A 230,686-nucleotide genomic window follows, 5' to 3' on the forward strand; every position below is an offset into this window, starting at 1 on the left:
CGCGCAGGTCGGCGTAGACGGGGGAGATGTCCGGGAGGGTGCGGTCCGGCACATGACCCGCGTAGGCCTCGATGAAGTACTCGTCGGCGATCCTGCGCCCGGCCGGGGTCAGGCCGCTCAGGTCGTAGGTGCCGAACTGCAGGGCTGCCCCGGCGAACGCTCCGGTGTTGCCCTTGTCGCGCAGCCGCAGCAGCGTCGTGACGGCGAGCGTGGCCCCGGCCGAGAAGCCTCCGATGACCATCCTCGTCGTGCCGAACTCCCGTTCGGCGTTCTCGACCAGCCACTGCGCGGCCGTCTCGGCGTCGTCGGGCGCGGCGGGCCACGGGTGTTCCGGGGCGAGCCGGTAGTGAACGCTCACAACGACTGCTTGCAGGGCGTTCGCGAGGTCGCGGTTGCGGGCGTCGTCGTCGGCCGCCGAACCCGCGTAGAAGCCGCCGCCGTGGAAGTCCAGGTAGACGCCCTTCGGTGCACCGGCCGGCCTGTGGACGCGCACGGGCACCTGCCTGCCGCCGGCGCTGACCAGGGTGTTGTCGTCGGGTTCCGGCGTCCTGAGCACGCTCACCTCGGCGAGGCTCGACGGTCCTCGGCGGAGCCCGCGCTCGGCGTTCGACGCGCGTGCCTCCTCGACGTGTGCGGCGAGCCGGGGGTCGATGAAGTTCTGCAGGCGCATGGTCGAGTTCTATCGTGTGCGCATGGGCAGGGGCAGGGTGGCAGCGGTGTTGCGCAGGAAGTTCGACAACACCTTCAGCTGGGTGGTGTCGGTGGCGGCGCTCGCCGTGACGGCGTACGTGCTGCTCAACCCGTTCCCCGGCAACGGGTTCGCCGAGCAGGCCGAGTTCGTCGCGATCATGGCGCCGCTCATCTGGTTCATGTGGATGGTGGGCGCGCACGCCGTTGTGAAGGTGCACGAGTCCGGCGTGCTGGTGGTGAACTGGTTCCGCGCGTACTGGGTGCCGTGGGCTTCGCTCGCGTCGGTCGAGGCGACCCGCGAGGTCACCCTGGTCACCACCGACGGGGAGCGGATCAACGTCGTCGTCGGCGCCCTGTCCGCGTCCAGTTCGCTGCGGGGCAACCGGGTGCAGGCCGGGATCCGCGAGGAGATCGAGAAGCACCGGCCCGCGGCACCGTCCGGCGGTGGTGGCGTGCGCAAGTGGGTCGACCTGGCGCCGTGGCACTTCCTGGCCGTTGTCACTTTCCTCCTCATCATCGGCCTCGTCGGTCTCTGGCTGTAACGAACCAATGCGCGGCCGAGACAAAGCCGGACATGACGACTGGCGGTAGTGGTCACTGGAAGTGGATCTCCGCGGCTCTCGGGGTCGCGCTGGCGGGCGGGACCGCCGTGCTGATCAGCGAACTGAGAGACCCCGGCGAGACCCCGGCGACCGAGGTCCTCCCGGCCGCGCTCCCGACGACCACACCGCCCGGTGAGCAGTGGTACGACCTCACCACGCACGAGCCCGTCGAGTCCGGCGGCGGCCAGGAGGTCGTGGCGACGATCGGCATCGGCAAGGAGTCCTACTTCAGCGGCCTGCGCGGGTCCGGCGTCGCACCGGACAACTACCGGAGCTGGCTGATCAAGAACAGGTGTTCGCGCCTGTCCGTGTGGGTCGGCAAGGACGCGGCCTCGACCACCGGGGGCGGCGCCGGGCAGTTCGTGATCAAGACCGACGGCGTCGAGATCGCCACGCGACAGGCGAGTGCGGGGGACGCGCCGCAGCACGTCGAGATCGCCCTCGCCGACGTCGACCTGCTGACGTTGCAGGACGTGCGCGCTTCTCGCGACGCCGACAACGCCTGGGGAACGCCGCGGGTGTACTGCGCCGCCGCGCCCGGCAAGTAACGCGCTGATCACTTCCACCGACAGACCAGCAGCGGGAGGCCGCTGTCGTCCGGTGTGGACGGCGGCGGAAAGTCGTTTCGTGCCAAGTAACTTCACGGCGATCGGCGGACCCCGCGGGACGTGTCGGGTGGACGGTCGGGGGCGGAAGTGGCACGCGGGCACCTGTTGGTGATGTTGTTGCTGCTCACGGCGTGCACCGCCGAACCTGCCGCCGAGGAGCCTCCACCCCCGGCGCCGACGCTCTCGTTCACGGCTCCGACGCTGGTCGGCAAGGTCGTGCCGCCGCAGGACGTGATCACCGTGGTGCGGGACGTGATCGACGCCAGGACCGTCGAGTTCGTCGACGGCACGCGGGTGCAGATCGCACTTCTGGCCGAGCCCAAGGAGTGCTTCGCCAAGGCCTCGCTCGACTTCGCCAGGACGACCCTGCTGGCGACCTCGGTCCGGTACACCGTGCTGACGGTCGGCGAGGTGAACCTGGAACTGGAGGACGGCACCGACTACGCCGTCCTGGCGGTCCAGCAGGGCGCGCTGCGGCCGGAAGGCGTGGACGGCGGACCGTTGATCGCCGCGCAGGAAGAGGCGAAGGTCGGGAAGCGGGGGTTGTGGGGCCCGCCATGCGAGGGTTCAGACACCTCCAAGCCCGTTCCGACGACGACCACACCGCCGCCACCAACCATGACGACCACTCCGCCGCCGCCGCCACCACCTCCGCCCGCGCGGGCGTGTTCCGTCTCCTACCGCGTCACCGGCCAGTGGCAGGGTGGCTTCCAGGCGAGTGTGACCGTGCGCAACACCGGAAGCGAGAAGGTGAACGGCTGGTCGCTGCTGTGGGCGTTCTCCAACGGCGAGAGCGTGCGGGAGGCGTGGGACGCGTCCGCGCGGCAGTACGGCTCGTACGTCAGCGCGACGAACACCAGCTACAACCGGCAGATCGCGGCGGGCGGGTCGGTGCAGTTCGGGTTCAACGGCAACTCGCGCGGCACCCACCGGCCGCCGACGGCGTTCGCGTTCAACAACGTGAAGTGCGCGGTCGAGTAGAGCTCAGCTCACGGTAGTACGCCGTGATCGTCCTTCAGGACGACTCGGGATGACTCCGAACGGCCCTAGGGTCGTCGCATGCTCACTTCGTTCGCCCTGTCGGACCAGAACGTGACCTGGCTCGAAGGGGCCGGTCTTGTCGTAGTGGCGCTGGGCGCGCTCGCGTTGCTCGTGTTCTGGATCGCCGCCCTGATCAGCGTGCTGGCCGCCCCGATCGGCTGCGGCGCGAAGATCCTCTGGCTGCTGGTCGTGTTCTCGTTGCCGTTCGTGGGCAGCCTGCTCTGGTTCGTCGTCGGACGCCGGATGACACCCGTGAGTTAGGCGTCCACAAAGGACCGGCTGTCGAACGCTCACAGCGCGTTCGACAGTTCCGTTCGACTGCGTTCGACTGCGTTCGACAGTCCTGCTTGACGCTCGTGATGGCACCGATGCAGACTCCGGAAAGCGTTTTCCAGACGACGGGGTCAGGAGCACATGAGCGCTCTCGACGAACTGCGGCACCTCCGCCGTGACGGCGTTCAGGTGCGCAAACGCGACAACAAGGCGGCGTTCTGGTTCCTGGCGCCGTGGTTCGCCGGGCTGCTGTTCATCACGATCGGGCCGGTGCTCGCGTCGTTCGGGCTGGGCTTCACCCGGTACAACCTGATCCAGCCGCCGAGGTTCATCGGCTTCGACAACTTCGCGCGGGTGCTCACCGATCCCCGCCTGCACAACGCCCTGCGGGTCACGTTCACCTACGTGCTGGTGTCGGTGCCGCTACAACTGGCGTGTGCGCTGGGCGTCGCGCTGTTGCTCAACCGGGGACTGCGCGGGCTGGCGTTCTACCGTTCGGCGTTCTACCTGCCCTCACTGCTCGGGTCGAGCGTGGCGATCGCGGTGCTGTGGACGCAGGTCTTCGGCACCGACGGGCTGGTCAACCGCGTGCTGGGGTTCTTCGGCGTGCAGGGCAAGGGGTGGATCTCCGACCCGGACACGGCGCTGTCGACGTTGATCGTGCTGAACGTGTGGACGTTCGGCTCGCCGATGATCATCTTCCTGGCCGGGTTGCGGCAGATCCCGCAGGTCTACCACGAGGCCGCCGCGATCGACGGGGCAGGACGGTGGCAGCGGTTCTGGCGGATCACGTTGCCGTTGCTGTCGCCGATCCTGTTCTTCAACCTGGTGTTGCAGATCATCCACGCGTTCCAGTCGTTCACACAGGCGTTCGTGGTGTCCGGCGGCACCGGCGGGCCGTCCGACTCGACCATGTTCTACACGCTCTACCTGTACCAGCAGGGTTTCAGCCGGTTCGACATGGGTTACGCGTCGGCGCTGGCGTGGTTCCTGCTGCTGATCATCGCGGGCTTCACCGCGATCAACTTCTGGGCGGCGAAGTACTGGGTCTTCTATGACGACTAGGACTGTGTTCAAGCACGTGGGCCTGGTCGTGATCGGGTTCGTGATGCTGTACCCGGTGCTGTGGATGATCGCGAGTTCGCTGCGGCCTGACGACGAGATCTTCCGCAGTCCCGGCCTGATCCTCGACGGGCTGAGGACCGAGAACTACACCGAGGGCTGGAACGCGCTCACCCCGTCGTTCGGCACCTACCTGGCCAACTCGTCGATGCTGGTGCTGGGCTGCATCGTCGGCAACCTCGTGTCCTGCTCGATGGCGGCGTACGCGTTCGCCCGCCTGGACTTCCGCGGCAAGCGGTGGTGGTTCGGGATCATGCTCGGCACGATCATGCTGCCGATCCACGTGATCATCGTGCCGCAGTACGTGCTGTTCTCGAACATCGGCTGGGTCAACACGTTCCTGCCGCTGATCGTGCCGAAGATCCTCGCCACCGACGCGTTCTTCGTGTTCCTGATGGTGCAGTTCATCCGCGGGTTGCCGCGCGAACTCGACGAGGCCGCGCGCATCGACGGCTGCGGGCACCCGCGGATCTTCCTGCGGATCGTGCTGCCGCTGATGAAACCGGCGCTCGCGACCACGACGATCTTCACGTTCATCTGGACGTGGAACGACTTCTTCAGCCAGTTGATCTACCTGACGGACCCGGACCTGTACACGGTGCCCGTCGCCCTGCGCTCGTTCGTCGACTCGACGGTCGCCACGTCGTGGGGCTCGCAGTTCGCGATGAGCGTGGTGTCGCTCCTCCCGATCTTCCTCGCGTTCCTCGTCGGCCAGCGGTACCTGGTGCAGGGCATCGCGACGACCGGGGGCAAGTAGCCGAAAGGACAGCTCATGTTCAGAGGTGTTCGCCGCGGTGTCACGTGGGCGGTGCTGCTGTCGCTGACCGCGTCTCTGGCGGCATGCGGGTCCGGTTCGGACGCCGGCGGTGACCTGACGTCCGAGAAGGTCACGTTGCGCTTCACCTGGTGGGGTGCCGACGACCGGCACAAGCGCACGCAGCAGGTCATCGAGATGTTCCAGCGCAAGCACCCGAACATCACCGTCAAAGGTGAGTTCAAGGAGTGGAACGGTTACTGGGACAGCCTCGCCACCACGATGGCCGCCAACGACGCGCCGGACGTCATGCAGATGGACGAGCTGTACATCGCTTCGTACGCCGAACGCGGGGCGTTGCTCGATCTGAACGAGGCGCGCAAACACCTCGACACCGCGAACTTCGACCAGAAGGCGCTCGCCACCGGTGCGATCGCGGGCAAGCAGTACGGGCTGCCGGTCGGGCTCGGCATGTACTCGATCATGGCGAACCTCGACCTGCTGGCGAAGTACCAGATCCCCGTGCCCGACGACACCAAGTGGTCGTGGGACGACCTGAAGCGGATCGGCGACCAGGTGTCCAAAGCGGCCGGTGGCGCGGCGTTCGGCGTGCAGTCGCCCGGCATCAACGACGCGGCGGGCCTGAGCATCAGAGCCCGCCAGCAGGGCAAGGCGATGTTCGACGCGGACGCCAAGGTGGTGCTGCCCAAGGAGATCGCCCGCGACTACTGGCAGTACATCCTCGACCTGTCCAAGACCGGTGTCGCGGCGGCGCCGTCGGTGACGATCGAGAAGGCGTCGGCCGGGCTGAACCAGTCCGCGACGGCGACCGGCACTGCGGCGTTCGGGCTGTGGTGGAACACGCAGCTGACCGCGTTGACGGCGGCCAGTGGCGCCAAGCTGAAGCTGATGCGGTTGCCCGGCGAGACCCAGGGGGCGGCACCGGGCGCCTACTACAAGCCGTCGATGTTCTGGTCGGTGTCCGCGCGTTCGGAGCACCCGGCGGAGGCGGCGGCGTTCGTGAGCTTCCTCGCCAACGACGAGGAAGCGGCCAAGATCCTGCTGACCGAACGCGGTGTGCCCGCCAACCAGAAGATCCGCGAGGCGATCGCCGGGCAGCTCAAGGACACCGACAAGGCGGCCAAGGAGTACCTCGACACCGTGCCGGTGAGCGATCCGCCCAGGATCACCCCGAACGGCGCCAGCACCCTCGACACGATCCTCAAGCGGCACACCGAGGACGTGCTGTTCGGCCGGACCACGCCCGACGCGGCCGCCGACTCGTTCATCAAGGAAGTCCAGTCCGAAGTGGACGCCGCGAAGTGAGGCGCGCGGCCGTCGTGGGCACGGGCGGGATCGCCGCCGCTCACGCCGAGGCGTTGCGGGAACTGGGGGACCGGATCGAACTGGTCGCGGTGGCGGACGTCGACGAGGCGCGGTCGCGGGCGTTCGCGCGGGAGTGGGAGGTGCCGAGGACGTACCCCGACCTGGCGTCGATGCTGGCAGCGGAGACGTTGGACCTGGTGCACGTGTGCACTCCGCCGCGTGATCACGTGCCGCTCGCGCTCGACTGCCTCGCCGCGGACGTGGACGTGCTGGTCGAAAAGCCTCCGGCGATGTCGTTGAGCGAGCTCGACACGTTGATCGCGGCCGAGCGCGCCTCCGCGGGGCACGTGGCGACCGTGTTCCAGCACCGGTTCGGTCCGGCCGCGCTGCGGTTGCGGCGGCTGATGGCGGAGGGGGTGTTCGGCCGGTCGCTCGTGGCCCGGTGCGACACCCTCTGGTACCGCGGCGACGCCTACTTCGAGGTGCCGTGGCGCGGGACGTGGGCGAGTGAGGGCGGCGGCCCGACGATGGGGCACGGCATCCACCAGTTCGACCTGCTGCTCGCGATTCTGGGGCCTTGGCGGGAGATCCGGGCGGTGGCGGCGCGGCAGGCCCGGGCCGTGCAGACCGAGGACGTGTCGATGGCTTTGGTGACGTTCGCCGACGGCACGCTCGCGTCGGTGGTGAACTCGCTGCTCTCGCCGCGCGAGACCTCGCACCTGCGGCTGGACTTCGACCGCGCGACGGTCGAGGTCGAGCACCTGTACGGCTACAGCGACGCACATTGGACGGTCACTCCGGCACCCGGCCACGAGGACGTGACGTTGCGGTGGCAGGAGGGGCGGTCGGCCGTGGTGAGCGGGCATCGGTGCCAGCTGGAGGCTTTCCTGGACGCCGTGGAACGCGGGGCGCCGCCGCCGGTGACGCTCGCCGACACCCGGCGCACCATGGAGTTCGTCGCGGCGCTGTACGCGTCGGCGTTCACCGGTGAGGTCGTGAAGGCCGGGGAGATCGGTGCGGACAGCCCGTTCTACGCGACGATGGAAGGCAACGGTGCGCCGTGGAGCCGGTGATCTCCTGGGATGACGAGGTGCTCACGGCGGTCGTCGGTGGGGTCGAGTTGTTCCGGTACGTGCATCGGCCGTCGACGCCGGCGTTCGAGGGGCCGAAGCCCTACCTGCACCCGGTGCGCACGCTCACAGGTGACGTCGTGACGGCGTTCCGGCCGCATGATCACCGCTGGCACAAGGGTGTGCAGATGACCGCGACCGACGTGTCCGGCGAGAACTTCTGGGGCGGCGTGACGTACGTGTGCGACCAGGGGTACGTGGCGCTGCCGAACGTCGGCACCATGCGGCACGAGGAGTTCGCTGAGGACGGCGAGCGGCTCTCGTGGTTCACCGAGGCGGGCGAGCGCTGGGTCGGCGAACGACGGGTGCTGGCGGTGCGGGACGTCGAGCCCGAGTCGTGGACGTTGGAGTTCGCCACCTCGTTGACGAACCTCCGGGCGGAGCCGCTGGTCTTCGGCAGTCCGACGACGAACGGCCGTGAGCTCGCGGGGTACACCGGGTTCTTCTGGCGCGGACCGCGGTCGTTCACCGGGGGTGAGGTGATCGCGGCCGACGGGGGAACGGGGCAGGAGATGATGGGCTCGGCGGCGCCGTGGCTCGCGTTCGTCGGGCAGCACGACGAGGTGGACCGGTCGTCGACGTTGCTGTTCCTCGATCATCCGGACAACAAGGGCACGCACTGGTTCGTGCGCAGCACGCCGTTCGCGGCGGTCAATCCCTCGTTCGCGTTCCACGACACCGTGTCGCTGGGGCCGGGCGAGACGCTGGACCTGCGCTACCGGCTCGTGGTCGGCAACGGCGCGTGGTCGCGTGAGCGACTGGAATCCTATGTGGAGGAACATCCGTGGTGACGCCGTTTCCCGGTGGGGTCGGCATCTCCGGCCTGCGCGTGTACGACTGGCCGGCGGTGGACGGGGTGTGCGGTGGCTCGCCGCACGTTCACCTGGCGTGTTCCGAGGCCTACTACGTGATCGCGGGGCGGGGCAGCGTGCAGACGTTGACCCGGCGCGGGTTCACCGAGACGCCGCTGAGCGAGGGCGTGGTCGCCTGGTTCACGCCCGGCACGATCCACCGGCTGGTGAACGACTCCGACCTGCGGATCATCGTGATCATGCAGAACAGCGGCCTGCCGGAGGCGGGGGACGCGGTGTTCACGTTCCCAGCCGACGTGCTGGCCGATCCCGCGCGCTATGCGGAGTGTGCGCGGGCTGACGACGAGGAGTCGGCCAGGAAGCGCCGGGACCTCGCTCTCGAAGGCTTTCTCGAGTTGAGGGACGCCGATGCGTTGGAGGACTTCTACCGCGCTGCCGTGCGGTTGAAGCAGCCTGGCCTGGACGCCTGGGAGAAGCGCTGGAGGGAAAGGGCGCTCGCGTCGGCCGAACTGACCGGAGAGCACCTGGAGCGGTTGCGGGGCGGCGACATCGCGCACCTCGGCGAGGCGGCGGTGCAGGTGACACACGGGCAGGGACCGCGGTTCGGCATGTGCGGTCGGCTCGACGTCTTCTGATTCGAATTCGAGTCGAAGTTGAAGTGCGCCAAGGCATTCGACTCGTTCGACGCTAGCGTTGGCGTCATGAAACGTTTCAATTCTGTTGTGCTGGCACTGGTTCTGGTCGCGGGCGGCGTCCCGGCGCTGGCGGACGAACCGCCTGAACGCGGACTCATCAGCATCAGGTCCTTGCACGGCAACGGGAACTTCGTGTCCTGGCGGCTGCTCGGGTCGGATCCGGCGGACCTGGGGTTCCACGTCTACCGCGATGGCGTGCGGGTCAACCGGGCGCCTGTTGTTGCGGCGACGAGCTTCCTCGACGAGGGTGCTCCCGCGACCGCGTCCTACTCGGTGCGAGCGGTGAGCGGAGGCGTGGAACCGGCGGTGGCCACGCGGTCCGTCGGCACGCTCGCGACCAGCAGGGACGTTCCGTTGCAGATCCCTTCCGGCGGGACCACCCCGTCCGGCGAGGCGTACACCTACGTGGCGAACGACGTGTCCGTCGGCGATCTCGACGGTGACGGCGAGCAGGACCTCGTGCTGAAGTGGGATCCCACCAACGCCAAGGACAACTCGCAGTCCGGCTACACCGGCAACGTCTACCTGGACGCGTACCGGTTGAACGGCACCAGGTTGTGGCGGATCGACCTCGGCCGCAACATCCGCGCGGGCGCGCACTACACGCAGTTCCAGGTGTTCGACTACGACGGGGACGGCCGGGCCGAGGTGGCGGTGAAGACCGCGGACGGCACCCGGTCAGGCACCGGCCAGGTGATCGGCAACGCGAGTGCCGACCACCGCAACAGCAGCGGGTACGTGCTGGCTGGGCCCGAGTACCTGTCGGTGTTCCGGGGCACGGACGGCGCGGTGCTCGACACCGAGAACTACGTGCCGCCGCGCGGGACCGTGTCGTCGTGGGGCGACAACTACGGCAACCGGGTCGACCGCTTCCTCGCCGGAACGGCCTATGTGGACGGATCCCGGCCGAGCATCGTCATGGCGCGCGGCTACTACACCCGCAGCGTGATCTCGGTGTGGGACTTCCGGGGCGGCCAGTTGACGCAGCGGTGGACGTTCGACTCGGCCACCCAGTCGAACCGCTCGGCCTGGGAGGGCAAGGGCAACCACCAGCTGTCGGTGGCCGATGTGGACGGTGACGGCCGCGACGAGATCGTCTACGGCTCGATGGCCATCGACGACAACGGCCGCGGCCTGTGGCAGAACGGCACCCGGCACGGCGACGCGTTGCACGTCGGAGACTTCATCCCGTCCCGCGCGGGCCTGGAGGTCTTCAAGCCCTCGGAGTCCACGACGGATCTCTCGCACTGGATGGGCGACGCGCGCACCGGTCAGATCATCTGGAGCGCGCCGTCGTGCGGCTGCGACAACGGCAGGGGAGTGGCGGCCGACATCTGGGCGGGCAACCCCGGTGCCGAGGCGTGGTCGGCCTCGGTCGGCGGTCTGCGCAGCGCCACCACGGGCGCCCAGGTCGCCGCGCGCAAGCCGGGCTCGATCAACTTCGTGATCTGGTGGGACGGCGACGCGCAGCGCGAGCTGTTGAACGGCACGACGATCGACAAGTACGGCCCCAATGGTGACACGCGGCTGCTCACCGGGTCCGGCGTGGCGTCCAACAACGGCACCAAGTCCACGCCCGCGTTGTCGGCCGACATCCTCGGCGACTGGCGTGAGGAGGTCGTCTGGCGCACGTCCGACAACCGGGCGTTGCGCATCTACTCGACCACCGAGCCGACCTCGATCCGGCGCGTGTCGTTGTTGCAGGACCGGCAGTACCGGCTGGCCGTGGCGTTCCAGAACACCGCCTACAACCAGCCGCCGCACCCGAGCTTCGCCTCGCCGTGAGAGTCAGTGGTGTGGCTTGGAACGTTGCCGGGGGAATGCGCGGTCAGACGGGTGCGTCGTGGTGCCGCCCCCACGCCCTCATACCGGAGTCGTATGGGGGCGTGGGGGCGGTGCCGCGAGGCGCCCTGCTGAGCGTGGATTACCTCGCCAACGTTCCGAGACGCGCCACTAGGTCAGACCGGCTCGAAGATCACTCCGAGCCGGTCGACCTCGTCACCCGCGCGGCCGGTGAACCCGGCGACGCGCCACCCGGCGGGTGCGGTGAAGGTGGCCGCCTCGCCGGTCGGCTGCCCGGCGGAGAGCACACGACCCGTGTTCGTGGTCAGGGTGGCCGAGAAGACGCGCGTCCGGCCGTTGTGCTTGCCCTGACTCAGCTTCGCCGACACGAAGTGCTCTCCCGGGGCCAGTGTGAGCGTGGCCGCGGTGCCGCCCGCGCCGCCGTGCGTCAGGGTGGTGCCGTCGGCGTAGGAGGTGGAGATCTGGTCCAGCCGGCTGCCGCCGCGCAGGCTCACCGTCCTGAGTGGACCCGGGTCGACGGCCGCGAGGTCGGTGAACGGCGTGCCGTGCGGCCCGCCGAGCTCCGCGCTGAGCCGGATGTTCTCGTCGGCCGTCCAGTCGAACCGGGTGGCGATCGGGTAGTGGTCGGACAGGGGCTTGCCCGCGGCGTCGAGGAACGCCGCGTTGTCGTTGCGGTAGTCCCGTGCCGTCAGGGTGATCTGGCGGTTGCCCCGGTAGAGGATCTTGTCGACGACCTCGCAGGAGTCGGTGACCGCGACCGGGTCGCACACGAGTGCGGGGCTGCCCGCGGCGGGTGCCTGGCCGCCGCGTTCGAGCTGGACCCACGCGTCCGTCAGGCCGCTGGTGGTGATCAGGTCGCGGATGTTGTCGTCCGCACGGGTGTAGCGGGTGTTCGTGTCGCCCAGGACGATCACCGCCTGGCCGGCCGAGTGCGCGGCGACGTGCCGGGACAGCTGCGTGATGTTCGCCCGGCGTGCGGCGAGGTCTGCGGGCGCGGTGCCCGCGTTGGGGTGCAGGTTGTAGACGTCGACGGACACGCCTTCCGCCAGCACGATCCGCTGGTAGGTGAACCCCTTCGGGGTGAGGCAGTCGGTGCCGTTGCAGGAGGTCCACTTCGTTCGTTCGAGGTCGAGGTAGGGCCGGTGCGACAGCGTGTTGAGGCCGCTGCCGAACGGCACGCCGCCGCTCGTGGGCGTGCGGTGGGCGTGGTCGTCGCCCGCGTACAGGGCCGCGTGGTAGTTGAAGTCCTCCTGAACGGCCACGACGTCGTACGGGGAGAGCCGCGGGCTGATCAACGGGGTGTTCACGGCGGGATTGCCGGACGACAGGGGTTCCGGGAGGCCGGCCACGTTGTAGGTCAGGACCTCGAAGCTGCCGCCGGTGCCGGGTTGCGCGTGGGCGACGGCGGGGAGGGCGCTCAGGGCGACCGCCAGGACGAGCACGCGGGTGAAGGTCGACATTGCCGCGATCTTCCGGCTCGGAAACGAGGCAGGTCAACGGTTCGACCGCACCCGGCGCGATATTCGACGCGGCGTTCGACAGGTTCGACGCTTTCGGAAATGTTGTCCTGCAGGACAAGCCGACGTCAGCAGGTCATCGGGGCCGCGGTGAGCCAGTCGGCGGTACGTCCCCGCTCCGTGCGCTGGCTACCTTTTCGAAATCTGGGAGCGCTCCCAGAATCCCTTCGCAACCCAGGAGGTCGTGGTGACCTTGAGACTTCTCCGGGCGGTGGTGACCGGACTGCTGCTCGCGGCCTGCGTGGTCATCGCTCCCAGCGCCGCGAGCGCCGCCGCCCCCACCCGGATCATGGCACTCGGTGACTCGATCACCGGTTCGCCGGGCTGTTGGCGGGCGTTGCTCTGGAAACACCTGCAGGACACCGGGCACACGAACGTCGACTTCGTCGGCTCGGTGCCGGGCGACGGCTGCGGCTTCGCCTACGACGGCGAGCACGAAGGCCACGGCGGTTTCCTCGCGACGAACATCGTGCGGGACAACCAACTCCCCGGCTGGCTCTCGTCCGCGCGGCCGGACGTCGTGGTGATGCACCTCGGCACCAACGACGTGTGGAGCAATGTTCCCGCTAACACGATCCTGGGCGCCTACACGACGTTGCTCGGCCAGATGAGGGCGAGCAATCCCGCGATCAAGCTGGTCGTCGCCCAGATCCTGCCGATGACCCCGGCGAACTGCTCGGCGTGCGCCCAGCGGGTGGTCGACCTGAACAGCGCGATTCCCGGTTGGGCGCGTTCACACAGCACCGCTGCCTCGCCGATCACCGTGGTCGACCAGTGGACCGGGTTCGACACGGCGGTGGACACGTCCGACGGCGTGCATCCGAACAGCTCCACGGGTATCCAGAAGATCGAGAGCCGCTGGTACCCGGCGGTGGTCGCGGCGCTGGGGACTCAGCCGGCGGCGGTGGGTCTGCACGTCGAGGGCACGCGGGTGGTTGAGGCGAACGGGTCCGCGTTCGTGATGCGCGGGGTGAACCACGCGCATGTCTGGTACCAGAACCAGACCCGTGCGTTCGCGGACATCAAGTCCTTCGGTGCCAACACCGTTCGCGTCGTGCTCGGCAGTGGCCAGCGCTGGGGACCGACGCCTGCCTCGGAGGTGTCGAGCGTCATCTCGCTGTGCAAGCAGTCGAGGCTGATCTGCGTGCTGGAGGTGCACGACACCACCGGGTACGGCGAGCAGGGCGGCGCGGCCTCCCTGGACCAGGCCGCGAGTTACTGGATCGGCGTCGCGGACGCGTTGAAGGGCCAGGAGAACCACGTCGTCATCAACCTGGGCAACGAGCCGTTCGGCAACAACGCGCAGGTCAGCGCCACGTGGGCGAGCGCGACGAGCAGCGCGGTCAGCCGGTTGCGCGGGGCCGGTCTTCAGCACCTGCTGATGGCCGACGCGCCGATGTGGGGCCAGGACTGGGGCAACATCATGCGTGACAACGCGGCGTCCGTGCTGGCCGCCGATCCGTTGCACAACACGGTGTTCTCCATCCACATGTACGGCGTCTACAACACGGCGGACAAGGTCAACGCCTACTTCGACGCGTTCCGGACCGCCGGGCTCCCGTTGGTGGTGGGGGAGTTCGGGCACAACCACAGCGACGGCGATCCGGACGAGGACACGATCATGGCTCAGGCGCAGGCCCGCGGCCTCGGGTACCTCGGCTGGTCGTGGAGCGGCAACAGCAGCGACGTCGGCTACCTGGACATGGTCAACTCGTTCAACCCGGCGAGCCTCACCTCGTGGGGCGAGCGGTTGCTGAACGGCGCCAACGGTGTCCGGCAGACCTCGCGCGAGGCGACGATCTACGGCGGGTCGGCCGACACGCAGGCACCGTCCACTCCGGGCACCCCGGTGGCCTCGGCCGTCACGTCCTCCGGGCTGTCGCTGAGCTGGACCGCGTCGACGGACAACGTGGGCGTGACCGGGTACGACGTGCTGCGTGCCGTCGGCAGCGGCTCGTTCACCCAGATCGGTTCCTCCGCGACGGCCACGTTCACCGACTCCGGCCTGACCCCGTCGACCACCTACCGCTACCAGGTGCGGGCGAGAGACGCGGCCGGCAACACGTCCACGGCGTCGGGCATCGTGTCGGCGACCACGAGCGCTGGCGGTGGTGGCGGTGGGTGCAAGGTCGGCTACTCGGCCCAGAACTGGGGCGGGGGCAACGGATTCACCACCAGCGTCACGATCACCAACACGGGTGTTAGCGCTATCAACGGCTGGACCCTGACCTTCAGCTACGCGAACGGCCAGAAGGTGACCCTGCCGGGCTGGGGAGCGACGTTCGCGCAATCCGGCGCGGCTGTGAGCGCTACCAACCTGTCCTGGAACGGCACGCTCACCCCGAACGCGTCGACGAACATCGGCTTCAACGGCACCTACAGCGGCTCCAACCCGGCGCCGACTTCGTTCAGTCTCAACGGCAGCACCTGCACCATCGGTTGACATTTAAACGATACAACCAGGCTGTCCGATTCCGGACAGCCTGGTTCGCTCCGCCTTGACATGATCGCCGCCTGCCCAACACCCTGGCTGTCGCCTCAGGGATTGAAACGTTTCATCCAGCGACGAAGGTGGAGATGACGTGCGGCGACGGGCGTTCCTGAAGACTTCAGCGGCCGGGCTCTCGATGACCGCGCTCCCACCAGGGGTGGCGGCGGCCGAGCCGGACGGCAAGGCCGGCGGCGTGAGGGTCGAGCGCACGACCGTCGAGTACGCGGACACACTCCTGGGCACCGATGTGGCACAACCCCGCCTGTCCTGGGTGCTGACCGCAGACGGCACCGGCGCCCGCCAGACCGCGTACCAGGTGGAGGTAGGAACCACCCCAGGGCGTGCCGACGTCTGGCAGTCCGGCCGTGTCCCCTCGGACCACACCACCGGAATCGCCTTCGCCGGCAAGGAGTTGAAGCCGCGCACCCGCTACCACTGGCGTGTCCGCGTGTGGGACGGCACGGGCCGCCCGTCACCGTGGAGCAAGCCCTCGTGGTGGGAAACCGCCCTGCTGGGCACCCCGTGGCAGGCGAGCTGGATCGGCGCGACCGACACGGCGATCGACTTCACCGGCGCCCGCTGGATCTGGTCGGCGACGACCCCACCCGAAACCAGATGGTTCCGCACCGCCCTGGACCTCCCCGCAGACGCGGTGCGCGCTCGCCTGGTAGCGACCGCCGACGACGACTTCACGTTGTACGTCAACGGAACCGAGGTAGTGCACGTCCCCGAACAGGTGGACATCTGGAAGGTGGGCCAACGCGCCGACGTGACCCACCTGGCGGGCCGCCGCGTGGTCCTGGCCGCACGAGCCACCAACCGCTCGGCAGGCCCAGCGGGCTTGCTGCTGCGCCTGGTGGCGGACCTCCCTGACGGCCAGCGCGAGATCGTCACCGGCCCGGGCTGGAAGGTCACCGACACCGAACAACCGGGCTGGCACACCCCGGCCTTCGACGACACGACCTGGCTCCAGGCCACCGTGCTGGACCCGTACGGCCAGGGGCCCTGGGGCGCGAACGTGACGGTCAAGGAACAGCCGGCCCCGTTGCTGCGCAAGGAGTTCACGCTAACAAAGCCCGTCACCCGAGCCAGGCTCTACCTCAGCGGCCTCGCCTACCACGAAACCGAGATCAACGGCCGCCGCGTCGGCGACCGCGTCCTGGACCCGGGCTTCACCGACTACGACAACACTGTCCTCTACGCAACACACGACGTGACGAGCCTGGTCCGTCGCGGCGCCAACGCGATCGGCGTGACGTTGGGCCGCGGCTTCTACGGCATGAAGACCCCGAACGTCTGGCGCTGGGAACGCCCACCGTGGCACGACGAACCCAAACTCCTGGCACAGCTGGAAATCGACCACCCGGACGGCACCCGCACCACGATCAACTCCGACGACCAATGGCGCCTGACCGACGGCCCGACGATCTCGAACTCCCTCTACACCGGCGAAACCTACGACGCCCGCCGAGCCCCCCAAGGCTGGACCAAGCCAGGCTTCAACGACAACACCTGGCAACGCACAACCCTCCGCCCAGCCCCACGAGGCACCCTGAAAGCCCAAGAACACGAACCGATCCGCGTGATCGAGTCCGTAACGCCCACCGTCACCCAACTCAAACCAGGCGTGTTCATCGCGGACATGGGCCGAACCATGTCCGGCTGGACGCAACTCACCGTCACCGCACCGGCCGGCACGATCGTCCGCCTCAAACACGGCGAAACCCTGAACTCCGATGGCAGCGTTCACATGGACAACGGCCACGTCAGCGGCGGCCGAATCCAACTGGACGAGTACATCTGCGCCACCGGCACCGGAGTCTGGGAACCGAAGTTCTCCTACAAGGGCTTCCGCTACGTAGAAGTCATAGGCCTGACGGCGGCACCGAGCCTGGTGGGCCGCCTGGTCCACTCCGACGTCCCCGAAGCCAGCACCTTCCGCTGCTCCGAACCGCTCTTCGAACAGTACGACGCAGCCATGCGCCGCACAGTGGCCAACAACCTCCACGGCATCCCCACCGACACCCCGACGTACGAGAAGAACGGCTGGACCGGCGACGCCCAGGTAGGCGCCCCCTCAATGCTGGCCGAGTTCGACATGGCCCGCTTCTTCACCAAGTGGCTGGCCGACCTGGCCGACAGCCAGGACACCGCGGGCCAACTCCCGGTGATCGTCCCCTCGGGAGGCTGGGGCTACCGAGAACTCGCCCCGGCTCCCGAATGGACCACCGTCTACCCGTTCGTACTGCGCGAGATGTACCGCATCTACGGCGACACCCGCCTGCCCGAACAACACTGGCCGTTCCTGACCAAGTACCTGGACTGGGAGATCGCGAGACTGCGCGACGGCCTGGCCGTCACCGCCCTGGGCGACTTCCTCCCACCGGGCTCCGGCGGCATCCCACCCGAGGACACCCGCCTGACCGCAACCGCCTATCTCTACCGCGCTTTGGTGCATGCCGCCGAACTGGGCGACGTGATCGGCAAGCCGGTCCCGCACTACCGCTCGACTGCTGCTTCTTTGCTGGCAACGTTCAACAGGACGTTCCTCGACGGCTACTATCGCACCTCCCGCGACCCCGACTACCGCCAAACCTCCAACGCGATCCCGCTGGCGTTCGGCATGGTGCCCGCAGGCTCGGTCCAAACCGTCGCGGACAAACTCGCCACCGAGATCCGCGCCAACGGCAACCACGTCAACGTGGGCTGCCTGGGCGCGAGCGTTCTTTTGCAGGCGTTGAGCGACAACGGCCACGCGGACGTGGCCCACGCGATGGCGGTGGAGCGCTCGTACCCGAGCTGGGGTCACTGGTTCTCGAACGGCGCCGACACCATGTGGGAGATGTGGGACACCGGCACCCGCTCCCGCAACCACTACTTCAAGGGCACCGTGGTCCAGTGGCTCTACGAGCACGTCGCCGGGCTGAGGCCGGGGGACGCGGGCTTCCGGACGTTCGTGGTGCGGCCGACCGCGACCTCGTTGTCGTGGGCGCGGCTGGAGTTCGAGAGCGTGCGCGGCCGCATCGTGGTGGCGTGGACCAAGGTCGACGGCAAGGTGCGGCTGACCGTCGAGGTGCCGGTGGGGTCGACGGCCGAGGTGCACGTGCCGGGCGGTGCCGTCCGGACCGTCGGGCACGGACGGTGGACCTTCACCGGTTGAGTCGGTGCGGGCGAACCGTGCGCGGCGACCACCGCCAGGACCAGCGGCGATGTCGGCCGACGAGCGGCGACTCCTTCCCCGAGGAGCAGCGTTGTCCCCCGTGAGAGCTACCTCCAGGTGTCCTCTCCAGCGGGATTCCCCGAAGCGTCCGGCTCCCTAGCGTTGGAGAGGTCCACAGGCCACCTCAGGAAGTCGGAGTCATGGAGCTCAGTGCCTTTCGGTTGCGCAGGTTCAGGTTCCCGATCCTCTTCGTCGTGCTGTTCGCCGTGATGCTGGCGGTCGTCGGCATCGACACCCTCGTCGCGCCGGTGCCGTTGCTGGCGTTGCCGGTCGGGATCGGGCTCGCCGCGCTCGGGATTCTCTGCTACCGCTGGCTTTCGCGGTTCGTGGAGGGGCGGGACGAGGTGCCGGAGCTGGCGGGGGACCGGTGGCGCGGGCTCGGCAAGGGGGTGGTGCTCGGGTTCGGGTTGTTCTGCGCGTTGATGGTGTTGATCGTGGTGTTCGGTGGGCTGGACGGCATGACGTGGCACTCGTTCCTGGGGTTCCTCGGGCTCGGCGGGATGATGTTCAGCGTCGCGACCATGGAGGAGTTGCTGTTCCGCGGGGTGTTGTTCCGCATTCTGGAGGAACGGGCTGGGACGGTTGTCTCGTTGGTGGTGTCGTCGTTGTTGTTCGGGATGACGCACCTGGTCAACGTCAACGCGACGTTCTGGGGCGCGTTGTCGATCGGGCTCACGGGTGGCGCGATGCTGGCGGCCGCGTACGTGCTGACTCGGTCGTTGTGGTTCCCGATCGGGCTGCACTTCGCCTGGAACTTCACGCACGCCGGTGTGTTCGGCATTGCGGTGTCCGGGTCTGAGGACGTGCCGGACGGGCTGCTGCGCACGACGCTGGACGGGCCGACTGTGCTCACCGGCGGTTCGTTCGGGCCGGAGGCGAGTCTGTTCGCGCTGCTCGTGTGCTCGGTGGCCACGGTTGTGATGCTGCGCCGGGCGGTGCGGGGCGGACAGGTATTGCGCCGGAGCGCAAAGGCTCGCTGAGGTGCGGGCCGGCGTTGTTGACTGCCGCCCATGGGATCGAGAAGCTTCAGCAAGTTCGCGGCTGCCGTGGTGGCCGCGGCCTCGGTTGTTGTCGTGAACACGCCGTCGGCCGGTGCCGCCGCGCAGGAGTTCATCTACTCCGGGCAGGACTACGGGTACGCCGGGGCCACGTTCGACTGGACCGGGCGGAGCTCGGTCGGCAACATCGACCTCATCGTGTCCGACTGGGGGTGCGACGCCAAGCCGGTGTACGCGTACTTCCTGTTCTACAACGGGTCGTTGGTGCCCGACTCGACGCCCACGCGGCGGTACGACCACTCTGGTTGTGACAAAGAGGACTACTCGACGTACAACAACCTGACTTGGTCCATCAGCGGTGACTCGATCACGTACATGGGTGTGGTGGTGTGTCGTGACGCGTTCAACGGGCCGTGCAAGGTTGGTGGGCTGTCGGGGCGGAATCCCTACGCGTGAGGGTTATCGCGGTAGGTAGTGCTTGAGTTGGTGTGAGTCTCGTACGAGTTTTCTCAGGTCTGTGAGCGTGCCGTTTGCTGCCCCTGCGGCACGGGCCTGCACCAGGACGTTGCCCAGCGCGGTTGCTTCCGCTGGGCCCGCGATCACGGGCAGGCCGCACGCGTCGGCGGTGAGTTGGCACAGGAGTTCGTTGTGCGAGCCGCCGCCGACGACGTGCACTACCTCGACTTCCTTGCCTGACAGGCTTTGTGCTTCGGTTATGGCGTCTCGGTGGGCTGCGGCGAGACTGTCCAGGATGGACCGCACGATCTCTGGGCGGGTCAGGGGACGGCCGCACGCTCGTTCGATTCTTGACGGCATGTCGCCTGGCGGTAGGAACGCCGGGTCGTTGGCGTTGAACACCACGCCCTGCGCTGTGGCGGCTTCGTGCAGTAGTGGGGGCAGGTCTTCGTTCCAGGTGCGGAGACATTCCTGGAGGAGCCAGAGGCCCATCACGTTGCGGAGGTACCGGATTGTGCCGTCCACGCCGCCCTCGTTGGTGAAGTTCGCGGCTCGGCTTGCCTCGGTGAGGACGGGCGAGTCTAGTTCTACGCCCACTAGAGACCAGGTGCCGCAGGAGATGTAGGCGAAGCGGTCGTTTGTGGCTGGTACGGCTACTACGGCGGAGGCGGTGTCGTGTGAGCCCACTGCGGTCACCGGGGTGCCCTTGAAGGTGCCTGCCGGGTCTCCTGGGCGGCGCAGGGGCGGGAGCAGGTCGCGCGGGAGGTCCTGGGTCAGGGCCTTCGACCACTGTCCTGTTCGGACGTCTATCAGGCCCGTTGTGGTGGCGTTGGTGTACTCGGTGCCGCATTGGCCGGTCAGCCAGTAGGAGAGCAGGTCGGGGATCAGCAGGAGGCGGGACGCCTGGGGGAGCAGGGGTTCGGCCATCAGCTGGAACATGGTGTTGAACGGCTGGAACTGGAGGCCGTTGATCTCGTAGAGGTTGTCGGGTGGGGTGATGGTGTTGGTGCGGGCGTCTCGGTAGGCGATGGGGTTGGCGAGGAGTTCGCCGGAGGTGTTCAGCAGGCCGTAGTCGACTGCCCAGCTGTCTATGCCGATGCTCGCCACTGGGCCCGCGCGTCTCAGGCCCGTCAGGACCTCGTGGTAGAGGGCCGGGAGGTCCCAGCGCAGGTGGCCGTCGCGGTGTGCCGGGCTGTTGGGGAAGCGGTGCACCTCCTCGATGCGAACGCTGCCATCGGCCACGGTGCCGCGTACCACCCGGCCGCTGGACGCGCCCAGGTCTACGGCGGCGAAGGTCTTCATCGCAGGAACGCCGCTGCCACGCCGGCGTCCACCGGGACGTGCAGGCCCGTGGTGAGGGAGAGGTCGCCTGCTGTTAGCGCGAACACCGCTGCGGCCACGTGGGAGGGGAGCACCTCGCGCTTGAGCAGGGTGCGTTGGGCGTAGAACTCGCCCAGCTTGTCCTCGGGGACGCCGTAGACGGCGGCGCGTTGGGCGCCCCAGCCGCCGGCGAAGATGCCGGAGCCGCGGACCACGCCGTCGGGGTTGATGCCGTTGACGCGGATGCCGTCCTCGCCCAGTTCGGCCGCCAGCAGGCGGACCTGGTGGGCCTGGTTCGCCTTGGCGGCGCCGTAGGCGACGTTGTTCGGACCGGCGAAGACCGCGTTCTTGCTGGAGATGTAGATGATGTCGCCGCCCATGCCCTGGTCGCGCATGACCTTGGCGGCGCGTTGGGCGACCAGGAACGAGCCCTTGGCCATCACGTCGTGCTGGAGGTCCCAGTCGGCCTCGGTGGTGTCGGCCAGCGGCTTGGAGATCGACAGGCCCGCGTTGTTGACCACCAGGTCGACGCCGCCGAACGCCAGGGCGGCTGCTTGGAACGCCTCCAAGATGCCATCGGCCGAGGTGACGTCGACGGTCACCGGCACCGCGACGTCTGCGGAGCCGATGCTTTCGGCTACCTCGCGGGCGCTGTCGGCGTTGCGGTCAGCCACCACCACGCACGCGCCCTCGGCTGCCAGGCGTTCGGCTACCGCCTTACCGATGCCCGAGCCGCCGCCGGTGACCAGGGCGACGCGGGTGGCCAGCGGCTTGGGCTTCGGCATGCGCTGGAGCTTGGCCTCTTCCAGCGACCAGTACTCGATGCGGAACTTCTCGCGCTCGTCGATCGGCGCGTACCGGGAAACCGATTCGACGCCCCGCATGACGTTGATGGCGTTCACGTAGAACTCTCCGGCGACGCGTGCGGTCTGCTTGTCGCGGCCGAAGCTGAACATCCCGACACCCGGAACGAGCACGATCGCCGGGTCCGCGCCGCGCATCGGCGGGCTGTCCGGGGCGGCGTGTCGTTCGTAGTACGAGCCGTAGTCCTCGCGGTAGGCGTCGTGGAGCTGTTCCAAGCGCGTGACGACGTCCGTCAGGGGAGCGGTCGGCGGCAGGTCGAGCACGAGTGGCCGGACCTTGGTGCGCAGGAAGTGATCGGGGCAGGACGTGCCGAGCGCGGCGAGTTCCGGATGCCGTTGCCGGGCGAGGAAGTCCAGCACGACGTCGGAGTCGGTGAAGTGGCCGATCTGCGGGGTGTCGGTGGAGGCCAGGCCGCGGATCACGGGTGCCAGTTCGGCGGCGCGGATCCGGCGTTGCTCCGCGGGCAAGGGGGAGTGCACCACCGGGCCGAACGGCTCGGCGCGGCCGTGCTCGTCCAGGTAGCGTTGCGCGGATTGGATGATCTCCACGGAGTGCGCCTCGCACTCCTCGCTCGACGCGCCCCACGCCGTGATGCCGTGCCCGCCGAGGATCACGCCGATCGCCTGCGGGTGGTCGCGCCGGATCGCCGCGATGTCCAGGCCCAGCTGGAAACCCGGACGCCGCCAAGGCACCCACGCCACGCGGTCGCCGAAGCACGCCTTGGTCAGCGCCTCGCCGTCCGCCGCCGTAGCGAACGCGATGCCCGCGTCCGGATGCAGGTGATCGACGTGCGGGGCGTCGACCAGGCCGTGCATGGCCGTGTCGATCGACGGCGCGGCGCCTCCCTTGCCGTGCAGGCAGAAGTCGAACGCGGCGACCATCTCGTCCTCGCGCTCGACCCCCGGATACACGTCCACCAACGCGTGGAGGCGGTCCAAGCGCAGCACCGCCAGTCCGGACTCCTTCAGCGTGCCCAGGTCACCGCCGGAACCCTTGACCCACATCAGGTCCACGGGCCGCCCGGTCACCGGGTCGGTCGCGGCACCCTTGGCCGAGGTGTTGCCGCCCGCGTAGTTCGTGTTGCGCGGATCGGCGCCGAGCCGGTTGCTCCGCCCGAGCAACGCTTGGACCTCCTCCATCACGCACCCCACCCGGCAGCCTCGCCACCGACTCTTTCCGCCACGATCCGCTCCGCGTACCCGGACCGCCGGTACGCGCCCGTCGGATCGGGGTCGAGGCCCATGTCCTCCCGCAGTTCCCGCAGGAGCGGCCGCACATCGGTGTTGTAGGCGTCCATCAGCACGGCGTTGGACTCCAGCACGTCACCGGCGCGTTGGGCGGCGTCCAAGGCGCTGTGGTCGACGAGCAACGCCTTCGCGGTGGCCTCCTGGACGTTGAGCACCGACCGGATGATTGCCGGGATCTTGGGCTCCAGGTTGTGGCACTGGTCGAGCATGAACGCGATCCCGGCGGCGGGCCGCAACGCGTCCGCCAGCACGATCTCGTGCATGATCCGGAACAGCTGGAACGGGTCGGCCGCGCCCACCATCAGGTCGTCGTCGGCGTAGAAGCGCGAGTTGAAGTCGAACGCTCCCAACTTCCCGGCCCGCAACAGGAACGACACGATGAACTCGATGTTCGTGCCGGGAGCGTGGTGCCCGGTGTCGATCACGACCTGCGCTCGTTCGCCCAGCTGCTGGCAATGCGCGAACGCCGTCCCCCAGTCCGGTACGTCGGTCACGTAGAACGCGGGCTCGAAGAGCTTGTACTCCACCAACATCCGCTGATCGGAGCCGAGCCGGGAGTAGGTCTCGGCCAACGCCTCGGCCAGCCGGTCCTGGCGGGCGCGGATGTTGTCCTGACCGGGGTAGTTGAGGCCGTCCGCGAACCACAGCTTGAGATCGCGCGACCCCGTGGCGTCCATGATGTCGACGCACTCGAGCAGGTGCCCCAGAGCCTTGCGCCGCACCGCCGCGTCCGGATGGCAGACGCTGCCGAGCTTGTAGTCGTCGTCCTGGAAGACGTTGGAGTTGATGGCCCCCAACGCAACCCCGCGGTCCCGCGCGTACGAGGCGAGCTTGCCGTAGTCGTCGACCCGGTCCCACGGAATGTGCAGCGCGACCGTCGGCGCGACACCGGTGAGCTTGTGCACCACCGCCGCGTCGTCGATCTTCTCGTACGGCGTGCGCGGAACTCCCTGCTGGGCGAACACCTTGAAGCGGGTGCCCGAGTTGCCGTACGCCCACGACGGCGTCTCGATCCGCTGCTCGCGCAGCGCGTCCTTCACGCTCATTTCGTTCTCCCCAAACTCAATCGAGGTGGAAGACCTCGTCGAGGGGCCGCATCCGTTCGTCGGCGTTGCCGTCACCGACGAAGAACTCCGCCATCTCGTGCTGCCAGCGCGCGTTCACCTCGGTGCGGGCCATCTCCGCGAGCGCCGCGTCGAAGTCGTCGCACTCCAGGTAACCGACGAGCAGGCCGTCCTCGGCGAGGAAGAGTGAGTAGTTGTGCCAACCCGCCTCGGTGAGGGCAGCCCGCATCTCCGGCCACACCTCGCGGTGCCGCGCCCGGTACTCGTCGAGCCGGTCGGCGCGGACCCGCAACGTGAAGCAGACACGCATGATCAGAAGTCGAACTGGTCGATGTTGTCCTTCGTGAACACCGTCGGCGGGCCGAGCACGACCTCGCCCTTGGCGCCGATCGTGTAGTCACCGAGGTCGCCCGCCTTGAACTTCTCGCCCTCGGCACCGGTGATCTGCCCGGACGCGAGCGCGGCGGCGGTGTAGGTGGCGAGGTAGCCGAGCTTGCTCGGGTCCCACAGCGCGAACGACTTCACCGTGCCGTCCTGCACGAACTTGCGCATCTGGTTCGGTGTGCCCAGCCCCGTGAGCTGGACCTTGCCCTTGTACTCGCTGGAGCTGAGGTACCGGGCCGCGGCCGCGACACCCACGGTGGTCGGCGAGATGATGCCCTTGAGGTTCGGGTGGGCCTGCAACAAGCCCTGCGTCTTCTGGAACGACGTCTGGTCGTCGTCGTTGCCGTACGCGGTCTCCACGAGCTTCAGCCCGGCGTACTCGGGCTTCGCCAGCTCGGTCTTCATGACCTCGATCCACGCGTTCTGGTTGGTGGCGTTGGGGGTCGCGGACAGGATCGCGATCTCGCCGCTGCCGCCGACCGCCTCGGAGATCAGCTTCACCTGCCCGGCCGCGATCTCGTTCGACGTCGCCTGGTTGATGAACACGTCACGGGCGTCCGGCGCCGCGTCCGAGTCGAACGTGACGACCTTGAGGCCTTGTGAACGCGCACTCTTCAGCGCGGGCGCCACGGCGTTGGCGTCGTTCGCCGAGATCACCAGCGCGTCCTGCTTCTGCTGCGCGGCGGTGTTGATGTAGGTGACCTGCGAACTCGCGGCCGCGTCGGACGGCCCGGTGGGCTTGACCTCGGCCTTGATCGCCGTCCCCGCCTGCTCGGCGCCCTTTTGCGCCACGGTGAAGTACGGGTTGTTGACCTGCTTGGGCAGGAACGTGATCTTCAGGCCTTCCTTGAGGGGCGCGTTGGGGTCGCCCTTCGCGGCGTTCGTGGCCCCGCCGGTGTCGTTGTTGGCGCTCTCTTTCGTGGTGCCACCACAGGCGGTGAGCGCGACGGCCCCGGACATCACCAGGGCGAGCACTAAGCGTGTGTTCATGGTGTTGCCTTCCTTAGGTTTCCGACGCGTCGGGTGATCGAGGGGGCGAGAACGCTCACAAGAAGCAGGAGACCGGTGACGATCGTGAGGACCTCAGTCGAGGTGTCCCGGAGGATCAGGAGGTTGCGCAGACCACCCAGCAGCAGCACGCCCGCGAGCACGCCGAAGAGCGTTCCCTTGCCGCCGAAGATCGACACACCGCCGAGCAGGACGGCGGCGACGACGGCCAGTTCGAGGCCGAGGCCGTTGTCCGCGCGGGCGCTGGAGAAGCGGAACGTGTAGACGATGCCGGCGATCGCGGCCACCGCCCCGGCGAGCACGAACAACGTCAGCTTCACGCGCTTGACGCGGATGCCGGAGAACCGCGCGCCTTCTTCGTTCGCGCCGATCGCGTAGACGGAGCGGCCGAACGAGCTGGCGTGCAGCGCGACGCCGAACAGGATCGCGAGCACCCCTGCCAGCACGATCGGGTACGGGATGTCGGTGCCCGGCACCGGTGTCGTGCCGAACGACGTGTAGCTGGCCGGGAAGTCGGCGACGGCGGTGTCGCCCAGGACGACCAGGGCGAGGCCGCGGTAGAGGGCGAGCGTGCCGATCGTGACCGCGAGGCTGGGCAGGCCGAGCCGGGTGACCAGGAGGCCGTTGAACGCTCCGGCCAGCGCGCCCGCGACGATCACGGTTGGCAGGATGGTCTCGAGCGGCCAGCCGGCGTTCCACAGCCAGCCGATCAACGCGCTGGACAGGCCCAGCACCGACGCGACGGACAGGTCGATCTCGCCCGCCACGATCACCAGCGTGAGCGGCAGGGCGATGAGCGCGATCTCACCGATGTCGAGGCCGAGGTAGAAGAGGTTGCCGCCGGACAGGAACGACCCGTCGGTGCTGATCTGGCCTGTCAGCGCTACCACGATCAGCAGGAACACCAGTGCGGTCTCCCACCGCAGGAGGCTACGCATGGCTGGTCCCTTCCGTGCGGCGCAGGGCTTTCGCCAGCCGGAGCGCGAGGAGCCGGTCGACGGTGATGGCGCTCAGCAGCAACGCGCCCGCGATGGCCTGCTGCCAGAACGCCGGGATCTGCAACACCACCAGGCAGCTCGTGATCGTGCCCAGCAGCAACGCCCCGAGCGCCGCGCCGGTGACCGTGCCCGAACCGCCGAAGATCGCGACGCCACCGACCACGACGGCGGCGACCACCTGGAGTTCGAGGCCGGTGCCCGCGGCGGCGTCGACGGTGCCGTAGCGGGCGACCCAGAGCGCGCCGGCCAGCCCGGCGATCAGTCCGGACAGGACGAACGTGGTGAGCGTGCGCTTCGCCACCGGGATGCCGGCGAGCGTGGCGGCTTCCGGGTTCGAGCCGATGGCGTAGAGCTCGCGACCTGAACGGTAGGAGCGCAGGTAGACGGCGGCGACCGCGATGACCACGACGGTGATCAGCACGAGGATCGGGATGCCCGCGATCCGGGCGCTGCCGAGGTTCAGCAGGGCGTCGGGGAGGTTGGAGGCGTTGACCTGCCGGCCTTGGGCCAGCGCGAAGTCGACGCCGCGGAACACGTAGAGCGTGCCGAGCGTGACCACGAGGCTGGGGACGTTGCCGAGGGCCACCAGCAGGCCGTTGAGCAGACCGCACGCCGCACCGATCGCGACGCTCAGGCCGACGCCCAGCAGGAGTGGGGTGCCGGGGTTGTCGGCGAAGTGCTGGGCGGTGAGGAACGCGGACAGGCCGAGGACCGAACCGACCGAGAGATCCACGTTGCGGGTGACGACCACGAGGGTCTGGCCCACGGCGAGGAGGGCGACGATCGACGCGTTGAGGAGGAGGTCGCGCAGGCTCTGGGGCTGGATGAAGCGCGGGTTGACGATCGCCGTCGGGATGACCACGAGGGCGAGGGCGACGACGATGCCGAGTTCGCGGACTCGGCCGACTCGGGTGGAGAGGCGGCGGGCGGCCGTGCGGCGGGAGGTGGGCGGGGTGGTGGGGGCGAGTTGGGTGGTCATCGGATCACCGCCGGCCGGGACGCGGCAGGGTGCTGGGCGCTCATCGGCTGCCCGCCTGTCCTGCGGCGGCGAGCGCTACCCGTTCCTCGGTCGCGTCGGCGCGCGCGATCTCCTCCACCAGGCGTCCCTCGTGCATCACCAGCACGCGGTCGGCCATGCCGAGCACCTCCGGCAGTTCGGACGAGATCATCAGCACCGCGACGCCCTGGCCCGCCAGGTCCGACAGCAGGCGGTGCACCTCGGCCTTGGTGCCGACGTCGATGCCGCGTGTCGGTTCGTCGACGATGAGCACGGAAGGGGTGCGCGCCAGCCACTTCGCCAGCACTACCTTCTGCTGGTTGCCGCCGGACAGGACGCCGACGGGGTCGCTCAGGCGCGCGAACTTCAGCCGCAGCTTCACCGCCCAGTCCTGGGCCAGGGTGGTTTCCGTGCGGCGGCGCAGCAGGCCGAACGTCGACAGGCGGCCCAACGACGCGAGAGCGGTGTTGCGTTCGATGGACGCGTCCATGACGAGGCCCTGCTGGCGGCGGTCTTCCGGCACGAAGCCGATGCCAGCGGCCATCGCGGCGGTCGGGGAGCCGTACTTCAGGCGGCGGCTGTGAACGTGCACAACGCCGGCGTCGGGGCGGTCGATGCCGAAGATCGCGCGAGCCACCTCGCTGCGGCCCGCGCCGACCAGGCCCGACAGGGCGACGATCTCACCCGCGCGGACGTCGAACGACACGTCGGTGAACACGCCCTCGCGGGTCAGCCGTTGGACGGACAGCGCTACTTCACCCGCGACAGTGGACTCCTTCGGGTAGAGCTGGGAGAGTTCGCGGCCGACCATGCGGCGCACCAACGAGTCCGGGGTCTCGTCCTCCAGCGAACCGGACCAGACGAACTCGCCGTCGCGCAGGACCGTGGCGCGCTGGCAGAGTTCGAAGACCTCGTTCAGGCGGTGCGAGACGAACAGGACCGCGGCGTCCTGCGCGCGGAGTGCCTGCACGACACCGAAGAGGCGTTGGACCTCGTGGGCGGAGAGGGCGGCGGTGGGCTCGTCCATGACGATCACGCGGGCGTCGAACGAGAGCGCCTTGGCGATCTCGACGAGTTGCTGGTCCGCAATGGACAGGCCGCGGGCTGGGCGGGCCGGGTCTAGACGGACTCCCAGGCGGTCGAACAGCTCCGAGGTGCGGGTGTGCATCAGAGCCACGTCGATGCGGCGGCCGAAGCCGAGGGGTTGGCGTCCCATGTAGACGTTCTCGGCCACCGAGAGGTCGCCGAACAACGTCGGCTCCTGGTAGATGATCGCGATGCCCGCGGCGAGGGCGTCGGCGGGGCCGGTGAACCGCTGCGGCGCGTCGTCCACGAGCACCTGGCCCGCGTCCGGACGGTGGACGCCGGCCAAGGTCTTGATCAGGGTCGACTTGCCGGCGCCGTTCTCGCCCAGCAGGGCGTGCGCCTCGCCGGGCAGCAGTCGCAACGACACCCCGGACAGCGCGCGGACGGCGCCGAAGGACTTGCTCACCTCGTCCAATGCCACCACGGGAGGTCGGTCCACGTCCGTGTCTCCTCGATGTTGAAACGTTTTAACACCTGAGTTACGTGAACTCTGGGCGCGGCGGCGCGGCATGTCAAGATGCAGGGAGTACGATTCGTTGTCACGTTTCAACAAAGGAGCCGCCCGTGAAGCCGTCAGTGGGCATCCGCGAGGTCGCGCAGCACGCCGGGGTCTCCAACGCGACCGTGTCGAACGTGCTCAACCGGCCCGACGTCGTCGCTCCCGCCACGCGGCAACGGGTGCTGGCCGCGATCGAGGAACTCGGGTTCGTGCGCAACGAGTCGGCACGCCAGCTCCGGGCCGGGCGCAGCCGGGTGCTCGCCTACGTCGTGCTCGACGCCGCGAACCCGTTCTTCACGGACGTGGCGCGCGGCGTGGAGGACGCGGCACGGGAGGCGGGCTTCGCGTTGTTCCTGTGCAACAGCGCCTCGGACGGGGGACGCGAACGCGAGTACTTGGAGCTGCTCCAAGAACAACGGGTCGAGGGCATCCTGATCACCCCCGTCGACGCCGACAACGCCCAGCTCGCCGAACGCGGCACGCCCGTCGTGCTGGTCGACCGGGAGGCGACGGACGGCAGCAGGTGCTCGGTCGCCGTGGACGACGTCCTCGGCGGCGAACTCGCGGTGACCCACCTGATCGAGACCGGCCACACCCGCATCGCGATGGTCGGCGGTCCGCTCTCCATCCAACAGGTGCGCGACCGGCGCGAGGGCGCGATGCGAGCGCTAACAAACGCCGGACTGCCCGAAGACGCGCTGACGTTCCTCGAAACCCGCGGCCTGCAGGTCGCGGAAGGCCGGGGCGCGGGGGAGCGGCTCGTCGGGCTGCCTGCCTCGCGACGGCCCACGGCGGCGTTCTGCGCGAACGACCTGCTCGCGCTCGGCCTGCTGCAGTCGATGACCCAGCAGGGTCTGCGCGTCCCGGACGACCTGGCCGTCGTGGGCTACGACGACATCGAGTTCGCCGCGGCCGCCGCCGTGCCGCTCACCTCGGTGCGCCAGCCGCGCGACCAGCTCGGTCGCACGGCCGCGCAACTGCTGCTCGACGAGAACGAACCGGACCACGAGCACCGGCACGTGAAGTTCCAGCCGGAGCTCGTGGTCCGCGCGTCCACCGCGATCAAACGTTAACGGACGAGCATCATTTCGCGGTCTTCTTCGAAGACACCAGAACTGTCCGGCGCGAGGAACACGTTCAACGCCGCAGAAGTGAACGCGACGCCCGGTCGAAATGCTTTCGTGCGCGACACCACGGTCACGTCGACCTTGTGGTGATCGCCGGTGCACGGAACGCTCGGCGTGTACTTGTCGCCGACCGCCAGCTCACCCCGCACGTTCTGGGTGACCTGCACCCACAACGACCCGGTCGCGCCGTTCGCGCACATCACACGGGTCGGCACGACCACCGCGACCCCTCGCGCCTCCAGCCTGGCGGAAGGCTGCAACGCCACCGCCGCCTCGACGGAAGCCGCCGACGCCGGCAATGCCGTGGCCAGCAGAACACCGGCGGCCAGGATGATCGCGGAAATTGCACGCACGATTCTTCTCCTCGTTCTCGTGGAAGGGCGGATGCGGCCGCGAACCGACATTAACGAGCGCAACCGAAATGTCGCGAGGGGCCATTGATCGACGAGTTCGCCAGGTTCCACGATTGGAGTAGCGATCGGGTGGGCACCCCTGTGCGGTCCAGCCCGAACCGAAAGGTCCAAGCCATGCCGACGGACAGTGATCTGCTTGCCGACCGGTACCGGCTCGGCGACTTGCTAGGTGAGGGCGGGTTCGCCGAGGTGCGCCGTGCGCGGGACGTGCTGCTGGCACGCGACGTCGCCGTGAAGCTCTTCCGGCCGGGGGACGGCCGCGTGGACGCACGCAGGATCGACGCCGAGATCTGCGCACTCGCCGGACTGTCCCACCGCGGCCTGGTCAAGGTCTTCGACGCCGATCCGGGCGGCGAGACGCCATACGTGGTGCTGGAACTCGTCGAGGGCAGCACCTTGCGCGAACGGATCACGGACGGGCCGATGTCCGTCGACGAGGTGCGGCGGATCGGTTCGGCGCTGGCCGACGCGCTTGCGCACGTTCATGAACGCGGATTCGTCCACCGCGACGTGAAGCCCGCCAACATCCTGCTCGACGACGACAACCTGCCGCGCTTGACCGACTTCGGCCTGGCGCGTGCGGCGGACATCGCGGGGGTCACCAAGACCGGCCAGGTCGTCGGCACCGCCGCCTACCTCGCGCCGGAACAGGTGCGCGGCCAGGCGATCACCTCGGCCGTCGACGTCTACGCGCTCGGCCTGGTCCTGCTGGAGTGCCTGACCGGCCGGCGCGAGTACGAGGGCGCGGACCTGGAGTCCGCCGTCGCCAGGCTGCACCGGCCGCCGGCGATTCCCGACGACCTGCCGTTCGACCTCGTGTTGCTGCTGACGAGGATGACGTCGCCCAGCGTGGCCCGCCGCCCGTCCGCCCGCGAATGCGCCTCCGCGTTGCCGAAGCCGACCGGCGACGCCCCCACCGTCGTGGTTCCCGTGCCCCGCCGTCCACTCAGGTCACGAGCGCTGCTCGGCGTCGCGTCCGCGGTGGTGCTGTGCTCGGCGATCGGCATGGGCCTCAGCACCTGGCACAGCGTCACGTCCACGGGTTCGGAGCCGCCCGCCACCACCGCCCCCGGTACGACGCAGCCGCAGGTGGCGCCGGTCGTGGTGCAGCCGGCCGCGCAGATCGACACGCCGTCGCCGGTCCAGGTCGTGGATCAGGGCAGGCCGGTGAACCACGAGAAGAAGTCGGCGGACCGGAGCGGTCCTGGCAAGGGCCCCAAGGAGAACAAGGGAAAGCAGGGCGAGAAGAAGCCCTAACGCTGCTCGTCCTTCTTGGAACCCCGCAACGAACCGGGGTGCGCCTTGGCCGACGGGTCGTTGCGCGTCTTCAGCAGGCTCGCGACCGTCACGACGACCAGGATGCCGATGATCACGCCCAGGCTGAGCGGCGTCGGCACTTCCGGCACCGAAGCCGAGATGTCCTTGTGCGCCCAGTGCAGGATCAGCTTCACGCCGATGAACGCGAGGATCACCGCGAGCCCGGCGGACAGGTAGACGAGCCGGTCGAGCAGACCCTTGACGAGGAAGAACAACGCCCGCAGCCCGAGCAGCGCGAACGCGTTGGCGGTGAAGACGATGTAGGGCTCCTCGGTCACGCCGAACACCGCGGGGATCGAGTCGAGCGCGAACAACAGGTCGACGCCACCGATCGCCACCAGCACCACGAACAGCGGCGTGGCCAGCCGCCGGCCGTCCACCCGCGTGAAGATCTTGCCGCCCACGTAGTCGTCGGTCACGGGGATGATCTTGCGGGCGGTCTTCACCACGACGTTGTTCTCGACGTCGGGATCCTCGTTGCGATGCCGGAACAGCTGCACGGCCGTGAAGATCAGCAGCAGGCCGAAGAGCAGGAACATGAACGTGAACAACGACAGCAGCGTCGCGCCGACCGCGATGAAGATGCCGCGCATGATCAACGCCAGCACGATGCCGAACGTCAGCACCTTGTGCTGGTGCTCCTCCGGCACCAGGAACGTCGTCATGATGATCACGAAGACGAACAGGTTGTCGACCGACAGGCTCTTCTCGACGATGTAGCCCGCGAAGTACTCGGCGCCGAACCCGCCACCGTGGACGCTCGCGAACCACACCCCGAAGCCGATGGCGACGAGGATGTAGAACACCGACCAGAGCGTCGCCTCGCGGAACCCGATCCGGTGCGGCCGCCACGCCGCCAGCACGAGGTCCACCGCCAGCAGCGCGACGATCACCCCGATCGTCAGCACCCACGTCAGTCCGCTGATCTCCAGCACCACGAACACCCCTCCGGCGGCCCGATCCGTCCGCAGTGGACGCTACCGGGCCGGGGCCGGGGAAGTGGCTAAGAGAACTCGGGTGTCGTGACGCGATCGAACCCGACCCGGCGCGCGGGCCCGGTCATCGCGAGCTTCAGCGCGGTGTGGATCGCCGCGCTCGACGTGCCGACGTGCAGTTCGACGTCGCCGGCGTCGACCTGGCGATGTCCCGCTCGGCCGGTGTAGGAGGTGAGATCGGCGTGCAGCCGGGCGGTGACCGTCCTGGTCTGGCCGGGGGCGAGGTCCACCTTCAGCGCGCCGATCAGCTGCCGGACCGGCCGCGCGACCTCCGCCACCGGGTCGTGCAGGTAGATCTGGACGACCTCGGTGGTCGCGACATCCATGTCGTTGCGCAGGACCACGTGCACGCGGGCGAAGCCGTCGGTCGGCCACTCGCGTTCCTCGCAGCCGGCGGTCACCCACGTGGCCGGGGCGTAGGACAGGCCGTGCCCGAACGGGAACAGCGGCGTCGGGTCCACCGAGCTGACCTCGGTGGAGCCGGCCAGCGGGGCGGCGAGGTACGTCGACGGCTGGCTCGATCCGGTGCCGGGGAAGCTGACCGGGAGCCTGCCCGACGGGTTGACGCGTCCACTGAGGACACCCGCGAGCGCCGAACCGCCCTCCTGGCCGGGGTAGAAGCCGCACACGACGGCGGCGAGGCGGTCGATCTGCCGGGACAGGTCGTAGGGCCTGCCCGAGAGCAGCACGAGCACGACCGGCATGCCGGTGCCGAGCACCGCCTCGAGCAGTTCCTCCTGCCGTCCGGGCAACGTCAGGTCCGCGACGTCGCAGCCCTCGCCGGACGTGCCGTTGCCGAACAGGCCCGCCTGGTCGCCGAGCACGACCACGCAGACGTCCGCCTGGCGAGCCGCCTCGACGGCCTCCGAGATCTCGTCGTCCGTTCCGCCGAGCACGGGGCAGCCGAGCGCGAACATCACGTCGTGGTCCTCGCGCAACGCCTCCAGCACGCTCGTGACCTCGACGCCCATCGCGACGTCCGGGTGGTGCACGCCGACGTGCAGCGGGAACGAGTAGCAGCCCATCATCGCGCCGGGCTCGTCCGCGCGCGGGCCCACGACCGCCAGCCTGCGACCGGACAACGGCAGCACGCCGTCGTTGTGCAGCAACACGATCGAGCGTTCGGCGACCTCGCGGGCGAGCGCGCGGGACTCGGCGTCGTCCAGGTCGAGGTTCGCGGCGGGCGCGGGGGAGTAGTCGGGGTCGAGCAGACCCAGCTCGATCTTCTGCGTCAGCACGCGGGTCAGCGCCCGGTCGACCAGCGAGACGTCCACGCGGTCGAAGTACATGCCTTCCAACAGGGGTTCGCCGTAACAGTCCACAGTGGGCAGTTCGACGTCGATCCCCGCCGTCAACGCCTGCGCGGCCGCGTCCTCGCGACCGGCCGCGACGTTGTGCAGCTTGTGCAGGAACGCCACCGAGAAGTAGTCCGACACCAGGGTTCCGGTGAAGCCGTACTCGCCGCGCAGCCGGTCCGTGAGCAGCCCGGCGTCCGCGGCGGCGGGCACACCGTCGTTGTCCGCGTAGGAGTTCATGACCGAACGCGCACCGGCCCGCAGCGCCATCTCGAACGGCGGCAGGACGACGTCGGCGAACTCCCGCGGCCCGATCGAGACGGGCGCGTGGTTGCGTCCGGCACGGGAGGCGGAGTAGCCGGCGAAGTGCTTGAGCGTGGAGACGATTCCCACCGACTCCAGACCCGTCACGTAGGCGGCGCCGACCGTGCCGACCAGGTGCGGGTCCTCGCCGATGGTCTCCTCGACCCGGCCCCACCGCAGGTCGCGGGTGACGTCCAGCACGGGCGCCAGACCCTGGTGGATGCCGAGCCGCCGCATCGAGCCGCCGAACCGTTCGGCCATGCGCCGCACCAGATCCGGTTCGAACGTCGCGCCCCAGCACAACGGCGACGGGTAGACGGTCGCCTGCCACGCAACCAGACCCGTGAGGCACTCCTCGTGCGCGATCGCGGGAATCCCGAACCGGCTCGACTCGATGATCTGCCGCTGGGTGCGGGCGAGCGTGTGCGCGCCGACCTCCGGCGCGATCGGCCGGGTGCCGAAGACGCGGGTGAGCTGGCCGATGCCGTACCGGGTCAGCTCGTCGAAGTCCTGAGGTGCCACCGCGAACTCGTGCTGGTGCGGTGCCATCTCGCCGGCGGCGTCGATGCCGGCCCAGATCCCTTGCAGCTGCGCGATCTTCTCCTGCGGCGTCATGCGCGCGACGAGGTCGCGCACGCGGTCGGCCACGGGGGCGTGCGGGTTGCGCCAGACCTCGTCCGGCGTGGTGGCTTCTGTCGTCACAGGAACAACCTCAGGGTGTCGGTGGACGTGTCGACTGCCGGACGACCAGTTCGGTGCCCAGGGTGATGTGCGTGTCGTCGGTTTCCTCGCCGTTGATGAGCCGCACCAGCAACTCGAGCGCGCGGTGGCCCATCTCGCGTATCGGCTGCTGCACCGTCGTGATCGGCGGTGTGCACAGCGCGGACTCGGGAATGTTGTCGAAGCCCACCACCGAGAGGTCCTCCGGCACCCGCAGGCCGAGCTCGCGGGCGGTCTCGATGGCCGCGATGGCGGTGGTGTCGTTGGCGGCGAAGATCGCGGTCGGCCGGTCGGGCCTCGTCAGCAGTTCGCGGGCGGACGCGGCGGCCACGTCCGCGACGTAGTCACCGCGCAGCACCAGGGACTCGTCCACCGCGATGCCCGCGCTGGCGAGCGCGCCGCGGTAGCCGGTCTCGCGTTGCTGCGCGGACTTCAGGTCCTCGCGGCCGGTCAGCATCGCGATCCTGCGGTGCCCCAACGAGAGCAGGTGCTCGGTCGCGAGCCGGCCGCCGTGCAGGTTGTCGGAGTCGACGGTCGGCAGCGCCGCGCGTCCGGTGTGCGGGTCGACCGCGACGACCGGGGTGCCGGGGATGCCTTCGAGGTCCACGGCGGGCGTGACCAGCACGGCGCCATCGACCAGCGTGCCGCTCAACCTGGTGAGGTAGCGCAGTTCCCAGCCCGTCGGATCACCGGTCCTGCCGCCCGCCGAGTACACGACGAGCTCGAACCCGGTGCCGCGGATGGCATCGGCCGCGCCCTTGAGCAGTTCGGTGCTGAACGGCTCGATGTCGGCGACGAGGATCCCGATGACGTTCGTGCGGCGGTTGCGCAGGCTCTGCGCGACGAGACTCGCCTCGTACCCCAGATCCTTGATCACGGCTGTGACCCGCGCGAACGTGTCGGGCGAGACGCCGTAACGGTTGTTGAGGACCTTGGACACGGTGGCTACCGAGACGCCTGCCTGAGCGGCGACGTCCCTGATCGTGACGCGAGAACGAGGAGGCACCCGGTCAGGCTAGCCGTGTAAAACGTTATCGACAACGATTGACACGAGGTGGGTGCACGCGGGAGTCTCTGGCCCCAACACAGGCAGTCCAACTCGGCCGACGTCGTCAGGAGTGGACCCCCATGCGTTCGAGAAAGCCCCTTGCCCTGTTCGTCGCCGCGGCGTTCGTGCTGGCCGGGTGCAGTGGCGGCGGCGGTGACGCCTCCACCGACGGACCCGTCACGCTCACCTGGTGGCACAACCGGACCACCGAGCCGATGAAGTCGAAGTGGCAGCAGATCGCCGACGACTTCACCAAGACTCACCCGAACACGAAGTTCACCATCGAACCGCTGCAGAACGAGCAGTTCCAGACGAAGGTGCCGCTCGCGTTGCAGGGCAACACCCCGCCGGACCTCTTCCAGCAGTGGGGCGGCGGCGCGCTGGCCGACCAGATCAAGTCCGGCAAGATCGCCGACATCACCCAGGCGTCCTCCGGCTGGATCGGCCCGCTCGCCAAGAACGCCGACGGCTGGAAGGCCGGCGGCAAGCAGTACGGCGCGCCGTACCTGATGCACGCCGTGGGGTTCTGGTACCGCAAGGACATCTTCGCCACCGCGGGTGTCACCTCGACACCGACCACGATGGACGAACTGAACGCGGCCGTCACGAAGCTGAAGGGCGCGGGCATCGTGCCGATCGCCCTCGGCGGCAAGGACCGCTGGCCGGACGCGTTCTACTGGGCGTACTTCGCGGTGCGCCAGTGCTCGGTCGACACGCTGAAGAAGGCGGTCGAGAAGACCGAACTCAGCGACCCGTGCTTCCTCAAGGCGGGCGAGAACCTCAAGAGCTTCCTGGACACGAAACCGTTCCAGGACGGGTTCGTCGGGACGCCCGCTCAGCAGGGGGCGGGCAGCTCGGCGGGCCTGGTCGCCAACGGCAAGGCCGCCATGGAGTTGCAGGGTGACTGGAACCCGGACGTCATGCAGGCGCTGACCGAGGACAAGGAGATCGGCTCGAAGATCGGCTGGTTCCCGTTCCCGAGCGTGCCGGGCGGTCAGGGCGATCCGAGCGTGCTGCTCGGCGGCGGTGACGGTTTCTCCTGCACCACTCGCGCCGCCACGGCGTGCGCGGAGTTCCTCGGCCACCTGGTCGGCGACGACGTGCAGAAGATCCTCGCCGAGACCAACTCCGGTCTGCCGGTGACCCCGGCGGGCGTGGCCGCGCTGAAGAGCGAGCCGCACAAGACGATCGCCGACGCCATGACCAAGGCGTCGTTCGTGCAGTTCTACTTCGACACCGCCTTCCCGACGAAGGTCGGTCAGGCCCTGAACGACGCCATCGCGAACTTCTTCGCGGGGCAGGGCGGACCGGACACGATCGTGAAATCGGTGAGTGAAGCAGCTGCCGGGAACAAGTGATGAGTGCCGCGATCACCACGCGGCCGCCGACCGCCCCCGTGCCGCACGCGCCAGCGGCCGGGGGCACCCGGCGGCGGTCCCGCCTGCGCACCCGACTCGAACTCGCCCTGCTGCTGACGCCGGCACTGGTGCTGTTCGCCGGGTTCGTGCTCATCCCGATCGGCGTCGCCGCGTACTACAGCCTCTACTCGTGGAACGGCTTCGGCCCGATCACGGACTTCGTGGGGCTGGACAACTACGTCGACGCCTTCTCCGGTGAGGTCTTCCAGGGCGCCATCGGGCACAACCTGATCATCGCGGTGCTGTCCGTCGTGGTGCAGCTGCCGTTGAGCATCGGCCTCGCGTTGCTGCTCAACAGGAAACTGCGCGGCCGGACGTTCCTGCGCATGGTCGTCTTCGCGCCGTACGTGCTGTCCGAGGCCGTGACCGCGGTGATCTGGCTGCTGATGTTGCAACCCGGCGGGTTCGTCGACGAGGTGCTGCGGTCCGTCGGTCTCGGCGGGCTGGTGCAGCTGTGGCTCGCCGACCAGTCGCTCGTGCTCTACACGCTGTTCCTCGTGATCACCTGGAAGTACATCGGGTTCGGCGTGATCCTGCTGCTCGCCGGTCTGCAGGGCGTCCCGGCGGAGTTGCGCGAGGCGGCTGCTTTGGACGGCGCGAGCCCGTGGCAGATCACCCGGCACGTCGTGCTCCCGTTGCTGGGACCGACGATCCGGGTGTGGATCTTCCTGTCGGTGATCGGGTCGCTGCAGCTGTTCGACCTGGTCTGGATCATGACTTTGGGCGGGCCGGCCAATGCTTCGACGACGATGGCGACCTACCTGGTGGACCACGGCTTCAAGCGCTACGAGTTCGGTTTCGGCAGCGCGGTCGCGGTGATCCTGTTCATCATCTGCTTCCTGTTCGCGTTGCTGTACCAGCGTTTCGCGTTGCGTCGCGACACCGAGGGCGCGTTGACGGGGGTGCGCTGAGATGTCACGTCGCAACGCTGTCGGCTATCTCGCCGCGTTCGCCGTCATCGGCGTGACGGTGGTGCCGCTGTTGTTCGTGGTGCTGGGCGGTTTCCGGACCACGGCGCAGATCAACTCCTCACCGGCCGGGTTGCCCGGCCCGTTCGTGTGGGACAACTACGCGGAGGTCGCGGGCTCGCCGGTGTTCTGGCGGCTGCTGGGCAACAGCGCGTTGATCGCGGTGATCGCGACGACGCTCGCGGTCGTGCTGGGCGCGATGGCGGCGTTCGCGTTGTCCCGCTACCGGTTCTGGGGGCGTGAAGGGGTCTACACCCTGTTCACGCTCGGCCTGTTGTTCCCGTTGGGCGTGGCGACGTTGCCGCTGTACCTGTGGCTGCGTCAGCTGGGGCTGCTGGAGAACCCGCTCGGCGTCGCGATCCCGGAGGCGGCGTTCTCGTTGCCGGTGACGATCGTGATCCTGCGGCCGTTCATGAACGCGATCCCCGGCGAACTGGAGGACGCGGCTTTGCTCGACGGCGCCGCCAAGCTCGGGTTCTTCTGGCGGATCCTGCTGCCGCTCTCGCGTCCGGCGCTGATCACGGTGTCCGTGCTGGCGTTCGTCACCAGCTGGAACTTCTACCTGTTGCCGTTGCTGGTGTTCAACGACTCCACCAACTTCACCCTCCCGCTCGGGGTGGCGATGTTCCAGTCCGAGCACACCCAGGACACCGCGAAGGTGCTCGCCTTCACGGCGTTGTCCATGATTCCCGCGCTCGCGTTCTTCGTGCTCGCCGAACGCCGGATGGTCGGCGGACTGACCGGCTCCGTGAAGGGATGAGACCGTGCGAACCCGATTAGCCGTTGGTCTTGCGCTGCTCGTGGTGCTGGTGCAGGCCGCACCCGCTTCCGCCGCGAGACCGTTGAAGGACGTGACGAAGAGGTACGTGGGCAGCGCGGTGGCGGTCCAGCACCTCACCGCCGAGGCCGACTACCGGAAGGTGCTGACGCGGGAGTTCGACAGCGTCACGCCTGAGAACGAGATGAAGTGGGGTGTGGTCGAGGCGGTGCGCGGCCAGTACGACTGGTCGGGCGCCGACGCGATCGTCGACTACGCGCGGCGCACCGGCAAGTCCGTGCGCGGGCACACGTTGGTGTGGCACAGCCAGTTGCCGGACTGGGTCGGTGGGCTGGAGGCGCGGGAACTGCGGGACGTCGTTCGGCAGCACGTGTTCGCGGAGGCCGGTCGGTACCGGGGCAAGATCCGCGCTTGGGACGTCGTGAACGAGGCGTTCAACGAGGACGGCACGCGCCGACCGACTGTGTTCCAGGAGAAGCTCGGCGACAACTACATCGCCGACGCGTTCCGGTGGGCGCACAAGGCAGACCCGAAGGCCAAGCTGTACGTCAACGACTACAACATCGAGGGGCTCAACCCCAAGAGCGACGCGACGTACGAGCTGGTGCGGTCGTTGAAGCGGCAGGGCGTGCCGATCCACGGCGTCGGCATCCAGGGACACCTGTCGCTGCTGTACGGGTTCCCGTCGGGGATGAAGGAGAACATCGCCCGGTTCGCGGCGCTCGGGGTGGACGTGGCGATCACCGAGGCCGACGTGCGGATCCCGCTGCCGGTGACGCCGGAGAAGCTCGTCGCGCAGGCGGACTACTTCGAGCAGGTCTGGGACGCGTGCCACGCCGTGCGGCGGTGCGTCGAGTTCACCACCTGGGGCTTCACCGACCGGCACTCGTGGGTGCCCGGCGTGTTCCCCGGTGAGGACGCGGCCTGCCTGTTCGACGTCGATCTGCGGCCCAAGCCCGCGTACACCCGGCTCAACCCGTAACCGGAGCGTCCACGTGGGACAGTTCGAGAACCCGATCCTGCCGGGCTCGCACCCCGATCCGTCGGTGTGCCGGGTGGGATCGGACTACTACCTCGTGACGTCGACGTTCGAGTACTTCCCCGGACTGCCGCTCTACCACAGCCGCGACCTCGTGCACTGGCGACTGCTCGGGCACGTGCTGGACCGGCCGTCGCAGCTGCCGTTGCAGGGTGTGCGGCCGTCCGGTGGGCTGTACGCGCCGACGATCCGGCACCACGACGGGACGTTCTACGTGGTGTGCACGCTGGTCGACGGGGTGGAGCGCAGCGGCAACTTCGTGGTGACGGCTGCGGATCCGGCGGGTCCGTGGTCGGAACCGGTCTGGCTGCCCGAGGCGGATGGGTTCGACCCGTCGTTGTTCTTCGACGCCGGCCGTGCCTGGTGGACCGCTACGCGCGAGGTCCCTGGTGGTGCGCCGGGGCAGACCGAAGTGTGGCTGCGCGAGTTCGATCTATCCGGGTTGCGGCTGGTCGGTGACGAGTACGTGCTGTGGACCGGCGCGATGCGGGACTCGGTGTGGCTCGAGGCACCGCATCTGTACGAAGTGGACGGACGCTACGTGTTGCTGTGCGCGGAGGGTGGCACGGACTTCGAGCACTCTGTGGTTGTCGCGACCGCGGACGTCGTCACCGGTCCGTATCGGAGTTCGCCGCTGAACCCCGTGCTGACCCACCGCCACCTGGGGCGGGACCACCCGATCGCCGCCACCGGGCACGCCGATCTCGTTCGCACGCAACGTGGGGAGTGGTTCGCGGTGCTGCTCGCCACCCGGCCGTACGGCGGGTACGTCTACAACCTGGGGCGCGAGACGTTCCTCGTGCCGGTGACGTGGGAGGCGGGCGGTCCTGTCTTCAGCCCGGGTACCGGCCGGGTCGAGATGGCCTACGACCTGCCGGATCTGCCGCCGTATCCGTGGCCCGAGGCGGACGACTTCTGCGCACTTGACCCCGCGTGGATGGTGCTGCGGACGCCGGACGAGCGGTTCTGGTCCGTGGTGGACGGACGCCTCCGGATGCGGCTGCGCCCGGATTCGATCACGGGACTGGGTACGCCTGGCGCGGTGTTCCGGCGGCAGCAGCACCAGAGTTTCCACGTGTCCTGCTCGCTCGACTTCGTGGCGGCGGGCCCGTCCGAGGTGGCGGGGCTGGTGTTGTTGCAGAACAACGACCATCACGTGCGGCTCCTGCTTAGTGCCGGGCGTGAGGTCAGCTTGGTGCTGCGCGCGGCTGGGCGTGAGGAGGTGCTCGGGGTCGTCGCGGTGGGGGAGGGCCTGGTGCGGCTGTGCTTCGAGGCTGCCGGGCAGGAGCACCGGGCGTTCGCCGGGGTCGGGGACGGCGAGTGGCAGCAGGTGGGGGAGTCGTTCGACGGCCGGATGCTCAGCACCCAGGCGGCGGGCGGGTTCACCGGCGTCCACATCGGACTGCTCGCGTCCAGTGAAGGCGTGGAGAGCACGTCTTCGGCGGACTTCGTCAGCTTCACGTATCGCGGTCTGGAGGGGTGACCGCCGGGTGGAGGTGATCCCGGGCGCGGGGTCACCTCCACCATCCGGCAGTTCCGATGTCGTGACGGAGCTACTTGCCGAGCGAGCCGATGTTGTCGTTGATGTTGACGACCGCGTACTGGCCGCTGGACTTGCCCTCCTTGACGACCTTGCCGTCGACCGTGATCTTCGCGGTGATCTCCGGGGTGCCCTCACCCGCCTGAGCGAAGATCGTCACCATCTGGAAGGCCTCGCCGGTCGGCAGTTCGAGCGTCTTCGACCACGGCAACTTCACGTCGCCTTCCTGCTGGGTCGAGGTCATGCCGTCGGTGGTGTACGTGATGGAGTTCGCCGTGCCGGCACCGCTGACCTCGTACACCACGGTCCGCTTGGCGGCCGCCGGAGCCTGCTGCTGGACCGGTGCGGGCTGCTGCGCCGGGGCTTGGGGCGCGGCGGTGTTCGTGTCGGCACCCGTGCTGGTGGTGTTCTGCGGTGCCTTGCCGCCGTTGGCAACGCTGCTGACGATGATCAGCAGCAAGATCGCGCCGACTACCCAAGGCCACTTCTTGGCCTTCTTCTTCGGTGGCTGCGGGTATGGCTGGAACGGCTGACCAGGGGGCATCGGCTGCTGGAACTGCTGCTGAAATTGCTGCTGAGGGCCCTGCGGCGGCTGCGGATACGACATGGTGGCAAGACTCCCGACAGGTGGTGGTGACCGAACGGCGCACCGGACGCACCGAATGTCGTAACCCACCGTGACCGCGTTACGGGTCTCCCTCGAACGGGTGAACGTCGGGTCGGATTGCCGGTCAGCGCCGGACCATCGTTCGCTGCACCGCGATGAACACCAGCAGCAGCACCCCGATCACGATCTTCGTCCACCACGAGCTGAGCGTGCCCTGGAACGAGATCAGCGTCTGGATCGTGCCGAGCACCAGCACTCCGGCGAGCCCGCCGAGCACGTACCCGACCCCACCCGCGAGCAGCGTGCCACCGATCACCACGGCGGCGATGGCGTCGAGTTCCATGCCGACGGCGTGCAGGCCGTAGCCGGACAGCATGTAGAGGCTGAACAGCAGCCCGGCCAGGGACGAGCAGAGGCCGCTGATCACGTAGACACCGACCTTGACGCGCCCGGCGGGCAGGCCCATGAGCAGCGCGGACGACTCGTTGCCGCCCACCGCGTAGACCGTGCGGCCGAAGCGGGTGCGGTGCAGCACGTACATCGCGGCGGCCACGACCAGCAGCGCGATCACGACGTTGTAGGTGATGGTGACGCCGCCGGGCAGTTCGATCGCCGCGGTGGCGACGTCGCGGAACGTTCTGTCCTTGATGGACACCGACTCCACGCTGATCAGGAAGCACAGGCCGCGGGCGAGGAACATGCCGGCGAGCGTCACGATGAACGGCTGGACGTCGAACTTGTGGATCACCAGGCCCATCAGGAGACCGAGGGTGGCGCCGATCAGCAGCACGGCGACGATCACCAGCGGTACCGGCCAGCCCGCGCGCAGGCCCGAGGCGGTGACCATGGTCGACAGCGCGACGACCGACCCCACGGACAGGTCGATGCCGCCGCTGAGGATCACGAACGTCATGCCGGCGGCGAGCACGATCAGGAAGGCGTTGTCGATGAACAGGTTCGCGACGACCTGGCCGGACGCGAAGCCGTCGTAGCGGGCCGAGCCGATGCCGAACGCGAGGACGAACAACCCGACGGTGGCCAGTACGGGCAGGAACCGCGCGGGCGGGGTGAGAGTGGTCATGACACGGCCACCTTCCGGAAGCTGAACGCGGCACGGGCTTTCGGCGCCTGGACCAGGCACACGGCGATGACGACGACGGCCTTGAACACCAGCGTCACCTCGGGGGCGACGCCGATCGTGTAGACGGTGGTGGTGAGGGTCTGGATGATCAACGCGCCGAGCAGCGTGCCGGTGAGCGAGTAGCGGCCGCCGGCGAGCGAGGTGCCGCCGATGACGACGGCGAGGATGGCGTCCATCTCGATCCACAGCCCGGCGTTGTTGGCGTCGGCCGCGCTGACGTTGGAGCTGATCATCAGGCCGGCGATGCCCGCGCACACGGCGGCGAACACGTAGACGGTCCAGATGATGGTCCTGGTGCGCACTCCGGCGAGGCGCGACGCCTGCGGGTTCACGCCGACGGCCTCGATCAGCATGCCCAGCGCGGTCTTCCTGGTCGCGAACGCCACCAGGCCGAGCACGAGCAGGCTGATCAGGATCGCGACCGGCAGCACGACGAACCCGGCGCCGACCTGGCGGTACGCGGTGTTGTTGACGGTGACGATCTGGCCCTCGGTCACCAGCATCGCGATGCCCCGGCCGGCCGTCATCAGTACCAGGGTCGCGATGATCGGCTGGATGCCGAGCCCGGCGACCAGGAAACCGTTCCACAGCCCGAGCACCGCGCACAGCACGAGTGCCAGCGCCATGCCCGCGAACGCCGTGCCCGCGCTCGCGGACCCTCCGATGTGGACACACGTCACGGCGCCCGCGATGGCCGCCACGGCGCCGACGGACAGGTCGATGCCGCGGGTGGCGATGACCAGCGTCATGCCCAGCGCGATCAGGAGGGTCGGCGCGCCGTTCTTCAGCACGTCGACCAGGCCGCCGTAGAGGTGGCCGTCCTGCATCCGCAACGAGAAGAACGACGGGGTGAACACGAGGTTGAGGACCAGCAGGGCGACGAGCGCGATCAGTGGCCACAGCAGCCGGTTCTTCACGAGACCACCTTCTCCGGTGCGGCTCCGCCCGCGATCAGTTCCACGACCTCGTCGATGCCGGTCGACCCGTCGAGTTCGGCGATCTTGCGGCGGTCGCGCAGCACGACGATCCGGTCGGCGATCCGCACGACCTCCTCCAGTTCCGCCGAGATGAACAGGACGGCGGTGCCCTCGGCGGCGAGCGTGGTGACGAGTTGCTGAATCTGTGCCTTCGCGCCGACGTCGATGCCCCTGGTGGGTTCGTCCAGGATCAGCAGCCGGGGTTCGGTGACGAGCCAGCGCGCCAGCAACACCTTCTGCTGGTTGCCGCCGGAGAGCGTGCGCACCAGCGCGTCCGGGTTCGCGGGCCGGATGTCCAGTGCCTTCAGGTACTTCTCGACCAGGTGGTCCTTGGTCCGGCGCGGCAGTGGACGGGTCCAGCCTCGGGCCGCCTGCATCGCGAGGACGAGGTTGTCCCGGATCGAGAGGTCCGCGACGAGGCCTTCGCCCTTGCGGTCCTCTGAGCTGAACGCGATGCCCGCCGCGATCGCCTGGCGCGGCCCGCGCAGCTTGAGCGGCCAGCCGTCCACGAGGAGCCTGCCGGAGTCCGCGCGGTCGGCGCCGAACAGCAGCCGCGCCAGTTCGGTGCGGCCCGAGCCCAGCAGCCCGGCGAGGCCGACCACCTCGCCCGCCCGGATGTCGAGGTCGAACGGCTCGATCGCGCCGCGCCGGCCGAGGCCCTCCGCCTGGAGCAGCACCGGGCCCTGGGCGGTGCGCTTGTCCGCCGCGTCCTCGATCGCTTCCAACGCACCGAGGTCGCGGCCGATCATCTGCGCGATCAGCGTGCGCCGGTCGACGTTCGCGGTGAGGTGCTCGCCAACGAGGGTTCCGTTGCGCAGCACCGTCATCCGGTCGGAGATCTCGTAGACCTGGTCGAGGAAGTGCGACACGAACAGGATCGCGACGCCCTCGTCGCGGAGCACGCGCATGATCCGGAACAGCTCCGCGACCTCGCCCGCGTCGAGGCTCGAGGTCGGTTCGTCGAGGACGAGCACGCGGCAGTCGACCGCGATCGCGCGGGCGATGGCGACCAGTTGCTGCACCGCGATCGGGTGTTCGCCGAGGCTCGACGCCGGGTCGACGTGCACGCCGATGCGCGCCAGCACTTCCGCGGCCCGCCGTCGCATCGCCGGGAAGTCGATGCCGCCGAACCGGCGGGGTTCGCGGCCCAGCAGGATGTTCTCCGCGACCGTGAGGTTCGCGCAGAGGTTGACCTCCTGGTACACGGTGCTGATCCCGGCGTGCTGGGCTTCGCCGGGGGAGCCGAACGCGACCTCGACGCCCGCGAGCACGACCTGCCCGGCGTCGGGGCGGTGCACGCCGGTCAGCGTCTTGATCAGGGTGGACTTCCCGGCGCCGTTCTCGCCCATGAGAGCGTGCACCTCACCGGGGAACAGCCGGAAGTCGACTTCCTGCAACGCCTTCACGCCGGGAAACGCGAGGCTGATGCCCCGCATCTCGACGACGGGCGGCGGCGACTCGGTCATGGGCCCTGGCTTTCGTCGCTGGAACCGCGGGGCCCGTCACCCGGATGCGCGTCCATGACGGGGCCCCGCGGGGCTTTGGGAGCGTTCAGTACTGGCTCAGTACTGACGGGTCGGGAGCGCGGCCTTGGCCTGCTCCTGCGTGAACGTGCCTTCCTCGGTCACGACCCGCGCCGGCACGTCCTCGCCCGCCACGACCTTCTTCGCGAGCTCCATCAACTGCTTGCCCAGCAACGGGTTGCACTCGACGATGAAGTTGATCTCGCCGTTCGCGAGCGCCGCCATGCCGTCCTTGACCGCGTCCACCGTGATGATCTTGATGTCCTTGCCGGGCACCTTGCCCGCCGCCTTGATCGCCTCGATCGCGCCCAGGCCCATGTCGTCGTTGTGCGCGTACACCACGTCGATCTTCGGCTGGGACTTGAGGAACGCCTCCATGACCTGCTTGCCGCCGGAGCGGGTGAAGTCACCGGACTGCGACGCGACGACCTTGATGTCGGGCTTGGCGGCGATCTTCTCCTCGAAGCCCTTCTTGCGGTCGATCGCGGGCGCCGCGCCCGTGGTTCCCTGCAGTTCCACCACGTTCGTCGCGCCGGTGGCGTTGGCCACCATCCAGTCGCCCGCCTTGCGGCCCTCCTCGACGAAGTCCGACCCGAGGAACGTCTTGTAGAGCGAGGTGTCGTCGGAGTCGATCGAGCGGTCGGTGAGGATCACGGGGATGTTGGCGCGCTTGGCTTCCAGCAGCACGGTGTCCCAGCCGGTCTCGACGACCGGGCTGAACGCGATCACCGACACCTTCTGCTGGATGTAGGAGCGGATCGCCTTGATCTGGTTCTCCTGCTTCTGCTGCGCGTCGGAGAACTTCAGGTCGATCCCGGCGGCCTTGGCCTCGTCCTGGACCGACTTGGTGTTGGCGGTGCGCCAGCCGCTCTCGGCACCCACCTGGGCGAAGCCCATCGTGATGGTGTCACCGGACGAGCCGGTGCTCGCACCGCCGCCTCCCGAACCACACGCGGTGAGCGCGCTCAGCAGGACCACGCTGGCGACGGTCGTGATCTTCTTCAGCACTGGGGTTCCTCCGGAGTGACGACGGTGTCTCGGAGCTCGACCGCGGGTTCCGCGGCTGTCAGGTGGACAAGAGTGAACGCTCACAACTGCGGCGTCAAGGGGTTGCCCGTAACGAGTACGCAGCCCTATGTTAACGCTCACTTCCGAGCTTGGGAGGAACCCCTGTGTCCCGCAAGCACGTACTGCTGAGCGCTGCCCTCGCAGCGAGCCTCCTGGTCGCCGTTCCCGGATCCGGCGCGGCCGCCGAGACCGACTACACCCTCAAGATCGACGCCACGAAGAAGGGCCCGTCGATCGACGATTCGATGTACGGCGTCTTCTTCGAGGACATCAACCGGGCCGCGGACGGCGGCCTGTACGCCGAGCTGGTGCAGAACCGCTCGTTCGAGTACGACCCCGCGGACAACGCGAGCTATCACGGCCTCACGTCGTGGGCCCCGCACAGCGGCACGATGGACGTCGTCGACGACACCGGCCGCATGAACGAGCGCAACCGCCGTTACCTGAAGCTGGGCCTGCCCGCCGGAGTCATCAACTCCGGCTACAACAGCGGAATCGCGGTGCAGAGCGGCCAGCGCTACGACTTCTCGGTGTGGGCGCGCGCCGGCCAGGCCACCTCGCTCACCGCGACGATCACCGATCCCGCCGGGTCCGCTTTGGGCGCCCCGGTGCAGGTCCAGGTCCGCGGCGACGGCTGGACCCGGTACACCGCAACGATTCGCGCGACGAAGTCCAGCACCACCGGCAGGCTCCTGGTGACCGGCGGCGGCACCGGGACCCTGAGCCTCGACATGATCTCGCTGATGCCGCAGGACACCTTCAAGGGCCACGGCCTGCGGCGCGACCTGGCCGAGAAGATCGCCGCGCTCAAGCCCGGCTTCGTCCGGTTCCCCGGCGGCTGCCTGGTCAACACCGGCAGCCACTACGGCTACGAGGCACCGAACTTCGAGCGCCGCCGTTCGTACCAGTGGAAGGACACCATCGGACCGGTCGAGCAGCGCGCCACGAACTCGAACTTCTGGGGCTACAACCAGTCCTACGGCCTCGGCTACTTCGAGTACTTCCAGTTCTCCGAGGACGTCGGCGCGATGCCGTTGCCCGTCGTGCCCGCACTGGTCACCGGCTGCGGCCAGAACCGCGCCACCGACGACCCCGTCTTGCTGCAACGGCACATCCAGGACACGCTCGACCTGATCGAGTTCGCGAACGGCCCTGCCGACTCGACGTGGGGTCGTAAGCGCGCGGAAATGGGCCACCCCAAGCCGTTCAAGCTCACGCACCTCGCCGTGGGCAACGAGGAGAACCTGCCCGACGAGTTCATGGCGCGGTTCGTGCGGTTCCGCGACGCGATCAAGGCGCGGTACCCGGAGATCACCGTCGTCGGCAACTCCGGCCCCGACGACACCGGCGGCACGTTCGACCGGCTGTGGCAGCTCAACCGGCAGGCCGGCGTGCAGATGATCGACGAGCACTACTACAACAGCCCGAGCTGGTTCCTGGAGAACAACAACCGCTACGACACCTACGACCGCAACGGCCCCAAGGTGTTCCTCGGCGAGTACGCCTCGCAGGACAACAGGTTCTACAACGCGTTGAGCGAAGCGGCGTTCATGACGGGCCTCGAACGCAACGCCGACGTCGTGAAGCTCGCCTCGTACGCGCCGTTGCTGGCCAACGAGGACTACGTCCAGTGGCGCCCGGACATGATCTGGTTCAACAACCACGCGTCGTGGGGCTCGGCGAGCTACGAGTCGCAGAAGCTCTTCATGACGAACGTGGGTGATCACGTGGTGCCGAGCACCACGTCCGCCACGCCGTCGACGCAGACGCCCATCACCGGCGCGATCGGCCTCTCCACCTGGGCGACCGCCGCGAGCTACGACGATGTGAACGTGACCAGCGCGGCCGGGCAGACGTTGTTCGGCGACGACTTCTCCGGCGGCGACGCGAAGTGGACCAAGTCCGGTCGCGGTGCCTGGAACGTCGTCAACGGCGCGTACGTCCAGTCCGACGCGGCCGCCGAGGACACGCTCGTCACGGCGGGGGACAGGACGTGGCGTGACTACACGCTGAGCGTCAAGGCGACCAAGCAGTCCGGCCGTGAAGGTTTCCTCATCGCGTTCGGCGTGCAGGACACCGGCAACTACTACTGGTGGAACCTCGGCGGCTGGAACAACACCCAGTCGGCGGTGGAGAAGGCCGTCGGCGGCGGCAAGAACACCTTGCTGAGCAACGGAACCCGCATCGACACCGGTCGCACCTACGACGTGCGGATCGAGGTGCGCGGACGGCACGTCGCGTTGTTCCTCGACGGTCAGAAGTGGGGCGAGTTCACCGACGACAAGGCCGCCGAGCCGTTCCGCCAGGTCGTCACCCGCGACCTCGCCACCGGCGAGCTGATCGTCAAGGTCGTCAACGCCCAGCCCGACGCGGCCCGCACCCGCATCGACCTCGGCGTGCCGGTGGCCTCGACGGCACGGGCGACCGTGCTGCAGGGCCGTCCCGACGACGTGAACACCGAGTTCACCCAGCCGATCCGCGCGGTTGCCTCGCAGGTCAGGGTCGCGAGCAGCTTCACGCACACGTTCCCGCCCCACTCCGTCACGTTCCTCCGGATCAGGAGCCGCTCGTGATCACCCGACGTTCCCTGCTGGCCTCCGGCGGCGTGCTCGCCGCCGGCACCGCCCTCACGTCCGCCGCGCCCGCTGCCGCCGCCGAGACCCCGGCGGAGCTGCCGACCCGCAACCCCCTGGTCGAGCAACGCGCCGACCCGTTCATCACGCCGCCGACCGACGGCATGTACTACCTCACCGGGTCCGTGCCCGAGTACGACCGGGTGGTGATCCGCGGAGCGTCCACACTGGACGGACTGGCGGCCGCCCGGGAACGCACCATCTGGCGGCGACCCGAGTCGGGCCGGATGGGCGGCTACATCTGGGCGCCGGAACTGCACCGGATCGACGGCAGGTGGTACGTCTACTTCGCCGCCGGGGACAAGGACGAGCCGTTCCGCATCCGCACCTACGTGCTGGAGTCGTCGAACGCGGACCCGCGCGAGGGCGGCTGGGTGCTGCGCGGGCAGATGGTGACGGCGTGGGACACGTTCACACTCGACGCGACCACGTTCGCGCATCGCGGCAGGCGGTACTTCCTGTGGGCGCAGAGCGAGCCCGGCATCGCCACCAACTCGAACCTCTACATCGCCGAAATGGCCTCACCCCTGGCGTTGAAGAGCGCGCCGGTGCGGATCGCCGTGCCCACGTTGTCGTGGGAGATCCAGGGCTTCAAGGTGAACGAGGGGCCGGCGGTGCTGATCCGCAACGGCCGGGTGTTCGTGACGTACTCCGCGAGCGCCACCGACGCCCGGTACTGCATGGGCCTGCTGACCGCCGATGAGAACGCGAACCTGCTGGACGCGCGGTCGTGGACGAAGTCGCCCTCACCGGTGTTCGCGACCTCCGCGCCGACCTCGCGGTACGGGCCGGGGCACAACTCGTTCACCACCGTCGGTTCGTCGGACGTGCTCGTTTATCACGCACGCGACTACCGGGACATCGTCGGTGATCCGCTGTTCGACCCGAACCGGCACACCTGTGTCCAGCGGCTGCACTGGAACGCGGACGGCACACCGTCGTTCGGCGTGCCGGTCGGCGTCGGTGGACCGATCACGCGGCTGTCGCCTTTGGACGCCCCGTCGCTCGTGGTACGACATTACGAGTACCGCTTGCGGGTGGACGGCGCCGTCCGCGAGCTCGGTGACACGCAGTTCCGCTTCGTTCCCGGATTCCTGGGAGCGGGCACGGTCGCGATGCAGTCCGTGAACTTCCCCGACCGGTACGTGCGGGTGGACGGGGACGTGCTGCGCATCGACCCGTTCGAGGACACCGATGCCTACGGGCGCGTGGCGAGCTTTGTCCGCGTACCGGGGCTATCGGACAGCGCGGCGGTTTCGCTGCGTGTCGGAACGGACACATATCTCGCTCATGACAATGGCCGAGTGGTGTTGTCTCGGCCCGGGAATGACCGGGACGCGCGACGACGTGCCACATTTCGTCTCGAATGAGTGGAGAATGAGCACTGCATCGAAGCCGACCTGGTGTTATCGCTAACATCAGCGGCGCAGATCAAAGGATCGGAGACCGCTCGTGGAGAAGACCTCGCGTGACCCCGCGATGACCGATGTCGCACGACTCGCCGGGGTGTCGCACCAGACGGTCTCGCGTGTGCTCAACAACCACCCGAACGTCCGCGAACAGACCAGGTTGCGCGTTCAGGCGGCCATCAAGGAACTCGACTACCGGCCCAACCGCGCGGCCCGCGCTCTCGTCACCGGCAAGACGCAGCTCATCGGCGTGGTGGCGCAGAACTCGACGCTCTACGGCCCGGCCTCGCTGCTGTCCGCCTTCGAGGAGGCGGCGGGCGAGGCCGGGTTCGCGGTCAGCGTGGGCCGGGTGAAGGTGCTCGACCGCGACTCGATCGCCGCCGCCGTGGAGCGGCACCGAGACCAGCGCGTGGCGGGCATCGTCGTGATCGCGCCGAACTCCTCGGCCGCCGACGCCCTCGCCGACGTGCCGGCGGGCGTCCCGCTGGTGACCGTGGACGGCGACCCGGACCGCCCGACCCCGCTGGTGACCGTCAACCAGGCGCTGGGCGCGTTCGAGGCGACGAAGCACCTGATGGCGTACGGGCACGAGACGGTGTGGCACGTTTCGGGACCCGCTGACTGGTTCGACGCCGCGGGCCGGGTGGAGGGCTGGCGTGCCGCCCTGGACGCCATCGGCGCCGAGGTCCCGCCGGTCGTGTCCGCCGACTGGAGCGCGGCCTCCGGCTTCCGCGCAGGGCAGATGCTGGCCAGGATGCCCGAGGTCACGGCCGTGTTCTGCTCCAACGACCACCTCGCGCTGGGCGTGCTGCGGGCGATGAGCGAGCGCGGCAGGCGGGTGCCGCACGACGTCAGCGTGGTCGGCTTCGACGACGTGCCCGAGGCCGCCTACTTCATCCCGCCGCTCACGACCGTGCGCCCGGACTTCGCCGCGGTGGCGCGCGAGACGCTCGGGTTGCTGCTCGAGCAGGTCAGCGACGGCGAGACCGCGCAGCCCCAGCGCACGGTCGCGCCGACGCTGGTGAAGCGCGAGAGCGTCGGGCCGCCGCCCAAGTAGTCGCCGGGGGACCGGCTCCGCACGCCTGGCAGGCCTCGCCGCACGGGCCTCGTTGTCGTGCGCTCACCTCAGACGCATTTCGCGCGCTCCCAACGAAATCACGATGTATCGGGCACATCTTGACTCGCGGAATGTTAGCGATAACACTCAGGTCGTGACTGACATGACGATCGACCGGGACGCGTGCGTGGTGGGTGTCGACTTCGGCACGCTGTCCGGTCGCGCCGTGGTCGTGCGCGTCCGCGACGGGGCCGAGCTGGGCACCGCTGTGCACGATTACCGCCACGGTGTGGTGGACCAGGTGCTGCCCGCCACCGGCAGGCCGCTGCCGCCGGAGTGGGCGTTGCAGGTCCCGGCCGACTACCTGGACGTCCTGCGGATCGCCGTCCCACAGGCAGTCGAGGCGGCCGGGATCCGCGCCGACCAGGTGATCGGCATCGGCACCGACTTCACCGCCTGCACGATGGTGCCGGTCACCGACGACGGCACGCCGTTGTGCGAGCTGGCGGAGTTCGCGCAGGAGCCGCACGCGTACGTGAAGCTCTGGCGCCACCACGCCGCCCAGCCGCAGGCGGACCGGATCAACGCGCTCGCCCGGCAGCGCAAGGAACCCTGGCTCGCGCGTTACGGCGGTCTCATCTCCTCGGAGTGGGAGTTCGCCAAGGGGTTGCAGCTGCTGGAGGAGGCGCCCGAGGTCTACGCGGCCACCGCGCGCTGGGTCGAGGCCGCCGACTGGATCGTCTGGCAGCTCAGCGGCACCTACACCCGCAACGCCTGCACCGCCGGCTACAAGGGCATCCACCAGGACGGCGGCTACCCGAGCGAGGAGTTCCTCGCCGAGCTCAACCCGGCGTTCGCGAAGTTCGTCGAGGACAAGCTCGACCACCCGTTGTCCGCGCTGGGGGCCAAAGCGGGAACGCTCACAACGCAGGCCGCTGGGTGGACCGGACTGCCCGAAGGCATCGCGGTCGCGGTCGGCAACGTCGACGCGCACGTCACCGCTCCCGCCGCGCAGGCCGTCGAACCCGGCCAGATGGTCGCGATCATGGGCACCTCCACCTGCCACGTGATGAGCGGTGCCGAGCTGAGCGAGGTGCCGGGCATGTGCGGCGTCGTCGACGGCGGCATCGTGCCGGGGCTCTGGGGGTACGAGGCCGGGCAGAGCGGCGTCGGCGACATCTTCGCGTGGTTCCTGCGCAACCAGGTGCCGCCCGCGTACCACGAGCAGGCCCGGGAACGCGGCCTCGACGTGCACGAGCTGCTCTCGGAACTGGCCTCCGCACAGGAGGTCGGCGAGCACGGGCTCGTCGCGCTCGACTGGCACAGCGGCAACAGGTCCGTGCTGGTCGACCACGAGCTGTCCGGTGTCGTGGTCGGGCAGACCCTCGCCACCAAGGCCGAGGACGTCTACCGGGCGTTGCTGGAGGCCACGGCGTTCGGCACGCGCGTCATCGTCGACACGTTCACCGAGGCGGGCGTCCCGGTCACCGAGCTCGTGATCGCGGGCGGGCTCACCAAGAACGCCCTGCTCATGCAGATCTACGCCGACGTCGTGAACCTGCCGTTGTCGGTGATCGGCTCGGCCCAGGGGCCTGCTCTCGGGTCCGCGATGCACGCCGCGGTCGCCGCCGGTGCGCACGCGAACATCCGGGACGCCGCCGAGGCCATGGGATCGGTGCACCGCGACGTCTACCAGCCGCAGGAGAAGAACGTCGAGGCGTACCAACGGCTCTTCGCCGACTACCTCGAACTGCACGACTACTTCGGCCGCGGTGCCAACGATGTCATGCACCGGCTGCGCGGCTACCGGCGTGCCGCCCTGGAGGGGAAGAGCTGATGTCACCCACGGCAGAGCTGCGCCGCACGGTCGCCGACCTGCACCGCGAGCTGACCCGCTACGAGCTCGTGAGCTGGACCGCGGGCAACGTGTCGGCGCGGGTGCCCGGTCACGAGCTGATGGTGATCAAGCCGTCCGGGGTGTCCTACGACGAACTCGGGCCGCACGCCATGGTCGTGACGGACCTGCACGGCAAGCTCGTCGAGGGTGGGCTGGCGCCGTCCAGCGACACGGCGGCGCACGCGTACGTGTACCGGCACATGCCCGACGTCGGCGGTGTCGTGCACACGCATTCTCCTTACGCCACAGCGTGGGCGGCGCGCGGCGAGCCCATCCCGTGCGTGCTCACGATGATCGCGGACGAGTTCGGCGGGGACATCCCGGTCGGCCCGTTCGCGCTGATCGGCGACGACTCGATCGGCAAGGGCATCGTCGACACCCTCAGCACCAGCAGGTCGAAGGCCGTGCTGATGCGCAACCACGGCCCGTTCACCGTCGGCGCGACCGCCGTCAAGGCGGTGAAGGCCGCGGTGTTGCTGGAGGACGTCGCCCGCACCGTCCACTTCGCACTGCAGCTCGGCACGCCCGACGTGATCGACCCGCGGCACGTCGACCGGCTCTACGAGCGCTACCAGAACGTTTACGGCCAGTGAGCCCAGAAGGAGAGCACATGCCGGACAAGCCCCAGATCTGGTTCCTCACCGGCAGCCAGCACCTCTACGGCCCCGAGACGCTCGACCAGGTCGCGGCCCAGTCCCAGCAGATCCGGCGGATGCTCGCCGACTCCGGCCGGATCAGCGCGGAGATCGTGTGGAAGCCGGTGCTGACCGACTCCGGCGCGATCCGCGCGGTCATGCAGGACGCGAACGCCGACCCGTCCTGCGTGGGCGTGATCGCGTGGATGCACACGTTCTCGCCGGCGAAGATGTGGATCACCGGCCTGGACCTGCTGCGCAAACCGTTGCTGCACCTGCACACGCAGCTCAACGAGGCGCTGCCGTGGTCCAGCATCGACATGGACTTCATGAACCTCAACCAGGCCGCGCACGGCGACCGCGAGTTCGCCTACGTGCAGACCCGCATCGGGGTGGCCCGCAAGACGGTCGCGGGCCACGCGAGCGACCCGGTCGTGGCGCAGCGCATCGACGGCTGGGCGCGCGCGGCCACCGGTCTCGCCCACCTGCGGGGCCTGCGGCTGGCGCGGTTCGGCGACAACATGCGCGACGTCGCCGTGACCGAGGGCGACAAGGTGGAGGCGGAACTGCGGTTCGGCGTCTCCGTCAACACCTACGGCGTGAACGACCTGGTCGCCTTCGTGGACGCCGTGTCGGACGCCAACATCGATCTGCTCGTCGCCGACTACGCCGAGGCCTACCGACTGGCCCCCTCGTTGGCGCGTGGGGGAGAGCAGCACGAGTCGTTGCGCTACGCCGCCCGCATCGAGATCGGCCTGCGGTCCTTTCTGGACGACGGCGGCTTCGGCGCGTTCACCACGAACTTCCAGGACCTGGGCGGGCTCAGGCAGTTGCCCGGCCTCGCTGTGCAACGGTTGATGGCCGACGGCTACGGCTTCGGCGGTGAGGGCGACTGGAAGACGTCCGCGCTGCTCGCGGCCGTCAAGGCGATGGGCACCGGTACCGGCCGCGGCACGTCGTTCATGGAGGACTACACCTACCACTTCGGGCCGGGCGTGCCGAAGATCCTCGGCGCGCACATGCTGGAGGTCTGCCCGACGATCGCGGCCGACCAGCCGTCGTGCGAGATCCACCCGCTGGGCATCGGCGACCGCGAGGACCCGGTGCGCCTGGTGTTCGACGCGGCTCCCGGACCGGCCGTCGTGGTCGGGCTCGCCGACATGGGCGACCGCTTCCGGTTGGTGGCCAACGAGGTCACGGTCGTGCCGCCGGACGAACCGCTGCCGAAGCTGCCGGTCGCGCGGGCCGTGTGGCAGCCGACGCCGTCGCTCTCGACGTCCGCCGAGTGCTGGCTGACCGCCGGCGGCCCGCACCACACCGTGATGACGCAGGCCGTCGGGGCAGAGGTGTTGCGGGACTTCGCGCAGATGGCCGCCACGGAGCTGGTGCTGATCGACTCCGCGACGACCCCGGCGTCGTTCGCGGACCGTCTGCGCTGGAACTCGGCCTACCACCGTCTCGCGGCCGGGATCAGCTGACGGGCGTGGAACTCGGCGATCTGTCGCCACATCGCGACGGGGTTGGAGTACATGGGGAGCTGGCCGCTGTGCGGGATCTCGGCCAGCTCCACCCCGTTCGCGTCCAGCATCGGCAGGTAGGACAGGTTCGCGCACTGCTCGCCGTAGAGGTACATGCGCGGGCAGGGCAGGGACAGGAACTTCTGCAGCAGGTTGCCGTGGTCGGCGAGTTCGACCATGGAGCGGAACAGGGTCGGTACGGCGCCGCGGCGGACCTTGGTGGGCAGGTTCGCCGCGTACAGACCGCCGCCGTAGCAAGGGGTTTCGCGGCTGCGTTCGGCGACGGCGAGGACGTAGCCGGCCGGGTCGCGGTGGTGCAGCGCCTCCCGGCTGAGCACGCAGTCCTCGGGGGCCAGGATGCCCTTGATGTTCACGAAGCTCAGGACTCGGGCCGGTTCGGCGTGGGCGAGCAGGAGTGCGGTGAGGGCGCCGGTCAGGTGGCCGACTACGTGGAACTGGCCGATGCCCGCCCGGTCGAGCAGGGCCCGTGCGGTGTCGGCGAGGAACGGCAGGTCGACCTGGTTGAGGTCCGCGCACTCGGTGGCCCCGGCGCCCGGAGCGTCGTAGGCGAGGAACGAGCGGCCCGCGAAGTCGTGCCGTTGCAGGACGTCCAGGTAGTCCTCCTTGCTCGTGCCGAAGCCGTGCAGGAAGAGGACGGGGGCGTCGGTGCCCTCTCGTCGCTGCACCGAGGCGACCCGGAGGTTCACCCCCTGGACTCGCAACGGAATCTGCTCGTGGACGACTCTGGCAGCCGATGGCATGACTGTTCCCCGGTTCTTCGCAGGTGCAGGGACTGCGGAATGAATCGTGAGCATGCCACTCCGTGTGAACGCTCACAAGTAGTTGAACCTTTCACTTTCCCGGTACGTATCCCGGTATGCCGGCACAAACGTCCCCTAGTCGTGAGGTTCGAAGATGTCGAGAGCTCATGCGCGACCACAGCGGAACAAACGGGTGATCGTCGCCGGAATCGCCGTTGCCGCCACGTTGACGGCGGTCACCGCGGCTGTCGCATTTGCGGGAGGGGAGACGGCGAGCGGCGCGATCGTGTGTCCCCAGCCGGTCGTCCCGGCGGTGCCGGCGGCCGCGCAGGCCGAGGTGCAGCGGGAGCTCGCCGGACTCGACCGGCAGATCGTCGAGGCGAACGAGCGGTTGCGCACGTCGGCTGGTGAAGGCGGGCCGAACTTCGTGCAGAACGCGATCCTCGGGCCGTTGGCGAGCAAGCGGGTCGCGGCGCTGAACCGGATCGAGACCGCGATCGGACGGGTCGCCGAGAAGCCCGAAGGGCTGGAGCGGTTCGCCACCTGCGGACTCGGTCAGGCGCCCGCCGTCTCGGCCCCGCCGGTCACCTCGCGACCGGCGTCCACGAGCACCCCGGTCGCGGCTCGGGGTGTGATCGAGTGCCCGCTTCCGGTGTTGCAGAACGTTCCCGCGGCTGCGCGGGCCGAGGTCGACCGCGAGCTCGCCAACCTCGGCAAGCAGCTGGCCGAGGCGAACGAACGGCTGCGCACGTCGGCCGGTCAGGGCGGGCCGAACTTCGTGCAGAACGCGATCCTGGGTCCGTTGGCGAGCAAGCGGACCGCCGCGCTCGACCGGATCGCGATCGCCATCGGCCGCGTGGAGGCGCGGCCTCAAGGACTGGAGCGCTTCGCCACCTGTTCGCTCAGGTAACTCTCCTCGGGGTTCGAGCGGGCAGGCCCGTCTCCTCGGGGGCGAGCGTTCCCAGAGTCCTGCCGGGCGGGCGCGCCCCCGTCCGGCAGGACCTTGACTCGTCAGTAGGTTGTCGATAGTTGTTAGCGTGAACATCGTCCGTTCGACGGAGAACCGATGACCAGACTCGCTGCTCTGCTCGCCGCTTCGACGCTCCTGATCTCCACCGCGGCCCCCGCCACGGCCGCCGTCGAGACCGTCGCGGTGAGACCGGATCCGACCTACCAGCAGGAGCCGTTCGAGGGCTGGGGCACGAGCCTCGTGTGGTTCGCCAACGCGACCGGCGGCTACCCGGACGAGATCCGGAACCAGCTGGCCGAGCTGCTGTTCGGCGCGGACGGGCTCAACCTGAACATCGCGCGCTACAACATCGGCGGTGGCAACGCCCCGGACGTGCCGTCGTACCTGCGTGCCGGAGCGGCGGTGCCCGGTTGGTGGAAGGCCCCGGCCGGCACCACGCGCACCGACACCGACTGGTGGAAGCCGGGCGACCCGCGCCTCTTCGACGCCGCGGCGGATCCCCGGCAGCGGTGGTGGGTCGACCGGATCAAGCGCGACGTGACGCGCTGGGAGGCGTTCAGCAACTCCCCGCCGTGGTTCCAGACCGTGAGCGGGTACGTGTCCGGCGGCTTCGACCCGAACGCGGACCAGCTGCGGGAGGACCGGATCGGCGACTTCTCCGCGTACCTCGCCCAGGCCTCGGCCGAGCTGGAACGCTCACACGGCATCAGGTTCGCCACCGTCGACCCGTTCAACGAGCCCAACACCCCGTACTGGCGCACGACACTCGGCCCGGACGGCAACCCGACGGGCGGTCGGCAGGAAGGCGCCCACCTGGGCCCCGCCCTGCAGACGAAGGTCGTGCCCGCGATGGCGGAGGCGTTGCGCGCCAACAGGGTCAGGGCCGCCGTCTCCGCGCCGGACGAGACCAACCCCGGCCTCTTCGCCGACGACTGGGCCGGGTACCCGGCAACGGTGCGGGCTCAGGTCGGCCAGTTGAACGTGCACACCTACGGCACGGCCCGCCGCACCTCCGCCCGCGACATCGCCAAGGGCTCCGGCAAGCCGCTGTGGATGAGCGAGGTCGACGGGCACTGGGGCACGGGGCAGAGCTTCACCAGCATGGACCCCGGCCTCGGCATCGCCGAGCGCGTGATCGACGACCTGCGCGAGCTGGAGCCGCGCGCCTGGTTGCTGTGGCAGGCCGTCGAGGACTACGACAACATGAAGCCGGGCGCCGAGTCGCCGGACGGGATGAACTGGGGTGTCGTCCAGATCCCGTTCGACTGCGGGCCCGCGGACACATTGGCGACGTGCCCTGCGCGCGTGAACACGAAGTTCCACGCGCTGCGCAACTTCACCCACTACGTGCGGCCCGGCGACCGTCTCGTGAAGGTCAACACGACGACCGACGTGGCGGCGGTGCGCGGGGGAGAGCTGAAGTCGTTGGTGCACCTGAACAAGAGTGTTCAGGCCCAGTCGGTGGTGCTGGACCTGTCGGCGTTCGCGTCGGTGCGGCCCGGGGCTTCCGTCCGTCCGGTGGTGACGGACGAGCACGGCGCTCTGGTGAAGGGTGCCGCTGTGCGCGTGCAGGATCGCAAGGCGACGCTGTCCGTGCCCGGGCGGTCGGTCACGACGTTCGAGGTGAGCGGTGTCGGCGGGGTGGATCGCTCGGCCGCGCTCGGTGGTGACTACCGGCTGACGGGCGTGCAGAGCGGGAAATCCCTTGCGCCGTCGGGCACTTCGCTCGTGCAGCGGGTCAGTGCTCAAGCCGCCGATCAGATGTGGCGGGTCGAACGCCGCAGTGGTGGCTACGACAGCCGTGCTCAGTTCTCGATCACCAATGTTGCTACCGGGCAGCGGATCGCTGTTGGCGGTGGTGATGTCGTGCTGAGCACTTCGGATGGGCCCGCCGCGCGGTGGGTGTTGTCGTCCACTGGGGACGGAACTTGGACGTTCGTCAACGCGCAGAACGGAAGTCTGCTCGACGTGATCGGGGAGTCGCGTGAGGACGGTGCCCGGATCGGGCTGTACCACGCCACTTCGGGGGCGAACCAGCGTTGGTCGGTGTCCGTTGCGCGCAGCTAGCGGGCTTTTGGTGGTGGTTCTGTTGACCGGGGCGTGCTCGGCGGAACCGTCGGTGTCGTCTCCGGTTCCCACCACGCCTTGGAAGCCGCCCACGCTCGTCAACGAGCAGTTGCCTTATGAGGGGGTGCTGCACTTCGTCCGGGACGTGGTCGACGGGCGGACCGTCGAGCTGGCGGACGGGCGGAAGGTGCAGATCGCGCAGTTGGCGGCGCCGGTGGGGTGTTGGGCGGAAGGGGCGTTGGCGTTCGCGCGGACGACGTTGCTGGCCGGCACCGTGCGGATCAGCCCGGTTCGGTCCGGGGATGTGCGGCTGGAGTTGGAGGACGGCACCGATTACGCGGTGCTGGCGGTGCGGCAGGGCGTGCTGAAGGTGGCAGGGGCGGACGGGGAATCGCTGCCGACCACCGAGTCCGGTGCCGCCGTGCACGCCCGGCAGCTGCTGATCGCGGAATCGGAGGCAACCGCGGCAGGCAGGGGAGTGTGGGGGCCGGGCTGCGACACTCCCACTTCTGGACCCTCCGTTCCCGGACACTCCAGCCCCGGACCCACGAGCCCCGGAGCCACCGCACCCAGGCAGACCCCGGCGCCTCCTGCACCACCGGTCGTCCGCCCTCCAGCGCCGACGACTGCGGTGCCCACTCAGGCCTGCGCGGTCTCGTACCGCGTCACCGGTCAGTGGCCGGGTGGCTTTCAGGCGAATGTGAGCGTGCGCAACACCGGTCCCACGTCCGTGGACGGCTGGACGTTGCGGTGGAGTTTCGCGAACGGGCAGGCCGTCACCGAGATGTGGAACGCGCGGGCGCGGCAGTCCGGCAGCGTGGTGAGCGCGCTCAACGCCGTCTACAACCCGCGCATCGCCCCCCGCGGTGAGGTCGTGATCGGGTTCAACGGTTCGGTGCGGTCCGGGAACGCCGCCCCTGGCGCGTTCACGCTCAACGGCCAGGCCTGCTCGGTCGGATGATCAGGCGCTCTCCCGCACGACGAGCGAGGACGGGTAGAACGTCGCCCCGGAGGTGTCGCGCCGGTCCAGGACCGAGCGCGCCGCCGCCGTGGCTATCTCCTCGACCGGGTGCGTGCTCGTCGTGAGCGCGGGGCGGCTCAGGCCTGCGAAGGCGATGTCGTCGAAGCCCGCTACCGCGACGTCGCCCGGCACCCGCACGCCGAGGGAGTGCAGTCCGTCCAGGACACCTAGCGCGGTCAGGTCGCTCAACGCGAACACGGCGTCGGTGTCCGGCCAGCGCGCCATGATCTCGACGGCCGCCTGGGCGCCGCGCACCGCCGTGAAGTCGCCGACCACGACCCGGGGTTGCGCGCCGCTGTCGTGCAGGACCTTGCGGTACGCCTCGACGGCGCGGTCGCCGCAGGGCAGCCACGACGGGCCGGTGACCATGGCGATGCGGTGCCGGCCGGTGCGCACGAGGTGCCGCACGACGCCGTCGGTGCCGGAGCGGTTGTCCACGTCGAACGACGGCACGCCCCGCGCGCCGACGCCGACGGCGGCGACCCGGCCGCGCAGGGAACGCGGCACGGTTTCGAGCGCCGGTCGGGTCGGGTTCACCACCACCAGGCCGCCGAGGCCGCGGCTGTCGGCCAGGCGCGCGAGTGAACCAGGGTCGTTGAGGGGTAGCCAGTGCAGCGAGACGCCGACTTCGCGTTCGGCGGCCACGTGAGCGGCGGAGGTCAGTACGCGGCCGACGTACGGGTCGTCGAGCACCGCGGCCGTGTGCCCGATGACGGCGATCGCCAGGCGCGTGCCCGTGCGCGTGACCAACGCTCGGGCGGAGGCGTCCGGGACGTATCCGAGCGCGGCCACCGCCGCTGCGACCCGGTCCCTCGTGTGTTGTGATGCCGGTCCGTGTCCCGTGACGACGCGGGAGGCGGTCGCCCGGGACACGCCTGCGGCCCTGGCCACGTCGTCCAGCGTCGCGGTGCGTTCTGCCGTCATCTGAACAGTATTGCGGTGGAAGCGCTTCCATGTGTGGGGTAAGAACTTCAGTATCGAGAAAGGGAGGGACCGGGATGTCGGTCACGGTGCCGCGCAGTCAGATCCGAGCCGCCGCGGCGGGGGTCGCGGTCACGTTCGGCCTCAACGGCGTGGCGGTGGCGACCTGGTTCGCCCGCGTCCCCGCCGCCCGCGACGCGCTGGGCCTCACCCCGGCCGCGCTCGGCCTGCTGCTGCTCGCGATGTCCGTCGGCGCTTGCCTGGCGATGCTCACCGCCGGCGAGGTCACCCACCGCCTGCGGCCCCGACGCACCGTCTCGGTCTCGGCCGTCACCGTCGCATGTGGTCTCGCGCTGGCCGGCTTCGGCATCGGCGCGAGCCCGTCGGCACTGCTCACGGCCATCGGCATCTTCACGCTCGGCTACGGCTCCGGCCTGTGCGACGTCGCGATGAACGTCGAGGCCGCCGAGGTGGAACGCGCACTCGACAAGACCGTGATGCCGCGCTTCCACGCCATGTGGAGCCTCGGCACCGTCGCCGCGGCAGGGCTCGCCTCCTTCGCGGCCTGGGCCGTTCTGCCTGTTACCGCTCACCTCCTCGTGGTGGCCCTGGTCGTCGCGGTCGGCACGCTTTTCGCGGCCCGCACGTACCGGTTCGCCGGCCAGGCCGAGGAACACGGCCGGGGCAGCGGTGTCCTGGCGGCGTGGCGGGAACCCCGCACGTTGCTGATCGGCCTGCTGGTGCTGGTGTTGGCGTTCACAGAGGGCACCGCGAACGACTGGGTGGCGGTGGCGTTCATCGACGGCCACGCGTTCGCCCCGGCCATGGGCGCGGTGGTGTTCGGCGTGTTCGTCACGACGATGACGTTCGGCCGGATCTTCGGCACCCTCGCCCTGGACCGCTGGGGCCGGGTGTCGGCGATCCTCGTCTCCATGGTGCTGGCGGCGGGTGGCGTGACGATCGCGGTGTTCGCCGAGTCGCCCGCGGTCGCCGTGGCCGGGGTCGCGGTGTGGGGACTGGGCACGGCGCTGGGCTTCCCGGTCGGCATGAGCGCCGCCGCCGACGACCCGGCCCGTGCGGCCGCACGGGTCAGCGTCGTCGCGGTGATCGGGTACACCGCCTTTCTCGCCGGGCCGCCGCTGGTCGGGTTCCTGGGCAACGAGGTGGGCGTGCTGAAGGGGCTGCTCGTGGTGCCGGTGTTGTTGCTGCCCGCACTTCTGCTCGTGCCGATGTTGAGGCCCGTCAAGGACTGACGGTCGTAACCCACCGGCCTGGTAGCGCGATGGGACTGGCACGCGGAGCGGAGCTGATCACGCGGAGCCGGTGCAGCCTGGAGAAGAAGGACCTTCGCCGGCCGGGCGGATGGGCAAGGCCGCAGAGCACCTGGCCGCGGCGACCTGCATCTTGACCTCGCGCGGCAAGCTCAACGTCGCCACCCCGCTGGTGGACGACGAGGGCATCGATCTCCTGTTCAACTCCATCGGTGGTGACGCGGTGCCGGCCGTCCAGGTCAAGGCGCGAATGTCCACCGGCAAACGCCTGAAGTCCAAGACCTTCGTGGCCTTCGTCCGCACCCAGACGTTCCGGCAGCGCAAGGCGCTGGACCTGCTGTTCGTCGCGATCGACGTCGACAACGGAGTCGGTCACGCAAGGCCGTTTTCGGTTCTACGCCTCCATGAAGGACACCGCACGCGACCGTTGGCAGGCGTACAAGCTCACCCCGGCCGAACTCGCGCCGCGGCTGCTCGAACGCCTGCGGGAGCTCGACCACTCCGACTGATCAACGGCTGATCGATCCCAAGCGCGCATTCGACGGCATTCGATTCGAATAATCGTCGAATTCCGGCCTCCATCGTCGATTGAATTCACTTCGTTGACGCGTGGCGAACACATTCGTATTCTCGGTTCACGATCGTGGACCGTGTTCAAGAATGTGAATCCTTTCCGAAGGGTATTTCGCCATGCGGTTTTTCGCCTGCGGGCTGGTTCTCGCCTGCGCGTTCACCGGTACAGCGCACGCCGGACACGACCCGGCGAGGCAGGTGCTGCCCGCGGGTGACGGCTGGGCCTCGGCCGGACCCGGCACGACCGGGGGTGCGGCGGCGACCACCGTGCACGAGGTGCGCACGAGGGCCGAGCTCGTGGCGGCCCTCGCGGCACCGGCGCCGAGGATCATCAAGGTCAGAGGTGTGATCGACGCGAACACCGCGGATGACGGCATGCCGTTGCGGTGCACGGACTACGCCACCGACGGGTACAGCCTCGACCGCTACCTCGCCGCCTACGACCCGGCGGTCTGGGGCTGGGAGAGGGAACCGGAAGGGCCCCTGGAAGAAGCGCGGAAGGCTTCGGCGAGAAAGCAGGAAGCCACCATCGCGCTGAACGTCGGCGGCGACACCACGATCGTCGGGGTGGGCAAAGGCGCCGGGATCACGGGCGGCAGCCTGCGGATTCACGGCAGCCGCAACGTGATCGTGCGCAACCTGACCTTCCGCGACACCCACGACTGCTTCCCGCAGTGGGATCCGACCGACACCAGCCCTGGAGCCTCGCCGGGCAACTGGAACTCGCTCTACGACTCCGTCTCGATCCAACGCTCCGAACACGTGTGGGTCGACCACAGCACGTTCACCGACGCCCCCAACGTCGACAGCCGCCAGCCGTTCTACTTCGGACGGCCCTACCAAGTGCACGACGGCCAGCTCGACATCACCAACGGCGCCGACCTCGTCACGGTGTCCCGCAACCGCTTCGAAGAGCACGGCAAGACCATGCTGATCGGCTCTTCGAACACCTCGACGACCGACCCCGGCAAGCTGCGGGTCTCGGTGCACCACAACGTGTTCCGCAACGTCCTCGAACGCGCGCCGCGCGTTCGGTTCGGGCAGGTGCACGTCTACAACAACCTCTACGAAGGCGCCCAGACCTACAGCTGGGGCGTCGGCGTCCAGTCGCAGATCTACGCGCAGAACAACTACGTCAAGAACATCGCCCCCGAGAAGATCGTCTACAACTGGGGCGGCACGGCGATCACCGACCGGGGCAACGTGCTCAACGGCAGGCCGCACAGCTTCGTGCACGCTCACAACGCGGCCAACCCCGACAAGCAACTCGCCACGGACGCCGGGTGGACGCCGACGTTGAACCGCGGCCTGGAGCCCGCCCACCGGATCAGGCACCTGAAGGCAGGCGCGTGAAGAGCCGTTGGGCGCCGTACGCCCTGATCGCTCCGACGCTCGTGCTGATGGCGGTGTTCCTGGTCTACCCCATCGCGAGCGTCGGGTGGTTCAGCCTCCGCCAGCACACGGTGACGCAGCCGTGGAAGAACGGCTTCATCGGGCTCGAGAACTTCCGGCGCATGCTCACCGAGGACCCGTTGTTCTGGCAGAGCCTCGTGTTCAGCGCCAAGTGGGTGGCGGTGGAAGTCGGGCTGCAGCTCCTCCTGGGGCTCGCCCTCGCGTTGATCGTCAACGAGACGTTCGTCGGCCGGGCGGTGGCCAGAGCGCTGGTGTTCTCGCCGTGGGCGGTGTCGGGCGTGCTCACCACCGGCATCTGGATCCTGCTCTACAACCCGTCGACCGGGATCTTCCAGCAGCTCGCGCAGTGGGGGATCGGTGATCCCGGCACGTCGGTGCTCGGCAACCCGGACACCGTCTTCGAGGCCACCGTCGTCACGGAGCTGTGGCGCGGCGTGCCGTTCTTCGCGATCTTGCTGCTGGCCGACCTGCAGACCATCCCGAACGACCTGTACGAGGCCGCGTCGGTCGACGGAGCAGGGCGGTGGCGCCGGTTCCTCAGCGTCACGCTGCCCCACCTCAGAGACGCCATCGTGCTGTCGACGCTGCTCAGAGCGGTGTGGGAGTTCAACAACGTCGACCTCATCTACACGCTCACCGGCGGCGGACCGGCGAACCAGACCACGACGCTGCCGCTCTACGTGGCGCGCAAGGCCGTCGACTCGCACGACTTCGGCTACGGCTCGGCGCTCACGATGGCGGGCTTCGTGATCTTGCTGTTCTTCTCGATCCTCTACCTGAGGCTGTCCAAGTTCGGGAGCCGGGCATGACCCAGACCCTCAGCCGGATCGCGCGGCTGCACCTGCCGTTGGCGCTCTACCTGTTGTTCACGCTCATCCCGTTCTACTGGATGCTCGTCTTCGCGCTGAGGCCGACGGGAAACACCTCGCTGGTGCCGTGGCCGATCACGTTCGAGCACTTCGACACCGTGTGGAACGGCATCGGGTTCGGCTTGTTCTTCCAGAACAGCCTGATCATCGGTGTCGGCACGCTCGTCACCGTCACGATCTTCGCGCTGATGGGCGGCTACGCCCTGGCGCGGTTCCGGTTCAAGGGCCAGCGGGTCTTCCTGCTGGCGTTGCTGTGCACGCAGTTCATCCCCGGCGCGATGATGCTGATCCCGTTGTTCGTGATCTTCAAGAACGCCGGGCTGTTGAACAGCCTCACCGGGCTGGTGATCGCGGACACCGCGTTCCAGCTGCCGCTCGCGCTGATCCTGATGAGCGGGTTCGTGCGCAACGTGCCGGTGGAACTCGAAGAGGCCGCGATGGTCGACGGCTGCACGCGGCTGCGCGCGTTCTTCGCGGTGACGTTGCCGCAGCTGCGACCCGCGCTGGTGGCCGTCGGGTCGTTCGCGTTCATCGGTGCCTGGAACAACTTCCTGTTCGCGCTCATGTTCGCGAGCAGGCAGGACAAGTTCACGCTGCCGGTCGGGCTGAGCTACGCGCTCGGCGAGTTCAACACCGACTTCGGGGCGCTCGCGGCGGGCGGGGTCGTCGCCGCCGTACCGGTCGTGCTGGTTTTCGCCGTCGTGCAGCGGTTCCTGGTGCAGGGACTCACCGCCGGCGCCGTCAAAGGATGAGGGATGCAATGAAGAGACTGCTGATAGCGCTCACACTCGTGCTGAGCGCGTGTTCCGCCACACCGGACGGGCCCACGACGATCACGTTCTGGGACAACAACGGTGGCCCCGGCCGCACGCCGATCTACCAGGAGCTGATCAAGCGGTTCGAGGCGGCCAACCCCGACATCAAGATCGAGTACGTCGGCATCCCCAGCTCGTCGGTGCAGCAGAAGTACGACACCGCGATCGCCGGCGGTTCGACGCCGGACGTCGGCGGCGTCACGACGTCGTACCTCGCGCACCTGGTCGGGCAGGACGCGCTCGAACCGGCCGACGACCGGATCGAGAACGGCGTGCTGAAGGGCAAGCTCCTGAACAGCCTGCTGGAGACCGTCAAGCAGACCGCGCCCGACGGCAAGCTCTACGCCGTTCCGGCCTCGGGCAACATGGACGTGATCTGGTACCGCTCGGACCGGTTCGAGGAGAACAAGATCCCGGAACCGTCCACCTGGGACGATCTGGCGAAGGCCGCGACGCAGCTGACCAACCCGGCCGCCAACCAATACGGCTTCACGATCCGCGGCGGCGCCGGATCGATCTTCCAGCTGCTCGCCGAGGCCTACTCCTACTCCGGCGTCGAGAAGTTCTACGACGGTGGGAAGAGCACGGTCTCGGACCCGCGCAACGCCGACCTGGTGCGCAAGGTCGCCGAGCTCTACAAGAAGGCCACCCCCGAGGCCGACGTGAACAACAACTACACCCAGATGGTCGCCCAGTTCACCGGCGGCACGGTGTCGATGATGCACCACAACCTGGGCTCGACCGGTGACGTCATGAAGGCGCTCGGGCCGGAACGCGTGAGCGCCATGCCGTTGCCCAAGGGCCCGTCGGGCAAGCGGACCGTGGTGCCGAACCCGACTGACGGCTTCGCGGTGTTCAAGGGCGGCAAGAACCGGGACGCGGCCTGGAAGTTCGTCGAGTTCCTGACCTCGGCCGAGAGCAACGGCTACTGGAACGAGAAGGTCGGCCAGATCCCGGCGAACACCGATGTCCGCGACGCGCAGTGGATCAAGGACAACCCGGCCGTCAAGATGGCGCTCGGCGTGCTGGAGGACCCGGCGACCGTGCTCGTGCCCGCGCCGGTCTACCTGCCCGAGTACTCGTCGATCACCAAGACCGACACCGAACCGCTGTACCAGAAGGTGTTGCTGGGCCAGATGCCCGCGCAGGAGTTCCTCGACCAGCTCGCGGCCAAGCTCACCACCGCCCAGCAGGACTGGGAGAAGCGCAAGTGATCGAACGAGTGGTCGTGCGGACGTTCAAGACCACCGCGGCCACGTCCGTCGACGCGGAGGGCCACCGCCACCCGGCGCCGGAGCACGAGGTCGTCGAGGCACTGCTGGAGATCACCGACACCGACGGCGTCACCGGGTACTGCCAGGTCCAGCCCGACCAACTCAGGCCGAGCGTGCTGGACAGGCACGTCCGGCCGGTGCTGCTCGGCCAGGACCCGTGGGACCGCGAACGGCTGTGGCGCCTGCTGGCCAGGAGACAGCGGGGTTCGCACGGCGGGTTCACCGACCGTGCGCTGGGGTTCGTCGATCAGGCGTTGTGGGATCTGGTGGCACGCAAGGTGAACCTGCCCGCCTGGAAGCTGGCCGGGGGTGCCCGTGACCGGATACCGGCCTATGCCAGCACGATGTGCGGCGACACCGACGGGCTCGCGAGCCCCGCCGACTACGGCGACTTCGCGAAACACCTCGTACAGCTGGGATATCGGGCGATCAAGCTGCACACGTGGATGCCGCCGGTGCCCGGAGCGCCGAGCGTGAGCAAGGACGTCGAGGCGTGCCGGGCCGTGCGGGAGGCGGTCGGGCCGGACGTCGCGCTGATGCTCGACGCGAGCCACTGGTACTCGCGGACCGAGGCGCTACAACTCGGCAGAGCGTTGCAGGAGCTGGACTTCTACTGGTTCGAGGAACCGATGGAGGAGGCGTCGGTCAGCTCCTACCGCTGGCTCGCCGCCCAGCTCGACATCCCGGTGATCGGCCCGGAGGTGGCGTGGGGCAAGCACTTCACCCGCGCCGAGTGGATCACGTCGAACGCCTGCGACGTCCTGAGAGCCGGGCCCGCGGGCAGCGGCGGCATCACGCCGGTGCTCAAGACCGTGCACCTCGCGGAGGCGTTCAACGTGGACTGCGAGATCCACGGCAACGGCTCGGGCAGCCTCACCGTGCTCGGCGCGACCGACGCCGGCCGGTGGTACGAACGAGGCCTGCTGCACCCGCACGTCGACTTCGACCGCGTCCCGCCTCATCGCAACACGATCGCCGACCCGCTCGACGACAACGGCGAAGTGCGGTTCCCGACCATTCCGGGAATCGGTGACGACTGGAATTTCGAACACATCGGAGTTCACACTCTTGAAGTGTGGTGATAATTGGCGAACAAGCCAGTCGAATATCTTCGAATTGGTTGACCGGTAGTTTCTGTGCTGGTTTCGTGAGTTCTACCGCCGCTCACCCTGAAACGGGAGTGGGTAAATGATCGGAAAACGAACGGCATTGATTTCCGCGGTCGCGCTCGTCGTCGGCGCGGTGGCCGCACCCCAGGCGGCCGCCGCCCCGTTCGGGCTGGTCGGCTGGGCCACGCAGGGAGGTGGCACGACGGGAGGCGGCAGCGCCTCGCCGATCACCGTGACCACCGCCTCCGCGTTCGTCACGGCCGCGAAGTCGTCCAGCGCGGCCGTGATCCGGGTGTCCGGCACCATCTCGTTGTCGAGCATGACGAAGGTGGCGTCGAACAAGACGATCGAGGGCGTGGGTTCCTCCTCGGCCATCACCGGGCAGGGCCTGAACATCGCCAACGCCTCGAATGTGATCGTGCGCAATCTCAACTTCAAGAGCTGGGGCGACGACGCGATCAACGTCCAGTACTCGACCCGCGTGTGGATCGACCACAACACGTTCTCCAACGGCTACGACGGCGCGGTCGACGTGAAGCGGGCATCGGACTACGTGACGGTGTCCTGGAACAAGTTCACCAGCCACAACAAGACGATGCTGCTGGGCCACAGCGACGACAACGGCTCGGAGGATCGCGGCAAGCTCCGGGTGACCTACCACCACAACTGGTTCGACGGAACGCAGCAGCGCCACCCGCGCGTGCGGTTCGGCAACCCGGTGCACGTCTACAACAACTATTACGGCGGCGTGACGTCCTACGGCGTCGCCTCCACCATGGAGGCCGGTGTCCTGGTCGAGGGCAACTACTTCGAGAACACCAAGGACCCGTTCCACCGCGGTGAGGGCAGCTCGCCCGGCGGGTCGCTGGTCGCGCGGAGCAACCACTTCGTCAACTCGGGCAGCGGCGACCAGGGCGGTTCGGTCAAGAGCCTTCCCTATTCGTACCCGCTGGACGGCGCGAGCAGCGTGAAGAGCGTGGTCACGGCCGGTGCCGGAGCCGGACGGGGCTGACGAGACCAGGGGGCGCCCCGAGTGGCGGGGGCGCCCCCATCCGTTCCTGGGACCGCTCCCAGAATTCCACTCGAAGGGAGCAGTAAGAGGAACTGCGGGAGCAAGACCTCTTGCGCTGCCAGCAGTAATGCCGAGGGCTGTTCGGCCCTTTCGGGCTTGCGCCTGTGATCAGTTGGTCGCTGTGGGCCACGTTACAGTGCCGTGAACTCTGGGAGCGCTCCCAGTTGTCGAGAGGGCGGCGGCATGACTCGACGAACAACGGCGTTGCTGGCTGCGGCGGTGGTGCTGATCGGCGGGGTTCCCGCCGTCGCGGCACCGCTGGCGGTGGCCTGCACCGTCACCTATCAGGTCACCAACGAGTGGAACACCGGATTCGGCGCGGCTGTGTCGATCCGCAACGACGGGGAGGCGCTGAACGGCTGGAACCTGACCTGGACGTTCCCGGACGGCCAGCGTGTGACGCAGGGCTGGAGCGGCAACTTCACGCAGAACGGCGCGGTTGTGAGCGTGACCAACCCCGCGTGGGCACCGACGTTGCCCAGTGGCGGTACCGCGCAGGTCGGCTTCAACGGCAGCAAGGGCTCGACCAACCGGCCCCCGACGGACTTCGCCGTGAACGGCGTGTCCTGCACCGGGCCCAACCAGGCCCCGTCGGTGGCGCTCACGGCACCGACGAGCGGCAGCAGCTACACCTTGCCGGCGTCCATTCCGCTGGCGGCCACGGCCCAGGACACCGACGGCACGGTCGCGAAGGTCGACTTCTACGCTGGTGACACGCTGATCGCGACCGACACCAGTTCCCCGTTCACCGGCACCTGGACGTCGGCGACCGCGGGCGACCACGTCATCACCGCACGGGCCACGGACAACCGCGGCGCCACCACGACCTCGGCCCCGGCCACCGTCAAGGTGCTGTCGGGACCGGCGATCCTCGCCTCCCCGGCCACGGTCTCGGTGAAGCAGGGCCAGACGGCGACGTTCGACGTCTCGCTCGCCACGGCACCGAGTTCCCCGGTCACCGTCACGATCGCCCGCAGCGGCAGCAGTGACCTGACCGCGAGTCCGGCCACGCTCACGTTCTCCGGCACCGCCAAGCAGACGGTCACGGTGACGTCGGCGAACAACGGCGGCGCGCTCGGCACGGCGACGTTCACCGCGTCGGCCACCGGGTACAGCGGCGCGAGCGTGACGGTCAACGAGATCGATCCGTCCACATCGGACTTCAACAAGGCGTTCCTGGACCAGTACAATAAGATCAAGGACCCGGCCAACGGCTACTTCCGCAAGTTCGGCGACCTGCTCGTGCCGTACCACTCGGTCGAGACGCTGATGGTCGAGGCACCGGACCACGGGCACCAGACGACGTCCGAGGCGTTCAGCTACTACCTGTGGCTGGAGGCGAGCTACGCCCGCGTCACCGGCGACTGGGCGCCGTTCAAGTCCGCCTTCGCGTCGATGGAGAAGTTCATCATCCCGGCGAAGGCCGACCAGCCGACCAACGACAAGTACGACCCGTCGAAGCCGGCGACCTACGCGCCCGAACACCCGCGGATGAACCAGTACCCGTCGGTGCTCGACAGCGCCACCCCGGTCGGCCAGGACCCGCTCGCGGCGGAACTCAGGACCGCGTACGGCAACTCGGACGTCTACGGCATGCACTGGTTGATCGACGTCGACAACACCTACGGCTTCGGTCGCTGCGGTGACGGCACGACGGCACCCGCGTACATCAACACCTACCAGCGCGGTTCGTCGGAGTCGGTGTGGGAGACGATCCCGCAGCCCTCGTGCGACACGTTCAAGCACGGTGGCCCCAACGGTTTCCTCGACCTGTTCACCAAGGACGCCTCCTACGCCAGGCAGTGGAAGTACACCAACGCGCCGGACGCGGACGCCCGCGTGGTGCAGGTGGCACTGCTCGCCCAGCAGTGGGCGACGGCGCAGGGCAAGGCCGGGGACATCGCGAGCGAGATCGGCAAGTCCGCGAAGATGGGCGACTACCTGCGGTACGCCATGTTCGACAAGTACTTCAAGCGCATCGGCAACTGCACCAGCCCCACGGCGTGCCCCGGCGCGACGGGCAAGAACAGCGCGCACTACCTGATGTCCTGGTACTACGCCTGGGGCGGCGCGACCGACACGTCCGCCGGCTGGGCGTGGCGCATCGGTGACGGCGCCTCGCACCAGGGCTACCAGAACCCGTTGGCGGCGCACGCTCTCGCGAACGTGCCGGCGCTCAAGCCGCTGTCCGCCACCGGGCAGCAGGACTGGGCGACCTCGCTCAACCGGCAGCTCGAGATGCTCCAGTGGCTGCAGTCGGCCGACGGCGGTCTCGCCGGTGGTGTGACGAACAGCTGGGAGGGCCAGTACGGCACCCCGCCGTCCGGCACGCCGACGTTCTACGGCATGTACTACGACGCCCACCCGGTGTGGCGCGACCCGCCGAGCAACCGGTGGTTCGGTTTCCAGGTGTGGGGGATCGAGCGCACGGCCGCGCTGTACCGGCTGACCGGCGACGCGCGGGCCAAGAAGATCCTCGACAAGTGGGTGCCGTGGGCGATCGCGAACACCACGACGGGCACGAACTTCCAGATCCCGTCGGACCTCGAGTGGTCGGGCGCGCCGGACACGTGGAACGCGACCAACCCCGGCTCGAACGCGAACCTGCGGGTGCGCGTGCTCAACCACAGCCAGGACGTCGGTGTCGCGGCGTCGTACGCCAAGGTGCTGCTGAACTACGCGGCGCGGTCGGGCAACGCCTCGGCCAAGACCACCGGTGAGGCGCTGCTGACGTCACTGCTGTCCAAACAGGACAGCCTCGGCATCGCGACGCCGGAGACCCGCACGGACTACAACCGGTTCGACGACGTCTACAACACCAGCACGCTCGAAGGCCCGTACGTGCCGAGCGGCTGGACCGGCCGGATGCCCAACGGTGACCAGATCGGGCAGGGCAGCTCGTTCCTGTCCATGCGGTCGATGTACCGCAACGACCCGCAGTGGCCGAAGGTGCAGTCCTATCTGGACGGTGGACCGGCACCGACGTTCACCTACCACCGCTTCTGGGCGCAAGCCGAGATCGCGACGGCGTTCTCCCTGCACGCCGAGATCTACGGGTGAGGAGTCCCGACATGAGGAAACGATTAGCTCTGCTGGCGGTCGCGGCCACGGTCGGCGCGATCCTGGTGCAGACCGGCGGCACGGCCGTCGCGCACGGGTCGATGGTGTGGCCCGGCAGCCGCACCTACCTCTGCTACGAGGACGGCCGCGCGGGCGGCGGTGGCGGCGATCTCAACCCCACCAACCCCGCGTGCGCCGCGGCCGTGGCCCAGGGTGGCAAACAACCGCTGTGGGACTGGTTCGGCAACCTGATCAGCAACGCCGCCGGACGCCACCGGGAGATCATCCCCGACGGCAACCTGTGCGGCCCCACCACGAAGTACGCCGCCTACAACCTGACGCGGGCCGACTGGCCCACGACCCAGGTGCAGGCGAACAGCACCGTCACGTTGCGGTACAACGCGTGGGCGCCGCACCCCGGCACCTGGGAGCAGTACGTCACCAAGGACGGCTTCGATGTCACGAAGCCGCTCAAGTGGTCGGATCTCGAATCCACGCCGTTCAACTCGGTGACGAACCCGCCGCTCGCGAACGGTGAGTACGCCTGGCAGGCCCGGCTGCCCAACAAGTCCGGCCGGCACGTCATCTACTCGCTGTGGCAGCGCTCGGACAGCCCCGAGGCGTTCTACAGCTGCTCGGACGTCGTGTTCGGCGGGGGCACCGGCACCCCGGACACCACGGCGCCCTCGACGCCCGGCACCCCTGTCGCCTCCGGCGTCACGAGCAGCACGGTGAAGCTCGACTGGAGCGCGTCCACGGACAACGTCGGTGTGGCGTCCTACCGCGTCTACAGCGGCGGCCAGGTGGTCGCGACCTCCTCCACCAACTCGGTGACGGTCAGCGGCCTGAGCGCGGACACCTCGTACTCGTTCACCGTGGTGGCAACGGACTCCGCGGGCAACGCCTCCACGGCGTCCTCCGGCGTCACGGTCAGAACCTCGACCGGCGGCGGTACCCCGACGGGGTCCTGCACGGTGACGTACACGCGGCCGAGCACCTGGAACGGCGGCTTCACGGCGAACGTGAGCGTTGCCAACACCGGCACCAGCGCGATCAGCGCGTGGCAGCTCGTCTGGGCCTTCCCGTCCGGGCAGCAGCTGTCGCAGGCCTGGTCGTCGACCGTCACCGTCGCGAGTGGACAGGCCACGGCGAAGGGCGTGTCCTACAACGCGGACATCCCGGCGGGCGGATCGGTGTCGTTCGGCTTCAACGCCAGCACGACGTCGACACCGACCGACCCGACGTCCTTCACGCTCAACGGTTCGGCGTGCGCCGTCCGGTGACGAGGGTCCTCCTCGCCCTCCTGATGGTGGGTTCGGTGACGTTCGCTCTTCTCGTGGGGCGCGCCGAACCCACCCCGGACCTCAGCCGGGGCGTCGACGGCATCGCCGCCTGGCTGCACGGCCTGACCGACGAGTGCTCGACGGTCAGGCGGGGCGACGACTTCACGGACTTCGCCGGTCCGGTGCGGTCGAAGGTCTACGAGCCGTTCGTCGCGGAGTGGGGGACCTGCGCCAAGGCGCCGTACGGGCGGCTCGGGCTGCTGGTCCTGCGGCCCGGTCTCGACCAGGCCTGGCTGAGAGCGCTCGCGAACGGCGAGGTGCGGGGCGACCCGGACCTCGCCTTCGGGGACGGGTTCGCGCTAACAGGCTCGATCGGCATGGAGTACCTGGGCCTGAGAAGACTTGAGTGCACGCCCACCGCGTGTTCGCTCATGGAGATCAAACATCATTGAGAGACAGGAGATCCGGAGCAATGAAGCTCAACGGACAGAGGCGGTGGGCCGCGGCGGGAGTCGTGGTCGCCACTGCCGTGGCAACGTTCGGGGTGGCGATGAGCGCACCCGCGGGCGCCGCACCGGGCTGTCGCGTCGACTACTCGGCGAACGGGTGGGGAGGCGGCGGGTTCGGCGCCTCGGTGAAGATCACCAACCTCGGTGATGCGATCTCGGGTGGCTGGACGCTGAAGTTCTCGTTCCCCGGCAGCCAGCGCGTGGCCCAGGGCTGGAGCGCGAACTGGACGCAGTCGGGCAAGGACGTGACCGCGACGAGCATGTCGTGGAACGGCAACCTCGGCACCAACGCGTCCATCGACATCGGCTTCAACGGCAGCAACGCCGCGACCGGTGACGCGAACCCGTCGACGTTCACCCTGAACGGCACGACCTGCACCGGTCAGCCGGGGACGACGACCACGACCACGACGACCACCACCACGACCACGAGCGGCAACCCGAACCCGGGGAACCGCGTGGACAACCCGTACGCGGGCGCCAAGGTCTACGTGAACCCGGACTGGGCGGCCAAGGCGAACGCGGAGTCGGGCGGCAGCCGGATCGCGAACCAGCCCACCGGTGTGTGGATGGACCGGATCGCGGCGATCACCGGCACCACCGGCGCGCGCGGCCTGGCCTCGCACCTCGACGAGGCGGTGCGCCAGGCGGCGGGCTCACCGCTCGTCATCCAGCTGGTGATCTACAACCTGCCGGGTCGCGACTGCGCGGCGCTGGCGTCCAACGGTGAGCTCAAGGCCACCGAGATCGACCGCTACAAGACCGAGTACATCGACCCGATCGCGGCGATCCTCGCCCGGCCCGCGTACGCGAACCTGCGCATCGTGACGGTCGTGGAGATCGACTCGCTGCCGAACCTGATCACCAACGTCACGCCGCGGCCCACGCAGACGCCCAACTGCGACGTGATGAAGGCGAACGGCAACTACGTCACCGGTGTCGGTTACGCGCTCGCGAAGCTCGGCGCGGTGCCGAACACCTACAACTACATCGACGTCGGCCACCACGGCTGGCTGGGCTGGGACGACAACTTCGGCCCGTCCGCGGAGCTGTTGTTCCAGGCCGCCAACGCCTCCGGCAGCACGAAGGCGAACGTGCACGGCTTCATCGCCAACACCGCCAACTACGGCATCCTGACCGAGCCGAACTTCTCGATCGACGAGTCGATCAACGGCACGCAGGTCCGGCAGTCGAAGTGGGTGGACTGGAACCGCTACACCGGTGAGCTGGGCTACGCGCAGGCGTTCCGGCAGCGGGCCGTGCAGGCGGGCTTCGACGCGAACGTCGGCATGCTGATCGACACCAGCCGCAACGGCTGGGGCGGTTCCGCCCGTCCGACGGGTCCGGGTCCGCGCACGTCGGTGGACGCCTACGTCGACGGCGGCAGGCTCGACCGGCGCATCCACCTCGGCAACTGGTGCAACCAGGCCGGTGCCGGCATCGGTGAGCGTCCGAAGGCCGCGCCCGCCGCGGGCATCGACGCCTACGTGTGGATCAAGCCGCCGGGTGAGTCCGACGGTGCGAGCGAGGACATCCCGAACAACGAGGGCAAGGGCTTCGACCGGATGTGCGACCCCACGTACACCGGCAACGCCCGGAACAACAACAACATGTCCGGCTCGCTGGGCAACGCGCCGTTGTCAGGACACTGGTTCTCGGCGCAGTTCCAGGAGCTCATGCGGAACGCCTACCCGGCGCTCTGAGCTGCGGAATGTGAGCGTGCCCATGCGGCCGGCCTGCGGTTCGAGGTCGCGCCGCGTGGGTGCGCTCTTCCAGGCTGCGCACTTTCTTTGGTCGGGCAAGTTTCCAGACGGTACGAGATTCGTCTGGACCACCCGAATTGCGCAATGTTAACGCACACATAACTCTTGATGTCATCAGAAGGTGCTCCCTATGGTGTCGACACGCTCACTGAGCGCAAGCGCGAGAGGAGGCTGTGTGGTCACCATCGCGGACGTCGCAAGACACGCCGGGGTCGCCCCGAGCACGGTCTCCTACGTCCTCACGGGCAAGCGGTCGATCTCCGCGGACACGAAGTCGAGGGTCCGCGACAGCATCAGGACGCTGGGCTACCAGCCCCACGCCTCCGACCGCACCACGTCGGCGGGCCGGACGAACGTGCTCGGCCTGGTCCTCCCGTTGCGCGCGGGCACCCACCTGCCCGCCGTGATGCGCTTCGTCACGGCGGCGGTGACGACAGCGCGGCGCTTCGAGATGGACCTGCTGCTCATGACCGCGGACGACGGCGCGGCAGGCCTGCGCCGGGCGGCGAACAGCGCCCAGGTCGACGGGTTCCTCGTGATGGACGTGGAGATGGACGACGAGCGCGTGCCCCTGCTCAGACAGCTGTCCAAACCGTCCGTCCTCATCGGACACCCGGCGGCCGCGCGCGGACTCACCTGCGTGGACCTCGACTTCGAGGCGGCGGGCGCGAAGTGCGTCGACCACCTGGCGGACCTGGGCCACCGGTTCATCGGGTTCCTCGGCGCCCCCAGCGCCGTCTACCGGCGCAGCGGAGGGTTCGCCCACCGCACCATGAACGGCTTCAGCGCGGCGGCGATGCGCAGGGGAGTGGCCGCGACGGCGTTGTCCGTCGAGGGCGACCACGACTCGGTGCTCAGGGCGACCAAGGCGCTGATCCGGGCGCACCCGTCGATGACGGCACTGGTGGTGCACAACGAGGCGGCGCTCGGCTGGATCACGCCGTGCCTGCGTGCGGCAGGCCGTCAGGTCCCCGCCGACGTCGCCGTGGTCGCGATCTGTCCCGACGAACTGGCTGAGCAGACGTCCCCCCTGCTCACCTCGGTGCGCCTGCCGGCGGAGGAGCTCGGCAGGCACGCCGTGGACCTGCTGGTGGCGAAGCTGGAGGGCAAACAACCACCGCCCCTGGTGCTGCTGCCGCCGAGGTTGTCGCGCCGGGCCAGCACACCGGATCCGGTGCCCCACCGCGGGACGGCCTGACGGGCGTCGTCCGGTGCGACAAGCGGCGGTACCGGACGACGAACACCCGCAGAGACCGTCCGGAGGAGTGCGCGACCCCAACGGCGGAGCGTTCGTCGCGCACTCCTCCAACCCCTGTCCGGACGTAGGCTGGACGCGTGGAACTGGCGGAAGCGGTGGCACGCGGCGTGGTCGTGCTCGACGGCGGCATGTCGACGGCGTTGGAACTGGCCGGGCACGACCTGTCCGACGAGCTGTGGTCCGCGCGGTTGCTGATCGGCGACCCGGACGCGGTGCGCGCCGCCCACCTCGCCTACTACCGCGCGGGCGCCCAGGTCGCCATCACCGCGAGCTACCAGGCGAGCTTCGCCGGGTTCGCGCGTAGAGGCGTCGACGACGCCGAGACGGTCCGCTTGTTGCGGTCCAGCGTGGCGCTCGCGCGCTCGGCCGCGTCCGATGTGGACGGACAGCGCTGGGTGGCCGCGTCGGTCGGGCCGTACGGGGCTGTGCTCGCGGACGGCTCGGAGTACCGGGGCCGCTACGGTCTGACGCGGCAGGAACTGGCTGACTTCCACCGCAGGCGCGTGGAGACGCTCTGCTCGGCGGAGCCCGACGTGCTCGCCGTCGAGACGATCCCGGACGTCGACGAAGCCGAGGCCGTGCTGGACGTCGTGCGGGGCAGCGGTGTGCCGATGTGGCTCTCCTACAGTGTCCGGGACGGCAGGACGTGTGCCGGGCAGCCGTTGGAGGACGCGTTCGCGGTGGTGTCCGATGTGGACGAGGTGATCGCCGTGGGGGTGAACTGCTGCGCTCCCGAGGACGTGGCGGAGGCGGTCGCCGTGGCGCGGCGGGTGACCGGGCTGCCGGTCGTCGCGTACCCGAACAGCGGGGAGACCTGGGACGCTCAGGGCCGGTCGTGGACCGGCGACGGGACCGGGTTCGCGGCACTGGCGGGACAGTGGGCTGGAGGCGCCGGACTGGTGGGCGGGTGCTGCCGCACCGGACCCGAGATGATCGCGGAGTTGGCGCGGGAACTGGCGTCCTGAGAGACCGGGGCGAGGAGGCCGCGCTGCACTCCTCGCCCCGGCAGGTCAGCCGGTCGTGCAGGTGTTTCCGTTGAGGCTGAACGAGGACGGCGCCCCCGCGTTGCCCGTGTGGGTGGCCTGGAACCCGATGGTGGTCGAGGCGCCGGGCGCGATGTCGCCGTTGTAGGAGACGTTGCGCGCGGTCACCTGGCCCGAGGTGGGGGAGTAGGTGGCGCTCCACCCGGACGTGATCGTCTGGCCGCCGGGCAGAGTGAAGACCAGCGACCACCCCCTGACCGGCGTCGCACTCGTGTTGGTGATGGTGAGGTTCGCCGTCAGCCCGGTGTTCCACGCGTTGACGGTCGTCTTGACCGAGCAGCCTTGGGACGGCGGCGGGGTCGTGGTGGTCGTCGTTGTCGTGGTGGTGGGATCTCCGGGCCGGTCCAGGCCGAGGAACGTGATGGCGTGGCCCACCATCCCGGCCGTCGGCACGTCGTGGCCGGTGCCCTGGGCACTGATGCCCTCGACGACACCGCTTGCGCCATAACGCGTTCTGGTCCAGTTGGACTGGGGCTGGTCGGTGGACACCGGCGTTCGGCTCACCCCGTGCACGTTCGTCCACTGGTCGAGCGCCTCACCGAAGTTCGGGTACGCCAGGGTGGTGTCGTTCGTGCCGTGCCACAGCTGGATTCGCGGGTAACTGCCGGTGTAGCCCGGGAACATCGCCCTGGCCTGGTCGCCCCACTGCTGCGGCGTCTTGTTCAGGGTGCCGCCGGAGCACTGGCTGTTCCACATCGATCCGTCGGTCGTCGCGAAGCACCCCGCGGGGACACCGGCGAACGCCGAGGCCGCGCTGAACACGTCCGGGTACTCGGCGGCCAGCACGTTGGTCATCATCGCGCCGGACGAGATGCCGGACACGACGATGCGCGCCGGGTCGACGTTGTAGCGCTGGCGGGCGTGCGACACCATCGACATGATGCCGGTGGAGTCGCTGCCTCCGTTGCGGCGCAACGCGTTCTGCGTGGAGACGTCGAAGCACCTGCCGTCCCTGGTGGCTTCCGGGTAGACGATGACGAAGCCGTAGCGGTCCGCGGCGGTCACGTAGTCGCGGCCGCCGCCGTTGTGCACGGCGCTCGCCGTCCCGGTGCAGTAGTGGATCATCACGAGCAGCGCCGGGCGGGCCGCCAGCCGGTCCGGTGCGTAGACGTACATGTTGAGGTTGGTCGGGTTGGTGCCGAAGCCGGTCACCTGGGTGAGGGTCGCGGCGTGTGCCTGTTGTGGCACGAAGGAGAAGCCGACGGCGGCGATGACCGCCAGCACGGCCGCCAGGAGCGCGCCGATTCTCGTTGGGCTGCCCATGGTGTCAGCGCGCCGTGCAGGACGGGTTCAGGCCGGATCCGTTGCCACTGCCCTGGAAACCGAACTCGGTGGAGCCGGCGGCGGGGACGTTGGCGTTGTAGTCCACGTTGGTCCAGGTGACGCTGCCGCTGTTGCCGCTGCGGGTCGCGCTCCACGAGCTCGTGACGGTGCCGTTCGACAGCGTCGTCGTGACGGTCCAGCCCCTCAACGCGGTGGCGCCCGCGGTGACCTTGATGGTCGCCACGAACCCTTCACCCCACTGGTTCAGCGACGCCGTCGCGGTGCAGCCGCCGGTACCGGGGTTGCCGCTCGTCGTCGTCGTGGTGGTGGTCGTGGTGGTCGTCGTCGGGCCGGGGCCACCGCCCGCGTTGAGCGCGTTGAGGGTGGAGTCGTACGCGGCCTTCTTGTTGCCGTTGCCGTCGAACAGCAGCGGGGTGCCGGAGGCGCGCCACGAGTCGGTGTCGCGGATGCCCCACACGGTGATGCCGGTGCAGCGGGAGACCGCGAGGCAGGCCTGGGTGACCCGTCCGAAGTTCTGGGCCTGCGCGCTGCCGGAGCCCTCGATGTCGAGTTCGGTGATCTGCACGTCGACGCCGAGGTTCGCGAAGTTCTGCAGCGTGGTCTGGTAGTTGGACGGCACCGGGCTCGCGCTGTTGAAGTGGGACTGGAGACCGACGCAGTCGATCGGCACGCCGCGCGACTTGAAGTCCTGCACCATCCGGTACACCGCCTGGGTCTTCGCGTGCGACCAGTCGTCGGTGTTGTAGTCGTTGTAGCAGAGCTTCGCGCCGGAGTCGGCCGCCCGTGCCGCGCGGAAGGCGGCCTCGATCCAGTCGTTGCCGGTGCGCTGGAGGTTGGAGTCGCGTCGCGCGCCGCTGCTGCCGTCGGCGAAGGCCTCGTTGACGACGTCCCAGGCGTAGATCTTGCCGCGGTAGTAGGTCGCGACCTGGGTGACGTGGTTGAGCATGGCGTTGCGCAGGGCCGTGCCGGACATGTTCTGCATCCAGCCGGGTTGCTGCGAGTGCCACGCGAGAGCGTGACCACGCACCCGCTTGCCCTGGCCTCGGGCCTGGTTCACGATGCGGTCCGCGTTGCCGTAGCTGAACTGGTTCTGGTTCGGCTCGGTCGCGTCCATCTTCATCTCGTTCTCGGCCGTGACCATGTCGAACTCACGGTTCAGGATCCCGACGTACGTCGAGTCGCCGAGCTTGTTCGCGGCGACGGCGGTGCCGAAGTACCGGCCGCTCTGCTGTGCCGCCGCGCCGAGCGTGGTCGCCGCGTTCGCGACGGGAGGGGCGATCAGGGTGGCGCCGATCGCGGCGGCCGCGACCGTGGCGATGATCGGGATCAGCGCCACTGACTTCGGTGTCAGTTTCATCTTCCACACTTCCCGGGGTCGTCCCGAATGCAGGGGATGGACAGGACAGAAGACCGGATCCGGTGCGCCATTGCCGGATCTGGCTGGAGTGTCGCAGCGGCCGGTCCGCGCCTACAAGAAGTGTTCGTCGAATTCGACACCAGGATGCCCCGATCGGCCTAGTTTGATGCGGGAGCGCTCCCAACTACCACGTCAAGGCGTTGATCGCTGTTTCTGAAAGCGTTTCGAAAATTCTCTCAGAAGTGCCGGTCAACGTTGCCGCCGACGTTGACGATTCAGAGCACCGTGGTTACGTTGGCCCGAACTCGCATTCGCTTCTCGCCGATTCTCGGCCTTCTCGAGCAATGTCGTCGCGAGAACCGAATCCCCTGCACAAGACCTGGAGACACGATGACACAGTGGAAGCGGGCCGTGTGCGCGCTAACAGGCGCGGTCGTCGCCGGAGCCACCACCCTGATCGTCAGCAGCGGCGCCACCGTCAACGCGGCCGAATCGGCCTTCTACACGGACCCGCAGACCGCGGGCGCGAGGTGGGTGGCGGCCAACCCTGGCGACTCCCGGGCGGCGGTCATCCGCGACCGCATCGCGTCGGTCCCGCAGCCGCGCTGGTACACCACCACCAACACCTCGACCGTGCGGTCGGAGGTCAGTTCCTTCGTGGGAGCCGCCGCCTCCGCCGGCAAGATCCCGATCCTGGTCGTCTACAACATCCCGAACCGCGACTGCGGCGGCGCGAGCGGCGGCGGCGCCCCGTCCCACCCGGCCTACCGCGCCTGGGTGGACGAGGTGGCGGCGGGCCTCGCGGGCCGTCCGGCGACGATCGTCCTCGAACCGGACGTCCTGCCGCTGATGACCAACTGCCAGTCCGCCGACCAGCAGGCCCAGACCAGGGCGTCCATGGCCTACGCGGGCAAGAAGCTCAAGTCCGGTTCCTCCCAGGCCAAGGTCTACTTCGACATCGGCCACTCGTCCTGGCTGACCCCGGCAGAGGCAGCGAACCGCCTGCGCGGCGCCGAAATCTCCTCCAGCGCCGACGGCATCTCGACCAACGTCTCCAACTACCGCTCCACGTCGGACGAGGTGAACTTCGCCAAGAACGTCCTCAACGCCATCGGCGACAGTCGCCTCAAGGCCGTCGTGGACACCAGCCGCAACGGCAACGGACCGGCGGGCAGCGAGTGGTGCGACCCGGCGGGTCGCGCGATCGGCACTCCCAGCACCACGAACACCGGCGACGCCAGGATCGACGCGTTCCTGTGGGTCAAACTCCCCGGCGAGTCCGACGGCTGCATCGCCCCGGCGGGCCAGTTCGTCCCGCAACGTGCCTACGACCTGGCCATCGCGGCAGGCCCGACCACCCCGCCGAGCACGACGACCACGACGACCACTTCCAGCAACCCGGGCACCGGTGGCTGCACCGCGACCCACCGCGTCACCAGCCAGTGGCAGGGCGGCTACTCCGGCGAGATCGTGATCGTCAACCGCGGCGCGGCCGTCACCAGCTGGACCTTCACCTTCTCGGCCCCCGGCGTCGCCGTGACCCAGGGCTGGAACGGCACCTGGACCGACCAGGGCGACCAGGTCCGCGTGACCAATGCCCAGTGGAACGGCTCCATCGCGTCCGGCGCCCAGGTGAGCATCGGCTACAACGCGAACTACAACGGCACCCCGCCGTTCGCGTCCCCCACGCTGAACGGCACGGCCTGCTCCTGACGAGCACCAGCACCGGGGTCATCGAGCTAGGACTCGATGACCCCGTTCTGCTGCAACGCCTCCCGCAACGCCCGCAGGCCGCTGCTGAGCCGAGCCTTCACGATCTCCCGAGGCACCCCCAACGCCGCCGCCACCTCGGCCACGGTCTGCCCACGACAACAGGCCCGCACCACCACAACCCGATCGTCCAACTCCAACGCCGACAGGGCGTCCGCAACAGGCCCACGCACGCTCACCACACACCTCCTCGGGGCGGCGTGCTTCCATCTTGAACGATCTGGCGCCGAACTGTGAGCGAGCTGTCGATTCACTGCTCGAATCGACAGATTCGTTGCGTCGCAGAGGTTCGCGCGGTACAGGGCGGGGGAGGTGTCCTCGGCTCTCAGTCCACAACAGACAGTTGGAACACGGTCTCCTGCTGATAGACCTCACCAGGCCGCAACACGGCGCTGGGATAGTCAGGCCGGTTGGGCGAGTCGGGGAACCGCTGAGCCTCCAGAGCAAACCCAGCCGCACGCCCGTAGGCTCGCCCACCAGGCCCGACCAACTCGGAAGTCAGGAAGTTCCCGGAGTAGAACTGCACCCCCGGCTCAGAAGTCCACATCCTCAACACCCGCCCGGACCCAGGATCCCAAGCCTCGGCCGCCACCGAACCCGACTCCAACACCCATGTGTGGTCGTACCCGCCGGCGATCAGCAACTGCGGATCAGTCCCACCGATCCGAGCGCCGATCGGAGTCGGCGCATGGAAGTCGAATGGACTCCCGGCAACCGACACCGGATCCCCCAGCGGAATCAGGTCGTCGTCAACGGGCAGGTACCGCGCGGCGTTCACCATCAACGACTGCCCGAGCACATCCCCGGACCCCTCCCCAGCCAGGTTCCAGTAGCTGTGGTTGGTCAAACTCACCACCGTGGGGGCATCCGAGGTGGCGCGATAGCTGATGCTCAACCGGTTGTCCCCGTCCAGCAGGTACGTGACCTCAGCCGACACCGCACCGGGAAATCCGGAGTCCCCGTCCGGACTCTCCAGCGACAACCGCACCCCCACGCTGTCCGCCGACCGCAGTTCGGTGGCGGACCAGATCCGCGTGTCGAACCCCTCCGGCCCGCCGTGCAGCGTGTTCGGCCCGTTGTTGAGCGGCAGCCGGTGCTCGACCCCGTCCAACGTGAACGACCCGCCGGCGATCCGATTGGCGTACCGCCCGATCAACGCCCCGAAGAACACCCGATTGCCGCCGGGCTGGTTGTTCTTGACGTACTCGTCGAGCGACCCGAACCCGAGCACCACGTTCGCAGGTACTCCGGACCGGTCCGGCGCCTCCAGGGACTGGATCACCCCGCCGAGGTCCAGCACCCGCACGGTCAGGCCGCCTGGCCAGGCCAGCACGTACCGGTGCACGTCGGCGTCACCGACCCGTCCGAACAGCTCCCGGCGGATCTCAGGTTCGTGCTGCGCCATCGAACTCCCTTGCTCAGTCGACGAGAGAGATCATGTCACCGGTCACCGCAACGCCGCGACCTCCGCCGCCGTCAACGCCCGGTTGTACAGCCGCACGTTCTTCATCCTGCCCAGGAACGGCTTGTCGGACGCGTAAACCGAACGCCCCAGGTAGTTGGCCGTGGTGATGCCGCTGCCCACCTCGGACGGCCTGCGCGTGACGCCGGAAGACCGCGCCACCTCGACGCCGCCCAGGTAGAGCGCTCCCACACCTGAGCCCACGGTCAGGGTCACCGAGCGCCACACCCCGCGCGGCAGCGCCTGCCCGGAGCCGACGCCTTGCTCCGTCGCCCAGTTGCCGGTGGCGAGAGCGCCGCGATAGGTGTCGCCAGTGCTGAACAGGTACCCGTCACCGGCGCCACCAGGTGCTGTGTTGCCGAAGCCGTACAAGAAGTAGGGCGTCTGCTGCGCAGGGACGACCAGCACGTCGGCGGAGACGGTGACCGCCTGCACCCCGGTCAGCAGGTTGTCCGGCAACTGCACGTGCCCACCCTGAAGCAACAACGACCCGCTACTGAAACTCGCCCTGCCCGCGACCACGCCGTCGTACCCGTGCCCGGAAACGTCAGCGGCGGACGACACCAGCGGCCAGTGCGCGACGAGTCCGTCGGCGGAGGCCCGGACAGGAGCCGGAGGAGCATTGAGGCGGTCCAGTTCGGCCTGGGTCACGGGCAGCACGGTGCCGTGCCGAGGGGACGCAGGCAGCCGAGCACCGGCGGACATCGTCCACCGGCCAGAAGCGAGATCGGTGGTCTCGAACGGCACGTACCCGCGGCCGCCGTACTCGTCGATGAACAGGTACCACTTGTCCTCGGTGTTGGACTTGAACCCGGTGGGACCCTCACCGGCGGACAGCCCGGGACTGGAAGAGGTCGCCTTGCCGATGCACTCCGCGACGAAGGAGTAGGACGGGCTCAGCAGGTCCGAGGACTTCTCGGCGGTGATGAACTTGCTGCAGGGAGAGGACGACGAGTTGTTCCGTTCGTCCTTTGTGTACCGGTAGTACACACCGTTGTGCTCGATGACGGTCGAGTCGATCACCGAGTAGCCGGGGTCGATCCACACCTGCGCCGGGCTGAACGTCACGAAGTCGCGCGTGGTCGCGTACATCATCCGGTTGTAGCTGCTGCCGGTGTGCCCGGGATCGCTCGACGCGTACAGCTTCGACGCCCAGTAGACGACGTAGGTGCCGCGCCGGGCGTCCCAGAACGCTTCGGGCGCCCAGGTGTTGCCCGCGGTGGGCGGGGAGACCTGGACGCTGCGTTGGCGCGACCAGTTCCGCAGGTCCGTCGACTCCCACACCATGATCGAACGACTGCCGGTGCGCTGCGCCGCGTCCCAGCCGCGGCCTCCGTTGATCTTCAGGTCCGTGGCCAGCAGGTAGAACCTGTCGCCGCCGGGGGAGCGCAGGATGAACGGGTCGCGCACCCCCAGTTCGCCGAGGCTCGACTCGAGGATCGGCCTGCCGCCGTTGGCCTCGCGGAAGTCCAGCGGGTTGTTGCCGTTGCTGGTGGCCACGTAGATCTGCTCGCCGATGGGACTGCTCTCACCGGTGAAGTAGAAGAACGCGTAGCCCGCGAACGGGGGCGCGGCACTGGCCGGAACAGCGGGCAGCAGGGCGGCCGTCAGGGCCGCGACGAGGCCGATGGTGCGCAGGGAGGACAGCATCGTTCGCCTTTCGGGGTCAGGCGCGTCGCTTGGTCCAGACGTCGTAGGCGACGGCCACGAGCAGGACGAGACCCTTCACGAGCATCACGCGTTCGCTGGGCGCGCCGATCAACGACATGCCGTTGTTGATCACACCCATGATCAGGCCGCCGGTGATGGCGCCGACGACCTTGCCGACGCCGCCCTGCACCGCCGCGCCGCCGATGAACGCGGCCGCGATGGCGTCGAGCTCGAACGACATGCCCGCGGTGGGACCGGCCTGGTTGAGGCGGCCCGCGAAGATCACGCCGGCCAGACCCGCCAGGGCGCCCATGTTGACGAACACCCAGAACGTGACGGCCTTGACCTTCACGCCGGACAGGGTGGCGGCCTGCAGGTTGCCGCCGATCGAGTAGATGTGCCGGCCGAACACGGAGTTGTTCGCCAGCAACGTGTAGCCGAGTGTCAGCGCCGCCAGCAGCACCAGCACCCACGGCAGGTTGCGGAACCGCGCGAGCTGCACGACGACCGCCATCACGACGACGGCGACGCCCGCGATCTTGAGCACGAACAGCGGCATCGGGTCGACGGTCTGGCCGTAGCCGAGCCGGGCCGCGCGCTTGCGCCACTGCGACAACGCGAACCCGGCCACGAACAGGAGTCCGGCCAGCAGGCTCACCAGGTCGGCGCCGCCGAGCGGGCCGAGACCGATGTTGCCGAGGTAGCCGCCGGTGAACCCGTTGGCGAGCGAGCGGATCTCGTCGGGGAACGGGCCGATGCCCTGGTTTCCCAGCGTGGTCAGGGTGAGCGCCCGGAACACGAGCATGCCCGCCAGCGTGACGATGAACGCCGGGATGCCGAAGTACGCGATCCAGTAGCCCTGCGCCGCACCGATGAGCGCGCCCGACAACAGGGTCAGCAGCACCGCCACCGGCCACGGCAGTCCCCATTGGACGGTCAGCACCGCGCAGACCGAGCCCGTCAGCGCCACCGTCGAGCCGACCGACAGGTCGATGTGCCCGCCGATGATCACCAGGATCATGCCGATCGCGAGGATCAGCACGTACGAGTTCTGCACGATGATGTTCGAGATGTTCTGCGGTTGCAGCAGATCGCCGCCCGTCAGCACGGTGAACAGCACGACGATCAGCGCGAACGCGACGTAGATGCCCGACTGCCGCAGGTTGATCGTGATCCGGCGGGACGGCGCGGGCGGCGCGGTGGCGGGAGCGGGCGCGGTCTTGGTGGTCATGAGCTCTGTCCTCGTGTCATGTACTGCATCAGCCGTTCCTGCGTGGCCTCTTCTCTGCTGACCTCGCCGGTGATGCGGCCTTCGGAGAGCGCGTACACGCGGTCGCACAGGCCGAGGAGCTCCGGCAGCTCCGAGGAGATCACCAGCACCGCGCGGCCCTGGGCGGCGAGGTCGTTGATGATCGAGTAGATCTCGTACTTCGCGCCGACGTCGATACCGCGCGTGGGTTCGTCGAGGATCAGCACGTCCGGGTCGGTGAACATCCACTTGGCCAGCACGACCTTCTGCTGGTTGCCGCCCGAGAGCGTGCCGGTCGGCGTCGACACCGCGGGTGTGCGGATGCCCATCGAGCGCCGGAACCGTTCCGCGACCGTGTACTCCTCGTTCTCGTCGACCCAGCCGCGGCGCGCGAGTTTGCCGAGCGCGGCGGCGGAGACGTTGCGCTGCACGCCCTCGATGAGGTTGAGCCCGTACCGCTTGCGGTCCTCGCTCACGTACGCGAGGCCGTGGCGGATCGCGGCCTGGACGGTGCGGGTGTCGATCTCCCGGCCGTCCTTGACCACACGGCCCGAGACGCCGACGCCGTACGAGCGGCCGAACACGCTCATCGCGAGTTCCGTGCGACCCGCGCCCATGAGCCCGGCCAGACCGACGATCTCCCCGCGCCGCAACGACAACGTGGCGTTGTCCACGACGACCCGGTCCGGCTGCGCGGGGCTGTGCACCGTCCAGTCTTCAATGCGCAGCACCTCCTCGCCGATCTCTGGGGTGCGCGGCGGGAACCGGTGCTCGAGGTCGCGGCCGACCATCCCGGCGATGATGCGTTCCTCGCTGAGACCTTCGGCGGGCAACGTCTCGATGGTCCTGCCGTCGCGCAACACCGTGACGGTGTCGGCGATCCTGGTGACCTCGCCCAGCTTGTGGGAGATGATCACGCAGGTGATGCCCTGGGATCGCAGTCCCTCCAGCAGGTCCAGCAGGTGCTGCGAGTCGTCGTCGTTCAACGCGGCGGTCGGCTCGTCCAGGATGAGGAGCCTGACCTCCTTGGACAGCGCCTTGGCGATCTCGACGAGCTGCTGCTTGCCGACACCGAGGTCGTTCACCGGGGTGGTCGGGTTCTCGTGCAGCCCGACGCGGTCGAGCAACGCCTGCGCCTCGTGGTTCGTGCGGTTCCAGTCGATGAACCCGCGCCGGGACCTCTCGTTGCCCAGGAACAGGTTCTCGGCGACGGAGAGCTGACCGCACAGCGCCAGCTCCTGGTGGATGATCACGATGCCGCGCCGCTCGCTGTCGCGGACGCCGTCGAACGCGCACGGCTCGCCCTCGAAGAGGATCTCGCCGTCGTACGTGCCGTGCGGGTGCACCCCGGACAGCACCTTCATCAGCGTGGACTTGCCCGCGCCGTTCTCCCCGCAGATCGCGTGGATCTCACCGCGCCGCACGGTCAACGAGACCTCGTGCAGCGCGGTGACCCCCGCGAACCTCTTGGTGATGCCGCGCATCACCAGGACGTCGTCGGACACCTGGCCTACCTGAGCTGGTCGGCGGTGTAGTAGCCGGAGTCGATGAGTTCCTTCTGGTAGTTCGCCTTGTCGACCGGGACCGGCTGCAGCAGGAACGACGGCACGACCTTGACGCCGTTGTCGTAGTCCTTGGTGTTGTTCACCTCGGGCTTGCCGCCCTTGAGCACCGCGTCGGCCATCTTCACGGTGACGTCGGCGAGCTGGCGGGTGTCCTTGTGGATCGTGGAGTACTGCTCACCGGCGATGATCGACTTCACCGAGGCGACCTCGGCGTCCTGACCGGTGACGATCGGGTAGGCCTGGCCGGCCGTGCCGTAGCCGCCGCTCTTGAGCGCGGAGAGGATGCCGATCGAGATGCCGTCGTACGGGGACAGCACGCCGTCGACCTTGGCGCCGCCGTAGGTCGAGGTGAGCAGGTCCTCCATGCGCTTCTGCGCGGTCGCGGGGTCCCAGCGCAGGATCGCGACGGTCTTGAAGTCCTTCTGCCCGGACCTGACGACCAGCTTGCCCTGGTCGACGAGCGGCTGGAGCACGGACATGGCGCCGTTGAAGAAGAAGGTGGCGTTGTTGTCGTCCGGCGACCCGGCGAACAGCTCGACGTTGAACGGACCCTCGCCGCGCGTCTTGAGCCCGGCCAGCAGCGAGTTCGCCTGTTCCACGCCGACCTTGGCGTTGTCGAACGTGGCGTAGTAGTCGACGTTCGGGCTCTTGCGGATGAGCCGGTCGTAGGCGATCACCGGGATCTTGGCGTCGGCGGCCTGCTGGAGCTGCGAGGTGATCGCGGTGCCGTCGATCGAGGCGACGATCAGGAGCTTGGCGCCCTTGGTGATCTGGTTCTCGATCTGGTTGGCCTGGGTGGGGATGTCGTTCTCCGCGTACTGGAGATCGACCTTGTAGCCCTTGGCCTCCAGCGCCTTCTTGATGTTGTCGCCGTCGTGGATCCAGCGTTCGGACGACCGCGTCGGCATGGTGACGCCCACCAGCGCGCCCTCGGCCGAGCCGCTCTGCTGGTCGATCGTCTTCTCGGCCGAACCGCAGGCGGCGAGGGTGACGGCGAGTGCGGCGGTGGCCGCGATCCGGGCAAGCCTCATTGCTTCTCCTCGATGGCACCGACAGGCAACAGTGCTGTAGGCGGCGAGTGTTATCGCTAACAACTAGCCCGTCAAGTTCCATCTGGATAACGCCAGGTCGTACCTGTTAGCGCTCACAGGGAGCGTTCCCTGGAACCTCGTGCGCCCGCCGTCACCTCGGGTGACGACGGGCGCACGTCCCTGGTGGTCAGGTGGTCCGGCAGGTCTTCCCGTTGATCGTGAAGACGGCCGGGTCGGCCCCGGAGCCCGATCCGTTGAATCCGATGTGGACCGACTTGCCCGGATCGACCTTGCCGTTCCACGACATGCTGGTCGCCGTCACGTCACGACCGGTCTGCGTCCAGGTCGCGGACCACCCGGAGGTGACCCGTTGCGTGCCGGGCAGTGCGAACCCGAGCTTCCACGACGTCCACGCCGTCTCACCGGTGTTGGTGATCTTCACCTGCGCGGACAGACCGTCGTTCCACCGCCCGGCGGTGAAGCTCACCTCGCAGTCCGACTTCGGCGTCGTGGTGGTCCCGGACTTCTCCGCCGCCCAGCCCGAGACCCAGGCGAGGGCGGAGTTCCAGTTGATCGCCACCTCGTTCACCGAGTAGGCGCCGATGTCGTCCACCCAGCACTTCTGCTGCGGGCACCCCGCGAGCAGCCGTTGCGCCACCGGGTCCTGCAACGCGCTGTTCGGGCCGCCGGAGAGCGAACCGGGCGGCGCGATCGGCAGCGACGGGTCGTTCTGGCGCGCCCAGAAGCGGTGGTGGGCGTTGGTCATCGCCTGGTCGCCGTAGCCCGCCACGTACGAGGTGCTGAGCGGGTTGCGGCCGAGGACGTAGTGCAGCGCCTCGAACACGCCCTCGCGGTACTTCGCGGCGCCGGTGAAGTCGTGGGCGAGCGCGATCACCTGGGCGTTGTTCAGGACCGTGGAGTTCGAGCCCCAGACGTACCCGGCGGTGCTGTTGTCGTACGGCGCCGCGTACCCCATCGCCGCCATGGCCGTGAGGTGCTGGTCCGCGACCGTCGCGAACGCGGTCTTGATCGCCGAGACGTCTGCGGCGGGCAGGCCGTTCGGCGCCAGGGCGAGGCTGATGTCGCCCAGCGGAGCCGTGCCGCCCCAGTGGAAACCGCCTCGGTTGAGGCTCGCGGCCTTGTAGTGCGTGGAACCGGTGACGTCGGTGCGGTAGGTGGCCTCACCCGTCGTCGCGTACAGCTCCGAGGCGGCCCAGTAGAACTCGTCGCTCACCGTGTCGTCGCTGTAGGCGCCACCGCCGGTGCCGTCGTTCGGGTCGGCGAGCTTGGCCGGGTTCGCCTTGGCCGCGCTGTAGGCCTTGCGGGCCGCCGCGAGCAACGACGCCGAGTACGCCGGATCGATCGTCTTCCACAGCCGGGACGCCTGCGCGGCCACGGCGGCGAGGTTCAGCGTCGCGGCGGTGCTGGTCGCGGAGAGGCGGCGCGGCTGGTCGTCGAGTTCGGGACGGGTGGGCAGCGCGGTCCAGTTGGCGTCGTGGATCTTGTGGTGCGCCATGCCGTCCGGCGCCTGCATCTTCAGCAGGAAGTCGACCTCCCAGCGGGCCTCGTCGAGCAGGTCCGGCACGCCGTTGGCCTTCTCCGGGATGTTCATCGACCCGTCGCGGTACGCGGACGCGTCACCCAGCCTCGACGCGCGCTCGTAGGCGTTCAGCAGCTGCCAGGTCGCGATGCCGCCGTTGACCACGTACTTGCCGTGGTCGCCCGCGTCGTACCAGCCGCCGCGCACGTCGAGCGTGTAGCCGCACGCGAGGTCCGCGCGGCACGGCACGGTGTTGTCGCCCTGGTTCGGCGCCACGTTCAGGTGTCCGGCGGGCCGTGCGTACTCCTCGCCGACGTACTGGGCGTCGATCGGCGTTCCGCTGCGCTGGTGGTAGAAGAACGCGAGCGAGTCGTAGCGCAGCCGCTTGACCGGGTCCGCGGAGATGTCGAACGGGAAGCTGGTGTCCTCGCCGACCGACAGCGTGTAGCCGGTGCCCGCCGTGTCGAACGACGAGAAGTCGATGAGGTGCACCGAATCCCCGGACGTCGCGTCCGCGCCCTTGGGCGTGCTCTGGCCGGTGGCCACGGCCGCACCTGCCGAGTTCTTCAGCGTCCAGGTCTGCGGGGTGGTCGCGGCGGACACGAGGGTCGCGCGCTTGGGCAGGCCCGGCACGTACGCCACGAGGTCGACCTGGACCTTCTTGGCGGGGTTGGGGTTCACGCCACCGGGCGGCTTCACGCCGCCGACCAGCGAGACGTTGTCGACGCAGATCGTGTTGTCCGCCGGCTGACCGCCGAGCTGGAACGCGACCTGGCCGTTGCCGGCGTCCGGGAAGTCCAAAGTGGACGTGAAGGTGAAGGAGAACCGCTGCTTGGCTGCGGAGAGCGTGAACTGCTGGCTCGCGATCCCGCGGTACGGGCTGACGCTCTCGCCCGCCGCGGCCGTGATCGGCTGCGCGGTCGTGGCGTGGGCGTCGAACGAGAAGGTGTAGGACTGGCCGGTCTCGAACGGCACGCCGTTCTGGCCGATCAGCGCGTCCCAGGGGTTCGTCGTGCCGCCGGTGACCGACGCGCACAACTCCCCGCCGGTGACCCGGTTCGTCACGCCCGCGCCCGCCCACCAGGGATCGGCGCCGGTGTCGAACGTTCCGTTGAGCACGCGCTCGTAGTCCGCTGCCGCGGCCGAAGCGTGGAGTGAGGCCGCCGTGAGCGTCGCGAGCAGGGTCGCGGCGAGCAGGCGGGAGGGTTGCGATCTCATGGTCGTGAAGGTCTCCGTCCACGTCGACAGGGCTTCTGGGAGCGCTCCCAGGCGACCGTAGGACGATTGGGCCGAAGGCGGCAAGGCCTGTGCGTCGTTCGACGGAGGATTCGACTCGGCGTGAACCGGGTGTCAGCCGAGGAGGCGGTCGAGGAGGTCGTGCCAGCCGGCCTCGATCCGGTCCAGCGACATGCCGTGCGTGCGGACGAGGTGGTCGGTCAGCACGACGTCCACCGACGACAACAGCGTGTGGGCGAGGAGTTCGGCGTCCGCGCCGGGCAGGACCTCGTGCAGCAGCATCGCGACGTGCCGGTGCCGCAACTGGTCGGCGGGGACCGCGTACCGGCGGCCGGCCGGCGGCTCGGCCGCCAGGTAGAGGTCGAGGTGCGCGTGCTCGTGGCGCAGCAGGGCGGGGCCGAACGCCCTGAGTCGCGACGCCGCGTCCGCATCGGGGCCGAGCGGGGGCGGTCCGCTCAGGAACGCCTCCTGGAACTGGATCTCCGCGTGGTCGAGCAACGCCCGGAGCAGCCCGTTGCGGTCGCCGAAGCGCCGCGACACGGTGCCCTTGCCGACGCCGGCCTCGGCCGCCACGGACTCCATCGTGATCGCCGCCGCGCCGCGGTCCGCCGCGATCCTGGCGGCCGCGTCCAGCAGCAACGCGCGGTTGCGCACGGCGTCGGCGCGCAGGCGCACCTCGGGGCCGATGAGCGGGATCCGTGTGCTGTCGATCACCTCCGCAGCCTAGTCGGAAGATAAACGGGACGCGTCCCGTTTAGGGTCGTAGTCGTTCCATCACCGTCTGCACCTGGGAGTCACGTCATGGCCGTCCGCATCCTCACCCTCGTCGGCAGCCTCCGGTCGGGTTCGCACAACCGCAGGCTCGCCGAGGCCGCGGTCCAGATCTCCCCTGACCACGTCGAGATCGGGCTGTTCGATGACCTGGGTGCCATCCCGTTCTACAACGAGGACATCGACGCCGAGGGCACCGTCCCGGCCACCGCCGCGAAGCTGCGCGAGGCCGCTGCGGACGCGGACGCGTTGCTGCTCGTGTCGCCCGAGTACAACGGCACCATCCCCGCCGTGTTGAAGAACGCCATCGACTGGCTGTCGCGCCCCCACGGCGCGGGTGCCCTGTCGGGCAAGCCGGTCGCCGTCGTCGGCACCGCTTACGGCCAGTACGGCGGCGTGTGGGCGCAGGACGAGGCCCGCAAGGCCGTCCGGATCGCCGGTGGAGTGCCCGCCGAGGACCTGACCCTGTCGATCCCCGGATCGGTCGTGCGCTTCGCCGAGCTGCACCCGGTCGACGACCCCGAGGTCACCGAGAAGCTGTCGGGCGTCATCGAGGGGCTGGCCGCCCGAGCGACCGCCGCGGTCTGACCGCCCGGTCAGGAGTTCTTGCCCTAGGCGCTCGCCCGGCGGACCAGGGAAGTCGGCAGCAGCACGGACTGCGGCAGCTTCTCCTCGCCGGCGAGCTCCGCGAGCAGGCGCCAGGTCATGGTCCGGCCGAAGCCCTCCACGTCCTGCCGCACGGTGGTGAGCGGCGGCACGGCGGTGGAGGCGAGCACGGAGTCGTCGAACCCGACCACGGCCACGTCGCCGGGCACCCGGTAGCCGCGTTCCTGGAGCACCCGCAAGGCGCCCAGCGCCATGATGTCCGCGGCCACGAACACCGCGTCGAGATCGGGGGCCCGGCGCAGCAGCTGGACCATCGCCAGCGCGCCGCTCTCGGGCGTGAAGTCGCCGCTGTGCGCGACGAGGTCGACGGCCATGCCGTGCTCGGCGAGGCCGCAGCGCCAGCCGCTCAGCCGGTCCATGCCGACCGCCATGTCGTGCGGCCCGGCGATGGTCGCGATCTTCTTGCGCCCCAACGAGATCAGGTACCGCACGGCTTCCAGCGCGCCGGTGAAGTTGTCAGCGTCGACGAACGGCACGGAGCCGCCCACGAGCGGACGGCCGCCCACCACCGTGGGCAGCCCCGTCTCGTGCAACGTCCTCGGCAACGGGTCCTCGCCGTGCAGGCTCACGACGAGGGCGCCGTCGACGTGCCCGCCGGTGAGGTAGGCGATCTGGTCCTCACCGTCGAGCGGCTGGTTCATCATCACCAGGAGCTGCACGTGGTGCCCCGCCAGTTCGGCGTGCACCCCGCGCAGCACCCCGGCGAAGAACGGGTCGGCGAGCACCCTGCTGCCCAGTTCGGAGATCACCAGCGCGATCGCGTTGGCCTTGCTGCCCGCGAGGGTGCGCGCCGCGTGGTTGGGGGAGTACCCGAGCAGGGCGATCGCGCGGTGCACCGCCTGGCGCGACCGCTCGCTCACGTACTTCTCGCCGTTGATCACCCGCGAGACGGTGGACTTCGACACCCCGGCCACGCGTGCGACCTCCTCGATGCGTGGGCCGGGGCGCCGACTCCTGCCCTCCGTCATGAGACGGCGACCAGCGCGTTGTCCTTGGCCACCCTGCTGTACCACCTCGCACTCATCTTCGGCGTGCGGATCTGGGTGTCGTAGTCGACGTGGACGATGCCGAACCGCTTCGCGTACCCCTCTGCCCACTCGAAGTTGTCCAGCAGCGACCAGCAGAAGTAGCCGCGCAGGTCGACGCCCGCCTCGATCGCCGCGTGGGCGGCGCGGAGGTGGGAGGCGATGTAGCCGGTGCGGTCGACGTCGTCGATGGCGCCGGTGCCGGAGAAGTCGTCGCGGAACGCGGCGCCGTTCTCCGTGATGTAGAGCGGAAGGTGCGGGTAGTCGTTGTGCACGCGCAACAACACGGTGGTGAGCCCGTCCGGCCTGACCTCCCAGCCCATGTCGGTGACGGGAGCTTCACGGGGCGGGAACGACGCGTGCTGCACGCCGACCCACGGCGACGGACCGGCATCGCCGTCGGGCGTCGAGCTGACGTAGTGCTCGGTGTAGTAGTTGACGCCGAGCATGTCCATCGGGGCCGAGATGATGTCGAGGTCGCCGGGCTTGATGTGCGCGCTGAACCCGAAGGGCTCCAGGTCTTCGAGGATGTCGGCCGGATACTCCCCGCGCAGCAACGGGTCCAGGAAGATCCGCTGCTGCAGGCCGTCGAGGCGGCGTGCGACATCGATGTCACCGGGGTTGTCCGGGTCGACCGGGATGATCGGGTACATGTTGAGCGTGATGCCGACCTTGGCGTCCGGCTGGGCGGCGCGGATCGTGTCGGTGGCGAGCCCGTGCGCCAGCAGCAGGTGGTGCACGGCGGCGACGGCGGCGTCCGGCTCGGTGCGGCCCGGCGCGTGGATTCCCCCGGCGTAGCCCAGGAAAGCCGAGCACCACGGTTCGTTCATCGTGGTCCAGGTGCCGATCCGGTCGCCGAGCGCCTCGACGGTCGCGGCCGCGTAGTCGGCGAAGCGGAACGCCGTGTCGCGGTTCGCCCAGCCGCCCGCCGCCTCCAGCGTCTGCGGCAGGTCCCAGTGGTACAGCGTCGGCCACGGCGTGATGTCGTGTGCCAGCAACGAATCGATGAGCCGCTGGTAGAAGTCGAGGCCCGCCTGGTTGACCTTGCCGCCGTCCGGCCGCACCCGCGGCCAGGCGATCGAGAAGCGGTAGGCCTTGAGCCCCAGGTCCGCCATCATGGCGACGTCCTGCTCGAAGCGCCGGTAGTGGTCGGCGGCGGGTTCACCGTTGTCGCCGCCCACCACCTTGCCGGGCTGCCGGCAGAACTCGTCCCAGATGGAGTCGGTGCGACCGTCCACGTCGGTCGCCCCCTCCACCTGGAACGAGGCGGTCGCGGCTCCCCACAGAAAACCCTGCGGGAAAACAATGTTCTCCATTTTCACCCCTTGACGGCGCCCTGCATGACACCGGCGACGATCTGCCGCCCGAGAACCAGGAACACGATGAGCACCGGAACCGTCGCGAGCGTGGTTCCGGCAAGAACGAGCGAGTAGTCGACGTAGTAACCGCTCTGGAGCTTCTCCAGCGCGACCTGCAGCGTCGGGTTGTCGGCGTTGAGCACCACCAACGGCCACAGGAAGTCGTTCCAGGACTGCATGAACGTGAACACGCCCAGCATCGCGGCGGCCGGCCGGGCGGCGGGCAGGGCCACGTGCCAGAACGCGCGCCACAGACTGCAGCCGTCCATCCGCGCCGCCTCGACGAGTTCGTCGGGGATGGCGTCGAGCAGGTACTGCCGCATCCAGAACACACCGAACGCGGTGACGAGGTTCGGCACGATCACGGCCTCGAGCTCACCGGCCCAGCCGAACTCGGCCATCGCCATGTACAGCGGGATGATGCCGAGCTGCGTCGGCACCGCCAGCGTCGCGACGACGAACAGGAACAGCACACCGCGGCCGCGGAACTTCAGCTTGGCGAAGGCGAACCCGGCGAGCGTCGACAGCAGCACCACCGAGAACGTCACCGTGCCGGACACGATGAAGCTGTTGCCCAGCGCCTTCCAGAACGGGACCGTGTCGAACACCCTGGTCGCGTTGGTCCAGAAGTTGCCGCCGGGGATCAGCGTGAAGTCGCCCGTCAGCACCGAGTTGTCGCGGCTCGCGACCAGGAACGACCAGTAGAACGGGAAAGCGGAGCCCAGCACGAACGCGGCGAGGAAGCCGTAGATCGCGAAGGACGGTCGTCGCATCACTTGACGGCCCTCCTGGTGAGGAAGAAGTTGAGGCCTGCCACGGCGATGACGACCAGGAACAGCACCCAGGCGATCGCGGAGGCGTATCCGAGGTCGTAGCCCTGGAACGCGGACTGGTACAGGTAGAGCACGACGGTCTGGTACTGGTGCTCCGTGCCGCCGCCGCTGCCGCCACTCGGTTCGAAGAGCTTCGGCTCGGTGAAGATCTGCAACCCGCCGATGGTCGACGTGACGATCACGAAGATCAGCGTGGGCTTCAGCATCGGGAGCGTGATGCTGAAGAACCTCCTGAGCGCGCTCGCGCCGTCCACCAGCGCGGCCTCGTAGACGTCGCGCGGGATGGCCTGCATCGCGGCGAGGATGATCAGCGCGTTGTAGCCCGTCCACCGCCAGTTGACCATCGACGCGATCGCGACGTGGCTGCCGAACGTGCTGGCCTGCCAGTCGATCGGGTCGATGCCGAGCACCCCGAGCACGTCGTTCACCAGACCGTACTGCGGGCCGAACAGGTTGCCGAAGATGATCGTCAACGCCACCAGGCTCGCCACGTACGGCAGCAGCACGCCCATCCGCCACCCGGTGCGCGCCCGCAGGTTGGCGTTCAGCAGTGCCGCGATCAGCACCGCGACGACGATCTGCGGGGCGCTCGACAGCAGGAAGATGCTGAAGGTGTTGAAGAGCGCGTTCCAGAACTGGTCGTCCTGGAACAGCGTCTGGTAGTTCTCCAGCCCGACGAACGCCGGGTTGTCGTCGCCGATCTCCCAGTCGAACAGGGAGACGTACGCCGTGTACAGCAACGGGAACAGGCCGATGGTCCCGAACAGCACGAAGAACGGTGCGACGAACAGGTAGGGCGAGTACTTGGCGTCGGCGTTGGAGAGCCGGTAGCGCCGCGGAGGCCGCGGGTGAGCCTCGTCGGCTCGCCCGCGGTCAACCTTGGAGAGAGTGGCCGTCACTACTTGGCCGCCTTCTGAGCACCTTCGACTGCGGTCTTCCAGGCCTCGTCGGCGTTCTTGCCCTGCTCCACCGACTGCAGCGCCGGGCTGAAGACCGTCTCCTGGATCTGGCCGTCGGCCGGACCCTTGTACTGCGCGGCCTTGATCTTCTTGGCCTGCGTGGCGAACAGCGCGCCGGCCTTGACGTCACCGAAGTAGGCGTTGGTCTGGTCGAGGAGTTCGGGTGCGTCGAGAGCCTTGGTCTGGCTCGGGAACGTGCCCTTGGCCTTGAACGCCTTGATCTGCTGCTCCGGCGCGGTCAGCCACGCGGCGAGCTCGGCGGCCTTCTGCGGGTTCTTGCTCTGCTTCGGCACCGTCAGGTACGAGCCACCCCAGTTGCCGCCACCGTTCGGGAACGCGTCGGTGACCGCCCAGAGGCCCTTGTTCTCGGGCCCTGCCTGCGACTCGACCACGCCGAGCATCCACGACGGGCAGGTCTTGGTGGCGAACTTGCCGAGCTTGAAGCCGGTGTTCCACTCGTTGCTGAACGCGCCGAGCCGCGCCGACTGTCCCTTTGCGACAGCCGCGGTCACCGTGTTCCAGTTGGCCTTGATGGCCGCGTTGGTGTCGACGACCAGCTTGTCCGACTTGTCGTAGTAGCCGGTCTCCAGCTGGTTGTGCATGGCGTTGTAGACCTGCGCGGCGCTGTCGAACCACGCGACGCCGGGCGACTTGGCCACGAACTGGTCACCGGCCGCGAAGTACGCGTCCCACGTCGTGAAGAGCGCCTTCACGCCCTCGGGGTCGGACGGCAGACCGGCCTTCTCGAACAGGTCCTTGCGGTAGCACATGGCGAGCGGACCGATGTCGGTCCCGTAGCCCATGAGCTTGCCGTCCTTGGTGATCGCGTCGGTCTTCCACTTCAGCCAGCGGTCGTCCTCGACCTTCGGGCCGATCTCCTTGAGATCGTTGAACTGCCCGGCCTTCGACATGAACTGGCTGAGGTAGCCCTCCTCGACGCCCTCGATGTCCGCGAGACCGGAGCCCGCGCCGAGCTTGGTGAAGAGGTTCTGGTGGTGCGGCTGGCCCTGGCCGGTCTTGCGCTGCGTGATCTTGATGTCCGGGTGGGCTGCCTCGTACTCCTTGAACAGCTCCTCGTAGCCGAACTCGTTGAAGGTCGCGATCGTCAGCTCGGTCTTTCCGTCCGCGGTCTGGTTGGCCGCCCCGCCTGAGCCGCACGCTGCGGTGGCGGCGGCTGTGGTGGCGGCACAGATCAGCACGCTGATCCAACGGTGTCGCACGGGAGAACTCCTCTGGTCTCGGCGGCGGGTTCTGGGAGATTCTGGGAGCGCTCCCAGACGGGGAGGAGTGTCGTCCTGGCTTCGAACGTGTGTCAAGACACACTTCGGGGTGTGGCTTGGGGTTTTGGGGGTGTGCGGGGTGGTGACCTCGGGGTTCGTGGGTCAGGTCACAGTTTTGAAACCTGGGAGCGTTCCCGGAAATGTGGCGGGAGGGTTAACTTTGGGTGCTCGGGTGGGCACGCCGCGCGGTTTTGGGTGTGGGGGTTCCAGCGGGGCTGGGGTGGGCTGGGGTGCGTCGCGTTCCAGCGTGGTCGTGCAGACCTGGACGAGCCGGGTCGTTTCATCGCCGCTGGCGCGTCGACAGGGATTGGGGCTTGACTTCGGGGCCCTTGCGAGGCGCTTCACGGACCGGAAAGGCCGGGCTGAAAAGCGCCCGGCCGAGCCACGAGTGGTAGCACCTCGCACCCGAAGTCAAGCCCCAATCCCACGCGTACGTGGGCACGTCGGGCGGGCACGTCACCGATACCGGCTTGCCGGTGCAGCCAAGAGTGTCGACTCGCCTTCGGCATCGCGTAGCTCGGGCGCGCGTTGTCTTTTTAGCCAAGAAGGACGCCTCGCCTTCGGCTTTGCCGTTGGGTCTTGGGTGGCTCGGCTGCGCCATCGCGATGCTTGCGCTCATACGGCCTGGCCTGCGGCCGCGTTCTCCTCAAGCCATTGGTCACTCAGCTCTTGGCGACCTTGCCCCTCAGGCGCTCGCCCGCCGCACCAGCGCCGTCGGCAGCAGGAGCGAAGGCGGCAGGCCCGCGTCTCCTGCCAGCTCGCCCAGCAGGCGCCACGTCATCGTGCGGCCCAGTTGTTCTACGTCCTGGCGGACTGTGGTCAGGGGTGGGGTGGCGGTGGAGGCGAGGAGTGAGTCGTCGAAGCCCACCACGGCCACGTCCTCCGGTACTCGGCGGCCTCGGGCCTGGAGGACTTGGAGGGCGCCCAGGGCGATGATGTCCGCGGCGGCGAAGACGGCGTCGATGTCCGGGGTGCGGTCGAGTAGGGCCGACATGGCCTTGGCGCCGCTCTCCGGGGTGAAGTCGGCTTCGGCTACCAGGTTGGCGGGGAGTCTGGCTTCGCTGAGGCCCCTTCGCCAGCCGCTCAGGCGGTCTTGGCCTGCTGCCATGTCTCTGGGGCCCGCGACCGTGGCGATTTTGGTGCGGCCCAGGGAGACGAGGTGTCGTACGGCGTCCAGGCCGCCGGTGAAGTTGTCGGAGTCCACGTAGGGGATTGAAGGGGTGCTGAGGGGGCGGCCGCCTGCCACTGCCGGGAGGCCCATTTCCTTCAGGCGGTGAGGGAGGGGGTCTTCGCCGTGCAGGCTCACCAGTAGGGCGCCGTCCACGTGGCCGCCTGCCAGGTAGGCGATGAGGTCGTTGTGGTCTTCTGGGCGGCTGAGCATCAGGAGCAGTTGGATGTGGCGGCCGGAGAGTTCGGCGTGCACGCCGCGGAGGACGCCGGCGAAGAACGGGTCGCTCAGGACTCTGCTGCCCTGTTCGGAGACGATCAGGGCCACTGCGTTCGCCTTGCTGCCAGCCAGGGAGCGGGCTGCTTGGTTCGGGCTGTAGCGGAGGTGGGTGATGGCTGCGGCCACTGCGGTTCTGGATTTGGCGCTCACGTACTGCTCGCCGTTGACCACTCTGGAGACCGTCGACTTGGACACCCCGGCCAGCCGCGCTACCTCCTCGATGCGCGGGCCTGGGCGTCGGTGCGTCTCCGTCATGGCTCCATCGTAGGGGCGTGAGAGCGCTATCTCGTTGGTGGGAACGGGGCGGGACGCCTGTGCCGCGCAGAACGTCCCGCCCCGAGGTCTAGGGTTCGGTGCCCCACGTGAGGGTGTCGCCGGTGTGGGCGGTCACCCGGTCGAAGTCGGTGAGGGTGGCGCTGGTTCGGTAGCTGTGGTCGTTGGACTGGTCGAAAGTGGACCAATCGGACTTTGCCGCGCGCACCTGGATTTCGCCGGTGGTGGCACCGGCGGCCAGCGATCCGGACGCGAAGGAGACTTCGAGGTAGGCGTCGGCTCCTGGGCGGGCGGTGGCGAGTTTGACCACTCGGGTGCGGATCGTCGCGCAGCCGAGCTGGGACCAGTCGCACCACACCTGGTAGTTGGGTGAGGCGGCGTCGCCGGTGAACCAGTAGCGCAGCGTGGTGGTGGAGAGGGAGAGCGGCGTGGTGCCGCGGTTGGAGAGTTGGAGGGTGGCGCCGATCTGGTTGGAGGTGGGGGCGCCGGAACCCTTGTGCTGCACGGTCATAGTGCTCGTGGTGCCTGGAAGCGTGCGAATCGTGACAGACGTGCTGGAAGCGGACACGTTGCCGGAGGTGTCGCGGGCGCGGACGGAGAACGAGTACGGCGTGTCCGGGGTCAGGCCGGTGAGGAGCAGGCCGGTGGTTGTCGACGTGCCCACGACGGTGGTGCCGTTGAGGGCGTCGTAGGCGGCTACGCCCACGTTGTCGATGGACGCGGTCCAGGTGAGGGACGTGCTGGTGGCACGGGTGTCGGAGGCGGTCAGTCCACTGGGGACGGACGGGGGCTGGGTGTCCTCGGTGGTGCCGCCGGGCTCGGTGCCCCACACGACGCGGTCGGTGCGCAGGACCACTCGGTCGGTGCGCTGGACGGTGTTGCCGGTGCCCAGGCCGGTGTACGACCAGTCGTTGGAGGGATCCCAGGTGCCGGTGCTGGTGATGCGGAACTGGACCTCCTTGCGGTACGCGGACTGTCCGGCCGGGGCCACGCCGGTGCACGGGATCTCGACGTAGTAGGTCGAACCGCGGTGCTGGATCGGGGTGCTTGCCGCGCCGCACTGGTTGTAGTTCGTGGTGACCGCGATCTGGCTCGGGGTGGTCGTGCCGTCGAGGGTGAAGTAGTAGCGCAACGTGCCGTTGAAGGTGCGGGCGGGCCACGCGCTGCGGTTCAGGACGAAGGCCTTGACCTCAGTGAACTGGGGCGCGCTCTGGTTCACCGACGCTTCGACGGTGAGTTCGGGACCGTCCGGGGTTTCCGGCAGGGGGAACGACGTGAGCGGGGCGCCGCCGTACTCGCCGTACAGCCGCGCCAACGCACCGGTGAAGCCAGCGTTGTAGTCGAGTGCCACCTCGTTCATCACGTAATCGCTGCGGCTGTCGGTGTAGGCGTCGTTGTTGGTGCTGGGGCCGCCCACCAGCGCGCCGTAGAGGATGTGACGGCTCGTCGTCGGTTCCTGGATGCTGTCGGCCCACGAGCCGTGCGCGCCGCGGTGGTGTGGGTTGCGTGGTGGGTTCGTGCCGAAACCGACCACGTAGCTCGCGTTGCGCGGGTTGTCGCCGAGGGCGTAGTTGATCTGGCGCACGCCGAAGTCGTGGTAGGTGCGAGCCCGTGCACTGTCGCGTGTGGACAGCCAGTCGGAGTAGACGAGTGCGGCGAACGAGGTGTTGGCCGCGTAACGGAGTGAGCCCCAGCTGTCGAGGACCGCTTGGCCGCCGGGGGAGTAGCGGACGCGGTTGCCGTTGTAGCCGGTGGTCCAGAAGTCGAGCCAGCGGTTGGCGTCGGTGATGTAGGTCTGTTCGCCGGTCAGCTTCGCCATCAGGACGTAGGCGCCGTAGGACTTGTCGTCCCACGCGATGGTCCACTTGTAGGAACGTTCGGAGCTCTGCGGTTCGGTGCCGAGCTTGGTGTACTCGGTCTTCGCCTTGGTCAGGTAGCTCGCGTCACCGGTCGCGCGGTGCAGCCAGATCGCACCCCACACGAGCTCGTCCTGGTAGCCGCTCCACGAGTTGTAGAAGTTCGCGGCGTCGGTGATGCACGAGCTGTACTTGCCGCGATAGGTGTCCGCGAACGCGTAGAGCTGCTTGGCGTGCGTGAGCAGAGTTGAGGCGTAGGAGGGATCGGTGTCCTTGAAGACCATCGACGCCGACGCCATCGCCGCCGCGTACTCGCCCGCGAGGTCGGAGCCGGGGCACGAACTGTCCACTTTGTACGACGGGCGTGCCATCGGCATCACCTCCGCCGAGCCCCACCAGGCGTGGTCCGGGTTGCCCGCGCCGACCTGGCCGTAGACGACGTTCGGTGACGGGTGCGCCTTGATGATCCAGTCGGTGCCGTGCCGCAGGTTCGCGAGCAGGTGCGGCAGCTGGCCCGAGTTCGCGTAGGCGGCGCGGTTCTCCACGGCACCCCAGGCGAGCATCGACACGCTGAACGCGAACGGCAGCCCGAACTTCACGTGGTCGCCGGCGTCGTAGAACCCGCCGGAGAGGTCGAGACCGACGTCCGAGCCGTCGCGCACCGCCGAGTCGCCGCGCCAGCTCACCCGGTTGTTCGCGGGCAGCACGCCGGAGCGTTGGGCGTCGTAGAACCAGACCGACTTCTGCAGCGCCTCGCCGTAGTTGAACGCGGGCGCGGCCGTGGCGGGTGGCGTCAGTGGGACGGTGCAGGTGAGCACCGCGAGGAGAACGGCTGTCAGGGCTCTGACCATGCGGCGGACTGTAACGGTCATGAAAGCGTTGCGGCGGAACGAGTTCGCGTTCGACGTCGAATCGACAGCGCGGCTTCCTCAAGAAGGAGCGGCTGGTTACAGTGCGGCCAACTGGGAACGTTCCCAGGTCAGGGGAGGTGCGCTGTGCCCGGAGGACGTTTCGCCGTGCTGGCAACGGCTTTCGTCGTCGCGACCGCGGGGCTGGTGAGCGGCGCACCGGCCGCGGCGGCACCCGGCTGCAAGGTCGACTACGCGGTGCCGAGCCAGTGGTCGGGCGGGTTCACCGCGAACGTCACGATCACCAACCTCGGCGAGCGCGTCGACGGCTGGCGGCTGACCTGGTCCTGGCCGTCCGGGCAGAAGGTCACCCACGCCTGGAACGCCGCCGTCACCTCCTCGGGCGCCGACGTCACGGCCGTGAACGCGGGGTACAACGCCGTGATCGAACCGAACGCCGCCGTGTCCTTCGGCTTCAACGGCAGCTGGTCCGACGCGAACACGGCCCCGCAGTCGTTCTCCCTCAACGGGGTCGCGTGCACCGGCAGCCCCGGCACACCACCATCAGGCGACGCGATGGCCCAGGTCGCGGCCATGCAACCGGGCTGGAACCTCGGCAACACCCTCGACTCGACGGGGAGCGACGAGACGTCCTGGGGCAACCCGCGTGTCACGGAAGCCTTGCTGGACAACGTGAAGGCGCAGGGCTTCAAGAGCATCCGCATCCCCGTCACCTGGGGCCAGCACCAGAACTCGGCGCACACCATCGACGCGGCGTACCTCGCGCGCGTCAAGGAGGTTGTCGGCTGGGCCCTCGCGGACGGCTTCCAGGTGATGATCAACATCCACCACGACTCGTGGCAGTGGATCTCGGCGATGCCGTCCGACCGGACCGGCGTGCTGGCCCGCTACAACGCCATCTGGACCCAGCTCGCGACCACCTTCAAGGACTCCCCGAAGCAGCTGGTGTTCGAGAGCGTCAACGAACCGCAGTTCACCGGCAGCTCGGGCGACGCCCAGAACGCCCAGTTGCTGCACGAGCTGAACGCGTCGTTCCGCACGATCGTGCGGGGATCGGGCGGCACCAACGCGACCAGGCTGCTGGTCCTGCCGACCCTGCACACCTCGTCGGACCAGGCGCGGCTCGACGAACTCGCGACGTCGATCGGCGGGTTCGGCGACCCGAACGTGGCCGCGACCGTGCACTACTACGGCTACTGGCCGTTCAGCGTGAACGTCGCCGGCGGCACCCGCTACGACGCGACCGCGCAGAAGGACCTGACCGACTCGTTCGACCGCGTGCACACCACCTTCGTCGCACGCGGCGTGCCGGTGATCCTCGGCGAGTACGGCCTGCTCGGGTTCGACCGGCACACCGGCACGATCGAGCAGGGCGAGAAGCTGAAGTTCTTCGAGCACCTGGGTTTCTACGCGCGCACCAAGAAGATCACGACGATGCTGTGGGACAACGGCCAGCACCTCGGCCGCACGTCGTTCCAGTGGAGCGACCCCGAACTCGCCGCGCAGATCAGGTCGAGCTGGACCACCCGGTCCGGCACCGCGTCGACCGACCAGGTCTTCAGCGCCCGCTCCAGTGCCATCGCCGCCAAGGCGATCACGGTGAACCCCAACGGAACCACGTTCACCGGCCTGCGTCAGGGCAGCACGGATCTGGTGCGCGGCACCGACTACACCGTCTCGGGCGACCAGCTCAGCCTGACCGCGTCGGCGATGACCAGGCTGAGCGGATCCCGGAACTACGGCACGAACGCCGTGCTGACGGCCCACTTCTCGGCCGGCGTGCCGTGGCGGATCAACCTCGTCACCCACGACACACCAGTGCTCTCGGCGTCGACCGGCACCACGGCGTCGTTCGCGATCCCGACGAACTTCCGCGGCGACCTGCTCGCCACGATGGAGGCGAAGTACGCGGACGGGTCGAACGCCGGACCGCACAACTGGACTTCCTTCAAGGAGTTCGACCGCGCGTTCGCCCCGAACTACCCGGCCGGCACCACGACCCTGACCCCGGAGTTCTTCGCCGAGGTCAACGACAACGCGCGGGTGACGCTGACGTTCCACTACTGGAGCGGCGCCACCGTCACCCACCACGTCACCAGGTCGGGCAGCACGGTCACGGGGACTCCGTGACCTTCAGACCGCGCCGCAACGCCTCGACCTCGTCCTCGAACATCCGCACCGAGATCGCCGCGCTCGCCACCAGCGACGAGCCGTGGAACGTGCCGGGGTAGAGCCGGAGTTCGGTCGGCACCCCGGCGTGCGACAGACGGCGCGCGTACTCGACGCCCTCGTCGCGCAACGGGTCGAACTGGCAGGTCGACACGAACGTCGGCGGCAGCCCGCTCAGGTCGGTCGCGCGGGCAGGAGCGGCGTACGGCGAGACGTCGTCCCCGCCCGGCTCGCCGCCGAGGTAGGCGGTCCAGCTGTAGATGGCGTTGGGGCGGTTCCAGATCGGCGTGTCGACGTAGTCCGTCATCGACTCGGTGGTGAGCCGGTCGTCGATCTCGGGGATGCCGAGGAACTGGAAGCACAACTCGGGGCCGCCCCGGTCGCGCGCCATCAGCACGGTGCCCGCGGTGAGGCCACCGCCCGCGCTCTCGCCGCCGATGCCGAGCCGCGCGGGGTCGATGCCGAGCTCGTCGGCCTTCTCGGCGGTCCACTTCAACGCCGCGTAGCAGTCCTCGACGGGCGCGGGGAAGGGGTGCTCGGGCGCGAGCCGGTAGTCGACCGACACGACGACGATGCCCAGCTCGTCGGCGATGCGCAGGACGTGCGCGTGGAACGTGTCGAGGTCGCCGAGGATGAACCCGCCGCCGTGGATGTAGACCAGGCCGGGCACCAGGCCTTCGCGGTTCGCCGGGCTGTAGATCCGCACCGGCACGTCGGGGGAGTCGGACGGGCCGGGCACCGTGACGTCCCTGATGTCGACGGGGTTCGTCGGCTCGTAGGGCGGCATCATGTCGGCGAGCTGCGACTGTTCGCTGCGCGCGGCCTGCAGCGCCTCGTAGTCGGGGAGGGCCACCTTCGGCAGCATGTCGAGCCAAGGCAGCAGTTCGGGATCGACGTTGTAGCTCATGTCCTCAATCCTCGCCTCGTACCGCTGTGCGCGCAGCCGACACGTGGCGGGCGTTCGAACCCTCCGCGCAGCCAGCTGTCGGGGTTATGGTGACGGGATGAGAGGCCTGCTGCTGAGGTTGTCCGGGCTGGACGCCGACGCCGAGAGCGCGGTGCGGGTGATCGGGTTCTTCGACCGCCTCATCACCGAGCGGGCGAGCCTGGACGCGTTGGTGCGCAGCACGTCCGAACTCGCCGGGTGTGCCGCCGGGCTTTACGCGCCCGGCCAGGGCCTCTCGCTGCACGCCGACGGGGGTGGGCCAGTCACGGCGGGCCCGGTGCCCGCGGGGGCCGCCGTCCGCGCGCTCGAAGGCGGAGTGGAGGTCTGGGTCTGCCGGCCCGGCCCGCCCGCGCCGTTGGACGACATGCTGCTCGAACGGTTCGCGATCGCCGCCGCCGTGCTGCTGGAGCACTCCAGCGTGCCGTTGCCCGAACTCGGCGATCCGGCGTTGATCGAACTGGTGCTGTCGGAAAGCGTTGGCACGGCGGAACGTTCGCGCGCGTTGCACCTGCTCGGCATCAACGCCACCGCGCCGTTGCGGGTGCTGGCCACCACCGGGGAGGTGCCCGGCCGGTCGGCGTTGGTGGGGGACGTGCGCGCGGTGCTGACCGCCGAGGTGCCGGAGGTGGCGGGACGGCTCGGGGTCGGGCCGCTGCTCCCGGCGATCGACGCGGTGAAGTCCTGGCAGGCGGCGAGGTCCGCGCTGAGGTTCACGTCAGACGGCGAACCCGTGGTGTGGTGGGAGAAGCTCGGCAGCCTCGGGTTGCTCGCCGAGAAACTCGCCGTCGCGGACGTCGAGGAGTTGCCCGACGTGCGCGCGCTGGACCGGCTCGCGGCCGAACCCGGCATGATCACGATGCTGGACGCGTTGTGCGCCACGGGTTCCGTGCGCAAGGCGGCGGCGGTGCTGCACCGGCACCACAGCACGATGACCGCCCGGCTGGCCCGCGCCGAGGCTGCGCTCGGGTTCGGACTGGACGAGGCGTCCGGACGGTTCCGGCTGCACCTGGCGTTGATGCTGCGGCGGTTGCGCGAGAACGCCTGAGTCAGGGCCTAAGCTCGGGGCAATGATCAACCTGACGGCGGAGTCCGTGGAGCAGCTGACCACGGGCTGGCACGCGATGGTGCTGGACCGCAACCCGGACGCCGACGTGCGCGACCTGCCCGGCCTCGCGGTGCGGTGGGCGGACTGCCTCTTCCCGTTCTGGAACTGCGTCACGCTCACGGAGACCGACCGCGACCTGCTCCCGAAGCGGTTCGCGGAGGCGGCCGAGGTCATGCGCGCCAAGCAGAACACCGGTTTCCTGTGGGTGTTCGAGGACCTGGTTGCCGGCGTTCGCCTCGACGCGCTGGCCGAAGCGGCGGGGCTGGCGTTCGCGTTTCCCGGCGTCGGGATGGCGGGGGAGGTGCTGCCGATCCCGGAGCCGACGCACCCGGAGCTGACGTTCGAGCGCGTGACCTCCGACGAGCAGCTGCTGGCGTACGCGGACATCAACTCGCGCGCCTACGGGTTCCCGCTGGAGGCCGGGCGGGACGGCATCGCGGGCTCCGCGCTGTGGAAGACCGGCGTGCACGCGTACCTGGGGCTGCGCGACGGGGTGCCGGTGGCGTGCGCGGGCGCGGTCGAGACGGACGGGCGGCTGTTCGTGGTGCTGGTCGCGACCGAACCCGGTCTCGAACGGCGCGGGTACGGCGAGGCGGTGACGCGCAAGGCGTTGTTCGAGGCGGGGCGCGCGACCGGCATCACCCGCGCCACGCTGCACGCCACGGTGGCGGGAGCGCCGGTCTACCCGCGGATCGGGTTCGAGCCGAACTCGCCGATGCGGTTCTACGCGCTCAAGGGCTGACCGGGGCGCGCCACATGCCGAGAAGCGCGTCCACCAGGCCGGTCGCGGCGTCACCCCAGGTCGCGCGCGGGGTCGGCGTTCCGTCGGCCAGGGCGCGCTCTCGTTCGGCGATCATGTGCACCAGCAGCTGGCGGGCCATGTCGTGACGTTCGGCGCGCACCTCGTCCGGCAGGTGCGCGAGGCAGGCGTTCAGGCCGACGATGATCCGCACCTGCGACGGGGACGAGCGGGTTTCCTCGACGATGATCGGCCGCAGCGTCGGGTCGGTCATCACCTGCGCGCCGAAGCGGGCGAACCAGGTCGGGCTGCCGACCGTGTCGAGGTGCACGGTGATGGGCCTGACCAGGCAGTCGAGCCAGTCGCGCAGGTCGGGGGACGGGCCGAGGTCCGCCACCATTCGCTGCCGGATCTCCTCGACGTGCGCGAGGTGCTTGCGCGCGATGGCCCGCACGAGATCGGCCTTCGTGCCGAAGTGGTAGCCGACGGCGGTGTTGTTGCCCTGCCCCGCCGCCTCGCTGACCTGGCGGTTCGACACCGCCACCACCCCGTGCTCGGCGAACAGCCGCTCGGCCGCGGTGAGGATCAGCTCACGGGTGGCGTTCGCGCGCTCCGCCCTGGACTGGCAGTCCACCTTGTTCATCGTCACTCCCGCATCGGACATCCGGGACATCCTTGCACCGCTCGATATTAAGTCAAGTGACTGACTTAGTATGAGTCACGTGCTCCTCGAAGAAACGCGTCCGGTGACGCGCCCGAACGTCGTCGTGGCCGTCCTGGCGCTCGGCGGCATCACGGTGTCGCTGATGCAGACCCTGGTCATCCCACTCCTGCCGAGGTTCCCCGCACTCCTCAACTCCGCACCGGGCGACACCGCCTGGGTGATCACGTCGACCCTGCTCGCGAGCGCGGTCGCGACGCCGGTGATCGGCAGGCTCGGCGACATGTTCGGCAAGCGCCGCATGCTGATCGTCAGCCTGCTCATGGTGGTCGTCGGCTCGGTCATCGCCGCGCTGAGCTACTCGCTGGTGCCGTTGATCATCGGCCGGGTGGTGCAGGGCATGGCCGTCGGCGTGATCCCGCTCGGCATCAGCATCATGCGCGACGAGCTGCCGATCGAACGGCTGGCCGGCGCGACGGCGTTGATGAGCGCCTCACTCGGTGTCGGCGGCGCGCTGGGCCTGCCCGCGGCCGCGATCCTGGTCGAGCAGAGCGACTGGCACATGTTGTTCTGGACGTCGGCGGGCGTCGGGGTCCTGGTGCTGGCCGCGGTGCTCGTCTACGTGCCCGAGTCGCCCGTGCGTGGCGGCGGCCGGTTCGACCTGCTCGGCGCGGTCGGGCTCTCGGTCGCGTTGATCTGCCTGCTGCTCGGCGTCTCGAAGGCGTCCGAGTGGAGCGGCGGGTCCGTGACCGGGCTCTTCGTCGCGGCGGCGGTGGTGCTCGGGGCGTGGGGCTGGTGGGAGCTGCGGACGCGCGAGCCGTTGGTCGATCTGCGCACCACGGTCCGCCGTCAGGTGTTGCTGACCAACATCTCGTCGCTGGTGTTCGCGTTCGCCATGTTCGCGCAGTCGCTGGTGCTGCCGCAGGTGTTGCAGCTGCCGGTCGGCGGTCACGGCCTCGGCCAGTCGTTGCTGGTCACCGGCCTCGTGCTGGTGCCGTCGGGCCTGGTGATGATGGCGACGGCACCGTTCGCCGCCCGGATTTCGAACGCCCGCGGCCCGCGCGCGACGTTGCTCCTCGGCGCCCTGGTCGTCGCGTTCGGGTACGGCATCGGGATCTTCATGCTGACCGCGGTGTGGCAGCTGGTCGTGATCTCGGCCGTGATCGGTGCCGGCATCGGCCTCGGCTACGGCGCGATGCCCGCGCTGATCATGGGCGCCGTGCCGACGTCGGAAACCGCTGCGGCGAACAGCCTCAACTCGCTGATGCGCGCGATCGGCACGTCGGTGTCGAGCGCGGTGGCGGGTGTGGTGCTCACGCAGGTGGGCGTGCCGTTCAGCTTCCAGCTGATCATGGGCCTGGGCGCCGCGACCGCGCTGCTGGCAGTCGTGGTCGCGGCGTTCATCCCCTCGGCACAACCGGTGCGCACGCTCAGCTGAAGAACCGCACGATCTCGCCGGTGACGAAGTCCGGCTGCTCCTCGCAGAGCCAGTGGCCGGACCCGTCGACCCGCACGACCTCGAACTGGTTCGCGAGGTTCGGCAGCGCGCCCAGGAACAGGTCGTAGGACGAGATCGACGCGAGCCCCAGCACGGGCGGCGTCAGCTTCGCGTACGTCTTGCCGTCCGCGATGTCCTGGTGGAACGCCTGGTACCAGCCGTTGCTCGCGCGGATGGCCTCGGCGGAGTCGTAGTTCTGCGCGTAGATCCGCCGCGAGCGCTCGTCGATGGCGGACGGCGTGAACGCGGTGTTCGCGAACAGCCAGTCGACCATGTACCGGAACCGGCCGGCGAGCAGCTGTTCCGGCAGGCCCATGACCTGGTTGAACGCGAACCACCACACGCTGAATCCGCCCGGCGGGGGCAGCAGCGGGATCTGGTAGAAGCTCTCGTCGGGGTGCAGCACGTCCATGAACGCGACCTTCTTGGTGGCGTCCGGGAAGTTGGCGGCGAAGGAGAACGCGACCATGCTGCCCAGGTCGTGGCCTACGACGTTGACCTTGTCGTAGCCGAGCTTCTTCACGAGCTCGTGCAGGTCCGTCGCCATGGTCTTCTTGTCGAACCCGCCCGCGGGCTTGTCCGACGAGCCCTGGCCGCGCATGTCGACCGCGATCACCCGGAACTTCTGGGCGAGCGCGGGCAGGATCTTGTTGTACAGCCACCAGGTCTGCGGCCAGCCCGGCAGCAGCAGGAGCGGCTCACCGCGTCCGCCGGTGACGTAGTGCAGGCGCACGCCGTTGACCTTGGCGTAGTTGTGCTTGAAGCCGGGGAGGTTCGGCTCGGGTGCCCTCCCGGACTCGGCCTGGGCGGTGCCCGTGCTCGCGGCGAGCGCCGCGCCCGCACCCAGTGCGAACACCTTGCGCCTGTTCAGCTCCATCGTCCTGCGCCCCCCTGTCTCGTTGCCCGGCGCGGACATCCGAACAAGCGGCGCTTGAGAGCGGGTGGAGGTCAGGGAACGAGGTGGTACGCGACGGTCGGCCAGATCTCGCACTTGATCTCGCGGTCCTCGTCGCGGGCGGGGTCGCGGACGAACCTGGCCCGTTCGGCGACCTTGCGCGAGCCCGCGTTGTCCCGGTGGGTCCACAGCCTCAGCTCGGCCGGCGCGTGGTGGGTGAGGATCCACGCCACGAACTCCGTGAGCGCCTTGGTCGCGAGCCCCCGGCCACGAGCCGGTGCGGCCACGAGGTACGACACGTGACCGATGCCGTCGGTGAAGTCGACGGCGACGTTGCCGCAGCGCTCACCGCCGTCCTCGATGCAGAACGAGGCGGCCGAGGGGTTCGCGGGCAGTGCGGCGATCGCGGCCGCGACCTGCTCCGCCGTGATCGTGGGCGGGTCGGTGGTGTAGCGCTGGACCTCGGGATCCCTGATCGCCTCCGCGTACCAGGCCGCGTCGGCCTCGGTCCACGCGCGCAGCCTCACGAAAGCTCGGCGGAGTCGGTGAGGTGCAGTTTGCGCCGCGCCCGCTGGTAGAACGTCGTCATCCCGAGCCGCACGACCCGAGCCGCGGCGGCCCTGCCCCGCAACGACACCCGCTGACCCGGTTCGACGTACCCCGCGACCATGCCGTCGACCTCCACGGCCAGGCGGCCGCTCGACGGCAGGAGGTCGAGGTCCACCTCGTCGTGCACGGACAGCACCACGCCCCGGTTGTAGGCGGAGTGCGGTGAGGCCGGGGTGACGAGCAGCGCCTCGACGGACGGGCTGGTGATCGGGCCGCCCGCGGAGAAGCTGTAGGCGGTGGACCCGGTCGGGGTGGCGACGATGACGGCGTCGGCGGCGTAGCTGACGAACGGCTGGCCCGCGACGTGCACGGCGACGCGCGCGCTGCCCTCGCCGGGGATGCGGACCACGGCGATGTCGTTGAAGGCGGTGACCCGGTGGCCGGGGAACTCCGCGTCGATCGCGAGTCGTGGTTCGACGCTGAAGTCGCGGGCGTCGATCGCGGACAGCGCGGCGGGCAGGTCCGGCACGTCGACCTCGGCCAGGAAGCCGAGTTTGCCCAGGTTGACGCCCAGTACCGGGGCCTTCTCGCCGTCGGCCAGGCGCATGGCGCGCAGCATCGTGCCGTCACCGCCGAGGCTCACCACCAGGTCGGCCCTGCGGCCCAGTTCCTCGGCGGTCACCGGGGTCGCCTCGCAGCGCAGGCGCTGGATCTCGTCCTTGATGCCCAGGATCTCGACGCCGCGGTTGGTCGCCCAGCCGAGGATCGCCTCGACGGCGGGGGCGGAGTCGCGTTGCGGGTGCAGCACGATGCCAGCGGCGTGCACGTCAGATCGTCCTCAGTCGGGTCACGACCACAGTCTGCCGAATTTCGGAGCGGCGTGGGGGACCTCGTCCTAACGGCCGATGGGCCTGCCGGGGAACCGGCCGTTCGGCGGGGCCGGGTGGCCGCCAGGAGGAGTCCGCAAAGGACGCACGTTCCTAGGTTGGCTGCATGACCATCCTGCTAGCCGATCCGATCGTGCGTGCCGTCCGGGTCCTCGACAACTCCGACCCGTTGGTACCACTGGACTTCGCGCCTGGCGTGCTGGTGCGGGAAGGCCTCGCGCGACGACTCGACGTGGCCCGCGCGCTGTTGCCGTCCGGTGTGGACCTGCGGGTGATCGAGGGGCACCGCGCCATCGCCGACCAGAACGCGATCATCGAGCGGTACACGGCCGAACTGCGCGAACTGCACCCGGCGGCCGACGAGGTCGAGATCGGGCGGCTGTCCAGCCGGTTCGTGGCACCGCTGGCCGTCGCGCCGCACGTCGCGGGCGCCGCGGTCGACCTCACCCTGGTCACGTCGTCCGGTGCCGAGCTGTGGATGGGCACGGCCGTCGACGCGACGCCCGAGGAGAGCGACGGGAGGTGCTTCTTCGCCGCCGAGGTCGACGACGAGGCCCGCCACAACCGGACGGTGCTCGCCGCCGCGCTGGGTGACGCGGGCCTGGTCAACTACCCGACCGAGTGGTGGCACTGGTCCTACGGCGACCGCTACTGGGCGTTGCTGACCGGCGCCGACCACGCCCTCTACGGACCGGTGGAGGTGCCTGCGTGGGCGCGCGTGTGACCACACTCCGCCAGGCGGCCGTCGCGCCGACGCTGCACGTCGACCTGGCCGCGGTGGCCGACAACACGAGGCGGTTCGTCTCGTGGGCCCGCGGGGACGTCATGGCCGTGGTGAAGGCGGACGGGTTCGGGCACGGGCTCGGCGACGTCGCGCGGACGGCGGTCGCGGCGGGGGCTCGCTGGATCGGTGTCACGTCGCTCGCCGAGGCGGTGGCGGTGCGCGGGTCCGGTGTGGACGTTCCGGTGCTGAGCTGGCTCAACCCGGTCGATGTGAACGTGCACACCGCGATCCGGCACGGGATCGACCTGAGCGTGCCGAGCCTTGAGCACCTCGCGGCACTGGACGGCGGGGTGCGCGTGCACCTCCAACTCGACACCGGCATGGCACGGGACGGGGCCGCGCCGGACACCTGGCTCGCGCTGATGTCCGCGGCCCGCCGGGCGGAACTGGCCGGACGGGTCAGGGTCGTGGGTGTCATGGGGCATCTGCCGTGCGCGGACGTGCCGGGCTTGAACGAACCGGGGCGCAAGGCGTTGCTGCGCGGGGTCGAGATGGCGCGTCAGGCGGGGTTGCGGCCATCGGTGCGGCACCTCGCGGCCACGAGCGCGGCGTTGACTGACCCGAGCGCGCACCTCGACGTCGTCCGGATCGGGGCCGGACTCGTGGGGATCGACCCGTCCGGGACCACCCGGCTGCGCTCCGCTCTGCGGCTGACGGCGCCGGTGGTCCAGGTGCGGCGGGTCGCGGCGGGCACGGGCGTCGGCTACGGCCACTCCTACGTGACGGACCGCGCGACGACGCTCGCGCTGCTGCCCGTCGGGTACGCGGACGGCTTGCCCCGCACCGCTTCCGGGCGGGCGGAGGTGCTGGTGAACGGACGGCGGCGGCCGGTCGCCGGGGTGATCTCGATGGACCAGGTCGTGGTCGACGCAGGGGATGACGTGCTGGAGACGGGGGATCAGGCGGTGGTCTTCGGACCGGGGGACGACGGCGAGCCGACGGTGGCGGACTGGGCTCGCTGGGCGGGCACGATCCCGCACGAGATCGTGACGGGCATCGGGGCGAGGGTGCGGAGGAGCGTTCGATGAGGGGCATCCGCGTCGCCGTGATCGGTGGCGGGCAGAACTGCGAGCACGACGTCTCGGTGGCGTCGGCGGCGTCCGTGCGGGCGGCGCTCGACCCGGCGAAGTACGAGGTGGTAGCGCTCACCATCGGCCGCGACGGCCGATGGCTCGGGCCTGATGGACAGGTGTTGGACACGCTCACCTCGGGCAGCCTGGCCGCCGCGCTCGACGTGCTGTCGACGTGCGACGTGGTGTTGCCGCTGGTGCACGGGCCGCTGGGAGAGGACGGCACGCTGGCAGGGCTCTGCGAACTGGCGGGCGTGCCGTACGTGGGGTCGCCGTTGCGGGCCGGTGCGCTCGCGATGGACAAGTGGGCCACCAAGCTCGTCGCCGAGGCCGTCGGGGTGCGCACGGCGAAGGGCGCGCTGGTCACCGACGCGTCCACCGCGGACTTCCGCGGCCCGGTCGTGGTGAAGCCGGTGGCGGCCGGGTCGAGCTTCGGGGTTGCCCTGGTGCAGCGGGAGGAGGACCTCGAACCGGCCGTGCGCAGGGCGTTGGAACTCGACGACCGGGTGCTCGTCGAGGAGGTCCTGTCCGGCCGGGAGATCGACGTCGCGGTGCTGGACGACCCGGATGAGGGCCGTCGGACCGGACCACCGCTGGAGATCCAGGTGCCGGGACTCTTCGACACGACGGTGAAGTACGACGGCAGCGCGAGGTTCGTCATCCCGGCGCCGCTCGACGACACCGAGCTCAAGGCGTTGGAGGACGCGGCGCTGCGGGTCTACGAGGCGCTCGGCTGCCGCGGGCTCGCGCGCGTCGACTTCTTCCTGACCGCGGACGGGTTCGTGCTCAACGAGGTCAACACCATGCCGGGCATGACGGCGGAGTCGCAGGTGCCCAAGATGTTCGCGGCCGCCGGACTGTCCTATCCGGACCTGCTGGACAAGCTGATCCGGGGAGCGATGCGGTGAGGCGCATCGCCGGACTGGACGTGCTGCGCGGCATCGCCATTCTGCTGGTGATGCTGCGCCACGCGTTCCCCGACGTGTTCCCCGGTGCCGGAGTGGTCGGTGTGGTCGTGTTCTTCACGCTCAGCGGCTACCTGATCACCGGCGTGCTGCAACGCGAGTTGCAGACCAGGGGACGCGTCGACTTCAAGCGCTTCTACGCGCGCCGGGCTCGGCGCCTGCTGCCGGCGCTGTTAGCGCTCACGCTGGTGTTCGTGCTCGTCACGCTGGTGTTCGACCCGCTGGGTGAGCGCGACAAGCTGCTCAGGACCGTGCTCGTGCTGGTCACGTTCACCGGCAACCTGCCCATCAGCGGGGTGAGCCCGGCGGCGTTCCACGGCTGGACGCTCGCCACCGAAGAGCAGTTCTACCTGCTGTGGCCCGCCTTGTTGGCGTTCGCCTGGGTGCGCAACCGGACCGGCGCGGTGCTGGCCGTCGCCGCGCTCGGGTCGCTGGCGGCGTGCACGGCGACGTTGATCTGGCTGTGGCCGCACGCCGACAACGCCTACGCGCTGCCGACGTCGTGGTTCGTGTGCTTCGTGATCGGCGCGGCGACCCGGCTCAAGCTGACCAGCGCGCCGAGGTGGGGTGTGCCGATCGCGCTGACCGGCCTGGCCGTGCTGTCGGTCGTGCCGTTGCGGGGCCACGCGGTGACGTACCTCGGCGCGGGACCGGCGATCGCGGCCTGCACGGCGGTACTGCTGCTCGCGTGGTCGAAGTGGGAGCAGGTGGCGACGCCGATCAAGCCGTTGGTCGCGCTCGGCACGCTGTCCTACGGCGCCTACCTCTGGAACTACCCGCTGACGTTGTGGCTGCGGCCGGACCTCGGCGCGGCCGCCGGGCCGATCGCGGCGGTGCTCACGGTCGTGGCGGCGGCGTTGTCGTGGCGTTTCGTCGAGGAACCGGTCATGCGCTGGGCAGGACGTGCGAAAGAACCCGCAGCACAGCCCTGACCTGGTTGTTCATCGTTGATTCTTCAGCGGCGCGGCTCGACCGTGAAGAACCCCTTCTCGCTAGAACTACTGGTGCGAGAAGGGGGATCTTCCGATGAGTGAGGAAGTGGGTCTGCCTCGATCGTCGTTCTGACGATCAGGTGCAGGGCGGGGCGGGGTCGACGTCCGGGAAGTGGCGGTTCCAGTCGGGGGCGGACAGGAGCGGCGACACCGCGGCGCAGACGCGCGTGGCGGCGTGCTCGACGTCGGCCTCCCACGCCCGGACCGTCCGGTCGCCACCCGCGCTGAGCAGCGTGTGGCCGCCGGGCAGGAACGTGAGCGCGTACACCCGTTCGGTGTGGCCGGACAGGGTGGCGAACGGCGTGCGGTCGGCCACCCGCCACAGCCGGACGCCGTGGTCGGCGCTCGCACTGGCGAGCGTGGTGCCGTCGGGGGAGAACGCGACGGCGTGCACGGTGTCGGTGTGGCCGGTGAGTTCGGCCTTCTGCGCACCGGAGGCCACGTCCCACAGGCGGACGGCGAAGTCGGTGCCACCGGTCGCGAGCAGCGTGCCGTCCGGGCTGAACGCGACGGACTTGACCGCGTGCGACCCGCTGGCGATGTGAGCGTTCACCCGGCGCGTGCCGACGTCCCAGATCCGGGCGCTGAAGTCGGACGACCCGCTGGCCAGGCGACGGCCGTCGGGGCTGAACGCGAGCGCCTCGACCGACTCCGCGTGGCCGAGCAGGGTGCCCAGCGACGAGCCGGTGCGCGCGTCCCACAGCACGATGGTCCGGTCGGTGCCGGCGGTGGCGATCGTCGTGCCGTCCTGGCTGATCGCGAGCGCGTTGACCGCGTCGGCGTGCCCGGCGAGGTCGGGGAGCTTCACCGGCGTTCCGCTGATGTCCCAGCGGTGGACGCGGTGGTCGGCGCTCGCGGCGTACAGGGTCCTGCCGTCGGGCGAGAACTTCACGGAGTTCACGGCGTCGGCGGGCCCGGTCAGGGTGTGCAGCAGCCGGCCGTCCTGCCACAGCTTCACGACGCGGTCGTACCCGCCGGTCGCGATGATCTTGCCGTGGGCGGCGACGGAGTACACGGAGTCGCTGTGCGCCTGCAGGAGTGCGCCGGGCAGGTCCCACAGCCGCACCGTGTGGTCGTCGCTCGCGGTGGCCAGCACCGAGCCGGCGAACGTGGCCGCGACGACGCCCGCGGTGTGGCCGGCGAGCACGAGCGGCTCGAGTTGGGTGAGGTCCCAGACGTGGGCCGTGCGGTCGACGGACGTGCTTGCGAGACGGCCGTCGGGGCTGAACGCGAGCCCGCGCACCACGTCGGTGTGGCCGGTCAACGTGCGCGGTTCGCCGGTCTTCGGCCAGATCTTGACGTCCCGGTCGTGGCTCGTGGCGATGGTCTGGCCGTCGGGGCTGACGGCGACGGCGTGCACCGGTCCCTTGCCGGGCAGGACGCGGCTGGTGGGCGTGCCGGTCAGGGTCCACACGAGTGTGCTGCCGTCCCACGTGCCCGCGACGAGTTCGCCACCGCCGAACGCGAGCGAGATGACCGAGTCGGGGTGGGGCAGCACCGCGGTTTGCCGGGCGACGCGCAGATCGGAGATGTCCCACAGCCGCACCGTTTTGTCGGTGCTCCCGGTGGCGAGGACGCCGCCGTCGAACGCCACCGCGTTGACCTGGTCGTCGTGCGGGATGGTGGCGAGCAACGCGCCGCTGCTGGAGTCCCACAAACGGGCCGTGCGGTCCCATCCGGCCGTGGCGATGATCGTGCCGTCGGCGTTGAACGCGACCTTCACGACGTTGTCGGTGTGGCCGTTGAGCGTCGTGACCTCGCGCGGGTGGTGCGGGTCGGCGATGTCGGTGACCCGCACGGTGTGATCACGCCCGGCGCTGGCGAGCAGCGAGCGTTGCGGTGAATACGCGACGGAGTTGACGTTGTCGGTGTGGCTGGTCAGCCGCGTCGCGTAGGACGGCGTGAACGAGCTGAGCACGGCGCTGCGGGCGTCGGGCGTGGGGGAGAGGCGGTAGGCGGCGAGCGCGAGCTGGGCGGCGAGGGCGGGATCGGTGCCGCGCAGGCGTTTCGCGTCCTGGGCGACCTTCTGCGAGAGCGCGCTGTTGCGTTGGCTGGTCGCTTCGGAGGTGGCCTGCATCGCCGTGACGCTGATGCCGGTCACGATGATCAGCAGCATGGTCAGCAGGCCGACCAGGATCTGGAGCCGGCGCCGGCCCTGCCGGGTGCTGGCCAGTTCCGCGGACTCCGCGGTGACGCTGGTGGTGAGGAACTCGCGTTCGCGGGCGGTCAGCGGGTGCGGCGGGTCGAGCAGCCACGGCCGGAACGCGCCCAGCCGCGCGCCCCTGACCAGCGCGCCGGGGTCGCGGTGCAGCGACTCCCACACGGCCGCCGACTCGGCCAGGTCGCGGTGGGCGCGCAGGCCGTCGCGGTCGGCCGTGAGCCACTCGCGCAGTCGCGGCCAGCAGCGCAGCAACGCCTCGTGCGTGATCTCGACGCGGTCGCGGTCGACGGTGATCAGCCGGTGGGTGGTCAGCGTCTCCAGCGTGGTCGCGGTGTCCGGGTCGTCGTCGAGTTCGGTGCGGCTGATCCGGCGTTTGGTGTCCTCGGTGCCGTCGCCGATCGCGGTGAGCCTGATGAACAACGAGCGGGCGAGGTCCTGCTGCCGTTCGGTGAGGCCAGCGAACACCGACTCGGCCGTGCGTGTTAGCGCTCCCTCGAACCCTCCGGCGGCGCGAAACCCTTGCAGCGTCAGGGTGTTGCCCTTGCGGCGGTGCCAGGTCTCCAGCAGCGCGTGGGAGAGCAACGGCAGCGCGCCCGCCTGGTCGGCGCAGTGCGCGACGAGTTCGGCGACCAGCGCGGTCTCGACGGTGTGCCCGATCCGGCGGGCGGGCTGGATGATCGCGGCGCGCAGCTCGTCGGTGCTCATCGGGCCGACCGTGATCTGGCCGTTGCCCATCGCGTCGACCAGCACCGGGAAGTCGGTGCAGTGGCCGAAGAAGTCGGCGCGCACTCCGATGACGACGCGGTGCTTCGTCAGGGCGTCCACGAACCGGCGGCGGACGTCGCGGTCGTCGCAGAGGGTGAAGATCTCCTCGAACTGGTCGACCACGAGCACGGTGCCGGAGGTGCTCTTCGCGAGTTCGTCGAGGGGGTGCTGGCCCGGGGTGAACAGGACGGCGTTGTCGAGCCTGGGCAGCAGACCTGCTCTGAGCAGGGACGACTTGCCTGCTCCGGAGGCGCCGACGACCACGACGAGCCGTTGGGTTCTGGTGCGTTCGGCGAGTTTGTCGATCAGGCGGTCGCGGCCGAAGAACCGTTCCGCGTCGTCCTGCCCGAACGGCGTCAGGCCCGCGTAGGGCGAGCTGACGTCGTGCTCCGGCCGTGGCTCGTCGGCCGCCGTCGCGTGCCAGCGGCGTTCCCACTCCTCCTCCGAGCCACCACACGCCCGGACGTAGGCCAAGGTGACTTGGAGCGTGGGCAGTTTGCGCCCGGCGGCGGCCTGTGAGAGCGCCGCCTCCGAGTAGTGCGTCACCGAGCTGAGCTGGCGGTACGTCGGGCTGCCCGCCCGTTCCCGCAACGACCTGAGCTCCCGCGCGAACGCGAGCACGGCCGAGTCGCCCGCGTCGAGCGGTCTTTCCTTGCGCGGCATCCCCGGTTCCCCTCTCCCCGGGACAAGAACCTAGCCGCAGAACGCCGTGATCGTGCCGGTGAGCACGTCGGTCAACCGGTCCAGCGAGGCGAGGTCGACGTACTCCGTCGCCGCGTGGGCGCCCGCGCCGTCGACGCCGAACAGCAGGCAGGGGATGCCGGCCTGGTCGAGCAGCGCGCAGTCGGTCCAGAACGGCTCGGCGCGGATGATCGGTTCGGCGTCGAGGTGGGCGATGAGGGTTCTCACGATCTCGGCGTCCGGGTCGGCCTCGAACGGGTCTCTGGCGAGGCCTCTGGTGAGCGTGGCTCGGAAGTCCGGGACCGTGGTGGTGAGGTGGTCTAGGATGGTTTGGAGTTCCTGCTGCGGTGACTCGCCCGGGACGGTGCGGCGTTCGAGGGTGATCTTGCAGCTCGCCGGATAGGTGGACGCCTCCTCGCCGCCGGTGATGAGCGAGGCGTGGACCGTGCCGGTGCCGAGCAGGTGGTGCCTCGGTCCGGTGGCCAGGTCTTCTTGGAGCTGCTCCAACGCGACGAGGAAGTGGCCCGCCTTGGCGATGGCGTCGATGCCGAGCTCCGGGCGTGAGCCGTGCGCCGCCTTGCCTTCGATCTCGACTTCGAACCACACGAAACCCTTGTGCGCCAGGGTGACCTCGAGGTGGCTGGGCTCGGTGACGATGGCGGCGTCGGAGGTGAACGACTCCAGTACCTCTGCCGTGCCCGTGCTGCCGTGTTCCTCGTCGGCCACGCACGCGACGATGACATCGCCACGCAACGGGCGTTCGGTGGCGCGTGCGGCGGCGACCATCATGGCCGCGATGCCGCCCTTCATGTCGAACGTGCCTCGCCCGTACATTCGGCCGTCTTCGATCCTGGGCTCGAGCGGGTCGCCGTCGTAACCCGCGAGCCCCACGGTGTCCATGTGACCGTTGAGCATCAACGACTTCCCGCCGCCGGTGCCCTTCTTGACGGCGACGATCGACGGCCTGCCGGGGCGTTGTTCCAGGCGGTGGACCTCGAAGCCGTTCTGGTGGAACCAGGTGGTGCAGAAGTCGGCGATTTCTTCCTCGCCGTTGCCGCCGGGCACGAGGTCGGGGTTGACGGAGTCGATCGCGATCAGGTCCGCGAGGAGGTCACGGGGGTTCACGGGCGTCCTTCCGTGCTGATGAGAACGACGGTGCCGAGCTCGCCGAGGTCTCCGCGGACTTTGCGGAGCCCGGCCAGGGGTGCGGCGCCGCACGGTCCGGAGTGGACGTTGAGCGCGTGGAGGTCGTGCATGGCCTTGGCGCACTCTTCGTCGGAGATCGCGACGGCGCCGTCGAGGCCGTTGCTCAGGTAGGGCCAGGAGGTGGCGGACGGCGTGCCGCAGTTGAGCCCGGCCATGATCGTGGTGCCGGTGGGGATGGTCTTGAGTTCTCCCGCTTGGAGGCTCTCCAAGACACAGGCGGCGGTGTCGGGTTCGACCGCGAGCAACCGGGTGTCCGTCTCGTGGCTGCGGTAGTGGGTGATCACGGCCTGGGCGAACGAGCCGACGCCGACCGGGATGACGACGAGGTCGGGTTCTGCGGGGAGTTGCTCGTCGATCTCGTGGCAGAGCGTGCCGTAGCCCTCGACGATCCACGCCGGGACTTCCTCATAGCCGGGCCAGCCCATGTCCTGCACGAGGACGCCCTCAGCACTCGCGGCCTGCGCCACGGCGTCGTCGTACGTGCCGTCGACGACCGTGACCTGGGCGTTCTCCTGCCGGATCGCCTCGATCGCGGGCGCCGGGACCGCGTCGGGAACGAAGACGTGCGCCTTGTGGCCGTTCAGCCGGGCCATCCTGGCGACCGCGCGGCCGTGGTTGCCGTCGGTTGCGGTGGTGAGCGTGACCTGGCCTTTTGTGTTCTTGAGGACCTGATGCACGGCCCAGGAGGCACCGAGAGCCTTGAAAGCGGGCAGGCCGAGCCGGGAAGATTCGTCCTTGACGAACAGTCGGCCGACTCCGAGCTCGGCGGCGAGGCTCGGGAGTTCGGTCAGCGGAGTGGGCGCGTAGTCGGGCAGGCCCGCGTGGAAGTCCCGCACCTCGGCGGGGGCGGGCGGGCATCTCCAGCTGCGGGCCTGTGGCCGCGAGAACTTCATGCTCGACAGCGTGCGGGTGGCGTGGATCATCGGTCCAGCGCATGTTTTCGACGTGTATCGGTGGGCGAAACCGAAGGGTTGGGGTGCCGTGAGTGACGAGGAGCTGATCGTCGAGTTCGCGCTGACCCGCCTCGACAACCCGCGGCTGGACCTGGAGGAGGTCGCCGCGCTGGTGGTGCGGCGGGTCGGGCCGGAGCGCATGGTCGAGTTCGCCGGGCAGACCCTGGTGCACCGCGACGAACTGCGCGGCGCCGTGTTCCCGGCCGCGGTCGAGCACGTGCTGCGCGTGGTGCTGACGTTGCGCGGGCCGCGCGACTAGAGAGTTTTCGCGGTCTGCAGGGTCAGGTCGACGACCTTGGTGGCGAGCGGGGACAGGGTGCGGTTCGCCTGCCAGGCCAGGTAGATCTCGCGCGGGGTCAGTTCCTCGATCTCGTGGGTGACCAGGCCCGTGGTGTCGTCGAGGGCGAGTTTCGGCACCACGGCGAGGCCCATGCCGGCGCGGACCATCGAGAGCACGCCGCGGTTGTCGGCCGTGCGGAAGACGATCAGGGGCTTGATTCCGTGGTCGGCGTAGACGCGTTCGACGCGGGCCTGGTCGCAGATCGGGGGCTGGGCGACCATCGCCGTCTGGTGCAGTGCGGTGAGGGGGACCGGTCCTGGCGCGAACTGGCCCGGCCTGGTGACCAGCACGTACGGGTCGTCGAGGATCTTGGTCTGCTCCACGTCGCCGGTCAGCTCGCCGTCGAAGAAGACCAGGTCGAGGCCGTCGGCGGTGGGCTGGTCGGTCTCCTCCTCGAACAGCCTGATGTCGGCGTTCGGGTGGTCGTCGAGGAGCCTGCGGACGACAGTGGGGAGCAGGACGTTGGTGATGCTCTGGAACGTGCCGATGTCGACGCGGCCCTCGCCCGCCTTGAAGCGTTCGACGGCGTCCTCGGTGGCCTGAGCTCTGGCGAGCAGGTCGCGTCCGTGCTTCAGCACCACTTCGCCGAGCGGGGTGAGGCGGACGGGTTTCGGGCCTCCCGGGCGGTCGAACACCGCGCCGCCGACGGTCTTCTCCAGGGCCGCCACCTGCTGACTCACGGCCGACTGGGTGTAGCCGAGGCGGTCGGCGGCGCGGCCGAAGGTGCCTTCGGTGGCGACCGCGTCGAGAGTGGCGAGATGGCGGAGGTCGAGCATTTGATAAGCGTAGCTTGTTGATTTGAGCAGAATCTATCGCTTTTGTTTATGGTCTGGCGTTCCTAGCGTTGGTCGCATGAACCCACGATGTGCGCTTTGGTTGCCGTTGTTCGACGTTCTCGCTGATCCCGCGCTGGTGGCTCGCCTTGCCGCCGAGGCGGAGGAGGCCGGCTGGGACGGGTTGTTCGTGTGGGACCACGTGCGGTGGCGCGAGCCGGTGACGCACGTGGCCGATCCGTGGATCACGCTGACCGCCATCGCCTGTGCGACCTCGACGTTGCGGTTCGGGCCGATGGTCTCGGCGATCACGCGTCGTCGTCCGGTCAAGCTCGCTCGCGAGACGGCGTCGCTGGACGTGCTGTCCGGCGGGCGGCTCGTGCTCGGCGTCGGACTCGGCAGCGACCGGTTCGCCGGGGAGTTCTCGCGGACCGGCGAGGAGTGCGACGACCGGGTGCGCGGGCGGATGCTGGACGAGTCGTTGTCCGTGCTGCGCGCGGCGTGGTCCGGTGAGGTCGTGCGGCATCGCGGGTCGTATTACACGGTGGACGGGGTGTCGTTCCTGCCGCGTCCGGTGCAGCGGCCCGGGGTGCCGGTGTGGGCGGCCGGGTTCCCCGGCAACGCGCGGCCGATGCGGCGGGCGGCCGGGCTGGACGGCTTCTTTCCGGTGAACCTGTCGTCGGCCGGTGAGTTCGCGGACGCCGTTGGGCAGGTTGAGGGGTTGCGGGTGGGTGACGGGCCGTTCGACTACGTCTGCGAGGTTGAGCCTGGTGCTGACGTTGATGCCTATGTTGCCGCTGGTGCTACTTGGTGCCTTACGGCGTTTGACCCTGCGTCTCTCTCGTTGGATCACGTTCGGGGCGTGCTGCGCGATGGGCCGGCGGTGCGGTGATGCTCGTCAACGGCGTTGAGTTGTGTGTGGAGACGTTCGGGTCTTCTGACGATCCGGCGGTGTTGCTGATTCATGGGGCGTGCGCGTCCATGCTGTGGTGGGAGACGGAGCTGTGCGCCTCTCTTGCGGCGCGCGGTCGGTTCGTCATTCGCTACGACAACCGTGACACCGGTCTGTCCGTGAGCTATCCACCTGGGGCGCCTGGGTATGCGCTGTCCGACCTGGCGCTGGACGCGGTGGGGATCTTGGACGCGTTGGGGGTGCAGCGCGCGCACGTGGTCGGGCGGTCGATGAGCGGGGCGATCGCGCTGGCGTTGGGCGTGGAGCACGCCGCGCGGGTGGCGTCGCTGACGTTCGTGGCGACCACGACCGGCGATCCTGGGCTGCCTGAGATGACCCCTGAGTTCTTGGAGGCGTCTTCAGCGCAGTCGTCGTCTGACGTGGAGAACATCGTGTCGGTGCTACGGGCCTATGCGGGTTCGTCGCCGTACTTCGACGAGGACGCCGTGCGCGCGTTGGCCGTTCAGGACGTCGCACGGACCGTGAACATTCAGTCGGCCATGACCAATCACTTCTGCATGGAGTTCGACGCACCTCGTAGTGGTGGGTTCGGCGATGTAGTCGCACCGACGTTGGTGGTGCACGGCGCTATTGACCCTGTCTATCCGTTGGCGCATGGTCGTGCGTTGCGCGATGCGGTGCCTGGTGCGTCGTTGCTCGTGTTGGACGCGGTGGGGCATGACCTGCCACGCGCCGTGTGGCCGTTGTTCGTGGATGCGCTTGTAGTGCACACGAGTACATGACTTCGTCGCGGCTGGTCCGTTCGGCCGATCGCCGGTTGCCGTTCAACGGCTCCAAACGACCTGTCGTCGTGCGCGGGCGGCGCCCAGGGGTGGGTTGCTGATCGACTCGGAGGTGTGGGGAACGTTCGAAGGCTGGACCGGACGATCATCGATGTCGAGGAGGACGCGCGGCGGATCTGGTGCGAGCTCACCGGGAATGGTGACCTCGAAGGGTTGTTGGCGTTCACACCGCTGTCGCGCGCCGTGATCGAGTTGCTGGGGGAGATGGCGGACGCGGACGCCGATCCCGTCCGGCTGGCGACGGTCGTGCGGAGGTCGTTCACGCAGCGGTCCGCCGTGTACTCGCTCAACCTCGTGCTGCTGCACGTCGTGTTGTCGCCGTTGTGCACGGCACGGGAAATCGGGGTGGAGGACTGGCCCCGGCTGGCGGCGTTCTGGCGGTCGCAACTGTCCGATGCGGACTGGCGGGCGGTGGTGGGGCTGCTGTACGTGAGCTGGGACGAGTCGTCGCCGGTGCTGGGCATCAGTTCTGGGGCCACTGTGGACGCGGGCGGGTTGCGTGAGGCGGTCGCGGAGGCTCGTTTCATGGGAGACGCCGCGGGCAAAGCGTTGAGCTATATGGCCGAAGCGTTGCCAGCAGGGCGTTACGACGTGCATTACGCACGGGCCGTGATGGAGCTTGCGGCGTCCCCGGTGGAGCCGTGGGAACGGGCCGCGCACTACCTGTGGTGGGCGGACCAGTTCCCGGATCTGGTGCTGGAGTGCCTGCGGCGGGACGTGACCGTGGGCGCGGAGACGTTGCGGGAGCTGGCGAAGACGTCGCTGGCGGAGAGCAGCGCGTTCGTCGTGCAACTGTGCGACCGGATCGGCAGGGGAGGGCACGACGAGGAGTTGCTCGACGTGTTCGACGCGCTCGGCACGCCGCGGATCGACCAGTGGTGTGAGATCGCGATGCTCGACGCGTGGCTGCGGCTGCACGAGCAGGGATACCGGCACGCGCCGCACCGGCGGACGGACCTGGTGCGGGTGCTGAGGTCCGCCGACTTCGAGATGATCAGCCAGGTGCGACCCGATCTGGTGTACCGGTGCGGGACCGTGGCGCACGAGATCGGCCTGTTCGGGTGAGTTCGAGCGGGACTCGAGCGGGCCTCCAGGCTCGACCGTCCGTTTTTGTCGGTGCTGCCGGGTAACGTCCCGTCCATGAGTGCTGCTGGGGATCGGATTCAGGAGCTCGCCGCCCGGATCGTCGAGCTGCGTGACGCGTACTACCAGGGTGAACCGCTGGTGGCGGACGCGGAGTACGACGCGATCGAGGACGAGTTCCGTTCTCTGGTCGCCGAGCATCCTGAGCTGGCGCCGGAGGACAACCCGCTGGACCACGTGGGCGCGCCGTCGGTGCTGCACGCGCCGGTGCGGCACTCGCGGCCGATGCTGTCGCTGGAGAAGGCGAACAAGCCGGAGCAGGTCGAGTCGTTCTTCGCGCGGTTCCCCGGCCAGCCGGTGGTGGTCATGCCGAAGCTCGACGGGCTGTCGTTGGCTCTGGTGTACGAGAACGGGCGTCTCGCGCGCGCCGTGACGCGAGGCGATGGCACGACGGGCGACGACGTCACGTTCCTGACGCGCGCGCTGTGTGATGGTGTGCCGGACAAGGTGGACGCACCCGGCCGCGTGGAGGTGCGCGGTGAGTGCGTGATGCTGCGGTCCACTTTCGACAAGTACAACGCGGCGCACCCCGACAAGCCGTTGATCAACCCGCGCAACGCGGCCGCGGGCACGTTGCGCGCGAAGGACCCCAAGGCCGTCGAGGGGCGGCGGATGCAGTTCTTCGCGTTCGACCTCACGACCGAGCCGGAGAGCGCCGACTCCGACCTCGACGCGGGCCTGCGCAAGCTGGGCTTCAGCGTGGCGGAGATGAAGCACTGCACCACCGCGGCCGAGGCGCAGGACCTCATCGGCGGCATCGAGCAGGCCCGCAACACCCTCGACTACGACCTCGACGGCGCCGTGCTGCGCCTGGCGAACCGCGACGCGTTCGCCGCCGCCGGCACCCGTTCGTCCTCGCCGCGCGGCGCGATCGCGTACAAGTTCGCCGCCGAGGAGAAGACGACGGTGCTGGTCGACGTCGTCTGGGACGTGGGCAAGACGGGCAAGATCGCGCCGGTCGCCTGGCTGGAGCCGGTCTTCGTCGGCGGCACCACCGTCACCCGCGCGACCCTGGCCAACCAGGAGGTCATCCGCTCGCGCGGCATCAAGATCGGCGACACGGTCCTGGTGCGCCGCGCGGGCGACGTGATCCCGTTCGTGGCGGGCGTCCTCGACGAGTCGAAGCGCACCGGCACCGAACGCGAGATCGTGCCGCCGTCCACGTGCCCGTCGTGCGCACAACCGCTGACCGAACAGGGCAACAGCCGAGAGTTGTTCTGCACCAACACGGTCTGCCCCGCGCAAACCGTGCGCCGCCTGATCCACTGGTCCTCCCGAGCCGCCGCCGACATCGACGCGATCGGCCAGGTGTGGATCGAACGCCTGGCGGAGACCGGCGACCTGGTGAACCCGTCGGACTTCTACACCCTCACCAAGGAACGCCTGCTGGAGTTCGACCGGGTGGGCGAGATCTCCGCGACCCGCATGATCGAGTCCATCGACCGCAGCCGCTCCGTGGGCCTGCGCCGAGCCCTGATCGGCCTCTCGATCCCGATGGCCTCCGAAGGCACCGCCGCCCGCCTGTGCCGAGCGGGCTTCGGCTCCCTCGAAGAGGTGGCCGACGCAGGCGTCGAAAAGCTCGTGGCCGTAGAGGACATCGGCCAGAAGGTGGCCGAATCCCTCACCCACCACCTGGCCCGCCTGCGCCCCGAGATCGAACGCCTGCGGGACCGCGGCGTGTCCCTGGAAGTGCGCGAGGAAGACCTCCCGCCCGTCGTGGTCGCCGGTGCACCTTTGGAAGGCAAGGCGGTCGTCATCACCGGCTCCATCAGCGACCCGCGCTCCGGCGAGAAGGTGACCCGCCCGACGTTCCAGAAGATGTGCGAACGAGCGGGCGCCACCGCCGCCTCCTCCGTCTCGGCCACCACGGACCTGCTCATCACGGGCGAGGGAGTGGGCGCGAGCAAGCTGACGAAGGCGGAGAAGCTGGGCGTCGAGGTGGTGGACCAGGGCGAGATCTGGGAGAAGCTGATCGCGGCCGGCATCGCCTAGGCCCGGCCGGCGGCCACCGGGGCAGCTGAGCTCGGCTGGACCGCGCGCGCCGGAAACCGCTTGGCCGTGGGGAATGGGGCGGCTGCGCGGCCGGCGCGACGCTGGCAGCTGGTGGGTCGCTGGGAATTGGGGCGGCTGGGTTGCCGAGGGCGACGCTGGCATCTGGTGGGCCACAGGGAATGTGGCGGCTGGGTTGCCGGGCGCGGCGTAGGCAGTCGGTGGGCCGCTGGGAGTGAGCGCGGCTGGTACCCGGCAGTGGATTCGTCGTCGGGAACCGGGCGGCCGCTGCTCGTCGAGAGCGGCGCGGCCAGCCGCCAGCCCCGCCAGGGCCGACCACCGGTCCCACACCGTCGGCCTCAGCCATCAGCTCCTACGGCCGCACCGCGCGGCGGGCGGGGCGGCGTGGCCGTTCTTGGGCATGAGAAAGCCCCCATGCTGCCTGGGGGAGGCCGGCAGCCTGGGGGCGGCAGGCCACCGAGCCGTGGGGGGTGTGCGGCTCGGCGGCGAAGTGTGAGGTGGTCGGTGCGGCGGTCGCCTCTCGGCGGGTGGCTCTGCGCGGCTCCGGTCGGACCGGTGTTCCGCGAAGGCTGTTGTGTGTGGGGCCCGGGGACTCGATCCGCGCCGACCGTCTCGTACAACGGCTTGGGGTTCCGTTGTGTTTCCTGGTGATCTGTGTGCTCGCTCACCAGGAGTCTTGGTGGTGCAAGGGAATGCTGGTGGGAAGGCCCTCAAGCCGCCTGGGGGTGAACGGCTTGAGGGCGAAGCTGCTGGTCGGCACGGCGGTCGCCTCGCGGCGATGTGCACAACGCGGTTCCAGCCGAACGGTATTCCGCGGAGGCTATCCAAGTGGGGCCCGGGGACTCGTTCCGCGCCGACCGTCTCGTACAACGGCTTGGGGTTCTGTTGTGTTCCAACGGGAACTGTGTGGCCGGTCACCACACCGGTCCAGGAAACCTTCTCGTGCAAGAAGAAGTGGCCGGCGCGGCAGGAGAGGTCCGCGCCGGCCACGATCGCCCGCAAGCCGTCTGTCGGGGAGGATGACGGCTTGCGGGCGAGCCGGTGAGGTCGGTGCGATCGGTCGCCTCTCGGCGAAAAGCGCTGCGCGGCACCAGGTTCCGTGGTTGTCCGCGAAGGCGTTGAGGTGAGGCCCGGGGGACACGGACCGCACCGACCAACCTGTACAACGGTTTTGGTACCCCGTGTGTTTCACCGGTGATCTGTGTGGTCGCTCACCGTGAGTAGTTCTACGGGGTCGACGGCCGGCCGGGCGCGGAGGGCTGTTCGCGACCCGAACCCTGCGGCACGACCAGGCCCGACTCGTAGGCGATCACGACGAGCTGGGCGCGGCCGCAGGCGTGCAGCTTCGTCATCGCGCGGTTGACGTGGGTCTTCGCCGTCAGCGGGCTGATCACCATGCTCGCCGCGATCTCGTCGTTCGGCAGGCCGCGCGCTACCAGCGTGACGGCCTCGCGTTCGCGGTTGGTGAGGTGCGTGAGGTTCGGGCTCGGACGCGGTGGCACGCTCACGTAGCGGTCGATGAGTTTGCGGGTGATCGACGGGGCGAGCAGCGCGTCACCGCGTGCCGCGACCCGGATCGCGTGCAGGAAGTCCTCCGGCAGCACGTCTTTGACGAGGAACCCCGCCGCCCCCGCCTTCATGGCGTGGAAGACGTACTCGTCGAGCCCGTAGTTGGTCAGGATGACGACGTGCGTGTGCGCCAACAGCGGGTCGGCGGCGATGCGTGAGGTCGCTTCGATGCCGTCCATCTCGGGCATCTGGACGTCGATCACGGCGATGTCCGGGAGGTGCCGGCGGGCCTGGTCGAGGCCTTCGACATCGGTGGACGCCTCGGCGACGACCTCGATGTCGTCCTCGGCGTCGAGCAACGCGCGGAACCCGCTGCGGATCAACGGCTGGTCGTCGACCAGCAGCACGCGGATCACGGCTGTGCCACGGGGAGTTCGGCCTGCACGCGGAAACCGCCCTCGCTGCGGGGTGCCGCCTGGAGCCTGCCGCCGAGCGCGGTGACGCGCTCGCGCATGCCGAGCAGCCCGACGCCGGGTTCGGGAACGTGCCCGGACGCGTTGCCGTCGTCGGCGACCTCGATGACCACCGCGTCCCGGCGGTAGCCGATGTGAACGTGCGCACTGGTCGCGGCCGCGTGGCGGGCGACGTTCGTGAGCGACTCCTGCACGATCCGGTACGCCGTGCGCACGACCGAGCGCGCACGTTCGACCAGCGCCGGAACGTCCCTGATGCCGTGCGGCGGGCTCTTGTCGTCGTCCCGCATGACCAGGAGCGGCTCGGGCACGGTCTCGCCCTTCTTCTGGGCGAGGTGGACGGCGACCTCGGCCTGCAGCTTGATCACCGAGATCTGGTGGGTGAGCGAGTCGTGCAGTTCGCGGGCGATGTGCAGCCGCTCCTCGTCGGCCCGCCGCCGCGCCGACTCCTCCTTGGTGCGTTCGGGTTCGTCGGCCCGCCGCTCGGCCTGCCGCAGTACCTCACCGGCGGCCGCGGCGGCGACCAGCCAGGCGATCTGCAGGACGTCCCTGGTCTGGGTGAACGCCTCGTACGCGGTCAGGTCGCGTGGCGAGACCAGCGCGGCCAGCGGGATCGTGGCGATCAGCAGCACCGATCCGGCGAGGGTGAAGACGCGGTGGCCCGCGGAGGCCGGTCGCGACGAGCACGGTCCTGGGAGCCGACCGGCGGGCGGTGAGCGCCAACCCGCTCGCCGCCAGCAGGACGTAGGCCGGCGTGGTGGCGGGATGGGCGGCCACGACGAGGCTCACGGCCACGCCCGCGGCGATCGCCCAGTCCAGCCAGCGCCTGGTCATGGGAGCACCCTGGATGGCTTCCGCCGCTGGTAGATCGTGCGCGGGGAGGATTTCGGACTACTGCGGGCGCGGTACTCGAGTGTTCACCGAGGACGGAGAGTCAGCCCGGGGCGGTCCTGCGAGCGTGGCACCCAGGAGTCTGCGCTCGCACGACGACCAGCTCCGCGAGGCAGCTCAGGCTGGTGCCCATGGTGCTTTCCGCTGCATATGAACTGACCGCCGGTCGAGCGTGGTCATTGGTCGGGATCGTCGTCGGCGCGCTGGGGCTGTTAGCGCTCACGCGACGCAGAGGAACGTGGGCGCTGGGGCTGGGCGCCCTCGGTGCGGTGATCGGGGTGTTCGTCGTGCTCGTGGCCGAGGGTGGGCCCGGCACCGGCTACGGCATCGTCGGCGGCTGGGTGTCGCTCGTCGTCGGCGCGGTTGCCCTCGTGCTGGGCGGGGTGGCTAGGCGAAGAGCCGCTCGGGCTGGTGCACGGCACGGCGAGTGATCAGCCCCGCCGCACCCCGCACCACCGCGAACTCGCCGAGCGGGGAGGCCACCAGCCGGGTGTGCCGTTCGCCGCCCGCGAGCACCCGGCTGTCCATTTCGGACCGCACGGCGTCGTGGAGGTGGTCGTACAGCACGGCGTAACTGCCGCCGAGCACGACCGTCGGCACGTCGAAGAGGTTCGTCAGCGTCGCGATGCCGACCCCGAGCGCCTCACCGGCGTGCCGCACGGCGTCTAGGGCTTTGGCGTCACCGGCGGCCAACGCCTTGCGCAACGAGTCGAGCCGCCGCCGTCCTGCCTCGCGGAGGATGACGTCGAGGCCCGCGTACCGCTCGACGCACCCGCGGCTGCCGCAGGTGCAGGGGATGCCGTCGCGTTCGATCACGACGTGGCCGAGCTCGCCGGCGAACCCGCTGACGCCGCGGTACACCTCGCCGCCCAGCACGACTCCGGCGCCGATGCCGACGTCCGCCGTCACGTGCACGAAGTCCTCGCCCGCGAGGTGCCGCGGCCAGAGGTGGGCGAGCGCGGCGAGGTTCGCCTCGTTGTCCAGCGACACGTCGAGGCCGAGGCGGCCGGAGAGGTCCGCGGCGAGTGGTTCGCCGACCAGGCGCGGCAGGTTCGGGGCTCTGACCACCACACCGTCGTGCACCACACCGGGGATCGCGAGCCCGGCGCCGAGCAACGGACGCGGGCCGGTCACCTCGCGAATGAGCGCGCACAACCGGTCCAGCACGTCCCGCGCGGACACCTTGCGCAGGTCGGCGGGCACGAGCCGGCGTTCGAGGGTCTCGCCGTCGAGGCCGAGGGTCTCGACGGCCAGGTGGCTGACGTTGATCTCGGCGCCGACCGCCACGGGCCCGTCGGGGTGGAAGCGCAACGGCTTGGACGGCCTGCCCATGCCGGCGAGCGTGGCCGGTTCCTCGACCAGGATTCCGTTGGCCAGCAACGGTTCGGTGAGGTTGGACAGGGTCGCTTTGGTGAGGCCGGTGCGGGCCGCGAGGTCGGCCCGCGAGCCGGGGCGGTCGACGAGCGCGAGCAGCACCGTCCGCAGGTTGCCGAGGCGGACCTGCCTCAGGTGGTCGACGGTGGTCATCGCGGCCAGTATCGCGGTGTGCCGGCCCGCACGCGGACGCCGGGTGCGGGCCGGGCCGTCATCGGCTCAGGTACTTCGTCGCCGCGTCCGCGTACCGCTCGCGGATCGACGGCACCGCGTCCGCCTCGAACCGCGTGCTGTCCGCGCCCGCCCACTCCGGCGGGGTCTCGCCGCCCGTGAGCGTCCACGCCGCCTGCCGGGCCGCACCGTCAGCGACGTACTCACCGGGCGCAGGGACCGTCACGGGCACACCGAACACAGACGGTGCGATCTCCCGAACGGCAGGAGAAGCCGCCGCTCCTCCGACGAGCCGCACGCTCGTGACGTCCGCACCCTGCGATGCCAACGCATCGAGGCCCACGGCCAGACCGCACAACATCCCTTCCACCGCCGCACGCGCGATGTTCGCGGGCGTGGCGTTGGTGAGCGTCAGACCGTGCAACGCCCCAGTCGAGTCAGGCAGGTTCGGCGTTCGTTCACCCTCGAAATAAGGAACCAGCACCAGTCCTTCGGCACCGGGCCGGGCGGACAACGCCAGGTCGCTCAGCGTCGCCAGGTCGACACCCAGCATGCGGGCGGTCGCGTCCAGCACGCGGGCGGCGTTCAGCGTGCACGCCAACGGCAGGTAGCGGCCCGTGGCGTCGGCGAACCCCGCCACGATCCCGGACGGGTCGGCCGCCCGGACGTCGGCCGTCGCCGTGACCACCCCGGACGTGCCGAGCGACACCACGACACCGCCGCCCACACCGAGCATGGCCGCCGCGTTGTCCCCGGCCCCCGCCCCGAGCCGCACCGGTCCGTCGACGTACGCGGCAGGCCCGAGCACCTGCGGCAGCACCACGTCGGACCTGCCCAGCGCCAAAGACACCAGCTCGGGCACGTAGGAGTTCGTCACCGAGTCGAAGTAGCCGGTGCCGGACGCGTCCGAGCGGTCGGTCACCAGATCGGACAACGCCCCGGTGCCGCGCAGTCGCCACGTCAGCCAGTCGTGCGGCAGGCAGACAGCGGCGGTGCGCTTGGCGTTGTCCGGCTCGTGCTCGGCGAGCCAGCGCAGCTTTGTGATCGTGAACGACGCCACCGGCACGAGCCCGATCCGCGTCGCCCACTCGTCAGCCCCGAGCTCGGAGGTCAGCGAAGAAGCGGCCGCCGCGGAACGGGTGTCGTTCCACAGCAACGCCTCCCGCACCACGGCGCCGTCCTCGTCGAGGCAGACCATGCCGTGCTGCTGGCCGGCGACGCTCAACGCCGCGACGTCGTCCAGCCCACCGGCGTCGGCCAGCGCGGACTCCAGGGCCGTCCACCAGTGCGAGGGGTGCACCTCGGTGCCGTCCGGGTGAGCCGCGCGGCCCTCCCGCACGAGCCTGCCCGTCTCCGCGTCGCGGACCACGACCTTGCACGACTGCGTCGAGGAGTCGACGCCGGCGACCAGCGTCATGTCAGCGCGCTCCGGTGAGGTGCTCGATCGCCAGCTGGTTGAGGCGCACGAACCCGTACCCGCGCTCGGCCGCCGCGTCGACGTCGAACCCGGTGTCGGCCAGCAGGTCGTCGTACGACTCACCGGCGTTCAGCGTGGGCTGCCCCAGCTCGGCGACGCCCGCGGTCTGCAACGCCTCCTGCACCTCCGGGTCGGCCCGGAACGCCGCCGCGCGGTCGCGAAGCAGCAGGTAGGTGGCCATGTTCGCCTTCGCCGAGTCCCACACGCCGGTGATGTCCTCGGTGCGCGACGGCTTGTAGTCGAAGTGCCGCGGGCCGTCGTAGCCGGCCGTCTCGAGCAGGTCGACGAGCGCGAACGCGTTCATCAGGTCGCCGTGCCCGAACACCAGGTCCTGGTCGTACTTGATGCTGCGCTGGCCGTTGAGGTCGATGTGGAACAGCTTGCCGTGCCACAACGCCTGCGCGATGCCGTGCACGAAGTTCAGGCCCGCCATCTGCTCGTGCCCGACCTCGGGGTTGAGGCCGACGAGCTCGGGCTTGTCGAGCGACGAGATGAACGCCAGCGCGTGGCCGACCGTCGGCAGCAGGATGTCGCCGCGCGGCTCGTTGGGCTTGGGCTCCAGCGCGAACCGGATGTCGTAACCGCGGTCCGTGACGAACTGGGTCAGCAGGTTCATGCCCTCGCGGTACCGGTCGAGCGCCGCCCGCACGTCCTTGGCCACGTCGTACTCGGAGCCCTCGCGGCCGCCCCACAGCACGAACGTCTTGGCGCCGAGCTCGGCGGCCAGTTCGATGTTGCGCAGCACCTTCTGCAGCGCGAACCGGCGTACGCCGCGGTCGTTGCTGGTGAAGCCGCCGTCCTTGAACACGGGGTGGCTGAACAGGTTCGTCGTCACCATCGGGATGACGAGCCCGGTCTCCTTGAGTGCGTCCTGCAGACGGCCGATCTGCTGGTCGCGGTGGGTCGCCTCGAAGCCGAACAGGTCGTCGTCGTGGAACGTCAGGCCGTAGGCGCCCAGCTCGGCGAGCCGGTGCACCGCCTCGACCACGTCCAGTTCGGGGCGCGTGGCCTCGCCGAACGGGTCACGACCCTGCCAGCCCACGGTCCACAGACCGAAGGAGAACTTGTCCGCCGGAGTGGGCGTGCTCATCATCCACCTCATTCGTTCAATGCTTGAACTTAGTCTGGACAGTACGACGCCACGCCCGTGATCGCAATCGGTCAGATCCGGGCGGCCACGGCCTCGACGGCAGGAGCCAGCGCGGCGGCGATCGCCCGGTAGCCCGCGGCGGACGGGTGGAAGCGATCACCGGCGAAGAGCGACGGGTCGGCGGCGAACTGTGGCGTCACGGCGCGTTCGACGTGCGCGACCACACCACCCGCGCGGATCACGGCCCGTTGCTGGGCCTCGGCGTACTGGCGGCTCGCGGCCGACACGATGTCGCGCAACGCGGGCGGCACGTGCGCGACGACGCTCAGGTCCGGCGCCGTGGCGACCACGACCTCGGCTCCGGTCGCGCGCAGGTCCGCCACCGCGTCGTGCAGCTGTTGCGCGCCGACGTCCGGCGGGACGAACCGGGTCAGGTCGTTCGCGCCGATCACCACCACGGCGATGTCGACCTTGCCCGCCGCCCGGACCTGGGCACGCAGGTCCGCGGACTTGGCGCCGGGGAAGGCGCGCACTTGAAGATCGATCTGGTGACCTGCCGCCCTGAGGTGCTGGGCGAGCAACGGGCCGAGAGTGTCCTCGCGGCGAGTGCTGCCCACTCCGGCGGCGATCGAGTCACCGAGCAGACACAAACGCATGGTCGTTGAACGAAGGTGGGACCTGTGGTGTTCCGGGGAACAAACCGCGTCATGGTGTGGTTGTAGGAAATGGGTTCCGTCGGAGTGTCGATCTGTCTACACTCCACGATCATCACCGAGACGAGAGGAGACCGGCCGTGCGTACCGCCGTTGTCGTTCTCTCGTCCCGTTTCGACGTGATCCTCGTGTCCTCGCACCCCGGTCGCCTGCTGCGCGCCGGGCGCCGGAGTGTCTGACGAACCCCTGACGGTGGTTCGTCGGGTCATCGCGCTGACCCCGTAAGTCCTTGGAACTGAAGGCAAAACCATCATGCGCACGATCACGTTGAACGCTGTCCGCAACCTCGGCATCCTCGCCCACGTCGACGCGGGCAAGACCACGCTCACCGAACGCTTCCTGTTCGCCACCGGCAGCACCTACAAGCGCGGCGAGGTCCACGACGGCACCACCGTCACCGACTTCGACCCGCAGGAGCGCGACCGCGGCATCACGATCTTCGCCGCAGCCGTGACCTGCACGTGGGACGGCCACCGCATCAACCTCATCGACACGCCGGGCCACGTCGACTTCGCCGACGAGGTCGAAAGGTCCCTGCGCGTGCTCGACGGCGCGATCGCGGTGTTCGACGGCGTCGCCGGGGTCGAACCGCAGAGCGAATCGGTGTGGCGCCAGGCCGATCGGCACGGCGTGCCGCGGATCGCGTTCGTCAACAAGCTCGACCGGGCGGGCGCGGACCTCGACGCCGTCGTGGCGTCGATCCGCACGCGGCTGCATACCGTGCCGCTCGTCGTGCAGATGCCGATCGGCGCGGAGGACGGGTTCCGCGGCGTCGTCGACCTGGTGCGCATGCGCGCGCTGGTCTGGGACGACGATCTCGCGGAAGGCCCTGTGCCGGAAGAGCTGCTGGCCGAGGCACGACGACGCCGTCGCCTCCTGGAGGAGACGGTGGCGGAGCTGCACCCCGATGCGTTGGAGGAGTTCTTCGAAGGAGGCCTGTCCGAGCAGACGCTCAGGCGTACGTTGCGCGAGATCACCAGCCAGGGCACCGGAACCGTCGTGCTGTGCGGTAGCGCTTACCGCAACCGGGGCGTGGAACCGTTGCTGGACGCGGTGATCGCGTACCTGCCGTCCCCTGTGGACGTTCCGCCGGTGCGTGGCGTCGACGGCCAGGAACGCAATGCCGACCCGGACGAGGAGTTCGCGGCGTTGGTGTTCAAGGTGAACGCCACCGCCACCGGACGTCTCGCGTACGTCCGCGTCTACTCCGGCACCCTCCACAAGGGAGATTCGGTGCTGGTGGCGGGCCGTGCCGAACGCGTCGGGCGGATCCTGCGCGTCCAGGCCGACCGGCACACGCCGGTCGACGAGGCCGTCGCGGGCGACATCGTGGCACTGGTCGGGCTGAAGTCGGCCCGCATCGGAGCGACGCTGTGCGCCGTCGGTGCGCCCGTGCTGCTCGAACCCCCGGTGTCGGCGGAACCCGTCGTCTCGGTGGCCGTGGAGACGCGGACCAGCGCCGACAACGCGCGGCTCGTCGAGGCGCTGGCGCATCTGGTCGACGAGGACCCGTCCCTGCGGTTCGGGACGGACCCGGAGACCGGCCAGACGGTGCTGTCCGGCCAGGGCGAGTTGCAGTTGGAGGTGGCGGTGCAGAAGGCAAGGACGTCGCACCGCGTGGAGATCACGATGGGCCGTCCGCGCGTCTCGTACCGGGAGACGGTCAGCGCTGGTGTGCGCGGATTCGTGTACCGGCACGTGAAGCAGGACGGAGGGCAGGGCCAGTTCGCCCACGTCGTGATCGACACCGAACCGTTGGAGGACGGGTTCGAGTTCCGCTCGGCCGTCACCGGCGGACGGGTGCCGCAGGAGTTCGTCCGCGCGGTCGAACAGGGCTGCCGGGACGCGCTCGCCGAAGGGCCGCTCGGCCACCAGGTGGTCGGCCTGCGGGTGACGCTCACCGACGGGTCCACGCACGTGAAGGACTCCTCGGAGATGGCGTTCCGCACGGCCGGACGGCTCGGGCTGCGCGAGGCGCTGAAGGCCGGCGCCATGCAGCTGCTCGAACCGATCGCCGAGGTCACGGTGACCGTGCCGGACGAGTACCTCGGCGGGGTGCTCGGTGACCTGGCGACGCGTCGGGGCCGGATTCTCGGCTCGGTCGCGCGAGCCGGGGCGACGGTGGTGACGGCGAGCGTGCCGGTGGCGGAGATGTTCGGGTACGTGACGAGGTTGCGGAGCCGGACGCAAGGCCGCGGCAGCTTCACCAGCACGCCGACCGGCTACGCGCCCGCGTAGAGCACAAGGCCCGACCTGAACCAGGTCGGGCCTTGTGTCATGATCGGCTGAATGGAGCCGTTGCGCGTCATGTCGTTCAACCTGAAGTTCGCCTCCGCCGCCGAGCCGAACTCGTGGGCCAGCAGGCGCCCGGTGATGGCCCAGTTGCTGATGAACGAACTGCCGACCCTCCTCGGCACCCAGGAGGGCCTGTACGGGCAGCTGGGCGACATCGCCCACGACCTCCCCGACCACTACGACTGGATCGGCCTCGGTCGACTGGGCGGCAGCCACGACGAGTTCATGGCGATCTTCTTCGACACCCTCCGGCTCGAACCGCTGGAATTCGACCACGAGTGGCTGTCGGACACCCCGAAGGTCGTGGGGTCGCGGTCCTGGGGCAACAACGTGGTCCGCATGGTCACGTGGATCCGGTTCGCGGACCGTCTGACCGGCAAGCAGTTCGTGGCCGTGAACACGCACTTCGACCACGAGTCCGCGAACGCCCGCCTGCGCAGCGCCGAGGTCGTGCGCGACCGCCTGCAGGCCCAGACGTTGCCGGTCGTCGTCACCGGTGACTTCAACGACGTCCCCGGCTCGCCGCCCTACGCCGCCCTCACTGGCCTCCTGGCCGACACCTGGCTGACCGGTCCGCAGCAGACGCCGGCCTACGGGACATTCCACGGCTACGGCCCGTTGGTTCCCGACGGCCCGCGCATCGACTGGATCCTGACCCGCGGTGCCGCGGTCGAGTCCGCCGCGATCAACACCTACCGGCGAGATGGTCAGTACCCGTCCGACCACCTCGCCGTTCAGGCGTCGATCACCTTCTAGGCGCCCACTCGGGTGGCAGGTCGTGCGAGCAGGTCGGCGCTCCGGCCGCCCGCTGCTGCCGCTGGGCCAGGTACGGCCCGGCGATCTCGGTGCGGGGGACCGGTGCCAGCGCCGTGATCGCGTCCCCTGCGGCGAGCACCTGGCGGCGCATCCGTTCGTGGTCGACGGCTTGCGCGCCGAACGCCGGTGCCCACAGCGTCCACGGGCCGGAGATCATCGCCATCGTCGGGATCAGGTGCGAGTGGAAGTGCGTGCCGATCCCGCCGAACGAGCACTGCGGCGGCACCCGGCCCGGCACCGGCAGATCGCTGCCCGGCAGGACGAACGTGCGATCGACCTCTCGTGCGGTCAACGCGGTTTGGGCGCTCGCGGCGAGCACTGGGCTGCCCGCGAACCAGCCGGAGAACTCGGCCAGTCCGGTGGGTTGCAGGGAACCGTTGGTGGGCAGGAACTCTCGCGTGCCGAGGTGTTCCAGCACGAATGCGAACGCCACCGAACCCGAGTCGTACTCGGCGTCCAGGGCGCGGGCCTTGAACTCGCTGCCCTCGGCCGGCCGGTGCAGGTGACCGGTGGCGAAGACGAACTCGATCGTGCGCGGACGGCACCGCAACGGCTGCCGCGCGAAGTGTTCCGCGAGCGCCAGCAACGCGACGGTGCCGTTCTCCTGCACCCAGCCCACGCCGTCGGTGTTCGCGTCGAGCACGATCCGTTCGCTGCTCAGGCCGGGCAGCGTGGCGACCAGTGACCGGGTGACGGCCGGAATCCTCGCCGCCAGCACGCCGATCGTCGTGTGCGTGCCCGGGGTGAGCTTCAGCGCCGCGTCCGAGCCGACGAACACGCCCGGCACGCGGTAGTGGGTGCCGAGGTGCGGGTCCCAGTAGCCCTTGACCTGCTCGTGCGGGAACGGGAACGCGATCACCACCCCGGCGGCACCGGCCTTGCCCGCGTCCACCATGTCCTGGTCGAGCAGCGGTTCGGCGAGGTAGCCGCGGTCGAGGGCGGGGAACGCGCGCAGCACGACCTTGTTGTGAGCGTTCTCAGGCGTGATCGGGGTGCCCGCGGGCAGGTGGACGAGTTCGCCGGAGCGCAGGCCTGGTGCGGAGTAGGGGATCGCGCCCGCGACCGGCACCGCGCCGCCGGACAGCAGGAAGCCGGGGCCGGGTTGCCAGCGGGTGATCGCCGAGGACTCGGAGCGCACGGACACGCCGGGGAGCCGGTCCGCCTCGCGTTCGAGCCAGGAGATCAGGCGGTTGTGGTTGGGGCTGCCGGTGGCGCGGACGCCGAACCCGGCGACGGTCGCGTTGAGCGCGCGGAGCTTCTTGGCGGACGCGAACGTCTGCTCGTCGATCGTGGGGCCGCAGCCCGTCGCGACTGCAGACGGCGTGGTCAGTTGGAGGGCGAAAACCGTTACGACACCTATGAATGCAACGCATCTGGCGGGGCGCACGCGGCACACTGTGGTCCTGGTGAGCGACGCTCACAATCCGCTGTCCGGGTAGCCAATCGAGACCGTGTCAACCGTCAACGGAAATGGTTTATACCAATTTCCGCTACGGTCCGCGAGATGCGCCTGAAATCGACGTTCGGCCGCGTCGCGGTGATCGCGTACGCGCTGTTGTTCACGCTCGGCTCCACGGGGGTGGCGAGCGCGTCGCACGGCAAGGAGTGCAGAACCCCGTCCATCGACCGGTTGCGGCAGTGGATCGCCAGTGGTGAGGGCGCCACGGAACCCGCGACCGGCAGCATCCTCGTGCCGAAGGGGCGGCACGACCACACGGCGAAGATCAAGTTCCTGGCCGACGACTGGGCGGTCATGGTGGTGTGGCTGGGCAACAAGTTCGAGGCCCAGGCCGATCTGTCCACATCGCACGGTTTCTGGATGACCTACCGCGCCACGAACGATCTCTACGTCCAGTTGCGCCCGGCCGAGTTCTGGAGCGGTGGCGACAAATGGGTCACCAAGGTTCCGTCCACCGGCGGCAAGCTGGTGAAGCGGTTCTTCAGTTTCAAGACAAAGGACTGGACATATCTGCCGGCCCTCGGCAAGCCGTCCTACCCATTCGCCGAGGCCCTCGACGACGCCCGTGGCCTGGTGTTCGTCGGCAACACGAAGAACGACCTGGAGTTCACCAGCCTGAAGATCGACGGGTACCGGCCACCCTGCGTTTACTGAAAACCGGTTACTGTCCCGGGACGTGAGAGCGCTCCCGGTCTTCCTGGTCACTGTCCTCACCGCCGCACTGGCGACGCCCGCGAGCGCGGCGGTGAGAGACGACACCCGGTACGTCGACCCGTTGATCGGCTCGGCGGGCGGCGGCAACACCTACCCCGGCGCGGTCAGGCCGTTCGGGATGATCTCGTGGAGTCCCACCTCGACCCGCGGCGACCAGACGAACACCGGTGCCGCCAACGGCTACGCCTACGACGCGACGCGCGTGCGCGGGTTCAGCCTCACGCACGTCAACGGCGCGGGCTGCCACCCCGGCGCGGCCGGTGACATCCCGATCATGCCGTACGTCGGTGACATCACCTCGTCCCCGACGGCGGACACCAAGGACCAGATCTACGCGAGCGACTTCTCGCACGCCGACGAGAAGGCCGAAGCGGGCCGGTACCGCGTCGGGCTCGCGTCCGGCGCCACGGCCGACCTGTCCGTGACGACCAGGGCGGGCATCGGCGAGTTCACCTTCCCGGTCAACGGTTCGCTGCTGTTCCGCACCTCGAACTCGTTGAACGGCAGCGAGGACGCCGACATCACGATCGACCCCGTGACGAACACGGTCTCGGGCTCGGTGCTCACCGGCGCGTTCTGCGGCCGCCGCGCCAACGGCGGCACCAACAACCAGAAGACCTACTACCGCCTGCACTTCACGGCATCGTTCGACCGCCCGATCTCCTCCTACGGGACCTGGGTCAACGACTCGCTGCGGCCGGGGAGCACGTCGGCGTCCGGTGGTGAGGGCTACCTGACCGGCAACGCCCGCGCCGGCAAGGGATCCGGCGGTTACGTGTCCTTTACGGACAGTTCGGTGCGGATGCGCGTCGGCATCTCCTACACCAGCCTGGAAGCGGCCGAGCGCAACCTCGCGGCCGAGATTCCTCGGCGTGCCACCGTGTCCGACGTCGCGCGCGAGGCTCGCAAGGAGTGGGCCAAGCGTTTGCGAGCCGTGGAGATCGACGGCGGTACCTCGGACGAGCGCACGATCTTCTACACCGCGCTCTACCACAGCTTCCTGCAGCCCAACGTGATCACCGACGTCGGTCAGGCCGCCAGGTACGGCAACTTCTCCGGCTGGGACCAGTACCGGGCCCACACCCAACTCCTGGCTCTGCTGGCCCCGGACGTGGCCAGCGCGTTCGCCCAGTCGTTGCTGGAGATCTCCCGCCGCAACGGCGACCTCTGGGACCGCTGGGTCCACATCACCGGCCCCACGCACGTCATGACCGGCGACCCGTCCGCCCCGGCCATCGCGGGCATGTACGCCATGGGAGCCCGCGACTTCGACGTGCGCGCGGCCTACGACTCGCTGCTGCGCCAAGCCACCGTCCCGCACCCGGACGGCCTCTCCGACAAGGGCTGCCCGGGCCAGTGCGAGGGCCAACGCCCCAACCTCGCCGAGTACATGCGCCTCGGCTACGCCCCGCACGACACGTGCCACTGCTGGGGCGGCGCGGCCGAGACGTTGGAGGACGCCGTCGCCGACCAGGCCCTGGCCGACCTCGGTCGCAGGCTCGGCCGTCCGAACGCCGACATGGAGCAGCGCGCGGGTTGGTGGCGCAACACGTTCAACCCGGCCACCGGCTATCAGCAGGCCCGCCGCGCGGACGGCACCTGGGTGACGCCGTTCAACCCGGCCTCCGACCAGGGCTTCGCGCAGGGCAGCAGCGCCACCTACACGTGGATGGTGCCGCACGACGCCGCCGGCCTCGCGTCGGCGATGGGCGGGACCGACGCCGCTGTTTCTCGGTTGGACGGCTTCTTCAAGCGCGCCGACGGCTCGTGGGCGACGGGTGGCGACGCCCTGCGCTACGACCCGACCAACGAGCCCGGCATCCACACCCCGTGGCTGTACAACGAGTTCGGTCAGCCTCGCAAAACGCAGGAGACCGTCCGGGCGATGGCCCGGCTGGTGTACCGCACGGGGCCGTCCGGGCTGCCTGGTAACGACGATCTGGGCACGATGTCGGCCTGGTACGTGTTCGCGGCGTTGGGGTTGTACCCGCGGACGCCCAGCAGCGCCGAGTTGCACCTGTCCAGTCCGATGTTCCCGAAGGCGCGGATCACCGGTCGGAACATCACGATCATCGCTACCGGGGTGCCCGGGGTGTACCTGCGGGAGACTCGGTGGAACGGGCGGAAGGTTGATCAGCCCTGGTTGCCGGAGTCGTTCGTGCAGCGCGGGGGAGTGCTGGTGTCACGGCTTGAGGGGTGAGCCGCTGACCTCGGCGCGAAGGGACTTCAGCTGGTCCTCGATCTTCCGGCGTTCTGCGGGGACGAGGCGCCGGAACTGCAGTTCGAGCACGGCCCGCGCTCCCAGTTCGGTCGTGCCGAGCAGCCGTTGCAGTGAGGTGAGCGCTGCGTCCTCGCTGTCCGCGTCGGACAGCAGCGCCACCACGGCGGCACGCATCTCGATGGCCTTGCTGATGGCCTCCAGGACCTGTGTCCGCTCCTCGAGGTAGCCCGGCGGGTACGGCACGCTGTTCACCGACTTTCGAGATCTTGCGCGTTTCCGCAGGCTAACAGGGGTTTGCGGGCCAAGCGCGGATTCGGTACCTCTCGAAGCCGCCGGGGTGGGCGTCAGTCAGCTCCTGTTTTCGGCTGATGATGTCCTCGTGTTCGAGGACGTCCTGACGTGCGGCCAGCGCACGGTCGCGTCCCTTATGGGCGACGTCGACGGCGTAGACGCCTGGGCCTGCGGGCAGTTCCAGGCTGATGGCATCCGCGGTGGGGGAGCCGAGCACCAGCAGGGCGCTCGCGAACTCCAGTTCGAAGGTCTGGGGTGTCGACCAGGCGGGATCGTCGGGGCCGTCAGGTGGTGCGGTCCACGCTTCCAGCGTTGCCGACACCGGGAGAAGGTCCTGGGCGCAGCTGATGACGAGTTCGTGGCCCGTTGACGCGGCGACGGCTGTCAGGGCCTGTGAGATCGCTTCGTCGACGCCTTCGTCGGCGTCGTTGTCCTGGTCTCGCAGGGTGAGCAGTCGGTAGCTGGGCACCGTGATCAACTCGACGTGTTCGGCCGGTTCCGTCACGGCTTCCATGGTGCACGGCTGGGGGTTGGTGCTTGCCGTGGCCAGGCGGCTGTCCGGGTGGTTTCTCGGTGCCCAACCAGGCGTTGAGTTGGTTGCCCGTTGACACGCCTTGATCGCCCTCGGCAGGCTGCACGTCCCTGTGATCGGAAGGTGGCGCTTGTCGTGAAATTCCGTTTCGTATTACCGGTGCTCTCCCTGCTCCTCGGTGTCGTGGTGATGCCGGGCGTGGCGCGCGCGGAGCCCTCGGCGGCTGACGCCTGTTACACGTGGGGGCGCACTCTGTCGCAAGGGGCGTCGGGGGAGGACGTCCGGCAGTTGCAGATCCGGGTGGCCGGCTATCCCGGTTATGGCGCGGTGCTCGCCATCGACGGGCAGTTCGGGGCCGGCACGAAGGCGGCTGTGACGCGGTTCCAGCAGGCGTACGGGCTCGGGGCGGACGGTGTGGCCGGGTCCGCGACGTTCTCGAAGATCTACGCGTTGCAGGACAACGACTGCACGCCGGTCAACTTCACCTACGACGAGTTGAACAACTGCAACTCGGACTGGTCGGGCGGCAACGTGTCGGCGGCGACGGCCCGTGCCAACGCGCTGGTGTCCATGTGGAAGTTGCAGGCGATGCGGCACGCGATGGGGGACCGGCCGATCGACGTCAACGGCGGGTTCCGGAGTGTCGCGTGCAACAACGCGGTCGGTGGAGCGGCCGGTAGTCGTCATCTGTACGGGGACGCGGTGGATCTGGGGGCCGGGCCGCAGGGTTTCTGCGCGCTCGCGAAGCAGGCTCGCAACCACGGGTTCAACGAGATCCTCGGGCCGGGGTACACGGGGCACAACGACCACGTGCACGTCGCGCACAAGTCGTCGCGCTTCTGGTCGGCCCCGAGTTGCGGCGTGTCCTGAGCTGCGGCTGGTGCTGAGAACGGTGCGGGGCCGCGGTGATCGCGGCCCCGCTCGTGACTGCTGAGATGCTCCGGGTGTGGCGCGGACCTCGGCTGGACGCCACCGCGATCTCGGCGCCGCCGACTACGTCGTGGAAATCCTGCACGGCACTCGCCGGCACGCCCGGCCGGGAGTTCGTGCCGGCCAACCTGTCCGGTCCGGCTCACGTCTTGAACGGGGAACCGGCTCCCTCGGCACGGGTGTGGCTGCGCCGCGCGGTCGCCGACAGCGGCAGCGCGATGTCTTCGAGGGACTTGTTCTCCGCGTCCACCGCGAGGAACCGCGCGACCAGCCCGCCGCCGATCATGATCACCGCGCCGACCAGGTAGCCGACGAACAGCCGCCCCGGCTGGTCGCCGGTGCCGATCAACGCGCCGTAGATCACCGGGCCGAGCGCGCCGAAGCACTGGGCGATGGCGAAGAAGACGCCGATCGCCTTCGCGCGCACCTCGAGCGGGAAGATCTCGCTGACCGTCAGGTACGCGGCACTGGCGCCTGCCGAGGCGAAGAAGAAGATGACGCACCACGCGATGGTCTGCGTGACCGCGTTGAGCACGCCGCTGTAGAAGAGGACGGCGGTGACGGCGAGCAGCGCGCCGGAGACGGCGTAGGTCAGGAACAGCATGCGGCGGCGGCCGATGGTGTCGAAGAGGTGGCCGATCGTGAACGGGCCGACGAGGTTGCCCACCGCGAACGCGATCAGGTACAGCGGCGTCACCTCGGACGGCACGCCGTAGAACTTGCCCAGCACCAACGTGTAGGTGAAGAAGATCGCGTTGTAGAGGAACGACTGGGTGATCATCAGCGTCGCGCCGAGCACCGCGCGGCTCGGGTATTCGCGGAACAGCACGCGGGCCAGCGCCAGATAACCGATCTGCTCGGCCGGCTTGACCTCGATGGCTTTCTTCTCGTCGACGGCGGGAAGGGCGGAGCCGGATTCCTTTTCGACTTCCTGTTCGATGCCTTTGATGGTTTCTTCGGCCTCGTCGTTGCGGCCGTGCATGATCTGCCAGCGCGGGCTTTCCGGCAGGTGCCTGCGCACCACCAGGATCACCAGGCCGAGCACCGGTCCGATGAGGAAGCCGAGCCGCCAGCCGAGCGACAGTTCGACGTGGTTCAGCAGGACGTACGAGCCGAGCGTGCCGAGCACCGCGCCCGCCCAGTAGGTGCCGTTGACGGCGATGTCGACCCGGCCGCGGTAGCGCGCGGGGATGAGTTCGTCGATGGCGGAGTTGATCGCCGCGTACTCGCCGCCGATGCCCATGCCGGCGATGAACCTGGTGAGGTAGAGGAAGACCAGCCAGCCCGTGCCGTTGCCGAGGGTGAACGCGGTGAGGCCGGAGCCGACCAGGTAGACGCCCAGCGTGATCATGAACAGCTTGCGGCGGCCGAGCCGGTCGGACAGGTGTCCGAACCACAGGGCGCCGACCACCTCGCCGATCAGGTAGACGGTGGCGAGCAGGCCGACCGCCGTGGACGACAGCGCGAGCGTCTCCGGTTTGGTCAGCGTGTCGGCGATGGCGCTGGCGACCGTGATCTCCAGGCCGTCGAGGATCCACGCCACGCCCAGCGCGATGACCATGCGGGTGTGGAACGGCGACCAGGGCAACCGGTCGATCCTCGCCGGAATCAACGTGCGCACGCCGTCAGCCTTTTCTTTCACGCGACAGCGATACCCGGCTTTGTGTTGGTGAAACTCACGCTAAAAGGAGTGCTTTGTCCGTGTTGAGCTCAATTGAGGCTATTTTTTGGCGGGAATCGCGCGTTCCGTGAGTGCGGTGGCGACGGCTTGCGGACTCGCGGCGTCCCTTCACCCTGGTGTGAACCGTTGCGGTCGGGGGTAATCGCCGGGAGAGGAGGTCGTCATGCCAGCGGGATCGAACGCGAAGCGGGAACGGCAGTACGAGCACATCAAGGACTCCGCGCAGGAGCGGGGCGTCTCGCCCAAGCGCGCGAAGGAGATCGCGGCGCGGACGGTGAACAAGAACCGCGCGCAGGCCGGTGAGTCGAGGACGGCGAGCAAGTCGTCCACACAGGACATGTCGCCGCAACGGCGAGGTGGGCTGCGGTCGGGCACCAACCGTCCCAAGGGGCTCACCAAGGAGCAGCTCTACAACGAGGCCAAGCAGAAGAACATCAAGGGCCGCTCCACGATGACGAAGAAGGAACTCGCCTCCGCGCTCGGACGCTGACGTGCCCGATCAGCAGTCCGAAGTGGACGAGAAGGCGGTGGACAGGTCGGCCGCGCTGGCGATCCTCACCATGGAGCACAACACGTTGCAGATGATCCGCACGGCGACCATCACCGACGCCACCGGCCGGGCGGGCCATCTGCTGACGACGATCTCCGCGTCGATGATCGCGCTCGGGTTCGTCGCCCAGGTCGTGCCGCTGACGGTGTTGCTGACGTTGATGCTCGTCATCTTCACCGCGTTGTTCCTGATCGGTCTCGCCACGCTCTTCCGCACGGTCGAGCTGACCATCGAGGACGTCCAGGCAGGCCTGGGGATCAACCGGATCAGGGCCGTCTACGCGGAGCTCGAACCGTCCACGAGGCACGTCTTCGTGCGGCAGCTGCACGACGACACCCTCGGCGTCGAGGCCGACGGCGGCCAGACCGGCTGGCGCAAGGCACGACGGCCCCGGCTGATCGGCACCGCACTCGGCGTCGCCGGTCTCGTGAACCTCGTCAACGGCCTCGTCGCCGGGGTGATCGCCGGCGCGGCGACAGGACTGCTCGGCGTGGGCCTGACGTGGTCGATCGTGCTCAGCGCGGTCGTGGCCGCGGCCGTGTTCAGCGGTTTCGGCATCGCGCTCGGCCGCATCGGACGGCGTGGCATCGCGCCCATCGCCACCCGCTATCCGAGGAACAACCCGAACTGAAGGAGAACCACCATGCAGTACGACGTCGTCGACCTCATCATGCAGGACCATCGCGAGGTCGAGCGCCTGTTCGACGAGCTGAAGAAGCACCCGGAGAAGCGACCTCTGCTCACCCCGGTGCTCTGCGGCCTGCTCGTCGCGCACAGCCGCGCCGAGGAGTCCGAGGTGTATCCCGCCGCCAGGGACGCCGGCGGTGAGGACGAGGTCGAGCACAGCCAGGAGGAGCACGCCGAGGCCGAGCAGCTGCTCGCCAAGCTCCTCGACACCGACTACGACTCGCCGCGGTACGAGAAGGCGCTCAAGGACGTCGTCGACTCCATCACGCACCACGTGAAGGAGGAAGAGGACACGGTGCTGCCGGGCATGCGCAAGCGGCTCAGCGCCCAGCGCCGCTACGAGCTCGGCGAGTTGTTCGCGCGCAGCCGGGCCGACCACCTCGGCGAGCTGCCGGGCCAGGCGACGCGCGAGGAACTCCTCGTCCAGGCCAAGAACATCGGGCTGGAGGGTGCTTCGAGCATGAGCAAGGCCCAGCTGCAGCGCGAACTGCACAAGGCGGCCGCTCGCTAGGCGTTGTCGGTGCGCACGGTCTGGATGTGCACGGTGCGTGAGCCCGTGTGCGCGTCCCGGCCGTGCCAGCAGCGGTAGTTGTCGAGGACCAGGAGCTCGCCCTCGTCCAGCCTGATCCTCGGCAACGTCCGCTGGACGCGGTCCACCTCCGCGTCGAACCGGGCGAGCAGCGCGGTGACGCGCTCGGCGTCCGGATCGCGGTGCAGGGGAACGACTCCGTCGGTGCGGCGGGTGATCCGCCTGCCCGTGCGGGTGTACTCGATGTGGCGGCCTACCCGTGGCGTTGCGGGTAGGCCGCGCGTCTGCGCCCAGCGGCCGTAGAGGTCGACGTCCGTGCCGGTGAGGAAGTCCTTCAGCTCCGCGTCGAGCGAGTCGGTGAACTCGTGCGCGTCGAGCACGAACGACTGACCCCCGTACGGCGCCTGCGAAGCGAGCAGCACCAGCACGTGGTCCTCGTCGGGGTGCCTGCGCCGCACGGGTTTCCCGGCGATGTCGACGACCACGTCGAAGCTGTCCGCGTGCAGGCCGACGATTCCGCCGTCCACGGACCTGCGGGTCCGATGTGGGTAGAGCTCGCGCAAGGACGTGCCGAACAGCAGGGCGGAGGCCACCGGCAACGAGTCCGGGCTGTTCGGCAGGCCGGTGAGGATCACCGCGCCCGCGTCGTGCAGCGTCTGCCGCGCGGAGGGGGCCAGGACCGGGACGCGCTGGACGATCACCGCCGCGGCCCGAAGTCACGTGACGACGGCACCAGCGCGGCCGCGGCGGGGGCGGCGAAGCAGATCACCGCGCAGGCCGCGAGCACGGCCGGTGCGCCGAACGCCGAGATCGCCGGGGCGATCAGCGCCAGGCCGACCGGGGCGAGGCCGTAGGACATCAGGAAGTCCAAAGAGGACACCCGGGCGAGCTTGGACGGTTCCACCTCGCGCTGGGTCGCGGTGAACCACGGCACGTTGAACAGTTCGATGCCCAGGCCTGCCAGGACGTACGCGGCGATCACGACGAACGGGTGCACCGGCAGCAGCAGGCTCAGCGGCGCGAAGCCGTACAGGGCCAGGCCGAACAGCGCGGTCCAGCCCGCGTGGCGCGGCCGCCAGCGGGCGATCAGCACGGCGCCGGCCAGCGCGCCGAGGGTGTAGGCGGTCAACGCTCCGGCGAGCACGGCCTCGGTGCCGTAGCGGTCGCGGCTGACCAGGGGGAGCACCACGCCGGTGGCCGAGTAGCCGGTGGCGATCACGGCCGTCAGCGCGCCCAGGCCGGCCAGGAACCACGGGTGCCTGCGGGCCTCGCGGACGCCCTCCCAGAAGTCCGCCACGAAACCCGCGCCGGTGTTCGGTGCCGTCTGGCCGGTGCCCGCGGGCGGAACCAGGGCGGCGACGAGCCACAGCGCGCCGATGCCGAGCAGCAGCACCTGGGTGTTCAGCACCAGCGCCAGCAACGCGGTCAGGCCCGGAGCGACGAGGGTCGTCACGCGCACGGACAACGTCATCGCGGCGTTGGCCTGCTGGCGCTGGTCGCCGTCGACCACTTCGGCGGTCAGCGCTTGGAACGCCGGGCGGCAGGCGCCCTGGCCCGCGCCCATCGCGGCGGCGGCCACGGCGGCGACGATCAGCGAGTTGCCCACGAAGGCAGCGAGGACCGGGGCCGCGAGCGCGGAGGTCAGGCCGGAGATCAGCACGACCTGGCGGCGGGCGTAGCGGTCGGCGAGCACGCCGCTCACGGGGACGGCGGCGAGGAAGCCCGCGGTGCGCGCGGCGAGCAGAACTCCCAGTTCCACGGCCGTGATCGAGCGCGAGAGCACGGCGAGGCCCAGCACGAACGGCAGCGCCCAGGTCGCGATGCCCGACGCCGTGGTGGCGGTCCAGAGGCGGAGAAAAGTCGGGCTGCGCAGCACCGAGGGCGTGCTGCGCGCTGTGTCGTGGACCACTCGTTCGACCTTCCGGCAGGGTTGCAATGAAAATGATTGTCGTTACAGTAGCGCACACCGATCGAGTGAACTTCTCTGGAGGACCCGATGTCTCACCCCGCCCGGCTCGGCCTGGCGCTGGTCGCGGTGCTCGCCGCCGGCTGCGCCACACCGGGAGGCGCCGAAACCCCGGCTGCCGCAGCGCAGACGGTGGTGGACAGCTGCGGCAAGCAGCTCACGTTCCCCGGCACGCCGCAACGGGTGGTGACGCTCGACCAGAACTCCACGGAAACGTTGCTGGCGCTCGGAGTCCAGGACCGGATGGCCGGCACCGCGAACGTCAAGACCAAGGTCGCGCCGCGGTTCGCCGACGCCTACGCGAAGATCCCCGTGCTGTCGCCGAAGCTGCTCACCTCGGAACCGCTGCGCGCGGCCAACCCCGACCTGGTCGTGGCGTCGTTCAAGGAGCTCTTCACCGCCGACCGCGCCGGAACGCGCGACGAGCTGGAATCCCTTGGCGTGCCGACGTTCGTGAGCGCGGTGAACTGCCCGGACGGCACCACCGCGCCGTTCGACCGGCTGTTCCGCGACTACGAGAACTTCGGCAAGATCTTCGGCATCCCGGAGAAGGCGAACCAGCTCGCCGCCGACCAGCGCGCCGCCGTCGCGGAGGTCCAGGCGGTCAAACGGGAACCGGTGAAGGTCGTCTGGGTCTACTCGGTGTTCAAGGGCGTCCCGTACGTGGCCGGGCGCGACGGCATGCCGAGTCAGATGAGCAAGATCGCCGGTGCGGTCAACGTCTTCGACGACGTGAACCAGGAGTGGCCCGAGGCGTCGTGGGAGGAGATCGCGCGCCGCGACCCGGACGTGATCGTGGTCGGCGACTTGTCGGAGCGCGGCAACCCCGGTGACACGGCGCGGGAGAAGCTCGCGATGATGCGCGAACACCCGGTCGTTTCACAGCTCAGGGCGTTGCGGGACAACAAGGTCATCGAACTGCCCGGCATCGAGATGGACCCGTCCGTGCGCACGGTCGACGCGTTGAAGGCGTTCGCCGCAGGTCTGGACAAGATCCGTGGCTGAGGCCGCTCTGCTCGATCCCGTCGCCGTCCCCGTTGCGAAACCCTTGCAGAGACGCAAGAACACCGCTGTCGTCGTGCTGAGCCTCGTCGTGCTCGTGGTGTCGATGGTGCTCGCCGTGCGGATCGGCGTGGGCGCGGGCTGGGCCGAGATCGGCCGGGCTGCGGGCTCACGGCTCGGGCTCGCCGTTGTCCCGTTGCCGCGCCTGCTGGACTCGTTGATCTGGGACCTGAGGTTGCCGCGGGTGTTGCTCGCGGCGCTGGTCGGTGCGGCGCTGGCGGTGTGCGGCGCGGTGCTGCAGAGCGTCACGCGCAACTCGCTGGCCGACCCGTACCTGCTCGGGGTGTCCTCCGGCGCCTCGACCGGCGCGGTGGTCGTGGTGGTGCTGGGTTTCGCCGGGTCGCAGCTCGGGGTGACCGGCGGGGCGCTCGTCGGCGCGCTGGTGGCGTTCGGGCTGCTGATGGTGTTGTTGCGGCGCACCGGGCTGGACTCGTCGCGGATCGTGCTCACCGGTGTCGTCGTGGGGCAGCTGTTCGCGGCCCTGACCTCGCTGATCCTGCTGTCGTCCGGTGACGCCGACAGCCTCCGGGCCGTCACGAACTGGCTGCTGGGGTCGCTCGCGTCGGCGCGCTGGACGTCTGTCGTGGTGTGCGCGGTGGTGCTCGGCGTCGGCCTGCTGGTGGTGTGGCTGTGCTCGGCGGCGCTGGACGGGTTCGCGTTCGGCACCGACACGGCTTCTTCGCTGGGGGTCGACGTCCGGGCGACGCGGATTGTGTTGCTGGTGACGACTTCGGTGCTCACCGCTGTGGCCGTGGCTGCTGTTGGAGCGGTCGGGTTCGTCGGGCTGATCGTGCCGCACGGGGTGCGTTTTCTGGTGGGGCCGTTGCATCGCAAGTTGTTGCCGTTGTCGGCGGTGGTCGGCGCGGTGTTCCTGGTCTGGACGGACGCGCTGACCCGCGTGGTGTTCGCGCCTCTGGAGGTGCCGGTGGGCGTGTTCACCGCGCTGCTCGGCGTGCCGCTGTTCCTGCTGGTGCTGCGCAGGCGGGGTGAGCTGTGAAGATCGAGGTCGCCGGCCTGAGCTGGGGCGTGCCGGGCAAGACGATCGTGCGGGACGTGTCGCTGGTCGTCGAGCCGGGGGAGACCGTCGGGCTGATCGGGCCGAACGGGTCCGGTAAGTCGTCGTTGTTGCGGTGCGTGGCGGGGTTGCGCGCGCCTTCCGGTGGGGTGGTGCGGTACGACGGCGTGGAGATCGGGTCGTGGCCTGCCCGCGACCGGGCGCGCAAGCTGGCGTTCGTCGAGCAGACCGCCGACACCGAGAGCGATCTTCGGGTCGCCGAGGTCGCGATGCTGGGCCGGACCGCGCATCGGTCGCGCTGGCGCGGGCCGTCTGCCGCTGATCACGCGATTGTCGCTGCCGAGCTGGAGAAGCTCGATTTGACTTCGTTGGCTGACCGGCCCTGGAAGCAGTTGTCGGGTGGTGAACGGCAGCGCGCGCACCTGGCTCGGGCGTTGGCGCAGCGGACTTCCGCTTTGTTGTTGGACGAGCCCACGAACCATCTGGACGTGCGGCACCAACTCGAGTTGATGGAGCTGGCGGCTCGTACGCCGCAGACGGTGGTCGTGGCACTGCACGACCTCGCGCTGGCCGCCCGCTACTGCGACCGATTGGTGCTGATGCACGGCGGCACGGTGGTCGCGTCCGGTCCTGCCGAAGAGGTGCTGACCGCGCCGTTGCTGCGGTCCGTGTTCGACGTGGAAGCCGAGATCGGCCGCGACGGCCTGGGCCACCTGGCCGTGGGCTATCGCGAGCCGGTCCGACCTGGAGGGGGACGCGATGTCCACTGTGGATGATCTGATAGCCGAGGTGCTGGCGGGGCGGCACGGCCCTGAACCGGCGTCGGTGCCTGCCACCAGCGTGTTCTGGGTGCACCACGGCACGCGGTTGGCGGGTGGGGACGTCACCTACCGCAACCAGTACGTGTTGGTGCGCGTCGGTTCCGCGTTCGGCGCTTGTGCGTTCGCCGAGGGGGAGGCCGACCCCGCCGTTTGTGCGAACTACTCGGGTGCTCCGGTCTCGGTGTTGCTGACCGAGGCGCCGGCTCCGGTTCGGGTGGCGGCACTTGATGCTTACCTGGGGTTCGTTCGTCCACATCGGACTTCCTCGGCTGAGCGAGTGCTGCTTCCCGTTGGTGCGCCGGAGGAGCGTGCTCAGGCGCGTGACGCTGCCGTCGCCGGACTGCTGGATGTTCCGGCCGGCGCCAAGGTCGCGTTGATCGGGGTGGTCAACCCGTTGGTCGCGGCGATCCGGGAGCGTGGTGCGGAGTGCCTGCCGTGCGACCTGTCGCTGCGGACGACGCAGTGGGGCGATGCCGTCACTCCCGACATGCGGGATGTGCTCGGGGTTGCGGACGCTGTGGTCGCGACGGGCATGACGATCGGCAACGGGACGTTCGACGAGATCGTGCGGGTGTGCCGGTCGCGGGACGTGCCGTTGATCGTCTACGCCCAGACCGCGAGCGCGGTCGCCCGGCACTTCCTCGGCTCCGGGGTCACCGCCCTGTCCGCGGAGCCGTTCCCGTTCTCCCAGTTCAGCGCCGACGAGACAGCGCTGTACCGCTACCGGACATGAGAGAAGCCGTGGACCACCACATCGCAGACGCCCTCAGCCGCCCCGCCCTGGTTCGCCTGGACGCCCGTACGTATTGCCTGCGCTTCGAGACCATGAAGGTGGCTTCGGCGCTGGAGGCCGTTCGGTACCTGCTGGAGCGCGGGACGATTTCCCGTGGTGACACGTTGGTGGACAGTTCCAGCGGGATCTACGCGCACGCGCTGGCGTTGGCCTGTCACCGGTACGGGCTGCACTGTCACATCGTTGCTTCTACGACTGTTGATCTGACGTTGCGCACTCAGTTGGAGATTCTCGGCGCTGTTGTCGAGCCGATGCCGCCGTCGGCCAGTTTGAAGTTGGATCAGAGTCGGCGGGTGGCTCGGGTTCGGGAGATCCTGCGGGATCGGCCTCGGTACCACTGGATGCGGCAGTACCACGATGCTGTGCACTACCGGGGGTATCGGGCTGTCGCCGATCTTGTTCGGTCTACTGTGGACTGTTCGCGGTTGTCCGTGGTCGGTGGGGTTGGTACTGGGGCTTCTACCGGGGCTTTGGTTTCCTTTTTGCGGGAGACTTCGCCTTCGGTCGAGTTGGTTGGGGTGCAGCCGTTCGACAGCGTTACGTTTGGTAGTGAGCACGTGCATGATCCTGAGATCATCATTGCTGGGATCGGGAGTTCTATCCCGTTTGGCAACGTTGACCACACCTTGTACGACACCGTGCATTGGTTTGGGTTTGATGCCGCTTTGAGTGGTGGGGTGGCGTTGTTGCGGGAGCATGCGATTTTTGCCGGGCTGTCTGCTGGGGCTGCTTATTTGGCTGGCCGGTGGGAGCAGCGGGGGGATCCGGAGCGGACTGTGGTGGTGTTGGCGCCGGATACTGGGCATCGGTATGTGGATGCCGCTTACTCTCGGCATGCTTCGGCGCTTCGGCCTGAGGAGTTGGAGCCACGGCAGATCTCGGAGTTGAGTGAGATGGATCTGCCGTGGTCCCGGATGCGGTGGGGGCGGGCTTCGGCTCCGCCTGGGGCCGTGGGGGCTGCCGGTGTCAGTGCTGGTGTCAGCGCTGGTGTGGCGGTCGCTTCCTGAAGGTCAGGGTGGCGAGGATGGCTATGGCTCGTTGGCGGGCGGTTGCTCTGGCCAGAGGGCCCTCGCTCAGCTCTTTGGCCAGGTCTGGGTCGGAGGCTCGTAGGCGCCGTTCTATGTCGATCAGCCGTTGCTGGTCCTGACCACTGAGCATGTCCCGCTCCTCAGGTCGGTATCCGCTTGCCGTCCGGCGTCGTGGGTACCCAGGTCGGATCGGGCCCAAACCTGTCGCCCTTGTGGTTGACTTCGGGGCCCTTGCGAGGCGCTTCACGGACCGGAAAGGCCGGGCTGAAAAACGCCCGGCCGAGCCACGAGTGGTAGCACCTCGCACCCAAAGTCAAGCCCCAATCCCTTCGGGTGCGTGGCTGGGTTTGGGCTGGTACGTCACCGATACCGCTTACTCGGAGCTGAGAAGAGGGACGGCTCGCCTTCGGCTTTGCGTGTGGCGGGTGTTGTCTTCAGCCAAGAGCTCAGGACGCATCGCCTTCGGCATTGCCGTTGGGTCTTGGGTGGGCTCGGCTGCGCCATCGCGATGCTTGCGCTCGGTCGGTCTGGCCTGCGGCGTCGTTCTCCTCAAGCCATTGGTCGCCTAGCTCTTGGCTACCTCGCTCTTGGCTGCTGAGCGCTCGGCTACCTCCTCTCCCGGCCCCGCTGTGCTCCGCGCAGCTCGCCGGGACCGCAGTGCTCAGCAGCCTTGCCGGGCCCATGCGCTCGGCGACCTGCGCTCGGCCGCCTCGCCCTGCGGTGGCCCACCCTGCCTCCGCCCTGCGCCGCCCCGCCTCAGCCCTGGGTCTTGGGGTCCGGCGGCAGCGGGTCCGGGCCCGGTGGCCTCGGCGGGGCCGTCGGGTCCGGGTTCGGGGTCAGCGGGTCTGGGGGCGGGCCCGGCTTGGGTGGGTTCGGGCTGGGCGGGGCCGGTGGCTGGAACGGGTCCGGTGGGCGTGGCTGGTCTGGGAACGGGGCCGGGGGCTGGTCCGGGCCCGGGGTTGGTGGGACTGGGTTCGGTGGTGGTACCGGTTGGTTCATGTGGGGCGGGTACCCGGTGGGTAAACCCTGGTCGGGCGGCATTCGTTGCCACTTCGAATTACTTCGAATCCGTTAATGCCGAGGGGGTGGTGACCGACAATCCGTCCAGATTCTGTTTGGGACCGGCAGAACGGGGCGAGGGTGGCGCTGTCGCGGGGTGGGGTGCAGGGGTGGTTCGTCGGTTCTGAGCAGACTCGCGGGCTGCAGTTCAGCGGGGCCGTGGAGTTGTTGCGGTTGTTGGATCGGTTGTCCTCGCGGCCTCGGTGGCCTGGGCGGGACGTGCCGTTGCCGATCGTGTGGTTGCGGCGGCCTCCTGGGGTGGAGAGTCCGTTGGAGGCGTTGGCCTACCGGCCCGTTGCTGCTCGGGGGCGGCGGGTGCCTTATGCGCACGTTGATGGGGCGCAGGGGGATCGGCGGCGGTTGCTCGATGATGTTGTCGGGCAGTTGGCCGGTGAGGTTCGCGGGGTGGCGCGGTTGCGGTTTCCGCATTACGCGTTGGTCGGGTGGTTGTTGGACCTGTCGTTGCCTGCCGGGGTGGAGGCGGACGACGAGGAGCGGGAGATCGCCCGCGAGTTCCGGCAGCACTTGAAGGGGCGGGTTCGGGTCACCGCTGACGGGGCTCAGGACCTGGCTCAGGACTTTCCGTGGTGGATTCGGTTGGTCATCGGGGTGATGCCTCGGATCGGGCTTGCCGTGATGGCCCTGTTGTGGCGGCCTGCCACCTGGGTGGGGGAGCAGGCGCTGGGTGGGCGGTCTCGGCGGGGGCTGTACCGGTTGGCTCGGGCCGTGGTGAAGGAGCGGTTGGCGGAGCGGCACTCCGACGAGGTCGAGGACCTGTTGGTGCGGGCCTTGCTGGAGGACCTGCGGCGGTCGCATCGGCGGTGGACCTGGTGGGGGACCGGGCGGCGGCGTACGGGGAATCCCTGGTTGTTGGTGGACGGCGGGGAGTGGTTGCCGGGAGCCGTTGCCAAGGCTCGTCGTGGGGTTCGCAGCGGGCAGTCCTGGCGGGCCAATCCGTTGAGCAAGCCCGATCCGTTGCTGGTGGTGGTCGCGGCCGAGTCGGAGGAGGCGCCGCGGACGCACGCGGCGGACGCGCTGGCCGGGTACCACGACTGGTTGCGGCAGTTGTCGCGGTCGGACAACTGGGTGTTGAAGCTGGACACCGATGCATCCGAGCCGGCTCGTGGGGTGATCGGGGCGTTGTCGGAGTTGCCGTCGATGCGGCTTCGGCGGGCCGTTGCGGCGCCGGTGGTGTTGGTGGTGCTGGCCGGGTTGGTGGTGGCGGTGCCGTTCGTCAACCACGGGCGGTGTGAGGAGTGGTGGTCGCCCTCGTTCCGGTCGCCACTCGTGCGGGTCGGCACGGAGTGCATCGGGGTGTCGGCGGATCCGGTGCGGCATTTCGTGCCGGACATCGTGCCCGCGGAGGTTCGGGTCGACCTGGAGGACGTGTACGGGCGGATCGTGGCGGAGAACCGCAAGGCCGAGGCTCGGCCGGACGCGATCACGATCGTGTTCTTGAGCGTGCTGACTCCTAGTACCTCCAACAGTTATCAGGCGTTGGTGGAGGAACTGCGCGGTGTCTGGGTGGCGCAGAAGACCAGCGATGTGCCCATTCGGATGTTGCTCGCCAACGGTGGTGAGGGGCCGGGCGGACGTGGGCTCGCGTCCGGGGACGTCGCCGCAGACAAGATCATCGAACTCGCCGCGCGGGACCGGAGCGTGGTCGCGGTGACCGGGCTGTCGATCAGCACCGACACCGCCCGGTCCGTGGTGAAGCAGTTGGGCAGCAACGCTTTGCCCATCATCGGCACGCTCACGTCGGCGGACGACATGGCCTCGATCAACGAGTACTACTACCAGATCGCGCCCAACAACTCTCGCGAAGCGCGGGTCGCCGCCTACTACGCGAAGACGCGGCTGAACGTCACGGACGTGGCGATCTTCTACTCCGGCGACCCGGCTGACCGCTACAGCCAGAACCTCGCCGAGGGCGCGAAGACCTCGTTCGGGGAACGGGGGATCACGGTCAGCCAGTACAAGTCGTACCGGGTCGCGAACGACGACGAGGGGCTGGCACCCGCGAGCCTCGGCCAGGGCGCCTGCCTCACCGAGACCAAGCCCGGGTACGCGATCTTCTACGTCGGGCGCTCGCAGAACCTCGCCGAGTTCCTGCGCGGCATGAACAGCAAGTGCCAGGGCCGCACCCCGCCGGTGATCGCGAGCGACTCGTCCACGCGGTTCATCCTCGAAGGCACGATGACGCAGTTCCCCAACGTGCAACTGGACTACGTGTCGTTCGCGAGCCCCGCCGCGTGGAAGGACTGCGCGAAGGTGCCGTTCTACAAGAACTACCTCGACGCGTTCCGCAAGGACTGCGTGTCGATCGGGGACGGCCGGTCGGCCACCGCCTACGACGCGATGCAGGTGCTGGCCGAGGGCGTGCGGCAGGTGCGCCGGACCGATCCCGGCGCACGCGTGCGGGAAGGGCTGCTCGCGGGCATCGGCAGCATCCGGCCGGACAACGCCATCCAGGGCGCGACCGGCACCATCGGGTTCGGTGCCAGCACGCGGTTGCCGTCCAACAAGGCGGTGCTGGTGTTGCGGGGCAACAAGGACACGACCTCGACGCCGTTGCTGCTGTGCGGTGAGCTGCCGTTCCGCGAGGACCTGGTCGAGCAGCCGGACGTGGACGGTTGCCCGCGCGACCCCCAGTGACGGGGGAGCGGCCCTGCCGGGCGCGACTTCCGTTGCCGCGTCAGCGTTCCGGGCCCAGCACCGGCTTCACGTCGACGATCGGGGTGCCGTCGATCGCCTCCAGGTGCGCGACCCGCACGCTCAGCCCGTCGACCGCGGTGATCCGCACGTGGTGCAGACCGATCGGGTTCGGGCGGTCCGGAGAGCGGGTGGAGAACACCCCGGTCTCCGGGCGGGCCGGGTCGCTGCGCGGGTGCACGGCCAGCACCGAGCGGTCGGCCCGGTCGAGCCACGTGAGCACCAGTACGTGCTGGCCGGCGGACAGTTCGCGCATCGCCCGCGCGTACTCGGGCGCGAACACGAGGGCCGCCTCCGGTGCACCCTCGTCGGGCTGCTTGGGGGCGGCGCTGCGGTCGGTGAGGAGAGATTCGACGTGGCCGATGGGCTGCAGTTTCATCAAGTCCCGCAGAAGGTCCGGTAGGTGGCGCTGAAATCCCGCGGCGCGGAAGCCGAGAAGTATTCCAGGCCGGGTCGTGCGCCGAACGGGGAGGTAACCGCTTTCAGCAATCGGTCGAACGGGCCCATGTCACCGTCCGCTCCGGCCGCCAGCGCCTCCTCCACGAGGTGGTTGCGCGGGATGTAGACGGGGTTCACGCGGTCCATGACCGCGGCGTCCGGGCCGAGTTCGCGCCAGCGCGCGATCCAGGCGTCGATCGCGGCCAGGTCGAGGAACAACGACCGCGCGGGTTCCGCGTCGCCCCGAGCGGCGTGCGACAGGAGGTGGAAGAACGACGTGAAGTCGACGTGGTTCTCCTGCATCAACGCCAGCAGGTCCTTCAGCAACGGCTTCACGTCGCCGGACACGCCGAGTTTCGCGGCCATCCCGCCGATCCACGCGGTCTCGAAGTGCGCGTCGAACGTCCGCAGCGTCGCGAGGGCCAACTGGACGCCCTCGTCCTCGTCGTCGGCGAACAACGGCAGCAACGCCTCGGCGAGCCGCGCGAGGTTCCACTCGGCGATGATCGGCTGGTTCCCGTACGCGTACCGGCCGCGGTGGTCGATGGAGCTGTACTTCGTCGTCGGGTCGTAGGCCTCCATGAACGCGCAGGGGCCGTAGTCGATCGTCTCGCCGGAGATCGTCATGTTGTCCGTGTTCATCACGCCGTGGATGAACCCGACGAGCATCCAGCGCGCGACCAGCGACGCCTGCGCGGCCACCACGTGCCCGAACAGTTCCAAGTACGTGCTGCCGGGGTAGTGGCGGGCGATCGCGTGGTCCGCGAGACGGCGCAGCAGGTCGAGGTCACCCGTGTTGCGCGCGTACTGGAAGCTGCCGACGCGCAGGTGCGACGCGGCCACGCGGGCCAGCACGGCGCCGGCGAGCGGTTCCTCGCGCTGCACCACGTGCCCGGTGGAGACGACGGCGAGCGCTCGGGTCGTCGGGATGCCCAGCGCGTGCATGGCTTCGCTGACCACGTATTCGCGCAACATCGGGCCGACGGCCGCGAGTCCGTCACCGCCGCGCGCGAACGGCGTGCGCCCCGACCCCTTCAGGTGGAGGTCGCGCAGCCGGCCTTCGGAGTCGGTCAGTTCGCCGAGGAGCAACGCGCGGCCGTCGCCGAGCCTGGGGCTGTATCCGCCGAACTGGTGACCCGCGTACGCCTGCGCGACACCGGGGGCATGGTTGCCCGTGAGAAAGGGCAGACCTCCTTCAGCCAGCCAGCCCGGATCGAGCCCGATTTCCCGCGCGAGCTGCCCGTTGAGGACGAGGAGTTCCGGTTCGGCGACCGGTTCGGCCTTCCACGCGACCGCCATCTCGGGGACCGCGGTCGCGAAATCGCTGCTCAGGCTGATGTTCACGCCTTCAACGGTACCGGCTGGGTTCCGGAACGCGTGTGATCGCGGTCTCAACTTGAGATTTGTCGAACCGTTCTGAGAGCGTGCGCGTGACAGTGGTGAACAGGTTGATGAGTCCACTCAGGAATGAGAAGAAACCAATGCGTCGCAAGCAAGTTGGGATCGTTGCTGCCCTTTTTGTGGTGGGTGCCCTCACGCTGACCGCGTGCGGTCAGGGTGCTGCGCAGTCCGGCTCGGAGGCCCCTGCCCAGGAGCAGGCCCAGGCCGAGAACGCGGCCGACAACGCGGTCGAGACCGACGCGACTTCCGGCGTGGATCTGTTGCGCGGCACCGCTAATTCCAACAAGGCGGACCAGAACACCGGTGACCGCGCCCCCGAGGACGCGCCGGTCGAGACCAAGCAGAAGTGGGTCGAGCTGCGCGCCGGCAACGCCGGTGGCCTGGAGCCCGCTGTCGTGAACGGCAAGGGACTTTCCGTTTACTGGTTCAGCGACGACCCGGTCGGCGGCGGCGTGTCGAACTGCAACGGGGAATGCGCCAAGACCTGGCCCGCCATCACCGTCACCAAGGGCACCCGGCTGTTCTTCCCCGGTATCCGCAAGGAGAACATCAGCTTCATCAAGCGCCAGGACGGCCAGTTCCAGGTCGCGATCGGCGGTCGCCCCGCGTACCTCTTCAACAAGGACAAGAAGGCCGGCGACATCCTCGGTCAGAACGTCGGCGGCAAGTGGTTCGTGATGAACCCCGAGGGCAAGCGCGCCGTGCCGAAGGCCGAGGCGCCGGGCCAGAACAACGGTCAGAACACCGGCCAGCCGGCTCCGGGTGCCAAGCCCGCGAACTCGGTGACGTTCTTCAGCGGCAAGAACCAGAAGGACTTCGACGACAGCTTCGCGGTCGGCGTCAAGGTCGAGTCGAAGTGCGCCGACCTCCGCGGCGGCTTCCTGTCGCTGAACCCGGACGGTGCCGTGAAGATCTGGTCGGAGCCCGGCTGCAAGGGCAAGTCCGCCGTCGTGAGCGCCGCCGTGAACGACGCGTCCGCCGCCCCGATCGGCTTCCCCGAAGGCGTGAAGTCCTACATCGCCGCCTGAACCTGATCGGGTGAACGGAAGGGCCGCCAGAGCACCCCCGCTCTGGCGGCCCTTCCGTCTCGCTACGCTCCTGGCATGCGCTACTCCGCCATCGCGCTGGCTTTGCTGCTGGTCGGGTGCGGTACCGGGACCTCGTCCCTGCCCACGATCACCCCGGCTTCCACCACCGCCACCGGTTCCCCGCTGCCCGATCTGCAGCCCCGGCTCGACGCCATCGGCGTCCTCCTCACCGACTGCGCCGCCCGGCTGCGCGGTGAGCCCGTCGCCGCCGCCGACAACTGCGCCCACGTCATGCCCGACGTGACAGGCGTGATCGACGAGGTCGAGAAGCAGTCGGCCAAGCTGCCGCCCGCAGGCCAGACCGCCCTCACCGAGGTGCGCCGCCAGCTCACCGAGATCGGCTCGTGCGAACCGTGGTTCGCGGCCGGTGGGCAGAGCGCGGACGGCGACCTGAACGCCCGGTGCGAGAAGGCCTGGAACGCGCTCTACAAGGGCTACAACGCGGTTCGCAACGCCGCCTAGCTGATCAGTCCACAGTGGACGGCAGCGCCGGGAAGCGGATCGTGAGCTCGGCCGAGATCTCGTAGTGGCGCACCAGGAACGTGCGCTCGTCGAGCTTCTTGCGCCGCAACCAACCCGTCACCTCGGCGTTGCACTTGCTGGCGTTGCACGATCCGCACGCGGGCACGACGTTGCCGAGCGTGTACCTGCCGCCGCGCGAGATGGCCTGCACGCAGTCCTTCTGCAACGCGGCGGCGGGTGCCGTGCAGTACGCGCAGCCGCCCCACGCCGTCTTGAGGGCGTCCCACTGGGCGTCGGTGAGGTCGTTGACGACGCGGGCCATGCGCTTCTTCCGCTTGCGCGCGGCCCGAACCTGTTTGCTACCGCCGGTCGGCACGATGGGTGAGACTACGCGTCGCGATGGTCAACAGGTCGGAGGCGGGGCCGCGCGGTGTCGTGCCGGACGGCCAGACCGCCCGCAGAGCGCGGTGCAGGTCCACGTCGCCGACCTCGACCCGGACGAGCGTGCGGGCCGCGAGGTCGGCCGCCACCGTGTGCACGCTGAGCACGGCCGGGCCGATGCCGCCGATCGCGGCCGCCTTGATCGCCGTGGTCGACGACATCTCCAGCAACGGGTCCGCCGACTCGGTGACGCCCGCGGCCTTCAGCGCGTGCTCCCAGGCCTGCCGCGTGCCCGACCCCGGTTCCCGGCTGGCCAGGGGCGTCGCGGCGGCCTTGGCGGCGGTGACCCGGCGGCGGCGTGCCCACGGGTGGCCGGGTGCGACGACGAGCACCAGTTCGTCGCGGGCGACGACGCGGGTGGCGAGCCCGGCCGGGACGTCTGTGCTCTCGATGAACCCCAGGTCGGCGCGGTCGGCGAGGACCTGCTCGGCGACGTGCACCGAGTTGCCCGCGGACAGGACGGTCGCGGTGTCCGGGCTCACCTGGCGCAGCGCGATCAGCCACGCGGGCAGCAGGTACTCGGCGACGGTGAGGCTCGCGGCGATCCTGAGGTGGCTCTGCCGGTCGGCGCGCAGGCTCGTGATGCCGGCGTCGAGGTCGGCCGCCTTGGCGATCACCTGCGCCGCCCAGCCCGCCACCAGCTGACCGGCGGTGGTGAGCTTCGCGCCGCGCGGGGTGCGTTCGAGCAGCGTCACGCCGACGCGGGCTTCGAGGGTCCGCAGGCGTTCGCTGGCGCTCGGCTGGGACGTGCCGTGGGCCTGTGCGGCCCGGCCGATGCTGCCCAGTTCGGCGACGCTCAGCAGCAGGTCGAAGCTGGTGAGGTCGGTGACCCTCGGCGGCAGAGGCATAGGGACAGCCTATGTGCACATCGGCGGTTGCCGCCTACCGAGGCGGACCGGAACGGACGATCGTCATGTCGTGACCGCTCTCGCACCTCGACCACACCGTGCCCCAGAGGTGCGACGAGCGGCGCCTTTCGGCCCGAACCTCTTCGCGTCCGTGATGGGGACGGGGATCGTCGCCACGGCCGGTGCCTCGATGCCCGGCCTGCACGTCGCCGCCACGTACGTCTGGGCGCTGGCCGCCGCGCTGTTGCTGTGCCTGGTGATCGCGGCGGTTCGCCGGTGGACGTGGGCGACCGTGCGCGCACAACTCGCGGATCCGGTGATGGCGCAGTTCTGGGGCGCGCCGCCGATGGCACTCATGACCGTTGGCACCGGGGCGTTGCTGCTCGGGTCCGACTGGATCGGGCTGCCCGCCGCGCTCGCCCTTGACTGGACACTGTGGACGGTCGGCACCGTGCTCGGGCTCGTCACGTCCGTCGTGGTGCCGCTGCGGACGTTCGGCAGCGACGAGCCCGCGTTCGCCGGGTGGCTGATGCCCGTGGTGCCGCCGATGGTGTCCGCCGCTTCCGGCGCCCTGCTGGCCGCGCACATGGCGGACGGGCCGGGGCGGCAGGCGATGGTGCTCGGGTGTTACGCCCTGTTCGGGGTGAGCCTGTTCGCGACTTTGGTGATCGTGCCGCAAGTGTGGCAACGGTTGGTGCGGCACGGGGTGGGTGCTGCCTCGGCCGTGCCGACGGTGTGGATCGTGCTCGGGCCGCTGGGGCAGTCGATCACGGCGGCGAACCTGCTCGCCGGGGTGCCCGTGCTGCCGGGGCAGCGCGCGTTCGGCGTGCTGTACGGGACGACCGCGTGGGGGTTCGCGCTGCTGTGGGTGGCGCTGGCGGCGGCCGTCACCGTGCGGACCGTGCGGCGCGGGCTGCCGTTCGCGTTGACGTGGTGGAGTTTCGTCTTCCCGCTGGGGACGTTGGTGACCGGGACCAGTGCGCTGGCCGTCCGGGTCCCGTCCGCGTTGTTCTCCGGGGTGGCGTTGGTGCTGTACGGCGGTCTGGTGGCCGCCTGGGTCACCGTGGCCGTTCGCACCGTGCTTTCTCGGTTCTGAATTCCGGTTCGTTACGGTCGTCGCCGAAAAAGCCGGTATTTCCACGCGGAATGGACCATTCGGCCGAGGGTATTGCGCCTCGGGGTGTGTCAGTGCGCGCCACCCGTTCAGCCGACGCAACGATGATCGCCCCCTGGTTAGAATCGTCCGCCGGATTGCTGCGTGAGCAGGTCGGGACATTTCGGCGTACCCGTTCTCATTTTTTAATATCGGGGGTATTTCGTGCGCCGCGACAAATTCCTGCCGACGTATGAGCAGCTTTTCGGTGAACTCGACTTCCGCGCCGTCGACGAGGCGCGTTCGGTGTACTCGCCCGCCGCGTACCTCGTCGATCTGCTCCAGTTGATCGACGACAACTTCGACGGCGCGCCGCTCACCGGCCGGGACCGCAGGGCCGATCTCGTCGGCGTCCCGCTCGACCACGAGGCCACCTACACCGAGGTGCCGTACCTCGACGTGGTCAACAAGGTGCTCGCGACGCTCGTCGGTCCCGACGCCGAACGGCTGCACGAGCTGAGCGAGTCGTACGCGCTGCCGTTCGACTTCGACCGCTTCAAGGTGCGCCGGTACCTGCACCACCTCGGCGTGGATCCCGTGCTGCTGCACGGGTTGTTCGACGACAGACCGAACCGCGACGCCGTGGTGCGCGAACTCCTCGGGCTCTCCGCCGCCGAGGCCGGGCTGCTCACCACCCCAGTCGCGGACCAGGCCGGATCGACCGACGTCGAGGAGTTCCGCCGGGCCACCCGCGTCACCGAGGCCGAACTCGACGACCTGGTGCGGCTCGACCCCGACCTCTCCCAAGTCGACGGGAAGCTCGTCCGGAGCGACGGGCCGGTGCCGCCGGCGTGGTTCGACCGCACCGGACGGCTCGTGCGGCTCACCCGCCGGCTCGGCCTGACGCTCGACGACTCCTACCTCGTGCTGCGCCGCTGCTGCGCAGGAACGCTCGATGCCAAGGCGTTGAGAATATTCGCCGCCGTTCTTCGCGTCCATCGCGACCTGGACCTGCCGATCGACGTCGTGGTGAATCTGATCTCGCCGCTGGAAATGCCGGTTCCGGCAATTGTCGGTGACGTTCTCGCCCCGCAGAACAGGGCGGCCAGAAAAGAGATCGCTGAACTCACCGGCCTTTCCGAAACCGGTGTCGCGGCGGTCGTCCGGCGAGTCCGGGCACACCATCCCGGAACGGTCGCGCGCCCCGGTCCGTTCGACGCGTTCGGCCTCACCGCGCTGTCGTTGCTCTACCGCGCCGGACGGCTCACCGCCGCCCTCGACGTGTCCGCCGACGAGCTGTTCGGCCTGCTCGACGCCCTCGCGCAGGACGCGACGGTGCTCACGACCACGGCGTTCGGCGTCCGCGAGGTCGACCCCGCGACGCCGGACCTGCACGCGTTGCTGGAGGCACCGGACGTCGAGTCGGCGCTCTGCCTGGTGCGACTGCTGACCGGTGTCGTGCGCTGGTTGCGCGCGCTCGGCATGGACGTCAGCGAGTTCGGCGTCGTTCTCGGTGCGGTGCAAGGCGAGTGGGACGACCTCCAACTGGAGGAGACGCTCGACGCCATCGCGCTCACCCCGGACGTGTTCGCCTCGAAGAGGTTCAGCGACCGCGCCGCTCAGGTGATCTACGACGTGCTGGTCAGCTCGGGCGGAGTCACCTCGCCCCGCGACGAACGCCTCCTGCGCCCTGACGCCGCAGCGCTCGCGAGGGCCGCGTTCGACGCGCTGAGCGACCTCGACGTGATCACCGACGCCGACTTCCGCGGTCTCGGGCTCGCCGACCTGCTGGCCACCAAGATCCGCACCAACCTGGTGCTCGGCGGGTACGTGGACGCCGACGGCCTGGTCGTGCCGAGCTCGCTGACCGGTGATTTCGTGCTGTGGCACGACTTCGCGGACGTCCTCGAACCGGTGCGCGCGCTGATGGCCGGCACCGAGTCGCTCTATCTGTCGGACCTCGCGTCGTTCGAGCACGCGGAGGAGCTGTACGACAACCTGCTCGTGCTCGGCCACCTCGACCCGGACGGCACGATCATCTCGCCGCCGGACGACGTCACGGTCTCGCTCGCCCACGTCGTGGACGCGGTGCTGGAGCAGCTCCACGCACTCGCCGACGAGGCCCGCGACCACGCGCTCGCGCTCGACCCGGCGATCTTCGCGGACCTGCCGATCACCACCGCCGACCTGCTGGAGAGCCTGCGGTTCAACGGGTACGTCGACGCAGACGACCACTACACCGACATCGCCGCGCTGGCCGAACTCACCACCCGCGAACTCGCGGTCGACATCTCGTTCCACCCGCACCGCGCGCCGATCCTGCAGGCGATGCAGGCCCAGCTCGCCGCCACCAGGGCCGAGCTGCTGACCGTCGACGACGACACGTTCGCCGTGCTCGCCGACGAGGCCGCCGCCCGCGCGATGGCCGAGGCCCTCGACGGCACCTACCTCGTCGACGACCGCGTGCCCGACGACCGGAAGGCGTTCTTCGCAGACCCGGCCACCGTCGTGAGTGCGACCGGCCTGTTCACCACGGCCGACCTCGCCACCGTCACCGCCAGGATCCGGGACGTCCTCGCCGAGCTGAAGCCGTACCGGTTCGACGTGGACGCGGTGGCGGAGCTGGGTTTCGACGCCGACGAGACGCGGAACCTCGTCGCCCTGCTCGTCGCGCGCGGCGACCTGGACGACGACCTCGTGGTGCCCGCCGACCGGCTCGGCCTGAGTGAACCGGCCGCGTTCACGTTGCCGGACCTGGAGGACTACGCCACCGACGTCTTCTACCTGCTGCACGTGCTGGCCCGCGAACTGAACGCGGGCATCGCCGAGATCACCAAGGCCGTCACGGAACTCGCCGAGCAGCAACGCCGGATCCTCGTCGCCACCCTCACCGACGGCATCGGCCTGCCCGCCGACGTGACCGAGGCGATCTGTGTGGGCGTGGCCGGCAGCGTGCCCGAGGCGCTGGAAGGCCTGCTGGGTGGCAATGTTCGCGTGCACGACCGCATCCGCCGGTTCGCCCTGCTGGCCGGACGCCTCGGCCTCGACGCCACCGGGGTCGCCGTCGCGTTCCACGACCAGGACCTCGCGGGCGGCTTCAGCGAACCGCTGCTGCTGCCCGAGGGTGTGCGCCGGGTGGACGCGCTCCTCGAAGGCGACGGCACGTACCTCTTCCACGGCCAGACGTACTGGTTCTACCCGCCGGGCGCCGAAACCGCCGAGGGACCGCACCCGCTCACCGCCCTGTCACCCCGGTTCGCCGGACTCACCACCGTCGACGCCGCCTTCACCGACGGCTCCGGCACGGCCTGGATCGTCAGCGGCCTCAAGACGTTCGTGCGGGCGGCCGGCGCGACCCACTGGGACCAGCGCGACCAGGTCTGGGGCAAGGTCCACAACAACTTCGCGGCGCCCCAGCGCATCGACAGCGCGTTCGTGGACGACGAGGGCAGGACGTACCTGTTCCTCGGCGACCAGTACGTCCGCTACTCGGGCCCGCTGTACGACTTCGTCGACGAGGGCTATCCGCGCGACATCGGGCAGTGGTGGGAGGGCGAGGGCCGCCAGGTGCTGCTGCCCGCTCGCTTCCGGTCCACAGTGGACGCCTCGTTCCAGGACCGCGACGGCGTCACGCACCTGTTCTCCGGCGACCACACCCTGGCGCTGGGCAACGGCAGCACCGAACGCCCGACCGCCGAGGTCTGGGGCCGTGTCCGCAACACCCTCGCCGAGACCGGCAGGGTCGACGCGGCGCTGACCGACGGTGCCGCGACCGTGCTGTTCTCCGGCAACCAGGTCGTGAGCTACACCGACTGCGTCGAGAACCCCGGCGTGACCGTCGACGAGGGCTTCCCGCTGGCGGTGACGAGCTACCTGCCGAAGGTGCCGGTCGGGTTCGACGGGACGCTCGACGCGGCGTTGCGCGACTCCTCCGGTGCGGTGCACCTGTTCAAGGACGGGCGCACGGTCGAGGTGGGCAAGAACCCCGGTGCCACGGCGGAGAAGTGGGGCCGGCTCGCGCCCGTGTTCGCCGATGGGGTGGTGGACTCCGGGTTCGTCGGCCGCGACGGGATGACGTACCTGTTCAGCGGCGATCGGTACGTGCGGTACTCGGGCGCCGACCACGCGGTGGTGGACGCCGGGTACCCGCGCCTCGTCGCGGGGGACTGGGGCGGCCTCACCAGGGTCGGGGCGTCGTTCGTGCTGGACGGGGTCACGCACCTGTTCGGCAGTGGCGGGCTGTTGTTCGTGCTGGGGACCGCACACACAGCGGACGTCGAGGCCGGTGCGGTGTCGCGGGCGCTGCGGGAACGGTTGCAGGAACACGGGATATCGGTCGCCACCGGCGCACGGCTCGTGGCCGACCCGCCGCCACCCAACACCCCGGCTGCCGCGGTTCTGGCGTGGGTCACCGCTTCCTGGCGCCTCTCCGCCGACCACGGCGTCTCCCTGGTACTGCGCCGCGTCGGCACCGCGATCGAGGTGCACGCCAACGCCGGTCCGCAGTTCCACGTCCGCTACTCCACGCACTCCTACGCCACCCCGGACGCCGGCTACCCGCGCCCCCTCGCCGACAACTGGTGGAACCTCCCCGAGGCCGGGTTCGGGACCGTCGACGCCGTGCTCACCGCCCGCGACGGCAGGACCTTCCTGTTCTCCGGCGAGAAGTTCGTCGTGTCCGACGCGCGCCGCCGCTGGTGGTCCGAACCCCGCGACATCGTGCGGCACTTCGAGGGCCTGCCGTTCCGCAGGATCGACGCGGCGTTCGTCGGCAAGGACGGCCGCACCTACCTGTTCGAACGCACCCAGTACGCCCGGTACTCCGGCGGCGACTTCGCGCGGCTCGACGACAGGTTCCCGGCGCCGATCAGTTCCTTGTGGGGCAACGTCGTCAACGGCATCGCCCGGCACGGCAGGGTCGACGCGGCACTGCGGACGGCCGACGCGACGTTCCTGTTCTCCGGCAACCAGTACGTCCGCCACGACGGCACGCGCATCGCCGACGGCTACCCGCGCGCCCTCGACAGCCTCAAGCGCGAACCCGGCTTCGCGAACGTGCCGGCGTTGAGCAGCGTCGACGCGGCGTTCGCGGACCGCCGCACCACCTACCTGGTGTCGGACGGGCAGTGCCACGCCGTGTCGAGCACCCTGCACGCCCGGTACGACACGCAAGCGGTGCGCGGTGCGTTCCTCGAGAACGGTTCGGTGGTCGCGGAAACCGGTGAGGGCTGGCAGCGGATCAGCGCGTTGGAAGGCCTCACGGTCACGCGGACCTCGTTCAGGCCCAGGACGTTGCGCGCGGTACCGGCGAAGTTCCGCACCGGCCTGGACTCCGTGCTGCGCGGCACGGACGGCAACACCTACCTGTTCCAGGGCCTGACCTGCTACGACGTCAAGCTCAAGCGCGAGTACCCGCTCGCCGAGGACTGGGGTCGCGCGCGCAACACCATCGCCGACGACAACCGGATCGACACGGCGTTCGTCGGCAAGGACGGCAGGACCTACGTCTTCAGCGGCGACCAGTACGTCGTCTACGCGGGCGACCGCCTCGACCGCATCGACGGCGAACCGAGGCTGGTCGCCGACGACTGGGGCCTCGACAGCGTCGGTCTCGCCTACGTCACCAACGGCACGACGTACGTGTTCGAGCACCCCGCCGAGGACGGCTCGATCCGCTACCTCACGTTCTCCGGCTCCGACTACGCCAAGCCGGACGACGGCCCGCAGGTCACCGACGCGAGCTTCTGGGGACTGCCGGACGACGTGGTGCCGGACGCCGTGCTGGTCGACGGCGACACCTACGTCTACGTGACCGGCGAGGTCTACCTGACCCGCCGCAACGACAACTGGACCGCGCCCCGGCCGGTCAGCAGGCTCTGGCCCGGCACCCTGCCCGGCCCGCTCAACGCCGTGTTCGTCGGCCGGGACGGCGCCACGTACCTGTTCTCCGGCACCAGGTTCACCCGCGTGCTCGACGGCGCGGTCGCCCCGTACCGCGAGGTCAGGGAGGCGTGGGGACGTTCGCGCAACAACTTCGCCGACAGCGGCCGGGTCGACGCGGCCTTCGTGGACGGTGACGGCCGCACGTTCCTGTTCTCCGGCGACCAGTACGCCCGCTACTCGGGCACCGACCACCGGCACACCGACCCCGGCTACCCGAGGCTGATCGCCGACGCCCTGCGCGCCGAACGGGCGTTCGCGAACCTGCCGGAGACGTTCGAGGACGTCGTCGCCGACCGGATCGAGCGGGGCCTGCCGGTCGTCGACGCGGTCGTCGCGAACCCGCGCACCACCTACCTGTTCATCGGCGACAGCCTGCACGTCGTCTCGCGCGCGGCCACGGCGGTCATCGAACTCAATGCGAGCGTCCGCAACGAGATCGCGGACACGGGCAAGGTCAACGCCGCGCTCGTCACCGACGGCAAGACGCTGCTGTTCTCCGGCGACCAGTACGTCCGGTACAGCGGCCACGACACCAACCACGTCGACGAGGGCTACCCGCGCACGATCGAGGCGAAGCTCGCGGACGACCTCGGCGTGCGCAGGCTCCCGGCCGACCTCTTCGACGGTGTGGACGCGGCGTTCCGCAGTGCCGACGGCGCGAAGCACCTGTTCGCGGGCCCGAACTGGTTCCGGTCCGACGCTTTCGTCGCCGAGCCGATCGCGGAGCACTGGGGCAAGGTCCGCAACGAGTTCACGGGGCACCCCGGGCTCGACTCGGCGTTCGTCGCGCCGACCGGGGAGCTGTACGTGTTCCGTGGCCCGCAATACGCGCGCTACAGCGGCCACGACCGCACGTTCGTCGACACCGGGTTCCCGCGCACGATCGAGAACGACTGGGGCGACCTTCCGTTCGACCGCGGCATCGACGCGGCCTTCGTCCTCAATGGACGGACATATCTCGCGCGGGGTGAGGAGTACGTCCGCTACTCGGCACGCGGCTACCGGGCGATCGACCGCGGCCACCCGAGGTCGTTCCCGCAGGCCTGGTCAGGCCGCCGACTACCGCTTCCAGGACGTGCACACCGTCGCGCGGTTCGCCGAACTGGCCCGCAGGCACACCGGGCTGGCCGAGTTCGTGGCCGCGCAACGCACCTTCGAGGACCCGTTCGCGACGCTGGCCGGCATATTCGGCTGGGACGTCGACGAACTGCGGTGGCTGCTGCGCCGCAGAGGCCTGCTCGTCCCCGGCCCGCAGGACGACCGGGTCGAGCTGGAGCTGTTGCACCGCCTGGTCGACGTGTTCGCCGTGGCCAAGGCGTTCGGCACCGGCCCGTCCGAGGTGCACGAGGTCTGGACGGCGCTGCGTGGCACCGCGCCCGCCTCGACGCACGTCTACGCGTTGCTCGCCACCAGGTTCGGCCCGCAGGACTGGCCGGCGCTGGAACGGCAGGTCCACGACGAGCTCGCGGTCGCGCTCCGGGATGCTCTGCTGTCGCTCGCGCTGGTGCGAACGCAGGCCTCGACCTCGCGCGAGCTGTTCGAGAAGCTGCTGATCGACGTCGACATGGGCGCCCGAGGCATGACCTCACGGGTGCGCGAGGCGATCGCGGCCACGCAGTTGTTCCTGCACCGGTACTTCCTCGACCTCGAGGACCTCACCGAACGCAAACCCGGTACCAAGGCCGAACTGCGCGCCCGGTGGACGTGGATGCGCAACTACCGGACGTGGGAGGCGAACCGGAAGGTCTTCCTGTACCCGGAGAACTACCTGCGCCCGGAACTGCGCGACAGCAGGACCCCGGCGTTCGAGGCGCTGGAAGCCGACCTGCTGCAGGGCGAGATCACGCCGGAGGCCGTCGAGAGGGCCTACAAGCGGTATCTCGACGAGTACACCGAGGTGTCGCGGCTCGCGATCGCCGGTGGGCACGTGTTCGCGCCGGACAGCGGCAACGGCCGTGACCTCGTGCTGTTCGGCCGCACCCGCACCCAGCCGCGCCGCTACTACTACCGGCGGGCGAGGTTCAGCGGCGCCGACAAGCTCACCGCCGCGTGGGACGCGTGGCTGAAGGTCGACGTCCAGATCGACGCCGAAGAGGTGCACCCGGTGCACGCGTTCAACCGCGTGTTCGTGTTCTGGACGACCAAGGAGGCCGTCACCACGGCCACCACGACGACCACGTTGACCACCAAGGAGGAGGGCAAGAAGCAGGAGGTCAGCGCGCCGCCGCAGACCGAACGCGTCCGCATCCACTACTCGTTCTACAACCTCAACCGCGAGTGGGTCCCCGCGCAGACGCTCGCGATGGACACCCGCCGCGACGGGTCGCTCTTCGACGTCAAGCTCGCGGTCGAGGCCACCGGCGAGTCGATCGTCGTCAGCTGCACCTACTCGGCGCTGACCCCGGCGCTGGTGAAGGAGACGTTCACGCAGACGGCGGCGCTGTCGCCGGAACTGGTCGAACTGCCGCTCACCGCCATCACCAGCGGCGACACGACGACCACCGCCGACCCGATGCTGGACGTCCTGGCCGCCGACGAGTTCACCCAGGGCGTCGAACGGCCGAAGGTCGTGCGGTTCACCAGCACCAAGGGCACCGACTACGGGCCGTGGTTCAGCATCGACCACAAGGGCGGCAGCTTCCTGTGCCGGCCGTCGGTCGTGGCGCCCGGCGACCCGGTCGAGCCGAAACCGTTGAGCGACCTGGGCCTCGCGGGCTGGGAGCAGGTCAACGCGGCGGTTTCCGTCGCAGGCAAGCAGATCTACTTCAACAACAAACTGCACGGGTTCATCGAGGTCGCCAACGGCGCGGCGGCGAAGATCCGGCCGATCCCCGAGCGCTGGGGCCGCAACCAGACCAACCTGAGCCGCACCGGCGTCATCGACGCGGTGATCCGCCGGGGCGAGCAGACGTTCGTGTTCTCCGGGCCCGAGTACACGCTCTACACCGGCGGACTCGGTGGCACCCCGCACCCGAACTACCCGAAGACGGTCGAGTTCAACGTCGACGGCTTCCCGAAGTGGGAGAAGATCACCTCGGCGTTCACCGACCTCAACGGCGTGGAGTGGTTCTACTCGGCCGAACTGGACAAGGTCGAACGCCGCGACGGCGTGGCCGCGCCGGGCGGGGTGTTCGGCAGGCACCCGAGGTTCGACGCGGGGATCGTGGACGCCGAGGAACGCCAGACGTTCCTGACCCTGGGCGACGACTACGTCCGCTACACCGGCACCAACTACGACAAGGTCGACGACGGCTACCCGAGGCGGCTCACCGCCAACTCCGACGACCTGCCGCCACGGCGGTTCGGCGCGGCGCTGCGGGTGGGCAACACCAGCTACTACATCGACGACGCCGCGAAGACGTGCACCGAGGTCGTCGTGGAACGGCGGCGGCCGCGCCGGGCAACCGAGTCAACGAAGCCGAACCGCGACCTGAACAAGGGCGCGACCATCGGTGGAATCTCCACAGTGGACGCGGCCTGGGTGCAGGACGGGTACCTCTACCTGACCCGCGACCTCCAGTACTACCGCTACACGCTCACGAACAACGCCGTGCCCGATGCCGTGGACGAGGGTTACCCCAGGCCGTTGCGGCAGAAGATCACGGCGGTGTTCACCCGCGGCACGCAGCGGTACGCGTTCAGCGGCGGCGCGTACGCCAAGCTCGGCGCGCACCCCGGTGACCTGGGGCCGTTCGCGCCGGTCGACGGCAACTGGGGCGACCTGCCCGAGACGTTCACCGGCGTGCTGGACGGCGACTTCCTGTACTTCTTCGACGGCGCGACCTACCTGCGCTACCCGAAGACCGGGTCGATCCTGCGGCCGTTCGAACGGATCTCGATGCCGATCGAGGTCGTCCGGCTGACCACGAGCACGGCCGCGCAGCTCAACCAGCGGCTGCTGGCCGGGGGAGTGGGGGCGCTGCTCGACCCGGCGAGCCAGGAGTTCGACGAACGGCCGGAGTTCCGCACCGACAGGTCCGGCGGCAACACCATCCAGGTCTCGAACCGGGTGGCCGCGTCCCGGCTGCCCGCGAGCGCGCACCTCGACTTCCAGAGCGCCAACGGCATCTACTACTGGGAGATCTTCTGCCACGCGCCCGTGCTGATCGCGCAGGCGTTGAACAGCGCGCAGCGGTTCGCCGACGCGCGGCAGTGGTACGAGTACGTGTTCGACCCGACCGAGACCGACCGGTACTGGCGGTTCCTGCCGTTCCTCGCGGTCGACCTGGCCGCGTTGGCCGAGCGGTGCCACCACGACATGGAGGAACTCGCCGAGAGGCTCACCGCGGCAGGCTTCGACCAGCCCGCCGGGTTGTCCACCGAACTGACGAAGGTGCTGGCCGACCTCGCCGTGCTGGCGCCGGCGTTCCGGGAGAACCGGACGCTCACCACCGCCGAGATCGTCGTGCTCGACCGGGTGTCGGCCTCGCAGCTGCACCTGGTGCTGGCGGACGCCGTGGCCGCGGCCCAGGCGCAGATCAAGCCGCGCACCCGCGAACCGAAGAAGTCGCAGCTGCTCGGGGTGGTGCGGGCGCTGGAGCAGTTGCAGGAACGCACCGCGCTGGTCGCCGAGCTGCGCCGCCAGTACGACCTGGTGGGCGACAAGGACTCGCAGATCGCGGCGTACCAGCGTGATCCGTTCGACCCGCACGCCATCGCGGACCTGCGTCCGGTGGCGCACCGCCGGTCGGTCGTGATGGCCTACGTCGACAACCTGCTGGACTGGGGCGACCTGCTGTTCCAGCAGTACACGATGGAGAGCATCGACGAGGCGCGGATGCTCTACGTCTTCGCCTGGGACCTGCTCGGGTTGCGGCCCGAACGTCCTGGTGTGACACCGCTTTCGGACACGCTGACCTACGCCGGGCTGAACGGGGCCGCGCCGTCGTCGGCGGTGGCCGAGCTGACCGGCGGCGGCGCGTTGCTGGAGGGACCGGGCGCCGTGCACGCCGGGCTCGCCAACGGCTACTTCCGCATCCCGGACAACAGCCTGTTCACCGAGTACTGGGACCGCGTCGAGGACCGGCTGCGCAAGATCAGGGCGTCGCTCGACTTCTTCGGGATCGCGCGGCCGTTGCCGTTGTTCGAACCGCCGATCGATCCGATGGACCTGGTCCGCGCGGTCGCCGGTGGGTCCTCTGTGGACGCTGCGGTGACGGCGAGCGGTGCGGTCGCCGTGCCGCACCACCGGTTCGAGACGACGTTCCGGCGGGCGCAGGAACTGCTGGACCGGGTGCGGCAGTTCGGCGGCGACCTGCTGTCGGTGCTCGACCGCCGCGACAGCGAGGAGCTCGCGCTGCTGCAGAACCGGCAGGAGAGCGTGATCCTGGAGCTGACCACCGCGATCAAGGACGCGCAGATCCGCGCCGCCGAGGCGAACCTCGCCGAACTGCAGGCCGGCCGGGACGCCACCGACCAGCGGATGCGGCACTACCAGCGGCTGATCGACACCGGGCTGAGCGCGTTGGAGGAGGCACAGATCGGGTTGATGGCCACGGCGTCGGCACTGCACCTGACCGCCGCGCTGACCAAGATCGGCTCCGCGATCGCGTACGCCTGGCCGCAGCAGAAGATCGGCCCGTTCATCCTCGGCATCGAGGTGGGCGGCAAGCAGGTCGGCTCCGTGCTCGACAAGGCGTCGGAGATGACCCAGTTGCTCGGCGAGGGCTTCTCGATCACCGGTGAGCTGCTCGGCGTGCGGGCGCAGCAGGAACGCACCGCGGAGGACTGGCGGTTCCAGCTCGACACCGCCCGCAACGACTTCGTGCAGATCGGCCACCAGATCGTCGCGGCCGAGCACCAGCTCGCGTCGGTGCGGCGCGAGGCCGAGATCCACGCGCAGGAGGTCAAGCACCAGAAGGAGATCGGCGCGTTCCTGAAGGACAAGTTCACCGGCGCGCAGCTGTACGGGTGGATGGCGGGCCGGTTGGCCGGACTGTACTTCCAGACCTACGGCATGGCCTTCGAGACGGCACGGGCCGCCGAGCGGGCGTTCCAGTTCGAACGCGGCGTCACGGACTCGTTCATCAAGCCTCTGTACTGGGAGAGCAGGCGCGGCGGGCTGCTCGCGGGCGAGAGCCTCGGGGTGGACCTCGAACAGCTCGGCCAGGCGTTCGCCGCCACGGCCGCGCGGCCGTTGGAGATCACGAAGCGGGTGTCGCTGCTGGAACTCGACCCGCTGGCGCTGATCTCGTTGTCCGACAGCGGGGTGTGCGAGTTCGCGCTCACCGAGGACCTGTTCGACCGCGACTTCCCCGGCCACTACCGGCGGCAGCTCCGCACGGTGTCGGTGACGTTCACCGGCGCGGACGGCTCGGTGCAGCCCAACGCGCTGCTGACCCAGCTGAACCACAAGACAGCGCTGGAACCGGACGCCAAGGCCGTGCGGCACCTGCTCGACCCGACCCAGCCACCGCCCGCGTCGTTGCGCGCGGACTGGCGGGCGGCCCAGCGGATCGCGTTGTCGCAGGTGGGGGAGCAGCAGGAGAACAACGGCCTGTTCGAGCTGCGCTACGACGACTCCCGCTACCTGCCGTTCGAGGGCACCGGCGCGGTGTCGTCGTGGCGGCTGGAACTGGCCGGGCGCAGGCCGCTCGACCTGCGGGACGTCGTGCTCACCGTGCGGTACACGGCCGAGGACGGCGGGGAGATCCTGGCCAACGCGGTGAAGGGCATGCTCAAGCCGTTCGCCACGGCCCGGTTCTTCGACCTGGAGAACGACTTCCCCGACGAGTGGCAGGCCTTTGTGGACGGTGCGCCGCTGACCCTGCCGCTGACCCCCGACCTGTTCCCGGGGCTCGTCGGCCCGATCACCGGCGTGTACCCGCGCTACGCCAACGACTCCGCGCGACTCGTGCTGACCGCGACCGACCAGCGCGTGCACGACGACGGATCGGGCTGGACGTTCGCCGTGGACGGCGACAAGGACTCGTTGACCGCTGTCGGCCTCGTGCTGACCTACCGGGCCACGCACAGCTGAGGGGACGGACATGGCCACCAAGACCAAACCCAAGAAGAAGTCGCGCAGCCCCAAGGAGAAGCAGGAGGTGACCGGCGGCGATCTGGCGAAGACGAAGAGCGAGGCGCCGGCGAAGAAGACGGAAACGCTGATCGAGAGCGCGGCGAGACTGCGGCTGAGCCGCCGCGACACGGACTTCGGCGGGGCGTTGCGGGACGCGTTCGGCGTCGAGGTGTTCGACAGCGACACCCCGCCCGCCGCGCGCAAGGGTTACGAGTTCGACAGCACCGAACTGACGCGGCTCGCGGACCGGGTCAAGACCGAGGCGGACAAGCTCGCCACGAAGAACGACGAGACGCAGTACAACCTGTTCGCCAACCGCTTGCTCGACCTCACCCTGCGCACCAGCGAGGTGCGGGCGATCGCGGAGCGGACCGCGAAGATCGAAGAGCTGATGGCGTCGATGAGCACCACGGCCGACCGTGCCGAGCTCAAGGCGTCGATGACGGAGCTCAAGGCCGCGAAGGCGTCGGGAGACCTCGCCAGGGTGCGTGGCTGGCTGAGCGACGTGGAGGGCCGGCTCGCGACGATGCAGGAGATCATCGACCTGGTCAAGGCGAAGTCGGGGGCGACGGAGAACAGGATTCCGGACGGCCTCTTCCCGATGGCCGGCAGCGACCTCGGGGTCCTGAAGCGCGGGCTCGGGCTGATCCCGGCCAAGTACGCCACCATCTCCGAGCTCAGGATCGCGTTCTCCCGGGCGGAGCCGGCCAGCGCGTTGCCGGACCTGCACCGGCTCGCCGACGAACTCCAGATCGAGGCGGCGCGGGTGGAGCGCCAGTTCGACCGGCCGGGCCAGACCGGCAAGGCCGTGAACGCGATGAAGGCGATCAGGGACTCGGGCGGTGACACCGACTTCTTCATGACCGGCCCAGGAGCACAGACCTGGAAAGATCTGGAGTGGATCGGCGCGCGCGGCCTCAAGGCGTGGTCGGGTGGCACCGTCGGCCCGGTGCACATCGGCCCGCTGGACGAGCCGTCGATCAGTCTCGCCGAACTGCGGCGCCAGGCCGTGCGACCGAGACCCGGCACGAAGAAGCTGGCGCCCGACCAGCAGGGCCAGGACCCCACCAAGCCGCGCTACCTCGGCAACAAGCCGTACATCAACGACGTCCTCAAACGCGGTGTCGTCCTGCCGTCCGTCGACGGAGCGGGCCGTTTCGTCCGCTACACCGAGTACGACATCCGCCCCTACACCAAGGCGTCCGCCCGCGGCGGCGAACGGCTGGTGGTCGGCGGCGGCCGGACCTTCTACACCAACGACCACTACGTGACCTTCGTGGAGGTCCTCTGATGAACCTCGCCGACCTGCTGAAGCCAGGACCCGCGGTCCACCTCACCACCGCGCCGACCGCGGAACTCGGGGTGGCCGTGGCGGAACTGGCCACCGACGATCCCACGACCGCCGCGCGCCGCGTGCGCGGGTCGCGGAGCAGGACCATCGACGCGTTCTTCTCCGAACTGGGGGCCGCGTTGCAGTTCCCCTCGTACTTCGGGGAGAACTGGCAGGCGCTGAGCGACGTGCTGTCCGATTTGGACTGGATGCCCGCCGACGCCTACCTCGTCGTGGTGGAGGACGCGGAACTGCTGCTCGCCGACGAACCGGAGACGCTCGCGCTGGCGTTGCGGATATTCGTGGAGAGCGCCGAGGAAGCCGAGGTTCCTTACCGGTTCCTGTTGCAGGCGCCCGCACAAGGGCGCGTGGTGGACGCATTGACGGCCAACGGCACGAGTTTCTCTGCTTTCGTGCTCTGACGGCGTGGGGCCAGGTGGTCTGTACCAGCTCCGAGCTGGAGCGCAACCCACCGCCTGGCCCATTTCCGTCCGTGTGCCAGAACTGGCCCCTCAGGCTGGGAAAACGCGTCCTGACCAGCAAGATCATGTGCCCGGAAAACCTTAAGGGCATTTAAAAGCGAGAATGTCCCGGTCCGGTTTGAACCCCGTTCGTGACCTCCCCGTAGTCATCGGTACAACACCGTTCGACCCCCCGAGGAGACACAGAATGGGCGCTCGACACCGCAAGCCCGCCATGATCGGCGCGGGCGCCGTGCTGGCGGTCGCCGCTGTCGCCGGTGGCATCTTCGCCTTCAGCGGCACCAATTCGAACGCGGCTGAGGACTGCGGCGGGCTGGACACCGCCCTGCAGAACAACCTGAACTTCATCGCCGGTCAGCAGGCCAACCCCGACGCCCAGTCGGACGCCCGCATCCAGAACCGCCAGCAGGTCGTGAACCTGATCAACCAGCGGCGTGCGGCGGCTGGTTGTGGCAACAACGTCCAGGCCAAGCCCGAAGCCGGGCAGGCCGCCACGTCCGGTGAGGACTGCGGCGGGCTGGACAAGGCGTTGCAGAACAACCTGAGCTTCATCGCGGGCCAGAAGTCCGCTCCGGACTCCCAGTCCGAGGCGCGGATCGCGAACCGGCAGGCCGTGGTCGACCTCATCCAGCAGCGGCGCAAGGCGGCTGGGTGCCAGGGCGACGGCGGCGCGGGCAACGCGAACCAGGGCAACGCGGGCAACAACGCGGGCAACGCCGGTAACAACAACGGCAACGCGGGCAACAACGCCGGCAACGGCAACCAGGGTCAGGTCGCGCAGCCGCCTGCCAACGAGGGCAACAACGGCGGTGCCACGGGCCAGCAGGTCTGCAACGGCTCCACCGTCACGCTCTCCGGTGAGGGCGGCGCGCCTGCCGCGTCCAGCGGCACGTTCCCGGTCGGCACGACGCTGAAGGTCACGAACCTGGACAACAACAAGTCCACCACCGTCAAGGTGGCGTCGGTGTCCGGCAGCTGCGCGCTGCTGAACAACGCGGCCTTCGAACAGGTGCGTGAGCCCGGCAAGTTCCTGATCCGCAACGCGCGGATCGAGAAGATCGGCTGATCTGTCCACAAAGGACCGGGACGGGTGCTCTCCGCAGGCGGCGGGGGAGCACCCGTCCTTCTTTTGCGCGGTGATGCGGAATATCGACGGGGTGTGGTCAGGAGCGCACCGGTGATGGGACCTTGGTCCACGTGACCGAGAAAGCGACGAAGGCCCCGTCCGTCTTCCGCAACACCGCGTTCCTGCGGCTGTGGACCGGCACGACCGCGTCGGGGCTCGCCATGTGGGCGCTGCCGTTCGTGCTGGGCCTGGCCGTGCTGGAACGGTCGATCACGGCCGTGGAGCTGGGCGTCGTGCTGGCCGCCAGAACAGCCGGGTTCGTCGCCGCGGTGCCGGTGGCCGGGGTGCTGGCGGACCGGCACGCCCGCCGCGCGGTGGTCTTCTGGTCGTGCCTGGTCGCGGCTCTCGTCACGCCGGTGATCGCGCTCGGCATGGGACGGTCGTTGCTGCTCATGGCCGTGGCGGCGGCCGTCGTCGGGGCCGGTCAGGGCGCGTGCCGACCGGCGTTCCAGGCGTTGGTGGCCGAGGTGGTGCCGGAGTCGCAACGCCAGCAGGCCAACGCGATGACCACCCTCGCGATCCGGGTGACGACGCTGGTCGCGCCGAGCCTCACCGCGCTCGCGGCGTTGATCACCAACGCCCAGGTGCTGCTCGCGGTCACGGCGGCGCTGTGGCTGTGCGCGGCGCTCGTGCCGCCGAAGGGGCAGGGCAGGCCGGAGCAGACCCAAGTCCGCGCGGGGTTCGTCGCCGACTTCCTCGACGGCATCCACGAGGTGCGGCGGCATCCGTGGCTGCTGGCCGGTCTGGGCGCGTTGACGGCCATGATCGCGTTCGGGTACTCGGCGACGGCCGTGCTGCTGCCGGTCGTGAGCCGCGATCGCTACGACACCGAGGCGGTGCTGGCGGGGGCGACGACCGCGTACACCGTGGGGGCGTTGATCGGCGCGGCGGTGATCGGGCGGTGGCGGCCGCGCAACGCGGGCTGGGTCGCGTTGACCGGCCTCGGGCTCTACGGGCTCATCCCGCTCGGCCTGCTGCTGCCGGTGCACCCGGTCGTGCTGATCGCCGTGTACGTGGTCGCGGGCATCGGGATCGAGCTGTTCAACGTGCCGTGGTTCACCGCGATCCAGCGCGAGGTCGACCCCGGCAAGCTCGCCCGCGTGTCGTCGCTCGACTTCCTGCTCTCCTACGGCCTCGCGCCGCTGGGACTCGCGCTCATCGCCCCCGCCCTCGACGCGTTCGGGGCCGGTGCGGTGCTCGGGGTGTGCGCGGTGATCTGCTTCGCGACGGCTGCCGCAGCAGCGCTGGTGCCCTCGGCGCGGGGGTTCACGTCGCGGGAGGTCACCAGGTCCAGCTGAAGCCTCGCGTGCCGGGCCGCACGTCCAGGGCGACGTCCAGCAGCGTGCGGTCCGGTTTCACCTCGGAGCCGTCCGCGACCTGGGTGACGGCGCTCGGGGCGTCGCCCTCGAACGTCACCTCCAGCACGTACTCCCTGGTCGGCAGGCGGAACTTGCGCTCGTAGTTCGACGCGGGCGGACACGGGGCCTGGTTCACGAGCTCGTGCTCGATCACGACGCTCTCGCCTTTTCTGAGCGGCCGTTCGAAGAGCAGCTCCGCGACCAGCAGCCCCTCGGCCGGTTCCTCGACCGTTTTGCCGACCGTGCAGTTCTTCAGGGCGTTGACCTGCGGCAACGGCCGGTGGTGGTCGTCGACGTGCATGATCACGACCCAGCGGTCCGGGCCGTTCATCGACGCCGACAGCACCTGGCGCGAGCGGAAGACCCGTTCGGTGCGGTCCGCCCCGATCGTCACGAAGTCCTGCTGGCTCACCCGCAGCAGCTGGTCGTCCCACTGCGTGTCGAGGTCGTGCAGCGCGTGCTCTACGGGCGAGGGGAACGGCCAGAACGCGGACATCGGCGCCGGTGCGTGCCGCAGCCAGCGGCCACGGGGACGCGGCGGCCCGAGCAGTTCGGAGAGGTGCCCCGGTGGGACCTGCAGGATGTGTTCCAAGTGGACGACGGCCTGCAGCGACTTCTGCCGCTCCGGTCGGCTGCGCCCCGTCTGCCAGTAGCTCAGCGTGGCCATCGAGACGGACACGCCGTTCTGGGAGAGGTGTTCGCGCAGACGCTCCAGACCGAGACCGCGATTCGTGATCGCCGTCCGGAGAGCCTGCGCGAACTCGTCCACGCTGGTCACGCTAATGCATCGGCACGTCCTGCTGAAGTCCTCCCTGGTAGGGGCGGTAGGTGACCTGGTTGCCCTCCAGCACCAGCTCGACCTCGACCGTGTCCGGGAAGGGCGGGCCCAGCGGTGCCAGCAGCACCGGCGCGTGGCCTGCCTGGTGGACCCGGACGTTGACGCTCTGCTGCGTCGCGATCAGGTGTCCGAGCAGGTCACGGGCGTTCTGCCAGCCGGTGTTCTCGGCCGCGTCGCTGTGCATCCGCCAGTTCGCGTTCTCCACCAGCGACCCGTACAGGTGACCCTGGTGCATCGGCCTGCCGACGCCGTAGTCCGCGACCGCCTTCGTCACCTTCTGGTGCGTCGCCGCGAGCTGCACGACGTCCCTGCGCAGGGTCATCGGGTCGACCCCGCGGGCCTGGCCGACGACCGCGTACAGGCCGTTGGACGTGACCGGCGGCGCGGGCTGGCGGGCCAGCACGTCCTCGTTCAGGTACCGCAGCTGCCGTTGCGCGGTGCTGACGTGGTCGGACGCCACCACCCCGTGCGCCGCGACGAGCTTCTGGTCCTTCTGGATGCCCGCCTGCACCTGGTCGAACGGCGCTGGCATCGGTGCGGACACCGCCGGGTTCATCTTGTTCTTCTGCAACGCGCCGAGCTGGTTCGCCATCGTCTTCGGCGGCTGCCAGGTCGTGCTCGTCTCGCCGTTCGCCGGAGGCAGGAACGGCTCCACGAGCGCGTGCTCACCGGTGGCGAGCCGCTCGCGTTCGTCGGCGAACTTCGTGCCCTTCTTGGCGGGCCTGCCGTCGAAGAACCGCTCCGACACGCTCGGCAGCGCGGTGTGCGACTGCGGCAGCTTGCTGTCCTTGATCAACCCGTAGGCGATCCGGGACAGGTCGGTGCCGGTGTCACCCGCGACGAAGTCCGTCCTGAACGCCTCGCCGCGCACCGGGTGCCGGTTGTTCTGAACGTCCACTTTGGCGCGTTCGGTGGCCGCGGCCATGTCGCTCGCGTCCTGCGGCGTGTGCAGCTTCGCGAGTTCCGCCGCGTAGAACCGGTTGAGCGACTGGCTGAGCTGACCGTACTCGGCCCCGCCCGGTCCGAATCGGACACTCGGGTCGGTCAGTGGCACCAGGGCGTCGACGAAGAGGTTCGGCTCCGGCGTGTAGGGCAGCAGCGGGTGGATGCCCTGCTGCGTCCGGCGCGCCTGCATGTCCGCGTCGATCGCGTGCACGAAGTCGTTGTAGAAGTTCTCTTCTTCGAGCTTGGTTTTGAACTCCGCCTTCTGCTGGGCGCTCGTGTTCGGGTCGTTGTCGATGCGGTCGAGGACGTCGGCGTGGAGCTTTTCGGGGGTCACCGCGACCCGGTAGCCGCCGCCGATCAGCAACGGCCTCGACGGTGCGCCGAGGTCGTCCCCGACGGTGCCGTTCGTCAGTTGCGTGACGTGGTCGAAGACGTGGCCGCCCTGCCTGGTCGTGCGGTCGGCGGGGTCGAAGTCCATGACCGCGACGTACGGGTGCGTCCCGGTGGCCGCCAGCGCGGTCACCGCGAACACGTGCGCGTCGCTCTCCAGCGTCTTGTTGCGCGTCTCGCCGAACTTGAAGCCCTTCGAGCCGTGCTGGACGCTCACGAGCGCGATCGGCTCCGCGCGGTTGCCGATCACCGGCGCCGCCTGGGCCATGGCCGCGTCGATCTCGGCCTGCGTCCCGGCGTTCACCCCGAGCACGAACGCGACCCGGCCGTCCACGTCCTGCGCCCCGGCCATGACGCCGTCGATGACGCCGGGCAGCTGGTCGAGTTCGCTCGCCTTCACGATCATGCTGACCACGAACGACGGCTTCTCGTCGTGGTCGATGCCGTGCTGGGTGCGCTGCAGGTAGTTGTCCGCGGTGAGCTGCACGAGTTCGTGGCCCTGGGCCAGGTTCTCGTACGCCGCGTTGTGCACGCCGTGCTCGTTGAACGGCGCGGTTTCCTGCATCTCGGCGTCTTGAGTGTCCTCGATGGACAGATCCTCGAGGTCCTCGCGGGTGCGCTTCACCGGGTCGGCTGCCGGGTCCGTGCCGAGTTCCTCGTTGCCGCGCTTGGGCATGTGCGGCGGGGGCAGCTCGGACCGCTCGACCTGTTCTTGCGGCGGGTTGTGCGTCTGCAGCGCCGCCATCCGGTCGGAGACCAGCTGGAGGTGGCGCGGCTTGAGCTGAGCGTCCGCCTCGCCGATGCCGTCGTTCATGGGGGAGTTGTCGTTGACGACGTGTCCCTTGCCGTCCTGGTGCTGGAAGATCGGCTTTGCGGCGCCGGTCTCCACGTACTCGTCCCGCAGGCCGAGGAAGTGCCCGACCTCGTGGGCGAGCCTGCGCCCGTCGGTGTGCGACGGCCAGGTGAGCTGGTCGGCCCTGCCCTGGGCATCGTTCGTGACGTCGACGGTGGCGTGCGCGTCGGCGGGGTTGTCGGTGAACTCGACGGTGACGTGGAACTGCTCGCCGTCGGGCAGCCGGTACCCCTGGTTGAACATCTCCTCGACGCCGGCGCGGGTGCGGTCCTGCACGTCCTGGGTGCCGTTGTTCAGGTGCAGTTTGACGGTGAAGTCGCGGACCTGGACGCCGTTGACCTCCATGGTGCGGAGGTCGTAGGTGATGGGGCCGCGCCAGGCCTGCATGTTGATGCCGTGCGGGCCGACCTTGGTGGAGTCGAGCACGCCGCCGGCCTCGCCCCGGACCCAGCTGGTGGCTGGGGTGGTGGCGCGGGCTTCGGCGATGGCCTCGGAGGAGACCGGGGTGCGCGGGTCGAACCAGTCGGCGTTGGTGTCGGTGCTGTGCAGCGGGTCGGCCTGGGTGGCCGGCTGCTCGGCGTCGACGGTGGCCGGGGTTTCGATCGCGGGCTCGGCTTCGAGCGGTTGAGCTTCGACCACCGGCTCGGCTTCGACGGTGGTGTCGACCGCGGGTGCGGCCTCGACCTCAAGCTCAGCTTCGACGGCCGTCTCGGTTGCGACCGGGGTCTCGGGCTGGGTGTCCACCGTGGACTCCGTGCCCGGCACCGGTGCCTCGACCACGTCCCTGAACGCCGCCTCCTGCGCCACGCTCGCGCCGTGGTCGTAGCCCTTGCCGTGGGCGAAGACGTCGGTGGCGAGCTGGTTCGGGTCGGCGGTGTAGGACGGCGTGGTGCCGATGGCGTCCCACATGCGGTGCGCCCAGGCGTCGAACGCGGACCGGCTGCTCGGGTCGGCGAGGTCGCCGAACTGCGCCTGCTGGGCCGTGCCGATGACCGGGTGACCGAACTCCTTCTCGAACGCCCTCGCCACCTGGGCGGCGCCGTGCCGCTGGATCAGGGTGGCGACGTCGGCGGTCTTGGTGTCGAGCACCACCGACGCGCGCAGCAGGCCGGCGCCCGGGCTGGTGGTGGGCAGGGTCTGTTCGACCTGCCTGGCCAGCGGGGGAGCGTCGGTCATGGCGTCTGCGGTGAGGGACTTGACGTGGCTTGCGACCACGACGTCCGGGACGCTCGCCGGGGCTTCGACGTCCGGGGTGGACGTGGTCGGCTCGGCGGTCGCGGGGGCGTGCGGCGGTGCCGGACGGGTCGACGACGACGCCTCGGCGGGCAGCGGAACGACGGTGTCGTTGTCCGTGTCGCTCGACGAAGCCTCGGTCACGGTGATCACGGGCGGCTGGGGAAGCACATCGGTGCCACCGTCAGTCCCGCCATCGGTCCCACCGTCAGTGTCACCGTCGGTCCCGCCGTCAGTGCCACCACGGGTCCCGCCGCCGGTCCCGCCATCCGTGCCGCCATCAGTCCCACTGGTCGCCGGCGCGGGCGGGGCGTTGAAGGCGGCTACCTGCTGGTCGACCGCCGCCTTCTTCTTCCACCACTCCTGCTGCAGGTCGTCGGCCGCCCGCCGCGCGTCGTTCAGGCGCGTTTCGGCGGCGTTCACCAGGGCCTGCTGCGTGGCGAAGTCCTGCGCCAGCTGGACGGCTGCCTGGTCGTGGGTCGCCTTGGCGGCCAGCCGGTCTGCCTGGGCCTGGTCGATGACCTGCTGCTGGGTGGCGACGTCGGCGCGGCGCGCGTTGGCCTCGGTGCGGAGGCCGCCGATGGCCGCGTTGGCCGCGTCGAGTTGGCGTTGGGTCTCCCGCATGGAGTTCTGCGTGGAGTCGAACGTCGCCTCGGCGGTGCGCAGCGCGGTCTCGGCCTGGGTGTGAGCCTGCCGAGCGGCGTCCACCTGGGGCTGCAGCGCCGGGTTGGAACCGAGCTGGGTTTCCAGGCGCTGCAACGTGATCGCCTTGGTCTCGACGTCCGTGCGGGCGTCGTCGATCTCGAACTGCGCGGTCATGGCCAGCGCGCCGAAGCCACCGACCTTGGGTGCGAGGTCGTTGATCTGCTGCAACGTGCGCGCGACGTCCTGGCGTGCGGTCTCGGCGCGGGTTTCCAGGGCCGGGAGCTTCGCCTGCTCGTCGATGTGGGTCTGGATCGCCGCGTTGTAGGTGCGCTGGACCGGGGTGAACGACGAGTCGGCGCGCGCGTTGGTCGTCGCCACGTCGTTGATCACCTGCTGGGCCTCGTGGCGGCGGGCGTCGACGGTCACCTCGGCGGTGCGCCAGGCGTCGGCCGCGGCCTTCACCTGGGTCTGGGCGCCGGTCAGCTCAGCGCTGAACGGGCGGCCCAGCAACGCCTGCGCGTCCGCGACGGGCATGCGGACGGCGGCCGACGAAGGCACCGACAGGTCGACCACGGAGGTCTTGCCGCCGATGGTCGCGACCACGCGGTACTCCACCCCGAACTTCACCAGGCCGGTGGTGGCCTTCGGCTTGAGGTTGTTGACCTTGTTGTCGGTCTGGCCGCCGCCGACGGCCGACGAGTCCTCGGCCGCGTGCCGCAGTTCGACGCCGCTGACGCCGACCGCCACGTTGTCGCCGGGATCGGTGTTCTGCTTGATGCCCGCGCTGCCGGTCGCGAGACCGACCGACACGTCACCGGAGTCTGCGACCTTCGAGTCGACGCTGGTCGCGGTGATCTGCGTCTTCGGGTTCTCCAGCGCCACGCCGTCGCTGAGCGCGCCCAGCGTCGGATCGACCAGCTTCGCGTACACCTTGACGTCCGCGTCCTGCCCGAACGTCAGCGCCGCCTCGTGCAGGCCGGGCACCGACAGCGGGCCGGACAGCATCGACGGCAGGTGCGGCTGCAGGTTCTCCGGGCTGAGCGTGGACAGCAGGCTGTTCAACGAGCCCGTGCCCTTGCCGGTCAGGCCCTTGCCCGCACCCGCGCCCCGCAACGCGTCCAGCGCCGCCGTGCGCAGGTCCGCCGCGCCGCGGAAGTTCTCCACCGACGCACCGGCCGGCAACGAGGCACCGCCCGCCTTCCACGCGGCCACCCCGTCGGCAGTCGCGTCCGCCGCGGTGCCGGGGGTCTGCGTCTTCGTGTACGGCGCGGGCGCCTCGGTGCCACCGATCTTCTGGTTGTCCGCGTGCAGGCGGACGGTCATCGACTGCACCCCGCTGGGCTGCGAAGCGACGACCTTGTCGCCCTTCTCCACGACGAGCTCGAACTCGATCGGCACGGTGTAGCGCGCCGCCGGTCCGCTGCCCGCGCGGAACGCCGAGAGCTGGTCGGTCGTCGACGTGCTGACCGAGCTGCTCGTCGACGACCCGACGTTGGCCGCCGCGGCGACACCCGCCGTGCCGGACACGTTCGGGTTCGCGCTGCCCGGCGCCGCGAGGCCCGGAGCCTTGAGCCCGATGCCCCAGCCGGTGCCGCGGCCCTGGCCGTCGGTCACCTTGTGCGAGCCGGTGATCGTCGACTCCATCTCGACGCCGTCGTTCACGACGTCGACGAACTCCGGCGTACCGGCCTTGGCCTTCAGCGTGACCTGGTAGGAGTCCTTGCCGAACGTGCCGGGCTGGTGCACCAGCAGCGGAACGCCGCCGTCGAGCGCGCTGTCGATCATCGCCTTGACGCTCGCGGGCGAGCTGAAGTCGACCAGGCGCTGCAGGTTGCTCATCGAGTCGTCCAGCACCGAGTCCGGCAGCAGCGAGCCGCCGAAGCGCTTGGACGTCTTGGCGTTCACCTTCGTCGACAGCTCGGACACCACACCGGACAGGTCCGGCACGCTCTCCACAGTGGACAGACCCAGCGCGCCGGGCTCGCCGGGAGCCACGGTCGCGGGTGGCGCCATCTTGGGGAACGACGGCTTGGGCACGTCCGGCTGCACGTCGGGCAGCAGGCCCATGTCCCGGGCGACGTCCTCGGTCACCCGCACGAACACGGAGTTCGGCAACGAGACCGTGGCGCCCTCGGCGTGCGGCTTGGATCCCGCGATGAAGTTCGCCGCCCGGCTCTCGCCGACCACGGTGACGTCGGCGTCGAGCTGCACCAGCACGGTGCGGGCACCGGCGGGCGTCACGCGGTTGCGGTCGTGGCTGCCGCCGACCTCCTTGCCGGAGGTCTTGGAGTCCGCCCACGGCGTGATCTTGCCGGCCACCGCGACACCACCGGCACCGCTGGCGGGCGTGGGCTCACCGGCGGGCGGGGCGGGGTCGTTCGGCTTGATCGGGACGTTGATGCCGGCGGTCACGTCCACCGACCGGTTCGTCGACGACGTCTGGCCGGCCTTGTACCCGCCGGTGCTGGCGTTCTCGGTCGCCGTGTCGTCCGAAATGGACACGATCTTCGGGTTGCTCAGCCCGAACTTGACGCCGATCGCGCCGGTGCGGTCGAGCAACCTGCGGTCGTACTTGAGGCCCTGCTCCTGGATGCCGGTCTCGGTCAGCGTGCGCAGGTTCGCCTTGATGTTCTCCGGGGAGAACATCCTGTCGATCTGCGCGCGGGACGCGGTGCCCGGCACGGTCAGTGCCGAGTCACCTCCCGCCGCGCGGTTCAGGGCGTCGATCGCCTGGTCGCGCAACGCCGTCGTGTTCGCGACGGCCTCCACGTGCAGGAAGTCCGGTGCCTTCTCCTTGGAGGGCTTGCTCAGCAGTTCCTTGACGGTCGGAGCCTTGTCCAACTGCTTCGGCTCGGGCTTGCCCGGCTCGAAACCCTTGCCGGGGTTGGAGTCCAAAGTGGAGCTGTCGGACACCCAGAGGTTGACCTCACCCTTGATCGGCGCGAGCTTGCCGTCGCCGGTCTTCGCGACCGTGGTCTGCACCGGCGCCTGGAAACCGGGCGCACCGGGCACGATCCGCCGCACCCAGGCCCGCGGCCGGGTGAACGTGGTGATCTCGACCTCGAACTCGACGTCGCCGCGGAACACCTGGGCGTTCGGGCTGCCGACGTTGAGCGACGTGCTGTTCACCGTCGGACCGGCGGTGGTCTTGTCGGTCCACGAGTGGTTGTACTTCAGGCCCGCCTGCGGGGTCGGCGTGAGCTTCGCGACCGAGGTCTGGCCGGGGATCACGACCTTGCCCTCGACGCCGCCGCTCCAGCCCTTGGTGGTGCTGGAGGAGCTGTCGAGCTTCGGGCCGGTCGACGACGCGTCGCGCACGTTGCGCAGGTCGGCCTGCCCGAGGTGCTTCGGGTCGCTGACCTTCGCCTTGACCGTGATGTTGACGTAGGTGTTCGTGGACTTGCCGCTGTTCTTCAGCTGCACCTGCACGCCCGGACCCATGAGGCTGTCCATGTTGGTCCGCAACGCCGCGGGGGAGAGCTGCGAGGTCAGCCTGCGCTGGTTCGCGAGCTGCTCGGCGACGTCGGCGAAGTCCTTGCCCTTGCTGCTGCGCGGATCCGCTCCGGCCTCGTTCCACTTCGGCAGGAACTTCTCGAGCCCCGCGACCTTCCGCAGTTCCGTCTCGACCTGCTTCTGGACCTCGGCCGCGACCTCGAACTCGCCGACCTTGGCGTTGCCCGTGGCGATCGCGTCACCCAGGTAGGGCGGCGGGAACTTCTTGCCCTTGTTGGAGTCGTCGACGATCGAGTCCCGCGTTCCGGGCGGCGTGGGCAGCCCGGCCTGCGCGGCCTCGGGCAGACCGACGCGCATATAGGTCGTGACGGGGATCTTGACGCTGTCCCCGGACGGCGTGCGCACCTCGACCTCGGCGGTCACCTTGTACAGACCGGTGTCGCCCTTGAGCTGGATGCCGCTCTTGTGCGCGGTGTTGATGCCCGCGTTGACGTTCTCCGAGGTGCGCGCCGAGTACCCGAGCGTGCCGCCGACCTGGCCGCCGACCGCGTTCGGCACACCGATGTTGCCGCCGAACCCGGCCGTGACGTCGCCGCCCGACTTGGTCGTCGACGACACACCGCTGCTGTGCGACGTGGACTCGTGCAGGCGCAGCTGACCGGTGCCGAGGGTGCCGACGAGCTCCGCCTTCTGCAGCGTCGCCGTCATCTGCACCGCCGCGCCCTTGCTGGCGTGCGGGCTGATCAGGTCCGGAGACGTGACGTACGCGCCGCCGAGCATCGCGCCGAGGTTGTTGCGGATCTCGGTGGGGGACAGGAAGTTCTGCAGCGCCTCACGGCCGGGCGAGCCGACCTTGACGATCGACGGGTGCAGCTTGCGCGCGACGTCGTCGAACGCCTTCGCCTGGTTGTCGACCGTGACGGCCTCGGGTGCGGGGTGCTCGAGCTTGGCGCCCCACTGGGTGTCCGTGGGGTTGTGGTCGTTGCGGGCGGTGCCGGAGTTCGTGATCACCGCGAGGTCGTTCGGGACCTGCAGCGTCACGTCCGTGCCGGTGTCGACCGTGCCGACGGTCGTGTGGTTGCCCTTGGCGTCGGTCAGCGTGATCTCGTACGCGACCTTCACGACCGCCTGCGTCGAGCCCTCGCCCGCGCGGATGATCCGCTGGTCGGTGAGCGACGACGACGTGCTCTGCGACTGCGCCGGGGTGGCGAACTGGGCCTTGCCGCCCAGCGAGCCGTACGGGCCCATCGCGACACCGGCCGTGGCCGAGCCGCCGATGTCGTTGGCCGTCGCGACGGTGTGCGTGGTCGAGGACGAGTTGCCCGACTGGGCGGTCGCGTCGACCTTCACGCACGGAGCGTCGACCGGGGCGGTGTCCGTCTGCGCCTGCATGGTGGCGCGGACGTTCACCTCGTAGGAGTTGTTGCCGATCTTGACCTGGAAGTTGCGGCCCGAGTCGAGGAACGACTCGAAGTCGCCCGTGATCGCCCGCTGGATGCGGGCGGCGTCGTCGGACTTCAGGTTCGTGATCGCGTTCGTGACGTTTTCGGCACCCCGGACGTCCGTCGGCGCGATCGTGCCCAGCGCCCGGTTGTCCTGGAAGAAGCCCGGCAACACCTGCGTGCCCGGCATGACCTGGCCGACGGTGGGCGGCGCGAGCACGGTCATCGGGAGGACGACCGGGTTCGGCGTCGGCGGCGCCGGACGGGTCTGGACGTCGGACTCGACGTCCATGTCGACGTCCGCGTCGGTGTTCGCGGACCGCGGCTCCGTCCACACCGGACCGTCCTGGCGCGGCGGCGCCTGGCGGGATGGCGCGTCGTCGACGTCCATCGCGTTCGGGTCGTACGGCCGGAACGTCGACTTGCCGTTGTCGTTCGGCGTGACCTCGAACTCCAGCGCGGGCTCGGCCGAGGCACCGGTGAACGGCTGCAGCGTCAACGACTCGCCGGGACGGTGGAAGACCACCGGCCGGTCGAGCTGCGTCGCGAGCACGTGCCCGGCGAGGTTCTCCGCCGCCCGTGCCTTGACGTTGTCGGCGTCCTTCGCCGCCTGCTGGGCGTCGTCGAAGGCCGACTGCTCCATCGGGTCGACGTCTGCGCCGGGCGTGCCGGTGTGGTCGATCTCGGGCGAGGTGGGCTCACCGGGCTTCGCCCTGAACTTCTCCGGGATCTCGGTCTTCGGGGCCGGGCCCGGTTCCACGAACGCGTTGACCAGGTGGCCGTTCGCCAGGCCGTGCTGCTGCCGGAACCGCGCGATCTCGGTGGTGACCTCGGGCGAGGCGTTCGCCGCTGCGGAGATCGTTCCCCGGCGCAGGTCGGACGACAACTGCGGGTCGCTGCCGAGCGCCTTCCCGGCCGCGTCGAACAGGCCGTTCGGGCGCGGCGCGGCAGCGTACTGGAGCACGCCGTGCTCCAGCGTGCCGAACGTGCGGGTGACGTTGCTGTTGTTGTCGGCCAGCGCCATGCCGAGCATCGCGGCCATCTTGTGCTGCTTGACGGTGGCGTCGATCTCGGGCAGCGCGTCCTTGGCGGCCTGCTTCTCGGCTTCGCGGAGCTCCTTGGCTGCCTGCTTCTCCGCCTCGCGCAGCGCCTTGGCCGCCGCCTTCTCGGCCGCCTTCTTCTCGTTGGCGGCTGCCCTCTCCTCCGGGGTGAGCCTCGGCCCCCTCGGCGCCCTCTTCTTGGGCTCCTGCGGAGCCTCCTGCACCGCCTCGGTCTCGGGCTGCACCGGCGGCGGGGGCTGCACCGGCGGCACGCCGGGATCGATGCCCGAGAAGCCGATCCCGAGCTTCATCGGGGCGGACACGGCCTGGTTCAGCGTGTTCTTGTCCTGCCACCCGAGCTTGCGGGCGTCGCCTTCCTTCGAGTCGTCCGGCTGCCAGCCGGGGTCGACCGCCGGGTCGTAGGAGTACTTGTGGTGCTTGACCTGCTGAGGCTCGCGCTCGGCGTGGGCCTTGTCCTGGAACTCCCTGCGGATGTCCGCCGGTTTGGTGCCCTCCTTGGCCGCCTTGGCGGCCTGCGCGACCTTCGCGGGGTCGACGACCTCCGGGCCCGCCCCGAAGAGGCGGCTCGGCACGGTGGTCCAGTCGACGTGCGACTGCGGCCACGAAGCACGGCCGCGCTCGGCGAACTCCAGCGCGAGGCGGGACAGGTCGGTGCTCACCGCGCCGTCCACGAAGTCGGTCGAGAAGTTCGTGCCGCGGAACGGGTTGCGGTTGTTCGCACCGTCGACCGCCGCGCCGGACGCGATGTTCTCGATCTGCGTCTGGCGGTCGTTGCCCGCCTTCTTCGAGACGGCCTGCGCCGCGTGGATCTCGACGAGTTCGTTGGCCGCGAAGTGGTTCATCGACTTGCCGAGGCCGTTGAACTCCGCGTCGTCCTTGCTGAACCTGACCTCCGGGTCGACCAGCGGGACGACGGCGTCGACGAACAGGTTCGGCTCGGGGGAGTACGGCAGCAACGGGTTCACGTCGGCCTGCCGGACGCGCGCGTCCATGTCGTCGCGCATCGCCTGCTCGAAGTCCGCGACGAAGCCGGGCTCGTTCATCTCGGCCCTGGCGTCCTCGAGCTCCTGCTTGCGGGTCTCGATCTCGTTGATCCGGGTCTGGGCCTTCTCGGGGTCGAACTTGGGACCCTTGGCCTTGCCCTTCGCGGCGGCGTCCGGGTTGTGGTTGTTGAGCTCGTTCTGGAGCTTGCCCGCCTCCGCGTTGAGCTTCTTCGTCTCCTTGTCGATGCGCGCCTCGACCTGGCCCTTGATGTCGGCGTCGCCGACCCGGTAGCCACCCGAGTGCATCAACGGGCGGATCGGCGCGATCCCCTCCGGGCTCATCGAGTCGCGGAAGTGGTTGAAGACGTCCTTCCGGTCACCGGTCACGAGCCGGGAGCCGGTGTCGAAGTCCTGGATCGACAGGTACGGGTGGGTGTCGCGGCCCAGCATCGCGCCGACGGCGAACTTGTTGGCGTTGCTGGTCATCGTGCCGTTGCGCATGTCGCCGTACGGGAACTTCGCCGAGGCGGCCGAGGGCGCGGGCTTCAGCTGGACCAGGGCGATGGGCACGTCGAGCCCGGCGATCTCGCGGTTGGCGTTCGCGATGGCGGCCTCGAGCGCGCCCTCCTCACCCTTCTTGCCGTTGACGCCGATCACGAACACGATGTCCTTCTTGAGGTCACCTGCGTTCGCGGTGATCGACTCGACGACCGACCTGATGTCGGTCTCCGGGTCGCTCAGCTGGCCGTGCCCGACGATCATGTTGACCACGAACGACGGCGGCTTGTTCTGCTCGACGCTCTTCAGCAGCTTGCCGATGTGCTCCTGCCGGGACGGGATCGGCACGGCGTCCGCCGAGAGCTTCGCGAAGGCCTGGTTGTACTTGAAGTCCACCGGGCCGAGGTCGAGCTGACCGAGCTTGGCGGTCAGGTTCTCGATGTCGGCTTCCAGCGCCGCGTCCTCCTGGCGGGACTTCTTGTCCGCGCCGGACGGCTGGTTCTCGGCGTCGCTGTCGTTGTCGTAGTCCCGCTCGGTGCGCTTCTTGCCCGGACGCGTGTCGCCTTCGGGAGTGTTGTCCTTCGGCGTGGTGTTCGGCTGCGTCGTGATCGGGCCGGTGTGGTCGAGCCTGGTGTCGGGCACCATCACCTGGCTGTTGGCGGTGCGTTCGACGAGCCACAGGTGCCGCGGCCGCAGACCGGCCTCCGCGCTGTGGACGTCGGCGCCCATCATGCCGCCGTCGTTCTGGTGCACGCCCGAGTTGGTGTCGTGCTGCTGGAAGACGCGGCTCGAGTCCTTGTACTCGTCCGGGATGCCCAGGTAGTGCAGGGTTTCGTGGGCGAGGACCTCGGGGCTGGTGTCCGGGTTCCAGTGCGTCTGGTCGACGTTCGGGTTCTTGGGGTCGACCTTGATGCTGGTGTGCGCGTCGGCCTTGTTGTCGACGAACTCCAGGTTCAGGTGGAACTGGTCGCCGCTCGGCAGCCGGTGTCCCTGGTTCAGCAACGAGTTCACGCCGTTGGCGGCGTTGGCCTTCACCTCGGCCACGAGCTCCGGGTGGACGTTCGCGGCAGGGTCGAGGTGCACCTTGACGGTGTACTCCTGCACGAAGTTGCCGGGAGAGGTCTCGATGCGGCGCAGGTCGTAGTTGATGAGTCCCTTGTAGAACCCGAGCTTCGACGGCGTGCTGTCGGTGCGGACGTCGCGCACCTCGACGTCGACGGTCTTGACGTTCGCGTTCGCCCTGCGGTCGGCCCACGTGCTGGGGTCGGCCGGCTTGTTCGGCGCGAACCAGTCCGCGGTCCTGGCGGGGTCGTGCCGCCACGACTCGTCGGTGAGGACGTCCTTGCCCGCGTGCGATTCCGGGGTCGGCGGGGTCGCCTTGGGCGGTGCGCCGACCTTCGGCACGTCCTTGCGGGTGCCGTCGGTGTTCGGGACCGGGGGAGCGGGCGGTGCGGCCGGCGGCGCGGGACGGGACGAGCTCGCCTCGGCACCGGCGCGACTGGTCTCCGGGAGGTCCTTCGGCGGGACGGGCGGCGGAGCCTGGTCGGTGTCCGCCGTGGTGTTGGTGGTGTTCGTGGTCGCCGACGTGCTGCCGGTGTTGCCGTCGGTGGCGTTGTCCTTGGGCGGGACCGGCGGCGGGGCCGGGTGGTTGAACGAGTTGATCTCGCCGTCCACCTTCGCCTTGGCGTCCCACCACTTCTTCTGCTCGGCGTCGGCCTTGCGGCGCGCGTCGTCGAGCTTGGTCTCCGCGTCCTTGATGTCCTTCTCGGCCTTGGACTGCTCGTCCACGAGCGTCTGCCGGGCGTTCTCGGCGGCCGTGCGGGCTTCCAAAGCCTGCGCGGCGACCTGCTGCGGGCCCAGGAGGTCGGCGCGGGCGTCCGCGGCGGCCTGGCGCTGGGCGTCGAGCTGCGCGCGGGCGTCCGAGAGCTGCTGCTGGGTGTCGGTCAGCGCGGTGTTCGCCGCGTCGGCCTCCTGCTCCAGCCGGGCGATCTCGGCCTCGGGCGCGCCGTTGTCGCGTGCGTCGGCGACCGCGTCGTTGGCCACCTGCACGTCCTGGCTCAACGACACGACCTGGGAGTTGAGGTCCCCGATCGTGGTGCGGGTGTTCGCCGCGTCCCTGATCGAGTTGTCGAACGCCTGCTGGAACGGCGTGACGGCCTGCGCGGCGTCCTTGTGCGTGCCGATCGCCGTGTTCGCCTTGCCGGAGGCCTCGGTGAGCGGCGTTTCGGTCCGCGCCATCACGGCCGCGGCCTCGTTGATCTTGTCCTGCGCCTCGTGCCGCGCGTCCTCGACGGCCTTCTCGGCGGTCCGCCAGTCGTCGGCCGTCTTCTTGACGTCGGTCTGCGCGTCCTTCAACGAGTCGCTGAACTGCTGGTTCAGCACCGTCTCGACCTCGGCGGCGGGCATCCGCACACCGGCCGAACCGGGCACCGTCAGGTCGACGACACCGGTCTTGCCGCCGATCGTCGCCACCACGCGGTACTCGACGTCGAACTGCACGAGACCGCTGCGGGACTTCTCCGACGGCTTGACGTTGCCGCTCGAGGACTGCGACGGGTTGCCCGACACCGCGGCGGAGTCCTCCGCGCCGTGCCGCCCCTCGACACCGCCGGTGCCGAAGTTGACCGTGTCCTTCGGGTCGGTGCCCTGCTTGACCGCGGCGCTGCCCTGCGCGAGACCCACCGACACGTCGACGGTCTCGGAGGCCTTGGCCTCGTGGGAGGTCTCGGACGACCTCGTGTCGAGCGGACGCTCGATCTTGACGTCGTCGCTGAGCGACCCGAGCTGCGGGTTGACGAGCTTCGCGTACACCTTGACGTCGGCGTCCTGGCCGAACGTCAGCGCCGCCTCCTTGAGGCCCGGCACGTCGAGCGGGCCGGACAGCATCGACGGCAGGTGCGGCTGCAGGTTCTCCGGGCTGAGCGTGGAGAACAGGGCGTTGAGCGAGCCCGTTCCCTTGCCGGTCAGGCCCTTGCCGGCGCCCGCCTCCGTCATCGCCTTCACCGCGGCGTCGCGCAGGTCGCCGGACCCGCGCAGGTTCTCGACCGACGCGGTGGACGGCAGCTTCGAGGCACGGGTGTCCTGCTGGAACGCGAACGTCGCCGCGTCCGTGCCGAACTCCGCGCCCCGCTTGGAGGACGCCGACATGTACGGCTGCGGGGCTGCGCCACCGTCGATCTTCTGGTTGTCCGCGTGCGTGCGGACCTTCATCTCCTGCGGGCCGCTCTCGGCCTTCGCGACGAGGTTGTCGCCCTTCTCGACGACGATCTCGAACTCGACCGGCACGCTGTACTGCACCGCAGGGCCGCTCGCCGTGCGGGAGTGGCTGAAGCCCTCGGTGACCGAGGTGGTCGACGAGGTGCCCTTGCTGTGACCCACGTTCACGCCCGCGGCGACACCCGCGGTGCCCGAGACGGCGGGGTTCGCGCTGCCCGGCGCCGCGAGACCCGGTGCGCGCAGACCGGCGCCCCAGCCGGTGCCGCGGCCGGAGCCGTCGCTCGTCTTGCTGGAGCCACCGACGTTGTGGGACATGTCCACGCCGTCGTTGACGACCTGCTCGAACTTCGGCGTGCCCGCCTTGGCCTTCAGCGTGACCTGGTAGGAGTCCTTGCCGAACGTGCCGGGCTGGTGCACCAGCAGCGGAACGCCGCCGTCGAGCGCGCTGTCGATCATCGCCTTGACGCTCGCGGGCGAGTTCAGGTCGACGATGCGCTGCAGGTTGCTCATCGAGTCCTTGAGGACCGAGTCCGGGATCAGCGGGTCGCTGCCGAACTTCTTGGTCTTCGAGGACAGCTCGGTCGTGAGCTTGTTGACCGCCGCGGACAGGTCCGGGACCGACTCCACATTGGACAGACCGAGCGCGCCGGGTTCGTTCGTCGCCACCGTGGACGGCGGCGCCATCTTGCCGAAGTCCGGCTTCGGCACGCTCGACTCGACCTTGGGCAACGCACCCAGGTCGCGCGCGACGTCCTCGGACACCCGCACGAACACCGACTTCGGCATGTCCACCGTGACGCCCTCGGCGTTCGGCGTGCCTCCGTGCAGGAAGTTCCCGGCGCGGCTCTCTCCGACGATCGTGAACTCGGCGTCGATCTGGACCAGCACGGTCCGCGCCTCGCCGGGCGTCGACCGGCCGCGGTCGACGTTGCCGCCGATCTCGTTCGACTGGGTCTTGCTGTCCGACCACGGCGTGATCTTCGCGGTCGCCGCGACGCCACCGGAACCGCTCGGGTTCGAGGGCGTGCCGGCGGGCGGCGGCGTGACGTTCGGCCGCACCGGCACGTTGATGCCGGCGGTGAGGTCGACGGACCGGGCGGTCGTGGACGACTCACCGGCCTTGTAGCCACCGCTGACCGAGTTGTCCGTGCCCGTGGTGTCCGAGATGGCCACCAACTGCGCCTTGCCCAGCTTCACGGACATGCCGATGGCGCCGGACCGGTCGGTGACGCGGCGGTCGTACTTGAGGCCCTGCTCCTGCACGCCGGTCTCGATGAGCCGCTGCAGGTTCGCCTTGATGTTCTCCGGGGCGAACATCTTGTCGATCTGCGCCCGTGACGCGGTGCCCGGCGTGGTGAGCGCCGAGTCGCCCTTCGCCGCGGCGTCGAGCGCCTTGATCGCCTGGTCCCGCAACGCGGTCGTGTTCGCGACCGCCTCGACGTTGAGGAACTCCGGCGACTTCGGCCGAGCCTTCTCCGGCGCCAGCAGGTCCTTGATCGTCGGCGAGCCCTCGATCCTGGTCGGCTTCGGCTCACCGGGCTTGAAGCCGTCGCCCGGGTTGTTCTTGAGCGTCGCGCCGTCCTGCACCCACAGGTTGACGTTGCCCTCGATCTTGGGCAGCTTCGGGTCGCCGGTCTTGGCGACCGTGCTCACCTCGGGCGAGTGGAAACCGGGCGCGCCGGGCACGATCGTCCGCACCCACGTGCGCGGGCGGGTGAAGGTCGTGATCTCGACCTCGAACTCCACCTCGTTGGAGAACACCTGCGAGTTCGGGCTGCCCGACTGCGCGTTGGTGGCCGAGACCGCCGGACCGGCCGACGTCTTGTCCGTCCACGAGTGGCTGTAGGACACACCGGCCTGCGGCGACGGGTTGAGCGCGGCGACGCCGGTCTTCACCGGGATGTTCGCCCTGCCCTGCACGCCACCGGTCCAGCCCTTGGTGGTGCTGGTGTTGGCGTCGAGCTTCGGGCCCGTCGTCGTCGAGTCGCTGACGGCGTGCTGGTCGGCCTGGCCGAGGTGCTGCGGGTTGCTGAGCTTCGCCTTGACCGTGACGTTCACGTAGGTGTTCGTCGTCGTGCCGGAGCTCTTCAGCTGCACCTGGACGCCGGGGCCGAGCAGGCTGTCCATGTTCGCCTTGAGCGCGGCGGGGGACAGGTTCGCGGTGATCTTGCGCTGGTTCGCGAGCTGCTCGGCGACGTCGGAGTAGCTCTGGCCCTTGCGCGGCTCCGCGTTCGGGTTGTTCCACTGCGGCAGGAACTTCTGCAGGCCCGGGATGTCCTTGAGCGCGCCCTCGACCTGGCCCTGCACCTTGTTGGCGGCCGCGAACTCGCCGACCTTCGCGTTGCCGGTGGCGATCGTGTCCGCGACGAACGGCGGCAGGAACTTCGTGTTCGCCGTGGCCGGGTCGGTGATCGTGTTCCTGGTGTCGGGGTTCGTCAGCAGACCCACGGCGCCGGCCTCGTTGAGGCCCATCCGCATGTGGGTCGTGACCTCCATCTTCACGCTCTCACCGGAGGGCGTGCGGACCTCGACCTCGGCCGTGACCTCGTACAGGCCGGTCTCGGACTTCACGCCGATGCCGGTCTTGTGGTTGCTGCTCGACCCCGCGTTCACGCCCTCGGCGGTGCGCGCCGAGTAGTTGACGGTCGCGCCGACCGTGCCGGTGACCGTGCCGGGCACGCCGATGTTGGCGCCGACGCCCGCGTTCGCGTCGAAGCCGGATTTGGTGGACGCGGACACACTGCTGCCCCAGGCGGAGGTGTCCTTCAGGTCCAGCACGGCGGAGTCGTGCGTGCCGACCAGCTTCGCTTCCTTGAGCGTCGCCGTCATCTGCACCGCGCCGCCCTTGCTGGCGTGCGGGCTGACGAGGTCGGGCGACGTGACGAAGCCGCCGAGCATCGCGGGCAGGTTGTTGCGGATCGAGGTGGGGGACAGGAAGTTCTGCAGCGCCTCACGGCCGGGCGAGCCGACCTTCGTGATCGACGGGTGCAGCTTCGCGGCCACGTCGGTGAACGCCTTGCCGGAGTCCTTGACCACCACGGCTTCCGGCACCGCGTTCTCGACCTTGGTGCCCCACTCGGCGTCGGCGGGCTTGATCGCCGGGGTGGTGCTGGGGGTGTCGACCATCGTGCTGAGGTCCGTCGGGACCTGCAGCGTGACGGTGGTGCCGGTGTCGACGGTCGTGGACGGCTTGGGGTTGCCGCTCGCGTCCCTCAGCGTGATCTCGTACGAGACCGGGGTCTTGACGGTCTTGGAGCCCTCGCCGGACTTGATGGCGCGCGCTTCGGTGGTGGTGTTCGTCGTCGACTGCGAGACCGCGGGCGTCGCGATGGCGGCCTTGCCGCCGACCGAGCCGTACGGGCCCGCCGCGACACCGGCCGTGACGGCACCGCCGATGTCGTTGGACGTGGCGATGGTGTTCGTCGTCGAGGTCGCCGCGGCGGCCTGGTAGTTCTTGTCGACCTTGGTGTCGGCGTCGGCCGTCACCTCGGTCGTGGCGTCCGCGCGCATCTCCGCGCGGATGTTCGCCTCGAACCACTTGCCGTCGAGCTGCACCTGGAAGTTGCGGCCCGTGTCGAGGAACGTCTCGAAGTCGTTCTCGATGGCGTCCTTGATGCGCGCCTGGTCGTTCGGCTTCAGGTTGTCGATGCTGCCGACGACCGCGTCGGCGCCCTTGACGTCGACCGGCGTGATCGAACCCAGGGCCTTGTTGTCCTGGAAGAAGCTCGGCAGCTTCGTGTCCGGGACCTGGCCGACGGGCTGCGGTGCCGTCGTGGTCATCGGGATGGCCGGGCTCGGCTTCGGCGGCGCGGGACGGGTCTCGACCTCGGGCTCGGACCGCGTCTGGACGTCGGTCTCGGGCGCGGGCTGGGTCTGCACGTCGGCAGGGGCGGGAGCAGGAGGCGCTGGGCGCGTGTCCGCGTCCCCGTCCTGCCGGGCCTGCTGGACCTCGTTGGTGAAGTCCCGGAGTGCCTGCAGGTGGTCGGTGTTGTGCCCGCCCGACCGCGCGTCCTGGATCTGCTGGTCGAGGTGGGTCTGCACGGCCACGATGTCCGCGTCGCTGAACTGGCGCCAGCCGTTCGAGGCCGGGTCGGCGGGCTGCCGCAGCGCGTAGGTGGTGAGCGCCGCGTCGCGGTTGTTCGTGAACTGGTCGACCCGGTTCTGCTGCCACTGGACGTCGCGGCCTGCCCGCTCGCGGCGGGCCGCCTGGTCGTCCAGCATCGACTGGGTCTTGAAGGCGTCGGGCACCATGTCGGCGGCGTTCCACCGGGTGCTGTCGGCCTTGGCCTTGGCGAGGCCCTGCTCGGCGATCTGCGTCCGCTGGTCGTAGATGTGCGGGGGACCGGCGTGCCGGGAGATGTCGAGCGCGTTCTGGATCGCGGCCGCGCGGTCGGGGTTGTTGCTGTACGCCGGGTTCTGCTGCATGTCGCGCAGCGCCGCGGAGTCGAGGCCGTACAGCGACGCCGCGAACGCCCGCGGCGACGTGCCCTCCTGCACGGGGCCGAAGCCGCCGGGCACCACGAGGTCCACGTCCGGGTTCGCCGGTCGCGTCGCCGGGTCCTGCATGAACGGGCCCGGTTCCGCACGCGGCGCCGGTGCCGGTGCCGGCTGGGCCTGCTGGTTCTGGCCGGCACCGCGGTCGCGGACGTCGCGTGCCGGTGGGGGCGGCGCGTCGTTGTCCGAGTGGACGGACGAGGCGTCGTCCACCTCGACCGGCGGCGTCTCCGGCCGGTAGGGCACCGCCGAGTCGACGAGCTGGAGGTCCTGGAGCTGGCCGTAGAGCTGGTCCAGCTCCGGGGTCGGCTGACCGGCCACGCGCGCGTCGCGGATCAGGTCCGTGACGTGGTCCTGGAGGACCTCGACGTCCTGCGGCGACACCTGCTGCCAGCCGGGGGCGTTCAGGTCGTCCGGGGGAAGGCTCAGCGCGTACGTCGTGAGCGCGTCCTTGTGGTCGTACTGCAGCGTCATCAGCTCGTTGGAGAGCTGCGACTGCTGCTGCTTGAGCGTCTGCTGCTGGGCCTGGCGCTCGGCCTGGTCCGTGCGCATCAGCTCGGACTTGAACATGTCCGGAAGCGCGTCGCTGACGTGCTTCAGATCGGTCGCCTTGCGGTGGTTCTCGTTGATCTCGGTCCGGAGGTCGCTCAGGTGCTGCTGGATGCCACCGGGCTTCTGCGCGATCTCCAGGTTGCGGGACATCTGGTTGATCTCTTGCACGTGGAACGGGTCGTTGCGGTGCTGCACGGCGAGGTCGGCGAGCTCGGCGGGGGTCTTGCCGAAGAGCGAGGCCCTGAAGCCCGCGAACTCCTGCCGCGGGTTGAGCCCGCTGGTGCCCGCCCGCGTGTCCACGTCGGACTCCACGTCCGACTGCGCGTCGAGATCGGATTGCACGTCCGACTGCGCGTCGAGGTCCGACTGCACGTCGGAGCCGGGACCGTTGAGAGCGGCCTCGTTCGCCATCTCCTGGCGGCGCTGCTCCAGCTCCAGCTCGAACTGGCGGTTGTTGAACTCCCGGGTCCTGGCATCGAGGTCGCGCAGGCGTTCCGCGCGGGCCTCGATGTCCGCGTTCATCTGCGCGATCTTGGCCTGCGTCGCCTGGATGTTCGCGTGCATGTCCGCGGCCTTGGCGAAGCGGTTGTCGTAGTCGGGGTTGCCGACGAACGACAGGTTGCGCTCCGTCTGCTGCACCAGGGCCTCGGCGTCGGCGATCTTCTGGTCGAAGTCGACCGAGGTGTCGACCTCGCCGCCGAACATGCTGGTCAGGAAGCCCCTGATACCGGTGTTCGCCGACTTGCCGTCGCGGTAGTTCTGCAGCGCCTCCTTGGCGTCCTCCAGCTGGGTGCTCAACGCGTCCAGACCGCGGGTCGAGGCGTGCGAGAGCACCTTGCGGACGTCCGCCTCGTTCTGCACCCGCGTCTGCAGGTCCCTGAGGCTCTGGGCGTCGAACCCGGCGTTCTCCGCCGCCGCGATCTGCTGGGTGAGGCGGGTGTCGAGCTGGGTGAGCATGGTCGGCGGGATGCCCGCGAGGTTGTCCGCGTTCGGACCCGCGACCTGGGTGTCGATGATGTGCGTCAGGCCCAGGTTCGGGCCCTCGGCGTTCAGGGTGTTGATCTGGCTGTCGGTGTTGCTCTTCAGGTCGGTGAGGATCTCGACCTGGGCCTTGATCGCGGCAGTTTGCGCGCGCTCCTGCGGGTTCTGCGCCGCCTCAGGCTTCCAGGAGCCCTTGGACTTCGCGTCGTCGATCCGGGTCTGCAGGTCCGCCGACCGCTGCATCAGGTCGTTCGTGAAGACCTGCGGACCGCCGGGGTGCGCCGCCGCGCGCTTGATCAGCTGGGTCTTCTGCGCGGCGTCGTAGAGGCCCTTGTCCTGGCGCCCCTTGTACAGGTCGCCGATGGTCTGGTTGACCTCGGCGGAGGACTTGCCGCCGAGCCAGGCCTCCATGCCGGCGCGGACCTCCTGCGGCGTCGGGCCGCCGAGGGCGCCGAACGAGCCGTTCTGCGAGGAGATCTGCACCTGCGGCGCGCCCGCCGGGCCGTGGGTGGTCTGCACGCCGTTGTTCTCGACGACGAGTTGCACGCCCAGCGACTGCGCGATCGTGTCGGGCAGGTGCGCGCCGACCTGGGAGTCGGCCCAGGACGGCGTGTTCAGGCCCGTGGTGACGAGGGCGGCGGGCGTCGGCATCGCGCCGGTCGTCTTCACCTGCTGCGTCACGTGGTTGACCACGTCGGCGTCGCCCGGCTTCATACCGTCGGTGCTGACGACGTCCCAGCGCTTCGAGGAGCCGTTCGCGAGGTCGTTCGCGACGTTCGCCCGCCACTGGTCGAGCTTGGCGCCGGTGTTGGGACCGGGCACGTTCGGCTCGAGGTCGGGGTGGAACTTCGCCAGCGCGTCGGGGGAGACCTGGTTCGCGACCCAGCTCGACAGGCCGTTCGGGGTCAGGCCGGGGTGGTTGTGGTTCTGCGGGTTCTGCGCGACGTCGTTCAGCACCGCGTCCACAGTGGACTTGACGTCGCTGTTGCCGACCATCGGTGACGCGTTCGGGACCGGCGCGTTCTGGAACGCGGCGCTGCGCAGCACCGACTCGACCAGGCCGACCTTGTCCAGGTTCGGCAGGTGGTTCTGGGTGTTGGGCCGGACGTCGGCGTCCACGTCGGTGTCCCAGCTACCGGGCAGGCCGGGCGTGTCCGTCGGCATCGGCCGCGTCCGCACGTCCGGGCCAGGAGTGCTGTCCGTGTCCGGTGTGGACGGTGCGGGCGCGGTGTCCGCGGCGGGCTTGGGGGTCCAGCCCGCGGGCGGCGGCACGGTCGCCGGACCGGCCGGGTTGATCGTGGTGTCGGGTACCGCGACCTGGCTGTTGGCGGTGTTCTCGATCAGCCACAGGTGCCGCGGCCGGATGCCGGGGTCGTCCAGGTGGATGTCGGCGCCCATCATGCCGCCGTCGTTCTGGTGCACACCCGAGTTCGTGTCGTGCTGCTGGAAGACGCGGGTCGAGTCCTTGTACTCGTCCGGAATTCCGAGGTAGTGCAACGTTTCGTGCGCCAGGACCTCGGGGCTGGTGTCGGCGCCCCAGTGCGTCTGGTCCGGGTTGGGGGTGTTCGGGTCGACCTTGACGCTGGTGTGGGCGTCGGCCTTGTTGTCGGTGAACTCGAGGTTCAGGTGGAACTGGTCACCGCTGGGCAGCCGGTGGCCCTGGTTCAGCATGGAGTTCACGCCGTTGGTGGCGTTCTCCTTGACCTGCGCGATGGCCTCCGGCGTCATGTTCGCCGCAGGATCGATGTGCACCTTGACGGTGTACTCCTGCACGAAGTTGCCGGGGCTGGTCTCGATGCGCCGCAGGTCGTAGTTGATGAGCCCTTGGTAGGACTTGATGTTCGACGGCGTGCTGTCCGTGCGGACGTCGTGGACGGTCTGGTTGACGGTCCGCACGTCGGTGTTGTTGCGGCGGTCCGCCCAGGTGCTGCGGTCGGCCGGGTTGCTCGGGTTCGACCACTCCGCGGTCTTGGCCGGGTCGTGGCGCCACGACTGGTCGGTCAGGACCTCCTTGCCCTTGTGCGACTCCGGGGTGGGCGGGGTCGCGGCGGGCGGCGCACCGACCTTCGGCACGTCCTTGCGGGTGCCGTCGGGGTTCAGGTTCGACTGCGGTGCGGGCGGGGCCGGGGGAGCGGGAGGTGCCGGCGGGGCCGCGGGCGGCGGGGTGGCCGGTGCGTCCCTGGTCGGCGCCGGGCCGGTGTTCTGCTGGGTGTTCGGGGACGGCGCGTCGGTGTTCGCGGACGTGTCCGTGTCGGTGTTCGGCCTGACCTCGGTGCCGGGCGCCGGCGGCGCGCTGCGGGTGCCGGGGTTGGACTCGGCGTCGAAGAAGACGTCGTTGTCGGACTCGACGTCGCTCTCGGTGTTGGCTTCGGCGCCGGTGTTGGTGTTGGTTTCGACGTCGCTGTCGAATCCGAAGAGGCCGCCGCTCATGTCGGGTCCGTCGGACTCGGTGTCGGACTCGACGTCGCTGGTGCCGGGGTTGGACTCGGCGTCGAAGAAGGCGTCGGAGTCGACGTCGCTGTCTGTGTTGGCGCCGGTGTTGGTCTCGGTGTTGGTCTCGGTGTTGGTGTTGGCGGGGTTTGGTGCGGCTGGTTCGAAGTTGAAGTCGTCGAAGAGTCCGTCGCCGAGGTCGGGTCCGTCGGATTCGGTGTCGGACTCGGTGTCGTTGGTGGTGTTGGTCTCGACGTTGGTGGTGGCGGGGTTTGGTGCGGGTGGTTCGAAGTTGAAGTCGTCGAAGAGTCCGTCGCCGAGGTCGGGTCCGTCAGATTCGGTGTCGGACTCGACGTCGCTGCCGGTGTTGGTCTCGACGGTGGTGCTGGGGGGCGTGACGGCGGGAGGCGCCACCGCGGCAGGGGCCTGCTGGGCCGGGGGCGTCGATTCCACCGGCGTCTGCGGCGGACTCGGCACCTCGGCGTCCGGCGTCTGCACTGCCGGGGCGGGCGGCGGTGGGGACGGCGGGTCCAGCCTCAGGGTCAGCGCCTGGAGAACCTGGTTGTTCTGTGGTGCGCGAGCGTCCTCGAACACCTGGGAGAAGTAGTTGCTCTCGGGACTGTCCTTCTGCGAGAGGTTCTTCAGCAGGTCAGCGAGCTGGGCAACGTCGTTCTGAGCCGAATTCGGATCGGCGGGATCGACCGGATCGCCCGGCTTGTTGCTCGGGAAGTCGTTGGCCAGTTGTTGCTGGAGCTCCGGCTTTCGCGACTCGAGCAGATCGATGATCTGGTCCACCTGCTCCTTGGTGAGGTCGACCGCGTATTCGGAGTCGTCGAGGAACTTCGGCGACGGCGTGCTGCCGTTGATGACGCTCTTGATCTCCTTGGCCGCGTCGTCGGGGAGCCCGGAAAGGATGTTCGTGACCTCCTCGCCCTTGCCGTGGAGCGCGGGCGAGAGCATGGAGGAGATCTGGGAGACAGAGCTGGCTGCCTCGCCGGGGGTGCGGTCCGGCGACACCACGTAGTCCCCGAGCGCCGTGAAGGTCTCGATGGCGGTGGTCACCTTGAACGCCTGCTTCGCAGCCGACGGGCCCGTCTTGGGGTCGGTGCTCGTCTGCAGGTCCGCGTTGACGGCTGCGGTCCACGCGGTGTCCGCGCGCAAGCTGGTGCTCGCGTTGTTCAGGTTCGTGGTGGCGGCGTCGGCACCGGGGACGTTCGGATAAGGGGTCTTGCTGGTGAGAACGGAGATGTTCGGCCGTTCGACGAGGTGCGCGAGGTTCGTGGAGTTCGCGCCCTCGTTGATCGCGGGCAGGGTGCCGAGCTGGAAGACCTGCTGGAACACCGCCTGGGGCATGGACCCGGTGTTCACCACCAGGACGTCGCCCTGCTTCAGGTCGTCGATCTTCTGCTGCAGGTCGGGTGAGGTGATGTCCGTGCGCTGGACCCCGTCCACCTCGGGCTGCGGCACGAACCAGACCGGCGAGGGGGTGATCTCCATCATGATCGCGGGCTGCTGGTTCAGCGAGTGCAGAGCCATCGCGAGGTGGTTGGACACGCCGGGACGGCTGATGGGGTCGACAGCCACGAGGCCGTAGACCGGCATCAAGTCGGCCTTGCCGTTGAGCACCGCGTCGGCGACCTTCTTGATGCCGTCCGCCTTCGCGGGGTTGGCGGCCATCTCCTGGTCGATGAGGTTGCCCAGATCCTGCGAATTGGTGATCTTCGGGACGTCGTAGACGTACCTGGCGTCCGGGCTGATGTGCGGGTCCAGATCGATGATCTCGACCTCGCTGCCGGGCGCGTCGCGCTTGATGAGAAGCCGCTTGCTGCTGCCCCAGGCATAAGGCTTGAGGATCAGAGCTTCGTTCACCTTGTTGTTGTTGAGGTAGTCGGTGGCGGCTTTCGTGTCGTGCGCGTTGAGTGAGTCGTCGCCTGCCGACATCAGCAACGTGTTGCTGTCAGCGGCATGGTTCGGCGTGCTGGTGACCTCGACCTCGCCCAGGTCCGGCGTGATCAGGAGGTCCATCTTCGCCATGGACTCCGGATCGGTGACGAAGGTGATCTTGTCCTGGTAGCCGCCGTCGCGCAGCGCCTTCACCAGCGTCGTCGCGGCGGCCTGGTGGCCGAGCCCCGCCGCGTTGTCCACCGCGACGACGACATTGTCGACGTCCGCCAGCAGATCCTTCACCGTCGGAGGGGCAGCGGAGGTCGTGGCCTCCTGCTGGGCATCGGTGGACGAGTCGGCGTCGGACGCACGTCCCGTCTCCGCGTTGGGGTTGGGATTCGATCCGGCGGCCACGGGCGGCAGCACGACCAGGTCGGGCGTGGGGTTGGCCGTCGTGTTCGGGTTCGCCGTGGTGTTCGGGTTCGGCGCCGCGCCGGTGGGCGGCGGGGGCGACGGCCGCGTCTGGACGGGCGGCGCGTCGGCACGCGGCGGCGGGACGTTCGTCGAGGGCGCGTTCGTCGCGGGATTCGGCGAAGGCGTGGTGACGTTCGGGCTCGGCGTGCTGGTGTTCGGTGCGGGCGGCGGCGTGTTGACCGGCGGCGTGTTGACCGGCGGCGTGTTGACCGGCGGCGTGTTGACCGGCGGCGTGTTGACCGGCGGCGTGTTGACCGGCGGCGTGTTGACCGGCGGCGTGTTGACCGGCGGCGTGTTGACCGGCGGCGTGTTGACCGGCGGCGTGTTGACCGGCGGCGTGTTCACCGGCGGCGTGTTGACCGGCGGCGTGTTCACGGGCGGGGCGTTGACCGGCGGCGCGGGCGGTGCCGGGCGCGTCTGGGCCGGGGGCGGCGTGTCGGCGCGCGGCGGCTGCGCGTTCGGCGTCGACTCCGGGCGCGGGGACGGCGTGTTCGCCGGAGGTGCGTTCGTCGTCGCGTTCGGCTGGGGCGTGTTGGCCGAGGGCGCGTTCGTCGGCGGCGTGTTGACCGGCGGCGTGTTCGTTGCCGGGTTGACCGACGGCGTGTTGGTCGCCGGGTTCGGCGTGGGCGTGTTGACCGGCGGTGCGGGCGGTGCCGGGCGCGTCTGTGCGGGCGGCGGGGTGTCGGCGCGCGGTGGCTGTGCGGACGGACTGGTGTCCGGGCGCGGCGACGGCGTGCTCGTGTTCGGGGTCGGCGAGGACACCGGCGGCGTGTTCACCGGGGGCGCGCTGACCGGCGGTGCCGGACGCGTCTGGGCCGGCGGGGGTGTGTTCGCCGCGGGCGGCGGGACGGTGGCTGCCGGGGGCGGGGTGCCGGGACGCGACTGGGTCGGCGGTGCCGTGGTCGGGGACGCCGTGTTCGCGGCGGGCGGGTTCGCTGCCGGGGGCGGGCTGAGCGGGGTCGGCTTGGGGGCCGGGGGCGGCGTCGACGGCGACGACTGCGGCGGCGCCTTGGTGATGGTGCTGTCCGGGGTGGGGGCCTTGGGCGCGTCGAACACGCCCTTCGTGCCGCCGCCCGGGCCGAACTTGTTGCCGCCTCGTTCGCCGCCGGTCGCGCCGGCCGCCGGGCCGCCGGGTGCCATCGGCGGGGCCATGCCGCCTGCCGCCGCGGACGGCGGAGGCGTGACGGCCGGGGTTGCGCCGGGGCGTCCGCCCGCGTTCTGGGGTGGGGTGGACACCGCGCTCTGCGAGCCCGGTGCCGCGGGGGGCACGTTGCCGGGGCCGTTGTAGCCGGGGGCCGTCGGCGTGAACGCCGCCGGGGTCTTGGCACCGCCGGAACCACCCGGCGAGGTGCCGCCCGGAGTGGCACCGCCCGGGGTGGCGCTGCCCGGGGTGGCGCTGCCGGGAGGCGGGGAGAGCGGGGTCGGCTTCGGCGCGGGCGGAGGGGTCGACGAGGACGTCTGCGGCGGCGCCTTGGTGATGGTGCTGTCCGGGGTGGGGGCCTTGGGTGCGTCGAAGACGCCCTTCGAACCGCCGCCCGCGCCGAACTTGCTGCCACCGCGTTCGCCGCCGGTCGCGCCGGGGGAGGCGCCGCCCATCGGCGGGGCCATGCCGGGAGGAGCGGCGGGCGGGGTCGCGCCGCCGCGGGACGGGGACGTCACGGCGTTCTGCGGGCCGGGCGCGCTCGTGGACGGCTTGGTGCCCGCGGTGCCGCCGGGATCCTTGTAGCCGGGGGCCGACGGCGTGAACGACGCGGGCGCCTTGGCACCGCCGCCGGTCGACGCACCGGTGCCGCCCTTGCTGCCGCCGCCGGGGGTCGCGCCGCCGGGCGTGGCCGGGGTGGCGCCGCCCTTGCCGCCTGCCGGCGGGGTGTAGCCGGGGGCGGTGGGGGTGAAGGACGCGGGGCCCTTGGCGCCGCCGGTGGTCGTACCGCCCTTGCCACCGGCACCGGCCGGAGGGGTGTAGCCGGGCGCGGTGGGAGTGAAGGACGCGGGGCCCTTGGCACCACCAGTGGTCGCACCGCCCTTACCGCCACCGGCGGGCGGGGTGTAACCGGGCGCGGTTGGGGTGAAGGACGCCGGGCCCTTCGCGCCGCCGCTCGTCGAAGCGCCGGTGCCGCCCTTGATGTTCGGCGCGGCCGCGGCAGGGCCACCGCCGGGCGTCTTCACGCCCGAGGTCGCGTTGCTGCCGCCACCCTTGATGGTGCCGGGACCGTTGTAGCCGGGCGCGGTCGGCGTGAACGGAGCCGGGCCCTTGGCTCCGCCGCCACCGCCCTTGATGTTCGGGGCCGCCGCGGCCGGGCCACCACCGGCCGTGTTCACGCCGGACGTGGCGTTGCTGCCGCCGCCCTTGATGTTCGGGGTCGCCGCCGCCGGGCCGCCGCCAGGGCCCTTGACGCCGGACGTGGTGTTGCTGCCGCCACCCTTGGTGGTCGGCGCCGGGCCGGAGTTCGGGCTGCCCGGCGTGAAGTTGCCGGACGTGTTGTTGCCGCCGCCCTTGATCGCGGTCGGGCCGTTGGCCGTGGGGCTGCCGGGCGTGAAGTTGCCCGAGGTGTTGTTGCCGCCGCCGCGCACGTTCTTCGCGTCGGTGGTGGGGTCGATCGACTTGATGTTCGTCTGGTTCGTCTGGTCGACCTGCTGCGACGTCTGGAGCGTCGCCTTCAGGTTCGACTGGACGTCGGTGAACGCCTTCGCGCCCTTGTCCGCCTGCGAGATCGCGTTGTCGTTCGAGTTGTTCAGCGCGGGCACCGCGAACAGGCCGATCGGGCCGAGCGCGTTGCCACTGAAGTTCAGGCCCCGCAGGCCCCCCGAGATGCTCGACAGCCGGGACCCCAGGTCACCCGCCTTGCCCTGCAACCCCTGCATCGAGGAGTCGTTCATGGAGTAACCGCTGGTGCCGCTGGGGCCTCCGCCGGTTCCGCCCGTTCCGCTCGTGGGCGGCGCCGTGGGGGGCGGGTTCGCCCCGGGGTTCGACGACGGGTTCGGGTTGACGTTCCCCTTGGCCATGAGCGGCGATTCTCCAGAACTGCGTCAGAACGAGGCGGGATCCCACCGGGATCCCGGCTGTTGGCTGGGACTTACTCTGTCGGCCGGACGGGACGCTCGGTCGCGCGCAACGGCTGCGCGGCAGCCGCACCACCGACCTGACCGCTCGCGTCGTACGCGGCGCGCTCACCCATGAGCGGGTTCACGCTCTCGTAGTAGGCGGGCTCAGCCTCCACACGCGCCGAGTACGCCTCACGCGGCTGCGACGGCTCGAGGGCGTCGTACGTGTGCGACATCTGCGTGCGCGCGAGCGGCTCGTAACCGGACTGCTGCTGCAACGGCTCGGAAGGCGTCTCCGGGCTGATGTACATCTCCCGCGCCTGCAACGGCTGAGCGGCCTCGTAGCCCCCACCGCCGCCGCCGGTCATGCTCACGCCCGACGTCATCGTGGAGTCCGAGTTGTCCACCCGCGAGAACGCCACCGGTGCCTGCACGGCTTCCGCACGCTGGAACGGCTGCAGCGGCGTGGCCTCGGTGGCCATGCGCTGGTAGGTCGGCTGCAACGGCTCCGCAGCCTCACGCGCGTAGGCCTGCTGCATGGGCTGCAACGGCTCCGCGGCCACCCGCTGGTACGACTGCGTCGGCTGCAACGCCTCCGCACGCTGGAACGGCTGCACCGGCTCGGCGGCGTGCATCGCGGTGCGCGCCTGCATCGTCGGCTGCAGCGGTTCCATGGCCTCGCGAGCCCGCAGCTGGTGCGTCGGCTGCAACGGTTCCATGGCGTCGCGCGCCCGGACCGCCTGCATCGGCTGGAGCGGCTCGGCGGCGATCCTCTTGGCCGCCTGCATCGGCTGCAACGGCGCGTTCGGCAGGGTCGCCTGCGCGTACCCGTCCGGCTGGACGGTGCCGATGCGGGCGTTGGCGAGCGTCGCGGTGCCTTCCGCCTGCACCGTGCCGATGCGCGCGTTGGCGAGGGTCGCGCTCGCGGTGCCGGTCGCGTCCGCGGCGGTCTTGCCGTCGGTCGGACCGCCACCGGTGCTGCCCGTGCCCCCGCCACCGCGGCCGGCCATCGCCTCGTCGATCTTGTCGTCGACACCCTTCTGGGCCTTGTAGCCCTCGTAGGTGATCTCGGCGACGTCAGCCGTGTTCTCGAAGCGCTCCCAGCCCTTGCTGACCTTCTTCATGATGTCGTCGAGGTCGCCGATGCGCTTCATCTGACGGCCGAGGGCGGCGACGACGCGCGCCACGCGGGACGCGATGTTCACGCCGAGCGCGACGGCCTTGCCGACCGCGAAGCCGCAGAAGATCGGGATCGAGGCGCCGAACGTCGGGATCATGGCGGCGGCCGCGAGGATCGCGCCACCGATCAGCGAACCGATGAGCTGCGCGATCAGGTCGCGGACGATGTCGCGCAGCACCGTGACGAGCATGCCCATGATCGCGACGATCTTGGCCTTGGACTCGACGGCGTTCGCGAGGTCGTCGAGCTCGTGGCTCATGTTGTCCATCGACGCCTTGAAGCGCTCGGACGACTCACCGGTCCAGCCGTCGAACGTCGCGAGACCGCTCTTGTGGTCCTCCGCGAGCACGCGCAGCTCGGCCGCGCGCGCCTTGTTCGCCTCGACGTTGGCCTGGATCTCCTCCGGGTTGCCCATCAACTGGTTCAGGGCGTCGCGCAGGAACGACACGTGCTCGATCAGCCAGCCGACACCGGCACCGATGATGCTGCCGAGCGGGTCGATCGCGAGCATCACGGTGGCCGAGGCGGCGCCGATGGCGTTGAACGTGATGTCCAGCGCCTTCTCGGTCTCGCTCTCGGCGTCCTTGCTGATGCCGTCGATCAGGCTGCCGTAGGCCTCGATGAACAGCGAGCCCTTGAGCTTGTTCTCCTCGGTGATGTTCATCCCGGGAGGAGACGGGAGGGGAGTTTCAGGCGCGGTCATCGCTGTTCCTTACCAGGGCTCGTTGTCGTCGTTGTCGTCGTCGTCCCTGCGGGGCTTGCCGCGGACGGGTGGCGGTTGCGGGGCCGCCGCGGGCCGCGACGCCGCCGGAGCGGGAGCAGGTTCCGGCTCGTCGTCGTCATCGACCGCGTCGTACTGGTCGTCGGTGTCCTCGTCGAGTCCGTCGTCCGGGATCGAGTCGGAGACCATCTGGTAGGCCTCGGTGCCCTCGCCGAGCGGCTTGAAGAGCTCCAGGACCTGCTGCGCCGCCTGCTTCTGGGCCTTGCGCGCCGTCTCCAGGATCAGCGCGGTGAGCCGCGGCCCGCCCATCTCGACCGCGCGGTGACCCAGCTGCAGGTTCTGCAGACCGCCGTTGGGACCGACCGTCACGGTCACCGCGCCGTCCTGGGACGACACGGTGGCCCCGGCCGCCGCGAAGTTCTCGGTCAGGTTCTCCGACTTCTGCTTCAGGTCGGCCAGCTTGGCCTCGTACTCTTCGACCCACTGGTACGGGTTCGCGGCAGTCACACGGTCCTCCGGCGGCGGCAGTTCAACTTGCGCTCTGTCAGTTACACGTCGGTGCAGGCGAATCAGTTCACGCGAGCACGGCGTTGATGCGGGTGGCGATGCGGTCGTTGTCGGTCGGCGACAGGCTCATCCAGCCGTCCGAGTTGACCATCAGGTAACGACCCTGGTGCGTGTCGAACCAGTTGATCACGACACCGGACCGCTGCCGGTCCTGGGTGACGCCGAACTGGCCGCCCGCGACGCGGTTCGACGCGAGCTCCTCGAACTGCTTGGCGTCCTGTGCGGACAGACCGGCCTGTTCCAGCGCCCCGCGGTCGTCCACACCGCCTTCGCCGAACAGGTCGTCGGCGTCGGCCGCGCCCTCGGCCTCCTGGATCGCGACGGCGTCCTGAAGGGACTGGACGCGGACGTTCACCGCCGTGCCCGGACCGGGCTCGGCGTCGGGCAGGACCTTCACGATCTCGCGGGCGATCCCCGTCTCGCGGATCTCCAGCAGCCCCACGCGGTCGCCGTCGATGATCGCCAGCGCGGCGCGCTCGCCGTTGGAAACGGCGAGCGCGCGCACGGTGCGATCGAGACCGGCGACGGCGTCCACGGACACCTTGTGGTCCGCGAGCAGCCGCAGGAAGTCCTCGAGACGCTCGTTGTCCACGAGCCCGCGGGACCGCAGCTCGTCCATCGTCTTCGTGACGAGCACACGGCGTTCCTGCTCGGTCGCGCCCTCGTTCGGAACGTCGAGCGGGTAGGGCACTCTGCCCAGCCGCAGGTCGTTCCACAGGACGTCGAACTCGCGCGGCGACAGCAGGAACTCGGGCGTGATCACGAGGATTCGGTCCCCTTCTGCTTCTTGGCCTTGGCGGCGCCGATCACCGACGGGGGCAGGTTCTCACCGGGGACCTCGAACAGGTCGCCGCCCATGATGTAGCTGGCGGAACGGTGTTCCTTGTCCTCCTCGCCGCGGCCACCGGCACCCGGAGCGCCACCCATCGGCGCACCCGCGCCCATGCCGGCACCGGCCGCCGAAGCGCCACCGGGACCCATGCCCATCGGCATGCCGCCGCGGCCCTGGGCCTGCACACCCGCCGCGCCACCGGACGTCATCGAGCTGCCGCCGGCACCGGCCGTACCGCCCGCGCCACCACCGAACGCGCCGCCGCCACCGCCGCCGCCCGCACCCATCTGCGGGGTGTACGGCATGGGGCCCTTGGCACCGCCGGCGCCACCACCGGCACCACCGCCGCCGCCACCACCAGCGCCGCCGCCCGCACCGCCGGGACCGGTGTAACCGGGCGCCGAGGGGTTGTAGGCCGCGGGACCACCCTTGATGTTCTGCGGGGTGTAGCCGGGGTTCTGCGGGTTGTAGTTCGGGTTCGCGACGTCACGACCGACGACCGGGACCTTCGGGATGTTCTGGTTGTTCTGGTTGTTCTGGTTGCTGCTCCCGGACTTGCCCGGGCCCATCTGCGGCGTGTAGCCGGGACCCATCTGCGGCGTGTACGTGCTGCTGCCGCCACCGCTGCTCGCGGCGTAGGTGCTGCCGGTGTTGGCCGCCGGGTTGTAGTTCGGTGCCGTCGGCGTGTAGGCCGCGGCGGTGTTCGTGCTGGTGTTGCCGGTCATCTGCGGCGTGTAGCTGCTGCCGCCACCGGCGCCACCGCCCGCGCCGCCACCGGGGCCCGCGGCCGGGTTGTAGCCGGGAGCGCTCGGGTTGTAGGCCGCTGCGGCGGGCTGGTTCGCTGCGGCGCCACCGCCGGCACCACCACCGCCACCGGCGCCGGTCTGCACACCGTTCGCCGTGGGTGCGTCCACGGCGGACTGCGTGCGCATCAGACCGTCCACGCCACCGTCCAGCGCCGCGGCACCGGAGCGCGGCATCGCCATCACCGGTTCCTCGACCTGGCCGGTGTTCGGGTTGAACGGGGGCTTGAAGGCCGGGGTGGAGGAGTCGATCTGGCGGGAGTTGTTCTCCATGTCGGTCATCACGGTGACCGCCTGGTCGTGCGCCGCGCGCGAGGCCGCGTTGGCGACCGCGATGTCCGCGGAGGCGAGCACGAACGCGGGCGTCCCCGGCTGGGTCAGCGCGGCGGCGGCCTTGTTCCAGTCGAACTGGACCGGCTGCGGCATCTGTGCGCGGGCGTTCTCCATGACCCGGCCCTGGTCGGCGACCTTGTTGCCGACCTCGACCGCGGTGCGGGCGGTCTCGTCGACCCAGTCGCCGAGCTTCTTCATGGCGGCGCGAGCGGCGTCGGCGGAGCCGCCGGTCCACTTGGACTCGCTGGAGGTGATGACCGAGTTGATGACTCGGGAGGCCTCGGTGAGCTCGCTGCCGTACTTGCCCCAGTCGGAGCTGATCTGGCCGGCTTGCCCGGGGTCGTTGTTGTTGTGCACCGCGGCATAGAGCTCTTGGTGCGATCGGGACGCCCAGTTCTGCGGGTCCGTGAGGACCGGGACGTTCTCGACCTCGCTCGGGTCGGTCTCGGGGGGCATGACCGGCTCGCCTCTCGGTTCAGTGGATCAGCTGGCCACGAGATCAGCTGTTACCCATGTGCTTCTTCAATTCGGCCTGCTGGTCCTGGTCGAGCGCCTCGAAGTTCCCGATCGCTTCCACGATGGAGTTCTTCGTCTGCTCGAGAACCGTGCGGTACGCGGTCATCACGCTGACGAACGAGTACTGCTCACCCTCGGCGCGATGGGTGAACTTGTCGCGCATCTTGTCGCCGACGGGGTTCGCACCGAGCGCCGTCGGGCGGGCGATGCTCGTGTTGGCTCGCTCGATCCAGGAGTCGACCTGGTCGATCTGGCCCTGCAGCTGCTTGCGGAGTTCCTCGCCCGCCTCCGGGTCGATCTGCACCTGACCCGAGGTGACGGTCTCAGCGAGAGGAACGACCTTCTCGTCACCGACGATGTACATGCGGGCAGTATCAGGCCTCTTTTGGTCTATCGCTCACTTTGGGAGTCGCGAGTTACCAATTGAGATCCGCGTTCACAATGCGTTGTCAGGCACCGAATCGGGCCACGACCAGGTGAACGTCGTGTAACGACGTGATCGTTTCCCCAGGTTGTGGGAGCGCTCTCGGGGGCCTGCCCGCTCGGGCTTGTGATCTCTGTTCACACGCCCGGAACGGCTCGTGACAGGGGGTGACTGTGACCCAAATCACATGGGGGAATTTCTAGGATTTAGGGCTTTCTTAAGGCTTCGTCACCGGCTGGTTCGGCGTTCACCGGAACGGCTGAATCGGTTGGCCACGTACGAAACGCGGGCGCACTCCTGAGAGTACGCCCGCCGTGTCCGTTTTGGAGCATTGTTGTGCGGTAAGCCGCACCGAGTTCACCTTCAGGCCAGCACGGCGTCGATCCGCGTTGCGATGCGGTCGTTGTCGGTCGGCGAGAGGCTGAGCCACCCGTCGCTGCGCACCATCAGGTAGCGGCCCTGGTGGGTGTCGAACCAGTTGATGACGACGTCGGCCCGGTGCCGCCCGTGGGTGACGCCGAACTGGCCGCCCGCCACCCGGTTGGCCGCGAGTTCGTCCATCTGCCTGGCGTCCTGCGCGGACAGGCCGGCCTTGAGCAACGCCTCGCGGTCGTCGAGTTCCTCGTCGGCGGCGCCCCACGGGTCCTCGGACTCCTCCTCCTGCTCGGCCTCTTGCAGCGCCACGGCCTGCTGGAGCGTCTCCAACCGCACGGACAGCGCGCTGCCCGGCCCCGCCACCCCCTCGGGCAGCACGCGCACGATCTCGCGGGCCAGTGCCGTGGGCCTGATCTCCGACAGGCCGACGCTGTCGCCGTCGATGACGGCCAGCACGGCCTCCCGGTCGGTGGCGGCGGCCAGTGCCCGAACGGTCCGGTCGAGGCCCGCCACGGCGTCCACGGACACCTGGTGGTCGCTCAACAGCCGCATCAGGTCCTCAAGTCGCACGTCGTCGGCGATGCCGCGCTGCCTCAGTCCGGCGATCGTCCTGGCCTGCAAGGCTTTGACGTCCTGCTCGGTCGCTCCTTCGCTGGGCACGTCGAGCGGGTACGGCATTCTGCCGAGCCGCAGCGTCTGCCACAGCACCTCGAACTCGCGGGTCGACAGCAAGAACTCGGGCGTGATCACGAGTGCTCGGAACCTTTCTCCTCTGCCTGCTTTGCGCGCAGTATCGAGCAGAATGGGGCAAGCCGTTCCTGATCGGGCGAATACGTACCCGGTCGAGACGAATGTTCACAATCGGTCGCCGATCGCGGAAACGGGCCACTTCCGGGCGAGTCCGAGCAGCGAGAACGCTTGTTTCCCCAGGAACTGGGAGCGCTCTCAACCCGGGAACCGGGGGCGTCCGGGCGACACGTTCACACGTCCGGGTCTGACGGATCAGGCCTCCGCTTGTGACCCAAATCACTTCGGCTGCCTAAGTTTCGAATGGTTCTGGGCGCAGTGACTTCAGTGTTGACCGAAGTCACGCGGCCCGGTGTTGTGCTCGGCGATCTGCACCCTCCGGTGTGAAGATCGGCACGTGACTGCATCCTCGTGGGCGCCCCTGCGCCGCAGCGCGTTCCGTGCGCTGTGGCTCGCCCAGTTCGCGTCCAACATCGGCACGTGGGCGCAAACAGTCGGCGCCCAGTGGCTCATGGGCGACCTAGGCGGCAGCGCCCTGCAGGTCGCGCTCGTCCAGACCGCCACCACGCTGCCGGTGTTCCTGCTGGTGGTTCCGTCCGGGGCGCTCGGCGACATCCTCGACCGCCGCCAGGTGCTGATCACCGGCCAGGCCCTGATGCTGGCCGGCGCGGGTGGCCTGATGCTGCTGGCGGGCACGGACCGGGCCACCCCTGGGACGCTGCTCGGGTTGCTGGCGCTGATGGCGATCGGGCAGGCGTTGTCGATGCCGTCGTTCCAGGCCATCCAGCCGGAACTGGTGCCGCGCGAGGAGATCCCGCAGGCCGCGCTGCTCAACGGCGTCAACATGAACGTCGGCCGCGCCATCGGCCCGGCGCTCGGCGGGTTGCTGATCGCGCTGGCCGGGCCGGAGGCGACGTTCGCGTTCAACACGGTCAGCTTCTTCGGCGTGCTGATCGTGCTCGCCCGGTGGAAGCGCCCGTCGGACCACCGGCCGCTCGGCGCCGAGCACATCACCACCGCCATGCGGACGGGCGCGCGGTACGTGGGCAGCTCGCCGTTGTTCCGGCGGGTGCTGACGCGGCTGACGTTGTTCATCCTGTTCGGCAGCGGCCTGTGGGCGTTGCTGCCGGCCATCGCGCGCGGGCCGCTGGAACTCGACGCCAGCGGGTACGGCGTGCTGCTCGGCAGCGTCGGCGCGGGAGCCATCGGCGGCGCGTTCGTCGTGCCGAAGCTGTTGCAGCGCATGAGCAAGAACGCCATGGTGCTGCTCGCGACGGTCGTCTACGCGGCCGCGACCAGCACGGCGGTGCTGACCCGCAGCTTCCCGCTGGTGATCGTCGCGATGCTGCTGACCGGCGCCTGCTGGATCGCCACCCTGTCGACGTTCAACGCCAACGCGCAAGTGCTGCTGCCGGCGTGGACACGGGCCCGCGCGCTGGCTTACTACCAGCTGATCCTGATGGGCGGCCAGGCGCTCGGAGCCGTCGTCTGGGGCGCGATCGCGGACGTCTACGACCTCCGGGTCGCCATGATCGTGCCTGCGGTGGCGATGGTCGTGCTCGCGCTCGCCGCGACCCGCTGGCTGCCGCTGCACGACCGCCCGCTCGACGTCAGCCCGGCCACGTACTGGGAGGAACCGCCGGAGATCGACGACACCGACGCCGGCCCCGTGCTCGTCACGGTCGAGTGGCCGGTGGCGCCGGAGAACGAGGAGGCGTTCATCGACGCCATGCAACGCGTCGGCAGGGCCCGCCGCCGCACCGGCGCCACGATGTGGGGGCTCTTCCGCGACACCGAGCGGCCCGAGATGTTTCTCGAGACCTTCACCGTGGCGACGTGGCAGGAGCACCTGCGCCAGCACGTCGAGCGCGGCACGGTCGTGGACCAGGAGAACCAGGAGGTGGCACGTGCGCTGGCCAAGGGACCGGCGCACGTGCGGCACCTGCTGTTCGCGGAACCGAAGAAGCCCGACTAGGCGTTGTAGGCCTCGACGGTCACGCGGGGTTGTTCGGACGTGAGGTCGCGCCGGTGCCAGGACAGCGTGATCTCCCGGGTCTCGCCGGGCAGCAGCCACAGGTAGTTGTCGCTGTAGATCGTCGGCAGCACGCGGGTGTCCGTGCGGCGGTCGCGCAGGCCGATCCTGGTCATCGCGGCCACGACCTCGCCCGTGTTGCGCACCTTCACCTTGAGCGTGCGCCGGTCGCCGTCACGGCGGGTGCTGCCGACGTCCGTCGAGATCTTCGTGCGGCCCAGTGCGTTGAGCGCCTTGAGGTCCGCGGGCGTCCGGTAACGCCAGTAGGTGTTCTCGGACAGCAGGCGGTCGCCGTCGAACAGCCGCAGCCGGACGAGGTGCACCGGGGACGCGTGCGGGGTGACCGTGAACAGGTCGGCCTTCGCGGACGGGCCCGCCTCGACGTCGGCCTGCTGGGTGCTCAGGACCGCGCCGGTCAGCGAGTGCACTGTGGCTTCGACGCGGCCGCGCAGGGACGTGGTGGTGTGGTTGAGGACCGTGACGCGCCAACTGTCCAAAGAGGCCTGTACGTGGTGTGGTTCGCACGCCTTCTTCGCGCCGAAGTACGTGCCGTTGACGTCCATGTCGTAGTCGTAGGTCTGCCAGACGGTGGAGTGCCACGCCGGGTGTGACATCCACAGCAGCAGCGCGGAGGCGTCGTCCCAGAGGTTCGCGTTCCAGGCCTCGAACATCGCGCGCATGTTCTCGTAGTTCACGAACTGGGCCTTGCGGCAGAACTCGTCCATGTTCCTGGACTCGCCGAGCCTGGCGTCGATGGCGGCCTGGTAGAGCTGCGGGCGCTGGTTGCCGTTGGTGCACCAGTCGTGGGCGTACCAAACGTCGCCGATGGGCCACGACGGTTCGTCGCCGACGAGGTTGTGCATGGTCTCGGCGACGGGGACGGTGGGCATGCCGATCTCGGTGTGGAAGCCGAAGTTGAAGGTGTCGTAGGTGTTGGGGTCGAAGTACCTCGCGGGCTCGACCCAGTAGTACGGGCCGTGGCCGGAGACGCTGCCGTCGGCCGAGTGGCTCTGGTAGTAGACGTCGGTGTGCTGCTCGGTGACGACCTTGCGCAGGCCCGCGTCGGTGTTGGGCGGCGGGGAGGCCTCGTTCGCGCCGCACCACACGACGATGCTCGGGTGGTGGCGGTAGCGGGTGACGGTGTCGTGCGCGGTCTCGATGTAGTTCGGGATGTTGTCGGGGAAGTAGCCGACGACCCAGAAGTCGTTCCACACCAGGATGCCGTGCCGGTCGCACGCCTCGAAGAACTCGTCGCGGTTGCTGCTGCCGATCCAGTTGCGGATCATCGTGAAGTTCATGTCGCGGTGCAGCCGGATGACGTCGTCCATGCGCTCGGCGGGCATGCGGCGCAGCAGTTCGTCGAAGCCCCAGTTGCCGCCGCGGCAGAAGACCGGCACACCGTTCACGCGGATCTTCAACGGCCTCGGCGCGTTGCTGACCGTCTTGGCGTCACGCCACGTCTGGCCGTCGTCGGAGAGCTGCACCTTGTAGCGCAACGCGTAGGCGCGTTCCCACGAGATGACGACCTGGCTGAACTGTTGCGCGCTGCCCAGGTCGACCTGGATCCACTCGTTGTCGCGGTACTCCGATGCCCACCGCGTGCCGGGGTCGCCGTCGACGGCGTTGCTCGCGGGGTTCCACTCGTTGTCCTGCGAAGAGGCGGTGGCCTCTTTGCCTCGGGCGAGGTCCGTGTCTCCGCTCCTGACCTCCAGCGACCACAGCGACGTGCCCCAGCCGGTGGCGCGGCGTTCGGTGAGGATGCGGACGTGACGTGTGGTCTGGCTGCCGAGGTCGACGGTCTGGGTGACGGCGTTGCCGCCGGGCGGGAACTCGATCGGCACCTCGTGTTCGTAGGTGAACTCGCGGACGCCGAAGTGGGTGGTGCGCCGGTCGCTCTCCGCGCCGTTCGTCGTGACGGCGATCGTGAGGTCGTAGAGGTTCGGGTCGCCGTATCCGTTGGGCCACCACAGCTTCGGGTTCGTGATCCGGTGGGTGGGGAGGGTGACCTCGGTGGTGCCGGGCTCGAGCGTGACGGCCTTGGCGAGCTTCGCGCCGTCGAACCGCGCCTGCACCGTGACGGGCAGGGCGGTGGTGCCGGTGTTGCGGACGGGCACGCTGATCGCGACGTCGGCGGTCCTGTGGTCTTGGGACAACGTTGTCACGACGCGGGTGTCGCCAAGGGTGGCGGTGCCGGTGGCGCGCAGGCGGATGTGGTCCCAGATGCCGGTGCCTCGGTCGCGGACGGCGGGCATCCAGTCCCAGCCGGAGATGCAGAGGTAGGTGGGGGAGTCGAGGTAGAGCTGGCCGGAGTTCGGGAACGCGCCGCCGTCGCTGCCCTTGTCGGTCGGGCTGCCGGGGTGCTTCATCGGGTTGAGCCGCAACGCCAGGACCTGGCTGTAGTCCTTCAGCGCCGCGGTGATGTCGAACGAGCCGCGCACGAACGGGTTGGTGACGTCCCCGATCCTGGTGCCGTTGAGCCAGATCTCGGCGTGCTGCATGACGCCGTCGAGTTCCAGCCACACCTTGCGGTCGCGGAAGCCCTTGGGCAGGTCGAACGCGCGGCGGTACCACCACGAGTGCCTCGACAGCGCCTCCGGGATCTCCATGTTGTGCATGGCGCGCGCCGGGTCGGGGAGGTGGCCCTGGTCGACGAGCGACGTCAGGACCGTGCCGGGGACCGTCGCGTCGAGCCACCTGGACGTGTCGACGTCCGGCTGTGCGAGCGCGGTGCCGTCGGTGGTGCCGGCGAAGTCGTCCATCGTGAGGTGCCAGCCGCTGTCGAGTTCGGCCGTGTTGTCCGGGCCCGGCTTGAGGGAGGGGGCCTTCGCGGTGCTCCGCCAGTCGGTCCAGCCCTTCGCGTTCGGCTGCCTGCCGGTGCCGTAGACCTGGAAGCCGTTGAGCCCCAACGGGTTGCCGTTCGACGGGCGGCTCAGGCTGAGCCTCACGTACCGGGCGGTCGTCGGCTTTGCCAGCTGGATCCGGGTTTCCGCGCCCTGGCCGTCGTCGGTGCGGTGGACCTCGCGCCAGTTCTTGTTGTCCGTGCTGAGTTCGATGACGTACGTGAGTGCGGCGGCCGACAGGATCTCGACGCCGGTGGTGTCGTTGCGCGGCTGGTAGGACGGCGCGGGCACGAACGTCGGGTCGTCGAGTTTCGCCTCGAAGACCAGCACGAACGCCTCGACCTCACAGGTGGCCTGCAGATCGACCGTGACCTGCTGCGGGTCGCCGTTCGCCGCCCGCCAGCCGGACCCGCGCACCCCGACCTGCTGCAACCCGTCCGTGACGAACTGCGGTGGCGTGGCGGCGTAGGCGGTGGACGTGGCGGTCACTGGCCGGTTGCGGGCGAGGTCGGTCACCTCGGGAGCTGCCTTCTCCTGGCTGGCGGAAGCGTGGGGGGACAGGGCGACGCTCGCTAACAGGCCTGCGTTGGCGGCGAGGAAGACACGGCGGGAAAGCTCGTGCGACATCAACTCTCCATGCGATCAGGCGCCCGCCAACCACCATCGTGGGCTGACCGAGGGAGGGTCAAGAGGACAAGCAGGACAAGCTGACAAGGTTGTCGTGAACGCTCCCATAGTGGTGAGCTATGAACGGAAGGGATGATCGCCGGGCTGAGGGCGGTGTGACGCTCTGGGACACCTCGAACCCCTGCTCGGGAGGACCCTGATGAGAGCACTTGCCCTGGTGTTCGCGCTGTTGGCCGGTTTGGTGGCGCCGTCGTTCGCTCACGCCGCTGCTCCCCGGCAAGCCGAGACGGTGCGTTCGGCCGGTCAGCCGAACAGCCCGTTGCTGCCGCCGGCCATTGCTCGCGACCTGCACCCCGGCGACACCCCCGACTCGACCATCTACACCGCGGCTTCGGTCGACTACCCGGCCGAGTTGCGCGCGTTGGTCCGCGTCCTCGACAACTACACCCCCTCCGACGACGCGGCCGTGCACGCCGGAATGCTCCTTCTCTACTACGGCCACAGCTCTCCGGAGTTCCTCACGGCCGTGCGCGCCTATCCCGAGGTGTTGCGCGCGTTGTGGCGGTTCGTCGTCCGCCACCAGGACCTCTTCGGCACCGATCGCCAGTACCAGGTCCAGAACGCCACCCGCGAACTCGGAAGGTTCTTGCAGTACAACGACATCGCCCGGTACGTGCGCCCGCTGCTCGCCGACATGGCCTCGCGCAGTGATGTCGTCGGCCGCCTCGCCCCGATGTGGGTGGGCGTCGCCGAGATGGTCGACTGGTACGACAAGGCGAACTGCCGCCGCTACGGCACGTGCGACTTCCGCGCGCAGATCGACCGGCGCGTGCTGACCGTCCGGCACACATGCAGCGCGTCGCTGAAGATCCGCGCCCAGCAACTCACCCGCACCCAGCTCCGGCAGACCTGCACGTCGCTGGCCAACCAGGACGCGGCGTTCCATCGCGTCGTGCGTGACCCAGGGCCCGTGGCCGGCGACAACAACACGTCGCTCGAAGTCGTCGTCTTCAACACGTCGAACGACTACCGGACGTACGCGGGCGTGCTGTTCGACATCTCCACCAACAACGGCGGCATGTACCTCGAAGGCGACCCGGCGCTGAACCAGGCGCGGTTCATCGCGCACGAGGCCGACTGGCTGCCGACGTTCGCCATCTGGAACCTCAACCACGAGTACACCCACTACCTCGACGGCCGGTTCGACATGCACGGCGACTTCGAGTCGAACATGACCACGCCGACCGTGTGGTGGATCGAGGGGTTCGCCGAGTACCTGTCGTACAGCTACCGGGGCGAGGTCTACACCGACGCGCTGGCCGAGGCGAAGAAGAAGACGTACGCGTTGAGCACGTTGTTCGACACGACCTATGACCACGACTCCACGCGGGTTTACAAATGGGGTTATCTAGCGGTGCGGTACCTGGTGGAGAACCACCCGGAGGACGTCACGGAGGTGCTCGCGGACTACCGGGTCGGCGACTGGGCCGGGGCTCGCGACCACCTGGGTCGAGTGATCGGGTCGAGGTATGACAGCGACTGGTACAGGTGGCTGGAGACGGTGGCCTGACGGCCGGACACCGGGCGGGCTGAAGTCTCAGTCCGCCGAGATGAGCGCCGCCCCGCGTTCCTCCCACCACGGCCGGAACACCGGGCTCGCCATCGCCTGCGCCGCGTAGGCCTCCAGCACCTCGGTGAACACGCGGCTGGCCTGACTCCAGGTCAGCCGCTCCCGCCGCCACGCGAACACCAGCCGCATCCGCATCGGCGCCCCCGCCAGCGGCCGCACCGCCACCCCGGGACCACCCTGCGACGTCGGCTCCACCAGCTGCACCGCCTTGCCCGCCGCGATCAGCTGACGCCCGGCACCGCTCGGCATCTCGAACCGGATCCGCGGCACGAACCCCACCGCCCGGCAGGCCGCCCGCAACGCGGTCAGCGACCCGTCCTCGGCACCGGGAGGCCCGACCCACGACTCGCCCGCCAGGTCGGCCAGCTCGATCTCGGTACGGGACGCGAGCCGGTGACCAGCGGGAATCGCGATGAACACCGGCACCCACGGCACCACGATCCGTTGCGCCACCCCGCGCGGCAGGCCCAGGTCGCCGTCCTCGTCGACGGCGATCACGGCCGCGTCGAGGTGACCGTTCGCCAACGCCAGCGCCAGACCGGTCGACGACGGATCGACCACCAGCGTGATGTCGTCCAGCACCTTCTCCAGGCGCGTGTACAGCGGGCCGACGCACTCCATGTGCACCGACCCGAGCCGGGAAGGCCCGTCCCTCTGGACCATGTCCGAGCCGAACGCGTCCAGCTCCACCAGCAGCAACCGGGCCCGCTGCAGCATCTGCGCACCCAGGGCGGTGGGCTCCGCGCCAGCCCGGCCGCGGTCGAACAGCTTGCCTCCGACCAGGCGTTCCACCCGTTGCAGCAGGGTCGTCAGGGACGGTTGGGAGATACCCAGCTGGGTGGCTGCGCGCGACAACGAGCCCGCGTCGCCGATGGCGCAGATCGCCCGCAGGTGCCGGATCTCCAGTTCCATAGCCTGAGGCTATCCCCGTTCTGGATTGGCGGGACCCCTCCAGGTGCGGGAAGGGTGGCAGACAGGACCACTCTGGAGGGAACCCGAATTGGCTCGGACACGCCGCGACATGGCGAAACTGGTGGACGCGGACGGATTCCGCACGTACATCCGCGACGGCTGGGGTGACTGGGACAGCGCGATCGACCTGCCCAAGGGCACGGCCGAGGCCGCCACGGCCCACCGCGCCAGGCTCACCGCCGCGCTGCCCGGCAAGCGGATCGCGCTCGCCGCGGGACGGGCGCACGTCCGGTCCAACGACACGTTCCACGAGTTCCGCGCCGACAGCGACTTCGTGTGGCTGACCGGGTGCCAGGTCGAGGGCGCCGTGCTGGTGCTCACCGACGACGACGCCACGCTGTTCGTGCCGGTCCCGAGCGAGGTCCACAGCGTCGACTTCTTCGGCGACGCCGACCGCAGCCCGTTCTGGATCGGCGCCGCGGCCGGACCCAAGGAGTGGGGTGCGGCGCTCGGCATCACCGCCCGGCCCCTCGAAGACCTCGCGAACGCCCTGCGCGGACGCCACCCGCAGACGCTCACGGCCGGCGGCGTCGACCCGTTGCTGGACGCGCTCACCGGCAGCCACAGCGACGAGCTGCGCACCACGCTCGCCGAACTGCGCCGCATCAAGGACGACTGGGAGATCGACCAGCTGCGCCAGGCCGTCGACGCGTCCGTCAAGGGCTTCGCCGACGTCGCCATGGAACTCGGCCAGGCCGTGCGCGGCGGGGGAGAGCGCTGGCTGCAGGGCACGTTCGACCGCCGCGCCCGCACCGAGGGCAAGGGCCCCGGCTACACCTCGATCGTCGCCGCCGGTCCGCACGCGCCCGTCCTGCACTGGACGCGCTGCGACGGCCGCGTGAACGACGCCGACCTGCTGCTGCTCGACGCCGGTGTCGAGATGAACTCCCTCTACACCGCCGACGTCACCCGCACGTTCCCGGTCAGCGGTGAGTTCAGCGCACCGCAGCGCCAGGTCTACGACCTCGTGCACAAGTCGCACGTCGCGGCGTTGGCGGAAGTGCGGCCGGGCAACGACTACAGCGCCTTCCACCACACCGCCATGCGCGTGCTCGCCGAGGGCCTGCACGACTGGGGCCTGCTGCCGGTGAGCGTCGACAAGGCGCTCGACCCGTCCGGCCAGCACCACCGCCGCTACATCGTCTGCGGCACCGGGCACTTCCTCGGCCTCGACGTGCACGACTGCGCCGACGCCCGCCAGGAGACCTACCAGCAGGGCATCCTCGAACGCGGCATGGCGCTCACCGTCGAGCCGGGCCTGTACTTCCACCCGAACGACGAGACGCTGCCGCCGGAGCTGCGCGGCATCGGCGTGCGCATCGAGGACGACCTGGTCGTCACCTCGACCGGCGCGGACATCCTGTCGGACGCCCTCCCGATCGAGGCCGACGACGTCGCGGCCTGGGTGCGCAAGCAGCGTTCCTAAGTGGACGGAGTGGAGCGGGCCCACGCGAACGTGAGTTCCACGGCCCGCTTCCAGTTCGCGTACTCGGTCTCGCGGTACCCGGCGTCCATCGCCGGGTTCCACCGCGCGGCCAGGTGCCAGTTGCGCCGCAACCCCTCCAGGTCCGGCCAGTACCCGGCCGCCAGCCCGGCGGCGTAGGCGGCACCCAGCGACACCGTCTCGGCGACGAGCGGTCGTTGCACCGGGATGTCCAGCACGTCCGCGATGAACTGCATCAGCAGGTGGTCCGCGGTCATCCCGCCGTCGACCTTCAGCACCGGCGTCGGCGCTCCGAGGTCGGCGTTCATCGCGTCCACGACCTCGCGCGTCTGCCAGCCCGTCGCCTCCAGCACGGCCCGCGCCAGGTGTCCCTTGTTGATGTACGAGGTCAGTCCGACGACCAGCCCGCGCGCCTGGGAGAGCCAGTGCGGCGCGAACAGCCCGGAGAACGCGGGCACGATGTAGCAGCCGCCGTTGTCCTTGACCGTGCGCGCCAGCGTCTCGATCTCCGGCGCGCTGTGGATCAGCCCGAGGTTGTCGCGGAACCACTGCACCAGCGACCCGGCGACCGCGATCGACCCCTCCAGCGCGTACGCCGGCTCGCCGCCGATCTGGTACCCGATCGTCGTCAGCAGGCCGTGCTTCGACCGCACCAGTTCGTTGCCGGTGTTCATCAACAGGAACCCACCGGTGCCGTAGGTGCCCTTGATCGATCCCTTCTCGAAGCAGGTCTGCCCGAACAGCGCCGCGTGCTGGTCGCCGAGGGCCGCGGTGATCGAGATCCCGGGCACCACGCGGGTCGTCACGCCGCTGATCTCCGTCGACGGGCGGATCTCCGGCAGCATCGAGGAGGGCACGCCGAAGAACTCCAGCAGCATCGGATCCCATTGCCGCGTCGAGAGGTTCATCAGCATCGTCCGCGACGCGTTGGTCACGTCCGTGACGTGCAGACCGCCGTTGACCCCGCCGGTGAGGTTCCAGATCAGCCAGGTGTCCATCGTGCCGAACAGGACGTCGCCGCGTTCGGCCTTCTCGCGCAGCCCGGCCGTGTTGTCGAGCATCCACCGCAACGAAGGCGCCGAGAAGTAGGTAGCCAGTGGCAACCCGCAGCGTTCGCGGACCTCCTCGATGCCGGGCTGGTTGCCCAGGCGCGCAACGAGTTCCTCGGTCCGGATGTCCTCCCAGACGATCGCGCGCCCGATCGGGACACCCGTGTGCCGGTCCCACAGCACGAACGTCTCGCGCTGGTTCGTGATGCCCATCGCGACGACCTGCTCGGCCGTGATCCCCGCCTGCCGCAACGCCTGCGGCACGATCCGGTCGACGTTG

General features: G+C 69.5%; 161 protein-coding genes and 3 pseudogenes (2 of these 164 cut by a window edge). 88 read left to right on the forward strand and 76 right to left on the reverse strand.

Annotated elements, in window-relative coordinates; genetic code table 11:
- A protein-coding gene (locus JNUCC0626_RS03510) for an alpha/beta hydrolase (protein ID WP_394618186.1) crosses the window boundary here: on the reverse strand, positions 1 to 670 show its 5' portion. 209 nt of this gene lie to the left of the window's left edge; 670 of the gene's 879 nt are visible here — the first part of the coding sequence; its start codon is at positions 668 to 670; the stop codon falls past the left edge of the window.
- Between the two features lie 22 nt (positions 671 to 692).
- Here JNUCC0626_RS03510 and JNUCC0626_RS03515 point away from each other — a divergent pair, with 22 nt between their 5' ends.
- The 11 genes from JNUCC0626_RS03515 (at position 693) to JNUCC0626_RS03565 (ending at position 10,838) form a co-directional block, all read left to right on the forward strand.
- Entirely contained in the window at positions 693 to 1,232 is a 540-nt protein-coding gene (locus JNUCC0626_RS03515) for a PH domain-containing protein (RefSeq protein ID WP_394618187.1), read from the forward strand.
- Between the two features lie 32 nt (positions 1,233 to 1,264).
- Positions 1,265 to 1,840 carry an NPCBM/NEW2 domain-containing protein gene (locus JNUCC0626_RS03520; RefSeq protein WP_394618188.1) on the forward strand — a complete coding sequence of 192 codons (576 nt, stop codon included), beginning with the start codon at positions 1,265 to 1,267 and terminating at the stop codon, positions 1,838 to 1,840.
- A 147-nt stretch (positions 1,841 to 1,987) separates the two neighbouring features.
- On the forward strand, positions 1,988 to 2,881 hold the full coding sequence (locus JNUCC0626_RS03525) for a cellulose binding domain-containing protein (protein WP_394618189.1): 894 nt from the start codon (positions 1,988 to 1,990) through the stop codon (positions 2,879 to 2,881).
- 78 nt (positions 2,882 to 2,959) lie between these two features.
- Complete coding sequence (locus tag JNUCC0626_RS03530; RefSeq protein ID WP_394618190.1) at positions 2,960 to 3,202, forward strand: PLD nuclease N-terminal domain-containing protein; 243 nt, start codon at positions 2,960 to 2,962, stop codon at positions 3,200 to 3,202.
- Positions 3,203 to 3,355: 153 nt separating this feature from the next.
- Positions 3,356 to 4,279: a carbohydrate ABC transporter permease gene (locus JNUCC0626_RS03535; RefSeq protein WP_394618191.1), complete on the forward strand. Its 924-nt coding sequence runs from the start codon at positions 3,356 to 3,358 to the stop codon at positions 4,277 to 4,279.
- Positions 4,269 to 5,093, forward strand: a complete 825-nt coding sequence (locus JNUCC0626_RS03540; protein WP_394618192.1) for a carbohydrate ABC transporter permease — start codon at positions 4,269 to 4,271, stop codon at positions 5,091 to 5,093. Before JNUCC0626_RS03535 ends, JNUCC0626_RS03540 begins: the two co-directional genes overlap by 11 nt.
- A 15-nt stretch (positions 5,094 to 5,108) precedes the next feature.
- Positions 5,109 to 6,416: an ABC transporter substrate-binding protein gene (locus tag JNUCC0626_RS03545; protein ID WP_394618193.1), complete on the forward strand. Its 1,308-nt coding sequence runs from the start codon at positions 5,109 to 5,111 to the stop codon at positions 6,414 to 6,416.
- Positions 6,413 to 7,489, forward strand: a complete 1,077-nt coding sequence (locus JNUCC0626_RS03550; protein ID WP_394618194.1) for a Gfo/Idh/MocA family protein — start codon at positions 6,413 to 6,415, stop codon at positions 7,487 to 7,489. Before JNUCC0626_RS03545 ends, JNUCC0626_RS03550 begins: the two co-directional genes overlap by 4 nt.
- Positions 7,486 to 8,337: a PmoA family protein gene (locus JNUCC0626_RS03555; protein ID WP_394618195.1), complete on the forward strand. Its 852-nt coding sequence runs from the start codon at positions 7,486 to 7,488 to the stop codon at positions 8,335 to 8,337. Before JNUCC0626_RS03550 ends, JNUCC0626_RS03555 begins: the two co-directional genes overlap by 4 nt.
- Positions 8,331 to 8,993 (forward strand): cupin domain-containing protein, encoded by a 663-nt coding sequence (locus tag JNUCC0626_RS03560; protein WP_394618196.1) that lies wholly within the window; start codon positions 8,331 to 8,333, stop codon positions 8,991 to 8,993. The genes JNUCC0626_RS03555 and JNUCC0626_RS03560 overlap by 7 nt, the downstream gene beginning before the upstream one ends.
- A gap of 66 nt (positions 8,994 to 9,059) precedes the next feature.
- Entirely contained in the window at positions 9,060 to 10,838 is a 1,779-nt protein-coding gene (locus JNUCC0626_RS03565; protein WP_394618197.1) for a rhamnogalacturonan lyase, read from the forward strand.
- 173 nt (positions 10,839 to 11,011) lie between these two features.
- On the opposite strand, the gene JNUCC0626_RS03570 is transcribed toward JNUCC0626_RS03565, so the two are convergent.
- The gene (locus JNUCC0626_RS03570; RefSeq protein WP_394618198.1) at positions 11,012 to 12,316 is read right to left on the reverse strand and encodes a jacalin-like lectin; all 1,305 of its coding nucleotides are present in this window, start codon (positions 12,314 to 12,316) and stop codon (positions 11,012 to 11,014) included.
- Between the two features lie 244 nt (positions 12,317 to 12,560).
- Here JNUCC0626_RS03570 and JNUCC0626_RS03575 point away from each other — a divergent pair, with 244 nt between their 5' ends.
- The 4 genes from JNUCC0626_RS03575 to JNUCC0626_RS03590 all read left to right on the forward strand — a co-directional run bounded on the left by JNUCC0626_RS03575 (position 12,561) and on the right by JNUCC0626_RS03590 (position 19,538).
- Positions 12,561 to 14,816 (forward strand): cellulase family glycosylhydrolase, encoded by a 2,256-nt coding sequence (locus tag JNUCC0626_RS03575; RefSeq protein WP_394618199.1) that lies wholly within the window; start codon positions 12,561 to 12,563, stop codon positions 14,814 to 14,816.
- Positions 14,817 to 14,955: 139 nt separating this feature from the next.
- Positions 14,956 to 18,024 carry a family 78 glycoside hydrolase catalytic domain gene (locus tag JNUCC0626_RS03580; RefSeq protein ID WP_394618200.1) on the forward strand — a complete coding sequence of 1,023 codons (3,069 nt, stop codon included), beginning with the start codon at positions 14,956 to 14,958 and terminating at the stop codon, positions 18,022 to 18,024.
- Positions 18,025 to 18,224: 200 nt separating this feature from the next.
- Entirely contained in the window at positions 18,225 to 19,064 is an 840-nt protein-coding gene (locus JNUCC0626_RS03585; RefSeq protein ID WP_394618201.1) for a CPBP family intramembrane glutamic endopeptidase, read from the forward strand.
- Between the two features lie 30 nt (positions 19,065 to 19,094).
- Entirely contained in the window at positions 19,095 to 19,538 is a 444-nt protein-coding gene (locus tag JNUCC0626_RS03590) for a hypothetical protein (RefSeq protein ID WP_394618202.1), read from the forward strand.
- A 3-nt stretch (positions 19,539 to 19,541) separates the two neighbouring features.
- Here the strand turns inward: JNUCC0626_RS03590 and JNUCC0626_RS03595 are convergent, their stop codons facing one another.
- The 8 genes from JNUCC0626_RS03595 to JNUCC0626_RS03630 are packed head-to-tail and all read right to left on the reverse strand — an operon-like array spanning position 19,542 to position 28,945.
- Positions 19,542 to 20,840: a rhamnulokinase gene (locus JNUCC0626_RS03595; RefSeq protein ID WP_394618203.1), complete on the reverse strand. Its 1,299-nt coding sequence runs from the start codon at positions 20,838 to 20,840 to the stop codon at positions 19,542 to 19,544.
- Positions 20,837 to 22,861: a bifunctional aldolase/short-chain dehydrogenase gene (locus tag JNUCC0626_RS03600; protein WP_394618204.1), complete on the reverse strand. Its 2,025-nt coding sequence runs from the start codon at positions 22,859 to 22,861 to the stop codon at positions 20,837 to 20,839. Before JNUCC0626_RS03600 ends, JNUCC0626_RS03595 begins: the two co-directional genes overlap by 4 nt.
- Positions 22,861 to 24,015 (reverse strand): L-rhamnose isomerase, encoded by a 1,155-nt coding sequence (gene rhaI / locus JNUCC0626_RS03605; RefSeq protein ID WP_394618205.1) that lies wholly within the window; start codon positions 24,013 to 24,015, stop codon positions 22,861 to 22,863. The genes JNUCC0626_RS03600 and rhaI overlap by 1 nt, the downstream gene beginning before the upstream one ends.
- Before the next feature lie 16 nt (positions 24,016 to 24,031).
- Positions 24,032 to 24,346 (reverse strand): L-rhamnose mutarotase, encoded by a 315-nt coding sequence (locus tag JNUCC0626_RS03610; protein WP_394621958.1) that lies wholly within the window; start codon positions 24,344 to 24,346, stop codon positions 24,032 to 24,034.
- A complete protein-coding gene (gene rhaS / locus JNUCC0626_RS03615; protein ID WP_394618206.1) occupies positions 24,346 to 25,407 on the reverse strand; it encodes a rhamnose ABC transporter substrate-binding protein in 1,062 nt (353 codons plus the stop codon). Before rhaS ends, JNUCC0626_RS03610 begins: the two co-directional genes overlap by 1 nt.
- Positions 25,404 to 26,363 (reverse strand): ABC transporter permease, encoded by a 960-nt coding sequence (locus JNUCC0626_RS03620; RefSeq protein WP_394618207.1) that lies wholly within the window; start codon positions 26,361 to 26,363, stop codon positions 25,404 to 25,406. Before JNUCC0626_RS03620 ends, rhaS begins: the two co-directional genes overlap by 4 nt.
- Positions 26,356 to 27,402, reverse strand: a complete 1,047-nt coding sequence (locus JNUCC0626_RS03625) for an ABC transporter permease (protein WP_394618208.1) — start codon at positions 27,400 to 27,402, stop codon at positions 26,356 to 26,358. The genes JNUCC0626_RS03620 and JNUCC0626_RS03625 overlap by 8 nt, the downstream gene beginning before the upstream one ends.
- A 40-nt stretch (positions 27,403 to 27,442) precedes the next feature.
- Positions 27,443 to 28,945 (reverse strand): sugar ABC transporter ATP-binding protein, encoded by a 1,503-nt coding sequence (locus JNUCC0626_RS03630; RefSeq protein ID WP_394618209.1) that lies wholly within the window; start codon positions 28,943 to 28,945, stop codon positions 27,443 to 27,445.
- 125 nt (positions 28,946 to 29,070) lie between these two features.
- Between JNUCC0626_RS03630 and JNUCC0626_RS03635 the strand changes: the two genes are divergently transcribed.
- Positions 29,071 to 30,078, forward strand: coding sequence for a LacI family DNA-binding transcriptional regulator (locus JNUCC0626_RS03635; RefSeq protein ID WP_394618210.1), 1,008 nt, complete (start codon positions 29,071 to 29,073; stop codon positions 30,076 to 30,078).
- Here the strand turns inward: JNUCC0626_RS03635 and JNUCC0626_RS03640 are convergent.
- Positions 30,075 to 30,485, reverse strand: a complete 411-nt coding sequence (locus JNUCC0626_RS03640; RefSeq protein ID WP_394618211.1) for a hypothetical protein — start codon at positions 30,483 to 30,485, stop codon at positions 30,075 to 30,077. The two genes, JNUCC0626_RS03635 and JNUCC0626_RS03640, sit on opposite strands and share 4 nt — an antisense overlap.
- A gap of 174 nt (positions 30,486 to 30,659) precedes the next feature.
- Between JNUCC0626_RS03640 and JNUCC0626_RS03645 the strand changes: the two genes are divergently transcribed.
- Positions 30,660 to 31,802, forward strand: coding sequence for a serine/threonine-protein kinase (locus JNUCC0626_RS03645; RefSeq protein WP_394618212.1), 1,143 nt, complete (start codon positions 30,660 to 30,662; stop codon positions 31,800 to 31,802).
- Here the strand turns inward: JNUCC0626_RS03645 and JNUCC0626_RS03650 are convergent.
- From JNUCC0626_RS03650 to JNUCC0626_RS03660, 3 genes are all read right to left on the reverse strand, one after another.
- Positions 31,799 to 32,797, reverse strand: coding sequence for a TerC family protein (locus tag JNUCC0626_RS03650; RefSeq protein ID WP_394618213.1), 999 nt, complete (start codon positions 32,795 to 32,797; stop codon positions 31,799 to 31,801). The genes JNUCC0626_RS03645 and JNUCC0626_RS03650 overlap by 4 nt on opposite strands.
- Positions 32,798 to 32,865: 68 nt before the next feature.
- Complete coding sequence (locus JNUCC0626_RS03655) at positions 32,866 to 35,157, reverse strand: glycoside hydrolase family 3 N-terminal domain-containing protein (protein ID WP_394618214.1); 2,292 nt, start codon at positions 35,155 to 35,157, stop codon at positions 32,866 to 32,868.
- Positions 35,158 to 35,167: 10 nt separating this feature from the next.
- Positions 35,168 to 36,181 (reverse strand): LacI family DNA-binding transcriptional regulator, encoded by a 1,014-nt coding sequence (locus JNUCC0626_RS03660; RefSeq protein ID WP_394618215.1) that lies wholly within the window; start codon positions 36,179 to 36,181, stop codon positions 35,168 to 35,170.
- 122 nt (positions 36,182 to 36,303) lie between these two features.
- Between JNUCC0626_RS03660 and JNUCC0626_RS03665 the strand changes: the two genes are divergently transcribed.
- From JNUCC0626_RS03665 to JNUCC0626_RS03685, 5 genes are read left to right on the forward strand one after another with little or no spacing between them, the layout of a single operon-like run.
- On the forward strand, positions 36,304 to 37,581 hold the full coding sequence (locus JNUCC0626_RS03665) for an ABC transporter substrate-binding protein (protein WP_394618216.1): 1,278 nt from the start codon (positions 36,304 to 36,306) through the stop codon (positions 37,579 to 37,581).
- Positions 37,581 to 38,552, forward strand: a complete 972-nt coding sequence (locus JNUCC0626_RS03670; RefSeq protein WP_394618217.1) for a carbohydrate ABC transporter permease — start codon at positions 37,581 to 37,583, stop codon at positions 38,550 to 38,552. The genes JNUCC0626_RS03665 and JNUCC0626_RS03670 overlap by 1 nt, the downstream gene beginning before the upstream one ends.
- Before the next feature lies 1 nt (position 38,553).
- The gene (locus JNUCC0626_RS03675) at positions 38,554 to 39,369 is read left to right on the forward strand and encodes a carbohydrate ABC transporter permease (protein ID WP_394618218.1); all 816 of its coding nucleotides are present in this window, start codon (positions 38,554 to 38,556) and stop codon (positions 39,367 to 39,369) included.
- A gap of 4 nt (positions 39,370 to 39,373) precedes the next feature.
- Complete coding sequence (locus JNUCC0626_RS03680) at positions 39,374 to 40,369, forward strand: endo-1,4-beta-xylanase (RefSeq protein WP_394618219.1); 996 nt, start codon at positions 39,374 to 39,376, stop codon at positions 40,367 to 40,369.
- 13 nt (positions 40,370 to 40,382) lie between these two features.
- Positions 40,383 to 41,909 carry a glycoside hydrolase family 43 protein gene (locus JNUCC0626_RS03685; protein ID WP_394618220.1) on the forward strand — a complete coding sequence of 509 codons (1,527 nt, stop codon included), beginning with the start codon at positions 40,383 to 40,385 and terminating at the stop codon, positions 41,907 to 41,909.
- A 70-nt stretch (positions 41,910 to 41,979) separates the two neighbouring features.
- Here the strand turns inward: JNUCC0626_RS03685 and JNUCC0626_RS03690 are convergent, their stop codons facing one another.
- The 5 genes from JNUCC0626_RS03690 to JNUCC0626_RS03710 all read right to left on the reverse strand — a co-directional run bounded on the left by JNUCC0626_RS03690 (position 41,980) and on the right by JNUCC0626_RS03710 (position 47,222).
- Positions 41,980 to 42,573 carry an MmpS family transport accessory protein gene (locus tag JNUCC0626_RS03690; RefSeq protein ID WP_394618221.1) on the reverse strand — a complete coding sequence of 198 codons (594 nt, stop codon included), beginning with the start codon at positions 42,571 to 42,573 and terminating at the stop codon, positions 41,980 to 41,982.
- A 124-nt stretch (positions 42,574 to 42,697) separates the two neighbouring features.
- Complete coding sequence (yjfF, locus tag JNUCC0626_RS03695; protein WP_394618222.1) at positions 42,698 to 43,654, reverse strand: galactofuranose ABC transporter, permease protein YjfF; 957 nt, start codon at positions 43,652 to 43,654, stop codon at positions 42,698 to 42,700.
- Complete coding sequence (locus JNUCC0626_RS03700; RefSeq protein ID WP_394618223.1) at positions 43,651 to 44,631, reverse strand: ABC transporter permease; 981 nt, start codon at positions 44,629 to 44,631, stop codon at positions 43,651 to 43,653. Before JNUCC0626_RS03700 ends, yjfF begins: the two co-directional genes overlap by 4 nt.
- The gene (locus JNUCC0626_RS03705; RefSeq protein WP_394618224.1) at positions 44,628 to 46,157 is read right to left on the reverse strand and encodes a sugar ABC transporter ATP-binding protein; all 1,530 of its coding nucleotides are present in this window, start codon (positions 46,155 to 46,157) and stop codon (positions 44,628 to 44,630) included. Before JNUCC0626_RS03705 ends, JNUCC0626_RS03700 begins: the two co-directional genes overlap by 4 nt.
- Before the next feature lie 96 nt (positions 46,158 to 46,253).
- Positions 46,254 to 47,222, reverse strand: a complete 969-nt coding sequence (locus JNUCC0626_RS03710) for an ABC transporter substrate-binding protein (protein ID WP_394618225.1) — start codon at positions 47,220 to 47,222, stop codon at positions 46,254 to 46,256.
- 164 nt (positions 47,223 to 47,386) lie between these two features.
- Here JNUCC0626_RS03710 and JNUCC0626_RS03715 point away from each other — a divergent pair, with 164 nt between their 5' ends.
- The 6 genes from JNUCC0626_RS03715 to araA all read left to right on the forward strand — a co-directional run bounded on the left by JNUCC0626_RS03715 (position 47,387) and on the right by araA (position 56,391).
- The gene (locus JNUCC0626_RS03715) at positions 47,387 to 49,855 is read left to right on the forward strand and encodes an alpha-L-arabinofuranosidase C-terminal domain-containing protein (protein WP_394618226.1); all 2,469 of its coding nucleotides are present in this window, start codon (positions 47,387 to 47,389) and stop codon (positions 49,853 to 49,855) included.
- Positions 49,852 to 51,285 carry a family 43 glycosylhydrolase gene (locus JNUCC0626_RS03720; RefSeq protein WP_394618227.1) on the forward strand — a complete coding sequence of 478 codons (1,434 nt, stop codon included), beginning with the start codon at positions 49,852 to 49,854 and terminating at the stop codon, positions 51,283 to 51,285. The genes JNUCC0626_RS03715 and JNUCC0626_RS03720 overlap by 4 nt, the downstream gene beginning before the upstream one ends.
- 109 nt (positions 51,286 to 51,394) lie before the next feature.
- Positions 51,395 to 52,381, forward strand: a complete 987-nt coding sequence (locus JNUCC0626_RS03725) for a LacI family DNA-binding transcriptional regulator (protein WP_394621959.1) — start codon at positions 51,395 to 51,397, stop codon at positions 52,379 to 52,381.
- A 163-nt stretch (positions 52,382 to 52,544) separates the two neighbouring features.
- On the forward strand, positions 52,545 to 54,218 hold the full coding sequence (araB, locus tag JNUCC0626_RS03730; RefSeq protein WP_394621960.1) for a ribulokinase: 1,674 nt from the start codon (positions 52,545 to 52,547) through the stop codon (positions 54,216 to 54,218).
- On the forward strand, positions 54,218 to 54,871 hold the full coding sequence (locus JNUCC0626_RS03735; RefSeq protein WP_394618228.1) for an L-ribulose-5-phosphate 4-epimerase: 654 nt from the start codon (positions 54,218 to 54,220) through the stop codon (positions 54,869 to 54,871). Before araB ends, JNUCC0626_RS03735 begins: the two co-directional genes overlap by 1 nt.
- A 17-nt stretch (positions 54,872 to 54,888) precedes the next feature.
- Positions 54,889 to 56,391, forward strand: coding sequence for an L-arabinose isomerase (gene araA, locus JNUCC0626_RS03740; protein ID WP_394618229.1), 1,503 nt, complete (start codon positions 54,889 to 54,891; stop codon positions 56,389 to 56,391).
- Here araA and JNUCC0626_RS03745 read toward each other — a convergent pair.
- A complete protein-coding gene (locus JNUCC0626_RS03745; RefSeq protein WP_394618230.1) occupies positions 56,361 to 57,191 on the reverse strand; it encodes an alpha/beta fold hydrolase in 831 nt (276 codons plus the stop codon). The two genes, araA and JNUCC0626_RS03745, sit on opposite strands and share 31 nt — an antisense overlap.
- A 193-nt stretch (positions 57,192 to 57,384) precedes the next feature.
- On the opposite strand from JNUCC0626_RS03745, the gene JNUCC0626_RS03750 reads away from it, so the two are divergent.
- The 3 genes from JNUCC0626_RS03750 (at position 57,385) to JNUCC0626_RS03760 (ending at position 61,189) form a co-directional block, all read left to right on the forward strand.
- Positions 57,385 to 58,101, forward strand: coding sequence for a hypothetical protein (locus JNUCC0626_RS03750; protein WP_394618231.1), 717 nt, complete (start codon positions 57,385 to 57,387; stop codon positions 58,099 to 58,101).
- 156 nt (positions 58,102 to 58,257) lie between these two features.
- On the forward strand, positions 58,258 to 60,228 hold the full coding sequence (locus JNUCC0626_RS03755; protein WP_394618232.1) for an RICIN domain-containing protein: 1,971 nt from the start codon (positions 58,258 to 58,260) through the stop codon (positions 60,226 to 60,228).
- 10 nt (positions 60,229 to 60,238) lie between these two features.
- Complete coding sequence (locus JNUCC0626_RS03760; protein ID WP_394618233.1) at positions 60,239 to 61,189, forward strand: cellulose binding domain-containing protein; 951 nt, start codon at positions 60,239 to 60,241, stop codon at positions 61,187 to 61,189.
- Here JNUCC0626_RS03760 and JNUCC0626_RS03765 read toward each other — a convergent pair whose 3' ends face one another.
- Entirely contained in the window at positions 61,190 to 62,173 is a 984-nt protein-coding gene (locus JNUCC0626_RS03765; protein ID WP_394618234.1) for a LacI family DNA-binding transcriptional regulator, read from the reverse strand.
- Positions 62,174 to 62,247: 74 nt separating this feature from the next.
- Between JNUCC0626_RS03765 and JNUCC0626_RS03770 the strand changes: the two genes are divergently transcribed.
- From JNUCC0626_RS03770 to JNUCC0626_RS03810, 9 genes and pseudogenes are all read left to right on the forward strand, one after another.
- Complete coding sequence (locus JNUCC0626_RS03770; RefSeq protein ID WP_394618235.1) at positions 62,248 to 63,423, forward strand: MFS transporter; 1,176 nt, start codon at positions 62,248 to 62,250, stop codon at positions 63,421 to 63,423.
- A 70-nt stretch (positions 63,424 to 63,493) separates the two neighbouring features.
- The gene (locus JNUCC0626_RS03775; RefSeq protein WP_394618236.1) at positions 63,494 to 63,961 is read left to right on the forward strand and encodes a hypothetical protein; all 468 of its coding nucleotides are present in this window, start codon (positions 63,494 to 63,496) and stop codon (positions 63,959 to 63,961) included.
- Between the two features lie 170 nt (positions 63,962 to 64,131).
- Positions 64,132 to 65,367, forward strand: a complete 1,236-nt coding sequence (locus JNUCC0626_RS03780; protein ID WP_394618237.1) for a pectate lyase family protein — start codon at positions 64,132 to 64,134, stop codon at positions 65,365 to 65,367.
- Positions 65,364 to 66,236 (forward strand): carbohydrate ABC transporter permease, encoded by an 873-nt coding sequence (locus JNUCC0626_RS03785; protein WP_394618238.1) that lies wholly within the window; start codon positions 65,364 to 65,366, stop codon positions 66,234 to 66,236. Before JNUCC0626_RS03780 ends, JNUCC0626_RS03785 begins: the two co-directional genes overlap by 4 nt.
- On the forward strand, positions 66,233 to 67,048 hold the full coding sequence (locus JNUCC0626_RS03790) for a carbohydrate ABC transporter permease (RefSeq protein ID WP_394618239.1): 816 nt from the start codon (positions 66,233 to 66,235) through the stop codon (positions 67,046 to 67,048). The genes JNUCC0626_RS03785 and JNUCC0626_RS03790 overlap by 4 nt, the downstream gene beginning before the upstream one ends.
- Positions 67,049 to 67,056: 8 nt before the next feature.
- Positions 67,057 to 68,325, forward strand: a complete 1,269-nt coding sequence (locus JNUCC0626_RS03795; protein WP_394618240.1) for an ABC transporter substrate-binding protein — start codon at positions 67,057 to 67,059, stop codon at positions 68,323 to 68,325.
- A complete protein-coding gene (locus tag JNUCC0626_RS03800) occupies positions 68,322 to 69,467 on the forward strand; it encodes an enolase C-terminal domain-like protein (protein WP_394618241.1) in 1,146 nt (381 codons plus the stop codon). The genes JNUCC0626_RS03795 and JNUCC0626_RS03800 overlap by 4 nt, the downstream gene beginning before the upstream one ends.
- A 106-nt stretch (positions 69,468 to 69,573) precedes the next feature.
- Complete coding sequence (locus tag JNUCC0626_RS03805; protein WP_394618242.1) at positions 69,574 to 70,506, forward strand: pectate lyase family protein; 933 nt, start codon at positions 69,574 to 69,576, stop codon at positions 70,504 to 70,506.
- Between the two features lie 243 nt (positions 70,507 to 70,749).
- Positions 70,750 to 71,301, forward strand: a pseudogene (locus JNUCC0626_RS03810) (cellulose binding domain-containing protein); the annotation flags it as partial.
- Here JNUCC0626_RS03810 and JNUCC0626_RS03815 read toward each other — a convergent pair.
- The gene (locus JNUCC0626_RS03815) at positions 71,268 to 71,732 is read right to left on the reverse strand and encodes a hypothetical protein (protein ID WP_394622289.1); all 465 of its coding nucleotides are present in this window, start codon (positions 71,730 to 71,732) and stop codon (positions 71,268 to 71,270) included. The pseudogene JNUCC0626_RS03810 and the gene JNUCC0626_RS03815 overlap by 34 nt on opposite strands.
- Here JNUCC0626_RS03815 and JNUCC0626_RS03820 point away from each other — a divergent pair.
- The 6 genes from JNUCC0626_RS03820 to mmuM all read left to right on the forward strand — a co-directional run bounded on the left by JNUCC0626_RS03820 (position 71,614) and on the right by mmuM (position 79,404).
- Complete coding sequence (locus JNUCC0626_RS03820) at positions 71,614 to 73,626, forward strand: glycoside hydrolase family 48 protein (protein ID WP_394621961.1); 2,013 nt, start codon at positions 71,614 to 71,616, stop codon at positions 73,624 to 73,626. The two genes, JNUCC0626_RS03815 and JNUCC0626_RS03820, sit on opposite strands and share 119 nt — an antisense overlap.
- 11 nt (positions 73,627 to 73,637) lie before the next feature.
- Entirely contained in the window at positions 73,638 to 74,909 is a 1,272-nt protein-coding gene (locus tag JNUCC0626_RS03825) for a lytic polysaccharide monooxygenase (RefSeq protein ID WP_394618243.1), read from the forward strand.
- Between the two features lie 35 nt (positions 74,910 to 74,944).
- Positions 74,945 to 75,361, forward strand: coding sequence for a hypothetical protein (locus JNUCC0626_RS03830; RefSeq protein ID WP_394618244.1), 417 nt, complete (start codon positions 74,945 to 74,947; stop codon positions 75,359 to 75,361).
- Positions 75,362 to 75,381: 20 nt separating this feature from the next.
- Positions 75,382 to 77,121 carry a glycoside hydrolase family 6 protein gene (locus JNUCC0626_RS03835; protein WP_394618245.1) on the forward strand — a complete coding sequence of 580 codons (1,740 nt, stop codon included), beginning with the start codon at positions 75,382 to 75,384 and terminating at the stop codon, positions 77,119 to 77,121.
- 235 nt (positions 77,122 to 77,356) lie between these two features.
- Positions 77,357 to 78,379 (forward strand): LacI family DNA-binding transcriptional regulator, encoded by a 1,023-nt coding sequence (locus tag JNUCC0626_RS03840; RefSeq protein ID WP_394618246.1) that lies wholly within the window; start codon positions 77,357 to 77,359, stop codon positions 78,377 to 78,379.
- Positions 78,380 to 78,516: 137 nt separating this feature from the next.
- Positions 78,517 to 79,404 carry a homocysteine S-methyltransferase gene (gene mmuM / locus JNUCC0626_RS03845; protein ID WP_394618247.1) on the forward strand — a complete coding sequence of 296 codons (888 nt, stop codon included), beginning with the start codon at positions 78,517 to 78,519 and terminating at the stop codon, positions 79,402 to 79,404.
- Between the two features lie 45 nt (positions 79,405 to 79,449).
- Here mmuM and JNUCC0626_RS03850 read toward each other — a convergent pair whose 3' ends face one another.
- Positions 79,450 to 80,745, reverse strand: a complete 1,296-nt coding sequence (locus JNUCC0626_RS03850; protein WP_394618248.1) for an extracellular catalytic domain type 1 short-chain-length polyhydroxyalkanoate depolymerase — start codon at positions 80,743 to 80,745, stop codon at positions 79,450 to 79,452.
- Between the two features lie 4 nt (positions 80,746 to 80,749).
- A complete protein-coding gene (locus JNUCC0626_RS03855) occupies positions 80,750 to 82,123 on the reverse strand; it encodes an endo-1,4-beta-xylanase (protein WP_394618249.1) in 1,374 nt (457 codons plus the stop codon).
- A 390-nt stretch (positions 82,124 to 82,513) separates the two neighbouring features.
- On the opposite strand from JNUCC0626_RS03855, the gene JNUCC0626_RS03860 reads away from it, so the two are divergent.
- Positions 82,514 to 83,836: a glycoside hydrolase family 6 protein gene (locus JNUCC0626_RS03860; protein ID WP_394618250.1), complete on the forward strand. Its 1,323-nt coding sequence runs from the start codon at positions 82,514 to 82,516 to the stop codon at positions 83,834 to 83,836.
- Positions 83,837 to 83,862: 26 nt separating this feature from the next.
- Here JNUCC0626_RS03860 and JNUCC0626_RS03865 read toward each other — a convergent pair whose 3' ends face one another.
- The 8 genes from JNUCC0626_RS03865 to JNUCC0626_RS03900 all read right to left on the reverse strand — a co-directional run bounded on the left by JNUCC0626_RS03865 (position 83,863) and on the right by JNUCC0626_RS03900 (position 94,340).
- A complete protein-coding gene (locus tag JNUCC0626_RS03865; RefSeq protein ID WP_394618251.1) occupies positions 83,863 to 84,072 on the reverse strand; it encodes a sigma factor-like helix-turn-helix DNA-binding protein in 210 nt (69 codons plus the stop codon).
- A 146-nt stretch (positions 84,073 to 84,218) separates the two neighbouring features.
- Positions 84,219 to 85,298 carry an aldose epimerase family protein gene (locus JNUCC0626_RS03870; protein ID WP_394618252.1) on the reverse strand — a complete coding sequence of 360 codons (1,080 nt, stop codon included), beginning with the start codon at positions 85,296 to 85,298 and terminating at the stop codon, positions 84,219 to 84,221.
- Positions 85,299 to 85,340: 42 nt separating this feature from the next.
- Positions 85,341 to 87,005, reverse strand: coding sequence for a LamG-like jellyroll fold domain-containing protein (locus JNUCC0626_RS03875; RefSeq protein ID WP_394618253.1), 1,665 nt, complete (start codon positions 87,003 to 87,005; stop codon positions 85,341 to 85,343).
- A gap of 16 nt (positions 87,006 to 87,021) precedes the next feature.
- A complete protein-coding gene (mmsB, locus tag JNUCC0626_RS03880; RefSeq protein ID WP_394618254.1) occupies positions 87,022 to 88,236 on the reverse strand; it encodes a multiple monosaccharide ABC transporter permease in 1,215 nt (404 codons plus the stop codon).
- Positions 88,233 to 89,738: a multiple monosaccharide ABC transporter ATP-binding protein gene (mmsA, locus tag JNUCC0626_RS03885; RefSeq protein ID WP_394621962.1), complete on the reverse strand. Its 1,506-nt coding sequence runs from the start codon at positions 89,736 to 89,738 to the stop codon at positions 88,233 to 88,235. The genes mmsB and mmsA overlap by 4 nt, the downstream gene beginning before the upstream one ends.
- Before the next feature lie 26 nt (positions 89,739 to 89,764).
- Positions 89,765 to 90,850, reverse strand: a complete 1,086-nt coding sequence (gene chvE / locus JNUCC0626_RS03890; RefSeq protein WP_394618255.1) for a multiple monosaccharide ABC transporter substrate-binding protein — start codon at positions 90,848 to 90,850, stop codon at positions 89,765 to 89,767.
- A 187-nt stretch (positions 90,851 to 91,037) separates the two neighbouring features.
- A complete protein-coding gene (locus JNUCC0626_RS03895; RefSeq protein ID WP_394618256.1) occupies positions 91,038 to 93,608 on the reverse strand; it encodes a glycoside hydrolase family 9 protein in 2,571 nt (856 codons plus the stop codon).
- A 132-nt stretch (positions 93,609 to 93,740) separates the two neighbouring features.
- Entirely contained in the window at positions 93,741 to 94,340 is a 600-nt protein-coding gene (locus tag JNUCC0626_RS03900; protein ID WP_394618257.1) for a TetR/AcrR family transcriptional regulator, read from the reverse strand.
- 87 nt (positions 94,341 to 94,427) lie between these two features.
- Here JNUCC0626_RS03900 and JNUCC0626_RS03905 point away from each other — a divergent pair, with 87 nt between their 5' ends.
- Complete coding sequence (locus tag JNUCC0626_RS03905; RefSeq protein ID WP_394618258.1) at positions 94,428 to 94,985, forward strand: NADPH-dependent FMN reductase; 558 nt, start codon at positions 94,428 to 94,430, stop codon at positions 94,983 to 94,985.
- Between the two features lie 23 nt (positions 94,986 to 95,008).
- Here JNUCC0626_RS03905 and JNUCC0626_RS03910 read toward each other — a convergent pair whose 3' ends face one another.
- The 7 genes from JNUCC0626_RS03910 to JNUCC0626_RS03940 form a co-directional block, all read right to left on the reverse strand.
- On the reverse strand, positions 95,009 to 96,031 hold the full coding sequence (locus JNUCC0626_RS03910) for a LacI family DNA-binding transcriptional regulator (RefSeq protein WP_394618259.1): 1,023 nt from the start codon (positions 96,029 to 96,031) through the stop codon (positions 95,009 to 95,011).
- Entirely contained in the window at positions 96,028 to 97,404 is a 1,377-nt protein-coding gene (locus JNUCC0626_RS03915; RefSeq protein ID WP_394618260.1) for a GH1 family beta-glucosidase, read from the reverse strand. Before JNUCC0626_RS03915 ends, JNUCC0626_RS03910 begins: the two co-directional genes overlap by 4 nt.
- A 2-nt stretch (positions 97,405 to 97,406) precedes the next feature.
- Positions 97,407 to 98,219: a carbohydrate ABC transporter permease gene (locus JNUCC0626_RS03920; RefSeq protein WP_394618261.1), complete on the reverse strand. Its 813-nt coding sequence runs from the start codon at positions 98,217 to 98,219 to the stop codon at positions 97,407 to 97,409.
- On the reverse strand, positions 98,219 to 99,178 hold the full coding sequence (locus tag JNUCC0626_RS03925; RefSeq protein ID WP_394618262.1) for a carbohydrate ABC transporter permease: 960 nt from the start codon (positions 99,176 to 99,178) through the stop codon (positions 98,219 to 98,221). The genes JNUCC0626_RS03920 and JNUCC0626_RS03925 overlap by 1 nt, the downstream gene beginning before the upstream one ends.
- Positions 99,178 to 100,458 carry an ABC transporter substrate-binding protein gene (locus tag JNUCC0626_RS03930; RefSeq protein WP_394618263.1) on the reverse strand — a complete coding sequence of 427 codons (1,281 nt, stop codon included), beginning with the start codon at positions 100,456 to 100,458 and terminating at the stop codon, positions 99,178 to 99,180. Before JNUCC0626_RS03930 ends, JNUCC0626_RS03925 begins: the two co-directional genes overlap by 1 nt.
- Positions 100,459 to 101,203: 745 nt before the next feature.
- Complete coding sequence (locus JNUCC0626_RS03935) at positions 101,204 to 102,220, reverse strand: LacI family DNA-binding transcriptional regulator (RefSeq protein WP_394618264.1); 1,017 nt, start codon at positions 102,218 to 102,220, stop codon at positions 101,204 to 101,206.
- An 88-nt stretch (positions 102,221 to 102,308) separates the two neighbouring features.
- Entirely contained in the window at positions 102,309 to 104,945 is a 2,637-nt protein-coding gene (locus tag JNUCC0626_RS03940) for a glycoside hydrolase family 9 protein (protein ID WP_394618265.1), read from the reverse strand.
- A 144-nt stretch (positions 104,946 to 105,089) separates the two neighbouring features.
- On the opposite strand from JNUCC0626_RS03940, the gene JNUCC0626_RS03945 reads away from it, so the two are divergent.
- Positions 105,090 to 107,093, forward strand: coding sequence for a cellulase family glycosylhydrolase (locus JNUCC0626_RS03945; protein ID WP_394618266.1), 2,004 nt, complete (start codon positions 105,090 to 105,092; stop codon positions 107,091 to 107,093).
- Here the strand turns inward: JNUCC0626_RS03945 and JNUCC0626_RS03950 are convergent.
- Positions 107,077 to 108,039, reverse strand: coding sequence for an alpha/beta hydrolase (locus JNUCC0626_RS03950; protein WP_394618267.1), 963 nt, complete (start codon positions 108,037 to 108,039; stop codon positions 107,077 to 107,079). The two genes, JNUCC0626_RS03945 and JNUCC0626_RS03950, sit on opposite strands and share 17 nt — an antisense overlap.
- Before the next feature lie 97 nt (positions 108,040 to 108,136).
- On the opposite strand from JNUCC0626_RS03950, the gene JNUCC0626_RS03955 reads away from it, so the two are divergent.
- Positions 108,137 to 109,123: a helix-turn-helix domain-containing protein gene (locus JNUCC0626_RS03955; protein ID WP_394618268.1), complete on the forward strand. Its 987-nt coding sequence runs from the start codon at positions 108,137 to 108,139 to the stop codon at positions 109,121 to 109,123.
- A 22-nt stretch (positions 109,124 to 109,145) separates the two neighbouring features.
- Positions 109,146 to 109,925, forward strand: coding sequence for a GNAT family N-acetyltransferase (locus JNUCC0626_RS03960; protein ID WP_394618269.1), 780 nt, complete (start codon positions 109,146 to 109,148; stop codon positions 109,923 to 109,925).
- Here JNUCC0626_RS03960 and JNUCC0626_RS03965 read toward each other — a convergent pair.
- A complete protein-coding gene (locus JNUCC0626_RS03965) occupies positions 109,915 to 110,586 on the reverse strand; it encodes a TetR/AcrR family transcriptional regulator (RefSeq protein ID WP_394618270.1) in 672 nt (223 codons plus the stop codon). The two genes, JNUCC0626_RS03960 and JNUCC0626_RS03965, sit on opposite strands and share 11 nt — an antisense overlap.
- 49 nt (positions 110,587 to 110,635) lie before the next feature.
- On the opposite strand from JNUCC0626_RS03965, the gene JNUCC0626_RS03970 reads away from it, so the two are divergent.
- On the forward strand, positions 110,636 to 112,021 hold the full coding sequence (locus JNUCC0626_RS03970) for an MFS transporter (RefSeq protein WP_394618271.1): 1,386 nt from the start codon (positions 110,636 to 110,638) through the stop codon (positions 112,019 to 112,021).
- Here JNUCC0626_RS03970 and JNUCC0626_RS03975 read toward each other — a convergent pair.
- The 3 genes from JNUCC0626_RS03975 to JNUCC0626_RS03985 all read right to left on the reverse strand — a co-directional run bounded on the left by JNUCC0626_RS03975 (position 112,014) and on the right by JNUCC0626_RS03985 (position 114,351).
- Complete coding sequence (locus JNUCC0626_RS03975) at positions 112,014 to 112,958, reverse strand: alpha/beta fold hydrolase (RefSeq protein WP_394618272.1); 945 nt, start codon at positions 112,956 to 112,958, stop codon at positions 112,014 to 112,016. The genes JNUCC0626_RS03970 and JNUCC0626_RS03975 overlap by 8 nt on opposite strands.
- A 71-nt stretch (positions 112,959 to 113,029) precedes the next feature.
- Positions 113,030 to 113,503, reverse strand: coding sequence for a GNAT family N-acetyltransferase (locus JNUCC0626_RS03980; protein WP_394618273.1), 474 nt, complete (start codon positions 113,501 to 113,503; stop codon positions 113,030 to 113,032).
- Positions 113,500 to 114,351, reverse strand: coding sequence for an NAD(+)/NADH kinase (locus JNUCC0626_RS03985; RefSeq protein ID WP_394618274.1), 852 nt, complete (start codon positions 114,349 to 114,351; stop codon positions 113,500 to 113,502). Before JNUCC0626_RS03985 ends, JNUCC0626_RS03980 begins: the two co-directional genes overlap by 4 nt.
- 167 nt (positions 114,352 to 114,518) lie before the next feature.
- Between JNUCC0626_RS03985 and JNUCC0626_RS03990 the strand changes: the two genes are divergently transcribed.
- From JNUCC0626_RS03990 to JNUCC0626_RS04005, 4 genes are read left to right on the forward strand one after another with little or no spacing between them, the layout of a single operon-like run.
- Positions 114,519 to 115,136 carry a M15 family metallopeptidase gene (locus JNUCC0626_RS03990; RefSeq protein WP_394618275.1) on the forward strand — a complete coding sequence of 206 codons (618 nt, stop codon included), beginning with the start codon at positions 114,519 to 114,521 and terminating at the stop codon, positions 115,134 to 115,136.
- Entirely contained in the window at positions 115,121 to 116,224 is a 1,104-nt protein-coding gene (gene alr / locus JNUCC0626_RS03995; RefSeq protein WP_394618276.1) for an alanine racemase, read from the forward strand. Before JNUCC0626_RS03990 ends, alr begins: the two co-directional genes overlap by 16 nt.
- Positions 116,221 to 117,174 (forward strand): D-alanine--D-alanine ligase family protein, encoded by a 954-nt coding sequence (locus tag JNUCC0626_RS04000; protein WP_394618277.1) that lies wholly within the window; start codon positions 116,221 to 116,223, stop codon positions 117,172 to 117,174. The genes alr and JNUCC0626_RS04000 overlap by 4 nt, the downstream gene beginning before the upstream one ends.
- A complete protein-coding gene (locus JNUCC0626_RS04005; RefSeq protein WP_394618278.1) occupies positions 117,171 to 118,163 on the forward strand; it encodes an acyltransferase family protein in 993 nt (330 codons plus the stop codon). The genes JNUCC0626_RS04000 and JNUCC0626_RS04005 overlap by 4 nt, the downstream gene beginning before the upstream one ends.
- A 136-nt stretch (positions 118,164 to 118,299) precedes the next feature.
- Here the strand turns inward: JNUCC0626_RS04005 and JNUCC0626_RS04010 are convergent, their stop codons facing one another.
- The 3 genes from JNUCC0626_RS04010 to JNUCC0626_RS04020 are packed head-to-tail and all read right to left on the reverse strand — an operon-like array spanning position 118,300 to position 123,959.
- Positions 118,300 to 121,812 carry a helix-turn-helix domain-containing protein gene (locus tag JNUCC0626_RS04010; RefSeq protein WP_394618279.1) on the reverse strand — a complete coding sequence of 1,171 codons (3,513 nt, stop codon included), beginning with the start codon at positions 121,810 to 121,812 and terminating at the stop codon, positions 118,300 to 118,302.
- A 30-nt stretch (positions 121,813 to 121,842) separates the two neighbouring features.
- The gene (locus JNUCC0626_RS04015; protein ID WP_394618280.1) at positions 121,843 to 122,955 is read right to left on the reverse strand and encodes an ArgE/DapE family deacylase; all 1,113 of its coding nucleotides are present in this window, start codon (positions 122,953 to 122,955) and stop codon (positions 121,843 to 121,845) included.
- The gene (locus JNUCC0626_RS04020; protein ID WP_394618281.1) at positions 122,952 to 123,959 is read right to left on the reverse strand and encodes a pyridoxal-phosphate dependent enzyme; all 1,008 of its coding nucleotides are present in this window, start codon (positions 123,957 to 123,959) and stop codon (positions 122,952 to 122,954) included. Before JNUCC0626_RS04020 ends, JNUCC0626_RS04015 begins: the two co-directional genes overlap by 4 nt.
- Positions 123,960 to 124,017: 58 nt before the next feature.
- Here JNUCC0626_RS04020 and JNUCC0626_RS04025 point away from each other — a divergent pair, with 58 nt between their 5' ends.
- Positions 124,018 to 124,248: a hypothetical protein gene (locus JNUCC0626_RS04025; RefSeq protein WP_285632701.1), complete on the forward strand. Its 231-nt coding sequence runs from the start codon at positions 124,018 to 124,020 to the stop codon at positions 124,246 to 124,248.
- On the opposite strand, the gene JNUCC0626_RS04030 is transcribed toward JNUCC0626_RS04025, so the two are convergent.
- Positions 124,245 to 125,105 (reverse strand): LysR family transcriptional regulator, encoded by an 861-nt coding sequence (locus tag JNUCC0626_RS04030; RefSeq protein ID WP_394618282.1) that lies wholly within the window; start codon positions 125,103 to 125,105, stop codon positions 124,245 to 124,247. The genes JNUCC0626_RS04025 and JNUCC0626_RS04030 overlap by 4 nt on opposite strands.
- Positions 125,106 to 125,181: 76 nt before the next feature.
- On the opposite strand from JNUCC0626_RS04030, the gene JNUCC0626_RS04035 reads away from it, so the two are divergent.
- From JNUCC0626_RS04035 to ligA, 4 genes are all read left to right on the forward strand, one after another.
- Positions 125,182 to 125,994, forward strand: a complete 813-nt coding sequence (locus tag JNUCC0626_RS04035) for an LLM class flavin-dependent oxidoreductase (protein WP_394618283.1) — start codon at positions 125,182 to 125,184, stop codon at positions 125,992 to 125,994.
- Complete coding sequence (locus tag JNUCC0626_RS04040; RefSeq protein ID WP_394618284.1) at positions 125,994 to 126,797, forward strand: alpha/beta fold hydrolase; 804 nt, start codon at positions 125,994 to 125,996, stop codon at positions 126,795 to 126,797. Before JNUCC0626_RS04035 ends, JNUCC0626_RS04040 begins: the two co-directional genes overlap by 1 nt.
- A 114-nt stretch (positions 126,798 to 126,911) precedes the next feature.
- Positions 126,912 to 127,922 carry a hypothetical protein gene (locus JNUCC0626_RS04045; RefSeq protein WP_394618285.1) on the forward strand — a complete coding sequence of 337 codons (1,011 nt, stop codon included), beginning with the start codon at positions 126,912 to 126,914 and terminating at the stop codon, positions 127,920 to 127,922.
- 75 nt (positions 127,923 to 127,997) lie between these two features.
- On the forward strand, positions 127,998 to 129,992 hold the full coding sequence (ligA, locus tag JNUCC0626_RS04050) for an NAD-dependent DNA ligase LigA (RefSeq protein WP_394618286.1): 1,995 nt from the start codon (positions 127,998 to 128,000) through the stop codon (positions 129,990 to 129,992).
- A gap of 1,244 nt (positions 129,993 to 131,236) precedes the next feature.
- Here the strand turns inward: ligA and JNUCC0626_RS04055 are convergent.
- Both JNUCC0626_RS04055 and JNUCC0626_RS04060 read right to left on the reverse strand, forming a co-directional pair.
- Entirely contained in the window at positions 131,237 to 131,935 is a 699-nt protein-coding gene (locus JNUCC0626_RS04055; RefSeq protein WP_394618287.1) for a response regulator transcription factor, read from the reverse strand.
- Positions 131,932 to 132,826, reverse strand: a pseudogene (locus JNUCC0626_RS04060) (sensor histidine kinase). Before JNUCC0626_RS04060 ends, JNUCC0626_RS04055 begins: the two are co-directional and overlap by 4 nt.
- Before the next feature lie 188 nt (positions 132,827 to 133,014).
- Between JNUCC0626_RS04060 and JNUCC0626_RS04065 the strand changes: the two are divergent.
- Positions 133,015 to 133,314 (forward strand): DUF6223 family protein, encoded by a 300-nt coding sequence (locus JNUCC0626_RS04065; protein ID WP_394618288.1) that lies wholly within the window; start codon positions 133,015 to 133,017, stop codon positions 133,312 to 133,314.
- Here the strand turns inward: JNUCC0626_RS04065 and JNUCC0626_RS04070 are convergent.
- The 4 genes from JNUCC0626_RS04070 to JNUCC0626_RS04085 all read right to left on the reverse strand — a co-directional run bounded on the left by JNUCC0626_RS04070 (position 133,271) and on the right by JNUCC0626_RS04085 (position 137,651).
- A complete protein-coding gene (locus JNUCC0626_RS04070; RefSeq protein ID WP_394618289.1) occupies positions 133,271 to 134,410 on the reverse strand; it encodes an ROK family protein in 1,140 nt (379 codons plus the stop codon). The two genes, JNUCC0626_RS04065 and JNUCC0626_RS04070, sit on opposite strands and share 44 nt — an antisense overlap.
- Positions 134,411 to 134,468: 58 nt before the next feature.
- Positions 134,469 to 135,845, reverse strand: coding sequence for a xylulokinase (xylB, locus tag JNUCC0626_RS04075; protein WP_394618290.1), 1,377 nt, complete (start codon positions 135,843 to 135,845; stop codon positions 134,469 to 134,471).
- Between the two features lies 1 nt (position 135,846).
- Complete coding sequence (gene xylA, locus JNUCC0626_RS04080; RefSeq protein ID WP_394621963.1) at positions 135,847 to 136,998, reverse strand: xylose isomerase; 1,152 nt, start codon at positions 136,996 to 136,998, stop codon at positions 135,847 to 135,849.
- A gap of 68 nt (positions 136,999 to 137,066) precedes the next feature.
- Positions 137,067 to 137,651 (reverse strand): SGNH/GDSL hydrolase family protein, encoded by a 585-nt coding sequence (locus JNUCC0626_RS04085; protein WP_394618291.1) that lies wholly within the window; start codon positions 137,649 to 137,651, stop codon positions 137,067 to 137,069.
- A gap of 309 nt (positions 137,652 to 137,960) precedes the next feature.
- Here JNUCC0626_RS04085 and fusA point away from each other — a divergent pair, with 309 nt between their 5' ends.
- Positions 137,961 to 139,946 (forward strand): elongation factor G, encoded by a 1,986-nt coding sequence (gene fusA, locus JNUCC0626_RS04090; RefSeq protein ID WP_394618292.1) that lies wholly within the window; start codon positions 137,961 to 137,963, stop codon positions 139,944 to 139,946.
- Positions 139,947 to 139,997: 51 nt separating this feature from the next.
- A complete protein-coding gene (locus JNUCC0626_RS04095) occupies positions 139,998 to 140,759 on the forward strand; it encodes an endonuclease/exonuclease/phosphatase family protein (RefSeq protein WP_394618293.1) in 762 nt (253 codons plus the stop codon).
- Here the strand turns inward: JNUCC0626_RS04095 and JNUCC0626_RS04100 are convergent.
- Positions 140,749 to 142,206 (reverse strand): hypothetical protein, encoded by a 1,458-nt coding sequence (locus JNUCC0626_RS04100; RefSeq protein WP_394618294.1) that lies wholly within the window; start codon positions 142,204 to 142,206, stop codon positions 140,749 to 140,751. The genes JNUCC0626_RS04095 and JNUCC0626_RS04100 overlap by 11 nt on opposite strands.
- A gap of 117 nt (positions 142,207 to 142,323) precedes the next feature.
- On the opposite strand from JNUCC0626_RS04100, the gene JNUCC0626_RS04105 reads away from it, so the two are divergent.
- Both JNUCC0626_RS04105 and JNUCC0626_RS04110 read left to right on the forward strand, forming a co-directional pair.
- Positions 142,324 to 142,932: a hypothetical protein gene (locus tag JNUCC0626_RS04105; protein WP_394618295.1), complete on the forward strand. Its 609-nt coding sequence runs from the start codon at positions 142,324 to 142,326 to the stop codon at positions 142,930 to 142,932.
- Positions 142,933 to 142,954: 22 nt separating this feature from the next.
- Positions 142,955 to 145,192 carry a GH92 family glycosyl hydrolase gene (locus JNUCC0626_RS04110; RefSeq protein WP_394618296.1) on the forward strand — a complete coding sequence of 746 codons (2,238 nt, stop codon included), beginning with the start codon at positions 142,955 to 142,957 and terminating at the stop codon, positions 145,190 to 145,192.
- On the opposite strand, the gene JNUCC0626_RS04115 is transcribed toward JNUCC0626_RS04110, so the two are convergent.
- Both JNUCC0626_RS04115 and JNUCC0626_RS04120 read right to left on the reverse strand, forming a co-directional pair.
- Complete coding sequence (locus JNUCC0626_RS04115; RefSeq protein ID WP_394618297.1) at positions 145,175 to 145,456, reverse strand: hypothetical protein; 282 nt, start codon at positions 145,454 to 145,456, stop codon at positions 145,175 to 145,177. The two genes, JNUCC0626_RS04110 and JNUCC0626_RS04115, sit on opposite strands and share 18 nt — an antisense overlap.
- A 40-nt stretch (positions 145,457 to 145,496) precedes the next feature.
- Positions 145,497 to 146,009, reverse strand: a complete 513-nt coding sequence (locus tag JNUCC0626_RS04120; RefSeq protein ID WP_394618298.1) for a hypothetical protein — start codon at positions 146,007 to 146,009, stop codon at positions 145,497 to 145,499.
- A gap of 162 nt (positions 146,010 to 146,171) precedes the next feature.
- Between JNUCC0626_RS04120 and JNUCC0626_RS04125 the strand changes: the two genes are divergently transcribed.
- Positions 146,172 to 146,906: a D-Ala-D-Ala carboxypeptidase family metallohydrolase gene (locus tag JNUCC0626_RS04125; protein WP_394621964.1), complete on the forward strand. Its 735-nt coding sequence runs from the start codon at positions 146,172 to 146,174 to the stop codon at positions 146,904 to 146,906.
- A gap of 202 nt (positions 146,907 to 147,108) precedes the next feature.
- Here JNUCC0626_RS04125 and JNUCC0626_RS04130 read toward each other — a convergent pair whose 3' ends face one another.
- Positions 147,109 to 148,608 (reverse strand): MFS transporter, encoded by a 1,500-nt coding sequence (locus JNUCC0626_RS04130; RefSeq protein ID WP_394618299.1) that lies wholly within the window; start codon positions 148,606 to 148,608, stop codon positions 147,109 to 147,111.
- 202 nt (positions 148,609 to 148,810) lie between these two features.
- On the opposite strand from JNUCC0626_RS04130, the gene JNUCC0626_RS04135 reads away from it, so the two are divergent.
- The 3 genes from JNUCC0626_RS04135 to JNUCC0626_RS04145 are packed head-to-tail and all read left to right on the forward strand — an operon-like array spanning position 148,811 to position 150,395.
- On the forward strand, positions 148,811 to 149,137 hold the full coding sequence (locus tag JNUCC0626_RS04135) for a plasmid stabilization protein (RefSeq protein WP_394618300.1): 327 nt from the start codon (positions 148,811 to 148,813) through the stop codon (positions 149,135 to 149,137).
- Between the two features lies 1 nt (position 149,138).
- Positions 149,139 to 149,828 (forward strand): hypothetical protein, encoded by a 690-nt coding sequence (locus JNUCC0626_RS04140; RefSeq protein ID WP_394618301.1) that lies wholly within the window; start codon positions 149,139 to 149,141, stop codon positions 149,826 to 149,828.
- A gap of 12 nt (positions 149,829 to 149,840) precedes the next feature.
- The gene (locus JNUCC0626_RS04145; RefSeq protein WP_394618302.1) at positions 149,841 to 150,395 is read left to right on the forward strand and encodes a hemerythrin domain-containing protein; all 555 of its coding nucleotides are present in this window, start codon (positions 149,841 to 149,843) and stop codon (positions 150,393 to 150,395) included.
- Here the strand turns inward: JNUCC0626_RS04145 and JNUCC0626_RS04150 are convergent.
- Together JNUCC0626_RS04150 and JNUCC0626_RS04155 are read right to left on the reverse strand one after the other, a co-directional pair.
- Positions 150,392 to 151,114 carry a TauD/TfdA family dioxygenase gene (locus JNUCC0626_RS04150; RefSeq protein WP_394618303.1) on the reverse strand — a complete coding sequence of 241 codons (723 nt, stop codon included), beginning with the start codon at positions 151,112 to 151,114 and terminating at the stop codon, positions 150,392 to 150,394. The genes JNUCC0626_RS04145 and JNUCC0626_RS04150 overlap by 4 nt on opposite strands.
- Entirely contained in the window at positions 151,111 to 152,289 is a 1,179-nt protein-coding gene (locus tag JNUCC0626_RS04155; protein WP_394621965.1) for an MFS transporter, read from the reverse strand. Before JNUCC0626_RS04155 ends, JNUCC0626_RS04150 begins: the two co-directional genes overlap by 4 nt.
- Before the next feature lie 120 nt (positions 152,290 to 152,409).
- Here JNUCC0626_RS04155 and JNUCC0626_RS04160 point away from each other — a divergent pair, with 120 nt between their 5' ends.
- The 5 genes from JNUCC0626_RS04160 to JNUCC0626_RS04180 are packed head-to-tail and all read left to right on the forward strand — an operon-like array spanning position 152,410 to position 157,077.
- The gene (locus tag JNUCC0626_RS04160) at positions 152,410 to 153,384 is read left to right on the forward strand and encodes an ABC transporter substrate-binding protein (RefSeq protein ID WP_394618304.1); all 975 of its coding nucleotides are present in this window, start codon (positions 152,410 to 152,412) and stop codon (positions 153,382 to 153,384) included.
- Positions 153,377 to 154,438: a FecCD family ABC transporter permease gene (locus tag JNUCC0626_RS04165; protein WP_394618305.1), complete on the forward strand. Its 1,062-nt coding sequence runs from the start codon at positions 153,377 to 153,379 to the stop codon at positions 154,436 to 154,438. Before JNUCC0626_RS04160 ends, JNUCC0626_RS04165 begins: the two co-directional genes overlap by 8 nt.
- A complete protein-coding gene (locus JNUCC0626_RS04170; RefSeq protein WP_394618306.1) occupies positions 154,435 to 155,232 on the forward strand; it encodes an ABC transporter ATP-binding protein in 798 nt (265 codons plus the stop codon). Before JNUCC0626_RS04165 ends, JNUCC0626_RS04170 begins: the two co-directional genes overlap by 4 nt.
- On the forward strand, positions 155,216 to 156,010 hold the full coding sequence (locus tag JNUCC0626_RS04175) for a Rossmann-like domain-containing protein (RefSeq protein ID WP_394618307.1): 795 nt from the start codon (positions 155,216 to 155,218) through the stop codon (positions 156,008 to 156,010). The genes JNUCC0626_RS04170 and JNUCC0626_RS04175 overlap by 17 nt, the downstream gene beginning before the upstream one ends.
- Positions 156,007 to 157,077 (forward strand): pyridoxal-phosphate dependent enzyme, encoded by a 1,071-nt coding sequence (locus tag JNUCC0626_RS04180; RefSeq protein ID WP_394618308.1) that lies wholly within the window; start codon positions 156,007 to 156,009, stop codon positions 157,075 to 157,077. The genes JNUCC0626_RS04175 and JNUCC0626_RS04180 overlap by 4 nt, the downstream gene beginning before the upstream one ends.
- Here the strand turns inward: JNUCC0626_RS04180 and JNUCC0626_RS04185 are convergent.
- Positions 157,049 to 157,228 (reverse strand): DUF3040 domain-containing protein, encoded by a 180-nt coding sequence (locus tag JNUCC0626_RS04185; protein ID WP_394618309.1) that lies wholly within the window; start codon positions 157,226 to 157,228, stop codon positions 157,049 to 157,051. The genes JNUCC0626_RS04180 and JNUCC0626_RS04185 overlap by 29 nt on opposite strands.
- A gap of 1,199 nt (positions 157,229 to 158,427) precedes the next feature.
- On the opposite strand from JNUCC0626_RS04185, the gene JNUCC0626_RS04190 reads away from it, so the two are divergent.
- Positions 158,428 to 160,812, forward strand: coding sequence for an ABC transporter substrate-binding protein (locus JNUCC0626_RS04190; protein ID WP_394618310.1), 2,385 nt, complete (start codon positions 158,428 to 158,430; stop codon positions 160,810 to 160,812).
- A 40-nt stretch (positions 160,813 to 160,852) separates the two neighbouring features.
- Here JNUCC0626_RS04190 and tsaA read toward each other — a convergent pair whose 3' ends face one another.
- A complete protein-coding gene (gene tsaA, locus JNUCC0626_RS04195; protein ID WP_394618311.1) occupies positions 160,853 to 161,248 on the reverse strand; it encodes a tRNA (N6-threonylcarbamoyladenosine(37)-N6)-methyltransferase TrmO in 396 nt (131 codons plus the stop codon).
- Positions 161,248 to 162,651, reverse strand: coding sequence for a protein adenylyltransferase SelO (locus tag JNUCC0626_RS04200; RefSeq protein ID WP_394618312.1), 1,404 nt, complete (start codon positions 162,649 to 162,651; stop codon positions 161,248 to 161,250). Before JNUCC0626_RS04200 ends, tsaA begins: the two co-directional genes overlap by 1 nt.
- A 179-nt stretch (positions 162,652 to 162,830) precedes the next feature.
- On the opposite strand from JNUCC0626_RS04200, the gene JNUCC0626_RS04205 reads away from it, so the two are divergent.
- Both JNUCC0626_RS04205 and JNUCC0626_RS04210 read left to right on the forward strand, forming a co-directional pair.
- Complete coding sequence (locus tag JNUCC0626_RS04205) at positions 162,831 to 163,736, forward strand: COG4315 family predicted lipoprotein (protein WP_394618313.1); 906 nt, start codon at positions 162,831 to 162,833, stop codon at positions 163,734 to 163,736.
- Positions 163,737 to 163,811: 75 nt separating this feature from the next.
- Positions 163,812 to 164,258, forward strand: a complete 447-nt coding sequence (locus tag JNUCC0626_RS04210; RefSeq protein WP_394618314.1) for a hypothetical protein — start codon at positions 163,812 to 163,814, stop codon at positions 164,256 to 164,258.
- 4 nt (positions 164,259 to 164,262) lie between these two features.
- Here JNUCC0626_RS04210 and JNUCC0626_RS04215 read toward each other — a convergent pair whose 3' ends face one another.
- Positions 164,263 to 164,634, reverse strand: a complete 372-nt coding sequence (locus tag JNUCC0626_RS04215; RefSeq protein WP_394618315.1) for an HNH endonuclease — start codon at positions 164,632 to 164,634, stop codon at positions 164,263 to 164,265.
- A complete protein-coding gene (locus JNUCC0626_RS04220; RefSeq protein WP_394618316.1) occupies positions 164,618 to 165,547 on the reverse strand; it encodes a LysR family transcriptional regulator in 930 nt (309 codons plus the stop codon). The genes JNUCC0626_RS04215 and JNUCC0626_RS04220 overlap by 17 nt, the downstream gene beginning before the upstream one ends.
- Before the next feature lie 109 nt (positions 165,548 to 165,656).
- Here JNUCC0626_RS04220 and JNUCC0626_RS04225 point away from each other — a divergent pair, with 109 nt between their 5' ends.
- The 7 genes and pseudogenes from JNUCC0626_RS04225 (at position 165,657) to JNUCC0626_RS04255 (ending at position 183,840) form a co-directional block, all read left to right on the forward strand.
- Positions 165,657 to 166,643, forward strand: coding sequence for a TDT family transporter (locus JNUCC0626_RS04225; RefSeq protein WP_394618317.1), 987 nt, complete (start codon positions 165,657 to 165,659; stop codon positions 166,641 to 166,643).
- Between the two features lie 2,418 nt (positions 166,644 to 169,061).
- Positions 169,062 to 173,471: pseudogene (locus JNUCC0626_RS04230) on the forward strand (hemopexin repeat-containing protein); the annotation flags it as partial.
- A 418-nt stretch (positions 173,472 to 173,889) separates the two neighbouring features.
- Positions 173,890 to 179,562, forward strand: coding sequence for a neuraminidase-like domain-containing protein (locus tag JNUCC0626_RS04235; protein ID WP_394618318.1), 5,673 nt, complete (start codon positions 173,890 to 173,892; stop codon positions 179,560 to 179,562).
- 10 nt (positions 179,563 to 179,572) lie between these two features.
- On the forward strand, positions 179,573 to 180,895 hold the full coding sequence (locus JNUCC0626_RS04240) for a hypothetical protein (protein ID WP_394618319.1): 1,323 nt from the start codon (positions 179,573 to 179,575) through the stop codon (positions 180,893 to 180,895).
- Positions 180,895 to 181,356: a barstar family protein gene (locus JNUCC0626_RS04245; RefSeq protein ID WP_394618320.1), complete on the forward strand. Its 462-nt coding sequence runs from the start codon at positions 180,895 to 180,897 to the stop codon at positions 181,354 to 181,356. Before JNUCC0626_RS04240 ends, JNUCC0626_RS04245 begins: the two co-directional genes overlap by 1 nt.
- A gap of 577 nt (positions 181,357 to 181,933) precedes the next feature.
- Entirely contained in the window at positions 181,934 to 182,482 is a 549-nt protein-coding gene (locus JNUCC0626_RS04250; protein ID WP_430623501.1) for a hypothetical protein, read from the forward strand.
- 131 nt (positions 182,483 to 182,613) lie between these two features.
- A complete protein-coding gene (locus JNUCC0626_RS04255) occupies positions 182,614 to 183,840 on the forward strand; it encodes an MFS transporter (RefSeq protein ID WP_394618321.1) in 1,227 nt (408 codons plus the stop codon).
- Here the strand turns inward: JNUCC0626_RS04255 and JNUCC0626_RS04260 are convergent.
- From JNUCC0626_RS04260 to JNUCC0626_RS04295, 8 genes are all read right to left on the reverse strand, one after another.
- Entirely contained in the window at positions 183,824 to 184,669 is an 846-nt protein-coding gene (locus JNUCC0626_RS04260) for an XRE family transcriptional regulator (RefSeq protein WP_394618322.1), read from the reverse strand. The two genes, JNUCC0626_RS04255 and JNUCC0626_RS04260, sit on opposite strands and share 17 nt — an antisense overlap.
- Before the next feature lie 10 nt (positions 184,670 to 184,679).
- Entirely contained in the window at positions 184,680 to 213,275 is a 28,596-nt protein-coding gene (locus JNUCC0626_RS04265; protein ID WP_394618323.1) for a hypothetical protein, read from the reverse strand.
- Between the two features lie 71 nt (positions 213,276 to 213,346).
- The gene (locus JNUCC0626_RS04270; protein ID WP_394618324.1) at positions 213,347 to 215,197 is read right to left on the reverse strand and encodes a hypothetical protein; all 1,851 of its coding nucleotides are present in this window, start codon (positions 215,195 to 215,197) and stop codon (positions 213,347 to 213,349) included.
- Positions 215,198 to 215,206: 9 nt separating this feature from the next.
- A complete protein-coding gene (locus JNUCC0626_RS04275) occupies positions 215,207 to 215,722 on the reverse strand; it encodes a YbaB/EbfC family nucleoid-associated protein (RefSeq protein ID WP_394618325.1) in 516 nt (171 codons plus the stop codon).
- Between the two features lie 67 nt (positions 215,723 to 215,789).
- A complete protein-coding gene (locus JNUCC0626_RS04280) occupies positions 215,790 to 216,545 on the reverse strand; it encodes an ESX secretion-associated protein EspG (protein ID WP_394618326.1) in 756 nt (251 codons plus the stop codon).
- The gene (locus tag JNUCC0626_RS04285; protein ID WP_394618327.1) at positions 216,542 to 218,206 is read right to left on the reverse strand and encodes a WXG100 family type VII secretion target; all 1,665 of its coding nucleotides are present in this window, start codon (positions 218,204 to 218,206) and stop codon (positions 216,542 to 216,544) included. The genes JNUCC0626_RS04280 and JNUCC0626_RS04285 overlap by 4 nt, the downstream gene beginning before the upstream one ends.
- A 43-nt stretch (positions 218,207 to 218,249) precedes the next feature.
- Complete coding sequence (locus JNUCC0626_RS04290; RefSeq protein WP_394618328.1) at positions 218,250 to 218,630, reverse strand: hypothetical protein; 381 nt, start codon at positions 218,628 to 218,630, stop codon at positions 218,250 to 218,252.
- A 423-nt stretch (positions 218,631 to 219,053) separates the two neighbouring features.
- Positions 219,054 to 219,815 carry an ESX secretion-associated protein EspG gene (locus JNUCC0626_RS04295; RefSeq protein ID WP_394618329.1) on the reverse strand — a complete coding sequence of 254 codons (762 nt, stop codon included), beginning with the start codon at positions 219,813 to 219,815 and terminating at the stop codon, positions 219,054 to 219,056.
- Between the two features lie 394 nt (positions 219,816 to 220,209).
- Here JNUCC0626_RS04295 and JNUCC0626_RS04300 point away from each other — a divergent pair, with 394 nt between their 5' ends.
- On the forward strand, positions 220,210 to 221,787 hold the full coding sequence (locus JNUCC0626_RS04300; RefSeq protein ID WP_394618330.1) for an MFS transporter: 1,578 nt from the start codon (positions 220,210 to 220,212) through the stop codon (positions 221,785 to 221,787).
- On the opposite strand, the gene JNUCC0626_RS04305 is transcribed toward JNUCC0626_RS04300, so the two are convergent.
- Positions 221,784 to 225,311 carry a discoidin domain-containing protein gene (locus tag JNUCC0626_RS04305; protein ID WP_394618331.1) on the reverse strand — a complete coding sequence of 1,176 codons (3,528 nt, stop codon included), beginning with the start codon at positions 225,309 to 225,311 and terminating at the stop codon, positions 221,784 to 221,786. The two genes, JNUCC0626_RS04300 and JNUCC0626_RS04305, sit on opposite strands and share 4 nt — an antisense overlap.
- A gap of 199 nt (positions 225,312 to 225,510) precedes the next feature.
- Between JNUCC0626_RS04305 and JNUCC0626_RS04310 the strand changes: the two genes are divergently transcribed.
- Positions 225,511 to 226,881, forward strand: coding sequence for a collagenase (locus JNUCC0626_RS04310; protein WP_394618332.1), 1,371 nt, complete (start codon positions 225,511 to 225,513; stop codon positions 226,879 to 226,881).
- Positions 226,882 to 226,908: 27 nt separating this feature from the next.
- Here the strand turns inward: JNUCC0626_RS04310 and JNUCC0626_RS04315 are convergent, their stop codons facing one another.
- Positions 226,909 to 227,853, reverse strand: a complete 945-nt coding sequence (locus tag JNUCC0626_RS04315; RefSeq protein ID WP_394618333.1) for a LysR family transcriptional regulator — start codon at positions 227,851 to 227,853, stop codon at positions 226,909 to 226,911.
- Positions 227,854 to 227,962: 109 nt separating this feature from the next.
- Between JNUCC0626_RS04315 and JNUCC0626_RS04320 the strand changes: the two genes are divergently transcribed.
- A complete protein-coding gene (locus JNUCC0626_RS04320) occupies positions 227,963 to 229,339 on the forward strand; it encodes an aminopeptidase P family protein (RefSeq protein WP_394618334.1) in 1,377 nt (458 codons plus the stop codon).
- Here JNUCC0626_RS04320 and glpK read toward each other — a convergent pair.
- Positions 229,336 to 230,686, reverse strand: partial view of a glycerol kinase GlpK gene (gene glpK / locus JNUCC0626_RS04325; protein ID WP_394621967.1) — the 3' portion only. 143 nt of this gene lie beyond the right edge of the window; only the last 1,351 of its 1,494 coding nucleotides appear in the window; its start codon lies beyond the right edge, outside the window — the gene reads right to left on this strand; its stop codon occupies positions 229,336 to 229,338. The two genes, JNUCC0626_RS04320 and glpK, sit on opposite strands and share 4 nt — an antisense overlap.

The organism is Lentzea sp. JNUCC 0626 (assembly GCF_043632865.1).
In the GTDB taxonomy this organism is placed as follows: domain Bacteria; phylum Actinomycetota; class Actinomycetes; order Mycobacteriales; family Pseudonocardiaceae; genus Lentzea.

What these genes read in the sequence shown, in the direction of transcription:
- mmsB (WP_394618254.1), bottom strand. Translation starts at nt 88,236, where the DNA reads ATGACCACCAAGACCGCGCCCGCTCCCGCCACCGCGCCGCCCGCGCCG.
- JNUCC0626_RS04085 (WP_394618291.1), bottom strand. Translation starts at nt 137,651, where the DNA reads ATGCGTTTGTGTCTGCTCGGTGACTCGATCGCCGCCGGAGTGGGCAGC.
- JNUCC0626_RS03665 (WP_394618216.1), top strand. Translation starts at nt 36,304, where the DNA reads ATGCGTTCGAGAAAGCCCCTTGCCCTGTTCGTCGCCGCGGCGTTCGTG.
- JNUCC0626_RS03595 (WP_394618203.1), bottom strand. Translation starts at nt 20,840, where the DNA reads ATGAAGACCTTCGCCGCCGTAGACCTGGGCGCGTCCAGCGGCCGGGTG.
- JNUCC0626_RS04070 (WP_394618289.1), bottom strand. Translation starts at nt 134,410, where the DNA reads ATGACCACCGTCGACCACCTGAGGCAGGTCCGCCTCGGCAACCTGCGG.
- tsaA (WP_394618311.1), bottom strand. Translation starts at nt 161,248, where the DNA reads ATGAAACTGCAGCCCATCGGCCACGTCGAATCTCTCCTCACCGACCGC.
- JNUCC0626_RS03705 (WP_394618224.1), bottom strand. Translation starts at nt 46,157, where the DNA reads ATGACCGAGTCGCCGCCGCCCGTCGTCGAGATGCGGGGCATCAGCCTC.
- JNUCC0626_RS03975 (WP_394618272.1), bottom strand. Translation starts at nt 112,958, where the DNA reads ATGGAGCTGAACAGGCGCAAGGTGTTCGCACTGGGTGCGGGCGCGGCG.
- JNUCC0626_RS03745 (WP_394618230.1), bottom strand. Translation starts at nt 57,191, where the DNA reads ATGCCATCGGCTGCCAGAGTCGTCCACGAGCAGATTCCGTTGCGAGTC.
- JNUCC0626_RS04245 (WP_394618320.1), top strand. Translation starts at nt 180,895, where the DNA reads ATGAACCTCGCCGACCTGCTGAAGCCAGGACCCGCGGTCCACCTCACC.
- JNUCC0626_RS03530 (WP_394618190.1), top strand. Translation starts at nt 2,960, where the DNA reads ATGCTCACTTCGTTCGCCCTGTCGGACCAGAACGTGACCTGGCTCGAA.
- JNUCC0626_RS03585 (WP_394618201.1), top strand. Translation starts at nt 18,225, where the DNA reads ATGGAGCTCAGTGCCTTTCGGTTGCGCAGGTTCAGGTTCCCGATCCTC.
- JNUCC0626_RS03570 (WP_394618198.1), bottom strand. Translation starts at nt 12,316, where the DNA reads ATGTCGACCTTCACCCGCGTGCTCGTCCTGGCGGTCGCCCTGAGCGCC.
- JNUCC0626_RS03515 (WP_394618187.1), top strand. Translation starts at nt 693, where the DNA reads ATGGGCAGGGGCAGGGTGGCAGCGGTGTTGCGCAGGAAGTTCGACAAC.
- JNUCC0626_RS03540 (WP_394618192.1), top strand. Translation starts at nt 4,269, where the DNA reads ATGACGACTAGGACTGTGTTCAAGCACGTGGGCCTGGTCGTGATCGGG.
- JNUCC0626_RS03520 (WP_394618188.1), top strand. Translation starts at nt 1,265, where the DNA reads ATGACGACTGGCGGTAGTGGTCACTGGAAGTGGATCTCCGCGGCTCTC.
- JNUCC0626_RS04105 (WP_394618295.1), top strand. Translation starts at nt 142,324, where the DNA reads ATGCGCCTGAAATCGACGTTCGGCCGCGTCGCGGTGATCGCGTACGCG.
- JNUCC0626_RS03850 (WP_394618248.1), bottom strand. Translation starts at nt 80,745, where the DNA reads ATGGGCAGCCCAACGAGAATCGGCGCGCTCCTGGCGGCCGTGCTGGCG.
- JNUCC0626_RS03725 (WP_394621959.1), top strand. Translation starts at nt 51,395, where the DNA reads ATGACCGATGTCGCACGACTCGCCGGGGTGTCGCACCAGACGGTCTCG.
- JNUCC0626_RS03915 (WP_394618260.1), bottom strand. Translation starts at nt 97,404, where the DNA reads ATGGAGAACATTGTTTTCCCGCAGGGTTTTCTGTGGGGAGCCGCGACC.
- JNUCC0626_RS04020 (WP_394618281.1), bottom strand. Translation starts at nt 123,959, where the DNA reads ATGATCCACGCCACCCGCACGCTGTCGAGCATGAAGTTCTCGCGGCCA.
- JNUCC0626_RS04035 (WP_394618283.1), top strand. Translation starts at nt 125,182, where the DNA reads ATGAACCCACGATGTGCGCTTTGGTTGCCGTTGTTCGACGTTCTCGCT.
- JNUCC0626_RS03990 (WP_394618275.1), top strand. Translation starts at nt 114,519, where the DNA reads ATGACCATCCTGCTAGCCGATCCGATCGTGCGTGCCGTCCGGGTCCTC.
- JNUCC0626_RS03805 (WP_394618242.1), top strand. Translation starts at nt 69,574, where the DNA reads ATGATCGGAAAACGAACGGCATTGATTTCCGCGGTCGCGCTCGTCGTC.
- JNUCC0626_RS03855 (WP_394618249.1), bottom strand. Translation starts at nt 82,123, where the DNA reads ATGAAACTGACACCGAAGTCAGTGGCGCTGATCCCGATCATCGCCACG.
- JNUCC0626_RS03765 (WP_394618234.1), bottom strand. Translation starts at nt 62,173, where the DNA reads ATGACGGCAGAACGCACCGCGACGCTGGACGACGTGGCCAGGGCCGCA.
- araA (WP_394618229.1), top strand. Translation starts at nt 54,889, where the DNA reads ATGCCGGACAAGCCCCAGATCTGGTTCCTCACCGGCAGCCAGCACCTC.
- JNUCC0626_RS03835 (WP_394618245.1), top strand. Translation starts at nt 75,382, where the DNA reads ATGAAGCTCAACGGACAGAGGCGGTGGGCCGCGGCGGGAGTCGTGGTC.
- JNUCC0626_RS03645 (WP_394618212.1), top strand. Translation starts at nt 30,660, where the DNA reads ATGCCGACGGACAGTGATCTGCTTGCCGACCGGTACCGGCTCGGCGAC.
- JNUCC0626_RS03955 (WP_394618268.1), top strand. Translation starts at nt 108,137, where the DNA reads ATGAGAGGCCTGCTGCTGAGGTTGTCCGGGCTGGACGCCGACGCCGAG.
- JNUCC0626_RS04305 (WP_394618331.1), bottom strand. Translation starts at nt 225,311, where the DNA reads ATGTCGCACGAGCTTTCCCGCCGTGTCTTCCTCGCCGCCAACGCAGGC.
- JNUCC0626_RS03735 (WP_394618228.1), top strand. Translation starts at nt 54,218, where the DNA reads ATGTCACCCACGGCAGAGCTGCGCCGCACGGTCGCCGACCTGCACCGC.
- JNUCC0626_RS04315 (WP_394618333.1), bottom strand. Translation starts at nt 227,853, where the DNA reads ATGGAACTGGAGATCCGGCACCTGCGGGCGATCTGCGCCATCGGCGAC.
- JNUCC0626_RS03870 (WP_394618252.1), bottom strand. Translation starts at nt 85,298, where the DNA reads ATGGCGCAGCACGAACCTGAGATCCGCCGGGAGCTGTTCGGACGGGTC.
- JNUCC0626_RS03670 (WP_394618217.1), top strand. Translation starts at nt 37,581, where the DNA reads ATGAGTGCCGCGATCACCACGCGGCCGCCGACCGCCCCCGTGCCGCAC.
- JNUCC0626_RS04095 (WP_394618293.1), top strand. Translation starts at nt 139,998, where the DNA reads ATGGAGCCGTTGCGCGTCATGTCGTTCAACCTGAAGTTCGCCTCCGCC.
- JNUCC0626_RS03920 (WP_394618261.1), bottom strand. Translation starts at nt 98,219, where the DNA reads ATGCGACGACCGTCCTTCGCGATCTACGGCTTCCTCGCCGCGTTCGTG.
- mmsA (WP_394621962.1), bottom strand. Translation starts at nt 89,738, where the DNA reads ATGCGCGGCATCACCAAGAGGTTCGCGGGGGTCACCGCGCTGCACGAG.
- rhaI (WP_394618205.1), bottom strand. Translation starts at nt 24,015, where the DNA reads ATGAGCGTGAAGGACGCGCTGCGCGAGCAGCGGATCGAGACGCCGTCG.
- JNUCC0626_RS03790 (WP_394618239.1), top strand. Translation starts at nt 66,233, where the DNA reads ATGACCCAGACCCTCAGCCGGATCGCGCGGCTGCACCTGCCGTTGGCG.
- ligA (WP_394618286.1), top strand. Translation starts at nt 127,998, where the DNA reads ATGAGTGCTGCTGGGGATCGGATTCAGGAGCTCGCCGCCCGGATCGTC.
- JNUCC0626_RS03780 (WP_394618237.1), top strand. Translation starts at nt 64,132, where the DNA reads ATGCGGTTTTTCGCCTGCGGGCTGGTTCTCGCCTGCGCGTTCACCGGT.
- chvE (WP_394618255.1), bottom strand. Translation starts at nt 90,850, where the DNA reads ATGAGGCTTGCCCGGATCGCGGCCACCGCCGCACTCGCCGTCACCCTC.
- JNUCC0626_RS04180 (WP_394618308.1), top strand. Translation starts at nt 156,007, where the DNA reads ATGAGAGAAGCCGTGGACCACCACATCGCAGACGCCCTCAGCCGCCCC.
- JNUCC0626_RS04310 (WP_394618332.1), top strand. Translation starts at nt 225,511, where the DNA reads ATGAGAGCACTTGCCCTGGTGTTCGCGCTGTTGGCCGGTTTGGTGGCG.
- xylB (WP_394618290.1), bottom strand. Translation starts at nt 135,845, where the DNA reads ATGACGCTGGTCGCCGGCGTCGACTCCTCGACGCAGTCGTGCAAGGTC.
- JNUCC0626_RS03825 (WP_394618243.1), top strand. Translation starts at nt 73,638, where the DNA reads ATGAGGAAACGATTAGCTCTGCTGGCGGTCGCGGCCACGGTCGGCGCG.
- JNUCC0626_RS03970 (WP_394618271.1), top strand. Translation starts at nt 110,636, where the DNA reads ATGAGTCACGTGCTCCTCGAAGAAACGCGTCCGGTGACGCGCCCGAAC.
- JNUCC0626_RS03590 (WP_394618202.1), top strand. Translation starts at nt 19,095, where the DNA reads ATGGGATCGAGAAGCTTCAGCAAGTTCGCGGCTGCCGTGGTGGCCGCG.
- JNUCC0626_RS03965 (WP_394618270.1), bottom strand. Translation starts at nt 110,586, where the DNA reads ATGTCCGATGCGGGAGTGACGATGAACAAGGTGGACTGCCAGTCCAGG.
- JNUCC0626_RS03860 (WP_394618250.1), top strand. Translation starts at nt 82,514, where the DNA reads ATGACACAGTGGAAGCGGGCCGTGTGCGCGCTAACAGGCGCGGTCGTC.
- JNUCC0626_RS03950 (WP_394618267.1), bottom strand. Translation starts at nt 108,039, where the DNA reads ATGAGCTACAACGTCGATCCCGAACTGCTGCCTTGGCTCGACATGCTG.
- JNUCC0626_RS04185 (WP_394618309.1), bottom strand. Translation starts at nt 157,228, where the DNA reads ATGCTCAGTGGTCAGGACCAGCAACGGCTGATCGACATAGAACGGCGC.
- JNUCC0626_RS04240 (WP_394618319.1), top strand. Translation starts at nt 179,573, where the DNA reads ATGGCCACCAAGACCAAACCCAAGAAGAAGTCGCGCAGCCCCAAGGAG.
- JNUCC0626_RS04030 (WP_394618282.1), bottom strand. Translation starts at nt 125,105, where the DNA reads ATGCTCGACCTCCGCCATCTCGCCACTCTCGACGCGGTCGCCACCGAA.
- JNUCC0626_RS04160 (WP_394618304.1), top strand. Translation starts at nt 152,410, where the DNA reads ATGTCTCACCCCGCCCGGCTCGGCCTGGCGCTGGTCGCGGTGCTCGCC.
- JNUCC0626_RS04320 (WP_394618334.1), top strand. Translation starts at nt 227,963, where the DNA reads ATGGCGAAACTGGTGGACGCGGACGGATTCCGCACGTACATCCGCGAC.
- JNUCC0626_RS04270 (WP_394618324.1), bottom strand. Translation starts at nt 215,197, where the DNA reads ATGACCGCGCCTGAAACTCCCCTCCCGTCTCCTCCCGGGATGAACATC.
- JNUCC0626_RS03940 (WP_394618265.1), bottom strand. Translation starts at nt 104,945, where the DNA reads ATGGTCAGAGCCCTGACAGCCGTTCTCCTCGCGGTGCTCACCTGCACC.
- JNUCC0626_RS03910 (WP_394618259.1), bottom strand. Translation starts at nt 96,031, where the DNA reads ATGACGGAGGGCAGGAGTCGGCGCCCCGGCCCACGCATCGAGGAGGTC.
- JNUCC0626_RS04210 (WP_394618314.1), top strand. Translation starts at nt 163,812, where the DNA reads ATGCGCTACTCCGCCATCGCGCTGGCTTTGCTGCTGGTCGGGTGCGGT.
- JNUCC0626_RS04010 (WP_394618279.1), bottom strand. Translation starts at nt 121,812, where the DNA reads ATGCCGCGCAAGGAAAGACCGCTCGACGCGGGCGACTCGGCCGTGCTC.
- JNUCC0626_RS03770 (WP_394618235.1), top strand. Translation starts at nt 62,248, where the DNA reads ATGTCGGTCACGGTGCCGCGCAGTCAGATCCGAGCCGCCGCGGCGGGG.
- JNUCC0626_RS03620 (WP_394618207.1), bottom strand. Translation starts at nt 26,363, where the DNA reads ATGCGTAGCCTCCTGCGGTGGGAGACCGCACTGGTGTTCCTGCTGATC.
- yjfF (WP_394618222.1), bottom strand. Translation starts at nt 43,654, where the DNA reads ATGACCACTCTCACCCCGCCCGCGCGGTTCCTGCCCGTACTGGCCACC.
- JNUCC0626_RS03905 (WP_394618258.1), top strand. Translation starts at nt 94,428, where the DNA reads ATGGCCGTCCGCATCCTCACCCTCGTCGGCAGCCTCCGGTCGGGTTCG.
- JNUCC0626_RS03565 (WP_394618197.1), top strand. Translation starts at nt 9,060, where the DNA reads ATGAAACGTTTCAATTCTGTTGTGCTGGCACTGGTTCTGGTCGCGGGC.
- JNUCC0626_RS04040 (WP_394618284.1), top strand. Translation starts at nt 125,994, where the DNA reads ATGCTCGTCAACGGCGTTGAGTTGTGTGTGGAGACGTTCGGGTCTTCT.
- JNUCC0626_RS04290 (WP_394618328.1), bottom strand. Translation starts at nt 218,630, where the DNA reads ATGTACATCGTCGGTGACGAGAAGGTCGTTCCTCTCGCTGAGACCGTC.
- JNUCC0626_RS03795 (WP_394618240.1), top strand. Translation starts at nt 67,057, where the DNA reads ATGAAGAGACTGCTGATAGCGCTCACACTCGTGCTGAGCGCGTGTTCC.
- JNUCC0626_RS03675 (WP_394618218.1), top strand. Translation starts at nt 38,554, where the DNA reads ATGTCACGTCGCAACGCTGTCGGCTATCTCGCCGCGTTCGCCGTCATC.
- JNUCC0626_RS03960 (WP_394618269.1), top strand. Translation starts at nt 109,146, where the DNA reads ATGATCAACCTGACGGCGGAGTCCGTGGAGCAGCTGACCACGGGCTGG.
- JNUCC0626_RS04220 (WP_394618316.1), bottom strand. Translation starts at nt 165,547, where the DNA reads ATGCCTCTGCCGCCGAGGGTCACCGACCTCACCAGCTTCGACCTGCTG.
- xylA (WP_394621963.1), bottom strand. Translation starts at nt 136,998, where the DNA reads ATGATGAGCACGCCCACTCCGGCGGACAAGTTCTCCTTCGGTCTGTGG.
- JNUCC0626_RS04175 (WP_394618307.1), top strand. Translation starts at nt 155,216, where the DNA reads ATGTCCACTGTGGATGATCTGATAGCCGAGGTGCTGGCGGGGCGGCAC.
- JNUCC0626_RS03755 (WP_394618232.1), top strand. Translation starts at nt 58,258, where the DNA reads ATGACCAGACTCGCTGCTCTGCTCGCCGCTTCGACGCTCCTGATCTCC.
- JNUCC0626_RS04145 (WP_394618302.1), top strand. Translation starts at nt 149,841, where the DNA reads ATGCAGTACGACGTCGTCGACCTCATCATGCAGGACCATCGCGAGGTC.
- JNUCC0626_RS03535 (WP_394618191.1), top strand. Translation starts at nt 3,356, where the DNA reads ATGAGCGCTCTCGACGAACTGCGGCACCTCCGCCGTGACGGCGTTCAG.
- JNUCC0626_RS03895 (WP_394618256.1), bottom strand. Translation starts at nt 93,608, where the DNA reads ATGAGATCGCAACCCTCCCGCCTGCTCGCCGCGACCCTGCTCGCGACG.
- JNUCC0626_RS03690 (WP_394618221.1), bottom strand. Translation starts at nt 42,573, where the DNA reads ATGTCGTATCCGCAGCCGCCGCAGGGCCCTCAGCAGCAATTTCAGCAG.
- JNUCC0626_RS04135 (WP_394618300.1), top strand. Translation starts at nt 148,811, where the DNA reads ATGCCAGCGGGATCGAACGCGAAGCGGGAACGGCAGTACGAGCACATC.
- JNUCC0626_RS03875 (WP_394618253.1), bottom strand. Translation starts at nt 87,005, where the DNA reads ATGCTGTCCTCCCTGCGCACCATCGGCCTCGTCGCGGCCCTGACGGCC.
- JNUCC0626_RS03600 (WP_394618204.1), bottom strand. Translation starts at nt 22,861, where the DNA reads ATGGAGGAGGTCCAAGCGTTGCTCGGGCGGAGCAACCGGCTCGGCGCC.
- JNUCC0626_RS04265 (WP_394618323.1), bottom strand. Translation starts at nt 213,275, where the DNA reads ATGGCCAAGGGGAACGTCAACCCGAACCCGTCGTCGAACCCCGGGGCG.
- JNUCC0626_RS03545 (WP_394618193.1), top strand. Translation starts at nt 5,109, where the DNA reads ATGTTCAGAGGTGTTCGCCGCGGTGTCACGTGGGCGGTGCTGCTGTCG.
- fusA (WP_394618292.1), top strand. Translation starts at nt 137,961, where the DNA reads ATGCGCACGATCACGTTGAACGCTGTCCGCAACCTCGGCATCCTCGCC.
- JNUCC0626_RS03935 (WP_394618264.1), bottom strand. Translation starts at nt 102,220, where the DNA reads ATGACGGAGACGCACCGACGCCCAGGCCCGCGCATCGAGGAGGTAGCG.
- JNUCC0626_RS04000 (WP_394618277.1), top strand. Translation starts at nt 116,221, where the DNA reads ATGAGGGGCATCCGCGTCGCCGTGATCGGTGGCGGGCAGAACTGCGAG.
- araB (WP_394621960.1), top strand. Translation starts at nt 52,545, where the DNA reads ATGACGATCGACCGGGACGCGTGCGTGGTGGGTGTCGACTTCGGCACG.
- rhaS (WP_394618206.1), bottom strand. Translation starts at nt 25,407, where the DNA reads ATGAACACACGCTTAGTGCTCGCCCTGGTGATGTCCGGGGCCGTCGCG.
- JNUCC0626_RS04285 (WP_394618327.1), bottom strand. Translation starts at nt 218,206, where the DNA reads ATGCCCCCCGAGACCGACCCGAGCGAGGTCGAGAACGTCCCGGTCCTC.
- JNUCC0626_RS03625 (WP_394618208.1), bottom strand. Translation starts at nt 27,402, where the DNA reads ATGACCACCCAACTCGCCCCCACCACCCCGCCCACCTCCCGCCGCACG.
- JNUCC0626_RS04065 (WP_394618288.1), top strand. Translation starts at nt 133,015, where the DNA reads ATGGTGCTTTCCGCTGCATATGAACTGACCGCCGGTCGAGCGTGGTCA.